This window comes from Comamonadaceae bacterium OTU4NAUVB1 (genome assembly GCA_024372625.1).
Lineage (GTDB): Bacteria > Pseudomonadota > Gammaproteobacteria > Burkholderiales > Burkholderiaceae_C > Variovorax.
Window position 1 is genome coordinate 2158468 of record CP099605.1, and the last position, 230686, is coordinate 2389153.

Here is a 230686-nt window from a genome sequence, read left to right on the forward strand (position 1 = left end):
CGACGCCGGCGTCGAACTGCTGTTCCACGCCCACGCCGCCGCCGTGCTGATGGACGGCGCGCGCATCGCGGCGCTGGTGGTGGAGACCAAGTCCGGGCGCCAGGCGGTCCGCGCCGGGATCTTCGTCGACGCCTCGGGCGACGCCGACGTGGCGGCCTTCGCCGGCGTGCCCTACGCGGTCGGCGACGGCCGGGGCAGCGGCCTCTTCCCGACCACCATGTTCCGCGTCGGCCACGTCGACGCCGAGGCGGCGCTCGCGGCGGTGGGCGAGTTCAAGGCCATCAACGACGTGATGGCGCGCGCGCAGCGCGAGCATCCCGGGCGCTATCGCTTCCCGCGCGAGGGCGCGATCCTGCGGCCGCAGATCCATGCCTCCGAATGGCGCGCCAACGTCACGCAGCTCAAGAACGCGCAGGGCCGCGCCATGAACGGCGTGGACGCGCGCGAGCTCAGCGCCGGCGAGGTCGAGGGCCGGCGCCAGATCGTGGACTACTTCGCCTTCCTGCGCGAGCAGGTCGACGGCTTCGCCGACGCGCGCATCGTGGAGATCGCGCCGCAGGTGGGCATCCGCGAGACGCGGCGCATCGACGGGCTGTATGCCCTCTCCGGCGACGACATCGTCGACTCGGCGCGCTTCGAGGACGCCATCGGCGTCAACGGCTGGCCGATGGAGCTGCACACCGACGGCGGCGTGGCATGGCGCTTCCCGCGCGACGCCGACCGCGCCTTCAACGACCTGCCCTGGCGCATGCTGGTGCCCCATGGCGTGGACAACCTGCTGGTGGCGGGTCGCTGCGCGTCGATGACGCACGAGGGCCAGTCGGCCGCGCGGGCCAGCGGCGCCTGCTTCGCCATGGGACAGGCGGCCGGCACGGCGGCGGCGCACGCCGGCCGCACGCCCCTGCGCGAGGTCGACACGGCCTTGCTGCGCGAGCGCCTGCGTGCCGACGGCGTGTGGCTGCCCGGGCGCTGACGCGCGCGCCCGGAGCCCGCCGTCGCACAGGCGCGCGGGGATCGGGCCGACGCGCGATGGCGCACGGGAAGGGTGTTCACGGATGGCGGCGGGGGCGAGAAAAGCCAACATGGCCGACGGCCCGGTCTTCCGGGCCTCGGCCCTCGCCCCCACTTACCCGCCCAACGCCATGACGTCCCCCGACCGCGCCTCCGACAACCACGACCACGACCACGATCACAACGACGACGACCGCTTCGAGCTGTATTCGTACTGGCGCACCTCCGCCACCTACCGCGTGCGCGTCGCCTTCAACCTCAAGGGCGTGAAGCCGAAGGAGCACGACGTCGACATCGATGCCGGCGAGCATCGCGGCGAGGCGTTCCTGAGGATCAACCCGATGGGCGCCATCCCGGCGCTGATCGACCACGGTCCCGGCCAGCCCTCGACGCCGCTCACGCAATCGCAGGCGATCCTCGAATTCATCGACGAGACCTACCCCGAACCCCCGCTGCTGCCGGCCGACGCGCACGGCCGCGCGCGCGTGCGCTCGCTGTCGGCATTGCTGGCGGCCGACACGCACCCGCTGATCACGCCGCGCGTCAAGAAGTACCTGACGACCACCGGCGGCTTCGACGACGCCGCCTGGCGCGCGTGGCAGGTCCAGTGGTTCGGCACCGGCCTGCGCGCGCTGGAGCGACGTCTCGCAGGCGAGCCCGGCACCGGCCGCTTCTGCCATGGCGACGCGCCCGGCATGGCCGACATCTGCTTGGCCAGCGTCGTCGCCGTGATGCGCGTGTTCAAGGTCGAGATCGACGGCATCCCGACGGTGCTGCGCGTCATGGCCGCGTGCGAGGAACTCGACGCCTTCGCGCGCGCCGACCCCATGAAGCAGGCGGGCGCGCCGAAGGCCGCCTGACCCCCGACCTCCGACCCCCCGACCCATCGGACCGCGCCAGCCGCCGTCCTTCCCTCGTCACCCCCGTTTCTTTCACAGGAGATCCCTGCATGCCCAAGCTCCAGATCGCCGCCCCGACGGGCGAACCCATCGAACTGCACTACGAGGACCACGGCAACGGCCGGCCGGTCGTGCTGATCCACGGCTGGCCGCTGAGCGGCCGCTCGTGGGAAGCGCAGGTCGGCCCGCTGGTCGAGGCCGGCCACCGCGTCATCGCCTACGACCGGCGCGGCTTCGGCGCCTCGTCGCAGCCGTGGTCGGGCTACGACTACGACACCTTCGCCGCCGACCTCGACGCCCTGCTCTCGCACCTCGACGTCACCGGCGCCACGCTGGTCGGCTTCTCCATGGGCGGCGGCGAGGTGGCGCGCTACGTGGCGAAATACGGCACCGCGCGCGTCGCCGGCGCCGTGTTCGCCGGCGCCGTGCCGCCCTACCTCTACAAGAGCGAGGACAACCCCGACGGCGGGCTCGACGACGCCACCATCGCGCAGTTCGAGCACGGCGTGAAGACCGATCGCCTGGCCTTCCTGGAGGACTTCACGAAGAACTTCTTCGGCGTCGAGGGCAAGCTGCTGGTGAGCGAGCCGATGCGCCAGTACGCCGTGCGCATCGCCTCGGCCGCCTCGCCCAAGGGCACGCTGGACTGCATCGCCGCCTTCGGCCGCACCGACTTCCGCGACGACCTGACGAAGTTCGGCGACCTGCCCACGCTGGTCATCCACGGCGACAGCGACGCCATCGTGCCCTTCGAGGTCAGCGGCAAGCGCACCCACGCCGCGATCCCCGGCAGCACGCTGGCGCTGATCGAAGGCGCGCCGCACGGCTTCAACGTGTCGCATGCCGAGGAATTCAACGCGCACCTGCTCGCCTTCCTGGCGAAGCTGCCGCGATGAACCGTACCGACTTCGCGGTCTTCGAATCCGAGGCGCTGGCCGCCGGCTACGACGAGGCGCTGGTGCGCCAGTGGGCGCCCGACGCCGTCATCGAGCACCACGCGCACCCCTTCGACGCCGACGCCGTGGTCACCGAGGGCGAGATGTGGCTGACCTGCGGCGACGAGACGCGACACCTGCTGCCGGGCGACACCTTCCAGTTGCCGAACGGCACGCCGCACGCGGAGCGGTACGGAGCGCAAGGGGCGGTCTACTGGGTGGCGCGGCGCAATCCAAGGTGATCTGACACCGGTATGTCTACGACGGCATGGGCTCGCGCGGGTCGTCCACAGGAGAAAGCATGGAAATTCGTCGATTTAAATGCGGTGATGAGGCCGCACTGTTCCGTGTTCACGTCACGGCCATTCATGAGATCGCCTCTCGCGATTACTCGCCTGAACAGATCGAGGCCTGGGCACCGACGGACACGGACATGGTCATGTGGGCTGACCGCATGCGCGTCCTCCGCCCCTTCGTCGCCGAACTCGACGGCGAAATCGTCGGTTACGCGGATATCCAGCCCCATGGACTCATCGACCACTTCTACGTGTCGGGCGACCATCCGCGCCAAGGCATTGGAACGAGGCTGATGGCGCGTATCCATGAAGAGGCAAAGACCCTCGGCTTGACGCGATTGACCTCTCATGTGAGCAGGACAGCCGAACCGTTCTTCACGCTCCATGGCTTCCGGGTCATCGAGCGAGCATTTCCAGTCAGGCGCGGATTGACGTTGGAGAACGCGTTGATGCAAAAGGCTGGTCCCGTCTCATAAAGACCCGATCGGAACTCCTCAAATGCAACTCTGACAGGCACGAGGGAAACATCAATCGAAGAAGTCCTCATCGAGCTTCTTGATGTATATCACTTCTTCCACTCGACAGCCTATATCAAAGCGAATCATCAGCCGGGTGAGAAATTCGCCGTCGATCAGTACGATGCGCTTGCTCAGCATCTCGGCCGTTTCTTTCGATGCCTGCGAGAAAGTGGATGTCGTGACGAACAGTCCCTTATTTGCCTTGAATCGATCCAGCGAGCCGAAGAAATCCCGGATCTCACTCGACGATATCTTGCTGTTCGCATATCGCTTGGCTTGAACGTAGATGCGATCTAAACCCAATGCATCCTGATCGATGACGCCATCAACACCGCCATCTCCACTCTTGCCCAAAGCCTTTCCAGCTTCTATGGCCGATCCACCATATCCCATCGCGATAAGGAGTTGCACGATGAGGCGTTCGAAAAAATCCGGTGGCGAGGCAATGATTCTTGCAAGAATTTCGGCACTGAGTGATCGTTGAAGCTCGTTGCTCGCAGACCTCATGACTTCATCAGGCGCCAATTCCTTGAGTGCCGCCAAACCTGATTGCGGCGTCTCTGAATTTGCGACTGTCGTTTCTCTGAATACCTTGAACTCAGGAAAGGACTCGAGAAACTTGATGTTGATCGTCTTTGGTGGACTGGCCAGCACAGCCCTCCCTCGTTCGCTGATCTCGAAGTACGCACGCTTCGTGAGCCTGATCAGTCCAGCTTTCCCCAGGTAGCTCTTGGCCCAGTTCACACGATTGGCAAAGGTGGTCTGCTTGCCCGAAGGCAGGAGCTCTGACAGCTCAGCCTCAGTCAAAGCCAGCTTGCGTCCAAGAACGGTGACGACATCCGAGATGCGCACCTCGCCAGCGGCAGATTCCTCGAGCACGGGAAGCATCAGTGATTGAAAGTCCGGAATCGCCATTAATTTCAACTCTCCTTGTGGGGAAGTATCCCCTGCGTGGCCCCGCAACGGTTTCCAGAACTCCTGTTATCGGAAATCCCTAACAGCCTGGCCGACCCCTTCCACCAGAATCGAGCATCCAGCAATGTCCAGGCATCGGAACATCTCGCACGGCAATGCTCATACCGCATGCAGGACCTTTCAGGAGATCCGCCATGACACCCAAGAACACCCTCTGCCTGTGGTTCGACGGCACCGCCGCCGAAGCCGCGGCGTTCTACGCGGCGACCTTCCCCGACAGTGCCGTCGGCGCCGTCACCCCCGCGCCGGGCGACTACCCGGATGGCCAGGCGGGCGACGTGCTGGTGGTCGCGTTCACCGTCGTGGGCATTCCCTGCATCGGACTGAACGGCGGGCCGCAGTTCAGGCACAGCGAGGCCTTCTCGTTCCAGATCGCGACCGACGACCAGGCCGAGACGGACCGGCTGTGGAACGCCATCGTCGGCAACGGCGGCCAGGAAAGCGAGTGCGGCTGGTGCAAGGACCGCTGGGGGCTGTCGTGGCAGATCACGCCGCGCGTGCTGACCGAGGCGCTGTCCGGGCCGGATCGCGCGGCGGCCAGGCGGGTGTTCGACGCGATGATGACGATGCGCAAGATCGACGTCGCGGCGATCGAGGCGGCGCGGGCGGGTTGAGGCCCGTCGTCCGCCACCCGACCCGCTGCGTCGGGCGCTCATCCATCCTTCCTTCCTCGACGAGGCCCGCTCCATGACCCCACCCTCCTCCACCGGCCCGGCGAACCCCGCCAGGACCGAAAAACAGAAGATGCTCGCCGGCGACCTCTATGACGCCGGCGACGACGAGCTCCAGGCCGACCTGGCCGCGACGCGCGAATGGCTGGTGCGATACAACGCCGCGCTCGGCATGGGTTCGGCGGACCGGCGCGTGCTGCTGGCCGAGCGCCTGGGCGCGGTGGGCGACGGCGCGACCGTGCGCCCGCCGTTCCACTGCGACTACGGCTTCAACGTCGAACTCGGCGCCGGGGTGTTCATGAACTTCGGCTGCGTGATCCTCGACGTGGTGAAGGTGACCATCGGCGACAAGACGCAGATCGGTCCCAACGTGCAGATCCTCACGGCCGACCACCCCAGGAGCGCGGCCGAGCGCGAGGCCGGCCTGGAGTTCGGCCGGCCGATCCGCATCGGGCGCAACGTGTGGATCGGCGGGGGCGCGATCCTGCTGCCGGGCATCACGGTGGGCGACGACGCGGTGATCGGCGCGGGCAGCGTGGTGACGCGCGACGTGCCGGCCGGCGCCACGGTGGTGGGCAACCCGGCGCGGGTGCGCGGCTGAGCGGGATCAGGCGGCGGCGCTGACCATCGGCCGGCCGGCCAGGAAGGCGGCCAGGTTGTCCTCCACGCGCCGCGCCATCGCCGCGCGCGTCTCGTGCGTGCCGCTCGCGATGTGCGGCAGCAGCACGACGTTGTCGAGCGCCAGCAGGGCCTCGGGCACGTTCGGCTCGTCCTCGAAGACGTCGAGCCCGGCGCCGGCGATGCGCTTGTGCTGCAGGGCCTCGACCAGCGCCGCCTCGTCGACCACCGTGCCGCGCGAGATGTTGATCAGGTAGCCCTGGGGGCCGAGCGCGTCGAGGATCGCGCGCGAGACCAGGCCGCGCGTCTCGGCGCCGCCCGCGCTGGCGATCACCAGGAAATCGGCCCATCCGGCCAGCTCCTCCAGCGAGGCCGCGTAGCCCTGCGCGACGTCCTCGAGCGGGTGGCGGTTGTGGTAGCGCACCTCCATGTCGAAGCCCGAGGCGCGGCGCGCGATCACGCGGCCGATGCGCCCCATGCCCAGGATGCCGAGCTTCTTGCCCGAGACCCGCGTCGCCGACGGAAAGGGACCGCGCTGCCAGTCGCCCCGGCGCACGAAGCGGTCGGCCTCGGTGACGCGGCGCGCCACGTCCATGAGCAGCGCGAAGGCGGTGTCGGCCACGCAGTCGTTGAGCACGTCGGGCGTGTAGCCCACCGCGATGCCGCGCGCGCGCGCGGCGTCCAGGTCGATCGCGTCGAGGCCGACGCCGAAGCTGGAGATGACCTCGAGCGCCGGCATCGCCGCGATCGTCGCGGCGTCGGCGCCGTGGCGCGCCGAGGTGACGAGCGCCGTGAACTCGCCGCCGCGCGCGGCGAGGAAGGCCTCCGGATCGGCCTCCTCCCACAGCGGATGGAGGTCGTAGGTCTCGGCGAGGCGGGCTTCGAGGGCGGGCAGCAGCCGGCCGTGCTGGAGGACGCGGGTCTTGGAAGTGGTCATGGAGGAAGCGGGTTTCGGATCGGGGGGGTGGGATGGAGGCGGGGGCGCCGTCGTCATTCCGGCTGGATGCCGGCGTCCTTGGCGACCTTCGCCCACTTCACCATCTCGGTGGCGATGAAGTCGCCGAACTGCCTCGGGCTGCCGCCGCCGGGTTCGATGCCATTGTCCTGGAACGTCTTGCGCACGTCGGGCATGGCCAGGATCCTCGCGACCTCGGCGTTGAGCCGGGCGACGGTGGCCGCCGGGGTGCCGGCCGGCGCGAGCAGGCCGCCCCAGGTGCTGGTCTCGTAGCCGGCGATGCCGGCCTCCTGCATCGTCGGCACGTCCGGCAGCACCGACGAGCGCCTGGCCGTCGTCACGGCCAGCGCGCGCAGGCGGCCGGCCTTGATCTGCACGTTGGCCGCCGCCACGGTGTCGAACATCAGCGAGGTGCGCCCGCTGATGAGGTCGGGGTGGGCGAGCGTGCTGCCCTTGTAGGGCACGTGCGTGAGGTCCAGCCCGGTCATGCTCTTGAACAGCTCGCCCGAGAAGTGCGGCGCGCCGCCGTTGCCGCTCGACGCGAAGGACAGCTTGCCGGGGTTGGCCTTGCCGTAGGCGACCAGTTCGGCCACCGATTTCACGGGCAGTTCCGGCGAGACGATCAGCACCAGCGGCACCACGTGCGTCAGCGCCACGGGCTCGAAGCCCTTGACGGTGTCGAACGGCAGCTTCTTCACCATGCTCGGGTTGATGGCGTGGCTGCTGGCCACCAGCACCAGCATGTGGCCGTCCGGCGGGCTCTTGGCGACCAGGTCGGTGCCGATGATGCCGGTGGCGCCGGCGCGGTTGTCCACCACCACCGGCTGGCCCCAGGCCTCGGACAGCTTCTGGCCGATGAGCCGCGCTGCCAGGTCGATGGCGCCGCCGGGCGAGGCCGGCACGACGATGGTGATCTGCTTGGTCGGGTAGGCGGCGGGGGCGGGGGCCGGCGCGGTCTGCGCGATGGCGGCCGGCAGGCCGGCGACGGCCAGCAGCGCGGCGCAGGCGGTGGCCGAAGCGGCGGCGGCGAGGGTGCGGCGGCGCATGGTCAGATCCCCTTGGCCTGGCGCCAGACGTCGAACGCGGCGCGCGTCTCGGCATTGGGCGGGTAGGTGCCGGCGAGTTTCGCGCCGCCCTCCACGCGCTCCAGCACGAAGGCTTCCATCTTCTCCTGCTCGACGGCGTCGCGCGCGATCTCCTCGGCCAGGTGCGAGGGGATCACGACCACGCCCTCGTCGTCGCCCACGACGACGTCACCCGGATACACCGCGACGCCGCCGCAGCCCACCGGCACGTTCAGGTCGATGGCGTGGTGGTGGATGAGGTTCAACGGTGCGCTGCCGCCGGCGCAGTAGACCGGGAAGTCCATCTGCGAGATCGGTCCGCTGTCGCGCACCGGGCCGTCGGAGACCAGGCCGGCGGCGCCGCGCACCTTCAGCCGCGTGGTCAGGATCTGTCCGCCGGAGGCCACGCGCGTCTCGCCACGGCAGTCGATCACCAGCACGTGGCCTTCGGGCACGCTCTCGATGCCCTTGCGCTGGGGGTGGTCGGGGTTGTCGAAGGCGCTGATCTGGTCGAGGTCCTCGCGCGCGGGGATGTTGCGCATCGTGAAGGCCGGCCCGACCAGGTTGCCGGCGCTGGGCGTGGTCAGCCGCGCGACGCCCTGCAGGTACACGTTGCGGAAGCCGCGCTTGAACAGCTGCGTGCACAGCGTGGCCACGCTCACGTGGCGCAGGCGTTCACGGGTCTGGTCGGACAGGGGGGTCGGTTCGGTCATGGTGGGAGGGCTCGAAGCGGGTTGGGAAACGTGATGCGGGAAGAGCGCGGAACCGGCCGGGCCGGGCCGTTGCCGTCGTCCCCTGGAAGGGGTTGGCGCTGCCACGCGCAGTGGGCAGGCCCGGGGGTCAGTCGGCGGTGGCGCCGGAGCGGCGGACGAGTTCGCCCCAGCGCGGGATCTCCTTCTGCATCAGCGCGGCGAGCTGGGCGGGCGAGCCCGCCACGACGTCCATGCCGAACTGGTTGGCCAGCTTGTCCTTCACGTCGGGCGACTGCAGGATCCTCGCGATCTCGGTGGACAGGCGCTGCGCGATCGGCGCGGGAAGGTTCTTCGGCGCGTAGACGGCCTGCCACGACGCCATGTCGAAGCCCGGCACGCCGGCCTCCTGCAGCGTCGGCAGCTGCGGCACCAGGGCCATGCGCTTGGCCGACGTCACCGCCAGCAGCTTGAGCTTGCCGGCCTGCACCAGCGGCAACGCGGCGGTCACCTGGTCGAACATGAACGCGACCTGGCCCGAGGACACGTCCAGCATGGCCGGCGGCGTGCCCTTGTACGGGATGTGCGTGAGCTTCACGCCGATGGCCTCGGCCAGCATCTCGCCGGCCAGGTGCGTGGAGGTGCCGGCGCCCGAGGAGGCGAAGGTGCGCTTGGCGGGGTCCTTCTTCAGCAGCGCGATCAGCCCGGCCACCGAGTCGACGCCCAGGTTCGGGTCGACGATCAGCACGTTGGGCAGGAAGGCCACCAGCGAGATCGGCTCGAAGTCCTTCACCGGGTCGTAGGGCAGGTTCTTGTACAGGCTGGCGTTGATGGCGTGCGTGCTGATGGTGCCGCCGAAGAGCGTGTAGCCGTCGGGCCTGGCCTTGGCGACGTAGGTCGCGCCGACGGCGCCGGCCGCGCCCGGCCGGTTGTCCACCACCACCGGCTGGCCCAGCGCCTCGCCCAGCTTCTGCGCGATGACGCGGCCGATGACGTCGGTGGAACCGCCGGGCGTGAACGGCACGACGTAGGTGATGGCGCGGGTCGGCCACGCGGCGGCGTCGGCCTGCGCGAACGCGGCGAGGGGCACGGCCGGCAGCGCGGCGAGCGCGGCGCCGGCGCGCAGGACGGCGCGGCGGCCGAGGGAGGCGACGCTCGGGTCGGGCATCGATGGGGACGTGGGCGTGGTCATGGCGGTGGTGTCGTCGTGGGAGTGCGGCTGGGCGGCGAGGGACGCGGACGGCTTCATTCGACCTTGACGCCGCGCGCCTTGATCACCTGGCCATAGCGCTTCCTGTCCGTGTCGATGGTCTTCTGGAGTTCGGCCGGCGTGCTGCCGCGCGGCGTGGCGCCCTGCGCGATCAGGGCCTGCCGCATGTCGGGCAGCGCCACGACGTCGCGGACATCGGCCGACACCTTGTCGAGCAGCGCCGGCGGCGTGCCGGCCGGCGCCAGGAGCGCCACCCACGAGCCCGATTCGGCATCCGGCACGCCCAGTTCGGCCAGCGTGGGCACCTCCGGCATGGCCGGCGAGCGCTGCGCGCTGGTCACGGCCAGGGCGCGCAGCTTGCCGGCCTTGACGTAGCCGGAGGTCTCCAGGATGGAGGCGAACAGCATGTCGACGTGGCCCGCCATCAGGTCCGCCATGGCCGGGCCACCGCCCTTGTAGGGCACGTGCACGAACTTCACGCCGGCGGCCTGCTGGAAGATCTCCGCCGTCAGGTGCGGCGAGCCGCCGCTGCCGGAGCTGGCGTAGGTGAACTTGTCGGGCTCGGCCCTGGCCAGCGCGATCAGCTCCTTGGGCGTCTTCGCCGGCACCTTGGGGTTGACGACGAGGGCGAAGGGCAGCTCGGCGAACAGCGACACCGGCGCGAAGGCGCGGTCGGCGTCGTAGGGCATCTTGTAGAGCGACGGATTGATCGACTGCGTGCCGACGTTGCCGATGAGCATCGTGTAGCCGTCGGGCTTCGCCTTGACGACCATCTCCGCGCCCACCAGCCCGCCCGCCCCGGTGCGGTTGTCCACCACCACCGACTGGCCCCACTTCTGCCCGAGCCGCGTGGCCAGCAGCCGCGCGGCGATGTCGGTGCCGCCGCCGGGCGCGAAGGGCACGACGAAGGTCACCGGCCGCGTCGGCCAGGGCGCCGGCTGCGCGGCGGCCGGGCGCGGCGCGGCGACGGCCAGCATCGCGGCGGCCACCAGCAACGGCAGCGCCGGCACCGGCCGCGGGCGCGCCACCGGACGGCCGGCCGCCGCCGCGGGGAGGGAAATCTTCGTCATGGATCGTCGTCCTTTCGGGTTGTCTCTTTGCTTCGTTGTCCGGCGCGTCGCGCGACGCGATCCGGGCGCCGTCCCGCGCCGTTGCCCGGGGCATGCCGCCCCCGACGGGTCAGTGGATGTCGGGCTCGCCCCGGCCGCCCTGCCCGGCCGGCGCGGTCCGCGCGACGCCCGCGCCCGGTCCCTCCGCCGGCGTCGGCTCGACGTAGTCCGGCGCCAGGAAATCGAAATCGCAGCCGGTGTCGGCCTGCTGCACGTGCTTCAGGAACATCACGCCGTAGCCGCGGCTGAACTTGGGGATGGGGCGCTGCCATTGCGCGCGGCGGCGCGCGATCTCGGCGTCGCTCACGGCCATGTCGATGCGGCGCGCGTCGACGTCCAGCGTCACCAGGTCGCCATCGCGCACCAGCGCCAGCGGGCCGCCGACGTGCGATTCGGGCGTCACGTGCAGCACGCAGGCGCCATAGCTCGTGCCGCTCATGCGCGCGTCGCTGATGCGCACCATGTCGCGCACGCCCTCCTTCAGCAGCTTCTGCGGGATCGGCAGCTGGCCCCATTCGGGCATGCCCGGGGCGCCCTGCGGCCCCGCGCTCTGCAGCACGATGACGCTGTCCTTCGTGATGTCGAGGTCGGGCGAATCGATGCGCGCGGCGAGGTCGTCGTAGTTGCGGAACACCACCGCCGGCCCGGTGTGGCGGCGCAGGTGCTGCTCCATCGCGGCGGGCTTGATGACGGCGCCGTCGGGCGCGAGGTTGCCGCGCAGCACGGCCAGGCCACCGCTCTCCAGCAGCGCCTGCGCGCGCGGGCGGATGACGTCCGCGTCGTAGACCTCGGCGCCCGCGATGTTCTCGCCCAGCGTCCTGCCGTTGCAGGTCATCTGCCCGCCGTCGATGAGCCCGCCCATGCCTGCGAGGAAGGCGCGCAGGCCGCCGGCGTAGTAGAAATCCTCCATCAGGTACTTGCCGCCGGGGCGCAGGTTGGCCGTGACCGGCGTCTCGCGCGCCAGTTCGTCGAAACGCGCCAGGTCCAGCGGCACGCCGGCGCGTCGCGCCATCGCGATCAGGTGGACGATGGCGTTGGTGGAGCCGCCCAGGCCGAGCACGGTCTTGACGGCGTTGTCGAAGGAGGCGGCCGTGAGGAAGTCCAGCGGCTTGAGGTCCTCCCACACCATCTCGACGATGCGCTTGCCGGAGTGCGTGGCCATCATGGCGTGGCGCGAATCGGGCGCGGGGATGGACGAGGCGCCCGGCAGCGTGAGGCCCAGCGCCTCGGTCGCGCTCATCATGGTGCTGGCCGTGCCCATGGTCATGCAGGTGCCCGGCGAGCGCGCGATGCCGTCCTCCACGTCCTGCCAGTCGTCCTCGGTGATGTTGCCCGCGCGCAGTTCGGCCCAGTACTTCCAGGTGTCGGAGCCCGAGCCCAGGAACTTGCCCTTGTAGTCGCCGCGCAGCATCGGCCCGGCCGGCACGAAGATCGTCGGCAGGTTGTTGGCCAGCGCGCCCATCACCAGCCCGGGGGTGGTCTTGTCGCAGCCGCCCATGAGCACCACGCCGTCGGCCGGATAGGAGCGGATCAGCTCCTCGGCCTCCATGGCCAGCAGGTTGCGATACAGCATGGTGGTGGGCTTCTGGAACGCCTCGCCCAGGCTCATCGCCGGGATCTCCACCGGGAAGCCGCCGGCCTGCCAGACGCCGCGCTTGACCTCCTCCACCCGCTGCTTGAAGTGCGTGTGGCAGGAGTTCATGTCGCTCCAGGTGTTGAGGATGGCGATGACCGGCTTGCCGAGGTAGTCGTCGCGGCTGAAGCCCATCTGCGCCGTGCGCGAGCGGTGGCCGAAGCTGCGCAGGTCCTTCACGCCGTACCAGCGGTGCGAGCGGAGTTCTTCGGGTTTCTTGCGTGGGGTCATGACGTGCGTGGGAAGAGGAAGGCCGGTCGAACGGGCACCACCGGCCGTGGATGTTAGCGCTGTCATCCCGATCTTAGCGACGCCCGCGCGGCAGCGTCAACCGGGTTCTCCTGTAGACGTTCGCGGCCTTGCGGTGCCGCGTTGCGACACACCGAAAGACCGTTAGCAGATTCGGGGTGGCCGGGCGCGGCGCGGCGCGGTCCGGTGCCGCGCCTCAGGCGCTGTCGCGCTCGACGACCGAGAAGCCCAGGTCCATCACCTTGGGCACCACCTCGCGGCCCTCGGCGCGCTCGACGATGCAGCGCGCGGCCTGCCGGCCGATGGCGGTGCCGTCGATGCGCACGGTGGAGATGGCCGGGTGCGCGTGGCGCGCGAAGGCCAGGTCGCCGAAACCGACCACGCCCAGGTCGGCGGGCACGCGCAGGCCGCGCGCCTGCGCCTCGGTGATGACGCCGTGCGCGAGCACGTCGGAGCTGCACGCCAGCGCGTCCAGGGACACGCCGTTGTCCAGCAGTTCGGCCAGCGCAGAGCGCCCCGCCCCCAGCGTGGTGGGCGCCGGCACGCGGTGGACCGGCAGCGACGCGGACGCGTCCGGCGCCAGCCGCCGCCACGCCTGCTCGAAACCGGCGCGCCGCAGGTCGGCGCGGCGGTCGTCGCCGGTGACGATCACCGGGCGGCGGTGGCCCCGGCGGTGCAGGAATCGCGCCGTCGCGGCGCCGGCCTCCTCGTGCGAGAAACCCACCAGCATGTCGATCGGCGTGGGCGTCAGGTCCCAGGTCTCCACCACCGGGATGCCCGAGGCCAGCAGGCGCTGCCGCCCCTGGGCCGAATGCATGATCCCCGTGAGCACGATGCCGTCGGGCCGGCGCCCGACGATGGCGTCGATCAGGGCGTCCTCGCGCGAGCGGTCGTAGCCGCTCTGCCCCAGCATCAGCTGGTAGCCGTGCGCGGCCAGGGTCTCGGTCAGCGCCTGGATGGTCTCCAGGAACACCGGCCCGGCGATGGTGGGCACCAGCGCCGCCACCAGCCGGCTGCGGTTGGACGCCAGTCCGCCCGCCAGCAGGTTGGGGACGTAGCCGGTGCGTTCGACCGCCAGGCGCACCTTCTCGCGCGCCTCGGGCGAGACGAGGTCGGGCGTGTTGAGCGCGCGCGAGACCGTGATGGCGGAGACGCCGGCGAGCCGGGCGACGTCGGCGAGGGTGACGCCGCCGCTGCCGCGGCGCGGCGCGCGGCCCGGGGCGGCGGGCCGGCTCACGCGGGCTCCGCGTCCGGCGCCGGCCCGGCGTCGATCAGCGCCCGGATCGTCGAGCCCAGCGTCTCGATGGGAAACGGCTTGGTCAGCACGTGCATCCCCACCTCCAGACAGCCGCCGCCCAGGACGCTGCTCTCGGCGTAGCCGGTGATGAACAGCACCTTCAGGTCGGGGCGCCGCACGCGCGCGGCGTCGGCCATCTGGCGTCCGTTCATGCCCCCGGGCAGCCCGACGTCGGTGACCAGCAGGTCGATGCGCGCGCCGGACTGCAGCAGGCGCAGCCCCGAGGCACTGTCCTCCGCCTCCAGCGCCGCGTAGCCCAGGTCCTCCAGCACCTCGACCACCAGCATGCGCACGGCCGGTTCGTCGTCCACGATCAGGACCGTCTGTCCCTGCCCGGCCCGCGCGGCGTCGACGGGCGCCGGCACGGCTTCGTCGCCGCCGATGTCGCCGTCGTGGCGCGGCATGTACAGGCACACCGTGGTGCCCCGGCCGACCTCCGAGTCGATGCGCACCTGGCCGCCGGACTGCTGCGCGAAGCCGTGGATCATCGACAGCCCCAGCCCCGTGCCCTGCCCGATCGGCTTGGTGGTGAAGAAGGGCTCGAACACCCGGGCCACCACCTCGGGCGGCATGCCGGTGCCGGTGTCGGTGACGCGCAGCGCGAGGTAGGGGCCCTCGGGCAGTCCGCAGCCCCCGGCGGTGACGGCGTCGAGCGACTCGTTGGCGGTCTCGATGGCGATGCGCCCGCCGTCGGGCATGGCGTCGCGCGCGTTGATGCACAGGTTGAGCAGTGCGTTCTCCAGCTGCCCCGGATCGATCAGGGCCGGCCAGAGCCCGGGCGGGCCGGCGACCTCCAGCGCGATGGCCGGGCCGATGGCGCGCCGCACCAGCTCCTCCATGCCGGCGACTAGCCGGTTCACGTCCGTCGGCTTGGGCGTGAGCGTCTGGCGGCGCGAGAACGCGAGCAGCCGGTGCGTGAGCCCGGCCGCGCGCCGGGTCGCGCCCTGGGCCACCTGGACGTAGCGCTCCAGGTCGTCGAAGCGGCCCTGGCGGGTGCGCAGCTTCATCAGCTCCAGCGCGCCCGAGATGCCGGCCAGGAGGTTGTTGAAGTCGTGGGCCAGCCCGCCGGTGAGCTGGCCGACCGCCTCCATCTTCTGGGCCTGGCGCAGCTGTTCCTCGGCCCGCATGAGTTCGGTGGTGCGTTCGACCACGCGCTGCTCCAGCGTCTCGTTGAGCGCGCGCAGCGCCGCCGCGTTGCGTTTGCGCTCCTCCTGCAGCGCGCGGCGCTCCTGGACGTCGAGCAGCACGCCCGGGAAGTCCGACGGCGTGCCGTCCGCGGCACGGTGGACGCGTCCGTTGGCCTCGATCCAGCAGTACCTGCCGTCGGCGCGCCGCACCCGGTACTGGTGCGCGTAGGCGCCGCCGTTGCGGATCGCCGCGTCGATGGCCGCGGCCAGTCCCGCCTGGTCGTCCGGATGGACCCGCTCGACGATCCGCGCGATGCCCAGACCGTTGCGGCCCAGCGCCGGGTCGAGCCCGAACGTGGCGGCGAACGCCTCGTCGACGGTGAAACGGTCGTTCGGGATGTCCCAGTTCCAGGTCCCGACGATCGCGCCCGCCGCCAGCGCGAGCTGCACGCGCTCGGCGTTCTCGCGGGCGTGCGCCTCGCTCGCCTGCAGCCGCTCCTGCGCCGCGCGCCGCTCGGTGACGTCGTCGAAGAAGATCGCGATCTGGCGCTCGGCCGGCTCGCCCACGCGGATGGCCCGGACCTGGAACCAGCGCCCGAACGGCTTGGCGTAGCGCTCGAAGTCCGCCGGCTCGCCGGTCAGGGCGACCCGGCCGTAGGTGTCGAACCAGAAGCGCTCGAGGTCGGGCGCGAACTCGGTCACCCACTTCCCGCGCAGGTTGACGCCGGCCTGGCGTTCGAAGGCGGGATTGGCCTCGATGAAGCGGTAGTCCACCGCGCGATCGTCGGCGTCGAACGTCACCTCCACGATGGCAAAGGCGGTCTCGATCGTCTCCAGCAGCGTCCTGAAGCGGTCCTGGGACTCGCGCAGCTGCCGGCCGGTCTCGTGCTGGCGCGTGCGGTCGCGCAGGATCTTGACGTAGCCCAGGTGCACGCTGTCGGCGTCGCGCCACGGCATCAGTTCGCCCGAGGCCCAGAAGCGGCTGCCGTCGCGGCGCTGGTGCCAGCGCTCGTCGCTGGCGCGGCCGTCGGCGATCGCCAGGCGCATCTCCTCCTGCGGACGGCCCCTGGCGCGATCGTCCGGGGTGAAGATGCAGGCGACCGACGCGCCGACGATGTCCTCGGAGCGCCAGCCCAGGATGAGTTCGGCGCCCTTGTTCCAGTCGGTGATCACGCCGTCGCGGTCGGTGACGACGATCGCGAAGTCGATGGCGCTTTCGATGACTTGCTGGAGGTGGTGGCGCGCGGGCATGGGGTGGGTGGCGTGGTTCGAGGGTTGTTCTACCGGGCGGTCGATGGCGTTTCGCACCGCTGAGCGAAGCCGCTCGCGGGGTGCGGGTTTTTACACCAGCGCATCGACCGGCCATCGGAGCAAGACCTGGACCGTCGCTGGTCATCGTGACCGCTTCCGCGGCGCGTGGACCGCGAAAAAACCGGCTCGTCCTGTAACCGGCGCGGTGCCGGCGACGAACTTCCCTCCGCGATCCGGGCCATCCGGTTCGCGCGCCGAAGCACCGCCGCTCGCCGCCGCATGCGGCGCGACCGGTTCCGTGTCCGACGGACGGCGTCCTCTCCCCATCGAACGAATGAAAGAACCGCACCATGAACAAGCCCTCGACCACCCTGCTCGCCGCCTGCCTGGCCGTCGCCTCCCTCTCGGCCATGGCCGCCGACGACCCGACGATGAAGAAGGAACCGGTCTCCACGGACGCGATGGCCCGGGACGGGATGAAGAAAGACGACATGGGCAAGGACGCCATGGCGAAGGACGCGATGGCGAAAAGCCGGATGGACAAGGACGCCATGGCGAAGGAAGCGCCGTCGGGGGACGCCATGAAGAAGGGCGCGGCGAAGCAGTGATGAAAGCGACATCGGGTGGCCCGCCGCGCCTTGCCGGGCGGGTCCGCCCGGACGCGCGAAACGGCCTGTAAGCTGCCTCCCCCATGTCGAGCACAACCTCCGGCAGAGACGAGGCCCACGCCCATGCGGAGCGGACGCTGCGAGCGCTCATGCTCGCGGGCATGTCCGGCGACGCGCAGGCCCATCGCTGCTTCCTGCAGCGGCTCGGCATCCATCTGCGGTCGTTCTACCGCCGGCGCCTCTCCGGCTGGCCCGACGACGTGGAAGACCTCGTACAGGACACCCTGCTCGCGATCCACGACAAGCGTCACACCTACCGGCCCGACCAGCCGGTGACGGCGTGGATCCACGCCATCGCGCGCTACAAGACCATCGACCTGCTTCGCGCGCGCCGTGTGCGCGAAGCGCTGCACGATCCGCTGGACGACGAGGCGCACGCCCTGTTCGACACGGGCGCGGCCGATGCCACGGAGGCGCGACGGGACCTCGATCGCCTGCTCGCCACCCTGCCCGACCGCCAGCGCCGGCCCATCGAACAGGTGAAGCTCGAAGGCCGATCGGTCGCCGAAGTGGCCTGCGCGACCGGCATGTCGGAATCGGCCGTGAAGATCGGCATCCACCGGGGATTGAAGACCCTGGCCGCCCGCGTCGCCACCACCCCCCGACCCCCGACGAAAGTTTCCCCGTGAAGACGAACGACCTCATCGACCTGCTGGCCGCCGACGTCGTGCCGGTCCGGCGCCATGTGGCGGCCCGACGACTGGCGCTCGGCCTGGCGTTGGCCGTGCCGCTGTCGGTGCTGATGATGCACACGATGCTGGGCGTGAACCCCGCGCTCGGCCACGCCCTCGGTCTGCCGATGTTCTGGGTGAAATTCGGCTCGCCGGTGCTGATGGCCCTCGCCGCACTGCCGCTGGTCGCCCGACTGGGGCGCCCGGGTGCGGCCACGCGTGCCGCGTGGGCCGCGTGGGGCTCGCCCGTGGTGGCGCTCTGGGTGCTCGGACTGCTGGCGCTCGCCCGGGCGCCGGCCCCGGAGGCCGCGACGCTCGTGCTGGGCCGCACCTGGGCCGTGTGCGCGGAGAACGTCGCCCTGCTGTCCCTGCCGGTCTTCCTGGTCGCGATCTGGACGCTGCGGGGTCTGGCGCCCGTGCGTCCCGCGCGGGCCGGCGCCGGCGCCGGTGCGCTGGCCGGCGCATGCGGCGCCGCCGTGTATGCCCTCCATTGCCCGGAATTCACCGCGCCCTTCGTCGCCGTCTGGTACGTGCTGGGAATGGCGTTGCCCGTGGCGGCGGGGGCGCTGCTGGGGAGGCGGCTGCTGCGCTGGTAGGTACGACTCTTGCAGTCGCAACGCGGTCCCGGCATCCGGTGTCCGGACACCCCCGCCTTTCGACCTTCCTCGCCGAGAACCCCTCATGCCGACCCACCGCACCCGCCGCCTCGCGCTCGCCGCCCTGCCCCTCGGCCTCCTCGCCGCGACCCTGCTCGCCGCCTTCCCCGCGCAGGCGCAGAACGCCCTCGCCACCATCACCCAGTCGAAGAAGGTCCGCATCGCCATCCCCACCGACTACCCGCCCTACGGCTTCGTCGGCCCCGACCTCAAGCCGCAGGGCCTGGACATCGACATGGCCAACCACGTCGCGGCGAGGCTCGGCGCCCGGGCGGAGCTGGTGCCGGTGACCAGCGCCAACCGCATCCCCTACCTGCAGACCGGCAAGGTCGACATCGTCCTGTCCACGCTGGGCAAGACGCCCGAGCGCGAGCAGGTGGTCGACTTCACGCACGCGTACTCGCCCTTCTTCCAGGCCGTCTTCGCGCCCCGGGGCATGCAGGTGAAGGCATGGAAGGACCTCGACGGCAAGACGGTGTCGGTCACCCGCGGCGCGATGGCCGACACGGAGCTGGGCAAGGTCGTCTCGCCGGCGGTGACGGTGCGGCGCTTCGACGACCACGTCGGCACGGTCACCGCATTCGTCAGCGGCCAGGTGCAGGTGATCGCCACCAGCGCGACGGAGGGCGCGGTGATCATGCGGCAGAACCCCGGCCTGAACGCCGAGTACAAGCTGCTGCTCAAGGACAGCCCCAACTTCATCGGCGTCGCCAAGGGCGAGGCGGCGTTGAAGGCACGCCTCGACGAGATCGTGATGGACGCGCGCAGGAACGGCGAGATCGACAGGCTGTCGAACAAGTGGCTGGGACGGCCGGCGGGCGAACTGCCGCTCTGAGCCGGGGCGCGACGATCCGGGGCGCGATGCGCGAAAGCACGCATCGACACCGCGCCCGGCTTCGTCGAAGAATGGGGCCATGAATCCATTCCATTCGACGTACCTCGAGAAACGCAGGTCCGCCGCCGACGCGGTGGGGCTGGTGCGCGACGGCGACGCCATCGTCGTGCCCACCGGGGTCGGCGAGCCGCCGGTGCTGCTGGCCGCGCTGTCCGAGCGGCGCCTCGAACTGCGCGACGTCCGCGTCAGCCAGATCCTGGCGATGCGCAAGTACGCCTACCTCGACCCGCGGACCACCGCGCACGTGCGCCACGTGGCCTATTTCTTCGGCGGCGCCACGCGCTCCGGCGGCCAGGAAGGCTGGGTCGACTTCATCCCCAACTGCTTCTCCGAGATCCCGGCGCAGATCGAGCGCGGGCAGATCGGCGCGGACGTGGTGTTCAGCCTCGCCTCGCCGATGGACGCCGACGGCAACTTCGCGCTCAGCCTGGGGGCGGACTACACCATGGCCGCGGTCGCCCGGGCGCGCGCGGTCGTGCTGGAGGTGAATCCGAACGTGCCCTTCGCCTGCGGCGCCTGCCACGTCCACGTCTCGCGGGTCGCGGCGCTGGTGGAGGACGAATCGCCGGTGCTGGAGGTGGGTCTGCCCAAGATCGGCCCGGTGCAGGTGGCGATCGCCCGGCACGTGGCCGACATGATCGAGGACGGCTCGACCCTGCAGATCGGCTATGGCGGCATCCCCGACGCGGTGGTCATGCAGCTCGCGCACAAGCGCGACCTGGGCATCCACACCGAGATGATCGGCGACGGCATCCTCTCGCTGGTCGAGTGCGGCGCGGTCAACAACAGCCGCAAGAACCATCACCCCGGCAAGATGCTCGCCACCTTCGCGCTGGGGTCCCGGCGGCTCTACGACTTCATGCACCGCAATCCGATGCTGGAGATGCACCCGGCCGACGTCACCAACGACCCGATGCGCGCCGGCCTCAACGACCGGCTGGTGTCGATCAACGCCACGCTGCAGGTCGACCTGCTGGGCCAGTGCGGCTCGGAGAGCCTGGGCTCGCTGCCCTTCTCCGGCACCGGCGGGCAAGCCGACTTCACCCGCGCGGCCAACCGCTCGCGCGGCGGCAAGGCGTTCATCGTGCTGCCCTCGACGGCGCGCGAGGACACCGTCTCGCGCATCGTCCCGGTGCTGTCGCCGGGCACGCACGTGACCACCAGCAAGAACGACGTCGATCACGTCGTGACCGAGCACGGCGTCGCGCAGCTGCGTGGCAAGTCGGCCGGTCAGCGGGCGGCGGCGCTCATCGGCATCGCGCATCCGGCGTTCCGCGACGCGCTCTCGGCGCAGGCGCGCGCGTTGCGCCTGCTCTGAGGCGCCGCGGCGTTCAGCCGCCCATCGCGCAGCCCGCCAGCGCCGCCAGCGCGACGACCGCCACGGGCGACATCCGGCCGACCACCAGCAGCCCGAACGCCCCGAGCGCCAGCGCGAAGTCGGCGCTCGAACGGATGGCGCCCGTCCACACCGGGTCGTACAGCGCCGCCAGCAGGACGCCGACGACGGCGGCGTTGACGCCCGCCAGCGCGCGCCGGACGTCCTCGCGCCGGCGCAGCGATTCCCAGTACGGCAGGGCGCCCGCCACCAGCAGGAAGGCGGGAACGAAAGTGGCCACCAGCAGCGCCAGGCCGCCGGCCCAGCCGCCGAACGGGGCCGGCATGACCGCGCCCAGGTAGGCGCTGAAGGTGAACAGCGGCCCCGGCACCGCCTGCGCCGCGCCGTAGCCGGCGAGGAAGGCGTCGTTCGAGGCCCATCCGGCGGGCACGACGACGGCCTGCAGCAGGGGCAGCACGACGTGTCCGCCGCCGAAGACCAGGGCGCCGGCACGGTAGAAATCGGCCACGACGGCGAGCCCCGGCGAGCCCAGCGCCGTGGCCGCCAGCGGCAACGCCACCAGCAGCGCGGCGAACGCGCCGAGCAGCACGCCGCCGGCGCGCCGGCCCGGACCGGCGCCGTTCCCGGTCCCGGTGCCATCGCCCCGCCCCGGCGTCGCGCCCGGCGAACCGGGCCGCAGCAGCCACCGGCCCGCGCAGCCGCCCGCGACGATGGCGGCGATCTGCCCGCCCGCCGTCGGCAGGGCGAGCACGCCGATGGCCGCGACGATGGCGACGCCGGCGCGCGGCCGGTCCGGGCACAGTGACCGCGCCATGCCCCACACCGCCTGCGCGACGATGGCGACCGCGACCACCTTCAGTCCGTGGACGGCGCCCGACTGCGCCAGCGCCTGCCAGCGCGCGACCCCGGCCGCGAACAGGATCAGCGCCACGGCCGAAGGCAGCGTGAAGCCCAGCCAGGCCGCCAGCGCCCCGCCCCAGCCGGCGCGCCGCAGCCCGATCGCCATGCCGACCTGGCTGCTCGCCGGCCCGGGCAGGAACTGGCACAGCGCCACCAGGTCCGAATAGCGCGCGTCGTCGAGCCAGCGGCGGCGTTCGACGAACTCGGTGCGGAAGTAGCCCAGGTGCGCCACCGGCCCGCCGAAGGAGGTCAGGCCGAGACGGAGGAAGGCGAGCAGCACCTCGACGAAGGTGCCGCGACCGTCGGCGGCGGTTCCGCCGTCGGCGGTGGCTTCGTGGGCGGTGCGATCGGCGTGCGGCATGGGATTCGGCGAGGGGTGAACGGCGCGTTCGACGTGCCCCGCCGGCGGGCAGGACGGAGACCGTCGATTCTCCGGCAGGATGGGTGCCTCGCCCACGGCAAGGCTGGCGATGGCGGCGACGACGATGGCGGCCATGGCGATCGCGCCGCGCTTCGCACGGCCCTGGACTCTCCTGCGGACACATCAGCTTTCAGATGACACGCCGCCGTGACGACCTGTCGCAACAATGCGCACGCAATGCAATTGGGCATTGCTTGATCGACAGACTGAATGATCGACCCACGATCCGAAGAGGTGAACCCCATGAACAAGAGCATTTTCGCCATCGCGGCCGTCGCTACCGCCTTCACGCTCGCCGCCTGCGACGTCAAGAAGACCGCCGAAGGCAACGTCACGATGCCCAAGTACGAGAAGACGCAGTCGGGCGACGTCACCCTGCCCAAGTACGACGTCACCGCGCCCAAGGTCGAGGTGACCGAGGAGAAGAAGGTCGTCACCGTGCCGACGGTCAAGACCGAGGAGAAGGTCATCGAGGTGCCGAAGATCTCGGTCACGCCCGCCAAGGACCGCTGAGGCCGGACCGGGCCGGTGCCGCGGCCCCGCGCCGCGGACCCGGGCCTCCGCGCGTATCCTGGGCGGATGACCCTTCCACTCCGCCACCCCCTCCCCGCCGCGCTCGCGGCGCTGGCGCTCGCCCTGGGCGCCGCCCTCCCGTCGCAGGCCGCCGAACTCGCCCCCGCCACCGCGGCGCGGTTCGCCCAGGCCACCTATCGCGACTACTTCGACCTCCTGGCACTGCCCAACGACGCCATCGTCCCGGCCGACGTCCGCAAGAACGTCGACTGGCTCGAGGGCGCCTTCCGCCAGCGCGGCTTCACGACGCGCCAGCTCGCCAACGACGGCAAGCCGATGCTGTTCGCCGAATTCCCCGGCGCCGACCCGGCGCGCAGGACGGTGCTGTTCTACATGCACCTCGACGGCCAGCCGGTGATCCCGGCGCAATGGGCTCAGAAGAGCCCGTGGACGCCGGTGCTGAAGCAACGCAGCGCCAAGGGCGAATGGGAGGAGATCGACGCCGCCGCGCTGCTCGACGCCAAGGCCCCGTTCGACCCCGAGTGGCGCGTGTTCGGCCGCTCCTCGGCCGACGACAAGGCGCCGATCATGATGTTCCTGGCCGCCATCGACGCGCTCAAGGCCCAGGGCGCGGCCACCGGCGTCAACGTCAAGGTGCTGCTCGACAGCGAGGAGGAGAAGGGCTCGCCCACCATCGGCACGGTGATGCGCGCGAACCTGGCGCTGCTGCGCACCGACGCCATCGTCATCCACGACGGCCCCATGCACGCCACCAACCGCCCGACGCTGATCTTCGGCAACCGGGGCGCGGCGGCGGCGCGGCTCACGGTCTACGGCGCCAAGGTGCCCCTGCACAGCGGGCACTACGGCAACTACGCGCCCAATCCGGCGCAGCGGCTGGCGACCCTGCTGGCGTCGATGAAGGACGACACCGGCCGCGTCGCCATCCCCGGCTACTACGACCGCGTGAAGCTCGGCGAGGCCGAACGCCGCGTCATGGCCGCCGTGCCCGACGACGAGGCCGCGATGCGCCGCCGCCTGGGCATCGCCCGGGCCGACGCCGTCGGGGCCAACTACCAGGAAGCGATGCAGTACCCCTCGCTCAACGTGCGCGGCATGGCCTCGGCGGCGGTGGGCGACAAGGTGGCCAACATCGTGCCCGACCAGGCCGTGGCCGACCTCGACCTGCGCACCACGCCCGACTCCGACGCCAAGTACCTGGGCGGCCTGATCGAGGCCCATCTGCGCAAGCAGGGCTACCACCTGGTGCCCGGCGCGCCGAGCGACGAGGACCGCGCGCGCCACGACAAGCTCGCCACCTTCACCTACCAGACCGGCGGCTCGGACGCGGCCGGCACGCCGATCGACTCGGCCGTCGGCGCCTGGGCTTACGGCGCGATGACCGAGGCCTTCGGCCGCGCGCCCGAGCCGGTGCGCATCCGCATGATGGGCGGCACCGTGCCCACGGCCGAGATCGTGGAGGCGCTGCGCGTGCCCTTCGCCATCGTGCCGCTGGTCAACGCCGACAACAACCAGCACGCGGCCAACGAGAACATGCGCATGGGCAACTACGTCGACGGCATCCGCACCATCTACGGCCTGCTGACGAGTCCGCTGCGCTGACGCCCGGGGGGCCGCCGGGAGGCGCCGGCGGCCCGGCCCCCGCCCCGCCCCGCTGCGCCGTCGCCCCGCCTCACATCCGGATGCCGGCGGCCCGCACGGCCGGGCCGAGCGTGGCGACCTGCTGCCTGACGAAGGTTGCGAACCCGGCGGTGGTCTCCGGCCGCACGACGATGCCCAGCTCGGCCGTCTTCTTCTGCACCTCGGGCAGCGCCAGCACCTCGTTGCACGCGTCGTGCAGGCGCGCGACGATGTCGGCGGGCAGCTTCGCCGGGCCGGACAGGCCGAAGAAGTTCTCCAGCACCAGCCGGGGCTGGCCGACTTCCGCGATGGTCGGCACGTCGGGCAGCAGCGGCGAGCGCTGCGCGCCGGTGACGGCCAGCGGCACCAGCTGGCCGGACTTGAAGAACGGCACGTAGGCGGTGACGACGTCGATGCCCACCGGAATGGTGTTGGCGATCAGGTCGGTCGTCATCGGCGCACCGCCACGGTAGGGCACGTGCACCATCTGGATGCCGGTCGACTTCTTGAGGAGTTCGCCGTGGATGTGGCCGATGGAGCCGGGACCGCCGGAGCCGAACTCGATCTGCCCGTCCTTGCGCGCCTTCTTCTCGAAGTCGGCGTACGACGCGATGCCCGAGGGCTTGCTCGCCATCAGGACGAGCGGCGCGCCGCCGAGGTAGGCGATGTGCGTGAAGGCCTCGACCGGGTCGTAGGGCTGCTTCTCCAGCGCGAAGGGACCCAGCGCGATCGGCGTGCTGTTCGACAGCATGAGCGTGTGACCGTCGGCCGGCGCCGCGGCGACCTGCACGCCGCCGATGGTGCCGCCGGCGCCCGGCTTGTTGTCCACCACGACCGCCTGGCCGAGCTTGCGCGAGAGCTGCTCGGCCATCACGCGCGCCAGCACGTCGCTGGCGCCGCCGGGCGGAAAGGTCACGATGATCTTGACGGGCCGGTCGGGCCACTGGGCGAAGGCGGGCAGCGCGGCGGCGGCCGCGCCGGCGGCCAGCGTCCCGAGGACATGGCGGCGCGAGACGGCCGGGAGGTGGAGGTTCATGGCGGAGCGGGTTCGAGGTGGTTCGGAGTCGCGCCGCGGATGCGGCACGCCGATCCACCCCGAAGCACGAACCGCGCCCGTGCCGGGCCGTGCGGCCCGGCGCCCGCGTGCTGCCGCTCAGGGCGCCTTGCGGAACACCACCACGTGCTGCCACGGCAGGCCCGCCGCGGTGCGCTCCCAGGTCAGGGCCTGGACCTCGGCCTCGCGGCGGATCTGCGCCTCGCTCATCTTGTGCAGGGTCTTGATCGGCACGGCCGGGTCCTCGGCGCGGTACTCGACGAAGACCACGCGGCCGCCCGGCTTCAGGGCGCGCACGATGCTCGCGAGCACCTCGTGCGGCCGGGCCAGCTCGTGGTAGACGTCCACCATGACCGCCAGGTCGACCGAGCCGGGCGCGAGGCCCACGTCGGTCTCGGTGCCCAGCGAGGGCGCGATGTTGGCGATCCCCTCGCGCCGGGCGGCCTGGCCGAGCAGCGCCACCATCTCGGGCTGCACGTCCACCGCCAGCACCCGGCCCGCGGGCGCCACCGCGCGCGCCATGCGCCGCGACAGGTAGCCCGTGCCGGCGCCGACGTCGGCGACGACCAGCCCGGGACGCAGGTCGAGCAGGCGCAGCAGCACGTCGGTGCGCTCCTCCTTCTCGCGCTCCTCGCGCTCCAGCCACGCCGCGCCCTGCCAGCCCATGACCTGCGAGATCTCGCGTCCCATGTAGCGCCGGCCGATGCCGTCGGCGCTGGGCGGCGTCGCGGTGTAGCGCTCGGCCGGGGCGGCGGACCGCGCCTCGGCCGGCGCCACGGCCGCTGCCTGGGCCGGCGCGAGCGACGGCGCGAGCAGCAGCGCGGCGCCGGCCGCCCATGACGCGAGGGCCGGCGCACGCCACGTGCGCGAGGGACGACCTTCGCCCGACGGCGCCGGGCGCGGCCCGGACGACGCGGCGCGCGCCATCATCGCGTGGGCATGGCGGCCGGCACGGCCGGCATCGCCGCCACCGGCTTCTTCACCGGCTCCAGCCCGCTCTTGCGGATGACGGGCTCGGCCGCCGACGAGGTGAAGTACGCGATCATGTCCCGCGCCGCCTGCGGCTGGCGCGCCGTGGTGGCGATGCCGGCGGAGAACACCGTCATGCGCTGCACCTCGGGCGGCAGCACGCCGATGAAGTCGGCGCCGGCCACCGGCAGCAGTTCGCTGACCTGCTGAAGGCCCAGCGCGGCGTCGCCGCGCGCCACCACGGTGGCCACGCGCTCGCTCAGGATGCGCTGGCTCTTGGGCTTGACCTGCGCTTCCAGGCCCAGGTTCTTCAGCATCTCGGTCTCGTAGTAGGTGCCGCTCGCGCTGGCCGAGTAGGCGATCGAGGGCGCCGCGAGCAGCGTGCGCTTCAGCGCCTCGACCGTGCTGATGTCGGGACGGGGCGCGCCCTTCTTCACCGACATGCCGATGAGCGAGTTCACCAGGTCGACCTGGCTGCCCGCCACCACCTTGCCCTGCGCCACCAGCGCGTCGAGCGCCGGGCGCGCCAGGATGACCACGTCCACCGGCTCGCCGCGCGTCATGCGGCTGGGAATGGAGTCGACCGCGCCGCCCATGGACGAGCCGTAGGCGGTCTTGACCACGCTGCCGCTCAGGCGCTCGTAGGCCGGGCGCAACTCGTCGTAGGCGGCGGCGAAGCCCCCGGAGGTCATCACGTTGATCTCGGTGGTGACCGGCAGCGGCGCGATCGGCGCGGAGGTCGGCTTGCCCAGGCCGGCGCAACCCGCGAGCGCGACGGCGGCGAGCCAGACGGCGGCGCGGCGCGTCACCGGCGCGATGCGGGAGGTGGCCGGCGACGTGACGTCGTCACGCTCGGCGTCGGAGCGGGCGGTGGAGGCGGAAGGATGCATGGGATGTCTCGGTGATGAAGAGGAACGAGGGAGTGCGCCCATGCTAGGGCGCCAGCCTGTCATTCCGCCATCAACCGCCTCGGGGTTATCACCGAGGCGCACGGGTCCGGCGGATCGCGCCGCGACGCCGGTGGCTCAGTCGAACTGCAGGCCGCCGTTGAGGTCCAGCACTTCGCCGGTGATGAAGCCGCTCATCGGATGGGCCAGGAACAGCACGCTGTGGGCGAGTTCCTCCAGCTCGCAGAAGCGGCCGACCGGAATCTTGGCGCGCAGCTCGGCCTGGCGTTCGGGGCTCACCTGATCGGTCAGCATCTGCGTCTTCACGAAGGTCGGCGCCAGCGCGTTGCAGGTGACGCCGAAGGCGGCGTACTCGCGCGCGAAGCTGAAGGTCAGCGAGATCACGCCGCCCTTGCTGGCCGCATAGGCGGGCACGGGCGACAGGCCGCCGGTCTTGGCGCCGAAGGAGGCCATGTTGACGATGCGCCCGAAGCCGCGCGCCTTCATGCCCGGCGCCACGCACTGGCTCACGAAGAAGACGCCGTCGAGGTTCACGCGCAGGGTCTTGTGCCACAGCGCGGGCGTGGTCTGCTCGCAGTTGGCGTAGGCGAGGAAACCGGCGTTGTTGACGCAGACGTCGATGCGGCCGAAGTGCGCGTCGACCGCGCCGCACACGGCCTGCACCTGCGCGGGGTCGCTGACGTCCATGACGAAGCACGCCAGCCGGTCGCCGTGGGCGGCCAGGGTGGTGGCGACGGCGTCGGTGCGCAGGTCGGTGGCGGCCACGCGATAGCCGGCCTCGAGCAGGGCGCGGGCGATGGCCAGGCCCATGCCGGCGTTGGCGCCGGTCACGAGGGCGACCTGGTCGGCGATGGCGGGGGTGTCGAACGGGTTCATGCAGGGGTCTCGCTGAAAAGGGAAAGAAGGAAAAGCAAGGTCAGGCGTGGTGGCCGGCCATGGAGGCGTCCGCCGCCAGCTCGGCCAGCGCCGTGGCGACGTCGCCCGCCTGGATGCGTTCGAGCCAGTGCGTCACGCGCGCTTCCCAGCGCGGATCGCCGGCGAGGTCGGCATCCCAGACCTCGGCCACGGCCAGCAGCGCGCGCACCGTCGCGGCGGCATCGCCAGCGTGTCGGTGCGCGAGTCCGTGCAGCGCGGCACCGCGCGGGTCGGCGATCACGTAGTCGTTCCCCTGCTCGTCCGTGCCCCTCAGGTAGCGGAACCAGACGGCGGTGGCGAAGGCCAGCGGCTCTACGTCCAGACCGGCGGCCAGGCGCTCGCGCAGGGTCGGCCCCCAGCGCAGCGGGATCTTCAGCGAACTGTCGCCGGCGATCTGGTGCACCTTGTGCTGCAGCGCCGGATTGGCGAAGCGCTCGAGCAGCGCATCGCGGTAGGCGGCCCCGCCGGGACGCGACAGGTGCGGCATGACCATGCGCGTCATGTAGCCGTGAACGAAGTCGCGCACCGCCGCAATCGCCACGCCGTCGGACACCGTCCGCCATCCCTGCACCGCGCCGACGAGCGCCAGCGCGGTGTGGCTGCCGTTGAGCATGCGCAGCTTGGCGTCCTCGAACGGCTTGACGTCGTCGACCACCGTCACGCCGGCGGCGGCCAGCACGGCGGCGTCGGCCGGGTCGGCGAAGCGCCGCTCGATCACCCACTCCCAGAAGGCCTCGGTCGCCAGCGCACCCGCGTCGTCCACGCCGAGCGCGGCGGCGGCGTCGGTGCGCTGACGCTCGGTGGCCGCCGGCACGATGCGGTCGACCATGCTGTTGGGAAAGGCGCACCGGGCGTCGATCCAGGCGGCCAGCCCGGGGTCGCTCCCGCGCGCCGCCGCGTCCAGGCACAGGCGCCGCAGCTTGCGACCGTTGTCGGACAGGTTGTCGCAGGAGGCCACGGTCACCCCGTCGAGGCCCACCGCGCGCCGGGCGGCCAGACCGGCGACCAGCAGGTCGGCCAGCGGCTCGCCATAGCCCTTTTCCGTGACGGTGAGCGTGACCCAACGGGTGGCCGGCGCCGCCAGCGCGTCGATCACCTGCTGCGGTTCGCGCGCCGCCACGCAGGTGCGCAGCAGCGCGCCGACCACCTGCCAGCGCACGCCCGAGCGGTCGGCGACCTGGACCGCGTAGAGGCCGTCCTGCGCCGCCAGCGCGTCGGCCAGCGCGGTGCTGCGCATGGCCACGCCCAGCACGCCCCAGCGCCGGTCGCCGGCCTGGAGCAGGTCGTCGAAGACCACGGCCTGATGGGCGCGATGGAAGGCGCCCAGCCCCAGGTGGACGACGCCGACCTGCGCGCGCGCGCGGTCGTGGCGCGGCAGCGTCGTGGACGCGGGAGGCATCGAACGGAATGCCTGGGCGAGTCGGTCGGAGCGGGGGGCATCGGGTGGAGACATCGGGTGCGTCCTGCGGTTGAAGACCGACGATTGGACAACTGGACCAACCAATCATGCGTCGTGGTAAACCACTATTCGGCTCAAGTGGCCGACCAATTAGCATTTGGTCCAACCAATTATGCAAAGCGCCATGCCTCTCCATCTCATCCAGTCCGGCGACGAGCCCGATGCCGCCGCCCCGAAACCCGCCGACCGGTCCTACCAGCGGCTCGCCGCGCAACTGCTGTCGCTGATCACCCAGGGCGAGTTCAAGGTCGGCGAACGGCTGCCGTCGGAGCGCGCGCTGGCCGAGCGTTTCGACGTCAGCCGCACGTCGGTGCGCGAGGCGACCATCGCGCTGGAGCTGCAGGGCGTCGTGGAGGTGCGCGGCGGCTCCGGCATCTACGTGACGCAGGCGCCGGCCGCGCCGGTGATGCAGAACGCCTTCATGCCCGCCACCGAGCCCGGCCCCTTCGAGCTGCTGCGGGCCCGCTGCCTGATCGAGTCGGAGATCGCCGCGCTGGCCGCCGAGACCCGCAAGGACCGGGACCTCGACCTCGTCTTCTCGGCCCTGGCCGACATGCGCGAGAACATCGACGACAAGGAGAAGAACGAGGCGGCCGACGAGCTGTTCCACCTGCGCATCGCCGAGTCGACCGGCAACAGCGTGCTGCTGCAGATGGTGACGGGCATGTGGGCGCAGTCGAAAGGCCCGGTGTGGACCCAGATGGAGGGCCACTTCCACACGCCCGAGCTGCGCATGGCCTCGCACGCCGACCACCAGCGAATCTTCAAGGCCCTGCTGGGCCGCGATCCGGTCGCCGCCCGCAGCGCCATGCGCGCGCACCTCGAGCGCGTCATCGGCGAGTTCGCGCAGGCCTGGCGCTGAGGCCGCGCCCGCAGTCGAACGCTCCCCCTTTTTCAAGGAGACGACATGGACAAGCAACCGGGACGTCGCGCGCGCGCGCGGCAGGTGTTCGCCGGACTCGCGCTGGCCGCGATCGGGGTCGTGGCCGGGGCACAGACGCCACCCCCGCCAGGAGCGAGCCCGCGCATCGACGCCATCCGCAAGGCCGGCGAACTGCGCGTGGGCGTGCTGCAGAACACGCCGTGGCTCAACGAGAACACCACCGGCAGCGGAGCGGCCTGGAACGGCCCGGCCTGGTTGCTGGCGACCGAGTACGCGCGGCTGCTCGACGTGAGGCTGCGTCCCGTGGCCGTGTCGCACGAGACCAAGGTGCCGGTCCTCGCGGCCAACCAGGTCGACATGACCATCAGTCCGCTGGGCGAGACGCCCGAGCGCCTGAAGGTGGTCGACTTCGTCATCTACTCGACCACCAGCGTGTGCATGTTCGGACGCGCCGGCAACGAGAAGCTGGCCCGGGTGACCACGGTCGACGACCTCGACAGCCCCGACATCACCATCGCCTACTTCACCGGCGGCGCCGAGGAGAACTGGGTCAAGGAGCGCTTTCCGAAGGCGAAGCTGCGCGCCGTGGCCAGTTCGGGCGCCACCGCGCCGGTCGAGGAGATCATGGCCCGGCGCGCCGACGCGGCGCCGATCAACCGCGTCCCCTGGGTCGGCCTGGACCGGAAGGTCAAGGGCCTGGTGGTCTACCCGAGAGACAACAACTGCCAGGGCAGCAAGGAAAAGGCATCGCCCGTGGGCCTCGCGGTCGACAGGAACCAGGGCGTCTACCTCGACTGGCTGCGCAGCGTGGAAAAGACCCTGCAGCCCACGCTCGCCGCCGACGAGAAACGCATCGTCGAGCAACTCAAGTAAGCGATCCGCGGCGCCCGCCGCCCAGCGCAATGCCTGGTCCGCATTGCATCGACACACCCAAGAACCGGAGACACCGACATGCCCAAGAACACCTTTCGCCTCGACACCGCCAAGGCCCTCGTCGCCACGGCCCTGCTGGCCGGCGCCTCGTTCGCCGCCATGGCCCAGACACCGCCGCCGGGCGCCAGCCCGCGCATCGACGCCATCCGCAAGGCCGGCGCGCTGCGCGTGGGCGTGGTCAACAACCCGCCGTGGCTGGCGCAGAACACCACCGGCGAGGGCGAACCGTGGTCGGGACCGTCGTGGCTGCTGGGCAAGGAATTCGCCAAGCTGCTGGGCGTGCGGATCGAGCCCGTGCCGGTGAGCCACGAGACCAAGGTGCCGGCGCTGATCTCCAACCAGATGGACATCATGATCGGCCCGCTCAACCAGAACGCCGAGCGCTCCAAGATCATCGATTTCGTGACCTTCTCCAGCACCGGCGTGTGCATGTTCGGCCGCGCCGACAACCCCCGGTTCACCGGCGCCAAGACGCTGCAGGACTTCAACAGGCCCGAGATCACGATGGCCTATTTCTCGGGTGCCGGCGAGGAGCCGATGGTGCGCGAGCAATTCCCCAACGCGAAGCTGCGCGGCGTGGCGAACTCCGGCTCGGTCGCGCCCATCGAGGAGGTCATGGCGGGACGCTCCGACGTCGCACCGCTCAACCGCATGCTGTGGCCCAACATCAGCAAGAAGGTCAAGGGCCTGGCGGTGTTCCCCAAGGAGAACAACTGCCAGGACAGCAAGATCTTCGAGATCAAGACCGGCATGGGCGTGAACAAGAACGAGCAGGTCTTCCTGGACTGGCTGCGCGAGGTCGAGAAGCGCATGCAGCCGGCGCTCGCGGCCGAGGAAGTCCGCATGACGCAGAACCTGAAATAAGTCGGCCGCCCGGTTCCCATGGACGTCGACCTCTCACCGCTGACCGACAACTGGCGCTTCTTCGCCAGCGGCTTCGGCGTGACCATCGCGCTGAGCGTGATCAGCGCGATCACCAGCATCCTCGCCGGCCTGGTGATCGCCCTGCTGCGCCTGTACGGGCCGCGCTGGCTCGGCGTGGTGCTGACCTTCTACGTCGACACCATGCGGGCCATCCCGGTGCTGGTGGTGCTGGTGTGGATCTACTTCGCCTTCCCGATCCTGGCCGGCGTGACCTTTCCGCCGTTCTGGGCGGCGCTGGTCGCGCTCACGCTGCACATCGCGGCCTACGCCTCGGAGATCGTGCGCGCGGGCATCGAGTCGATCCGGCCCGGCCAGACCCGCGCCGGCCTGGCCATCGGCATGTCGCGCGCGCAGATCCTGCGCAGGATCGTGCTGCCGCAGGCCACCATCCGCATGCTGCCGGCCTTCGGCTCGGTCCTCACCATGGCCATCAAGGACACCGCCATCGCCACCGTGATCGCGGTGCCCGAGCTGATGCACCGCGCCGAGACCGTCGCCGGCCAGAGCTACCGCCCGGTGGAGGTGTTCACGTTCGTGATGGTCCTGTATTTCCTGCTGCTGTTCCCGGTCACGCGCGTCGTCGACCGGCTCTACCAGCGGCTCGCACACCTGGGACGCTCATGACACTCGATTGGAACGTGGTCTGGACGAACCGGGACGCGCTGCTCCAGGGCGTCGCGCTGACGATCGGCCTGACGGTGGCGACGATGCTGCTGGCCGTGCCCGGGGGCATCGTGCTGGCGCTGATGCGGCTGTCGCCGAACCGGCTGGTGAGCAATGCCTCGCTGTGGTTCGTCGAGTTCTTCCGCAACCTGCCGCTGATCCTGGTCATCTACTGGGCGTTCTACGTGATGCCCATGGCCTTCGACGTGCAGTTCTCGGCCCTCACGACCGCCCTCGTCGCGCTGGTGCTCAATGTCTCGGCCTACAACGCCGAGACCTTCCGCGCCGGCATCAACTCGATCCGCAAGGGCCAGATGGAGGCCGCGCTGGCCATGGGCATGTCGCGCCGCCAGGCGATGTTCAAGGTCGTGATCCCGCAGGCCGCGCGCCGCATCCTGCCGGTCATCGCGAGCACATGGATCTCGCTGTTCAAGGACACGTCGCTGGTCTCGGTCATCGCCGTGGGCGAACTGGCCTACACCGCCATGCAGATCCGCGCGCAGAGCTTCCGCGTGCTGGAGATGCTCACCGCCATGGCCGTGCTCTATTGGCTCATGGGCTATCCGCAGGCCAAGCTGGTCGACTGGATCCACAAGAAGTACGGAGTCAAGGAATGAACGGTTCCACCATCATCGCCCCCCTCGCAACCCCCGAGCGCAAGGGCGCCGACCGGCCGCCCGTGCTCGTCTACGACAACGTGCGCAAGCTCTATGGCGACTTCGTCGCCCTGAACGGCGTCTCGCTGCAGGTCAACAAGGGCGAGGTGATGTGCCTGATCGGCCCGTCGGGCTCGGGCAAGTCGACCCTGCTGCGCTGCACCAACGCGCTCGAGACCCTCGACGGCGGTCGCGTGCTGCTCGACGGCGTGCCGCTGCCGTCGCGGGAATCCGAAGTGCGCAAGGTGCGCCAGCGCATGGGCATGGTGTTCCAGAGCTTCGAGCTCTTCCCGCACAAGTCGGCGCTGGACAACGTCGCCATGGGCCCGATCACGGTGCTGGGCATGGACGAGGCGCAGGCCAGGAAACGTGCGATGGCCCTGCTGGAGAAGGTCGGGCTGGCCGCCAAGGCGGGCAACTTCCCGGCCAACCTCTCGGGTGGTCAGCAGCAGCGCGTGGCCATCGCCCGGGCACTGGCGATGGAGCCGGAGGTGATGCTGTTCGACGAACCGACGTCCGCGCTCGACCCGGAGACCGTGGGCGAGGTGCTCAACGTCATGAAGAAGCTCGCCGAGGAAGGCATGACGATGATCGTCGTGACGCACGAGATGAGCTTCGCCCAGCGCGTCGCCAACTGGGTGGTGGTGTTCGAGAACGGCGCGATCCTGGAGGAAGGTCCGCCCGGCCAGATCTTCGAGCACCCCACCGTGGCGCGCACGCGCGACTTCCTGGGCCACCTCGGCTGGAACGGCTGAACGCCGCCCCGCCCCCCGCCCCCCTCCGGACCGACCCACCCATGAAAATCACCAACGCCCGCGTCATCGTCTGCAGCCCCGGACGCAACTTCGTCACCCTGAAGATCGAGACCGACGAGGGCCTGAGCGGCATCGGCGACGCCACGCTCAACGGCCGCGAGCTGGCCGTCGCGGCCTACCTGCTCGAACACGTCGTGCCCTGCCTGATCGGGCGCGACGCGCACGCCATCGAGGACATCTGGCAGTACCTCTACAAGGGCGCCTACTGGCGGCGCGGACCGGTCACGATGAGCGCCATCGCGGCGGTGGACACGGCGCTGTGGGACATCAAGGCCAAGGCCGCCGGCATGCCGCTCTACCAGCTGCTCGGCGGGGCCAGCCGCACCGGCGTGATGGTCTACGGCCACGCCAACGGCAGCGACATCGAGCACACCGTCGACGAGGTGCTGCGCTACGCCAGCCTGGGCTACAAGGCGATCCGCGCGCAGAGCGGCGTGCCGGGGCTCGACAAGGTCTACGGCATCGGCCAGGCCGGCGCCAAGGTCTACGACCCGGCCGACGCCAGCCTGCCGGGCGAGCACGACTGGTCGAGCGAGAAGTACCTGCGCTTCGCACCGAAGCTGTTCGAGCGCATCCGCGAGAAGCTGGGCTTCGAGCACCACCTGCTGCACGACGTGCACCACCGCCTCACGCCCATCGAGGCGGCCCGCCTGGGCAAGTCGCTCGAGCCGTGCAGCCTGTTCTGGATCGAGGACCCGACGCCGGCCGAGAACCAGGAGGCCTTCCGCCTGATCCGCCAGCACACCACCACGCCGATCGCGGTGGGCGAGGTCTTCAACAGCCTGTGGGACTGCAAGGACCTGATCGAGAACCAGCTGATCGACTACATCCGCGCGACGGTCGTGCATGCCGGGGGCATCACGCACCTGCGCCGCATCGCCGACCTGGCCGCCATCTACCAGGTGCGCACCGGCTGCCACGGCGCCACCGACCTGTCGCCGGTGTGCATGGGCGCGGCGCTGCACTTCGACCTCTGGGTGCCCAACTTCGGCATCCAGGAGTACATGGCGCACACCGAGGAGACCGACGCCGTCTTCCCGCACGCCTACACCTTCGACCAGGGCATGCTGCACCCGGGCGAGGCGCCGGGCCACGGCGTCGAGATCGACGAGAAGCTCGCCGCGAAGTACCCCTACGAGCGCAAGTACCTGCCGGTCAACCGCCTGCAGCACGACGGCACGCTCTGGAACTGGTAGCGCCGGCGGCGCGGTGGCCGGCTCAATCCGCCGACCCGTCGCCGAACGCCTCCAGCAGCGCGTCGACGAAGCGCCGCGAGCCCGTCAGCGTGAGCGCGATCGCGTGCCAGCCGCCCTCCTCCACCACGACCTGGAGGTCGTCGTCCCAGTCCATGCCCTCGTCGAGCGGACCGCGCGTGTGCGGGAAACGCACGCCGGCCCAGTCCAGCACGCGCCGCACCTCGGCCATCACGGCGGGATGCTGCGCGGCGGCGGTGGAGGCCACCGCCTCCAGGGCGAGGTCGCCGTCGGCGTCCTCGCTGAGTTCGAAGTGGAGGTAGCGCAGCGCGGGCATCGGCGCGACCGGCGCGGCTACAGCACGCCGGTGGAGATCACCGGCAGCGCCGCGATGACGATCAGGCCGACGACGAGCGCGGCGATGTAGGGCCAGATCGCGCCCATGGCCTCGTCGGGCGAGACGTTGCCGATGCGGCAGGCGATGTAGAAGCCCACGCCGATCGGCGGCATCATCAGGCCGATGTTCATGGCCACCACCACGACCATGGCGTAGTGCACGTCGTTGATGTGCAGCGCGCGCGCGATGGGGAACATCAGCGGCGCCATCAGCAGCAGCGCCGGCAGGCCCTCGAGCACGCAGCCCAGCGCCAGGAACAGGACGATGGTCACCGCCATGAAGCCCCAGGCGCCGCCGGGCAGGCTGGTCATGAAGCCGGCGATCGACTGGGCCACCCCCGACTGCGTGATGGCCCAGGCCATCGCCAGCGCGGTGCCCAGGATCATCAGCACCGCGCCGCTGAGCGCGGCCGTCTCCACCAGCATGGCGTAGAACCGGCGCGCACCGATGCCGCCGTAGAGCACCATGCCGATCGCCATGGCGTAGAGCACCGCGATGGTCGAGACCTCGGTGGCCGTGGCCACGCCGCCGCCGACCGCGCCGCGGATGAGGAACGGCAGCACCAGCGCCGGCCCGGCCACCAGCAGCGACTTGCCGATGGTGGCCAGGGACGCGCGCCGCACGCCGGTCATGTCCTCCTTGCGCGCCTTCCAGCGCGCGAGCACGCCCAGCGCCACCAGCAGCACGGCCGCCACGGTCACGCCGGCCTGGAACAGCCCGGCGATGGACACGCCGGCCACCGAGCCCAGCACGATCAGCACGATGCTCGGGGGCACCGTGTCGGCCATGGCCGCGCCGGTGGACAGCAGCGCGATCATCTCCTTGGGCTTCTGGCCGCGGCGCTTCATCTCGGGGAACAGCGCGGGCGCCACGGTGGCCATGTCCGACACCTTGGAGCCGGAGATGCCCGAGACGATGAACAGCGAGCCCAGCAGCACGTACTGCATGCCGCCCTTCACGTGGCCGACCAGCGAGGCGAGGAATTCGATGATCGCCTTGCCCATGCCGGTGGCGTCGAGCACGCAGCCCAGCAGCACGAAGATCGGCACCGACACCAGGATCATGCTGGACATGCCCTCGTCCATGCGGCCGATCACCACGTCGATCGGGATCTGCGTGCTGAAGGCCAGGAAGCACACCGTCCCCATGCCGAAGCAGAACGCGATCGGCACGCCGGCGAGCAGCGCGACGCCCACGAAGCCGATCAGGAACAGGGCGATGTTGAGGTTGCCCAGCTCGCCGATGGCCGGCGCGAGCCACCAGCAGGCGCCACCGATCGCCGCCACCACCGCCGCGGCCGTGGCCAGCTCGGTGGCCGTGCACTGGCGCCAGGCCTGCGCGAGCACCGTCAGCAGCATGGCGCCGATGCCGAAGGCGATGGCCGCCACCCGGAAGCTGTTGGGGATGTCGAGCGCGGGCAGCGACACGATCCACTCGCTGCGCACGTACTCGATGGCCGGCTGCAGCAGCGCGCCCAGGAACGCGGCGACCACCAGCAGCCCGAAGGCGTTGACGTACCCCTGCGCGCGCGGGGGCAGCTTCTGCAGGAAGACGGTCAGGCGCAGGTGCTCGTTGCGGTGGATGGCGATGACCGAGCCGATCATGGCCAGCCACAGGAAGCAGATCGACACCACCTCGTCGATCCAGACCACGGAGATCGAGAACAGGTAGCGCGAGCAGACCCCCGCGAGCATGAGCAGGATGATGGCCGCGCCCAGCGCGGCCCCCGCCACCTCCACGGGGCGCATGAGGAGGCCGCTCGCGGGCGCGACCGGCGGCGCCAGGTCGTCGGGCAGGGCGAAGGCGGCGGCCGGGTCGCTGGTCGTCGTCATGGCGCTCAGGCGAGCTTGCCGGTGTATTTCTCGAGCAGCGCCCAGGCGTCGTCGCCGAACTTCTTCTTCCACTCCTCGTAGAACTTGGCCTCGCGCAGCTTGGCGCGGAAGACCTCGGCGTTGGTGTCGTTGAACTCCATGCCCTTGGCCTTGAGGTCGACCATCAGGCTGTCGTTGAGCTTCCTGACCTCGGCGCGCTGCTTCAGGCCGGCCTCGGCGATGTGGTGCGCGACGATCTCGCGCAGGTCGGCCGGCAGGCGGTCCACCGCGCGCTTGTTGCCCAGGAACCAGAAGCCGTCCCACATGTGGTTGGTGATGGAGCAGTACTTCTGCACCTCGTTGAGCTTGGCCGTGGACACGATGGCCAGCGGGTTCTCCTGGCCGTCGACGATCTTCGTCTGCAGCGCGGTGTAGACCTCGGCGAAGTTGATGGTGGTGGGCGAGGCCTCGAAGGCCTTGAACATGGAAACCCAGAACGGGCTGGGCGGCACGCGCATCTTCATGCCCTTGAGGTCGTCGGGCTTGGTGATGGCGCGCGTGCTGGTGGTCATCTGGCGATAGCCGTTGTCCCAGATCTTGTCGAACGCGACGATGGTGCCGGTGGCCGCGATCTGCTTGCGCACGTGCGCGCCGAGCTCGCCGTCCATGGCGGCCCAGACCTGGTCGTAGTCCTTGAACGCGAAGCCCACGCCGCTGATCTGCGCCGACGGCACCAGGGTGCCCAGGATCAGCGGGGACAGCGTGAAGAACTCGAGCGCGCCGTTGCGCAGCTGCGAGATCATGTCGGTGTCGGTGCCCAGCTGGCTGCTCGGGAACACCTTGATGTCGACCCGGCCCTTGGTGTCGGACAGGATCTTGGCGACCATCTCGTTGGCGCACACGTTCATCGGATGGGTGATGGGCAGGTTGTTGCCGTACTTCATCGTGAATTCGGCCTTCTGCGCGCGCGCCAGGGGCGCGAGGGTCGGCAGGGCCAGGGCGGCGGTGCCCGTGAGCAGGGTGCGGCGATTGAGTTGCATGGGTTTGTCTCCTCGATTGGATGTCAGTGGATCGGTCGTTCGTTCGCTCGGTCGGTCGTTCAGCCGGTCGCCGGCTCGGTGAAGTCACCGCGCTCCGAGAGCAGCCGGCGCACGTCCTTCTTCACGATCTTGCCGTAGCCCGACTTGGGCAGCGCGTCCCAGAAGAACACGTGGTGCGGCCAGCGGTAGCGCGCCAGCCGGCCGTCCAGGAAGGCCAGCAGCGCGCCCGCGTCCAGCACCGGCGCGCCGGGCGCGCGCACCACGACCGCGGCCCCCACCTCGCCCCATTTGGGGTCGGGCAGGCCCAGCACGGCCACCTCGGCGATGCCGGGATGGGCGAGCAGGACCTCCTCGACCTCGCGCGGGTAGACGTTGGAGCCGCCGGAAATGTACATGTCCGACTCGCGCCCGGTGATGTAGAGCAGTCCGCGCGCGTCCAGCCGGCCCAGATCGCCGGTGTGGAACCAGCCCCCGCGCAGCGCCTTGGCCGTGGCCTGGGGGTCGCCGTGGTAGCCGCCGAACACGGCCGGGCCGCGGCAGCAGATCTCGCCGACCTCGCCGGCGGGCAGCGGCCGCAGCTGGGGGTCGAGGATCGCCACCTCCATGCCGACGCGCGGGCGGCCGCAGGCGCCGATGTTGGCCTCGGGCGAGGCGTCGTCGGCGTCGTGCATCTCGCGCGGCAGCACGGTGATGCAGCCGGTCACCTCGCCCAGGCCGAAGTACTGCACCAGCACCGGCCCCAGCGTCTGCAGGGCGCGCTTCTGGTCGGCGCGGTACATGGGGGCGCCGGCGTAGATCACGTAGCGCAGCGAGCCGTGGTCGTGGGCGTGGACGGCCGGGTGCTCGACCAGGATCTTCACGATGGTGGGCACGGTGAACAGGTTGGTCACGCGGTGGCGCGCCACCAGCTCCCAGAAGACGGCCGGATCGAGCCGGTCCGAGGGCAGCAGCACCGTGGCCGCGCCGCGCGCCACGTTGAGCAGCGCGTGGATGCCCGCGCCGTGCGAGAGCGGCGCCACGGCGATCGAGCAGTCGCGCTCGGTGGTGCCCGGGATCAGGTCGGCCAGGTGGTTGGTGACCACGAAGCCCATCTGGCCGTGGGTCAGGATGCCGGCCTTGGGCTTGCCCGTGGTGCCCGAGGTGTAGAAGAACCACAGCGGGTCGTCGGCGTGCACCACGGCCTCCGGCACGCGCTGGCCCAGGCCCTGCGCGACCAGCGACTCGTAGTCGTGCTCGCCCGCGCGCGGCGCGCCGATGGCGATCACCTCGCGCAACGCCGGCGACGCGGCGCGCACCGCGTCGGCGTGGGCGGCGAAATCGGACTCCACGATCATGGCGACCGCGCCGCTGGAGGCGCCCAGGTAGGCGACCTCGCCGGGGGTCAGCCGGAAGTTCGTCGGCACCCAGACGCAGCCCAGCCGGAAGGCGGCCCAGCCGCTCTCGAACAGCTGGCGGTTGTTGCGCGAGTGCACCAGGATCGCGTCGCCCTTGCGCAGTCCGAGGCGGTGCAGCGCGTGGGCCATGGCGTCCACGCGGCGGTCGATCTCGGCCCATGACCATTGGCGATCACCCTGGATGAGGCCCGGGCGCTGCGGGTGCAGCCGCGCGGTCTGGGTCAGCAGCTGCGCCAGGTTGCACGCGCGCGGGCTGCCGGCCGCCGGAACGTCGGCCGCCTCCGCCGGGGTGTCCGTGCCGTGCGCGAGCGCCGGCGCGGTCAGGACCGCGCTCACGCGGTCGCCTCCAGCACGCTCAGGTAGTTGGCCACGGCCGCGCCGCCCATGTTGAAGACCGCGCCCAGCCCGGCGCGCGGCACCTGCATGTCGCCGGCGGTGCCGGAGAGCTGCATCGCGGCCATGACGTGCTGCGACACGCCGGTCGCGCCGATGGGATGGCCGCGCGACTTGAGCCCGCCCGACGGATTGACCGGCAGCCGGCCGTCGGCGCGGCTGACCCCGTCGAGGATCACGCGGGCGCCCTGGCCGTGCGGCGCCAGGCCCATCGCCTCGTACTCCAGCAGTTCGGCCACGGTGAAGCAGTCGTGCGTCTCGACGAAATGCAGGTCGTCCAGGCGCGCGCCGGCCGCGTCGAGCCCGCGCCGCCAGGCCAGCGCCGCGCCCTCGAAGCGCGTCACGTCGCGCTGCGACAGCGGCAGGAACTCGTTGACCTGGGTGCGCGAGCGCCAGCGCACGGCCGGCACCCGGGCGCCGGCGACGGGCGCCATGGAGATCACCAGCGCGGCCGCGCCGTCGGACACGAGCGAGCAGTCCGAGCGCTTGAGCGGCCCGGCCACGAACGGGTTCTTCTCCGACGGCTGGCGGCAGAAGTCGAAGCCCAGGTCGCGCTTCATGTGCGCCCAGGGGTTGCGCACGCCGTTGGCGTGGTTCTTCGCCGAGATCGCCGCCAGGGCGTCGGACTGGTCGCCGAAGCGTTCGAAGTAGGCCGAGGCGATGGTGCCGAAGACGCCCGCGAAGCCGCCCGGCGTGTCGCCCTCCTCGCGCACGTAAGAGCAGCGCAGCAGCACCTCGCCGATCTGCGCGTTGGGCAGGGTGTTCATCTTCTCCAGCCCCACCACCAGCGCGTGGCGCATGCGGCCGCTGGCCACCGCGTCGAGCGCCGCCCAGATCGCGGCGGAACCGGTCGCGCAGGCGTTCTCCAGCCGCACCGAAGGCGTGTGGCGGAATTCCGGGAACGCCAGTCCGGCCAGCGCGCCGCTGAAGTCCTGGCGCAGGAAACCGCCGTTGAAATGACCGACGAAGACACCGTCGATGTCCGCCGGCGTCAGCCCGGCGGTGTCCATCGCGCCCTGCGCCGCTTCGCGGAACAGGTCGTGCGCCTCGATCGCGTCGTGCTTGCCGAACGGCGTGTGGCCCCAGCCGATGATGTGTGCTTGCGTCATTCTGGTTCACTATGTGGACTAGGCGATGCCGAAGCGACCGGGTCCGTGGGTTGCAATGGCACTGACGATAATGAACATTCACGCCGGATCACCCCCGGGATTTCATTCGAACTGCGACAAAGAGGTTCAACATATGGACCAGATGATCCGGGTAAGCCCTGAGCCCCAGGCCACGCCCGACCTCACCGCCGGGGCCCAGACGCTGCGTCGGGGCCTCGCCGTGCTGCGCCTGCTGACCCGCGTGGGCCCCGGCGGCCTGCGCATGGGGGAGATCGTGCGCCGACTCGACCTGCCCAAGGCGACGGCGGTGCGCCTGACGCGCACGCTGCTCGACGAAGGCTTCGTCATGCACGACCGGGGCTCGGGCGCCTACCGGCTCGGTCCCGAGGCCTTCGCGGTCGGCCTGGCGGCCGAGCCCAGCTACGCGCTGCAGCGCCTGGCCGCGCCGACGCTGCGCGCACTGGCGCTGGAGTCGGGCGACACCGTGTTCTTCGGCGTGCTGCACGGCATCGAGAGCATCTGCCTGTCGCGCGACGAGGGCGACTTCCCGATCCGCAACCAGCTCGTCAAGCCGGGCGACCGCTTCCCGCTGGGCGTGGGCGCGGGCGCCGTGGCCACGCTCGCGGCCCTGTCGGACGAGGCGGTGCGCGACATCCTCGCGCGCAACGCCGCGTGGCGCTCGGAACACTACCCGCGCTGCACCGACGCGGCCATCCTGGCGCTGGTGAGCGAGACCCGCGCGCGGGGCTACTGCGTCAACCCGGGTCTGGTGCTGGAGAGCGCCTGGGCGGTGGGCGTGCCGGTCTACGACGCCAACGGCCGCACCGTGGGCTCCGTCAGCATCGCCGCCATCGAGCAGCGCCTCGGACCGGCGCGCGCGGCCCAGCTGGGCAACCGCCTGATGCAGGCCAGCGAGGCGCTCACCCGGATGCTCGCGGCGGGCGGCGCCTGAGGCGGCCGCGCGTTCAGGCCCGCGGCAGCAGGTCGACGAAGGCCCGCACCGTCGGCGCGTCGTCGTCGGCGCGCCAGGCCGCGCCGGTCTCGATCTCGGCGCGCGGGCCGCCGCCGCGCAGCGGCCGGTAGGCCACGCCCTCGCGCCCGAGCACCTGCACGCACGAGGGCACCAGCGCCACGCCGATGCCCCCGGCCACCAGGCTCACGATGGTGGGCATCTGGCGCGCCAGGAAGATGCGCGGACTGAAGCCGTGGCGCATGCAGGTGCTGACCACGGTGTCGAACATGGTCGGGCCGAAGCGCCGCTCGAAGCACAGGAACTGCTCGCCGGCCAGATCCTCCAGCGCCACGCTCGCGCCCCGCGCGCACGGGTGCGCCGCCGGCAGCGCCACGACCAGCGGGTCCAGGCACGTGGTGCGCCAGGCCAGCATCGCCGGCAGCTCGGGCGACGCGAAGACGCAGCCGACGTCCAGCGTGCCAGTCTCCAGGTCGCGCAGGATCTGGTCGCTGGTCGACTCGTGCAGCGCCACCCGCACGCCCGGGAAATCCAGCGTGAACTGCCGCAGCGCGCCCGGCAGGAACGAGCACGCCGCCAGGCTGATGAAGCCGATCGCCAGCGTGCCGGCCTGGCCCGAGGCCGCGTCGCGCGCGTGCGCGCGCAGCGACTCGGTGCGCGCGAGCACCGCGCGCGCGTCGCGCAGCGCCTGCTCGCCGCCCGGCGTCAGCGCGATGTGGCGCGAGGTGCGCTCGAACAGCCGCAGCCCCAGCTCCGTCTCCAGTTCCTTGATGGCCAGGCTGACCGGCGGTTGCGACAGCCGCAGGCGCGCGGCGGCGCGGCCGAAGTGCAGCTCCTCGGCCACGGCGATGAAACAGCGCAGGTGACGCATCTCCATGGTTTTGCGAATCAATCCATCTGAATTCCAAACTTCTGCAAATGTAGATGCGTTCCTAGAATCGCCCGGCGCCACGAGCGCGACCCCCCTCAGAACGGAGACAACCGCCATGCAAGCCCCTGCCGCGATCCGGCACGCCGGCACCCCGCCGCGCCCCCGCATCCTCGTCCACCCCGGTCCCTTCGATCCCGTGCGCATCCGCAGCCGCAGCAGCGCCCACGGGCGTCACCTGCGCCTGCTGCTGACGCCCGGGGCCACGCTGCTGGAGGCCCTGGTCGAACCGCTGACGCGCCGTGGCATCGCCAGCGCGTCGACCACGATCCTCGGGGGCGACTTCGAGCGGCTCGACTACTGCGTCGCGTCGCCCGACCCGTCGCGCTCGGCGGTGATCGCCTACACCCGGCCGATGGCCGCCGGTCCGGCGTGGATGGTGTTCGGCAACGCCACGATCGGCAAGGGCCTCGACGGCCTGCCGCTGGTGCACTGCCACGCGGCGATCCGCACCCGGGAGGGCGTGGTGCGCGGCGGCCACGTCGTGCCGACGACCAGCCGCATCGGCGCGCGGCCCATCGCGGTGCTGGTCACCTCGCTCGACGAGTTCGAGCTGCGCGTGGCCTTCGACCCCGAGACCAACATCGCGCTGATGCAGCCCGGCACCGCGTCCACGGAGGCGGCCCATGACGAGTGATCCCGCCCGCGTGGAGAGCGGCCGCATGGGCCGCGTGGCCTATGCCCGCATCGCGCCCAACGAGGACCTGGTGCAGGGTGTCGAGAAGCTCTGCCTGGCGCACGGCTTCCGCAACGCCTTCGTGCGCGGGGCGCTCGGCAGCCTGGTCGATGCCTGCCTCGGCACGCTCGACGGCGGCTGCCGCCACGTCCGCGGCCCGGCTGTGGAGATCGTGAGCCTGGCCGGCGAGGTGCGCTCGCAGGCCGACGGCTCGGTCGTCGCGGCGCTGTCGGGCGTGGTCGCCGACACCGCCGGCCAGGTCCACGGCGGCCCCTTCGTCGCCGGCGCCAACCCCATCTGCATGACCTTCGAGGTGACCCTCGAGGAGTGGCTGCCCGACGCGGCGCACTGATCCCTTTTCCCCGTCCATCGCGACTTTTCCCCCATCCAACGGAGACACCCCCTCATGGCATCGAACGACATCTCCTCCGCGCCCGTCGCGGTGATCACCGGCGGCGCGCGCGGCATCGGCCTGGCCGTGGGCGAATGGTTCCTCGCCCAGGGCCATCGCGTGGCCCTGCTCGACATCGACGCCGCGACGCTGGAGGCCACGGGCGCGCGACTGGCCCAGCCCGACCGGGTGCTCGCCGTGCCCTGCGACGTGTCGGACCCCGAGCGGGTGCAGGCCGCCATCGACCGCGTGGCCGAGACCTTCGGCCGCATCGACGCGCTGGTCAACAACGCCGGCGTGGCGGTGTTCAAGCCGATCGGCGACACCTCCTTCGCCGAATGGCGCCAGGTGCTGTCGGTCAACCTCGACGGCGCCTTCCTGTGCAGCCAGGCCTGCGTGCCGCACATGCTGCGCGGCGGCCGCGGCGGCGCCATCGTCAACATCGCCTCCATCTCCGGCCTGCGCGCCAGCACGCTGCGGGTGGCCTACGGCACCAGCAAGGCGGCGCTGATCCAGCTCACCAAGCAGCAGGCGGTGGAACTGGGCACCGTGGGCATCCGCGCCAACGTCATCGCGCCCGGGCCGGTGGAGACCGAAATGGCCAAGCTGGTCCACAGCGTGGCGATCCGCTCCGACTACCACGACGTGATCCCGCTGGAGCGCTACGGCACCGTGCAGGAGATCGCCTCGGCGGTGGGCTTCCTGTGCAGTCCGGCCGCCAGCTACGTCAACGGCCAGGTGCTGGCCGTCGACGGTGGCTTCGAGGCGGCCGGCGTCGGCCTGCCCACGCTGCGCAAGACCGCGCGCGGCTGAGCCCGTGGGCGACCACCGCCGCACGCCCGTGCGCCGCATCCAGCACTTCGGCCCGCGCGACGCGCAACGGCTGCAGGCCGTCGAATGCCGGCTGAGCCACGCTGCGCTGTCGCTGCCCGGAGATGCCGACCTGCTCGGCGCGCTGGCCGGGGCCGTGGCCGGCCACGGCGTGCGCAGCGCGGTGTGCACCCTGCGCGGCGGCACGTTCTCGCGCCTGGGCTTCGTGATGCCCGCGCTGTCGCGCGACGCGGAGCACGCCGTCTACTACAGCGAACGCCACCTGCCGGCGGTGCCGGTGGCGCTGGCGTCCGCCACGGTCACGGTCGGCCTGCGCGAGGGCCGGCCCTGGTTCCACTGCCACGGCGTCTGGCGCGACGCCGGCGGCCGGCGCCTGGCCGGTCACGTGCTGCCCGACCAGGCCCGCATCGCCGAGCCGATCGCCGCCTCGCTGTGGCTGGTGCACGGCGCCGACTACGTGGTCGGCCGCGACGCCGAGACCCGCTTCGACCTGTTCCAGCCCGTCGCGCACGGCGCGGCGACCGGCCACGGCGGCGCCGCCTTCGCGCTGCAGGTGCGGCCCAACGAGGACATCTGCCAGGCGCTGGAGGCGCAGTGCGCGGCGCGCGGCATCGCGCACGCGCGGGTGCGCGGCGGCGTGGGCAGCCTGGTCGGCGCGGTGTTCGACGACGGCCGCACGGTCGAGCCCTTCGTGACCGAGGTGCTGGTCCACGACGGCCGCCTCGCCCCCGGCGACGACGGCGCGCCGCGCGCCGCCCTGGACGCGAGCGTGGTCGACCACACCGGTGGCCTCGCGCACGGCCGGCTCGCGCGCGGGTGCAATCCGGTGCTGGTGACGTTCGAGCTGGTGGTGGAGCCGGTGGCGGCCGACGCCTGACGCGCGCGGCGGGCCCGACGCGGCCAGCGGCACTAAAGTCGGTGGCCCGTCCGGTGCACCGCCATCACCGGCTTTCCCACCCAATCCCCACGGAATCCCCCATGCGCCGCATCCTCGCCCCCCTCCTGATCGCCCTGGGCGCCCTCGCCGCCCCGGCCCGCGCCGACGACATCAAGGTGCTGACCGCCGGCGCCTTCAAGCCGATCGTGGTGGCCGCGGTGCCGGCCTTCGAGGCCCGCACCGGGCACCGCGTCGAGGTGCAGAACGACACCGCCGGGGCGCTGTCCAGACGCATCGCCGCCGGCGAGCGCTTCGACGTGCTGATGCTCACGCCGGCGCTGCTGCAGCCGCTGGGCGCGAGCGGCCGCGTGGCGGCCGACAGCATCGTCCCGCTGGCGAAGGTGAGCATCGGCGTGGCGGTGAAAGCCGGCGCGCCGCTGCCCTCGGTCGCCACGGTCGAGGCGTTCCGGCAGGCACTGCTCGACGCGCGCCGCGTCGCCTACATCGACCCGGCCTCGGGCGGCTCCAGCGGCATCTACCTCGACGGCCTGTTCCAGCGCCTGGGCGTCGCCGAGGCCGTCCGCGCCAAGGCGGTGCTGGTGCCCGGCGGCCTGGTCGCCGAGCGTCTGGTCACGGGCGAGGCCGACCTGGCGATCCACCAGATCAGCGAGATCCTGCCGGTGGCCGGCGCGACGCTCGTCGGCCCGCTGCCCGATTCGATCCAGAACGACACGACCTACGCCGGCGCCGTCGCGGCCGACAGCGCGCACGCCGACGCGGCGCGCGCCTTCCTCGCCGCGATGACCGCGCCCGAAGCCGCCGCGACGCTGCGCGCCAAGGGCATGCGGCCGGCGCGCTGAGCGACGCACCGGACCGGCCGGTGGCGGAAGGTGCCGGGTCAGTAGGCCGTCGAGGCCACGGCGCTCACCGCGCGCTCGGTGCCCAGGCCGAACTCGCCCGCCAGCCGGCGCGCGGCCTGCACCATCAGCACCAGTTCGATGCCCACGGCGACGAAGGTCGCGCCCAGCTCGAGGTAGCGGCGCGCCAGCGCCGGATCGCCGGTGAGCGTGCCGGCGGCCTTGCCGCTGGCGACGATGGTGCGGATGGCCCATTCGATGGCCGCCTGCACCTCCGGATGACCGGGCGCGCCGCGATGCCCCATCGACGCGGCCAGGTCGGCCGGGCCGATGAAGACGCCGTCCACGCCGTCGACCTCGCAGATCGCCTGCAGGTGGTCGAGCGCGGTGGTGGTCTCGGCCTGCACCAGCAGGCAGACCTCGTCGTTGGCCGCGCCCAGGTAATCGCGTCGCGCACCCCAGCGCGATGCCCGCGCGGCCGCCGCGCCCACGCCGCGCACGCCCTGCGGCGGGTAGCGCGTGGCCGCGACCAGGGCACGCGCCTGCTCGGGCGTGTCGACCATCGGCACCAGCAGGTTCTGCACGCCGATGTCGAGCAGCTGCTTGACCAGCGCCGTGTCGCCGGTGACGGCGCGCACCACCGGCTGTCCCGGGTAGGGCGCCACGGCCTGCAGCTGCGCCAGGGTGCTGCGCACGTCGTTGGGCGCGTGCTCGCCGTCGATCAGCAGCCACTGGAAGCCGGCCGTGGCGCAGGCTTCGGCGCTGTAGGGATGCGCCATCGACAGCCAGAGGCCGACCTGCGGGGCACCGGCGGCGAGCGCCTGCTTGAAGGGGTTGTTCATGGGGTGCGTGTCCTCCGGTTCAGTCCAGCCCGCCCTGGCAGACGTACTTGGTGTGCAGGTAGTCGTCGAGCCCGTGGACCGAGCCCTCGCGGCCGTAGCCCGATTCCTTGACGCCACCGAAGGGTGCCGCCTCGGCCGCCAGCGCGCCCTCGTTGATGCCCACGATGCCGGCCTCCAGCGCATCGGCCACGCGCCAGACGCGCTTCACGTCGTTCGAATAGAAATACGCCGCCAGTCCGAAGGGCGTGTCGTTGGCCGCGGCGACGACCTCCGCCTCGGTCTCGAAGCGCGTGAGCGGCACCACCGGGCCGAAGGTCTCCTCGCAGGCGCAGGCCATGGTCGCGTCCGCATCGGCGAGCACCGTGGGCGCGAAATAGCGCGGCCCGAGCGCGGCCAGCCGCTCGCCACCCACCAGCACCCGGGCGCCGCGCGCGACGGCATCCTTCACGTGACGCTCGATCTTCTCGATGGCGCGCTCGTTGATCATCGGTCCGATCTGCGAGGCCGGATCGCTCGCCGGGCCGACCCTCAGCGCGCCCACGCGCGCCACCAGCCGGTCGGCGAAGGCGTCGTGGACGGCAGCGTGCACGAACACCCGGTTCGGGCAGACGCAGGTCTGGCCGCCGTTCCTGAACTTGGCCGCCATCAGGCCCTCGACGGCGGCGTCGAGGTCGGCGTCCTCGAAGACGATGAAGGGCGCATTGCCTCCGAGCTCCAGAGAGAGTTTCTTGAGCGTGTCGGCCGAGCGCCGCGCCAGGTGCTTGCCCACCGGCGTGGAGCCGGTGAAGGTGATCTTGCGCACGCGCGGGTCGTCCAGCCAGGCGTCCACCACCTCCGGCGTGCGCTCGCGCGAGGCCGTCACGATGTTGAGCACGCCCGGCGGAACCCCCGCCTCCTCGGCAAGGAACACCAGCGCCAGGGAAGTCAGCGGCGTGTCCTCGGCTGGCTTGCACACCACCGTGCAGCCTGCGGCCAGGGCCGGCGCGATCTTGCGCGCGATCATGGCCGCCGGGAAATTCCACGGGGTGATCGCCGCGACCACGCCCACGGGCTCCCGGAGCGCGAACATGCGCCGCCCCGGCACTGGCGCGGGAACGACGTCGCCGTTGGCGCGCGTGGCCTCCTCGGCGAACCACTCGATGTAGCTCGCGGCGTACGCGACCTCGCCTCTCCCCTCGGCCAGCGGCTTGCCCTGCTCCAGCGAGATCAGCATGCCCAGATCGTCCTGGTGCGCGAGCACGAGGTCGTTCCAGCGCTTGATGACCTGGGCGCGCTGCTTGGCGGGCACCTTGCGCCAGAGGGCGAATGCGGCGTGGGCGGCCTCGACGGCATCGTGCGCGGCCTCGGTGCCGCTGTCGGGCACGCGGCCGACGAGCTCCCCGGTGGCGGGGTCGGTGACGTCCAGGCGCGCGGTCGTGCCAGCGGCGTCCGGGCCATCGCGCCAGCGGCCGCCGATGAAGTTGGCATCGCGCAGCAGTTCGCCGCGTCGCAGGTTCAGGGTCAGGGTCATGGGGGGTCTCCGTGGTCGGTGGAATCGTCGCTCCGTGCGATGCGACGTGGTCAGCTCACGATGCCCAGGTGCCACGGTACGAACTCGTGGTTGCCCAGGCCGAGCGACTCGCTCTTGGTCTTCTCGCCCGATGCCGCGCGCAGGATGTGGCGGAAGATGCGTTCGCCCATCTGCTGCACGTCGACCTCGCCGTCCAGCACGGCGCCGCAGTTGATGTCCATGTCCTCCTCCAGGCGCGTGAACATGGCCGTGTTGCTCGCGAGCTTGACCGTCGGCGCGGGCTTGCTGCCGAACATCGAGCCGCGTCCGGTCGTAAAGCAGATCAGGTTGGCGCCGCTGGCGATCTGGCCGGTGACCGCCACCGGGTCGTAGCCGGGCGAGTCCATGAACACGAAGCCGGCGGCGTCGATCGGCTCGGCGTACTCGTAGACCGCCTGCAATGGCGTGGTGCCGCCCTTCATCGCCGAGCCGAGCGACTTCTCGAAGATGTTGGCCAGCCCGCCGGCCTGGTTGCCGGGTCCGACCACGCCGTTGAACTGCCCGTTGTGGCCGCGCGTGTAGTCCTCCCACCAGGCCAGGCGGTCGAGCAGCTTCTGGCCGACCTCGGGAGTGACGGCGCGGCGCGTGAGCATGAACTCGACGCCGTGGATCTCCGGCGTCTCCGACAGGATGGCCGTGCCGCCGTGGCGCACCAGGATGTCCATGGCCGCACCCAGCGCCGGATTCGCGGTGATGCCGGAGAAGCCGTCGGAGCCGCCGCACTCCAGCCCGACCTTCAGGTGCGCCGCGCTCACCGGCTGGCGCGTCACGTCGTCGACCGACGGCAGCATCGCCTCGATGGCGGCGATGCCCGCGGCGATGGTCGCGCGCGTGCCGCCGGTGTCCTGCATCACGAAGGTCTGGACGTGCGGGCCGAGCGCGAGGCCCTGCGAGGCGACGAGGTCGGCGACCTGGTTGCGCTCGCAGCCCAGCCCGACGATCAGCACGCCGCCCAGGTTGGGATGGCGCGCGTAGCCGGCGATGGTCCGGCGCAGCACGTCGAAATGCTCGCTGGGCGAGGACATGCCGCAGCCGCTGGTCTGCGCGAAGGCCACCACGCCGTCGACGTTCGGAAAGGCCGCGAGGCGTTCGGGCGTGAAGTGCGCGGCGATGTGGTGGATGGCCGTGGCCGAGCAGTTGACCGAGGTGATCAGGCCGATGAAGTTGCGCGTGGCCACGCGGCCGTCGGGCCGCACGATGCCCATGAAGGTGGCGCGCTCGGCCTCGCTCACGTAATCCACGGGACGCACGTCCTCGCAGAAGCCCGGGTCGCGGTCGAAGTCGATCAGCACCAGGTTGTGCGTGTGCACGTGTTCGCCGGCCTCGATGTCGCGCATCGCCGCGCCGATGACGGTGTCGTACTTGCGCACCGGCTCGCCCGCGGCGATGCGGCGCGCGGCGATCTTGTGGCCGGCGGGCACCTGCGCGCGCATGCGCAGGCCGAGCTCGGGCAGCACCTGGCCCAGCGCGATGGGCGCGCGCGCGATCAGCACGTCGTCGTTGGCATGCAGCCGGATCAAGGGCGACGCGGCGGACCGCGCGGCCGGCGCGGCATCGGCAGTGACCGTCGTGGCGAGGACGTGGTCCGGGACGGTGGCGGTGTCGGTTTCGGTGGTCATGAAGGCGAGGTCCGGTGGGAGGGATCGGCGGCGTTCAATTCTTGCTGATGAGTTCGCGCAGGCCGAGCCTGTCGATCAGCGTCTTCTCCCTGGCATAGCTCGCGGCGACGTACTTCTCGTAGTCGGGTGCGTCCAGGTAGAGCAGCGGCGCGTCGATGCGGGCGCAGGCGGCGGTGAATTCGGGGCTTGCGGCGGCGGCTTTGAAGGCGGCGCGCAGCCGCGCCGTCACGTCCGCCGGCAAGCCCTTCGGGCCGCCGATGCCGTTGGGCGCGTCGACCACCACGTCGTAGCCGGACTCCCTGAGCGTGGGCACGTCCTTGAACTCGGCCGTGCGCTGCTCGCCCCAGGTCGCCAGCAGCCGCAGCTTGCCGGACTTGACGTGCGGCGCCCACGAGCTCGAATCGGCCAGCACGTCGACGTGGCCGCCCATCAGACCCTGCAGCGCCTCGGCACCGCCCTTGTAGGGGATGGCGTTGAACTTCACGCCGGCGGCGAGCGCGAACTCCTCCATGCCCACGTGCGTGGCGCCGCCCAGGCCGGCCGAGCCGTAGGTGATGCGACCGGAATTGGCGCGTGCGTCGGCCACCAGATCCTTGAGCGTCTTCCAGGGCGCCTCGGCGCGCACCGCGATGCCGAAGGTCTGGCCCGAGACGCGGGCGATGTACGACAAATCCTTGAGCGGGTCGAGCGCGACGGTGCCCAGCTGCGAGAAGCGCGTCACCGAGATCGGGATCTGACCGATGGTGTAGCCGTCGGGGCGGGCCGAGGCCAGAGCCTTCAGGCCGATCATCCCGGAAGCCCCGGTCCTGTTGTCGACCACCACCGGCTGGCCCAGCTCGCGGCTCGCGGCCAAGCACAGGGCACGCATCGTGACGTCGGCCGTGCCGCCGGCCGGCCAGGGGCAGACGAAGGTGACCGGACGATCCGGATAGCCCGAGGCGAAAGCGCGGGTCGTGGAAAGCGACGCGGCGGCGGCGAGACCGCCCAGGACGAAATGGCGGCGGGTGGCACGGTGGGCGATGCGCATGTTCTTTGTCTCCTTGGTTCGTGGAGCCGCGATTCTTCGCCCTCGCTTCATTGCGATCCAATCAATTCTCGGACATGCTTCTTTCCTTTCCGGTTATGAAAAAGGGTCCCGTTGCACCATGACCGACATCGATCGCGTGCTGCGCTCCAACCTCAAGTTGCGCCACCTGCAGCTGCTGGTGGCCATCGACCGGTTCCGCCATCTCGGACGGGCCTCGGAGTTCCTGTCGGTGACGCAGCCGGCCGTCTCCAAAACCTTGGCCGAGATCGAGCGCATGTTCGACCAGACCCTGTTCACGCGCTCCACCCGGGGCACCGAGCCCACCGCCGTCGGCTCGGCCGTAGTGCGCTTCGCGCGTTCGGTGCTGGCCGAGTACGGGCGCACGCGTGACGAGATCGCAGCGGTTTCCGGCGGTGCGGCCGGCCGCACCCTGGTCGGCGCGATGGTGGTGGCCGTGCCCACGCTGCTGGTGGAGGCCGTGACCCTGCTCAAGCAGCGCTCGGCGCAGACCACCGTGATGGTCGAGGAAGGCGACCTCACGCGCCTGCTGCCGCGCCTGCGGGTGGGCGAACTCGACCTGTTCGTCGGCCGGCTGGAGCCCGGCTATGCCTCCCCCGACCTGGAGACCGAGGCGCTCTACGCGGAGCCGATGTGCATCGTCGCGCACCCGGACCACCCGCTCGCCCGCACCTCCCGCCTCGGCTGGCGGCAGCTCGCGGAAGTGCCGTGGGTCGTGCCGCCACCCTGGGCCTCCTCGCGCATCAAGCTCGAGCAGATGTTCTACAAGCACCGGCTCGCGCCGCCGTCCGACATCGTGGAGACGGCGTCCTTCCTGGTGACCCTGAGCTTCGTGCGCGAGCGCCCGGCCATCGCCTTCCTGGCGCGCGGGGTGGCGCTGCACGCGCAGAAGGAAGGGTTGCTGAAGGTGCTGAAGCTGGCGGTTCCGATCGAATTGCCGCCGGTGGGCATGATCACGCTGCGCGGGCGCGATCGCACGCCAGCCACGCGAGGGTTGATGGACTGCCTTCGCGCCTGCGCGCAACGCCGCATCGGCTCGCCCGACTTGTCATGAACACCCTGCCCTACCCACCGCCCCCGCCACCGCCCGCCGTCGATCCGCGGCGCGGCCGCCTGATCGCCTTCCTGGTGGCCGCCGCGTTCTTCATGGAGAACCTCGACGCCACCGTCATCACCACGGCGGTGCCGGCGATGGCGGAGAGCTTCGGCGTGGCGCCGGTGGCGCTGTCGGTGGGCATCAGCGCCTACCTGCTGGCGCTGGCGGTGTTCATCCCGGTGAGCGGCTGGGTGGCCGATCGCTTCGGCGCGCGCCGGGTGTTCGGCGGCGCGGTGCTGCTGTTCACGCTGGCCTCGGTCGCCTGCGGGCTCTCCGAGAGCCTGCCGGTGTTCGTCGCCGCCCGCGTCGCGCAGGGCATCGGCGGCGCGCTGATGGTGCCGGTGGGCCGGCTGGTGGTGCTGCGCGCCACCCCCAAGCGCGACCTGGTCAAGGCCATCGCCACGCTGACCTGGCCGGGCCTGGCCGCGCCGGTGCTGGGGCCGCCCCTGGGCGGCTGGATCGCCAGCACCTGGAGCTGGCACTGGATCTTCTTCCTCAACGTGCCGCTGGGCGCCGTGGCGCTGGTGCTGGCGCTGCGCTGGATCGACGACGCGCCGGGGCGGCGGCGACCCTTCGACGGCATCGGTTTCGCGGCCAGCGGCATCGGCCTGGCGGCGTTGATGTACGGGCTCGACCTGTGGAGCCACGCCACGGTCGACCGGCCGCGTGCCCTCGCCTTCACGCTCGGCGGGCTGGGCGCGCTGGCGTTCGCGCTGTGGCACCTGCGGCGCGCGGCGCATCCGCTGGTCGATCTGTCGGCCTTCGGCGTGCGCACGTTCCGCGTGTCGGTGGTCGGCGGCTCGCTGTTCCGCATCGCGATCAGCACGGCGCCGTTCCTGCTGCCGCTGATGTTCCAGCTCGCCTTCGGGCTGGGCATGGTGACCTCCGGCTTCCTGATGCTGGCGCTGTTCGCGGGCAACCTGGGCATGAAGCCAGCCACGGGTTTCGTGCTGCGGCGCCTGGGGTTCCGCGGCGCGTTGCGGGTCAACGGCGTGCTGGTGGCGCTCGGCTTCGTGGCCTGCGCGATGCTCTCGCCGACCACGCCGCTGCCGGCGATGGTGGCCGTGCTGGTGTTCTGCGGCATGTGCCGCTCGATGCAGTTCACCGCGCTCAACACGCTCGCCTTCTGCGACACCAACCCCGCGCAGACCAGCGGCGCGACGACGCTCTACAGCATGTTCCAGCAGCTCGGCGCGGGCATCGGTATCGCCTTCGGCGCCATCGCGCTGAACGTCACCGAGCGCTTCACCGGCCACGCCGGCCACCCGGGCGTGCTGGACTTCCGCATCGCGCTGGGCGCGGTGGCGGTGCTGGCGCTGCTGGCCCTGATCGACATGGCGCGGCTGCCGCCGGACGCCGGCGAGGAAGTGGTCAGGCGGCGCGCGACAGCGGCGGAATGATCCGCTCGGCCTCCAGCCGCGCGAACAGGTCGTCGAAGGCGTCGGGCGTGCTCTGGTAGCCGGTGAAGCCGGCCTTGCGGCTCTTGCCCATGTCGGCGAGCACCTCCATCGGCCGGCCCAGGTCGGCGTCGGTGTGCCACCACGACGCCAGCTTGCCCAGGTCGGCCTCGCGCAGGCCGTGGCGCCGCGCGATGTCGGCCCAGGCCGCGACGGCGTCGTCGCCCATGCGCTCGGCCAGGGGGCGCACCACGCCGTCGAAGGGCGCGGCCTCGATGCCGAAACGCCCGGCGATGCGCGGCCACATCCATTCCCAGCGGAACACGTCGCCATCGACGACGTTGAAGTCCTGGTCGCGCGCCGCTTCGCTGGTCGCCGCCCAGCGCAGGTGGTGGGCCAGCAGGCGGGCATCGGTCATGTCGGTCAGGCCGCTCCACTGCGCGGCCGAGCCCGGGAAGACGAAGGGCTGCCCGGTCTCGCGGCACAGCGTGGCGTAGGCCGCCAGCGTCACGCCCATGTTCATCGCGTTGCCCACGGCGTAGCCGATGATGGTGTGCGGGCGGTGCACGCTCCAGGTGAAGCCGTGGCGCGCGGCGGCGTCGAACAGGCGGTCTTCCTGCTCGTAGTAGAAATTGTCGACCGCCTGGCGGCCCTGCTCCTCGCGGAACGGCGTGATGGGCACGGCGCCCGTGGCGTAGGCCTCGAACGGGCCGAGGTAGTGCTTCAGGCCGGTGACCAGCGCCGCGTGGCCGCCCTTCAACGACGGACCGATGGCGTCGAGCACGTTGCTCACCATCGCGCCGTTGACGCGAATGTTCTCCTGCTCGGTGGCCTGGCGGGCCCAGGCGGTGAAGAACACGCGATTAACGTCGAGGCCTTCGAGCGCGGCGCGCAGCTCGTCGGGCCGGGTCAGGTCGGCGACGAGCGGCAGACAGCCTTCGGGCACGGCGGTGCGCCCGCGCGAGAGGCCGTGGACCGTCCAGCCTTCGGCGAGCAGGTGTTCGGAGAGCGCACGGCCGATGACGCCGCTGATGCCGATGACGAGGGCTTTGTGGGACATGGGGAAAACCCTTCCTTTGGATGCAAAAAGCGCAGGTTAGGGGGTCGGAGGCGACCTGTGCAGCGCAGGGACTTTTCGCTCGCCGGGCCGTCGCTCCGATCTGCCTTCGCACGGGCGAGGGCGGCGGCGGGCGTCCGCGCCCTCAGCCTTTCGCAGGGGTTTCGGCCTCGATCGCCATGCGCATGAGGCCCCCCATCGCATTCCCGGCGCCATGCGCCTGCGCTGCGAGGCCGGCGACCGTCCCCAGCCTGTCCGGCATCTCCTCGTCCTGACTCGCCTTGAGCTTCGCTTCGAGGCGATCGATGGGAATCTCGATGCCGACGATGGCGCGCGACATCTGCTCGATGTACGAGGCCGGCGCGTCGGCGATGCGCCATGGTGCTTGCTGCCGGGCCTCGTGCCGATTCGTCAATCGCTCCAGCATGTCCCTCTTCCACTGGGCATCTTCCACGGCATGGGCGATGCCATGCGCATGGACCACGGCGTAGTCCCAGGTGGGCACGACCTTTCCGTGCGCCTGCTTGCCCGGGTACCAGCCGGGCGTGACGTAGGCCTGCGGTCCCTGGAAGATCACGATCGAAGGCGCTTCGCCATTGAGCGCGCGCCAGACGTCATTGGCGCGGGCCACGTGGCCGATCAGCGTGCCGAAAGGCCCCCTGTCGCGATCGAGGACGAAGGGAACGTGGTTGGCTGCCAGACTCCCCTGGCCGGGACAGACCCAGGCGCCCAGCGCATACGTCTCCATCAGCGAGAAGATGGCCTCGCGGTCCGTCAGTGCATGGTGTCTGGAAACGTACATGTCGAAGTTCGGCTCAAGTGGACGCCCTCCGGAGATCGATGCGCAGGAGCCAGGGATCGATGAGGCTGGAAGCGAGTTCGATCGTCTGGTGATCGGTGCCTTCAGCGAGGAGTCTATGCCCGGAGCCTGAGTTGTCGAGGATGCAGCTGGTGCGCTCGCCGGACCTGTTGGGACGGGCAAGGACCCGGAGGCGGGGCTGCGTCGCTCCGCGATCTGCATCCCTCGTTCGTCCCGCATCGGCGCGGGTGCCGGCCGGCCCGCGCATCGTCCTTCACGCTGATGTCGTCAGAATCCCCCCATGCCGCCGCCCACCACCGCAACGACTTCCATGACGCCCCCCTCCCAGGCACGCCATCGGCCTCGCGCTCTCCTCCTGGCCGGCCTGCTGGCGCTGGCCTGCACCGGCGCCGTGTCGCAGCCGGAAACCTCCGCCATCCAGGCGCCGCGCCGGGGCCAGGCCGGCAAGGACGTCGTCTGGATCGCGACACCGGACGCGGCGGTCGACCGGATGCTGCGGATGGCCGAGGTGGGGACGACCGACCGCGTGGTGGACCTGGGCTCGGGTGACGGGCGGATCGCCATCGCGGCGGGACGCGACTTCGGTGCGCGCGCGACCGGACTCGAGTTCGACCCGGGGCTGGTCGAGCTGTCCAACCGGCGCGCGCGCGAAACCGGCGTGGCCGATCGCGTCGACTTCCAGCGCGCGGACATCTTCACCGCCGAGTTCGGCGATGCCACCGTGGTCACGATGTACCTGTTGCCCGAACTCAACCTGCGCCTGCGACCCATCCTGTTCCGCATGGCACCCGGCACGCGCGTGGTCTCGCACTCCTTCGCCATGGGCGACTGGCGACCTGACGAGACAGCCACCGTCGGCAGCGCCGTGCTGCATCGATGGACGGTACCCGCCAACGCGGCCGGTGTCTGGCGGGTGCGTCCGACCGGCGCATCGGACGCTCGCGGCATGCCCGCCGAATTGAGGTTCACCCAGCGGTTGCAGCGGTTGGAAGGCCATGCGTCGTTCGGCGCGCTGAGTGCCGGCGCGGTGCGTCCCGAACTCACCGGCGAGGCCCTGGTCTTCGGCCTGCGCGACAGCGACGGCGTGCTGCTGCGCGTGCGGGCACGCATCACGGGCGACCGCATGACCGGCACGCTCGCGAACGACGCCGGCACGGTCGGATCGTTCGAAGCCGAGCGCGTGGACGCCGCCCCGCCCATCGAAGGCGTCGAATCGACCCAGGCCGAGCGCGAAGCCGCCGCCCGGGTGCTCGACTGACGTGGCGTGAGGGGATCACGGGGTCACGGGATGACGGGTTCAGGGACCGCTCGGAAAAGGTCCACGACGCCAGAGGGAACCTCGTGCCGCGCTCGGCATGACCGATCGAATGCGAGCAGGGCCTCGCTCGCCCCGCCCGCCATCGGCCGGGCTCGAGCGACCGAACGATCGGCGGACGGACGCGGAACCCGGCGTCCGCACGCTCACGGTCATCCGAACGTCGCAGCGAACGGCTCTGGGGGCCGCCTCAGATCGACTCGACCTGTCTCGAATGTGAAAGCCTGCAGCTCAGTCCCGGATCCATGGCCAATTCCCAGCCATAGCCCGGCTTCAGGTGCAGCAACTCGCCGATCTGCGTCAGGGCTGCATCGGCGGTGGGCGCGGTCGCGCGCTTGCGCAGGGTTTGAAGGCTCGGCACCATGCTCCTGAGCCAGGACCTGGACACTCTGGAATCGATGTTGAAGAACAATTCCAATGCGAGATCGAACTCGTCCTGCTTGACCACCACGGGCTTGTCGCGGACGAATATCAGGCCGGAGTCGACGCAGAACCGATATTCATCCCACTCGAGCTGGCGCTCGTTCACTGGCAGCCCGTTCTTCTGCAGGAACGCGCGGAGCGTCCGGCAGAGTTGCGCAAAGTAGAGCGAGTTGGGCAACAACATGTCGTTGTTCCTGAAACCCGGTATCACGCCGCTCGAGTGCATGGAAACGGAATGGACGATGGGCATCGCATCACCCACGGCCTCGCGGACCCTTTCGCCGATCGACGGTGTGTTGGCGTCTTTCTGCCCATTCGATGGGACATGCTCGAGATTCACCATGGCGAGCTCTTGCGCACGGTCACCGATTTCCAGGAACTCGTCGACGGACACGAAGATGAGGACCGAGCATCCCATCAAACGGAAGGCCCGACGGCCGTACTCGCGATTGCGCGGAGTGGTCGCGATGACCGCGACACGTGGTGGACGGCCTGCGGAGAGAGATGTTCTGACCGTCATGGCTGGCTCCGCAGGCCAGAGACCGGGCAATTCCAATCGCCTGAAACCTTTTTGAAAAACTGTTTCACTGGCATGGCATCGGCAATCGATGCATCGATTCTCGTCATATCCCATTCGTCCTCTTGAATTTGGCCATCGACACCCACCCAGCCCAAATGTTCCCATCGTTTAATTCAACGCGTTTCTCAGACTCTAAATAAGAGCTTTGGACTGACAAGCCGATATGATGTAACACCAAGCTCAACAAAGAACTTTTTATTAAGATATGTTCAGAATAAAAACGGGATCGAGCAGCATCATTTCCGGATCATGGCTATGATCACGCACAGACACTTGGAACTAGATCGTCAGCGCGTGAAAAACTGGTCTTTTCCTTTGACAGTCATTTGAGATACAAGTGATCTCAAAAACACGGGATCCAGCGGTTTATGGACGAGCTTCACATGAGGCAAATCGTTGAGAACCACATTGGGATCGCCAGTCATCACGATTCCCATCATCAAAGGATCTTTGTAAATATTTCTTAATTCCAAGATGACATCCGGCCCGAACTCGATCGGGCTCAAATGATTGTCCGCAATGACAAGCGCAGGTTTCCGTTCTTCGTTCAGGACGGCCTTGAGATCCATCAGCGTTTCCCCGCTCGCCGTGTCGTATCCCCACCGCTCGAGCAGTGCCACCAGGGCCTCGCGCGCATAGAAATCGTCATCGACGACGGCGATCAGGGTATCCGGAAGCGGCTCGCTGTAAGGCATGCGAGTGTCGCTGTCACCGGTTTCCCTGCGTTTTTCAGCCAGTGGAACATTGACTTCGAATATCGAGCCCACGCCAACCGTAGACGCCACATGAACATCGATTCCTTGTATGACCGCGGCGCGATGAACGATGGCCAGACCCAGGCCGACGCCGTCTTTTTCCGTGATCAGCGATTCCAGACGAACATAGGGATGGAAGATGTCGTCGAGACGACTCGCAGGAATGCCGATCCCGCTGTCGCAGACGCTGATCACGACGTTGTCGTACTGGACGTTGCATTCGATGCGCACGCCTCCTGCGGCCGTGTACTTGATGGCGTTTGAGATGAGATTGAGGAGCATGCGCCGAAGCAGACTGGCATCGGCTCGAACCCATATTTCCTCGTCGGACTGGATATCGAAACCCAGTCCCTTTCTTCGCGCGATCGGCTCCTGGCTGGTTTCGAGCTGGCGAAGGATCGTTGTAAGGGAAATGGCTTCGAGTCGCTTGGCGGGAAGTTGTTGTTCGAGCGTGCTCAGGTCCATCGACTCCATCAGCATCTGAGCAATCAGATTCGAGATTTCACGCAATTTGTCAAGATTCTTCTTGATCACTTCGACGTCCTCATGCTCATCGACATGTGCGAGAACCAGTCTCATCGCGTGGACAGGCTGCTTGAGATCGTGGCTGGTGACGGCGAGCAACTGCACACGTGCGCGGTCCGCCGCTTCCAATTGCCGGTTCTTCTGTTCCATGTCATCGACGAGTGTCTGATTGCTCGCGGCAAGCAGGAAGAACCGGGAACCGGCACGGTGATGGATGTAGCTCATCAGCACGTTGAGGGCCCATGCGACCAGCAGGAACCAACCCACATGAATTTCCAACGCGTCCGGCCGTGCTTCCCAGGCATACACGAAAGGGAGAAGCGCCGTGGAAATCAGAACGAGCAGGGCTGGAAGAACCGCGGACACGTAGACGACGGCGCCGGTCGTCACGAGCAGGACGAAACATGTCAGCACGAGTTGCCTCGCCGGACTGAGTCCGGGCAGCGCGATCAACGCCAGGCTGCCGAGAATTGCGCCGTGAGCAAATTCTGAAACGAGCACGAATCGCCGCCATTGCGTCACGTTGTCCGGCAAGGAATGATCGATGTCGTCGTTGTAGAGGGAGGTCGCGATCGTCCGGATGGCAATGTAGACGAGATAGAGGGTGGCCCACAGGGCGGACGTCGCTTGCGAAACGCCGGGATGGATGATTAAGAGCGCCGCGACGGCGAACGCCAGATAAACAGGCAGGAACCCATTGCCCACGCCCATCACAGCCGCCAACTCGAAATTCCTGACGATCTGTCGATGACTTTCCTCGACTTCGGAATAAGCCGGTTTGTTCATGGAATTTTCCTATAAACGCTGCGCGAAAAACTTTTTTCACTGCCAGAGCTTTTCGCCGCCGTCCCGGACCGAGTCCAGGCTCGCTTGCTCCAAACCGCCGGGAAAATTCTAATGTCTTCTCATCATCGCCTTGCGCAATGCGCATTGCCAGAGTGACCGATACGAGTTCGACCCAGACCTCCTACAGATAAAAAAATGATGTTTCCGAAATCGATCGAGAAAAGAAATTCATCCAGACTGGAAAGTCTGGCGTCGGCATCCGTCCTGGCATGCCTGGGGACCTGGGTCCTTGCCAGATGCTTGCTGGACATGTCGAAAGGGGACCATGCCTCCTTCGCGGTGGGACTCGCATTTGTGCTCCTGCTGGCCTGGACGAGCCGCGAAATTCTGCGCGACCGAAAATCTCAGCATCACCAACTCATTTTATTGCCCGCAAGCCTGCTCTGGGCAGCCTGGATGGCGCACCGCGGCGTGGATTTTTTCCATTGGCTGGAACCGTCGATCTTGCTGATCGCGATTTTCTCGTCCCGAAAACTCGTGCTGCCATTGATGGCCATCGGTCTCATGTTGATTTTCAGCATGATCTTGCTGGTGAATCCGTCTTTGCATACGTGCGGAATGATCGCTTCCGCAACCATCATCGCTGCGATGATCCTGCTGTTCAGACAACGCATGGAATGGTCCGAAGCCACGCTGCGATCGAGATCGCGCCATCTGGAATTGACGTGCCAGGCAGTGAACATTCTCCATGTCGAGATCGACACGAGCTTGCAGGTGACGGGGGGAAGTGCGTCCTTGCTCGAAGGCGCGACCCCATCGACGACGGACGGATCGCTCCAGCTGCGCGACCTCGCGCATCCCAATGATCACAACCTCCTGATGGGTGCGGTTCGCAATGCGATGGAACTGAATGGTTCGTCCCTGACCGGGACCATCGGTTGCGACTGTCGACTCATTTTTCCGGGTGGCGAGGTCGCGTGGATGCACGCGTCCTTCGCTCGCAAGGACGCGGACGATCCCGGCATGATCGTCGCCTTCGTCCGCATCGATGGCCGATTGCGGATCGAGTCCGCACTTCGCGAAACCCAGAGGAAGCTGGCCTCCCAGGCGCTCGAGCTTTCGGCGCAGTTCGAAGCCACCAAAGCGGCCCTGCACGCTCGGCAGGAGATGGAACGGATCGCGCAGCACGACCTGCGCGCTCCCCTCAAGAGCATCCAGGCGACGGCGTCGCTGCTGCACAGAAGCCGGATGCTTTCCGGCAAGGAAGACCAGCTTCTGACATCGATCGAGCAGACGGCCGGCCGCGCACTGGCCATGGTCACGATGTCGCTGGACCTCTATCGCATGGAAGACGGCACGTTCCGGTTCGTTCCGGAAACGATCGATCTGGTGGGCATCGGGCGCAGCGTCATTTCGGAATTCGACCACCATGCGCGCTCCAAAGGCGTTCGCCTGCAGTTCAACGCGTCCGAGAACACGCTGAAGGCCATCGGGAATCCGATGCTCACCGCCTCCATCGTCGAGAACCTCGTGCGGAACGCCATCGAGGCCGCGCCGGAGCACGGCGCGGTCACCTTGGGCCTGTATCAGGGAACGCGGGCCGGATTGCTGATTCACAACGACGGCGAAGTGGACGCATCGGTTCGCGAGGACTTCTTCGAGAAATACGCCACCCATGGCAAGCGCGGCGGGCTGGGACTGGGCACCTATTCGGCGCGACTGATCGCTCGCGCGCAAGGCGGCGACCTGACGATGACGAGTTCTGCGGAGAAGGGGACACTGCTCCTGCTCAAGCTGGGACGCAGCCACGCCGGTTCGGCCCCCGGCGCGCTCGTGGCCGAGGTCGACGCCCGGACTTCCTTCGGACCCTCGTTGCCCGGCCATCTGATCGATTTGCCGCTCTCGACCGGGTCATCGACCTCCCCGCCACCGATCGATCTGCTCGTGGTGGAAGACGATGACCACAACTGGCTCATCCTGTCGAACTGGCTGCCCGGGCACGTCGCCGCTCGACGCGCGATCAACGGCAGGGAAGCGATCGAGGCGTTGATCGTGAAGAAGCCGGACCTCGTCGTCATGGACATCGAGATGCCGATCATGGGCGGTTTCGAGGCCTTGCACCGGATCCGCGAGATGCAGTCCTCGGCCGGCGAGGCGCCGAGCATCGTCTATGCGTTCACGGGCTACGACGACCAGGAGACGATGCGGCGGGTCCGCGAAGCGGGTTTCGATGGCATCCTGAGCAAGCCCGTCCAACAGGTCGAGTTCGAGGACATGCTGAGGACGGTGAGCGGCGCCGAGGCGTTCGCGACCGCCCGGAACGATTTGTGGATCGAGAAAAGCTTCATGACCGCGTTCCCGACGTTCATCGCCTCCCGAACCGAGTTGATCGATCGCATGGAACGCGCGGTCCAGGCCGGGGACATGAACGGCGTGCGCCACAACGCTCACACGTTGGCCGGCAGCCCGGCCATCCATGGCTTCGAGCGAGGCATCTGGCTGTGTCAGCGCATCATCGCCATGGCCAGCCAGGGCGATGTCGGAGCGATCGATCAATCGATCGTCGAGCTCAGAAAGATGTTCTACAAACCCGTGATCCGATAGGCCGGCCGAGCCCGGGACGCGCGATCAGTTCGTTGGACCCCATTCGATCCGGCACCGTCGATCCAGATGAACGGCTTCGACGTGATCACCTTCCAAGCCATCGGCTTGACCGTCGCGGCGATGGTGCTGCAGCAGATCGGTCGGTGCATGAAGCGCGAACAGAAAGTCGCGCCGCTGGGGAGCCTGACCTCCGGACTCCTGCCGTGAACGCCATCGCCGCGTCGGGTTGATCGGCGCGGGACCTGCTCGTGGACGCGCGGTGGGCATAATTTGGGGTCTCCATTCCACCGGCGCGCCGCGCCTCCGGCGACCCACCCATGAACGCTCCGTTGACGCAGGTCGACATCCTTCGTCCCCTGCGGGACGCCAGTGGCGCGCTGCACCATGCGCTCGACACGCAACTGGCGATCTCGCGCGACGACGCCTCCCTGGACGACTACCTGCATCACCTGCGCAGCCTGCGTCCCTGGCTGCGCGAGGTCCGCCGCGCGCTGGCCGCGCCGGGCGATCCGGCGCTCGACCAGGCCGCGCGGCGCATCGACGAGCGCCTCGCCGCGCTGGACCTAGACCTGGACCTGAAACCGGTGGCGGCGCCGGACGACGTGCCGGTGGCCGCCGACGAAGCCATGGCGGCTTCCGCGTTCGTCGAGCAGGCCCGGCGCGAACCTGGCTTCGCCTGGGGACTGGCCTATGTCGTCGAGGGCTCGCAGCTCGGCGCCGCCGTGATGCACCGTCGGCTGGCGCCGCGCCTCGCGCCGCATCCGCTGCGCTATTTCGTCGTCGACGGCCTGGGGGCGCGCTGGCGCGAGTTCGTCGCGCAGCTGGGCGCCGCGCTGCACGACGACCCGGCCTCGGTGGCCGCCGCCCAGCGTGGCGCCGTGGCCGCCTTCGAGCGCCTGCTCGCGCGCTGCGGCCTAGAGATGCCGCCGGGCGTCGCGCCGGGGAGCGCCGCGTGAGCACGGCGGGCGCGCCGGACGCGGCCCCGGTCACCCTGGCGACCGTCGACCTCCAGAACTGCGACCAGGAACCGATCCACATTCCCGGCTTCGTTCAGCCGCACGGCGTGCTGCTGGCGCTCGACCTCGAGGGCCGGCTGACGCACGCGAGCCGCAACGCACGCGCGGTGTTCCCGGCGTTGCCGATCCTGGGCCTGCCGCTGCTGCCCGGCCACCTGGGCGACGACGAAGCGCTGCAGGAACCGCTCGGGCGCATGCGCGAGGACGCGGCGACCGGCAACGACGACGAGGTCGCCCCGATGGCGCTGGAGATGGCCGTCTGCGACGCCGACGCCGTCTTCGACGTGGTGATCCATGCCTTCGCGGGACGGGTCGTCGTCGAGTTCGAACGCCGCGATCCGAGCCACGACGAACTCGCGAGCTTCGCCCTGATGGCGCACCGCGGCATGAGCCGGCTGCGCAACCGGCGCGACATCTCCACCCTGCTGGAGGAAGCCGTCCTCACGGTGCGCCAGCTCACCGGCTTCGACCGCGTGATGGCCTACCGCTTCCACCACGACGACAGCGGCGAGGTGGTGGCCGAGGCCCGCGTCGACACGCTCGCCCCGTACCTCGCGCGGCGCTTTCCGACCGCCGACATCCCGGCGCAGGCGCGACGCCTCTACACCATCAACACGCTGCGCCTGATCGCCGACGTGCGCGACGAACAGGTGCCGATCGACGCCATGGCCGGCGACACCACCCCGGTCGACCTGAGCCATTCGGTGCTGCGCAGCGTCTCGCCGATCCACATCGAGTACCTGAAGAACATCAACGTCGCCGCCTCCATGAGCGTGTCGATCGTCGTCGGCGGCCGGCTCTGGGGCCTGATCGCCTGTCACCACCGGACGGCGCACCGCGTGCCCTATGCCACGCGCATGGCCTGCGACGTGCTCTCGCAGGTGGTGTCGGCCTCGGTGCAGACGGCGCTGGAGCGCGCCAGCGCCTCGCGCCGCTCGCAGGCGGCCGACGTGCGCTCCAAGCTGGTCGACGTGATCCTGCACGGGGACGACATCGCCGCGGGCATGGGCGAGCTCGGTCGCGGGATGCACCAGGCCGTCGCCAACGACGGGGTGCTGTTCTCGCACTCGGGCAAGCTGGTGGACGACGGCTCGCTGCCGCGCGAGGCCGCCGCGCAGCTCATGCGCTGGCTCGACGAACAGCGCGACGACCTGATCGCCGTGAGCGATCGCGCGGCGCTGCCGGCGGCCATCGGCGACGCGATCCGGCCCTTCTGCGGCGTGCTCGCCCTGCGCTTCGACCCGGTGCGCCACGGCCTGTTCGTGCTCCTGCGCCGCGAGCAGGTCGAGACCATCACCTGGAGCGGTCCGCCCGACAAGGTCGGCCGCGTCGGTCCGCTGGGTGCGCGGCTGACGCCGGGCGGCTCGTTCGCCGAATGGCGCCAGGTCGTCGAGGGCACCGCCGTGCCGTGGGACGAGCACGACCTCGCCATCGCGCGCCAGCTGCTCGACGAACTCGGCCGTGCCACCTCGGCGCGCGGTGCCGAGATGGAACGTGCCCGTGCCCGTCTGCTGGCCGTGCTGGGACACGACCTGCGCGACCCGCTGCAGACCATCAGCATGGCCGCGCGCATCATCGCCCACGGCGATCCCAACTCGCGCGTCAGCGAGCGCATCAACTCCTCCACCGGGCGCATGGACCGGATGATCACGCAGGTCCTCGACATGAGCCGGCTGCACGGCGGCCTGGGTCTCGGGCTGCGGCGCGTCGAGTGCGACCTGGCCGCGCTGGTGCGCAACATCGTGGAGGACACGGCCATCGCCCACCCGCAACTCTCGATCCAGGCGGCGCTGCCATCCGCGCTGGTGGCCACGGTCGACCCGGACCGCTTCGCGCAGGTCATCAGCAACCTGCTGGGCAACGCGCGTCACCATGGTGCGCTGGGCGAACCCATCACCGTCGAGCTGGCCGCGCACGACGGCGTGGTGCGATTCGCCGTCGCCAACCGGGCCGCGCCCATCCCGGAGGCGTCGGCGCGCATCCTGTTCCAGCCGCTGAAGGAACGTTCGCTGGGCAACGACCGCAATCCGAGCGGGCTCGGACTGGGCCTCTACATCGCCAGCGAGATCGTCAAGGGCCACCAGGGCACCCTGCACTACGCCTACCGCGACGAACAGGTCGTCTTCACGGTGCAGTTTCCGCACGACCTGCCGGCCGTCGGGGCCTGAACCCCCTCCGGCCCGCGTCCGAAGCCGGTCTTCCTGGCACCGAAACCGCTGGCACGCAACCTGCTTGATACCCTGAAAACATATTTTTGATATCTCATTAATATATTTATCTGATCGAACGTCCCTCATCGAGCAGCAAGCAAGGAACCGACCCGTGACCGCACTCCCCGACACCCCCGCCCGCTGGCAAGGCATCTTCCCCGCCATCACCACCAAGTTCCACGCCGACGAGCGCATCGACGCGGAGGGCACCGCGCGCCACATCGACTTCCAGATCCGCAACGGCATCCACGGCCTGGTCACCTGCGGCTCCCTGGGCGAGGCGAGCACGCTGTCCCTCGAGGAGAAGCTCACCGTCGCCGAGATCGCCCTGGAGGCCGCCGACGGGCGCATCCCCGTGCTGGCCAACGTCTCGGAGACGCGCACCACCGAGGCCCTGCGCTACATCGAGCGCGCCAACGCCCTGGGCGTGGCCGGCTTCATGGTCATGCCCTCGGTGATCTACGTGGCCGACGCGCGCGAGGCCATGGCCAACGTGCGCGCCATGGCCCAGGCCGCCCAGCAGCCTCTGATGGTCTACAACAACCCCGTGGCCTACCGCGTGGACTTGAAGCCCGAGCACATGCTCGAGCTGGCCGACTGCGAGTGGATCGTGGCCATCAAGGAGAGCACCGACAACGTGCGCCGCATCACCGACCTCAGGAACCTCCTGGGCACGCGCTACCAGATCTTCTGCGGCGTGGACGACCTCGCCTACGAGGCCCTCGCCCTGGGCGCGGACGGCCTGCTCGCCGGGGTGGGCTGCGCCTTCCCGCGCGAGACCGTCGCGCTCTACGACCTCATGAAGGCGAACCGCTTCGCCGAGGCGCTCGCGCTCTACCAGTGGATGACCCCGATGCTGCACCTGGACGTCTCCACCAAGCTGGTGCAGAACCTCAAGCTCATCGACGTGCTCGCCGGCGTGGGCTCCGAGCACATGCGCAAACCCCGACTGCCCCTGGTGGGCGAGGAGCGCGCCTTCGTCGAGGCCGTCGTCAGGAAAGCGCTCGACGCCCGGCCGCAGCAGTTCCGCTCGGTCGACTGAGCTTCGCGTCGTCTCCCCCACCGCATCCACCCCAGGAAAAACCATGAACACGCACATGAAATCGGTCCCGCTCCTCGTGCTGACCGCGCTGGCGTTCGCCGGCGCCGCGAGCGCGCAGGACCAGGTCGTGAAGATCGGCCACAGCGGTCCGCTGTCCGGGCCCAACGCCTTCGCGGGCAAGGACAACGAGAACGGCATCCGCCTGGCCATCGAAGACCTCAACGCCAGGAAGATCGCCGTCGCGGGCAAGACGCTGAGGTTCGAACTGGTGTCCGAGGACGACCAGTGCGACGCCAAGACCGGCGTGAGCGTGGCGCAGAAGTTCGTCGACGACAGCGTCAAGTTCGTCATGGGTCCTTACTGCTCGGGCGTGGCGATCCCGGCCTCGCGCATCTACGGCGAGGGCAACGTGCTGGTCTCCACCGTGGGCACCAACCCCAAGGTCACGCAGGGCGGCCACAAGAACCTGTTCCGCATCATCGCCAGCGACAACCAGATCGGCGGCGCCATGGCGGTCTACGCGGCCAAGGTGCTCAACGTCAAGAAGGTCGGCGTGATCGACGACCGCACCGCCTTCGGCCAGGGCCTGGCCGAGGAATTCACCAAGGAGGCGAAGAACCAGGGCCTCACGGTGGTCGGGCAGGAGTTCACCACCGACAAGGCGGTGGACTTCACGGCCATCCTGACCAACATGAAGGCCAAGGCCCCCGAGGCGATCTTCTTCGGCGGCTACGCGCCCCAGGCCGCGCCCATGGCGCGCCAGATGAAGCAGCTGGCCGTGACGGCCAGGCTGCTGGGCGGCGACACCGTGTGCAGCCCCGTCACCGGCAAGCTCGGCGGCGACGCGGTCAACGATCTGGTGTTCTGCGCGCAGGGCGGCTCCATGCTGGACAACGCCGCGAGCGGCCCCGCCTTCAAGACCCGGTTCAAGCAGCGCTTCGGCACGGACGCCGACGCCTACGCCGCGTCGTACTACGACCAGGTCATGTTCATCGGCCAGTCGATGCAGAAGGCCGCCTCCATCGATACCGACAAGGTCGGCGCGGAACTCCACAAGGCCACCTACAAGGGCGTCGCCGCGACCTACAGCTACGACGACAAGGGCAACCTGAAGCAGGCGCCGATCACGGTCTTCACCTTCAGGAACGCGGTGCCGGTGCCGCTGGCGAGCTACTGAGCGGGAGCACCGGATGCAACGCATCGAGGTCATCGACTCGCACACCGGCGGCGAGCCCACGCGGCTGGTCGTCGGCGGCTTTCCCGACCTGGGCGGCGGCGGCATGGCCGAGCGCTGCGCCGTGCTGGCGCGCGACCACGACGCCTGGCGCCGCGCCACCGTGCTGGAGCCGCGCGGCAGCGACGTCGTCGTCGGCGCCCTGCTGTGCGAGCCGGTCGCGCCCGACGCCGCCGCCGGGGTGATCTTCTTCAACAACAGCGGCTACCTCGGCATGTGCGGCCACGGCACCATCGGCCTGGTCGTCACGCTGGCCCACATGGGTCGCATCGACGTCGGCGAGCACCGCATCGAGACCCCCGTGGGCACCGTCACCGCCACCCTGCACGACGACGGCGCCGTGAGCGTGCGCAACGTGCCGGCCTGGCGGCACCGGCACGCCGTCGCGGTCGAGCTCGCGGGCCACGGCACGGTGGTGGGCGACGTGGCCTGGGGCGGCAACTGGTTCTTCCTGGTCGGCGAGCACGGCCAGCTCGTCGATCGCGCCCACCTGCCCCAGCTCACGGCCTATGCCGGGGCGCTGCGCGAGGCGCTCGCCGCGCAGGGCGTCACGGGCGCCGGGGGCGCCGAGATCGACCACGTCGAGCTGTTCGCGCCGGACGACGCGGCCGACAGCCGCAATTTCGTGCTGTGCCCAGGCAACGCCTACGACCGCTCGCCCTGCGGCACCGGCACCAGCGCCAAGGTCGCGTGCCTGGCGGCCGACGGCAAGCTCGCCCCGGGCGAGGTCTGGCACCAGGCCAGCGTGATCGGCAGCCGCTTCGAGGCGAGCTATGCGCCCGGCGACGAACCCGGCCGCGTGATCCCGACCATCAAGGGCCGCGCGCACGTGAGCGCCGAGGCCACGCTGCTGATCCAGCCCGACGATCCGTTCGGCTGGGGCATCGGCCCCTGAGCCGGATGGACGCGGACGTCATCGTCGTCGGGGCCGGCATCGTCGGCGCGGCCTGCGCGAAGGCACTGGCGGACGTCGGATTGCGCGTGCTGGTGCTGGACGACCGGCGCGGCGGCGCCACGGCGGCGGGCATGGGCCACCTCGTCGCGATGGACGACAACCCGGCCGAACTGGCGCTCAGCCTGCACTCGCTGGCCCTGTGGCGCACGCTCGCGCCCGACCTGCCGCGCGGCTGCGACTACCAGGGCAGCGGCACGCTGTGGATCGCTGCCGACGACGTGGAGATGGCCGAGGCCGAGCGCAAGCAGCGCCGCCTCGCCGATCACGGCGTGGCGAGCGGGCTGCTCGGCCGCGACGCCCTGCACGCCGCCGAGCCGGCCCTGCGCGCCGGTCTCGCGGGCGCGCTGCGTGTGCCCGGCGACGGCGTGGTCTACGCGCCGGCCGCCGCCGAATGGCTGCTGCTGCAGGGCGGCGCGCGCATCGTCGTCGAGCATGCCGGGGTGACGCGCCTGGAAGGCACGCGACTGCAGCTGAGCGACGGCTCGTGGCGCGGCGCGGCGCGCATCCTGCTGGCCAACGGCATCCACGCCACCGCGCTGTGCCCGGAACTCGCCCTGCGGCCCAAAAAGGGCCACCTCCTCATCACCGACCGCCATCCCGGCACCGTGACGCACCAGCTCGTCGAGCTGGGCTATGTCACCAGCGCCCACCACGTCGAGGGCGACTCGGTCGCCTTCAACGTGCAGCCCCGCCCCACCGGCCAGCTGCTGGTGGGATCGTCGCGCCAGTTCGACACCACCGACCTGCGGGTCGAACCGGCGATGCTGGCGCGCATGCTGCGGCGCGCGCTCGACTACCTGCCGGGCCTGGGCGAGCTCACGACGCTGCGCACCTGGACCGGCCTGCGCGCGGCCACGCCCGACGGCCTGCCGTTGCTGGGCGCGCACGCCGGGCGCGAGGGCGTCTGGCTGGCGCTCGGCCACGAAGGCCTGGGCGTGACGACGGCGCCGGCCAGCGGCGAGCTGGTCGCCGCGCTCATGACCGGACGTGCGCCGGCCATCGATCCCGCGCCCTACCGGCCCGGCCGCCTCATGGAGACCGCATGACGCGCGCGACGGTGACCCTGGTCGTGGACGGCCGCCGGGTGGCGGTGGCGCCCGGCCTGTCCGTGGCCGCCGCGCTCGCGCGGGTGGGCGACGGCGTCACCCGCACCAGCGTCTCCGGCATGGCGCGCGCGCCCCTGTGCGGCATGGGCATCTGCCAGGAATGCCGCGTCGACATCGACGGGCGGCGGGTGCTGGCCTGCCAGACCGTGTGCCGCGACGGCATGGACATCTCGACCGGCCTGCCGCAGCGCCTGCGGCGGCCGCACCCCGAACCCGGCGACGCCCCATGAACGACGACACCCCCCTGGAGCGCTGCGACCTGCTGATCGTCGGCGCCGGACCGGCCGGCATGGCCGCCGCCGTGGCCGCCGCGCCGAGCGGCGCACGCATCGTGCTGATCGACGACAACCCGGCCCCCGGCGGACAGATCTGGCGCAGCGGACCGCACGCGGGCCCGCCGCTGCGCGCCCGCCGGCTGCGCGACGCGCTGGCGCGCTGCGCCAACGTGCGCGTATGCAGCGCCACGCGCGTGGCCGCTGCACCGGCCCCCGGCCACCTGTTGCTGGAAGACGCCCGGCGGGGCTGGCTGATGCGCTATGCGAAGCTGATCCTGTGCACCGGCGCGCGCGAGCTGCTGCTGCCCTTTCCCGGCTGGACCCTGCCCGGCGTCACCGGCGCGGGCGGCCTGCAGGCGCTGGCCAAGGCCGGCCTGCCGCTGGCCGGCGAGCGCATCGTGGTCGCCGGCAGCGGACCGCTGCTGCTCGCCGCCGCCGCCACCGCCACGCGGGCCGGCGCGACGGTGCTGCGCGTCGCCGAGCAGGCCCCGCCGGGCGAACTCGCGCGCTTCGCCGTCCACCTGGTGCGCTGGCCGGGCAAGGCCGCCCAGGCCGTCACGCTCGCCCGGGCGACCTACCGGACGCGCAGCCACGTGCTCGCGGCGACGGGCGACGGCCGGGTCGAATCGGTGCGCCTGCGGCGCGGCGACGGGACGACCGAGGAGATCGCCTGCGACCGCGTGGCCAACGGCTACGGGCTCGTGCCCAACACCGAACTCGGGCAGCTGCTCGGCTGCCGCGTCGCCCCGCGCCACGGCACGCCCGCGCTGGCGGTCGACGCCGACCAGCGCACCAGCCTGGCCGATGTCCACGCGGCCGGCGAATGCACCGGCATCGGCGGCAGCGAGCGCGCGCTCGTGCAGGGTTCGATGGCCGGCTCGCGGGCCGTCGGCCTCGCGGCGCAGGCCGACGCCCTGCGCCCGGCCCTCGCGCGCTGGGACGCCTTCGCCGAGCGCCTGCATCGCTGCTTCGCCCTGGACGACGCGCTGCGCGCGCTGTCGACGCCCGACACCCTCGTGTGCCGGTGCGAGGACGTGCCGCACGCCGCGCTCGCCGGGCGCCGGGGCTGGGTCGACGCCAAGCTGCACACGCGTTGCGGCATGGGCGCCTGCCAGGGCCGCGTGTGTGGCGCGGCGACGCAGTTCCTGTTCGGCTGGACACCGCCCGAGCCGCGCCCGCCACTGTTCCCGGTGCGCGTGAGCACCCTGGCCATCCCCTTTCCCGTTCCGGGTCCCCTCTCCGTTCCCGTGCCGAGCCCCTTGCCCCAGGCCGCCGACCGGCCCGGCGACTGACGCGCCATGTCCGCCGCCACGACCCCACCACCGGCCACGCCCCGTCCGGCTCCGAAACGCCGGGCCGCCGATGTGGCCTACGACGCGATCGAGACGCTGATCTCGACCCTGCAGCTCGAACCCGGCAGCCCCGTGGTCGAGGCCGAGCTGGCCGAGCGCACCGGCCTGGGCCGCACGCCCGTGCGCGAGGCGCTGATGCGGATGGTGTCGATCGGCCTGATCGACCAGCAGCTGCGCCGCGGTCTCCTGATCTCGACCATCGACCTGGCCGACCACCTCGACGTCATCCAGACACGGCGCGCGCTCGAAGGCCTGATCGCCGCCTGCTCGGCGCGCCGCGCCACGGCGCTCCAGCGCAAGGCCATCCTGCGCTGCGCCGAGCGGATGGTGCGCGCCGCCGCGCGCGACAGCCTCGCCGACTACATGGACGCCGACCACGCGCTCGACCAGGTCAACCACCAGGCCTGCCGCAACATGTCGGCCGTCAACGCCGTCGTGCCCCTGGCCATCAAGTGCCGCCGCTTCTGGTACGCCTACCAGCACACCGGCGAGATCGTCGAGGGCGCCGAGGCGCACCTGGCGCTCGCCCAGGGCATCGCCACCGGCGACGAGGCCGCCGCGGTCGCCGGCGCCGACCGGCTGATGGACTACCTCGAGCGCTTCGCGCACCAGGTCATCGACAGCTAGGACGCCCGCAGCGCGCGCTGGCGCGATGCGAGCGCGGCGCCCGTCCACAGCGCGACGGCCGAGAACATCAGCCCGCGCTGCAGTCCGCCGGGGCCGTCGGCGATCCATCCGACGATGGTCGGCCCGACGATCTGGCCGGCGGCGAAGACCACCGTGAAGGCGCTGATGCCGGTCGCCCACTGCGCCGGCGCGGTGTTGTGCCGCACGAGCGCCGTGGTGGACGCCACGACCGACAGGAACACCGCGCCGAACAGCAGCCCCGAGGCCATGACCATCGGCCAGGCCGCCGTCACGGCGGGCACCACCGTCGCCAGGCCCGCGAGGGTGTTGAGCAACGCCAGCGCCGCGCCGCCACGGCATCGGTCCAGCAGGCCCGCCCACAGCCGCGACGAAACCACCACCGCCACGCCGAGGAGCGCGTAGAACAGCGTGATGCGGGCCGGGACGACGCCCTGCTCGCGCAGCAGTGCGATGACGAAGGTCATGTAGCCGATGTAGCCCATGCCGAACATCGTGTAGCCCGCCAGGCCGAAGCGGAAATCGCGCCAGCGGAATGGCGCCGCGCGCCCGGTCGCCCCGGCCGCCCCTTCCGTGGCCGCCGCCGTCGACGCCGTCCCGAGGCCCTGCAGCGCCCGCGCCGGCCATGCCAGCAGCACCGTGGCCGCGAGGCAGGCCGACGCCAGACCCCACCAGGCCCAGGCCCACGGATGCGCCCGCTGCGACGCGGCGTCCAGCAGCACCGGCACCACGAGCGCCGACAGCAGGATGCCCAGGCCGGTGCCGCCGTAGTACAGCCCGAGCAGGAAGCCGCCGCGCCACGGCTGCAGCGCGCTCAGGCGCGCCGCCAGCAGGCCGCCCGCGATGAACAGGAACGCGCTGGAGACGCCCGCCAGCAGGCGCTGCGCCAGCAACGGCGCCGCCTCGGTGAAGAAGCCGCTCAGGCCCATGAACAGGCTCGACAGCAAGGCGCCCGCGACCGTCAGGCGCGAGGGGCCGTACCGCGCCATCAGGCGCGGCGCGGCCAGGGCGCCGAGCAGGTACCCCAGGGCGTTGGCGGTGTTCATCGCCCCCGCCAGGGTGTAGGACCACTGCAGGTCGGCGCGCATGGGCGGCAGCAGCAGACCGTACGCGAAGCGCGTCACGCCCAGCGACACGGCCGCGCCGAGGGACAGGGCGAGCGCCAGCGCGAGGTACGGCAGGTCGGGCGTGGGCGTGGGCGTAGGCGTGGAATCGGGTCTCATCGACGCTGCCTCGGGCTTCCGGCTTCGAGCGGCCGCCTACAGCGCCACCACGTTCACGTCGCCACCGAAGACGCGCTGCACCGTCGGCACCAGGTGGTCGTGGTGGCTCAGGAAGATCACCTGGGTGCGCGTGGAGAGTTCGGCCAGCGCCCGCAGGCCGGCCTCGGAACGGCCGTCGTCGTAGTTGATGAACAGGTCGTCGGCGATGAAGGGCAGGGCGTGGCTCTGGGCCAGGTGCATCTCCAGGGCCGCCAGCCGCAGGGCGAGGTAGAGCTGGTCGCGCGTGCCGTCGCTCATGCCGGCGATGGGCACCACCTGGCCGTCGGCGCGCAGGCCGTGCAGGGTCAGCGGCTCGCTGTCGAAGTCGACCGACAGCTTCTGGAACGAGCCGCGCGTGAGCCCCGCGAAGATGGCGCCGGCCCGGCCCAGGAGCGGCCCCTGCCGCGTCTCGCGGTAGCGGTCGATGGCCCACTTGAGCAGGCGCGAGGCGGTGTGCACGCGCACGTAGCGCTCGGCCGCGTCGGCCATCTCGGCCAGGGCGTTCTGGCGCTGCGACTCGGCGCGCGCCGCGTCGTCCTGGCCGGCGATCCGCCCCAGCGCGGCCTCGGCCTGGGTGATCTGGACCGTCAGCGCATCCTGGGCCTGGCGCACCTCGTCGAGCTGCGCGGCGAGCCCGGCCGTGCGCGCGGGCACCTGCGCGGCATCGACGGCGGCGACCTCGGCCTCCAGCGCCTCGATCGACAGGCCGTCGCCACCGGCCTCGAGCGTCCCGAGGGCCGCCTCGACCGCCCGCGCGAGCCGGCGCTGGTGGTCCGAACGCGCGACCAGGCCACGCAGGCGGTCGTGGCTGGCCGCGTCGGCGGCCTCATGCCGGCCCGGTTCCCCGTCGGCGCCGTCATCGGCACCGCCGTCAGCATCGGCGGCGCCGCCGCCCTCGCCTTCGCCCGCGAGCCGCAGCAGGGGCGCGAGCATGGCGCGCGCGCGCGCCACGCCGGCGGCGGCGTCGCGGGCCTGGGCCTCGCGCGCGGCGCCCTCCTCGCGCAGGCGCTCGGCCTCCCTGTGCGCGTCGCGCGCATCGGCCAGGCGCGCCGCCAGTTCGACCGCCGCGGCGCCGCGCTCGCGCCCCGCCAGTTCCGGCGCGACGGCGGCCACCACGGCGGCGGTCTCGGCGTCGAAATCCGCCAGGTCGTGGCGCATCGCATCGACGCGCTGATGGCGCAGGTCGCGGATGCTCTCGAGGCGGCCCTCGATGGCCGCGATCGCGTCGAGCGCACCCTCGCCACCGGCGACGTCGATGCCGCCGGCGTCGTTCCCGTCGGGGTCGAGGCCGATGCCGCGCACGGCGACGCGCCAGTCGGCGTGCCAGGCGTCGAGCGCCGCGCGCGCCTGCGCCGTCGCGTCGCGCTGGCGTTCGAGCGCGGCGGCCAGCGACGCCTGCTGGCGCGCGAGTTCCTCGGCGCGCGCGCGGGTCTCGGTGGCGCGCTCGACCGCATCGCCCGCGAGCACGATGGCCACGGCCAGGGGCGCGGCGGCGTCGCACGCGATGCCGGCGCCGTCGAGCGCGGCCCGCAGCGCGCCCGAGGCGGCATCGCGCGCGCGGCGGCCGGCGGCCAGCGCATCGGCCGCCTCGGTGCACGCGGCCTCGGCACGCAGCACGCGGTCGCGCGCGGTGCGCCAGGCCTCGACGTCGCGCAGCGCCAGGCCGTCCAGCCCCAGGGCCGACGCGACGGCGCGCCAGTCGGCCTCGCCGGCGTCGCGTCGCGCGCGGTGCGCGGCGGCGCGCGCAGCCGTGTCGTCGAGCTGCAGCTGCAGCCGCTCCAGCGCGTCGAGCCGCGCCTGCAGCTCGCCGGCTTCCTGCGCCTTGTCGTGGCGCTGATCGGCCAGCGCGTCGGCGTGCCGGAGGCGGGCCTCGAAGTCGGGCGCCGCTTCCGGCAGTGCGACGGCACCCGCGCGAAGCGCCGTCCAGGTGGCGTCGCGCCGGGTGCGCGCCTCGGCGAGTTCGGTCCGGCTCACCGGCTGGTGCGTCCTGCGGTACTGCGCAACAGCCAGCCGCTGCGCCGCGGCCTGGGCCCGCAGGTCGGCGTGGCGTTCCTCGGTGGCGTGCAGCGCCTGCGCGTCGTCGGCCTGGCGCCGCAGGCGCTCGCGGATGTCGGCCTCGGACGGCGGCACCAGCGCGCGCAGCGCGGCCGGGTCACCGCCCGCGCGGCCGAGCGCGGCGCGCGCGGTCGCGCGGTCGCGCTCGGCCGCGCGCAGCAGCGCCGCGTCGCGCGCGAGGGCGGCATCGGTGTCGCCCAGCGCACGCGCCTCGGCCAGCGCGACGCGCAGCACCGGCGGCACGCTGGCGACCGAGAGCACGCGCCCCTGCGCCTCGAGCGCGGCGCGGTCGGCTTCGCGGTCGGCCAGCGCGGCCTCGGCGGCGCGCCGGGCCTGGTCGAGCACGGCGAAGCGCTTGGCCAGCGTGGCCACGGCGGCGCGGCGCGGCAGGGTCGGCAGCCGCGCGGCGAGCGCCTCGGCGTCCGCCACCGTCCAGCCGAGCTGGCGCGCCCGCGCGGCGGCCTGCTGCCAGTGCACGTCGATCTCCAGCAGGCGGCGCTCGATGTCGCGGTCGTGGTTGCGCACCTGCTGGTGGCGCGCGGCCAGCGCCTCGATGTCGGCGGCGTGGCGAAGCAGCCGCTCGTCGGGATGGATCCGCGCGCGCCGCGCGCGCACGTCGGCGGCCTGGGACGCGAACAGCGCGTGATCGCGTCGCGCGCCGGCCAGCGCGACTTCGGCCTGCGCCAGCCGCGCGGCGGCATCGGCCGGCAAGCCGATCACGTCGCCGAGCGCGCGCAGTTCGGCCTCGGCCTCGCGCCACTGGCGCGACGCGACGGCCACGCGCCGCACGCGCTCCAGGCGCAGGCGATCGGTCTCCAGCGCGCGATGGCGCTCGCGCAGCGCGTCGCGGCGGCCGGTCAGCTCGTCGAGCGCGCGCTGGCCCTCGACCCAGTCCTTGGTGCGCACCGTCGCCTGCTTGAGGGCCGCGTCGGCCTGCGCCAGGCGGTCGGCGGCGACGTAGTACGCCCGGCCGCCCGACTTGCGCGCGCCCCACAGGCCGTCGGCCTCGCGCTCCAGCTGCTCGCGCACGGCGCCCAGCCCGCCGATGCCGGCGGCCGACTGGAACAGGATCTGCCCGATGTCGTTGGCGCTGTCCAGGATGTCCTGCCCGCCCCGGACCAGGCGCGGGTGGTCGAGTCCGAACATCTGGTCGAAGAAGCCGCGCTCGGTGTTGCCCAGGAAGGCGGCCAGCGCCGCGTCGGTGACCGGCTCGCCGCCCGGGCCCAGCAGCGACCGGGTGCGTGCCTTGGTGCGCACCACGTCGAGCGACTCGCCCGCGTGGACCAGCGTGGCGCCCAGCCGCATCTCGGCCTTGGTGTGCAGGAAGTCGTAGGGCGATCGCAGCTCGATGCCGTAGAGCAGATCGAGGATGGCGCTGCGGGTGGTCGACTTGCCGGCCTCGTTGACGCCCACGACCAGGTGGAAGTCGCGCGGCGCCGCCGGAAAGGCGAGCCGGCGGTCGGTGAACTTGCCGTAGCGCAGGAGGTCGAGGTGCTGGAGGCGCATGGGGGATGTGATCGTCGGGTCGTCTTGTCGTCGGGGTCGGCGTCGATGCCGGTCGGGCGGCCGCTCCGCCTACTGGGCCTGGGCGAGCCGCGCGAGCAGGCCCGGCGTCACCGAATGCACCAGGGCCGCCATGTCGCCCGCGCGGATGGCCTCGAACTCCGGCACCGCGTCAGTCAGCTCCGAGGGCGCCTTGCCCGTGAGCTGGCGCAGGTCGTCGCCCAGGCTTCGCAGGAACGCCTCGTCGAGCGTCACGTCCGCCAGCAGGGCCTGCAGGTCGGCGATGGCGTCGGAGCGCTCGCGCACCTGGTGCGCGTCGGCCAGCGGCTGGGTCTCGACGCGGACCTTCTCGATCCACAGCCGCTCGCCACCGAGCGCGGCGGCCTGCGCCAGCAGTTCCTCGCGCAGCTGGCGGTACTGGCCGAACAGCTCGCCATGCGCGGCGCTGCGGCCGGTGACGGTGACGCGCACCGACAGCGGCCGGCGGTCGGACTGGCGCGCCAGCAGCTCGCCCAGCGCACGACCGGCCAGCGCCACCACGCCGGCCAGGTCGGCCGCCGCGCCGGCGTCGACCTCCAGGCGTTCCCAGCGCAGCACGTCGACGATCAGCCGTTCGACCGAGACGATGCCGCCCTCGTCGGCCGTGACCAGCACGGCGCCGCGCGGCCCGGTCTCTCGGATGTGGCGTCCCTGCAGATTGCCCGGGAAGACGACCCACGACGGCTCGCGCTGGAGCACCGCGTGCTCGTGGACGTGGCCGAGCGCCCAGTAGTCGTAGCCGCGCGCGTTCAGCTCGGCCAGCGAGCACGGCGCATAGCGCGCGTGCGCCGCGTCGCCTTCGAGCGCGGTGTGCAGCACGCCGATGTTGAGCCAGCCGGCCACCGCGTCCGGATAGCCCACGGCCAGGTTCTCGAACGTGGCGGCGTCCTTGAAGCCGCGCCCGTGCAGCGCGACGCGCAGCGACTCGATGCGGTGGGTGGCGGCGCGGCGCGTGTCGAAGACATGGACGTTGGGCGGAAAGCCCAGCCGGCGCGTCATCTCGCTTTCGGCGTCGTGGTTGCCGTAGAGCAGGTGGACCGGGATGCCGGCCTGGTGGAGCCGTCCCATCTCGCGCACGAAGAAGCGCCCGGTGTTGAAGTCGCGCCAGGCCCCGTCGTAGAGGTCGCCGGCGATGACGACGAAGTCGACCGCGAGTTCGATGGCCTCATTGACCAAGCGCGAGAAGGCGTCCCGTGTGGCATTGCGCAGAAGCTCGACCGGCGCGTCCTGGTAGGCGGCAAGGCCGCGCAGCGGGCTGTCGAGATGGATGTCGGCGGCGTGGATGAATCTCATGGTGTGGGGCTCTTTATAGCCCGTGTGCGCCTCTTTCGGCCAATCGCTTGACTTTGCACTTCATTACTGAAACTTGACACGCCAGTCGATCTCAACACCTTCACATTTTGAACTTACGATAATCAGAATAATTGAAGTCGAACGCTGACGCGTCAGAGCACGAATTTGGTTCGTTCAGAACTGTCCTCACTGCTCTTGAAATTCAATCATGTAAGTTCCGTTATACACACCCGGATTGAATTCCACTTTGCTCCCGGACAACGCGAACACAACTCGAACACTTGGATTCCCAGTAAAAACTGGCGATGTTCCTCTCGTCAAATCGATCGCAACCGGGAGTGGCATTTCATTCACTGCCACAAGTATCGGATGGACATTGACTTGATTACCCTTGTTATCCATCGTCACAGGCATCTGCGTTGCCACTCGAAGGCGATAGCGGCCTGTCTCATCGCATCCGGAAATATTGCCTTGAACTGATTGTGCTCCAGTGGTATTCATGATCCCATTGACGATGCGTGCAAAATGGAGCGTGGCGTGGTCGGTGCTCACTACGGAACCCATATTCAGCATCGGGAACCTGCATTCTGCCAGCGCTGGCAACGAAAAAAACATGCACGGCACCAAAACCGAATGGTAAAGAGAAATTTTCATTTTACGAATACGCTCAATATTCTTCGATCATCACTTTCATCACTGTTCATGTTGATCTTAGCGTCAACTCCTATCGAATAAGCAATCTTTATCTCATCGCCAGGATTGGCATTTGCCGGGACAGCCACTCGCTGGCCAGGCAATACATACCCATTGAATTGATTCGATCTACCCGGAGAAACATTGATGCCTATTGCATGGATATGCTGGAGCACTTTCCCTGGGTTGTAGAGTACCAGCATGGTCTTCGATTCGTCGATGGCTCCGCCTCGCTTCGGAGAAAAGGCATTGCCGGCCCTAATGCTCTCGACCACAAGGTCTTCAGCTTTCAACGAACTCGGCCCACGGACCACGAGCGGCAAGGACACCGTGGGCTTCACTGTCACGTTCAAGCCACTGCTCTCCTGCTCACGGATGACATCCTGATTTTCAGCACGATCGAATTCCTTCAAAATGATCCGATAAAATGACTCGTTGTCGGCCGCCAGCGGAACGGTCGACTTTATCATTATCGATTTTCGAGTGGATGGGGACATCCGAAGCAACTGCGGATACACGGTGAAATCGTCGGTTGCCTCCAAAACATACATATTGTCTTTGCGCTGCGTCCATTTGTAGACTCTTGCTGCCACGAAAGTCGGTTTGTCGGTCGACAGCCCAATCAAAGGAAACTCAACACCTTTCGCGAAGGCTGCCGGCGTCTCCGCAACCATGAATTTGGTGAAGGTGATCGTCGCATGCGATGCAGAACTGAAGAACACCATAAAGGCCAACCAGATCATTCTAATCATGCTGAAACAATAACCGACAACTCCAACTCCAATATTACTCATCTTATTTTCCTTTGCTCAATAGGTTAATGACACGCAAGATTCTGGATCTGGGAAATGCCATTGAATTGATTTCTGCCGGAAAGGCGAGACCTAATATCTTCAATGCCGATAGTGCAGTTTTTTTCCTGCTCTCCTATCTTCCAGAATACTTTCACTTCTTTCTCAAGACGACCTACATCCTCGATGTAGATTGATCCGTCATCTTCGACGGGCGTGGCCAATCCCATGACATCCGCGTTCATCGCGACTCCCTTCAGGCCTGGGGGAGACCGGACAAATATTCGAACAGGAGTTGCAAGGTGTGTGCTGACATCGACGACATATCCCCTGTAGGGATGTACGGCACCATTCAATATGTTGTCCGGAACTTCCAATCCCATGGGCCCATTTTGGGAATCGACATGAGCCTTCAAGAATTGATAAGGTCGTGAGAAAGGAATTACTGCGTTGCCTGACCGATCCGTCATAGTGGTTGGCTTCAAATTCAATTCTTGGAAGACACCTTCGTTTGGCAGATCAGGAGCCCTCACGACCACGACCGAGTTGCCGATGCTTCGACCCGTGACCACTTCGTCGCCAGTCAGGATCACCGCCCCCCGCATCGATGCACTGCCTGACACACCGCCGCTGCCAACCCGGTAGCCACTGGCGGTCACTGAAAGCCGGTCGGACTCATATTGATAGTTGCCTTGCGCGTCGCCACCCGTGGCGAACGACGTGTTGTACGAGTCCGATTGATTCCAGCGATTTTCACGCGCTCCCGAAAGCGTTGCGACGGTGCGATCCCTTCCAGCACGACGACCATCGAGCCGACTCGACTGATGGCTCAGGGTCGCTTGCAACGAACCATCCAGAGGCAAGGACCAGTACACATTGATGCTGCGCTCTTTGCTGCCATATCCGCTTGTCCCGGTGCGTGCGAAGACACCCCACGATCCGTAACTTCCCAGGCTTCCGCTCACCTGAATGTCCACATAGTTGGAACGTCGGGGCTGGTTGACATAGTCCGTCGCAGTGAATCGAAGCGATCCCGAAATTCCAGGAATGAAAAGTGGCGTGCGGACGTACATGCGCAAGTCCCTTTGGACAAAGGAACCCAAATAGGCGGACTGCGCAACGGCGTTCGCGTTGCCTGTTTGGTCATAACCACCGGCGAAGACACCGCCATTGGCGTTTCGACTGAAATCCGCGCCAACGGAAATCCTTTGGCTGATTGTCTTGTCGTAATAGCCGCGCACCGCCCAGCCCCGGTCGGTCAGCCCGGCAACGGGGGTCTCGACCGGAATCTGCCGGCGTTGTGTGGCCCAGTTGAGTCCAGCGAGGCCGATTCCAAACGGCAGCCGGGCGTCGACGCCAAGATTGAAAGTCTGGCCCCCTCGATCCAGCAAGGTGGCCAGTTCACCCGTGACGTCATTCGTCATGCCATATCGAAGTCCGCCCGTCACCGCAGGAACGAATGAACCGCTCCTCGTACGGATGCGACCTGCATTGGCGTTCCACTCCAGCCCTCCCTCCTTGAACAGTGGCAACTGGCGAAAGGTCAGGAAAGGCAAGTCCAAGGATGTGGCCTTGCCGTCCACGCCGATGATCTCGATGGTGCCGCCAGGTGGCAGCCCGTCCAGTACCGAAGGGTCGATGGAATACGGTCCGGCAGGCAGAGGAATTTGACGCAGTACGGCGGATCCGACGCGATAGGTCATCACGCCCGGCACGGACAGGTAGCCTGACAGACCCCGAGGTCTGCTTGCCTGGATGAAGCCCTGGTTGTCGACGTTGGCCTTGGAAATTCCCAGACCATCAAAAGTGTTCGACGCGATGAGTCCGTGCTCCGGAAGACTTGCGCGACCGACAACCAGCGAAAGACGTCGATCGAACCAGCTTCTCCGGTAAGCGGCATCGGTCAGAATGGCGGACATCTTCCCATCCTGCAGAGACAGCAAATCCGCGCCATTGGACGTCGTGTTCGATGTGAGTGTTGCACTTCGGGTGACGACACCACCGACATCGAAGGCATTGCTACCCAGTCGCAAGCCCCCCGCCAGGCCGCCTGAGAAATTCGTGTCGCCATTTACTCGAAAACCGCCGAGGTTGTAATTCAGGAAACCGAGATTTCCCGGCCTCAGCTCCGGTACCACAGGCACGGTCGGCGTGTTTTCCAGAATGGTCGACTTGAACGATGAAGCGTCCAACTCCAGTTCGAGGGTATCGCCCACATTCCTGATCGATCGGGTGAGCAACAAGCAGAATCGACGATTGGATCGCATTACCTCGCGCTCGCATTTCAAATTGGCATTTTCCGCCACCGCCGTCTCCAGCATCATGTATTGACTGGCAGCGCTGTACCAAGCCGGACCTTGCGAGGTGCCATTGATCAGAACATCTCTGGCGAGCATGGGCGCGGAGAAGAACTCCGGGCTGACGAACTTTTTCGCTTCGACGCCAGAAAAGGAAATGGATGGAATCCCGAATGAAATCGCCACTGCTGCGATGGTGGATTTTTTCAGCTTGATACGACGCACTGGAAACCTTGATTTCGGGAATTATCTAATCCGCCTTGCGTAGGCGAATGACAAGGACGCCTCCACCTTCGATCCGAAAGGCAGGAGACGTCCATTCACTGAAATTTGGTTTAGAACGTCAGAATGACGGTCGATGCCAATGTGTAGGTGCCGGCAACAAAGGGCGTGGCCAAGAATGCGGCTTCATTGGTAGCAAAGAAAGTTCCCAGTCGGTAGGTCCCCACCAAGTCTTGTGCGGCACCAGTGCCGGTGCCCGTGACTCCCGGATCGGTTGCACGCGCATACTGGTTCGCCACCGTTCCGGCGGCGTTGTCAGAATAGATCACGAAAGGGACCACCGTGAAAGCGGTGTTGTTGCTGGGGTCCTTGACCGGAAGGTAGTGCGACTGCTCTGAGGTGTCTGCCCAATTGACAGTCCATGCCGTGCCTACCGGGCAGTTGACCGTCGCCATCGTGATGAAATTGCTACCTTGCTGTCCGCCATTGGATCTTTGGAAACCTTGGTTCACACCGTAGTCGTTATAGGTCTGCCCGGTGGTGAACGCTCCGATATTTGGAGAATGTCCAGTGATCGAGCAACCTCCGGTGACCGTGAATGTCATGCCTGCGGGAGAGGTTACAGTCGCGGCCTGAGCCAGACCAGCCGACAGAAGGAGTGCACCGAGCATTGCGCTGGCAAGTTGTTGCTTCGGGAAAAAGAGTTTCATGGTTCACCTGTTGAATTGATGGTCAGCGGCTCAATTGCCGCCGCTGCATTATCCTCAGGCCCAATAGCAACCCTGCTAGACATTAAGAATAGTTCATTATTACTTATGTTGCTTGATCGTTGGAAATTGATTATAAAATAATCATTTAGTTTTATATCCAGTTTCTTTGTCTTAATTATTTATACATACTGTCTAATCTTTAAAATCTTTGGCCATCGCCGTTACGACCTCATTTTAAAAACGTACCATCTGATTTTTCAAATGCATTCTCATTCTCTAAGAAATTGAATTTTTGACTGTTTCGGGGCTAAAAATTTCAATGATGATATTATGTTTTCTGAAACGCGAATTCTTGAATTTACAAGTCATTGTCTGGATTGAGGTTCAGATTTTCAACGTCGAGCTAGGCTGTATCTGAAATCTCAAATTAGCGATCATCGTCTCAGTGACTACTTCTTACGCAGTCGTCACTGAATCGACTTCATTTCAGGCATCCGTATTTATCTTGTCACGAACAGGCGGGACACTGTGGTCGAAGAATTCTTTATTCAGGTCCGTACGTACTCCACGAATCGCTAGAGCGACCATTTAAACGGTGCAATGACATGCAGCCGATACGGCATCGGTCACGTCCCGGGTTTCGGCACCCGTGCACGGGCAGGCCGAACGTGTGACTTGGAAGAACAGCGCTTTTCCGCCATCGTGGCGGGCAGCGGCATCGCCAACTGGGTGAGCTACGCAGGGCAGAACGGCATCAACGAATGGCTGCGGCCCTACTTCGGCACCACGGTGTACGAGGACGCGGCGCCCTACCGCGCCGCGTCGCCCATCGAGGCCATGCGCCGCGCGAAGTCGCCCACGCTGCTGTACGTGGGCGAGCGCGACATCGAGACGCCGGTCGCCCAGTCGCTGGAGTACTGGCGCGCATTGCGCGCGCTGGGTGTCGCCAGCACGCTGATGGTGTACGCGGGTGAAGGGCATGCCATCCAGTCGCCGCAGAACGTCGCCGACCTGAACCGCCGCATCGTCGGCTGGTTCGACAGATACCTGCCGGGCCCGCCATGACCCCCACCGCGCGCGCGCTCCCGATGGCGTGCATCCTGGCGGCGGCCTGCTGCGCGAGCGGCAGCGTTGGGGCGGCACCGGCCTGCTCGTTCGAGGAGCCGGAGACGACGGTGTGACCGCCTCGTCGACGGACGAGCGCTTCGTGCGCGCCACGTCCGCGACCTACCACTGCACGGGCCTCACGCCGGACGTCTATTGCTACTTCTGCGCCGGCCCGCAGGGCGGGGGCGCCGCTTCCGATCTTGCGGGCACCGACGGCGCTCCGGCGGCACGCCCGCTCAACCTGTTCGGCCAGCCGCTGTCCGCCGGCGATCTGCTGCGGGCCTTCCGCGCCGATGGCCCGACCCGCGAGGAAACCGTGCCGTTGTTCCGTCTGGGCATCCGTCCGGCGCCCGGTGCGGCAGCGGGCGTGGAGCGGTCGCGTGGCATGCAGACGGTGGATGTGGTGCAAGGCGGTGCGGTGTTCTCGTCGCGCGAGGGGTGTCCGGCCAGCCGGCCCGTGGCCCAGGCGCGGGTGGACGTGGCATTGACGATGGTGCGCACGGCATCCTGCGACGTGACCCTGTCACCGACGCTGGCCTTCGGCCGCGCGCCGCCGAGCTGGGACGCCCTGCCCGACCCGGCCAGCCGGCTTCGCCTGCGCTGCGTCGCGAGCGTGTCCTGGCGGGCTTCGCTGGACGCCGGCGCGAACGCGTCGGGCGACGGTGCCTTGCGTCGGCACCTGGCACCGCAGCGACGGGCCTATGGCGTGCACGTCGGTGCCGCAGGCACGGTGGACTTCACCGGCGCCACGGGCCACGCCGGCGCCGCGTCGTTGCTGATGCGCGGCCATCTGCCCGACGATCATCGTGCCGAGGGCATGGGCGGCCAGACCGACACCCTGGTCGTCACGCTGGATTTCTGAGATCGAGCGTCCGGAGGTTCATGCGCGCAGCGCGATGCTCCTGGAACGCGGCCATGTCATGGCTCATGTCTGGGAGCCGGCGCCACCCACCAGCGCGGCGACGCACACCACCAGCACGCTGATCGCGAGATCGAGCAGCGATTGCCCGAGGGAATTGCCGGGCGGATCGACCTCGAAGTCTTCGGTGGGTACGGGCACCATGGGAAGTCCTGGAATGGCAAGAAGGAACGAGAGACGTTGGGCAGGTGATTGTCTTGGCGAAACCGCGCGCGACGAACGACCGTTAATTCACTTGCATATGGCCGAATGCATCGATCGATGCATCGCCCGTGTTGGCATGAGGAAACGTCGCCGATCGCATCCGGGAGGGAACGGGGTCGATCCCGGAAATCCGGTCTCCGCTGGACGGACGGCGCCGTGCTGCAGGGCTCGGGCATGGTGTTTTGGACACTCCAAACGACGAATGGGTCGCATCGTTGCGGATGCGAGCCATTGATCTATATGGCGGAGTGGACGGGACTCGAACCCGCGACTTCCAGCGTGACAGACTTCGACTGCAATCTTTCACGGACCCTCACAAAAGCAGACTACCTTTGGTGGTCGTTCATCTTCTATGACGGGTTATGTCCGCAAATTGAAATCCAGCGATTCTGGGAAGCCATCCAGCACACGTTTTCCGCAGGATTCGCGGCGCATCGATGCGCCACCACATTCGACGGCGCTGCACAGCGTCGTTTCGTCTTCATCTCAGGACGCACTTCCTTCTCATCCTGAATGAGCCTGCAGGCGGCCTTGAGCGTGATTTCGGCATCAGGCGACAACCTGGCTGGGAATGCGGATGTCATCGATCGCCGTAATCTGGCAGTTGGGGCGCTGCTCGCGATCCTGACGAGACAGCACCTGCGGTTTGAAGTGCGCGCTGGACGTGCTGCGACTGGGGCGCAACACATTGACGCCGTGCAGGCGGGCATGGCTCATCCACGCGCAAATCTTGTCTTCGGGCACTGACAAGCGCCGAGTCAGCCACTTGGCGCCACCAGCGTCAACAGCCAATCGTGTTTTGCACGACAGTCGAGCCAGCTCTCGGGATTGCTCTCCTGGAACACCATCCTGCGGATCGCGGCGGCCTGCATGCACGATCTCGTCCATCGCCACTTCGCTCTGATCCATCAGCGCGTTCTCGCCTCGTTTGCGCCTGGCGCTGCGCCCGTCGATCCAAGGGGCCGAGTGCCCTCTTCAAGCGCCAAACAGGCATGGTCAGGCACCATCTCTTGAGCGGCGTAGTCCGGGCTGCTCGGAAACGAGGTTGGATTGACCAACGGGCGCTCCTTGAACTGCGGCTGCCTGTATGGGTAGCGCAGACGGCCAGCCGCCGCGCGACAGCGCCACGGCCGCCCGCAGCGCGGAGATCAGCGCTGCGACGTTGGGACGATTCGAGCTGCCCCTGGCGACCGCTGCCGATACGCCCCGCGAAAGCGCCGGGCGCAACGGGACGATGGCCAGATCGGAATCCCGGCGCATGGCCTGGGCGCCGAACAGCGGAAGCACCGCCACCAGGCCGGCGGTCCGCACGAAGCTCAGGGTCGCCATCATGTTCCGGCAGCTCGCTCTAACTTGCGGCGTGAATCCCTGCTTTTGGCAGGCCTGCATCACCATGGAATGGAAAGAGGCTGACGCCTGATTCAACGCCCAGCCATCCGACGCCAGTTCGACAAGACGAATCGATTTTTTCCCGGCGCAAGGGTGAGCCTTGGGCAGCACGGCAACGAACGGGTCATGGCACAGGGCACGAAGCTCGATCATCGAGGCAAGCGCATCGAGGTTCACACGGTCATCGACGATGGCGACGTGCACCTGCTTTGCAGCCGCGGCACGCAGTCCGTCGAGGGACTCGAGCTCGCTGACGTGCACCTCCAGCAACGGGTATTGGCGCCTCAGCGTGGCGACGGCGGGCGGAACGAGTGCAGCCAGGGACGAGCCAAAGCCGCAAACCTTCAGTTCGCCGGAAACACTGGCGCTGGCAGAGGCCGTCTGCGCTTCGATGTCTTCGAGCAGGCCAAATAGTTCTGGAAGCCTTGCCGCGAGCTGCTTGCCCGCTGACGTGAGGACGATGCCGCGCCCACTGCGCTCGAACAGATTGCAGCCGACCTCTTTCTCCAGCAGAGAGAGCTGTTGCGACACCGCCGGCCGCGTGAGGCCGACCACATCGGCGACCTTGGTGATCGAGCCCAGCGCGCACAACTCCTGCAGCAAATGCAGGCGTTTCAGGTCGTACATGACATCTCCATCCGTCAGCAATTCTTACGCTGGATGTTAGTCGGACGGGCCTTTTCTTTCGCCTTCGATGTTCCTAAAGTGCATGAAACGCCTGACATTCAAACGATGCGCACATCTCCTACTCCTCCCACCAGCGACGCCTTCGGCAACCTCATCGACCCCTCGGTGGGGTACGCACGAGGCCAGATCCTGCGGTCGGCATCCGATGAACTGACGCGGCTACAGCATTGCAAAAGGATCGCGACGGAACGCCTGCTGGCGCGAGGAAGCGGGTCGATCGGAACATTCACCGGCAACCGCCGCGACTTTCCGATCCGCGCTGGCGATGCGTCCACGCTGTGCGAGGAATGGATGGGCGCCGGCTTGATCGAAAGCGAACTGCGCGCCGCCGTGCTCGAGCACATGGGCGGCGGCCCTCATGACGGCGTCGCGGTTCTCAACCGCACGACCGCGGCACTCATCGCGGCGATTGCATTGCTCGCGAACGGCCGACCCGTTCTCGCCATCGCCGCTGCAGGAGGGAACGCGCATGCAGCAGCAGGCCGCGGATGCGCGCTTGCCAGAGTGCCGTTGATCAACATGGACATGAACGGACCATGGCGCGAGCGACTGGAGGTCGACCGTCCCGCACTCGTCATCGTGACCACGGTCACCAGCAAGCTCGAAGTCATGCGCGACGCCGAGATTCGCGCCGTGACGACCAGCGCACGGGCTGCGGGCGCCATCGCCCTGCTCGACGATGCCTACGGCGCACGGTTGCGGCCCGTGCTGCACGCAGGCAGCCTCAGCCTGCAGCTGGATGCACCACTCGCGGTGACCAACTGCGACAAGGCGGGCCTGTCGGGCCCTCGTTGCGGCATTCTCGCGGGCCGGTCCGATCTGGTGAACGCAGTGCTGACCCAGGCGTCGGAATGGGGAATGGAAGCGCGGGCACCTGTGCTTGCCGGCGCACTTCGCGCACTGCAGAACTACACATCGTTAGACCTCCTTCGAGAGTCGGCAGAGGGCCTGGCGCTCTGCAGCGCCGTGGCGGCGCTGTTCGATGCGGGCAGCGTGATTCACACCGATCTCGGCCCCCTCGTCCCGGAGGAAGTCGTTTTGCGCGAGGTGCTCCGACGCGCGGGCATGGACGCCAGGCAGGCGCCGATCGCGCCTTGTGAAGCCACGGCAGCGGTGGCGGTCGTGATGCTGCGGGATCACGGAATCCTGACGACGAATACCCATGGACAGCCCGGCGCCAACGTCGCGTTGAGACTCAAACCAACGCGGGACGCGCTCGCCATCGCGGGTGGCGTGGAGGGCGTGGTGGCCGCCTTGTCGCACGCCATGGACGAGATATCCAGCGCACTCCCCTCGCCCCCGAAGATTTCTGCGCTTCTGGGCATTGACATCCCCGACCTTTGAATTCTTCCATCCGCTTCTTCAAGGAATCCACATGTCCATTACGCGATTGCGCGCCTTCCATCTCGCCGTGGCCGCACTGATGTTGGCCACTCAGTTCGAACCTGCGAACGCCCAGGCATTTCCATCGAAACCGATTCGGCTGGTCGTGCCCTACTCGGCGGGCGGTGGCTCGGACATCGTCGGACGCGCACTCGCCCAAGCGGTTGGCGACCAGCTGGGCCAATCCATGGTCGTCGACAACAAACCGGGAGGCTCGGCGACGATCGGCTCCAGCCTGGTCGCGAAAGCGCGCCCCGATGGCTATACGCTTCTGTTGGCCGATTCGCCGCATGCAATCAACGCTGCCGTCTTCCCCAGTCTTCCGTATCGGACGCTGGAAGATTTCACACCGATCGGCAACGTCGGCCAGATGCCCCTCGCGCTGGTGGTCAATCCGAAACTGCCCGCCAAGAACTTCCAGGAATTCGTCGCCGAAGCGAAAGCCAAGCCTTTGAACCTCGGCTCCGGTGGAAACGGAACGCTCACGCACCTGGTGGGCGAACTTATGAAAGAGCGCGCCGGCATCAGCCTGGCCCATATTCCATTCAAGGGGACAGGCCAAGCCATCGCTGACCTCATGGCAGGTCACATCGAAAGCATGGTTTCGACAACGCCGGGCATCGTCGGTCCCGTGCACTCGGGCGCGCTGCGAGCGATTGCGGTCACCGGCAACACGCGCTCGGCTTCGCTGCCCGACACGCCGACCTTCGCAGAGGCTGGCCTGCCCGGATTCGTCGAATACACCTGGTATGCCGTCCTCGGCCCGGCCGGCATGCCGGCAGATGTCGTCGCGAAACTCAATGAAGCGATCGCGGCGGCACTTGCAACGCCAGAGCTGCGCAAACGTCTTAGGGACGTCGCTGTCGACGCGCGGCCAAGTTCACCCGCCGACCTGGGCCGCGCGATCGGCACGGACGTCCAGAGATGGACAGCATTCGTCAAGGAGCACAAGGTCAGCATGGAGTGACGACGGGGCCTTCGCCGTGCGCGACGGATGAGGTGCTGCTGGCCATCAAGCGCCATGACTTGGCCGACTCATTTCTGCTGTTCGGCAACCTGGATGGCCAGCGCTATACGAAATCGCGATGGGGAAACTGTCGGGCCCGCTAATGACGACCGCAGAGGTCTGCGCCGAGGCACTGGACAGCGCCGTTCAAGCACTTCAGCCTGCAGGACTGTCGACACCAGGGCGTAACGGACAAGCTGGAGTGCGGCGACACCGATACGAAGAACGCGACGCTGCACACGAGCGACGCCATGCTCGTGCGCCATTACGACCGCCGGGCATCGAAGAAAGCGACCCCAGCCGGCTAGGCATATTCCAAAGTCTCGAAATTGCCCTTCCAAAAAGCCAAATGGGCTACGCCATTGCTGACGTAACCCATTGATCTATATGGCGGAGTGGACGGGACTCGAACCCGCGACCCCCGGCGTGACAGGCCGGTATTCTAACCAACTGAACTACCACTCCTGGTAGACAACGTTCACTCCTTGCGGAGCCAAGTGCTGACGACTTGTGCCGGCTTCACTTGCGTGAAACTGGCGACCCTACGGGGATTCGAACCCCGGTAGCCACCGTGAAAGGGTGGTGTCCTAGGCCTCTAGACGATAGGGTCAAAACCTTAGGAACCGCGTTGCGATCAACGCTTGTCTTCTCGACGCCTTCAAATGAATGGTGGAGGTAAACGGGATCGAACCGATGACCTCTTGCATGCCATGCAAGCGCTCTCCCAGCTGAGCTATACCCCCGTGGTGTCGAGCCTTGAATTATATACCTATATTTTCGGGTTGCGCAAGCGGCTCGAAATTTCTTCACAAGAAAAGAGCGCGAGCACCGCGTCGAGCGACGGCGTCTGCGGCGTGCCCAGCACGAGCACCCGCACGGGCATCGCCAGCACGGGCATCTTGAGACCATGCGCGACCAGGGTCTCCTTGATGGCGGCGGCGATCGACGCCTTCTCCCACACGGCGACGTGCTCGAGCTTGTCGGCCAGGGTGACGAGCGCGGGGCGAACGGCGTCGGTCACGTGCTGTGCCACGTCGGCCGGCGCCGGGGTCACGTCGGCATAGAACCTGGCCGCCCAGGCCGCCAGCGCCACGGTGGTGTCGCAGCGGTCGCGCAGCAACGCGCAGATCTGCGGCAGTCGCGCATCGGCGTCGATGCCGTGCCGCTGCTTCATCTGCGCGGCGACCAGCGCCGTCAACGCGCCGATGTCCATGTGCTTGACGTAATGGGCGTTGACCCATGCCAGCTTGGCCGGGTCCCACTGCGCGGGGCTGCGCGAGAGGTGGCTGCCGTCGAACCAGTCGACCATCTGCTCGCGCGTGAAGATCTCCTCGTCGCCGTGGCTCCAGCCCAGGCGCGCGAGGTAGTTGAGCATCGCCTCGGGCAGGTACCCGTCCTCCTGATAGGCGGTGACGCTGACGGCGCCCTTGCGCTTGGAGAGCTTGTGGCCGTCGTCCCCCAGGATCACCGGCACGTGGCCGAACAGCGGCAGCGGCGCGCCCAGGGCATTGAAGATGTTGATCTGCCAGGGCGTGTTGTTGACGTGCTCGTCACCGCGGAAGACGTGGCTGATCGCCATGTCCCAGTCGTCGACGACGACGCAGAAGTTGTATGTCGGCACGCCGTCGGGACGCACGATGATCAGGTCGTCGATCTCGCGGTTGTTGATGGTGATGGGGCCCTTGACCAGGTCGTCCCAGGTCACGTCGCCATCGACCGGATTGCGAAACCGCACCACGGGCTTCACGCCCTCGGGCACCGGCGGCAGGGTCTTGCCGGGTTCGGGCCGCCAGCGGCGGTCGTACAGCGTCTTCTCGCCGCGCGCGCGCTGCGCCTCGCGGGCCTCGTCGAGTTCCTGGGGCGTGCAGTAGCAGTGGTAGGCGGTGCCCTGCGCCAGCATGCCCGCGATGACATCGGCATAGCGCTCCAGGCGCTGCATCTGGTAGATGGGACCTTCGTCGAAGTCGAGGCCGAGCCAGCGCATCGACGCGAGGATCTGCTCGACGGCGTCCTGCGTGGAGCGCGCGACGTCGGTGTCCTCGATGCGCAGCACGAACTGGCCGCCGTGGTGCCGCGCGTAGGCCCACGAATAGAGCGCGGTGCGGGCCGTGCCCAGGTGGAGGAAGCCGGTGGGCGACGGCGCGATGCGGGTTCTGACGGGACGGGTCATTGCGAAACGGAAGGTGAAGCCGGCAGCGTGGCGAGACCGCGCGCGAGGTCGTCCTGGATGTCCTGGATGTGCTCCAGGCCGACGGCCAGGCGGATCAGGCCCTGGCCGATGCCGGCGGCCTGGCGCTGCACCTCGGTCAGGCGCCCGTGCGAGGTGGTGCCGGGGTGCGTGATGATCGACTTGGTGTCGCCCAGGTTGGTGGCGATGCTGATCACGCGCGTGCTGTCGATGACGTGGAAGGCGTTGGCCCGCAGCGTCTCGGGCGAGTCGCCGCGCACGTCGAAGGAGACCACCGCCCCGCCCTGCCCCGACTGCTGGCGCATGGCCAGCTCGTGCTGGGGATGCGAGGCCAGACCGGGGTAATGGACGCGCGACACGGCGGGCTGTGCCTCCAGCCAGCGCGCCACGGCCAGCGCGTTGGCGCACTGGGCCTGCATGCGGATGCCGAGCGTCTCCAGCCCCTTGAGCACCACCCAGGCGTTGAACGGCGACAGCGCCATGCCGGCGGTGCGAACGACGGGCCCGAAGACGTCGACGATGAGCTTCGACGGTCCGCAGATCGCGCCGGCCATCACGCGGCCCTGGCCGTCGAGGTACTTGGTGCCGGAGTGGATGACCAGGTCGGCACCGAGTTCGACGGGACGCTGCAGCGCCGGCGTGCAGAAGCAGTTGTCCACCGCCAGCAGCGCGCCGCCCGCGTGGGCGATGTCGGCCAGGGCGGCGATGTCGCACACCTCGGTCAGCGGGTTGGTGGGCGTCTCGGCGAACAGCAGGCGCGTCTCCGGGCGCATGGCGGCGCGCCATTCGGCGACGTCGGTCTGCGAGACGAAGGTGGTCTGGACGCCGAACTTGGCGAATTCCTTGCCGAACAGGTTCAGCGTCGAGCCGAAGACCGAGCGCGAGCACACGACGTGGTCGCCCGCCTTGAGCAGGCCCATGCACATCATCAGGATGGCGGCCATGCCGGTGGAGGCGGCGATGGCGGCCTCGGTGCCCTCGAGGGCGGCCAGACGCCGCTCGAAGCTCGCGACCGTCGGGTTGGAGGTGCGCGTGTAGGTGAAGCCTTCCTCGGTGCCGGCGAAGCGGCGCGCGCCGGTGGCGGCATCGGGCTGGACGAAGCCGCTGGTCAGGAAGAGCGCTTCGGCGTGTTCGCCGTACTGGCTGGGGGCGAGCGCGGTGCGCAGCGCGAGGGTGTCGCGGTGCAGGCCGTCGGGCAGGGTGCGGTCGGTCATGGGCGGGGTCGGGTCCAATTCAGGCGGGATTGGGCAGCGCGAGGCGCGAGGAATCCTCTTCGGTCTCCTCGATGCGCGGGCGCTGGCCGTTCATGCGGGTGATGGCTTCGAGGTCGATGTCGCCGGTGACGTAGGTGCCGTCGAAGCACGAGGCGTCGAAGCCGTCGAGCGCCGGATTGAGCGAGCCGACGGCGCGCTTCATGGCCGCGACGTCCTGATAGATCAGCGCGTCGCAGCCGATCAGGGCGCGGATCTCCTCGACCGTGCGGTCGTGCGCGACGAGTTCGTCCTTGGTCGGCATGTCGATGCCGTAGACGTTGGGAAAGCGCACCGGCGGCGCGGCGCTGGCGAGGTAGACCTTGTTGGCGCCGGCATCGCGCGCCATCTGCACGATCTCGCGGCTGGTGGTGCCGCGCACGATCGAGTCGTCCACCAGCAGGACGTTACGGCCCTTGAATTCGCTGCCGATGACGTTGAGCTTCTGGCGCACCGACTTCTTGCGCACGCCCTGCCCCGGCATGATGAAGGTGCGGCCCACGTAGCGGTTCTTGACGAAGCCCTCGCGGTACGGGATGCCCAGCAGGTGCGCGAGCTGGGTGGCGCTCGGACGGCTGGATTCGGGGATCGGGATGATGACGTCGATCTCGCTGGGCGGCACGGTCGAGACCACGCGCTTGGCCAGCGCCTCGCCCAGGTTCAGACGCGCCTGGTAGACCGAGATGCCGTCGAGCACCGAATCCGGCCGGGCCAGGTAGACGAATTCGAAGATGCACGGATTGAGCGTCGGCGCGTCGGCGCATTGCGCGGACTGCACCTGACCCTGCAGGTCGACGAAGACCGCCTCGCCCGGCGCGATGTTGCGCTCGAACACGTGGCCCGAACCCTCCAGCGCGACCGACTCGCTCGCCACCATCACGGTGCCGTCGGCGCCGCGTCCCATGGCCAGCGGACGGATGCCGTAGGGGTCGCGGAACGCGAGCAGACCGTGGCCGGCGATCAGCGCCACCACCGCATAGGAGCCGCGCAGGCGCCGGTGCACGTTGCGCACGGCCTCGAAAAGCGTGTCGGAATTGAAGAAGCCGCCCCGCGTGGAACGCTCGATCTCGTGGGCCAGCACGTTGAGCAGCACCTCCGAGTCGCTCTCGGTGTTGGTGTGGCGATGGTCGGTGGAGAACAGCTCCGCGCGCAGCGCGTGGGCGTTGGTCAGGTTGCCGTTGTGCACCAGCACGATGCCGAACGGCGCGTTGACGTAGAAGGGCTGCGCCTCTTCCTCGCTGTAGGCGTTGCCGGCCGTGGGATAGCGCACCTGGCCCAGGCCGACGTCGCCCGGCAGCGCGCGCATGTTGCGGGTGCGGAACACGTCGCGCACCATGCCCTTGGCCTTCTGCATGAAGAACTTGCGCTCCAGCAGGGTGACGATGCCCGCCGCGTCCTGGCCACGGTGCTGCAGCAGCAGCAAGGCGTCATAGAGCAGCTGATTGACGGGCGCTTGACTGACGACGCCGACGATTCCACACATGAAACGATCCTCTCAAGGCAGGTAGCTTGCCAATTTGTCGGGCAGCGAGGGCTTGAGCCCCTGCAATGCCGCATCCAGAACCCCGGCGCTGCGCGATTCGTGCCACCAGGCACTTCCGCTCAGCGCCAGCAAATGAACCATGACCGCCAGCACCAGCAGCACCAGCGCGCCACGCGCCATGCCGAAGGCGCCGCCCAGCGCCCGGTCGACCGGCGACAACCCGACGGCCGTCACCAGCCGCCGCATCAGCGCCGCCATCAGCCCGACGCCGAACGCCACGGCCACGAACACCAGCACGAAGGCCAGCGGGTAGCGCCAGGCGGCATCGGTCTCGCCGATCGGCAGCCAGGCCGCCACCGCGACCGCGAAGGTCTGGGCGCACAGGAAGGCGGCGCCCCAGCCCAACAGCGAAATCACCTCGAACACCAGTCCCCGCGAGAAGCCATAGAGCGCCGACAGCCCGATCAGCGCGAGAGCCAGCCAGTCGAACGCAGCCACGACAGCCCGGGCGCGGCTACAGGCCGAGCACCGACGCCGGCAGGGCCAATCCCTTGACCTTGCCGGCGGCCTGGTCGGCCTCCGTGCGCGAGGCGAAGGGGCCGACCCGCACACGCGTGCGTTCGCCATCGGCCGTCTTCGCGACGTTGGTATAGGTCTTCAGGCCGGCGCGCTCGAGCTTCTGGCGCACCTCGCGCGCCTTGGCCGCATCGGCGAAGGCACCCACCTGGATCACGAACCTGCCGCCGGTCTCGCTGGCGGCGGTCGGTGCCGGTGCCGGCGTGGCCGCGGCAGCCTGGCGCGCGGCATTCTGTCCTTCGAGCAGGGCCCGCGCGCGGGCGCCGTCGTCGGCGGTCGTGGCCGGCTTGGGTGAAGGCGCTGGCGCGGGCGCGGGCTTGGCGGCGGTCTCCGGGCGGGTCTCGGTCTTGGGCTTGGGCTTGGGTTCGGGTCTGACCTCGGCCCGGGTGGACGCCTCGGGCTTCGCGGCGGGGGCCGGCGCCGGCACGGCGGCCGGGGTGGGCGCGCGCGTCGGGGGACGTTCCGTGGGCAGTTCCATGCCGTCGGCGGATTCGGTGATCACGGCACTGGACGACGGCGCGCGGGCGACGCGGTCTTCGCCGCCGTCGGTCCGGGCGGGGGCGTCGGACTTGGCCGTCGCCGAGGGTTGCGGCAAGGGCGCGACCTTGTTTCGGTCCGGGATCTCGATCGGGATGTCGACCGCGATCGGGCGCGGCTGGGTGTCGAACAGCAGCGGGAAGCCGATCACGCCGACCAGCAGGAGGATGGCCGCGCCGAGCAGCCGGTGGCGGGCGCGGCGGCGCATGGACTCGACGCTCTCCGCCGGCAGTGCGGCAGCGCTGGTGTTGCGCCCCTCGTTGGCCTGGGGGCCACGGGAGCGAAACTTGAAGAACGCCATGAAATTCGATTCCTGATGAGCAGCGTGGGAAGAAGCAGCGGGCCCCGTGCCATCAGGCCGATCGGGTGCCGGGCAGCAGGTGCTTGGCCTGCAGGCGGGGGGTGCCATGCTCGAGCACGCCACCGACCGTGAAGAACGATCCGAAGACCACGATTCTATCAGCCGGGTCCGCCGCCTCCAGGGCCGCGGCGAGGGCCGGCATGGGCGCCGCGTGCACGCTGGCGGCCGCGTCAGCGCGCTTGTTCTGCGCCTGCCACGCCGCCATCACGTCGCTCGCCCGGGCCGCGCGCGGGGTGGGCAGGTCGGTGAAGTACCAGCGGTCGATCAGCGGCCCGATGCGCCCCAGGATGGGCGCGAGGTCCTTGTCGGCCATGACGCCGAAGACGGCGTGCGTGGTCGGGTAGAAGCCCATGGCGTCGAGGTTCTCCGCGAGGGCCGCCACCGCGTGCGCGTTGTGCGCCACGTCCAGCACCAGCATCGGCTCGCCCGGCACGATCTGGAAGCGCCCGGGCAGCTCCACCATCGCCAGCCCGGTGCGCACGGCCTGCGCCGTGATCGGCAGGATCGGCCGCAGCGCCTCCAGCGCGGCCAGCACGCCGGCCGCGTTGATCAGCTGGTTGGCGCCGCGCAGGGCCGGATAGGCCAGCCCGCTGTAGCGCCGGCCGCGGCCGCTCCAGCCCCACTGCTGCTTGTCGCCCGAGACGTTGAAGTCGTGCCCGAAGCGCCAGAGGTCCGCGCCGATGGCGCGTGCGTGGTCGATCACGCTCTGCGGCGGCACCGGGTCGCTGACGATGGCCGGACGGCCGGGGCGCAAGATGCCGGCCTTCTCGAAGCCGATGCGCTCGCGGTCCGGCCCGAGCAGTTCCATGTGATCGAGGTCGATGCTGGTGATGACCGCGCAGTCGGCATCGATGATGTTGACGGCGTCGAGCCGGCCGCCCAGGCCCACCTCGAGGATCGCGACATCGGGCTTCGACGCGGCCATGCAGTGCAGGATGGCCAGCGTGGTGAATTCGAAATAGGTGAGCGTGGTGTCGCCGCGCGCGCGTTCCACGGCTTCGAAGTGCGCCAGCAGGTGGTCGCCCTCGACCGCCGCGCCGCGCAGCCGCAGCCGTTCCTCGAAGCGCACCAGGTGCGGCGACGTGAACACCGCCGTGCGGTAGCCCGCGTCCGAGAGGATCGACTCGAGCATCGCGCAAGTCGAGCCCTTCCCGTTGGTACCGGCCACGGTGATCACGGGGCAATCGAAGGCCAGGCCGAGCGTGTGCGCCACCGCACGCACGCGTTCGAGGCCCATGTCGATCGGTTTGGCGTGCAGTTGCTCGACGTAAGCGAGCCATTCGGCGAGGGTTTTCATGGAGCCCGGCATTGTCGCCCACCCGACACGCCGGCATGATGGCGCGATGACGACGACCCTCTACGGCCTGCCCCATTGCGACACCGTGCGCCGCGCCCGGGCCTGGCTCGACGCGCGGGGCGTGACCTACCGCTTCCACGACTTCAGGACCCAGGGCGTGCCCGAGGCCGAACTCGACCGCTGGCTCGACGCGCCGGGCTGGGAGGCGCTGGTCAACCGCCGCGGCACCACCTGGCGCCGGCTCGACGCGGCCACGCGCGCGGGCGTGACCGACGCGGCTTCCGCGCGGGCGGTGCTGATCGCGCACCCGAGCCTCGTCCGGCGCCCCGTGGTCGATTGGGGAGCGGACCACGCGGCGACGACCGGCTTCGACGCGGCGCGCTGGGAAAAGGTCACCGGCCGACCGGCCGATGCGGCGCATTGAACCCGGACGCCGCAAATCCCTCCAACGGATCCACGGGAGTCCTCGTCCCGACATTCATTCCTCCAAGGAGATCGACATGCAAGACAGCAGCAAGACGACACCCCGGGCCGCCCTCGGCCTCCTGATCGGCACGGCCCTGCTCGTCGGCCCGGTGCTGGCGCAGGCGCAGGCGCAAGGTCCGACCACCTATTCCTCCTCGTCCGCCCAGCCCACGCGCCAGGTCCAGGCCCGTGTCACCTCGGTCAACCAGGTCACCGACGCCAACGGTGGGATCGCCTACAACGTCACCTACCAGCACGAGGGACGCGCCTATTCGATGCGCACCGCCACCTACCCCGGTCCGACCGTGCCGGTGGAGGTCAACGCCTATGGCGTCGCCACGATGCCCGTGGGCGAGACGGGGTCGAACGTGACCTCGACGGCGGCGGCCGACGACCGCTCGCCCTGGGACCGGGTCGTGCCGGAACAGGGCGTCGTGGTGTCGGCCGGCTCGGCGCCCGCCGCGACCTCGTACTACCCCGCGCCCGCCTATGCCGCACCGCCGGTGTACGTGGCGCCGCCGCCCGTATATGTGCAACCGGGCTACGGGTACGGCTACGGTGGTTACGGCTATGGCTACGCCTCGCCCTTCTACGCGCCCGTCGGCGTGTCGCTGAACCTGGGCTATTCGCGCGGCTGGGGCGGCGGCCACCGCCACGGCGGCTGGCGCCGCTGAGCGCGGCCCTGGGCACGGCGCTCGCGCGGGGCGCGCCGGCCTAGAATTCCGCTCCTTCCACACCTTCTGCGCCACCGAACGGACGCGCTGGTGCGAAACCTGCTTTCCCTCGGGCGGAAACGCACCCTCGCACCACGGCCGGGCACCCCGCTATGACGATCAACGAATCCCTGGCCTGCACGGCCGTCGCCACCAAGGCCAACGTGTACTTCGACGGCAAATGCGTCAGCCACAGCCTGACGCTCGCCGACGGCAGCAAGAAATCGGTCGGCGTGATCCTGCCGTCCACCCTCACCTTCAACACCGGCGCGCCGGAGGTCATGGAAGGCACGTCGGGCCGCTGCGAGTACCTGCTCGCGGGCAGCAGCGAATGGATCGGCGCCGCCGCCGGCGAAAAGTTCAGCGTGCCCGGCGATTCCTCGTTCCAGATCCGCGTCGCGGGCGAGCCCTACAGCTACATCTGCCATTTCGGCTGAACCCGGAGTTCCATTCGCATGTCGACAATCCTGCAAAACGTACCCGCCGGCCAGAAGGTCGGCATCGCCTTCTCCGGGGGCCTGGACACCAGCGCCGCGCTGCACTGGATGAAGCAGAAGGGCGCGATCCCCTACGCCTACACCGCCAACCTCGGCCAGCCCGACGAGCCCGACTACGAGGAGATCCCGCGCAAGGCGATGCAGTACGGCGCCGAGCGGGCCCGCCTGATCGACTGCCGCAGCCAGCTCGCGGCCGAAGGGCTCGCCGCGCTGCAGGCCGGCGCGTTCCACGTCACCACGGCGGGTGTGACCTACTTCAACACGACGCCGCTCGGCCGCGCCGTGACCGGCACCATGCTGGTGTCGGCCATGAAGGAGGACGACGTCCACATCTGGGGCGACGGCAGCACCTTCAAGGGCAACGACATCGAGCGCTTCTACCGCTACGGCCTCCTGACCAACCCGGCGCTGAAGATCTACAAGCCCTGGCTCGACCAGCTGTTCATCGACGAGCTCGGCGGCCGCTCCGAGATGTCGGCGTTCATGACGGCGGCCGGCTTCGGCTACAAGATGTCGGCCGAGAAGGCCTATTCGACCGACTCCAACATGCTGGGCGCCACGCACGAGGCCAAGGACCTGGAAGACCTCGCCACCGGCATGCAGATCGTCAATCCAATCATGGGCGTCGCCTTCTGGAAGGACGACGTCCGGATCCAGCGCGAGACCGTCACCGTGCGCTTCGAGGAAGGCCGTCCGGTCGCGTTGAACGGCACGGAATATCCCGACCTCGTCGCGCTGATCCTGGAGGCCAACCGCATCGGCGGGCGCCACGGCCTGGGCATGAGCGACCAGATCGAGAACCGCATCATCGAGGCCAAGAGCCGCGGCATCTACGAGGCGCCGGGCCTGGCGCTGCTGTTCATCGCCTACGAGCGCCTGGTCACGGGCATCCACAACGAGGACACCATCGAGCAGTACCGCGACAGCGGCCGCAAGCTCGGGCGGCTGCTCTACCAGGGCCGCTGGTTCGACCCGCAGGCCATCATGCTGCGCGAGGCCGCGCAGCGCTGGGTGGCGCGCGCCGTCACCGGCGAGGTCACGGTCGAGCTGCGTCGCGGCAACGACTACTCGATCCTGAACACGGTGTCGTCCAACCTGACCTACAAGCCCGAGCGCCTGAGCATGGAGAAGGTCGAGGACGCGCCCTTCTCGCCGGCCGACCGCATCGGCCAGCTCACCATGCGCAACCTCGACATCGTGGACACGCGCGACAAGCTGGGCATCTACACCCGCACCGGCCTGCTCTCCCAGAGCGCCGGCGCCGCCCTGCCCCGCCTGACCAACGACGACGTGGCCGAATAAGCCCGTCGTCGGCCAGCGAAAAAGCCACCGGGACGCGGTGGCTTTTTTCATGCGCGGGGCGCGGAAGCGCGCTAGACCACCACGGGTTCGGGTTCCAGCCGGATGCCGAAGCGCTCGTACACGCTGGTCTGGATAGCCTTAGCCAGCGTCATCACCTCGCCGCCGGTCACCGGGCTTTCCGTGCCGCCCCGGTTGACCAGCACCAATGCCTGGCGCTCGTAGACACCGGCGTTGCCCACCGACTTGCCCTTCCAGCCGCAGGCGTCGATGAGCCAGCCCGCGGCCAGCTTCACGCTGCCGTCGGCCATCGGGTAATGCACGATCCTCGGCTCGCGCGCGATGATGTCGGCGCACTGCTCGGAAGTCACCGTCGGGTTCTTGAAGAAGCTGCCGGCGTTGCCCAGCACGCGCCAGTCGGGCAGCTTCGCGCGACGGATCTGGCAGACCCACTCGAAGATGTCGCGGGCGTCCGGCGTGAAGTTGCCGGTCTCCTCCATCTTGCGTTCGAGATCGAAATAACCCGCGACCGCCTTCCACGGCTTGGGCAGCCGGAAGCGCACCCGGGTGATCAGCGCGCGCCCGGCCAGACCGAAGTCGTTGGTGCCGCTGGCCGTGTGCTTGAAGACCGAATCGCGGTAGCCGAAGGCGCATTGCGCCGCGTCGAGCGTGAAGGTGCGGCCGGTCTCCAGGTCGATCGCGTCGAGCGAATCGAAGCGGTCCTGCAGCTCGACCCCGTAGGCGCCGATGTTCTGCACCGGCGAGCCGCCGACCGTGCCGGGGATCATCGCCAGGTTCTCCAGGCCGGGAAAGCCGTTCTCCACCGTCCATTGCACCGTCTCGTGCCAGTTCTCGCCGGCACCGGCCTCGACGATCCAGGCGCGCGGCGTGTCCTCCACCAGCCGCCGGCCCATGATCTCCACCTTGAGCACCAGCGGCTTGACGTCGCCCGTCAGCACGATGTTGCTGCCGCCGCCGAGCACGAACCTGGGCGCCTCGCGCCAGTGCGGATCGGCCTGCAACGCCAGCACGTCCGCCTCCGAAGCGATGCGCGCCAGATGCTGCGCGCGGGCGACGATGCCGAAGCTGTTGTAGGGCTGCAGGGGGACGTTGGACTCCACGATCATGTGAGAATTGTCGCATCCACCCCGCGCCATCCAGGACCCGCCATGCCTTCATTCGACACCGTCTGCGAACCCAATCTCCCCGAAGTCAAGAACGCCGTCGAGAACACGGCCAAGGAGATCGCCACCCGCTTCGACTTCAAGGGCACGGCCGCCTCCGTCGAGCTCAAGGACAAGGAGATCACGATGATCGGCGACGCCGAGTTCCAGCTCGTTCAGGTCGAGGACATCCTGCGCGCCAAGCTGACCAAGCGCAGCGTCGACGTGCGCTTCCTCGACAAGGGCGACGTGCAGAAGATCGGCGGCGACAAGGTCAAGCAGGTCATCAAGGTCAAGAGCGGCATCGAGACCGAGACCTCCAAGAAGATCCAGCGCCTCATCAAGGACAGCAAGCTCAAGGTGCAGGCCGCCATCCAGGGCGATGCCGTGCGCGTGACCGGCGCCAAGCGCGACGACCTGCAGGCCGCCATGGCGCTGATCAAGAAGGACGTGCCGGACATGCCGCTGAGCTTCGACAACTTCCGCGACTGACACGCGGCACCGGCGGCGCGGCCCGCGCCGGCCTGGCGCCGCCGCCCGCCTCTTCTTTTCTCCCCAGCCATCCGCCCGGCCCGCCGCCAATCACCGCGAGACCCCCTCATGCGCATCGCCCGGGCCCTTCCGCTGTCGACCCTGCTGCTGGCCGGCCTGCTCGCGGTGACGGGCGCGGTGCGCGCCGCGTCGTCGGTCACGCTGACCGGCACCATCGGCAACCGCGCGATCCTGGTGGTCGACGGCGCGGCGCCCAAGACCGTGGCGGTCGGGGAGCGGCACCGCGACGTGCGGCTGGTGTCGCTGCAGGACGGCCAGGCGGTGGTCGAGGCGGGCGATGGCCGACGCACCACCCTGCGCATGGACACGCCGGTGAGCGTCGGTGGCGCCGCGCGCGGCGGCGGCGGTGGCAACAGCAACGGCACCCGCATCGTGCTGCCGGCCGGCAGCGGCGGACACTTCCTGACCGACGGCCTCATCAACGGGCGCACGGTGCGCTTCCTGCTCGACACCGGCGCCACGTCCGTGGCGCTGTCCGTCGCCGACGCCGAACGCATCGGCCTGGACTACCAGGGCGGCACGCCGGTACGCATCGGCACGGCCAACGGCGTCGTGCAGGGCTGGCAGGTGCGGCTCGACGCGGTGCGGGTGGGCGACGTGGAGGTGGCCGGCGTGGAGGCCGTCGTCTCGCCGCAGTCGATGCCCTACGTGCTGCTGGGCAACAGCTTCATCGGCCGCTTCTCGATGCGGCGCGACAGCGACCAGATGGTGCTGGAGAAGCGCTACTGACCGGCGCGCAACGGCGCGCTCAGCGCTGCGCCGCCGTCACCACGATTTCGATGAGGTAGCCCGGGTTGGCCAGCGCGGCCTGCACCGTGGCGCGCGGTGGCGTGTGGCCGGCCGGCACCCAGGCGTCCCAGACCTCGTTCATCTCACCGATCCGGCCGATGTCGGTCAGGAAGATCTGCGTGAAGAGGATGCAGGTCTTGTCGCTGCCGGCCTCGGCGAGCAGGCGGTCGACCATCGCCAGCACCTGCGCGGTCTGGCCGCGCAGGTCGGCGGTGGTGTCGTCGGGAACCTGGCCGGCGAGGTGGACGGTGCCGTTGTGGACGGCGGTCTCGCTCAGTCTCGCGCCGACGTGGAAGCGTTGGATGTCGCCCATGGTGTATTGGTCTCGATGAGGTTTTGAGGAAAAAAAGAAGCGGTACTAGGACCGGGACGGCTAGGGCTTGTTCGTGCTCCCGAGCTTCGATTCGGTGCCCGCCGCCAGGCGGCGGATGTTCTCGCGATGCCGCCAGATCAGCAGCAGGCTGATGACCATCAGGCTGCCGAGCACCGTGCGGTCCGGCACCCAGGCGATGGTGCCGCCGACGACGAGGTAGAAGGCCGGCGCGAAACAGGCCGCGACGATCGACGCGAGCGACGAATAGCGGAAGAAGAAGGCGACGATGGCCCACGTGGTGCCGGTGGCCAGGCCCAGCAGCCAGTCGATGCCGAACAGCGCGCCCGCCGCCGTCGCCACGCCCTTGCCGCCCTGGAAGCCGAAGAACACCGGATAGAGGTGGCCGAGGAAGGCCGCCAGCCCGGCCAGCGCGGCGGTGCCCGGCCCCATGCCCAGGTCCGGCCCGACCAGGCGGATGATGAACACCGGCACCCAGCCCTTGAGCGCGTCGAGCAGCAGCGTCGCCAGCGCCGCGCCCTTGCGGCCCGAGCGCAGCACGTTGGTCGCGCCGGGGTTGCCGCTGCCGTAGCTGCGCGGATCGGCCATGCCCAGCGAGCGGCTGACGATCACGGCGAAGGACAGCGAGCCCAGCAGGTACGACAGGACGATCGCGATGAACGAGGGAAGGTGAAAGCTCAAGGGGGTCTCCGGGGACTGGGGGCACCAGGTGCCATGCCGCGCTCGCGGCGGTCGGCCGTCGTCGTCGAGCCGGCTATTCTGCCAGCGCGCACTGCACCGGTCGCGCGCCCAGCAGCGTCACGCACACCCGGGGATCGATGCCGATCAGGTAGCCGCGGCGGCCACCGTTGATGGCGATCCAAGGCAGTTCCAGTATGGTCGATTCGATGAACACCGGCATGGCGCGCCGGGTGCCGAAGGGCGAGGTGCCGCCGACCCGGTAGCCGCTGTGGCGGTCGGCGACCTCCGGCCGGCACGGCGCGACCGACTTGGCGCCGATCTGGCGGGCGAGGTTCTTGGTCGAGACGGTGCGGTCGCCGTGCATCAGCACCAGCAGCGGCTTCGCGTCCTGATCCTGCATGACGAGCGTCTTGACCACGGTGGCGGGTTCGAGGCCGAGCACGGCGGCGCTGTGACGGGCACCGCCGTGCTCGAGGTAGTCATACGGATGTTCGGTGAAGGCGATGCCGTGGGCACGCAGCAGCTGCGTCGCCGGGGTTTCCGAGACGTGGGTCTTGCGAGTTGCCACTTTTCCTCCTCGACCCATGAGCATGGGCTTCGCGTCCTATCGCAGCCTGGCCAGGTCGATCGCAGCGGCCATGGCGCCATAGCCGATGTCGTTCGGATGCAGGTGATCGCCACTGTCGTAGATCGGGTTGATCTCCGCCGGGGCCGTCGGGTTCTGCATGACCCGGTCGAAATCGATCACGCCATCGGCGTCGCGATTGGCCCTGATCCAGGCATTGACGACCTGCCTGTCTGCATCGACCGACGCCGGACAGAAGGCTTCGCCCTTGCACGGCATGATGGTGCCGACCAGCACCTTGAGACCCTTCGCCTTGGCCTTGGCGACCGCCGTGGTCATCGACGCGATCACCTGGTCCGTCGTCACGGCCTGGGCCGGGAAGCGGAAGGAATTGCGCAGGTCGTTGATCCCCAGGAAGACGATGGTGTGCGTGACACCCGCCACCCCGAGCACGTCGCGGTCGAATCGGCTGTTCGCGTTGGGACCGAAGACATCGATGAGCCAGCGGTTGCCGGCGATCCCCGAATTGACCACGCCGGTGCGCGCGAAACCTGCCGCCTTGAGCATGTCGTCGAGTTGGTTGGGCAGACGCTTGGACGCATCGACGGTGGATCTGTCGCCGTCGGTGATCGAGTCGCCGAACATCACCACCACGTTGCCCTTCTCGGTGCTGGAGGTCTCGACCACGGTCAGTCCGTAGTAGGACTGGCGCTGGTCGGCTTCCGTGGCCGGGATCGTGGCGGCCGAGAGCTGATTGCCTGCGCCGATGTAGGCCGTCTGACGGCCCAGCGCATGCACCGTGCCCAGGACGTTGGACGACGCGAAATACATCGTCACCGCCATGTTGGTCAACGGCACGGCGGTGAATGCGATCGAATCGCTCAGTCGCTCCTCGCCGGCCGCGATGGTGACGGTGGGCTGGCCATTGAAGGTCACCACCCGGCTGCTGGCCACGTCGATGCCGGAACCCCCCGTGCTACTGGCCACTTCCGCGCCCGACACCGTGATCGGCGCCTTGCCGAACAGGTTCGAAACCTTGATCCGCACCCGGTCGCCGCCCAGCGACAGACGCAGCACCTGCCGCACGGACTGGTTGTTGAAGACTTCGACGACCGGTGTCGTTCCGGCCCGGACCTGCGTGGCGTCCATCATGGAGGCGGTCCAGGACGCGTAGCGGCTGCCTTCCAGCGACGAGGTGCCGTCGTCGCCACCTCCACCGCCGCCACAACCCATCAGGCCGACGGCGAGCGCCGCGGCGGCGATGAAGGATCGGGCGATGAATGTGCGGGAGCGAGGGGTGTCGTTGCGGGAGTTCATGGTTTTGTCTCGAATCGTTTTTGTTTGATGGTGGACGTGGCCGTGGATCGTCCACGCTCCCGTCTTCTACCCGACGCTCAATTCGCCGGATCGCGCAGTTCCCACCGGATCCGGTCGATCTCCGCCAGGATCTCGGGCGAGAGCGTCGTGCCCCACGCATCGACATCCTCGTCCAGCTGCGCCACCGACGTCACGCCGATGATCGTGCTGGCCACCTGCCATTTCGTGTAGCAGAACGCCAGCGCCAGCTGCGTCGGCGTCAGGCCGTGGTCGCGGGCGAGCTGGTTGTAGCGGCGCGCGGCGGCCAGCGCCTCCGGGCGGCCCCAGCGCTGCTTGCGCACGGATTCGTAGCTCGCGATGCGCGCGCCCCTGGGCGCATCCGGCCCGTCGATGCCGCTCTGGTCGTACTTGCCCGTCAGCAGGCCGAAGCCGAGCGGCGAATAGGCGAGCAACGAGACGCCCAGCCGGTGCATCGTCTCGTCCAGCCCGTTCTCCAGCGCGCGGCTGACCAGGCAGTAGACGTTCTGCACCGTCGCCACGCGCGGCAGGCCGTGCTGCTCGGACAGGCGGACGAACTCGTGCACGCCGTAGGGCGTCTCGTTGGACAGGCCGATGTGGCGCACCTTGCCGGCCTTGACCAGGCCGCCGAGCGCTTCGAGCTGTTCGTGGATCGACGTGGCGGAGGTCTCCTTGGCCGGGTCGTAGTACAGCGTGCCGAAGACCGGAACATGACGCTCGGGCCAGTGGATCTGGTAGAGGTCGATGACGTCGGTGCGCAGGCGGCGCAGGCTGGCCTCGCAGGAGGCGACGATGTCGGCGGCCGTCATGCCCGTGCCGGATCGGACCCAGGGCATGCCGCGCGACGGACCGGCGACCTTGGTGGCCAACGTGACCTTGTCGCGCGCGCCGGGCCGGCTGGCGAACCAGCGCCCGATGATGGCTTCGGTGGCGCCGTAGGTCGCCTCGCGCGCCGGCACGGCGTACATCTCGGCGGTGTCGAGGAAGTCGATGCCGCGTTCGAGCGCGCGGTCGAGGATGGCGTGGGCGGCGGGCTCGTCGACCTGCTCGCCGAAGGTCATGGTGCCGAGGCAGATGGGGGTGACGTGCAGGTCGCTCTGCCCGAGTCGGATGCGTTGCATGGTGGGGGCGGCCGTGGGGGCACGGCCGTGGGGAAGATGAACAGGAGAGTCACTCTAACGCGCCCTCGCACGCCCGCTTCCACGGCTTTCTATGATCGGCGCCATGTCCACCCTGTCCATCTACGAACCCCGCCTCGCCTCCCGCAGCGAGACCGTCGACGTGCGCGGCCTGCCCTACCACGTCCGCCTGTGGGGGGCGCCCTCGGCGGCGCGGCCGCCGCTGGTGCTGCTGCACGGCTGGATGGACGTCGCGGCCTCGTGGCAGTTCGTGGTGGACGCGCTGGCGGACGCCCGCTTCGTCGTCGCGCCGGACTGGCGCGGCTTCGGCCTGACGCCGGGCGGCCCGGGCGGCGCGGTCGACAACCACTGGATGCCGGACTACCTCGCCGACCTCGAATGGCTGCTCGACCACTTCGCCGGCGCGACGCCGGTCGACCTCGTGGGCCACAGCATGGGCGGCAACATCGCGATGCAGTACGCCGGCGTGCGGCCGGCCCGGGTGCGGCGGCTGGTCAACCTCGAGGGCTTCGGCATGCCGGCCCTGACACCGCAGGACGCGCCCCGGCGCTACGCCGACTGGATCGACCAGCTCAAGCGCCTGCACCGTGGCGAGCTGGACCTGCAGACCTACGACGGCCCCGAGGGCGTCGCGCGGCGCCTGATGAAGACCAACCCGCGCATCGCGCCGGACAAGGCGCGTTGGCTGGCGCGCCACTGGGCCGCGCCCGTGGACGCGCGCGCGGGCGAGGTCGACGCGGCCGGCGACGGCGGCCGGCGATGGGCCATCCTGGGCGATGCCGCGCACAAGGTGGTCAACGCGAACATCTACCGCGCCGACGAGGCCGTCGCCATCCACGCGTGCATCGCCGCGCCGGTGCTGGCCGTCGAGGCCGCCGACGACAGCTTCGCGCGCTGGAAGGGCCGCTACACGCGCGCCGAATACCACGCGCGGCTGGCGGCGGTGCCCGACGCCCGCATCGCGGTGGTGGCGGACGCCGGGCACATGCTGCACCACGACCAGCCCGCGCACGTCGCACGGCTGATCGAGGACTTCCTGCGGCCGCCCGCGGCCTGATCGCCCGGCGCCGACGCGCCGGTCCCGGCCGCGCCAGCGGCACCTCGCGTTCCTCTCCGACAGGGTCTCGGCACGCCGCGCTGTCAGACTCGGTGGCTTTTTCCGCCGCTTCCCTCCCGCTCGCATCCATGAACAAGACCGACTCTGTCATCGACCCGCACGCCTTCGAACGCATGCTGTCGCGCAACGTGAAGCTGCCGCTGCTGGGCGGCCTGTTCGGTGCGGTGCTGTTCGTCGCGCTGATCGCCTACCTGCTCTCGGTCATCGGCTGGGTCGAGCACACCGACCGCGTGACCCACAACGTGAGCGAGGCGCAGCGCCTGAGCGTGGACCTGGAGACCGGCATGCGCGGCTTCGTCATCACGGGCGACGACAGCTTCCTCTCCCCCTACGACAGCGCGCAGCCGCAGATCGCCAAGAGCCTCGCGCTGGTGCGCGAGATGGTCAAGGACAACCCGGCGCAGGCCGAGCGGATCGACCGCATCACGACCCTGCAGGCGGCCTGGAACCAGTACGCGAGCGAAGTCATCGCCCTGCGCCGCAACGGCGGCGACTACCTCACCGCCATGCGTCGCGGCCAGGGCAAGCGCCTGACCGACGCCATGCGCGCCGACTACGCCGAGGTCATGAACGTCGAGCAGCAGCTGCGCTTCGAGCGCAACAACCAGGCCAACAACACCAGCCTGGCCGTGATCGCCGCCTTCCTCCTTTTCACGCTCACGCTGACCGGGCTGCTGGCGTATTTCGGACGGCGGCAGCTGGTGCGCCTGTCGGAGGACTACGGGCGCACGCTGGCCCGCCAGGAGGCCGCGGCCGCCGAACTGGCCGAGCAGGCCTGGGTGCGCAGCCGCCAGACCGAACTCGCCGGACGCCTGGTGGGTGAGCTCGGATTGCGGGACGCCGGCGCCCAGGTCCTCGAATTCTTCGCCCGCCACGTCGACAGCCCGGTGGGCGCGCTGTACGCGCGCGACGGCGATGGGGCCTTCGTCCGGATCGCGAGCCACGGCTTCTCCCGCGAGGCGGAGGACTCGACCCAGGTCTTCGCCCCGAACCAGGGGCTGGTCGGTCAGGCGGCGACCGGCCGGCGCCTGCTGCGCGCGGAGCCGCTGTCGGCCGACTACCTCCAGGTCAATTCGGGCCTCGGGCACATGGCCCCGACGGCCGTGCTGCTGCTGCCGGTGGCCGCGGACGGACAGGTCAACGGCGTCGTCGAACTGGGCTTCCTCTCCAGCCCGGAGGGCCGCACGACCGAACTGCTCGAACTGGTGGCCGACGACATCGCCAACGCCATCTCGGCCGCGCGCTACCGCGAGCAGCTCCAGGAGGTGCTGGCCGAGACCCAGCAGCTCAACGAGGAACTGCAGGTCCAGCAGGAGGAACTGCGCACCTCCAACGAGGAACTGGAGGAGCAGTCGCGCGCGCTGCGCGAATCGCAGGCGACCCTGGAGAACCAGCAGGCCGAACTCGAGCAGACCAACGACCAGCTCGCCGAGCGCACCGAGGCGCTCGACCTGCGCAACGCCGCCCTGCGCCGCGTGCAGGCCGACCTGGAGGACCGCGCCAGCGAACTCCAGCGCGCGAGCCGCTACAAGTCGGAGTTCCTGGCCAACATGTCGCACGAGCTGCGCACGCCGCTCAACAGCGCCCTGATCCTGTCGAAGCTGCTGGTGGACAACCCCCAGGGCAACCTGACGCCCGAGCAGGTGCGCTTCGCCCAGTCGATCCACTCGTCGGGCAACGACCTGCTGGAGCTCATCAACGACATCCTCGACATCGCCAAGGTCGAGTCCGGCAAGCTCGACATCGTCGTCGAGACGGTGCCGCTGGCCGCGCTGGCCGACAGCCTGTCGATGACCTTCGCGCCGCTGGCGAGCCAGAAGCAGCTGGATTTCCGGATCGAGGTGGCGCCGGACGCGCCGCCGACGCTGGTCACGGACCGCCACCGGGTCGAGCAGATCCTGAAGAACCTGCTGGCCAACGCGATCAAGTTCACCGAGCACGGCACGGTGTCGCTGACGGTCGGCGCCCTGCCCGGCGGCGGCGCGAGCTTCGCCATCACGGATTCGGGCATCGGGATCGCGGCCGACCAGCAGGAGCTCATCTTCGAGGCCTTCCGCCAGGCCGACGGCACGACCAGCCGGCGCTACGGCGGCACCGGCCTCGGACTGTCGATCTCGCGCGACCTCACGCGGCTGCTCGGCGGCACGCTGGGGGTGCGCAGCACGCCCGGCGCGGGCAGCACCTTCACGCTGGGCCTGCCGGCCACCGCGCCGCAGGCGGCGAACGGCATGGGGCGCGCGGTCGCGGGCGCCGCGCCGCCGCCCGGTCCCGCCGAAGCCTCCCGCGCGCCGACGACGGCGGCCACGGGCCCGCGTGGCGCCACCTCGGCGTTCTCGACCTTCGCGTCGCCGCCACCGGCGCCGCGCACGGCCCCGCGGGCGCCGGCCGCAGGCGCCGGCACGCGTCATGACGCCCCGGTCGCTTCCGCCCCGCCCTTCGCCGACGACCGCCTGTCGACGCAGACCGAGGGCCGGCGCGTGCTGGTGATCGAGGACGAGCCCCAGTTCGCGCACATCCTCTACGACCTCGCGCACGAGCACGGCTACCGCTGCCTGGTGGCGCACGGCGCGCACGACGGCTTCGACCTCGCCGTGCAGTTCCTGCCGGACGCCGTGCTGCTGGACATGCGCCTGCCCGACGCGCCCGGCCTGAGCGTGCTGCAGCGCCTGAAGGACGAGCCGCGCACCCGCCACATCCCGGTGCACGTCATCTCGGGCACCGACCACGTCGAGACCGCGCTGCACATGGGCGCGATCGGCTATGCGATGAAGCCGACCTCGCGCGAGCAGCTGCGCCAGGTCTTCGACAAGTTCGAGCAGAAGCTCACCCAGAAGCTCAAGTCGGTGCTGCTGGTGGAGGACGACGCCATCCAGCGCGAGGCGGTGACGCGATTGATCGGCGACGAGGACATCGCCATCACGGCCGTCGAGTCGGGCGAGGAAGCGATGGCGCTGCTGCACGAGCGCGTCTTCGACGTCATGATCACCGACCTGCGACTGCCCGACATGCAGGGCAGCGACCTCCTCAAGCGCATGTCGAGCGAGGACATCCGCTCGTTCCCGCCGGTGATCGTCTACACGGGGCGCAACCTCACCCGCGACGAGGAATCCGAGCTGATGCGCTACTCGCGCTCGATCATCATCAAGGGCGCGCGTTCGCCGGAACGCCTGCTCGACGAGGTGACGCTGTTCCTGCACAAGGTCGAGGCCGACATGACCAGCGAGCGGCGCACCATGCTGCGCACCGCGCGCGGACGCGACCGCGTCTTCGAGGGCCGGCGCGTGCTGCTGGTGGACGACGACGTGCGCAACATCTTCGCGCTGACCAGCGCGCTGGAGCAGCGCGGGGCCATCGTGGAGATCGGCCGCAACGGCCGCGAGGCGCTGGAGAAGCTCGACCGCGTGCCCGACATCGACCTGGTGCTGATGGACGTCATGATGCCGGAGATGGACGGCCTGGAGGCCACGCGCCGCCTGCGCCAGGACCCGCGCTTCGCCAAGCTGCCGGTGATCACCATCACCGCCAAGGCCATGAAGGACGACCAGGAGCAGTGCCTGGCCGCCGGCGCCAGCGACTACCTCGCCAAGCCGGTCGACCTGGACCGGCTGTTCTCCCTGATGCGGGTCTGGATGCCGCGCCTGGAGCGCCTGTGACGCGGTTCGCGACGCGCACCGCGCCGCCGCCCTCGGTCACCGAGATCGAGCTGCGCCTGCTGATGGAGGCGATCTACCTGCGCTACAGCTACGACTTCCGCGACTACACGGGCGCCTCCCAGAAGCGGCGCGTGACGCACGCGCTCGGCCAGCTCGGCCTGGCGAGCATCTCCGACCTGCAGGAACGCGTGCTGCGCGATCCGGCCGTGTTCGCGCAGCTGCTGCAGTTCCTGACCGTTCCGGTGAGCGAGATGTTCCGCGACCCGGCGTACTTCCTGGCCCTGCGCCGGCAGGTGCTGCCGGTGCTGGAGACCTACCCGTCCATCAAGATCTGGATCGCCGGCTGCAGCACCGGCGAGGAGGCCTACTCGATGGCCATCATGCTGCGCGAGGAAGGCCTGCTGCAGCGCGCACAGATCTACGCCACCGACATCAACCCGGTCTCGCTGGAGAAGGCGCGCCAGGGCATCTTCCCGCTGGAGGCGGTGCGCGGCTACACCACCAACTACCAGCGCTCGGGCGGCCAGCGGGCGTTCTCCGACTACTACACCGCCGCCTACGACGCCGCGCGCTTCGACCCCTCGCTGTGCGCCGACGTGATCTTCGCCGACCACAGCCTGGCCACCGACAGCGTGTTCGCCGAGACGCAGCTCGTGTCGTGCCGCAACGTCCTGATCTACTTCAACCGCACCCTGCAGGACCGGGCGCTGGGATTGTTCCACGAGTCGCTGTGCCACCGCGGCTTCCTGGGGCTGGGCTCCAAGGAGAGCATCGACTTCTCCGGTTACGCCACCCGCTTCGGACCGCTCGCGCGGGACGAGCGCATCTACCGCAAGGCGTCATGACGGGCCCGGGGACGTCGAAGCCGCCCGCGCACGCGGCGCGGCGCGGCATCGAGGCGATCGTCATCGGCGCGTCGGCCGGCGGCATCGAGGCGCTGCTGGCGATGCTCGGCCGCCTGCCGGCCTCCTGGCGCCTGCCGGTGGTGGTGGTGGTGCACCTGCCCGAGCACCGCGAGAGCCTGCTCGCGCGGGTGTTCTCCCAGCGCCTGGCCGTGCGCGTGCTCGAAGCCGCCGACAAGGCGCCGGTCGAACCCGCCACGGTGTATTTCGCGCCGTCGGGCTACCACCTGTCGATCGAGCGCGAACGCGTCTTCTCGCTGAGCTGCGAGCCGCCGGTGCTGTGGTCGCGGCCCTCGATCGACGTGCTGATGGCGTCGGCCGCCGACGCCTACGGCGCCGCGCTGGCGGGCTTCGTGCTCACCGGCGCCAACCAGGACGGCGCCGAAGGCCTGCTGCGCATCCGCCAGGCCGGCGGCTTCACCGCCGTCCAAGACCCCGCGGACGCCGAGGTCGATACCATGCCCCGTGCGGCCCTCGGCCGCCACGCGCCGGATGCCGTGCTGCCACTGGGCGGCCTGCGCGACCTGCTCTTGCAACTGGACCCATTCCATGCCGATTGATGTCGAGAGCAAACTGCTCATCGTCGACGACCTTCCCGACAATCTCCTGGCGCTCGAGGCGCTCGTGCGCGGGCCGGAACGCCGCGTCTTCCAGGCCGCCTCCGCCGACGACGCGCTGGCGCTGATGCTGGAGCACGAGTTCGCGATCGCCATCCTGGACGTGCAGATGCCCGTCATGAACGGCTTTGAACTCGCCGAGATGATGCGCAGCACCGAGCGCACGCGCCACATCCCCATCATCTTCGTCAGCGCCGCCGGGCGCGAGCTGAACTACGCCTTCCGTGGCTACGAGAGCGGCGCCGTCGACTTCCTGCAGAAGCCGCTCGACCCGCAGGTGGTGCGCAGCAAGGTCAGCGTCTTCGTGGACCTGCACCGCCACCGCAAGGCGCTGCGCCACGAGATGGAGGCCCTGGCGGCCTCGCACCGCGAGCAGGACGCCCTGGTCCACCAGCTGCAGGCCGCGCAGACCGAACTGCAGCGCGCCGTGCGCATGCGCGACGACTTCATGTCGATGGTCTCGCACGAGCTGCGCACGCCGCTCAACACGCTCTACCTGGAGACACAGGTGCGCAAGATGCACCTCGGCCGGGGCAACCTCGCGCCCTTCTCGCCCGAGCACCTGCCGGCCATGATCGAGCGCGACCAGCGCCAGATCCAGAACATGGTGCGCCTGATCGACGACATGCTCGACGTCACGCGGCTGCGCCAGGGCGCGCTGTCGATCCGCCCGAAGCCGTTCGATCTGGCCGCGATGGCGCGCCGCGTGGTCGAGAGCCTGGCCAACCAGGCCGACGCCGTCGGCTCCACGCTGGAGCTGCACGCGCCCGCCGAGGTGCCGGGCACCTGGGACGAGTTCCGCATCGAGCAGGTGCTGACCAACCTGCTGACCAACGCGCTGCGCTACGGCGGCGGCAAGCCGGTGGCCGTCGAGGTCGCGGCCGGGGCCGGCGGCCGCGTCCGCATGAGCGTGCGCGATCGCGGCATCGGCATCGCACCCCAGGACCAGGCGCGCATCTTCGAGCAGTTCGAGCGCACCGACGACAGCCGCCGACACGCCGCCGGCCTCGGCCTGGGCCTGTTCATCACGCGCGAGATCGTGCGTGCGCACGGCGGCGCGATCACGGTGGAGAGCCGTCCGGGCGAGGGTTCGTGCTTCGAGGTCACGCTGCCGGCGCGCCCGCCGGCCGAGCCGGCGTCGCCATCGATCCCGCCCCGCGTCCCGACGACCGCGCGGGCATGAGAAAATGTGCGGTTTCCCCCGACCACTTTCAGGACACCCCATGGACGCAGAACAAATCAACCAAATCGGCGCAACCCTCTCGGACCTGAGCGTCAGGACGGTCGATCTCCGGAGGTATCTTTGACTACGATGCCAAATCCGAACGCCTGAGGACGGTCAACGCCTCGCTCGAGGACCCCACCGTCTGGAACGACCCCAAGAAGGCCCAGGAACTCGGGCGCGAGAAGAAGTCGCTCGACGACGTGGTCGTCACGCTCGACCGGCTCACCAGCGGCCTGTCGGACAACACCGAGCTCTTCGAGATGTCCAAGGCCGACGGCGACATGGACGGCCTGGCCTCCATCGCCGACGACGCCGCGCTGCTGGAAGCCGACATCAAGCAGCTCGAGTTCCGCCGGATGTTCAGCAACCCGGCCGACCCGCTCAACGCCTTCGTCGACATCCAGGCCGGCGCCGGCGGCACCGAGGCCTGCGACTGGGCCAGCATGCTGCTGCGGCAATACCTGAAGTACGCCGAGCGCAAGGGCTTCAAGACGCAGATCGAGGACGAGACGCCGGGCGACACCGCCGGCATCAAGGGCGCCACCATCAAGGTCGAGGGCGACTACGCCTTCGGCCTGCTGCGCACCGAGACCGGCGTGCATCGCCTGGTGCGCAAGTCGCCCTTCGACTCCTCGGGCGGGCGCCACACCAGCTTCGCGAGCATCTTCGTCTATCCCGAGATCGACGACTCGATCGAGATCGAGATCAATCCGTCGGACGTGCGCACCGACACCTTCCGCGCCTCGGGCGCCGGCGGCCAGCACATCAACAAGACCGACTCGGCGGTGCGGCTCACGCACATCCCGACCGGCATCGTCGTGCAGTGCCAGGACGGCCGCAGCCAGCACAGCAACCGCGACGTCGCCTGGAAGCGCCTGCGCTCGCGGCTCTACGACCACGAGATGCGCAAGCGCCAGGAAGAGCAGCAGAAGCTCGAGGACAGCAAGACCGACGTCGGCTGGGGCCACCAGATCCGCAGCTACGTGCTGGACAACAGCCGCATCAAGGACCTGCGCACCAACGTCGAGATCTCCGCCACGCAGAAGGTGCTCGACGGCGATCTCGACGCCTTCATCGAAGCCTCGCTGAAGCAGGGCGTCTGATGGCCGCGGAAAACGCCGGCAACGGCGCCCTGCCCCGCATCGAAGCCTTCATCTTCGACATGGACGGCACCATGATCGACTCCATGCCCTGGCACGCCAAAGCATGGGGCGAGTTCGCGCGCCGGCGCGGCCTGGCGCTCGACGTCGACGACCTGATGCGCCGCACCACCGGACGCAATGCGTTCGAGTGCGCCTGCGAGCTGATGGAACGCACCGTCAGCGCCGACGAGAGCGCGGCGATCACGCACGAGAAGGAATCGATCTACCGCGCGCTCTTCGGTGCCGCCTTCGCGGAGGTCGCCGGCTTCCGGGAGTTCGCGGCGCTGGCCGCCGCGCGTGGCCTGAAGGTCGCCGTGGGCACGGCGGGCGATCGCCACAACATCGAGTTCGTGATGTCGCGCCTGGGCATGGACCCGCCGCCGCTGGCCATCGTCGGCGGCGACGAGGGCCTGCCGGGCAAGCCGCAGCCGGACATCTTCCTGGAGGCCGCCCGCCGCATCGGCGTCGCGCCCGGACGCTGCGTGGTGTTCGAGGACGCGCCCTTCGGCATCGAGGCGGCACGGCGCGCCGGCATGCGCGCCGTGGCCGTCTGCACCACCCACACCCCGGCCGAACTCGCGGGGCCGCACGTCGTGGCGGCCGTGCGCACCTACGAGAACCTGGTCCTTTCCGACTTTCTGGAGACATTCGATGCTGCAACTGCGTGATGGACAGGCCCCCGTCGATCCGATGGCGGTCCTGCGCGAGGACTACGTCGCGCCGGCCTGGTGGATCGACACCGTCGAGCTGACCTTCGACCTCGACCCGGCCAAGACGCGCGTGCTCAACCGCATGCGCCTGCGCCGCAACCCCGACAGCCCCGGCGGGCCGCTGCGCCTGGACGGCGACGAGCTCAACCTCGCGCGCGTGCTGGTCGACGGCCAGGGCGCGTCGTTCCGCATCGAGGCCGACCAGCTGGTGATCGACAACCTGCCCGAGTCCTTCGAGCTGGAGATCTTCACCACCTGCTGCCCGATCAAGAACACCAAGCTCATGGGCCTGTTCGTGAGCGAGGACACCTTCTTCACGCAGTGCGAGGCCGAGGGCTTCCGCCGCATCACCTACTTCCTCGACCGTCCCGACGTGATGGCGAACTACACCGTCACGCTGCGCGCCGACAAGGCCGCCTACCCGGTGCTGCTGTCCAACGGCAACCTGGTGGACAGCGGCGAGCTGCCCGACGGGCGCCACTTCGCGCGCTGGGTCGACCCGTTCCGCAAGCCGAGCTACCTCTTCGCGCTGGTGGCGGGCCGGCTGGTGGCGCGCGAGCAGCGCATCACCACGCGCGCCGGGCGCGACCACCTGCTGCAGGTCTACGTGCGCGCGGGCGACCTCGACAAGACCGAGCACGCGATGAATTCGCTGATCCACTCGGTGCTGTGGGACGAGGCCCGCTTCGGCCTGCCGCTGGACCTCGACCGCTTCATGATCGTCGCCACCAGCGACTTCAACATGGGCGCGATGGAGAACAAGGGCCTGAACATCTTCAACACGAAGTACGTCCTGGCCAGCCAGTCCACCGCCACCGACGCCGACTTCGCCAACATCGAGAGCGTGGTCGGCCACGAGTACTTCCACAACTGGTCGGGCGACCGCGTGACCTGCCGCGACTGGTTCCAGCTGTCGCTCAAGGAGGGCCTCACGGTCTTCCGCGACCAGGAGTTCAGCATGGACCTGTGCGCCGACGCGTCGGCGCGCGCGGTCAAGCGCATCGAGGACGTGCGGGTGCTGCGCACCGCGCAGTTCCCCGAGGACGCCGGCCCGATGGCGCACCCGGTGCGGCCCGACAGCTACATCGAGATCAGCAACTTCTACACCGTCACGATCTACGAGAAGGGCGCCGAGGTCGTGCGCATGATGCAGACGCTGGTGGGCCGCGCCGGCTTCGAGCGCGGCATCACGCTGTACTTCGAGCGCCACGACGGCCAGGCCGTGACCTGCGACGACTTCGCCCAGGCCATCGCCGACGCCAACCCCGACACCGAACTCGCCCGCCTGCTGCCGCAGTTCAAGCGCTGGTACGCGCAGGCCGGCACGCCGCGCTTGGCCGCCCACGCCCGCCACGACGCCGCCGCCGGCACCTACACGCTGCGCTTCGAGCAGCACTGCCCGCCGACGCCGGGTCAGCCGACCAAGCTGCCGGTGGTCATCCCGGTCAACCTGGGCCTGCTCGACGCCGACGGCCGCGAGATCGCGCTGCGTCTGGAAGGCGAATCCGACACCGGCGACGCGCGCCCGGGCACCCGCACGCTGGTGCTGACGCAGCCGGTGGAGTCCTTCACCTTCACCGGCATCGGCGCCGAACCGGTGCCCTCGATCCTGCGCGGCTTCAGCGCCCCGGTGATCCTGGACTTCCACTACACCGACGCGCAGCTGCTCGCCCTGCTCGCCCACGACACCGACCCGTTCAACCGCTGGGAGGCCGGCCAGCGCCTGGCCTTGCGCAGCGCGATCGCCGCCATCACCGGCCACGGCACGAACCCCGGCGGCGACGATGCGGTGCTCGATGCCAGCTATGTCGACGCCATGCGCGGCGTGCTGCGCGACGCGACCCTGGACGCGGCATTCAAGGAACTGGTGCTCACGCTGCCCTCGGAGACCTACGTCGCCGAGCAGCTCGACGTGGTCGACCCCCAGCGCGTCCACGTCGTGCGCGAAGCCATGCGCGCGCAGCTCGCCACCGCGCTCGCGGCCGAGTGGGCGGCGGTCTACGACGAGAACCACGACACCGGCGCCTACACGCCCGACCCGCGCTCGTCCGGACGGCGCGCGCTGGCCGGCATGGCGCTGTCGAACCTCTGCCTGGCCGCGCGCCGCTCCGGCGACACCGTCTGGCCCGGACGGACCCTGCAGCGCTTCAAGGACGCGGCCAACATGACCGACCGCTTCAATGCGCTGGCCGCCCTGGTCTCGTCGGGTCACCCGCTGGCCGAGCCGGCGCTGGCCCGCTTCCACGCCCTGTTCAAGGGCGAGGCGCTGGTCATCGACAAGTGGTTCTCGCTGCAGGCCGGCGCGCCCGACCGGGGCGGCGACGTGCTGCCGCAGGTGCGGGCGCTGATGAAGCACCCCGACTTCTCGCTCAAGAACCCCAACCGCGCCCGCAGCGTGATCTTCAGCTACTGCAGCGCCAACCCCGGGGCGTTCCATCGCGCCGACGCCTCGGGCTACGTGTTCTGGAGCGACCGCGTGATCGAGCTGGACGCCATCAATCCCCAGGTGGCGGCCCGCCTGGCGCGCGCGCTCGACCGCTGGAACAAGCTCGCCGAGCCCTACCGCGGCGCGGCGCGCGAGGCGATCGTCCGGGTGGCCAACCGGCCCGGCCTGAGCAAGGACACGCAGGAAGTCGTCAACCGCGCCCTGGCCGATCCGGCCGGCGCGACCTGAAATTTTCGATCGAACCGAAGGACCCGAGAAACATCATGGCCCCTACACAGAAGATTTCCCTCACCCGCTATCTCGTCGAGAAGCAGCGCGCCGACGGGCTCATCCCCGGTCAGTTGCGGCTGCTGCTCGAAGTGGTCGCGCGCGCCTGCAAGAGCATCAGCCAGGCCGTCACCAAGGGCGCGCTCGGCAGCGCCCTGGGCACCGCCGAGAGCCAGAACGTGCAGGGCGAGATCCAGAAGAAGCTGGACATCATCGCCAACGAAGTGCTCATCGAGGCCAACGAATGGGGCGGTCACCTCGCGGCCATGGCCAGCGAGGAGATGGACAGCATCTACGTCGTGCCCAACCGCTATCCGCAGGGCGAATACCTGCTGCTGTTCGATCCCCTGGACGGCTCCAGCAACATCGACGTCAACGTCAGCATTGGCACCATCTTCAGCGTGCTGAAGAAGCCCGAGGGCCATCCGGGCGTGCAGGAGGCCGACTTCCTGCAGGCCGGCGCCAAGCAGGTCGCCGCGGGCTACTGCATCTACGGCCCGCAGACCACGCTGGTGCTCACCGTGGGCAACGGCGTGGTCATGTTCACGCTCGACCACGAACAGGGCTCGTTCATCCTGACGCAGGAGGACATCCAGATCCCGGCGGACACGAAGGAGTTCGCGATCAACATGAGCAACCAGCGGCACTGGGACGAGCCGGTGAAGCGCTACATCGACGAGTGCCTGGCCGGCAAGGAAGGTCCGCGCGGCAAGGACTTCAACATGCGCTGGATCGCCAGCATGGTGGCCGACGTGCACCGCATCATGATGCGCGGCGGCGTGTTCCTGTATCCGTGGGACAAGCGCGAGCCCGACAAGCCGGGAAAGCTGCGCCTGATGTACGAGGCCAACCCGATGGGCTGGCTCGTCGAACAGGCCGGCGGCGCGGCGACCAACGGCCGCGAACGCATCCTGGACATCCAGCCGACGAAGCTGCACCAGCGCGTGAGCGTCATCCTCGGCTCGAAAAACGAGGTCGAGCGCGCGACACGCTTCCACGATCCGCTATAATCGAAGGCTTAGCCGGTGTAGCTCAGTCGGTAGAGCAGCTCATTCGTAATGAGAAGGTCGGGTGTTCGATTCATCTCTCCGGCACCACTCTGAAAGCCCCTGATTTCGTCAAGAAGTCAGGGGCTTTTTTCATGCGTCTCCGATTCTGAGGGGCGCCGGGTCCGCCGATCCATTCCCCCATGGGTGACGTGCGATTCGTCGGGGCGTTCGACGATCGGACGAGCACGCGCCACGATGGTGTCGTCGCCCGGGCCGTGACCGGTCGCTGTCATACCGGCGACGCGGAAATCCTCGATCGTCGAGGTTCCGCCACGGCGTCCCCGTCCCTCCTCCCAGGCTCGGCGGCGGCCGTCGACCGACCCGATCGATTCATGGAGAGGACGCCCGATGGACGCGCTCAATCTTTACCTCTTCCAGGCGATGGCCGCCGGCTTCGAGCCGCACCCGCTGCTGCTGTCGTGCGCGACGACCATCTCCAGCGTCTCCGGCTGGGCCTGTCTGGCCGTTCTTGCCTGGACGGTCGGCTCGCGTCCCGGCCAATTTCCCACCGTGCTGGTCACGCTGGCCGTGGGAGGCGTGATCTCGCTGTTCGCACGCGACCTCGCATCGGCACTGGACGTGCCCCGTCCCTTCATGCGGGGCCTGTCGCCGCTCTACGTTCCCCACGGGTTGCGGCCCGGTCTGCCCAGCACCCACGCCTCGGTGATGTTCACGATGGCCTTCATGGTCCTGCTGCGGCGCTCCGCTTCGGACGCCGGCGCCGTGCTGCTGGTCGTGGCCGTGCTGACGGGCTGGTCACGCATCTACCTGGGCATCCACTTTCCGGCCGACATCGCGGCGGGCATCGTGCTGGCGGCCCTGACCGCCGCCGCGTGGGCGGTCGTCGCCCGGCCCTGGCGCGACCGTCTGGCGCGGACTTCGAGGTCCGCCACCCACTGAGCGCTTCGGCCCGGATGCCCTCGGCTCGAAGGCGCCCGGTCCCCTGGCGACACGGCGCGTGGATCAGGGGTCGCCCCGCGGCCGGCCCGATCCCGGGAGAACGGCGGGTCGTGCGATCCGTCCCGCGCCTCCGACCACGCCGGAGGCGTGAGCCTCCGACGCCCGGGCCACGCGCGGCTCAGATCCAGCCGGCCCGCCGGAACCGGTAGAACGTCACGCTGCCCGCCGCGGCGATGATGCCCAGCGCCACCGCGTAGCCGTAGCGCCACTTGAGTTCCGGCATGTGCTCGAAATTCATGCCCCAGATGCCGGCGAACGCCGTGCAGATCGCGAAGATCGCCGCCCAGGCCGCGAGCCGCTTGGTCACCTCGCCCTCGTTGATCGTGACCATCGACAGGTTCACCTGGATGGCCGTGCCGATGGTGTCGCGCATCGCATCGATGGACGCGTTGATCCGCACCAGATGGTCGCTCACATCGCGGAAGTATTCCTGCGACCCCATGCAGATCTGCGGCACGCGACCGCCATGGAGCTTGCCCGAACCTTCCAGGAGCGGGGCCACCGCGTGCCGCAGCACCATGGCGCGTTGCTTGAGTTCGTAGAGGCGCTGGATGTTCGCCCGTGGCGCATCCTCGGAGAAGATCTGCTTCTCGATGTTCTCGAGTTCGTCCTCCAATGCGTCGATGACCGGGAAGTACCGGTCGACCACCGCATCCATCAAGGCATAGAGGACGAAGCCCGCGCCGTTGCGCAGGAGATCGGGCTCGCGCTCGCACCGCGCCCGAACCCCCAGGAATCCGGTGCTGCTCTGATTGCGGACCGACAACACGTAGTTCGGACCCACGAACACGTTCAGTTCGCCGACCAGGAAATCCTTCGCGTCCTGGGGATCCGGCTGGAGCAGGTGAAGCACCACGAACAGCGAATCACCGTACTCCTCGATCTTGGGTCGCTGATGACCATGGCGCGCGTCCTCGATGGCCAACTCGTGCAGACCGAACTCCTCGCCCATTTCATCGAGTTCCTCGGGCGTCGCATCCTGCATGGCGACCCACACGAAACAGCCGGGCTGGGAAACGTATTCGCTGATGTCGGCGGCGGAAATGTCGCGGAGCTTGGCGCCATCCTGGTAGGCAACGCAATTGATTAGCATGGAAATTGACCGATGGTGATCTCGAGTCGTCCATTATCCGTTTCGTGCCATCGGTCCAATGCGCGTGTTTCCACCCGGTGCCGCGCATTGCGTCACGGCGACGGCGTGGTCGGGGCATGGTTGCGGCGTGGTCCAGAATGCCGCTGCGCGACGCCGGACTTCCGAGTCGCGACCGCTTCCCCATCCATCGAGAAAACCAAACATGAACGTCCCCATCGTGCGCGACATCGCGATTCGACTGCTCGCAGGCGCCGCGGTCGCAATGTCGTCCGGATGCGCATCGACGCTCGCGCTGGATCGCATGGTGCTGGCCTACGATCAATCGACGACGGACAGCGTCTCCAAGCAGTTGCTGCTGAACATCGCACGGGCGCGCCACAACCAGCCCATCCATTTCACGTCGGTGTCCAACATCACCGCCACCTACCGCTTCGCCGTCAATGCCGGGGTCGGCGGGGCCGTCACGGGCGATCGGGGCAACCTGCTGGTTCCCGCGTTGGGCGGCAGTGCCGAGGAGAATCCCACCATCAGCATCCTGCCCATGCAGGGCGACGAGTTCACGCAGCGGCTCCTCACGCCGTTCGAGGAACAGAAGCTCACGCTGCTGCTGCGCCAGGGCTACGACGTCGACTCGCTCCTACGATTGCTGGGCAGCGAATTGCGGCTTCAGGACAACGACCCCAAGTCACCCAGCGTCCATCACAACCGTCCTTCGGACCTGCAGGGCTACCGGGTCTTCCGGCGTGTCATGGCGCATCTGTCGTCGATCCAGGATCGGCACGCCCTGCACGTGGAGCCCTTGTTCTTCCAACGCATCTGGAGCGTTCCCGCCGAGCTCGTCACGCCCGAGTCCTTTCAGACGGTGTACAAGGATTTCTCGCTGAAACTGCAGCCCGATCGGCGTGCCTACGTGGTGTCCAAACCCGTCAGCGGCCGCATCATGATCACCAACTTCAACCCTGGCGTGCTGTCCAACGACGAACGCCTGGAACTTCACGCGGCGGCCGAGGACGCACCGACCAACGAGATCCTCCTGGACATCCGCGCCGGGCATCCCGGCGGCGAGTATCCGATGCGGGGCCGGCTGAGGTTGCGCAGTTTTCACGAGGTCCTCACCTTCCTCGGACGCGGCATGCAGGAGGAGCCGGAATTCGACGTGCCTCCGGATGCGCGCTCTCCCCTCATCAAGGACAACCCCGCGAGCACCTTGAGGATTCAGGAATCGACGGGACGGCCCGACCGGCTCGAGACTTCCGTGGCCTACGAGGGCCGGTATTTCTACGTCAGGGACGGCGATGGCTATCCGTGGGACCGGAAAGCCTTCAGTCTCCTGTACCAGCTTTTCCAGATGACCGTATCACCCGCCGCACAGGCGGGGCCGACCATCACGATCGCCAAATGACCATTGCGGTCGTCGGCCCGACGGTTCCCGCGTCGGTGTCGCCACGGCGCCGGACGGCATGTCCGACAATCCGCACGGCCAATTCCGGACACCGGATTCGACGGGCGATCGATCGCCTGCGATCACGGGCCATCGGCGCTATCTTTTCAGTGCCCAATAGACAAGCATCGCCAATGCGACGGCGATCAGTGGCCATGCCCTGGCGACGCTCCGAAGGGTGCGTCGCAACCAGGGGACCGAGCGGCGATCCTCGTCGCGACGGCGAAGCTCCGCCGACTCGGTCCTCGTCCTGTCGGCGATCCGTTCGAAGTCGTCTTCCATGATTTCTCCCCTGCAATGGACACGTGGTCGCAATGGCACGAACCGTCGTCGACGGGCGCGGGAATTGTAGGTGTCGCAATGCCGAGCGACTTGAATAATCGAGTCGATCCATCGATTCCTCCAAGTCATCCTGGCGTCATGTTCGGCTTCTAGCCTTTGCGCATTCCACGACGCGCGAGACTTGCAATGCCGAAGACCAAGATTGATGCGAAGCTCGCAATTGCGCTTCTGACGACCCTCGTCACCGCCTGTGGCGGCGGGGACGGCAGCGACAACGCCACCGCCGCGACGGCGACGCCCGTCGCAGTGGCGACGCCGGTCCCCGCGGCGACGCCGGCGCCCGCCGTTCCGGCCACCATGAGCATCAAGCTCATTGCCTTCAACGACCTGCATGGCAACCTCGAGCCGCCCCGGACGTCGATCGCGGCGCCTTCGTCCACCGGCGGCACCGTGGCGGTTCCAGCGGGCGGGGCGGCCTACCTGGCATCGGCGATCGCGTCGCTGAAGGCGAAGAATCCGAACCATGCCGTGGTCTCGGCGGGCGACATGATCGGTGCCTCCCCCCTGGTCTCGGCCCTGTTCCTGGACGAGCCGACCATCGAGGCCGTCAATGCGATGAAGATCGATTTCAACGCGGTGGGAAACCACGAGTTCGACAAGGGCCAGACCGAATTGCTGCGGATGAAGAACGGCGGCTGCGCGAAGAACACCGCGCTCGATCCCTGCAAGGTCAACAAGGCCTTCCCGGGTGCCAACTTCGGCTTTCTCGCGGCCAACACCGTGAAGCCGGATGGCACCACCCTGTTCCCGGCGACCGGCGTCAAGACCTTCGTTCAAGGTGGCGCCACGGTGAAGGTCGGCTTCATCGGCATGACGCTCAAGGGCACGCCGAACATCGTGACGCCGGCCGGCGTGGCCGGGCTGACCTTCAGGGACGAAGCCGACACGGCCAATGCGCTCATTCCCGGTCTTCGCGCACAGGGCGTCGATGTGATTGTGGTGGTGGTGCACGAAGGCGCCACGACGACCGCCGGCTACAACGACAAGAACTGCACCGGTCTCAGCGGGGACCTCCTGCCGATCCTCGATCGCCTGGATGCCAGCGTCGATGTCGTCGTCTCGGGTCACACCCATCGCGCCTACGTGTGCGACCGCGCGAAGACCAGCGCGGCCAAGCCCTTCCTGCTGACCAGCGCGGGCCAGTACGGCACGCTGGTCACGGACATCGACCTCACGGTCGACACCTCGACGCGGCGGGTGACGGCCAAGCGCGCCGACAACGTGATCGTCCAGGGCGAGCCCTATGTCGCCGGGACGAGCACCGTGGCGCTGACCAGCGAGTACCCCCGCTTCGAGAAGAACGCGGAGATCGCCAACCTCGTCACGCAGTACCTGAGCGTCGCCCAGCCCCTGGTGGCCCGCGTGACGGGTCGGCTGACCGCACCGGCCACGCGCACCAGTTCGCCGTCGCGCGAGACCTCGATGGGCAATCTCATCGCGGACGCGCAACTCGCCGCGACGGCGCCGGCCGCCAAGGGCGGCGCGCAGATCGCCTTCATGAACCCCGGTGGGGTCCGGGCCGACCTGGTGCCGGCGGCCAATGGCGACGTCACCTACGGCCAGCTGTTCGGCGTCCAGCCGTTCGGCAACAGCCTGGTCGTGAAGACCATGACCGGTGCCCAGATCCGCGCGCTGCTGGAGCAGCAATTCAACAGCGGCTCCAACACCGTGTCCGCGCCCCGCGTGCTGGCGCCTTCCAATGGGTTCACGTACGCGTACGACCTCGCCGCCCCGGCGGGTTCGCGCATCTCGGCCCTGTCGCTCGACGGCACGCCCCTGGGCGATGCCACGTCCTACCGGGTCACGATGAACAGCTTCCTGGCCACGGGCGGCGACAACTTCACGGTCTTCAACGAAGGCACCCAGACCTTGGGCGGCGACCAGGACGTGGACGCCCTCGAGGCCTACATCAGGTCCGCCGGCGCATTGGTCCCTCCCGCGGCGTCGCGGATCCGGAACCTCGCGGGATCCTGAGCCGCGCGCGGACGCCGCCCGCCGGCCCGCCGGGTGCCGACGTGGGCGCCCGGGCGGTCGGCCTCCGACGCACGGCGCTTCACGCACCCGTCACACGCGCTGCTTCCAATGGCGTCACTCCCTCCCGAAAGCCTCCCCGTGCGCAAGAACAACACGCCATCGCCATCGCCATCGCCATCGCCTTCGTCCATCGACGCCGATCCACGGGACCTCGCCAATCGGCGGCGTCGTGATTTCCTCGATTTCCTGGTCCGGTCGTCGTCCAGCGCGCTGGCGCTGGCAGCCGCGGGATCCCTGGCGGCGTGCGGCGGAGGAAGCGACGACGACGCGCCGGCCGCGACCCCCGCGCCGGGCACGCCCGCGTCGACGCCGGCCGTGTTCGCGTTCGGCGTCGCCAGCGGCGACCCCCTGGCCGACCGCGTCATCCTCTGGACGCACGCCAAGGTGCCCGCCAGCGTCGCCGACGTCCGCTTGAACTGGGAGGTCGCGACGGACGCCGCCTTCACCGCCGTCGTTCGCAGCGGCACGGTCACGGCCACCGAGGCCACGTCCTTCACCGCGAAGGTGGACGCGACCGGCCTGAGCGCCGGCGCCAGCTATTTCTACCGCTTTCGCGACCTCACCGGCGCGTCCTCGACCGTGGGCATCACGCGCACCCTGCCTGCCGCCGGCGTGGCATCGGTGAAGCTGGCGGTGTTCTCCTGCGCCCTGTATTCGGAGGGCTACTTCCACGCCTACGACGCGGCCGCCAAGTCCGACGCCCTGTACGCCTTGCACCTGGGCGACTACATCTACGAGTACGGTTCCGATCCGAAGAAGTACGGCAACGCCAGCATTCCGGGCAACCGGATCGCCAGCCCGGCCAACGACATCGTGACGATGAACGACTACCGCACGCGGCACGCGCTGTACAAGTCGGACCTCAGCCTCCAGGCGGCGCACGCCCGCATGCCCTGGATCACGGTGTGGGACGACCACGAGTTCGCCAACAACGCCTACGTCAACGGCGCGGAAAACCACGATCCCGCCACGCAGGGCGACTGGGTCACGCGCAAGAACATCGCCGCCAGGGTCTATCACGAGTGGATGCCGATCCGCACGCCCGATCCGGCCGACCTCCTGAAGATCTACCGGCGCTTCGAGTTCGGCCGCGTCCTGACGCTGCACATGCTCGACACCCGCATCGAAGGCCGCGACCGGCAGTACGACGGCTTCGGCGACGCCGACGGCGGCACGGCGCGTTACCTGGCGGGATTGACGCCCGACGCGACGGGCGTCCGGCCCGACGCGTCTCGCCGGATGATGAGTGCCGCGCAGCAGGACTGGCTGGTCGACGGCATGAGAGGTTCCACGGCGACCTGGCAGGTGCTGGGCAATCAGACCCTCATGGCCCGCATGTGGCTTCCGGCGTCCGTCCTGGGCGCGGTCGCGGCCAATCCGTCGGGCGCTCCGGCCGCCATCTCGGCGTTCCTGGGGGCCAAGGCGGCGCGCGCCGCCGGTGGTCCGAACCTGCTGACGCCGGCGCATGCGGCGCTCCTCGACCCGGCGACGAACCCGCGCGTGCCGTACAGTCTCGACGCCTGGGACGGTTATCCGGCACAGCGCGAGGCGATCCTGCAGGCGGCCAAGGCGCAGGGCAAGCGCCTGGTCACGCTGTCGGGCGATTCGCACAACGGCTGGTTCACCTACCTCACGAGCCTGAACCAGGAGAAGCTGGGCATCGAGTTCGCCGGGACGTCCGTGACGTCGACCGGATTCGAGAGCGCCGGCCTGGGCGCCCTGGCCAGTTCGATCGACGGCAGCGCGCTGGTGCCCCAGCTGGGCACCGCCGCGCTCGGCGCGGGCCTGGGTCTGATCGACGATGTCGCGTACTGCGACACGACGCGCCGCGGCTATCTCTCGATGACGTTCTCGCTCGGCGAAGTCAGGGCCGAGTATGTCTTCGTGAGCAGCGTGAAAGCGCCGACGTACACCGTCGCGCTCGGCCGCACGGTCACGGTGCCGGCGTCGTCGGCGGGCATCGCGGCGCCGACGATCGCCTGACGGTGGCTTGACGGCCGAGCCGGCGCGGGCCCGGGGTCCGCTTCGAGTCGCGGCACGCGTGCGCCGTCTTCACGGCGCTGTCACCCGGGTTGCCTAGGCTCGGGGACTTCGCCCTCGGGACCCCGTCGAACCATGCACTTCCAATCTCTCCGCCACCTCGCCACCGCCACCGCGCTCGGCTGCCTCGCCGCCCTGAACGGCTGCGGCGGCGGCAACGACGACGACGGTCCTGCCGAACGCCGCGTGGGTTCGCTCAAACTGATCGGCCAGCAGGTGCTGCCCCGACGCGGCGAGTTCCAGGGCACCGTCGTGGGAGGCTTGTCCGGCATCGACTACGACGCCGTCAACGACCGTTACGTGCTCGTCTCCGACGATCGCACCGCCACCGATTCGGCGCAGCCCCCCCGGATATACACCGCGCGCCTGGACTTCGACGCCCAGCGATTCACCAGCGTCCGGATGCTGTCGACCTTCAGCATGAAGCAGCCCGATGGCGCGACCTATCCGAAGGTGCCCGACCTGCTGACCCCCGACCCCGAGGCCGTGCGGCTCGATCCGGTCTCCGGCAACTACCTGTGGACCAGCGAGGGAGAGCGGACACCGGCCACCGCCACCACGGCGCAGCGCCTGATCGACCCGTTCATCCGGGAGATCACGGCCGATGGCGCCCACGTCCGCGAGTACGCGTTGCCGGCGATGTTCAGGATGTCGGCCGCCGAGCGCGGGCCGCGCAGCAACCTGGTCTTCGAGGGATTGACCGTCACGCCCGACCGCACCAGGACCGTCGTGCTCGCCGAAGGACCGCGGTACGAAGACGGCCCGGCGCCGACCCCGACGGCGGGTGCGGTGTCCCGCATCACCGTGTTCGATCGCGCGACCGGCACGGCCCAGGCGCAGTACGCCTACCCGGTGGAACGCGTCCAGGCCGAACCCGTGCCGGCCGGACAATTCGCCGTGAGCGGCGCCACCGAGATCCTGGCGATCACCGACACCCGCTTCCTGGTCCTGGAGCGCAGCTTCTCCGTCGGCGTCGTCGGCAACCAGGTCCGGCTCTACGAGATCGACGTGAGTCGAGCGACCGATGTATCGAACACGCCCGCGCTCGCCGGGGCCGGCTACGCGCCGGTCACCAAGCGCCTGGTGCTGGACTTCGAGACGCTGAAGGCGTCGCTGGGAGGCATCGCCAACCTGGAAGGCATGACGTTCGGCCCCAGGCTGCCCAACGGCCACGACTCGCTGGTCGTCGTGGCGGACGACAACTTTCCCACGGCGGATTCGCCGACGGACCGCAACCAGTTCCTGGTCTTCGACGTCCAGCCCTGACCGGCGGCCCGGCGGCGGCGCCGGGCCGCGTTCCGTCATCACGGCGACACATGGCGGCGTTTCAATGTAATCGATTACATGAAACCGACCCGCCCTTGAACATCCAGGACGTTGCCCGCCGCGCGGGCGTCTCCGTCGCGACCGTCTCGCGCGCCTTCAACCTGCCCGACCGGGTGGCCCCGGCCACGCGCGAGCGCGTGGAACGCATCGCCCGCGACCTCGGTTACCTGCCGAACGTGAGCGCCCGTGCCTTGCGCACCCAGCGCAGCCGCGTGCTCGGCATCGTGCTTCCCACGCTGCTCAATCCGGCCTTCGCCGAGTGCCTGCAAGGCATCGCCGAGACCGCCGCCGCCGGTGGTTACGCGATCCTTCCCGTCACCACCGGCTACGCGCTGGACCGGGAAGCGCACGCGGTCGCCCAGCTCATCGCCAGCAATGTCGACGGGATGATCCTGGTGGTGTCCAGTGCGTCCGATGCGGTGGCGCTGCGGCGGCTCCACGACGCCGGGGTGCCCTACGTCCTGGCCTACAACCGGCATCCCGCGCACCCCTGCGTGTCGGTCGACGGTGAAACGGCGGCGGCCGAGGTCGTGGCCCGCCTGGCCGGGCTGGGACACCGGCGCATCGCGATGGTCAGCGGCACGCTGGCCGTGTCCGACCGCGCGCAGCAGCGCTTCGCCGGCTTCCGGCGTGGCATGGCCGAGGCCGGCCTGGCGACGCCGCCCCTGGTGGAAGTGCCGTTCGTCGAACGCGCGGCGGAGACCCTGCGCGAACTCCTGCAGGCCCCCTCGCGCCCCACCGCCCTCTTCTGCTCCAACGACCTGCTGGCGATCCGCTGCCTTCGCGCGGCTCACGGCAGCGGGCTGCGGGTCCCGCACGACCTGACCGTGGTCGGCTTCGACGGCATCGCGCTCGGCGAAGAACTGACGCCCGCCCTGAGCACCGTGGTGCAGCCCAACCGCGACATCGGCCGCCACGGGGTCGAGCTCCTGCTGCGCGCGCTGGCCACCGGCGAGGCGCCGACGGCCGCGTCCAGCCTGACCCTGCCGCATGCCTTCCGGGAAGGCGAATCCTGCGGCGTCGCCCGCTCCGGCGTGCCCTGACGCTTCCTCACGTCCCGTCCCATCCTTTTCATCGATCCAAGCAAGGAGTTCCGCATGTCCTCGACCCTCCAACGAATCGCCCGCCTGGGCGTGCTGGCCGCCGGCCTGGCCGCCGCCAGCGTCTCCATGGCCCAGACGGCCCTCTGCTACAACTGCCCGACCGAATGGGCCGACTGGGGCACGCAGCTGCGCGCGATCAAGGCGAAGACCGGCGTCACGGTGCCGCCCGACAACAAGAACTCCGGCCAGTCGCTGGCCCAGCTGGTGGCCGAGAGGGCCAGCCCGGTCGCCGACATGACCTACCTGGGCGTGACCTTCGCGATCCAGGCGAAGCGGGACGGCGTCCTCGCGCCCTACCAGCCGGCCCACTGGAAGGACATCCCCGACGGCCTGAAGGACCCGGCCGGCCACTGGTTCTCGATCCATTCGGGCACGCTCGGCTTCATGGTCAACGTCGACGCGCTCAAGGGCAAGCCGGTGCCGACGTCGTGGGCCGACCTGCTCAAGCCCGAGTACAAGGGCCTGATCGGCTACCTCGATCCGGCGTCCGCCTTCGTCGGCTATGTCGGCGCGGTGGCCGTCAACGAGGCGCGCGGCGGCACGCTCGACGACTTCGCCCCGGCCATCGACTACTTCAGGGCCCTGCAGAAGAACGAGCCCATCGTGCCCAAGCAGACCTCCTACGCGCGCGTGCTGTCGGGCGAGATCGCCATCCTGCTCGACTACGACTTCAACGCCTACCGCGCCAAGTACAAGGACAAGGCCAACGTCGCCTTCGTGATCCCGGCCGAAGGCACGGTCGTGGTGCCGTACGTGATGAGCCTGGTCGCCGGCGCGCCGCACGCCGCCGACGCGAAGAAGGCGCTGGACTTCGTGCTGTCCGACGAAGGTCAGGCAATCTGGGCCAAGGCCTACCTGCGCCCGGTCCGCGCCGGCGCGATGCCCAGGGAGATCGAGGCGCAGTTCCTGCCCGCCGCCCAATACCAGCGCGCCAGGACCGTCGACTACGCCCGGATGGCCGCCGCGCAGCGCGCCTTCTCCGACCGCTACCTGAAGGAGGTGCGTTGAAGTCGCGCCAGCGCTGGCTGCTGCTGGGCTGCGCGGCCCCGGCCGGCGCCTTCTTCCTGCTGTTCTGGCTGCTGCCGGCCACGCGCCTGCTCGCGTTGCCGGCGCAACGGGGCTGGGCCACCTATTTCGTCGTCCTCACCGACGGCCGCTACCTCGCGAGCATGGCGCAGACCGTGGCGCTGTCGCTGGTCGTGACGCTGGCGACGCTGGTGCTCGGCGGCGCGGTCGGCATCTACCTGGCGCGGCGCGATTTTCCGGGCAAGCGGGTGCTGCTGTCGCTGCTGACCCTGCCGCTGTCGTTTCCCGGCGTGATCGTCGGCTTCTTCGTGATCCTGCTGGGCGGACGGCAAGGGCTGGTGGCCGATCTCTCGGACGCGCTCACCGGCCACCGCGTCACCTTCGCCTACGGCCTGCTCGGGCTGTTCGTGGCGTACCTGTACTTCTCCCTGCCGCGCGCCATCGCGACCTATGCCGCGGCGGCCGGCGCGATGAACCTGCAGCTGGAGGAAGCCGCGCGCTCGCTCGGCGCCTCGCGCCTGCGGGTGGTGCGCGACGTCTGGCTGCCGGAGCTGGCGCCGACCACGCTGGCCTGCGGCGCGATCCTGTTCGCGACCTCGATGGGCGCCTTCGGCACGGCGTTCACGCTGGCGAGCAAGTTCGAGGTGCTCCCGATCACGATCTACAACGAGTTCACCAACCACGCGAACTTCGCGCTCGCGGCCTCGCTGTCGATCGCGCTGGGCAGCGTGACCTGGCTGGTGCTGTTCGTGGCACGCCAGTTCGGCGGCGGCCCGGTCGCTCGCTGAGGAGGCCGCCATGCGCAACGACACGCCAAACCGGGCGCCGGTGCTGTTCGCGGTGACGGCCCTCGTCAGCTTCTTCATGATCGCGCCGATGCTGCTGTCGGTGATGGCGGGGCTGGTCGTCAACTACGGCGCGGGCCTGAAGAGCGGCCTCACGCTGCGCTGGCTCGGCGAGGTCTGGGAGGTCTACGGCGGCACGGTCGGCTGGTCGCTGGCGCTGGCGGTGGCCTGCGTCGCGCTGACGGTCGTGCTCGGCGTGCCCTGCGCCTACGCCATCGCGCGCAGCCGTTCCCGGGCGGCGCGCGCCTTCGAGGAGCTTCTGACGCTGCCGGTCGCGGTGCCGGGCCTGGCGACGGCGCTGGCGCTGATCCTCGCCTACGGGCAGATCGGCGCGTTCCGCCAGAGCTTCGCCTTCATCCTGGTGGGCCACGTCGTCTTCACGCTGCCGTTCATGGTGCGGACCGTGGCCTCGGCCTTCCAGCGCCACGACCTGGTCGCGCTCGAGGAAGCCGCCCGCACGCTGGGCGCGAGCTTCCGCCAGCGCTTCATGGGCATCCTGGTGCCCGCCGTGTTCCCGGCCATCGTCGCGGGCGGCCTGATGGTCTTCACGCTGTCGGTGGGCGAATTCAACCTGACCTGGATGCTGCACACCCCGCTCACCCGCACGCTGCCCGTCGGCCTGGCCGACAGCTACGCCTCGATGCGGCTGGAGGTCGGCTCGGCCTACACGCTGGTGTTCTTCATCGTCATCCTCCCGGTGCTGTGGGGCCTGCAGTCCCTCGCCCACCTGCTGCAACAACGCCATGGAACTTGAACGCATCCCGATCGACATCGACCACGTCGCCAAGACCTACGCCGACGGCACGGTCGGCCTGCGGCCGACCTCGCTGCACGTCGAACCCGGCGAGGTGCTGGCCCTGCTGGGGCCCTCGGGCTGCGGTAAGACCACGCTGCTGCGCCTCATCGCCGGGCTGGAGACGCTCGACGACGGCGGGCGCATCGCCTTCGGCGGACAGGACGTGACGCACCGGCCGGTCGAGCAGCGCGGCGTCGGCATGGTGTTCCAGAGCTACGCGCTGTTTCCGCAGATGAGCGTGGCGGCCAACATCGGCTACGGGCTGCGCATCCGCGGTGTCGCCAAGCGCGACGCGCAGCGCACGGTCGGCGAACTGGTCGACCTGGTGCGGCTGAACGGCCTGGAGGACAAGCGCCCGGGCGAGCTGTCGGGCGGCCAGCGGCAACGCGTGGCGCTGGCGCGCGCGGTGGCGGTGCGCCCGCGCGTGCTGCTGCTCGACGAGCCGCTGGCGGCGCTGGACGCCAAGCTCAAGGAATCGCTGCGCGACGAGCTGGCCGAACTGCTGCGCCGGCTGCACATCACCGCCGTCCACGTCACGCACGACCAGCAGGAGGCGATGGCCATCGCCGACCGCCTGGCGGTGATGCGCGCCGGGCGCATCGTGCAGGTCGGCCGCGGCGAGGACCTGTACCGCTCGCCGGGCGATCCCTTCGTCGCGGAGTTCCTCGGGCGGGTGAACCGCATCGAGCGCTCGGAGCAGGACGTCGTCCAGGGCACCCTCCCGTTCGGCGGCCGGACGCTCGCCTGCCCTTCGGCCTGGATGGGTCATCGCATCCTGCTGCTGCGCCCCGAGGACGTCCAGGTGGGACCGCGCAGCGCCGTCGAATCCGGCCCGTCGGGCTGGGGCGTGGCGCAGGTCCGGCAGCGCACCTTCCTCGGCGACCGGGTGCAGTTGCGCCTGGGCCTCGCCGACCAGCCGGCGCTGCTGGCCGACGTCGCGCGCGACACGCCGTACCGGGTCGGCGACGAGGTCGGCGTGCGCATCCAGCCCGAACGCCTCATGACCTCCGAACAGGAACCCGCCCCATGACCCCGACCTTCCTCGTCCAGCTCACCGACCCGCACATCCGCGAGCCCGGTCGGCTGGCCTACGGCCGCATCGACACCGCGCCCTACCTGCGGCGCGCGGTCCAGAGCGTGCTGCGCCTGCGCCAGCGGCCCGACGCGGTGGTCGTCACCGGCGACCTGAGCGATTTCGGCCGTGCCGCAGAGTACGCCCACCTGGCCGAGCTGCTGGCACCGCTGGCCATGCCGGTCTACCTGATGCCGGGCAACCACGACGACCGCGACCAGCTGCGCCGCAGCTTCCCGACGCACGGCCACCTCGGCGCGGGCGGCGGCTTCGTCCAGTACGGCGTGAAGGTGGGCGGCCTGCGCCTGATCACGCTGGACACCTGCGTGCCCGGCCACAGCCACGGCTCGCTCGATGCCCAACGGCTGGACTGGCTCGCGCGGGAACTCGCCGCCTGCCGGGGCGAGCCGGTGATCATCGCCATGCACCATCCACCCTTCCGCACGCTGATCGGCCACATGGACGACATCGGCCTGCGCGAAGGCGGCGCCGAGCTGGAGGCACTGGTCGCGCGCCATCCCAACGTCGAGCGCGTGATCTGCGGCCACCTGCACCGGGCGATCGACGTGCGCTTCGGCGGCACCATCGCGTCGACCTCGCCGGCGCCCGGCCATCAGGTCGCGCTCGACCTCGATCCGTCCGCACCGTCGGCCTGGATGCTGGAGCCCCCGGGCTTCCGCCTCCACGCCTGGGACGGCCAGCGGCTCGTCACGCACCTCTGCGCGTCGGGCACGTTCGACGGACCGTACCCGTTCCACGAGAACGGGGCGTTGATCGATTGAGGGACGTGGACGGCGTCCGGCCGACCGACCGACCGGGCAAGATCGTCATGCGAAGGTCACGACGCTGGCTTAAGGTGGCGCTTCACCCACAATCGTCTGGAGCAAGACCGATGAAATTCATGACCTCCGTGCTCGTCGCCGCCCTCGTCGCGGTCTGCGGCAATGCCGGCGCGAGCCCGTTCCATGGCCGTCCGGGCCCGCCGCCGCAGAAGGAAAAGGCCGAGCTGCTGGTCATCGGCCACCGCGGCGCCAGTGGCTACGTGCCGGAGCACACGCTGGCGTCCTACTGGCTCGCCATCGAGCAGGGGGCCGATTTCGTCGAGCCCGACTTGGTCAGCACCAAGGACGGCGTGCTCGTCGCGCGGCATGAAAACGCGATCGCCATCCTCAACGACGACGGCAGCGTGCGCGAGGCGACGACCGATGTCATGAGCAAGCCCGAGTTTGCTTCACGCAAGACCACCAAGTCGATCGACGGCGTCAGCATCACCGGCTGGTTCACCGAGGACTTCACGCTCGCCGAGCTGAAGACGCTGCGCGCCAGGGAGCGCCTGCCAGCCCTGCGCACGGCGAACACGCGCTTCGACGGCATGTTCGAGATCCCGACCTTCGAGGAAATCCTTCAACTCGTGGATCAGGCCAACCAGCGTCGCGACGCGGACGCCAAGGCGGAGGGTCGCTCCCTGCGCAAGGTCAAGCCGGTCGGCCTCTATGTGGAGACGAAGCACCCGACCTACTTCCAGGGCATCAACCTCCCGCTCGAGGAGCCGTTGGTACAGCTGATTGAGCGCCACGGCTACAAGCGCGCCGATTCCAGGATCTTCCTGCAGTCCTTCGAGACCGCCAACCTGCGCAAGCTGCGCGGCATGACGCGCGTGCCGCTGGTCCAGCTCTATGGCGGCGCAACCACGCGGCCCTGGGATTTCGTCGTGAGCGGTGACCGCCGCACCTATGGCGACCTCGCCAAGCCGACCGGCCTGGCCGACGTCGTCGGCTACGCCAACGGCATCGGACCGACCACGGGACTGATCGTGCCGCTCACCGCCGCCGGCACGCTCGGCACGCCCACCTCGCTGGTCACCGACGCCCACAATGCCGGTCTGCTGGTGCATCCCTACACCTTCCGCGCCGAGAACGCCTTCCTGCCCAACGAGTTCGACGCCGGAGCCGATCCCGCGGCGCTCGGCGACATGGCCGGGCAGATCGCGGTGTTCCTGAAGCTGGGCATCGACGGGTTCTTCACCGACCACCCGTTCCTGGGCCGGCAGGCACGCGACGCGTTCGTGGGCAGGCGCTGAAGGCGGGGCCGCCGCCGGCCGGCGGCCGTGGCGCGGCGCGGCGTCGGTTCAGACCCGCTCGAACACCGCCGCGATGCCCTGGCCGCCGCCGATGCACATCGTCACCAGCGCGTGGCGCCCGCCGGTGCGGTGCAGCTCGGCGATCGCCTTGGTCGTGATGATGGCGCCGGTCGCGCCCACCGGGTGACCCAGCGAGATGCCCGAGCCGTTCGGGTTGACCTTCTCCGGGTCGAAGCCCAGTTCCTGGATCACCGCGCAGGCCTGCGCCGCGAAGGCCTCGTTCGACTCGATGACGTCGAAGTCGTCGACCTTCAGCCCGGTGCGTTCCAGCAGCTTGCGCGTGGCGGGCACCGGACCGATCCCCATGTAGGCCGGCTCGACGCCCGCGTGCGCGTAGCCCACCAGGCGCGCGAGCGGCTTGAGGCCCAGCGCGCGCACGCGATCGGCGCTGGCCAGCACCACGGCGGCGGCGCCGTCGTTGATGCCCGAGGCGTTGCCGGCGGTCACCGCGCCGTCCTTCCTGAACGCCGGCTTCATCTTCGCGAGCGTCTCCACCGTGGTGTCGGCGCGCACGTGCTCGTCGGTGTCGAAGAAGGTCACGCCCCGGCGCGTCTTCACCTCGACCGGGACGATCTGCTCCTTGAAGCGGCCCGCCGCGATGGCCGCCGCGGCGCGCTGCTGGCTGGTCGCGGCCAGCGCGTCCATGCGCTCGCGCGAGATGCCGTAGCGCGCGGCCACGTTCTCGGCGGTGATGCCCATGTGGATCTTCTCCCACGGGTCGTGCAGGATGCCCAGCATGTAGTCGAGCAGCACCGCGTCGCCCATGCGCGCGCCGTAGCGCGCCGAGGTGTCGAAGTACGGCCCCCGGCTCATCGACTCCGAGCCCCCGCCGATGGCGATGTCGCAGTCGCCCAGCGCGATGGCCTGCGCCGCCGAGACGATCGCCTGCAGGCCCGAGCCGCACAGGCGGTTGACGTTGAAGGCCGGCGTCTCGATCGGGCAGCCCGCGTCGATGGCGGCCACGCGGCTCAGGTAGGCGTCCTTGACGTCGGTGGGGATCACGTTGCCCATCACGACGTGGCCGATGGCGTCGGCCGGCACGCCGCTGCGGCCGATGGCGGCCTCGACGGCGGTGGTGGCGAGCTGCGTGTTGGGCACGTCCTTGAGCGCGCCGCCGAAGGTGCCGATGGCGGTGCGGGCGGTGCCGACCACGAAGATGTCGGGCAGGGTCATGGAACGGGTCTCCGGAAGGTGGGTGGGAAAGAAGGCGGGAAGGCGGAAAGGCGGGAAGGCGGGAAGGGAAAGGAAGCGGTTCAGCGCCCGGTGAAGGCCGCCGGCCTGCGGTCGCGGAAGGCGTCCAGGCCGATGCGGAAGTCGTCGGTGGCGGCGCAGGCCTGGAACGCGGCGGCCTCGGCGTCGAGCTGGCCGGCCAGGTCGCGGTCGAACGAACCCCGCATCAGCCGGCGCAGGTGGCCCAGCGCCACGGTCGGGCCGCGCGCCAGGCGCTGCGCCAGCGCCAGCGCCTCGGCCTCCAGCGCGTCGGCGGGCACCACCCGGTTGATCAGGCCCATGCGCTCGGCGGCATCGGCGTCGTGCGTGTCGCCGAGCAGCGCGATCTCCAGCGCCCGGCGCAGGCCGACCCGGCGCGGCAGCGCCCACGAGGCGCCGACGTCGCAGCTCGCGCCGATGTTGGCGTAGGCGAGGTTGAAGCGCGTGCCGGCGGCCGCGAGCACGAAGTCGGCCTGCAGCATCAGGCTCAGCCCGGCCCCGGCCGCCACGCCGTGCACCTGCGCGACCAGCGGCGCGTCCATGGCGTCGAGCACGGTCAGGGCCTCGTGCAGCGGGCCGATCAGCTCGGCCGCGCCGCGCCGCGGGTCGGCGCTCAGCACGCCCAGGTCGCCGCCGGCCATGAAGCCCTTGCCCGCACCGCTCATGAGCACCGCGCGCACGCTGCGGTCGGCCGCCAGGGTGCGCACGGTGGCGAGGAAGGCGCGCGCCATCGGCGGGTCGATGGCGTTCAGGGCGGCCGGCCGGTTGAAGCGGATCCGGGCCACCGCGCCGTCGCGCTCGAGCAGCAGGGGGGCGTCGGTGGTCATGCGGGCGTCCGTTTCTCGATCGATGGGGGGCATGGGTTTGTACGCTCGGGAGAACTCCGGATGCCGCGCCGGGCGGCGCGCCGGATATTCCTGCGTCGGCCACGATTTGACGAGCCGATCGCCCTGCCGGGTGTCGCGCAAGAGGCAACCCCGCCCCTTCGCGCCGCTTTTCCCACGAACCCAAGAACGGAGACACGACCCATGAAGAAGCATTCGCGCGGTGCCGGCGCCATCGCCCTGGCCGCCGCCACGCTGGCGGCGGCGCTCGCCCCCGTCGGCGCCCAGGCGCAGGACAAGCTGAAGATCGGCTTCATCACCGACATGTCGAGCCTGTACGCGGACGTGGAAGGCAAGAACGGCGCGCTGGCGATCCAGATGGCCATCGACGACTTCGGCGGCAAGGTCAACGGCATGCCCATCGAGCTGCTGACCGCCGACCACCAGAACAAGGCCGACATCGCCGCCTCGAAGGCGCGCGAATGGATCGACACGCAGGGCCTGACGATGCTCTTCGGCGGCACGAGCTCGGGCACCGGCCTGGCCATGGCCAAGGTGGCGCAGGAGAAGAAGCGCGTCTTCGTGGTCAACGGCGCGGGCAGCTCCGTGCTGACCAACGAGCAGTGCAGCCCCTACACCGTCCACTACGCCTACGACACCGTCGCGCTGGCCAAGGGCACCGGCAGCGCGGTGATCGCGCGCGGCGACAGGAGCTGGTACTTCCTCACCGCCGACTACGCCTTCGGCCAGGCGCTGGAGGCCGACGCCGGCAAGGTCGTCAGGGAAAAGGGCGGCAGCGTGCTGGGCAGCGTCAGGCACCCGCTCAACACCTCCGACTTCTCGTCGTACCTGCTGCAGGCGCAGAACTCGAAGGCCCAGGTGCTGGCGCTGGCCAACGCCGGGGGCGACACCATCAACGCGATCAAGGCCGCGCGCGAGTTCGGCATCGGCAAGACGATGAAGATGGTCGGGCTGCTGGTGTTCGTGACCGACGTGCACAGCCTGGGCCTGAAGACCACCGAGGGCCTGCTGCTGACCACCAGCTGGGACTGGAACCTCGACGAGAAGACGCGCGCCTTCGGCCGCCGCTTCTTCGAGAAGACCAAGCGCATGCCCACCGACATCCAGGCCGCCGACTACTCCGCCACCACCACCTACCTCAAGGCGGTGCAGGCCGCGAAGACCATCGATGCCGACACGGTCATGGCGCGGATCAAGTCGACGCCGATCGACGACTTCTACGCCAAGGGTTTCGTGCGCGCCGACGGCCGCTTCGTCCACGACATGTACCTGGTGCAGGTGAAGTCGCCGGCGGAGTCGAAGGAGCCCTGGGACTACTACAAGGTGGTGCAGAAGCTCAAGGGCGAGGACGTGTTCACGACCAAGGCCGAGAGCCGCTGCGCCCTGTGGAAATAGCCCCGGACGTCCGGCCTCAGGCGAAGGCGTAGGTGAATTCGCCGTCGGCGGCGCCCAGCGTGATCGCCGCCAGCGCCTCCCCGCGCGCCAGGCGCGAGAGGTATTCCATCGAGACCCGGGGCAGCACGGTGTTGGTCAGGATCGCGTCGATGATCCGGCCGCCGGCCTCGGGACGGTCGCAACGCCGCACGATCAGCTCGACGGCCGACGCCTCGTAGACGAAGGGGATGGCGTGGTTGGCCGCCACGCGCTTGCGGATGCGATCGAGCTGCAGCCGCACGATGCGCCCCATCGTCTCGCCCGACAGCGGGTAGTAGGGAACGGTCACCAGACGCCCCAGCAGGGCCGGCGGGAAGACCTGCGCGAGCGGCGCCTGCAGCGCCTCGGCCAGCGCCTCCGGCCCGGGCAGCGACGCGGGGTCGCGGCACAGGCCGGCCACCTGCTCGGAGCCCACGTTGGAGGTCAGCAGCACGATGGTGTTCCTGAAGTCGATCACGCGGCCCTCCCCGTCCTCCATGCGGCCCTTGTCGAAGACCTGGAAGAACAGTTCGTGGACGTCCGGGTGGGCCTTCTCGACCTCGTCGAGCAGCACCACGCTGTAGGGCCGGCGACGCACCGCCTCGGTCAGGATGCCGCCCTCGCCGTAGCCGACGTAGCCCGGCGGCGCGCCCTTGAGCGTGGAGACGGTGTGGGCTTCCTGGAACTCGCTCATGTTGATGGCGATGAGGTTGTGCTCGCCGCCGTAGAGCGCCTCGGCCAGGGCCAGCGCGGTCTCGGTCTTGCCCACGCCGGACGTGCCGCACAGCATGAACACGCCGATCGGCTTGTCCGGGTTGTCCAGCCGGGCGCGCGCGGTCTGGATGCGCCGGGCGATCATGTCCAGGCCGTGCTGCTGACCGATGACGCGCCGCCCCAGGGTCTCGCCCAGGCGCAGCACCGTGCCGAGTTCGTCCCCGACCATGCGCCCCACCGGGATGCCGGTCCAGTCGGCCACCACGCCCGCCACGGCCTGCGCGTCCACCGCCGGCATGACCAGCGGCGATTCGCCCTGCAGCGCGGCGAGCGCGTCCTGCTCGGCGTGCAGTTCGGCGAGCAGCGCGTCGCGCCCGGGGGCGGCGGCGTCCACCGCCACGGCCACCGTGTCCTCCACCCGCCCGGCGGCCTCGCGCAGGGCGGCACGCAGGGCCAGCACCCGCGCCACGAGCGCCTGCTCGCGCCGCCAGCGCGCCGCCAGGACGTCGCGCCGTTCGCGCTCCCTGGCCAGTCCGGCGGCGACCTCGCGGCCACGTTCGCCCACCCGCACGCCGACGGCGGCTTCGCGCTCGACGATGCCCGCCTCGGTCTCCAGCGCCTCGATGCGCCGCAGGCAGTCCTCGACCTCGGCCGGCGTGGCGTGCTGGCTCACCGCGACGCGGGCGCAGGCGGTGTCGAGCAGGCTGACCGCCTTGTCGGGCAGCTGCCGCGCCGGGATGTAGCGGTGGCCGAGCCGCACCGCCGCCTCGATGGCCTCGTCGAGCAGCTGCACGCGGTGGTGCCGCTCCAGCGCCGAGGCGACGCCGCGCAGCATCAGGACGGCCCCGGCCTCGTCGGGCTCGGCGATCTGCACGACCTGGAAGCGGCGGGTCAGCGCCGGATCCTTCTCGATGTACTTCTTGTACTCGGCCCAGGTGGTGGCGCCGATGGTGCGCAGGTCGCCGCGCGCGAGCGCCGGCTTGAGCAGGTTGGCCGCGTCGCCGGTACCGGCCGCGCCGCCCGCGCCCACCAGGGCATGCACCTCGTCGATGAACAGGATGATCGGCCTGGGGCTCGCCTGCACCTCGTCGATCACCTGGCGCAGGCGCTGCTCGAACTCGCCCTTCATGCTGGCGCCGGCCTGCAGCAGGCCCAGGTCCAGGCCCAGCAGCGAGACGTCCTTCAACTGCGGCGGCACGTCGCCGCGTGCCAGGCGCTGGGCGAGGCCCTCGACCACCGCCGTCTTGCCGACGCCGGCCTCCCCGGTGAGCAGCGGGTTGTTCTGGCGCCGGCGCATCAGCACGTCGACGATCCGGCGGATCTCCTCGTCGCGGCCGGTGACCGGGTCCAGGCCGCCCTCGCGGGCGCGCGCCGTCAGGTCGACGCAGAACCTCGCGAGCGCCTCCCCCCGGCCCATGGCGGCGGGGGCGACGGCGTCCCCGGCGGCGCCGGCACGGGGTCGCGCCGCGCCGACGGCGCCGCCGTCCTGCGCGCCCAGCGTCGCCTCGGCGGTGCCGCCGCAGATCCGCTGGAAATGCTCGGCCAGCGCGTCGGCCTGCAGCTTCCCGAACTGCCGCGAGAGGCCCAGCAGCGCGTCGCGCAGGGCCGGGGTTCGCAGCAGGCCCAGCACCAGCGCTCCGGTGCGCACGTGCGAGTCGCCGAACTGCAGCGTGGCGTGGACCCAGGCGCGCTCGATCGCCTGCTCGACGAGTCCGGAGAAGTCGGACACGGCGGTGGCCCCGCGCGGCAGGCGGTCGAGCGCGGCGGTGAGGTCGCGCGACAGGACCGCCTCATCGACCTGGAAGTGGCGCAGGATGGCCTGGAGGTCGCTGCCCGCGCCCTGCACCAGTTGCACGATCCAGTGCACCAGTTCGACGTGGGGATTGCCCCGCATCCTGCAGAAGACGGTGGCGCTCTCGATGGCCTGGTAGGCCAGCGGATTGAGTTTGCCGAACAGGGCGACGCGGCTGATCTCGCTCATGGGAATGCTTTCCTTTCCGGGGGGTTCCGAAGACGTTCGAAGGGGAACCCGGGCGATCCGACGGCCTCGGTGGCGCGTGCGATCGATGCCGGTGGCCGGGTCGGCGAACGGCCTGGGGCGCGCATGATGGACGAGCCCGACGCCGTGGCCGGACATCGCGCCGCCGGGCGGCACGGGCGGTGCGTCCGTCGCGACCGAAGGTCGTCGCGCGGGCCGCACCGGCGCGCGGTGGACCCGCTCTCCCGGCATCGGACCACGCCACTCCCGTCGCTGGACGGGCGGCACGCTCGACATGGCCGCGCGTTGTCCGACCGATCTTCCTTCCGGCTTATCGACGTTTCGTCGAACGATCTTCATCGAATGCGTCGATTGCATCGAAAACAGGAAGCCTATTCGGTGCGATGTGCGGAAAAATCAGGGCATGCAATCAAGCCTGACCGAAACCCTTGCGCCGACGGGCGCCGGCCCCCTCGCCGGTGGCGCCCCGCACGCGCCGCGACCCCTGCGCAACGGCGCGGTCGCCCTGCTCGACACCCTGGTGGAATGCGGCGTCGACACGATCTTCGGCTACCCGGGCGGCGCGGCGCTGCCGCTGTACGACGCCCTGCACGGGGAGCCCCGGCTGCGCCACGTGCTGGTGCGTCACGAGCAGGCCGCCGTGCACGCGGCCGAGGGCTACGCGCGCACCACCGGCCGCATCGGCGTGGTGCTGGTCACCTCCGGTCCGGGCGTGGGCAACACCATCAGCGGCCTGCTCGACGCGATGAGCGATTCCGTTCCCGTGCTGTGCATCAGCGGGCAGGTCGCCACCGGCGTGATCGGCACGCAGGCGTTCCAGGAAAGCGACGCGCTGGGCATGTCGCGCCCGGTCACCAAGTGGAACCACCAGGTCCGGGGGCCCGACGAGATTCCGTCGGTGGTGCGCCGCGCGCTGGAGATCGCCGCGACCGGACGACCCGGCCCGGTGCTGCTGGACGTGCCCAAGGACGTGCAGCTGACGACCCTCGGCACGACGCCGGCGGCCCCGGCACGGCCGCCGCGCCGGGCGCGCACGGGCACGGGCACGCTCCCCACGGGCAGCCTGCAGCGCGCCGCCGACCTGATGTCGACCGCGCGCCGGCCGGTGGTCTACGGCGGTGGCGGCCTGGTGAACGCCGGCCCGGCCGCCTGCGAGGCCTTCACGCGGCTGGTGCGGCGGCTCGACGCGCCCTGCACCCTGACCCTGATGGGACTCGGCGCACTGCCCGCGTCGGACCCGCGCTTCCTCGGCATGCTGGGCATGCACGGCGCGCTGGAGGCCAACCTGGCGATGCACGAGGCCGACCTGGTGGTGTGCATCGGCGCACGCTTCGACGACCGCGTGACCGGCAAGCTCGACGAGTTCTGTCCCCACGCACGCAAGATCCACGTCGACATCGATCCGCTGAGCATCAACCGCACCGTGCGGGTCGACGTGCCGATCGTCGGCGACTGCGGCGCCGTGCTGGACGCGCTGCTGGCGCTGCAGCAGCTGCAGGACCTGCCGGCGGGGCGCCTGGCGCCCTGGTGGGCGCGCGTCGAGCGCTGGCGGGCCGAGCGCTGCTTCGACTTCGCCCCGCGCGCCGACGTGATCCTGCCGCAGCAGCTGATGCGCTCGCTGCAGGGGGCGCTCGACGGGCGCGACGCCATCGTCTCGACCGACGTGGGCCAGCACCAGATGTGGGCCGCGCAGCACCTGCGCTTCGAGCGGCCCGGGCGCTGGCTGACCTCGGGCGGCGCCGGCACCATGGGCTACGGCCTGCCGGCGGCCATCGGCGCCCAGATCGCGCACCCCGGGGCGCTGGTGGTCTGCGTGAGCGGCGACGCCTCGGTGCTGATGAACATCCAGGAACTCTCCACCGCCGTGCAGCACCGCACGCCGGTCAAGCTGGTGCTGTCGAACAACGGCTACATGGGCATGGTGCGCCAGTGGCAGGAGCTCAACCACGGCAACCGCCTGAGCCACAGCTGGAACGAGGCGCTGCCCGACTTCGTGGCGCTGGCGAAGGCCTTCGGCTGGGGCGCCCGGCGCGTGTGCGATCCGGCCGAACTGGACGCCGCGCTGGCCGAGTGCCTGGCGTTCGAGGGACCGTTCTTCCTCGACGTGCAGGTGGCCGCGCAGGAGAACTGCTTTCCGATGATGCCCTCGGGCAGCAGCCATCACCGGGTGATGCTGGGCAAGGACCGCTGGTACGAGAACGCGTCGGAGGCCGACGGCGTCTGAGGCGGCCGCCCCGGCGGTGCCGGGGAGTGGTCGGGGTCAGGGGTCGGCCGGCCCTCAGCCGTGGCGCTGCTGCTCCTGGTCGGGGCGGGGCCAGAACACGGGGATGTCTTCGCGCGCGCACAGGGCACGCGCCTCCAGTTCGCTCAACTCGGTCACGCTCAGGTGGTCGGCCACCTCGGTGTACGGCTCGTTGTCCTCCAGCGGCATCGGCTGGCTCACTTCGGGGAGATCGGTCGGGGACTGGTCGACTCGAGCGGCGCCTTTGCGTCTCAGGAATGCAATCATGCTCAGATTGTGAGCGGTGGCTTCCCACACGCAGCCAAGCGTTTCACGACGTTACTTTCCAGGGTTAACCCGCTTGAACGTTTGTTGTAACAAGGGTGGGGCAGTCTCGTTCCCGGATGTAAACCACGGCGTTTTCCCCGGCATCGGCGATGTCGCCGCGCCACACTGCGGCGTGGTCCACGCGCCGCGCGCCCCTATCCTTCGACGCCGGCGCCCGCGCCGCGAAACGCTCCCTTCCGCCTCCTGCGGTTTCCACCTCGCTTGATCCGACGAACACCATGACCCCATCGCGCACCGGCGGCCAGATCCTGGTCGACCAACTCATCCTCCACGGCGTGCAGCAGCTCTTCTGCGTGCCGGGCGAAAGCTTCCTGGCCGTGCTCGACGCCCTGCACGACGCGACCATCGACGTCACGGTATGCCGCCAGGAAGGCGGCGCGGCCATGATGGCCGAGGCCCAGGGCAAGCTCACCGGCCGGCCCGGCGTGTGCTTCGTGACGCGCGGTCCCGGCGCCACCAACGCCGCCGCCGGCGTCCACATCGCGCACCAGGACTCGACGCCGATGCTGCTGTTCGTCGGCCAGGTCGCGCGCGGCGCGCTGGGCCGCGAGGCCTTCCAGGAACTCGACTACGGCGCGGTCTTCGGCACCATGGCCAAGTGGGTGGTGGAGATCGACGACCCGGCGCGCGTGCCCGAACTGGTCTCGCGCGCCTTCCACGTCGCCTGCTCCGGCCGTCCGGGCCCGGTGGTGATCGCCCTGCCCGAGGACATGCTCACCGAGGCCGCCACCGTCGCCGACGCGCTGCCCTACGCCGTGGCCGAGACGCACCCCGGCGCGGCCGACATGGCGCGCTTCCAGGCGCTGCTGGAGGCGGCCGAGCGGCCGGTGGTGATCCTCGGCGGCAGCCGCTGGTCGGAGGCCGCCACGCGCGACGTCGCCGCCTTCGCGAGCGCGTTCGACCTGCCGGTGTACTGCTCGTTCCGCCGCCAGATGCTCATGAGCGCGGAGCACCCCTCGTACGCGGGCGATCTCGGCCTGGGCGCCAACCCGAAGCTGCTCGCGCGCATCCGCGACGCCGACCTGGTCGTGCTGCTCGGCGGACGCCTGTCGGAGGTGCCCTCGCAGGGCTACGAACTGCTGGAGATCCCGGTGCCGCGCCAGACGATGGTCCACGTCAACGCCGACGCCGACGAACTCGGCAAGCTCTACCGCGCGACGCAGGCCATCCACGCGACGCCGCAGGGCATCGCGCCGGCGCTGGCCGCGCTGCGCCCGACAGCGCCGGTGCGCTGGTCCGACCGCACGCGCGCCGCGCGCGCCGAGTTCCTGGCCTGGAGCGACCCGGCGCCGATCCGCATCCCCGGGCCGCTGCAGATGGGCGAGGTCATGCGGCACCTGCGCGAGGTGCTGCCGGCCGACGCCATCTTCTGCAACGGCGCGGGCAACTTCGCGACCTGGGTGCACCGCTTCTGGCCCTTCCGGGCCTTCGCCAGCCAGCTCGCGCCGACCAGCGGCTCGATGGGCTACGGCCTGCCCGCGGGCGTAGGCGCCAAACGGCTGTGGCCGGCGCGCGAGGTGGTGGTGTTCGCCGGCGACGGCGACTTCCTGATGCACGGCCAGGAGTTCGCCACGGCCGTGCAGTACGGGCTGCCGATCCTGGTGGTGCTGCTGGACAACGCCATGTACGGGACCATCCGCATGCACCAGGAGACCCACTACCCGGGGCGCGTCAGCGCCACGCGGCTGCGCAATCCGGACTTCCGGGGCTATGCCGAGGTCTTCGGCGGTCACGGCGAGCGCGTGACGGACACCGCCGAGTTCGCGCCCGCCCTGGCACGCGCCCGCGCCAGCGGCAAGCCGGCCGTGCTGCACTGCCTGCTCGATGCCGAGGCCATCACGCCGGGCCGCACGCTGCAGGCGATCCGGGACGCGGCGCTGCAGGGCTGAGGAAGGCGCGGTCCGCCGCCGGGACGGGTGCAAAGCCCGACACCGGCCCGGCGCCCCGATCCACGGGGCTTGAGCGACGCAGGACTACGTGAGCAGGGGCTTCCCGGACCCGGGGCCGGCCGTGATCGGGCGCCATCATCCGCCTCGATTCCAAACCAGGGCCAGAGAGCCTGCAACTCAACGTCGATCCAGCAATGAACACACCTTACGCCAACACCGCCGCCAACCGCGCCATCGATCCACCCGCCTGGAAACGCGTCTCCTGGGGCGCCATCGTCGCGGGCGTCGTCATCGCCATCGTGGTCCAGATGGTGCTGAGCCTGCTGGGCGCCGGCATCGGCCTGAGCACCATCGACCCGATGCGCTACAGCAGCCCCGACGCGTCGACGTTCGGCATCGGCGCCGGCGTCTGGTGGGCCGTGAGCAGCATGATCTCGCTGTTCGCCGGCGGCTGGGTCGCGAGCCACCTGGCGGGCGTGCCCGAGAAGACCGACGCCCTGCTCCACGGTCTGGTGACCTGGGGCCTGGCCGCCATCGTGACGGCCTACCTGCTGGCCTCGGCCGTGGGTGCCGTGGTGCGCGGTGGCGCCAGCGTGGTCGGCACGGCCGCATCGGTGACGGCCACCGGCGCCGCCGCCGCCGCCGCGCCCCTGGCCAACATGGCCAAGGAGCAGCTGCAGTCCAGCGGCATCTCGTGGGATTCCATGAAGGACGAGGCCGAGAAGCTCCTGAAGCAGACCGGCAAGCCGGCCCTGCAGCCTGAAGCCATCGCCAACAAGGCCGAAAACGCCGCCGACCAGGCCACCGGCGCCGCCTCCGCGGCCGCCAACGGCCAGGCATCGACCGACGACCTGAAGACCGTGATCCAGAAGATCATCACCTCCGGCAAGGCCACCGTGGACCAGGTCGACCGCGACGCCGTCGTCAACGTCGTGATGGCCCGCGCCAACGTCGACCGCGCCGAAGCCCAGGCCCGCGTCGACGGCTGGGTGAAGAACTACGAGCAGGCCCGCGCCAAGTTCGAAGAGCAGAAGGTCGCCGCCGAAGCCAAGGCCCGCGAAGTGGCCGATGCCACCGCCAAGGCCTCGTCGCAGGCCGCCCTCGCCGCCGCCCTCGCCCTGGTGCTGGGTGCCATCGCCGCCGCCCTGGGTGGCCTGGCCGCCCGCCGTGACCCGATGGTGCGCACCAACGTGCGTGCCTACAACTGATCCATTGAAAGGAAAATCGCCATGTTCGGAAAACTCTTCAAGATCGCGACCGTCGGCTGGATGGCGCTCAAGTGGTATCGCTCGCGCAACGGCGGCGTCCGTGGCGCCGCCTCCACGACGAACGTGAACACGCCGTTCCGGCGCCGCTGATGACGTGACGCTGCGGCGTCGCGACCATCCCAGCAGGAAGGCCGGCGCCATCGCCGGCCTTTTTTTCGTCCGCCCGGGACGGTCCGCGCCGCGTCAGCGCAGGCGCGCGGGCGAGAGCCTGGCCACGTCCAGTCCCTCGGCGCGCAACGCGTCGGGCAGCGGCTCGCCCAGCAGCAGGCTGCGCGCCAGCGACGCGGTGCCCGCGGCGCTCTGGATGCCGTAGCCGCCCTGGCCGGCGAGCCAGAAGAAGCCCTCGCGTTCGCCGTCCCAGCCGATCGCCATGTCGCCGTCGGCGACGAACGAGCGCAGGCCGGCCCAGGCGCGGTGCGGACGGCGGATGGTCATCGTGGTCGCCAGCTCGATGTGGTGGATGCCCAGCGCGACGTCCAGCTCCTCGGGCACCACGTCGTGCGGATGCACCGGGTCGGCATTGGCCGGCGAGCCCAGCAGCAGGCCGGCGTCGGGCTTGAAGTAGAAGCTCTCGTCGATGCCGATCACCGCCGGCCAGCGCGCCGCGTCGACGCCTTCCGGCGCCGCGAAGGTGAAGGCGGTGCGCCGGCGCGGTTCCAGCCCGATGGGCCGGGCGCCGGCCAGCCCGGCCAGCGCGTCGGCCCAGGCGCCGGCCGCGTTGACCAGGTGGCGCGCGCGCAGGGCCCGGCCGTCGGCCAGGGTCACGGTCCAGAAGCCGCCGTCGCGCGCGAGGCCGGTGACGTGCGCGTCGCTCCAGACGCGGCCGCCGTTCTGGCGGAAGCCGCGCAGGTAGCCCTGGTGCAGCGCGTGCACGTCGATGTCGCTCGCGCCGTCCTCCGCCAGGCCGAACACCGCGGCATCGGGCCGCAGGCACGGCACGGCGGCGAGCATCTCGTCCTGGCCGAGGCGGCGCACGTCGCGCGAGCGCTCCGACAGTTCGCGCCAGGTCGCCTCGAGCAGGTCGTGCTGGAAGGCCGAGGCGATGTGCATCACGCCGCGCGGCGTGAGGATGGGGTCGTCGCCGAAGACCGCCGGCGGCCGGTCGAAGAAGGCACGGCTCGCGCGCGTGAGCGCCCGGATCGCCGCCGTGCCGTAGGTGGCCATGTAGAGCGCGGCCGAGCGCCCGGTGGTGTGGTAGCCCGGCTGGCTCTCGCGCTCCAGCATCACCACGGGGGCGTGGGCCGAGAGTTCCCAGCCGACCGACGCGCCGGCGATGCCGGCGCCGACGACGGCGAATTCGAAGGTGTCCATGAGGCGGGTTCCGGTCGGGGTTTCAGACGGCGGAGGCGCTGCCGCCGGAGGCCGCGCCGCCCAGGATCGGCGGCGCGGTGACGATCGAGTCGAGCGCGGGCACCGGATGGCGCAGGCGTGCGGCGTCGGGGCGCGGGCGGCGCAGCGCGGGCATGTCGGCGAAGGCGCGTTCCATCGCGTGCGCCACGCCCAGGGTGTGGCGGTCGGCGCGGAAGCGCCCGACGATCTGCAGCCCGAACGGCAGGCCCGCCGCGTCGGTGCCGCACGGCAGGCTCAGCGACGGGTGCGTGGTCAGGGTCGTGACGTAGGTCAGCGACAGCCAGCGGTAGTAGTTGGCCTGCGCCCGGCCCTCGACGTGCGTGGCGTGCGGCTCGGTCCAGGGGAACGGCGAGACCGGCGTGGTCGGCGCCAGGACGATGTCGTACTCGCGGTAGGCGGCCTGGAAGCGCGCGAGGATGCGCGTCTGCTCGGCCTGCGCCCAGGCGCAGTCGAGCAGGCTCATGGCCGCGCCCATCTCGTAGTTGGCGCGCGGGTTGGCGCCCAGGCTGGCCGGGTCGCGCTCGTAGGCCGCGCGCGTGCCGGCGACGAAGGCCTCGGCGCGCAGCACGTCGAAGCAGCGGTGCACCTCGCCGAGGTCGAAGGCCACCGGCTCGCAGCGGTGGAACAGGTGGCGCATGGCCGCGATCTTGTCGCGGAAGGCGGCGCGGATGCCGGGGTCGACGTCGCAGGCGCCGAAGTCCTCGGTGTAGCCCACGCGCAGGCCGCCCAGGTCGATCTCCGGCGGCAGCAGGAAGGCCAATGGATCGAGGTCGTGGGTCAGCGGGTCGGTGGCCGAGACGCCGGCCGTGGCGGCCAGCTGCAGGCAGGCGTCGGCGACCGTGCGGCCCATCGGCCCGACCACCGAGATCGGCGTCCAGCCCAGCGGCTTGCGCGAACTGGGCACCACGCCCGGCGACGGCCGGAAGCCCACCACGCCGCACTTGGCCGCCGGGATGCGCAGCGACCCGCCGGTGTCCGAGCCGGTGCACACCGGCAGCATGTCCAGCGCCAGCGCCGCCGCCGAGCCGCCCGACGACCCGCCCGCGTTCAGGCGGTTGTCGAACGGGTTGCCGGTGGCGCCCCAGACCGGGTTGCGCGTGTTGGCGCCGGCGCCCATCTCGGGCACGTTGGTCTTGCCCGCGACGATGGCGCCGGCCGCGCGCAGGCGCCGCACCAGCACGTTGTCGGCCGCGGGCACGTTGGCGCGGTGGATCGGCGAGCCGAAGGTGGTCAGCAGGCCGGCGGTGTCCTCCAGGTCCTTCACGCCCAGCGGCAGGCCGTGCAGCAGGCCCAGCGGCGCGCCGGCCATGACGGCGGCCTCGGCGGCGCGGGCCTCGTCGCGGGCGCGCTCGAAGCAGGTGGCCGTCACGGCGTTGACGTACGGGTTGACCGCCTCGATGCGCGCGATGCAGGCGTCGAGCAGTTCGACGGGCGAGAGCTGCCTGGCGCCGATCAGGCGGCGCAGTTCGGTGGCGGGCAGCGCGATCAGGTCGCTCGGATGGGTCATGGCGGGGTCGTCTCCGTGGCGGGGGTCATTCCGCCGTGATGTTGGCACGCGCGGCGATGGCGCGCATCACCGGCAGCTCGCGCTCGATCAGCGTGGCGACGGCCGCGCCGCCCTCGAACTTCGGCTCCAGCCCGGCGGCCAGCAGTTTCTCGCGCACCTCGGGCACGGCCAGCGTCTCGGCCATGGCCTGCTCCAGCCGCGCGCGCACGGCCGGTGGCAGACCGCGCGGCGCGACGACGGCGATCCAGGTGTCGGCGTCGACGTCGAAGCCCGCCTCGGCGAAGGTCGGCACGTCCGGCAGCAGCGCCGAGCGCTTCGCGGTGGTCACGGCGATGGCCTTGATCTTGCCGGTCTTGAGCTGCGGGATGGCGGCCGAGACGGTGTCGACCGAGAACGGCACCTGCCCGCCCATCAGGTCGGTCATGGCCGGGGCGCTGCCCTTGTAGGGGATGTGGACCAGCCGCGTGCCGGTGGCGCGCAGGATCTGCTCGCCCGTGAACTGCGAGGTGGTGCCGGTGCCGTAGGAGGCGTAGGAGTACTTGCCCGGCGCCGCCTTGGCGAGCGCGGCGAACTCCTTCGGACTGGACGCCGGCACGTCCTTGTGGGCCAGCAGCACGAGGCCGGTGCGCCCGACCATGCCGATGGGCTCGAAGCCCTTGACCGGGTCGTAGGGCAGCTTCGGCTGGATCGCCGGATTGACGGTGAAGGTGGTGCCCGAGCTGATCAGCAGCGTGTAGCCGTCCGGTGCCGCCTTGGCGACGTAGCTCGCGCCGATGATGGTGCCGGCGCCGGCGCGGTTGTCGGCGACCACGTTCTGGCCGAGCTTCTCGCCCAGCGTCTTGCCCACCAGCCGGCCGACGACGTCGGTCGCGCCGCCGGGCGGGAACGGGATCACCAGCTGGATGGGCCTGGACGGGAAGGCATCGGCGGCGTGGGCGGTGCCCACCGGCAGGACGAGGGTGGACGCCAGCGCGGCGCCGGCCAGGAGCAGGGAGGATTTCATGGAGGTTCTCGAAGTTCGGGTGTCGGGGACTGCGCAGGACTGCGCGTGGATTCGCGGGGCGGAACGAAGGTGCGGGGGGGCGGGTCGCGGCGATCCGCCTCAGGCCGCGGCGGCGAGGTCCGCCGCGCCGCGCGCGCGGAAGCGGGCGTATTCGTCGTCGGGCACGAACAGCCCGCCGGTGGTCCAGGCGATGTGCGTGGCGCGCGCCAGCCGCCCGGCATCGATTGCGTGGCGCGCCAGGTAGTCGCGCCCCTCGGCCGAGCCCAGCAGCATGGCCGGCCCGCCCAGCGCGGCGGCGGCGGACGGCTCGACGCGCAGGCCCTCGTGGGCGGCGGCGAGTTCGAGCCACGGGAACAGCGCCTCGTCGCGCACCGTGCAGACGCCCGCGAGCAGCGGCGCCACCGCCGCGGCCGCCAGCAGCGAGGCGCGCGGCACCGCCAGGCCGTCGGCCTCGGTGCGGTTGTCCAGGCCGAGGTCGTAGACCGACGGGTGCGGCCCCAGGTGGGCGCCTTCGGGCGTGCCGGCGACCATCTGCACCAGGAAGCACGGCGAGCGCGTCGGCTCGACGAACACGCAGTGCGCGTGCGGCCCGTAGACCTGCGAGAGCCCCAGGGCGATGCCGCCCGGGGCGCCGCCCACGCCGCACGGCAGGTGGACGAACAGCGGGTGCTCGGCGTCCACCGGCCGGCCCAGCGCCGCCATCTGCGCGGCGAGGTGCGGCGCGGCGGCGGCATAGCCCAGCAGCAGCGACAGCGAATGCTCGTCGTCGACGAAATGGCAGCGCGGATCGGCGGCGGCGGCCTCGCGCCCGGCCGCCACGGCCTGCGCGTAGTCGCCCGCGTGCTCGACCACCGCGACGCCCCGGCGGCGCAGGCGCGCCTTCTTCCATTCCTTGGCGTCGGCCGACATGTGCACCACGGCGCGGAAGCCCAGCGCCGCGGCCATCACGCCGATCGACAGGCCCAGGTTGCCGGTCGAGCCGACGGCGATCTCGTGCGTGGCGAACAGCGCGCGGGCGGGCGGCGACACCAGCGCGAGCGGGTCGGCGTCGATGTCGATGCCGTGGCGCGTCGCCAGCGATTCGGCGTGCTCGAGCACCTCGTGGATGCCGCCGCGCGCCTTGATCGAGCCGGCCACCGGCAGCGCGTGGTCGCCCTTGACCAGCAGCGTGCCGGCCTCGGGCGGGAGGCGCAGCGCGGCCTGCAGGCGCGGCACCGGCCGCAGCGCGGACTCGATGACGCCGGCGTCGGCCTCCAGTTCCGGGAACAGCCGCCGCAGCGCCGGCGCGCAGCGGCGGAAGCGGGCCACGGCGCGCGCCACGTCGCCCGCCGCGATGGCCGCCGGCGCCGTGGCGATGGCGGCGGCGCGGTCGATGCGGGACGCCCACAGCACCGGCGTGCCGGCGCGCAGCGCATCGAGGGAAAACGTCGCGACGGCGGGAGCGATGGAAGGAAGTTGCATAAGGTGAAAGAATTCTCTGTCCCACCCCGGCCCCGCACAACGCATTCGTGATGCGGTGGCCATTAGCCGGACTCATCGCGCCATGGACATCCGCCTCACGCCGTCGCTGCTTGCATGGTTACGGTGCTTCGAAGCCACCGCGCGGTGCCGTAGCTTCACCCGCGCCGCCTCGGAGTTGTGCGTGACGCAGGGCGCCGTCAGCCAGCAGGTCCGGCACCTGGAGGACTGGCTGGGCCGGCCGCTGCTGCTGCGCGCCCCGCGCTCGCTGGTGGCCACGCCCGAGGGCCAGTGGCTGGCGGTGGTGCTGCGCGAGTCGTTCCAGGCCATCGAGGGCACCCTCGGCCAGCTGCGCGAGGCGCGGCCCGACCAGCCCACGGGACTGAGCTGCGCGCCCTCCTTCGCCATGGGCTGGCTGACGCCCCGCCTGGGCGACTTCTACCGCGCGCACCCGGACGTCGGCCTGCGCGTGGTGAGCGAGTTCCACGCGCTGGACCGCGAGCGCATGACGCGCGACGACGTCGAGGCCGCCGTGCGCTTCGACCTGGGCGAGTACCGCGACCTGCAGGCCACGGCCTTCCTCGACGAATGGCTGGTGCCCGTGGCGAGCCCCGCGTTCCTGCGCGCCCATCCCGGCCTGCGCGCGCCCGGCGACCTGCGCGGAGCGATGCTGCTGCACGACGACAGCCCCTGGGCCGGCGCCGGCGCGACCGAGGAATGGGGCGACTGGCTGCGCCACGCCGGCGTCGCGCTGCCCGACCTGGCGTCGGGCCACCACTTCAACCTCGCCCAACTCGCCGTCGGCGCCGCGCTGGCGGGCCAGGGGATCGCCATCGGCCGCGCGGCGCTGGTGCTCGACGACCTGGCCGCGGGCCGGCTGGTGGCGCCGTTCGCCCTGCCGCTGCGCTCGCGCGCGTCGTACGTCTTCGTCACGGGCATGGCGCCGCCCCCGAAGGTGCTCCAGGTGCAGGCCTGGCTGACGGCGCAGGCCACGGCCTTCCGCGTCCGGCGCGACGCCGTGCTCGCCGGACTGGCGCCGTCGCACGGCGCGCCGACCGGGGCGACGGCTTCGCCGGTCCCGTCGCCGCCGCCTTCCCCGCTGCCTTCCACTTCCACTGCCATCGCCAGGAGTCTCCGCCCATGAACGTCCGGGAAGCCGTCGCCAGCCGCCGCTCGGTGCGCCATTTCCTGCCGACCCCGGTGCCCGGGACGGTGATCCGCCGCGTGCTCGAACAGGCCCTGCGCGCGCCCTCGGGCGGCAACCTGCAGCCCTGGCACCTGCACGTGGTGGGCGGTGCGAGGCTCGACGAACTCAAGGCGCTGATGCGCGTTCGCCTGGAGGAGACGCCGCGCGGCGAAGGCGGCGAGTACGACGTCTATCCGCGCGAACTGGTGGCGCCCTACCGCGACCGCCGGCACGCCGTGGGCGAGCAGATGTACGAGCGCCTGGGGGTGCCGCGCGAGGACCGTTTCGCGCGCCTGCGCTGGTTCGCCCGCAACTACCAGTTCTTCGGCGCGCCGCTGGCGCTGTTCTGCAGCGTCGACCGCCGCATGGGTCCGCCGCAATGGTCGGACCTGGGCATGCTGCTGCAGACCGTGATGCTGCTGCTGCGCGCCGAGGGACTCGACAGCTGCGCGCAGGAATGCTGGGCGGCCTTTCCGAAAACCGTCGGCGACTTCCTCGCGCTGCCGGCCGAGCGCATGCTGTTCACCGGCATGGCGATCGGCCACGCCGACCCGCACCATGCGCTCCAGGATTTCCGCGCCGAGCGCGCGCCCCTGGACGAGGTGGCCGAGTTCATTGGCCTCTGACGCGGCACGCGGCACGCGGCCCCGGCCGCGACTATGCTCGACGCCCTCTTCCCTCCGGTGCGGCGCCCATGACCTCCTCCCCCCCGACGTCCGAGCCGACGCCATCGAGCGACGCCCACGCCACCGCGGCCCACCCGCGCTCGCACGCGGGCGTCGGCGTCACCGTCGCGGCCCTGGGCGTCGTGTTCGGCGACATCGGCACCTCGGTGCTGTATGCCTTCAAGGAGACGCTCAACCCCGAGCACGGCGTCGGCTTCTCGCCCGACGCGGTGCTGGGCCTGCTGTCGCTGATCTTCTGGGGCCTGATGGTGGTAGTGACGCTGAAGTACGTGGTGTTCGTGCTGCGCGCCGACTACGACGGCGAGGGCGGCATCCTGGCCCTGCAGGCCCTCGCGCGGCGGGCGCTGGGCGCTCGCGCGGACCATCCGCGCCTGTGGCGCCTGGCCGGCCTGCTGGGCCTGGTGGGCGCGGCCATGTTCTACGGCGACAGCGTCATCACCCCGGCGATCTCGGTGCTGTCGGCGGTCGAGGGGCTGGAGGTGCAGGCGCCCCGGTTCGAGCGCTTCATCATCCCGGTGACGATCGCGATCCTGGTGGCGCTGTTCGCCGTGCAGCGCAAGGGCACCGAGCGCGTGGGCCGCGTGTTCGGCCCGGTGATGCTGCTGTGGTTCGGCCTGCTGGCGCTGAGCGGCGTGCTGCAGATCGTGCAGGAGCCGCGCGTGCTCGCCGCGCTCGATCCGCGCCACGCCGTCGGCTTCCTGTGGCATCACGGGCCGCAGGCGCTGGGGGTGCTGGGGGCGGTGTTCCTGGCCTTCACCGGCGGCGAGGCGCTCTACGCCGACATGGGCCACTTCGGCGCCCGCCCCATCCGCCTGGCGTGGCTGTTCATCGCCCTGCCGGCGCTGGTGCTCAACTATTTCGGCCAGGGCGCGCTGGTGCTGGCCGACCCGGGCGCGGTCGACAACCCGTTCTTCCGGCTCTTCCCGTCGTGGGCGGTGCTGCCGATGGTGGTGCTGGCGGCGATGGCCACGGTCATCGCCTCGCAGGCCGTGGTCTCGGGCGCCTTCTCGCTGACCGCGCAGGCCATCCGCATGGGCTACCTGCCGCGCCTGCGCGTGGTCCAGACCTCGGCCACGGCGATCGGACAGATCTACGTGCCGTCGATCAACTGGATCCTGATGGTCGGCGTGATCCTGCTGGTGCTGGGCTTCGGCAGCTCCAGCGCGCTGTCGGCCGCCTACGGCATCGCGGTGTCGATCACGATGGTGACGACCACGCTGCTCGCGGGCATCGTCGCCTTCGGCCTGTGGCGCTGGAACCGCGTGGCGGTGGCCGCCGGCGTGGCGGTGTTCGTCGCCATCGACCTCGCCTTCGTCACCGCCAACAGCCTGAAGATCGCCGAGGGCGGCTGGCTGACGCTGGCCGTGGCCGTCGCGGTGATGGCGATCTTCACCACCTGGGCCAAGGGCCGGCGCATCGGACTGGGACTGGTCGAGGCCGACGCCATCGCGCTCGCGCCCTTCGTCGCATCCCTCGCCGCCCACATGCCGCATCGCGTGCGCGGCACCTCGGTGTTCCTGCATCCGCGCGAGGACTCGGTGCCCTACGCGCTGCTGCACAACCTCAAGCACAACCAGGTGCTGCACGAACAGGTCGTGGTGCTGGTGGTGCAGGCGCGGCCGGTGCCGCGCGTGGACGCGCGCGAGCGCATCCGGGCCCACACGCTGGGCCACGGCATCTGGGTCGTGACGGCCCGGCACGGCTTCATGGAGGCGCCCGACGTGCCCGAGTTCATCCGCACCTTCGCCTATCAGAAAGGCGTGGCCTGCGACACGATGACGACCTCGTACTTCATCTCGCGCGCCTCGCTCACGGTGGGTGAACTCCCGGGCATGAGCCGGCTGCGGCAGATGCTCTTCGGCTGGCTGCAGCGCAACGCCGGGCGCGCGTCGGACCATTTCCGCCTGCCGGGCAACCGCGTCGTGGAGATGGGCCAGCGCGCCTGAGGCGCCGCCGGCCGGGCCGCTCTCACGGTCGGCCGAACAGCACGCCGAGATCGATCGCACCGCCCATCGCCAGGTAGCCCGTGCGGTTGGGGTGGAGCCGGTCGCCGGCGCCGCCGGTCGTGCTCTCGGGCACGAACTCAGCCCGCAGGCCGCCGGTCGCGGGGTCGAGCGTGGCGGCGTCGAAATCGGCCACCCCGTCGAACAGGCCGGACGAGCGGATGAAGGCATTGAGCGCGCGACGCTTTCCGTCCTGCTCGGCGTGACCATGGGCGGCGCTGCTGCTGCCCAGGGCCGACGTCAGCGTCGCGCCGATCACGCGCACGCCGGGCAGCGCGGCGCGCAGCCGCGCCACGCCCTCGGCCATGCCGTCGCGCACGGCCTCGAAGGAGGCGCCGCCGTTGCGGCTGAAGTCGTTGATGCCTTCGAGCCAGATCACCGTCGACACGCCCGACAGCGACAGCACGTCGCGCTGCAGCCGGTCGCGCGACGACGGACCGCCGGGGAACGGCTGCTGCGGCGCATAGGTCGCCGGACCGACGACCTGGTTGCCGCCGATGCCGGCGTTGACGACCGCGACGCGGTTGCCGTGGATCGCGTGGAGACGACGCGCGAGCACGTCGGGCCAGCGGTCGTCGCCGTTCATCGTGCTGGCCGTGCCGTCGGTGATGGAGTCGCCGAAGGCGACGACCACGCGGGCGTCGGCGGGCGCGCGCATGTCCACCGCGTCGAGGAAATACCAGGACGTCGTGCTGAAGGGAAACGCCGATTCGTCCTCCGCCTGCCCGGCCGCGCCGGCATCCGGCGGCCCGACGTAGGAGGTGCTGAGCGCCTTCGCGTGCCAGGTCATCGGGCCGCTCTCCCCCGCCACGTGGAAGCTCACCGCCAGGCGACGGCCCGCCAGCGCGCCCGCGTCGGCCGGTTCGCGCACGAACGGCAGCGCCACGGCGTCGCTCCAGACCGAGCCGCCGGGCGGGATCGTCACGGCCGGCTGGCCACCGAAGGTCACCGGGCGGTTGGTGCCGGGAACGACCGTCGCGCTGCCGAGCTGCAGGCCGACGAAGACGCCGTCGAAGGCGATGGGTCGGGTGCCGAGCGCATTGGAAAAACGCAACCTTGCCTGGCGGCCCCAGAGGCCCGGCCGCACGATCAGGCGGAAATTCTGGTCGCGTGCGCCGGCTTCGGGCGAAGCGAAGGCGAAGCGCATCTCGGGTTGCGCCGACGGATTGCCCACCGGATAGGGGCCCTGCACGGACCCGGTCCAGACCGTCGCCCATCGGCCGGCGGACGGGGCGGGGGTCCGGGACGCCGCGGTCTGAGCGACGGCGCAACAAGCGACCAGGACGGTCGCGAGGATCGCGAGGGAACGACGGATGCGCGGGGTCATGGGGCAATCTCCGTGATGAAGGGTTCGACGACCCGGAAGTCGGGCCTTACGACGCCTGGATGCAGTCTCGCCCGCAACGAAAACGGGCCCATGGCGTCTGCCATGGGCCCGTCGTTCGCCGGTCGGCGACCGGGTGATGTCAGCCGACCTGCTTGAGCGAGGACAGGTCGACGTTGCCGTTCTGGCTGCTGAATGTCGGCGAGCCGCCACCCGAGCCGCCCTGCGACTGACTGACGCCGGAGATCTGGTGATCGCCCGTGTCGTACTGCGTCACCTTGCCGTTGTCGTCGATGGCCAGTCGATGCTGGTCAGGGAAGAACGCGTAGCGCATGCCGTTCTGCGAACCGCTGCTCGACGGATTGGACAGGCCCTGGGGCCACCAACTCGAATCGGGCGGATCCATCGGTTTCATGGGCTTCATGGGGGCCATCGGCTTCATCGGTTCCATGCGGGGTCCTGGAATGCTTGAGTAAAAAGGAATGCGGGATTCGACAGCCGGACTCAGTAGCGGCGTCCGCCGCCGATGAACTTGATGAACAGGGCCGTCAGCAGGGCACCACCCGCGGCGGCGATCAGTACCGATTTCACGGGCTCGTCGCCCACGTAGCGCACGCTCGCATCCTGCAGGTCGGCGGCCTTGTGCTTGAGGTCGGTGATCTTCTTGCCGGCCGCGTTCACCGCGCCCGACGCGTAGTTGCGCGTGGTCTCGGCCGCGTCGCTGGCGATTTCCTTGGCGTCCCGGGCCACGCCCTTGGCCGTGTCGACGGCCTCGCGACCCGTGGCCTTGGCATCCTCGATGGCCGGACGCAACGACTGGGCGGCATCCGCGCCGATGGACTTGGCCTCGTTGGCGATGCCGTTGGCCGCCTGGGCGGCATCGCGGCCCACGTGCTTGGTGTCCTCGGCGAGTTGCGAAGGCGTCTTGAAATCGTCTGCCATGGAAATCCCTTTTTAAAAATCTATTGCCGCCGACATGTGGCAACCAATGCCGAATTACACATGAAAACTAAATTACGCATGTGAGAAATTCCAATGCATCCATGTAGGCAAACATGAACTTAAGCCATTTCTATTCAAATAGGAACTTATACCTTTCAGACAAAAGTCACAATTATTTTCAAAGATTTCGGTAATTTGCCACACGTCGGCTCAAATCGCGCTTTCGTCGGTTTGTAGGACATGATCCATTTGTGTGTAGGACAAGAGCTTGTCAAAATTCGCTCACTGTCTAACACAAGGGGTTTTAAGTGACGAAAGTACTAAAGAGCGTACGTTTGGGTACATTGCTGGCTTTTGCAGGCTGCGCATCCGCCCCCACGTGGGCGGCGGACCTGATGCAGCTGACGATCCAGGGCAAGAGCTTCACGCTGACGTCGGCGGCCACGGTGAGCTACGGGGCCAACAACGTCTTCACGCAAAAGATGCTCCAGCCCGGCACGTACTCGTGCGACGACGGCTTCTTCGGTGACCCGGTCTGGGGCGTGCTCAAGGCGTGCTATGCGGAGAATGCGCTGCAATCGACGCAGAACGCCCAATTGCAGCGCCTGACCCCGCAAAACACCACCTTCACCCTGGCCAAGACCACCGTCGTGAGCTACGGCGTGAACAACGTCTTCAACCAGAAGACCCTCGCCCCGGGCACCTACGCGTGCAGCGACGAGTTCTTCGGCGACCCGTTCTGGGGCGTGCTCAAGGCCTGCTACGTGCCCGCGGCCACCACCCAGCTGACCAAGCTGGTCGACCAGCCCAACACCTTCAGGCTCGCCACGCCCAGCGTGGTGAGCTACGGCGTGAACGGCGTGTTCTTCCAGAAGACGCTGCAAGCGGGCACCTACAGCTGCGACGACGGCTTCTTCGGCGACCCGCTGCGCGGGCTCCTGAAGGCCTGCTACACCAGCGCCGGCACCACCGCGCCGAGCACGCAGGTCGTCGCCGCGCCGGCGCCCGCTCCCGTGCTGCAGAAGCCCACGCCCGTGGCGACGGCCCCGACGCCCGTCACCCCCAGCGGCACGGTCGCGGCCGTCTCGGGCGACGTGATGGTCAACGGCGCGGTCTCCAACGCCGAGTACCAGGCCATGGCCCAGAAGATGGGCACCGAGGAGGCCATCGCCTACCGCTACGGCCCCTCCTCGGCCGAGTACGGCACGGCCAGCCAGGGCGGCCTGCCGACGTACGCCAAGCGCCAGAGCCAGCCCTTCAACATGGTCTCCATCCAGAACCCCAACGGCCTGGGCGACCGTGGCTGCGGCTGGACGAGCTGGTGCGGCACCTGGCAGGTCGGCGGCGCCCTGGAGTACCGCGCGGGCGACTACAGCTCCAACATCCTGAACTTCGCCTACGTCGCCGACGCCAACCCGGAGGCGAGCTTCTACAGGAAGTCCTATGCCGCGGCCGTGGGCTCGGTGCAGACCCTCAACGTGGGCCACAACACCACCTCCATCGAGCCCGAGCCGAGCTGGACGACCTACGCCGGGGCGGCCAACGACGGCGGCGCGATCGACGCGAACATCGACACCTACAAGAACTCCTTCACCCTGGAGAAGCCCGTCGCCCTGGCCAAGTGCTACGGGCGCGGCGGCTGGTGCACCAACTCCCTGGCGGTGTACGCCGACGGGCGCATCATCGGCGTGGGCAGCAACACCTCCCACAACTTCGTGAGCACCAAGCTGCCCGCGGGCAAGGTGCCCACCGCCCTGACCATCACCAACAGCGGCGAGTTCGCCCTGGTCACGGTGTGGGACACCGCGGCCATGCGCGGCCAGATCGCGGTGGTCGCCCTGGGCGACGGCTGCCAGAGCTGCACCATGGCCAGCGAGGGCAACTGGGGCGCCAACTGGGGCAACTGGAAGCGCTCCTACCCCGGCATGCCCGGCCTGGGCAACTACAACTTCGCCAAGGTCATCGGCTACGTGGACCTGCCCGAGACCCTGAAGGCGCCCACCGAGATCGCCGCGACCACCGGCTTGTTCTGGCAGGACTACGAGCGCATCCGTAACTTCTGGGAGACCGACCTGGACGACCCGGCCATGCGCGCGCGCTACGCCAGCGGCGAGTATTCCAACGCCTACGCCCGCGCCGGCATGGCGGTGGTGATCTCCAAGTCGGAGAAGCGCGCGGCCTTCGTCGACCTGCGCCCGCTGTTCGCCTACTACAAGCAGCAGTACTTCGTGCAGTCGCAGTCGGGCTTCAACGCCATGATCGCCAACCGCGGCGACGGCGCCAGCCAGTGGCCCTACACCTTCGAGGTCGCCCCCTCGCAAAAGCCCAGCGTCATCAAGGTCGTCGACCTGCCCAACCGCCCCACCGCCGTCAAGATGAGCCTGAGCGCGCCCCACCGCGCCTTCATCGCCACCCAGGAAGGCAAGCTGCGGGTGTTCGACCTCGGCGCGGGCTACCTCAACCAGACCGCCGGCGGCACGCCCTCGGACATCGCCGAGAAGTTCTCCGTCGACGTGGGCCGCAACCCGACCAACATCGGCTACATCAAGGAACACATGACGGGCAACAACTCCTCGGTCAGGACGATCTTCCCGAACACGCCGCAGCGCGAACTCCTCGTCACCTCCCGGGGCGACCGCAAGGTCCAGTGGGTGCGCTTCGACAACGACATCGCCTCCGGCTCGGTGGTGCGAACCCTCCAGGAGAGCCGCATGATCGACCCCATCTCCACCGAGGACGGCGAGAACCACGGCACCGAGAGCTACATGGTCACCGTGGCCGACTACGCCGGCAAGGGCATCCACAACTTCCTCTACGGCCCCATCATCTGGCACACCTACGACGCCTCCAAGGCCTGCTCCTCGGCCAAGGGCGGCTGCCAGATGCTCAACGGCGCACCCTTCGAGTACGGCGGCACCTTCAAGGTCCCGGGTAAACCCTTCCACGGCGCAGTAGCCAACATCAACTGAAGACACGGCCGCACGGCGGCCTCCCGCGAGAAAGCCGCTGCGTCCGCAGCGGCTTTTTTCGTGTGTTGGGGTGCGGTCCGCCCGCGCAACCCTCCTCCCGGACCCGGCGCTCAAAACCAGGCCTGCGCGAGCCCGAAGGCGAGTGCCGCGCAGCCGAACCACAGCGACCAGCGTGGCCGGTAGGCCAGCAGCACGACGAGCGCCGTGCCGGCGATGCTCAGCAGCCCCAGCCACCACAGAATCCCCACCGAAACCGACCCGGCGTCCAAGCAGGCGAGGTGCAAGGCGCCGGCCAGCAGGGCGCCCCCCGCCAGGCGCAGCGGCCGCACGAAGCGGCTCGGCCATTCGTGCCGGAGCATCTCGCATCGATGGCGGTCCATCGCCAGTGCCAGCGTCGTGAAGCCCGCGCAGGCGATCGCGAGCGCCGTGAGTGCCGCTGGCGCGCTCATGGCGCGCGCAACCTGAAGGCCATGACGCCGTGCAGGACGGCGAAGACCAGCATCGCCAGATCAAACCCGGCCACGCTCCACTGGCCCTGAGCGATGCTGAGCAAGAGGCCGGTGCCGCCGGTGAGCGGGTTGACCACCGGCAGCAAGGCAAACAGCAGGGCAGCCAGGCCAAGTTGCTCGCGCCAGGCCGCGCGATGCCGGCGGAACGCGGCATGCGCCAAGCACAGCGCCCACATGCCAAAGAAGCCGTGAACCTCCCAGTCCGCGCGCTTCGGCAGATCGACCGGGATCAGTCGGTTGCCCCAGAAATAGCTCGCCGTCGCCACCGAGAGTCCCGCGACGGCGGCGACGTTGAGCATCTCGACGAGGCGCTGGCCAGGCGGCGTGCGGCCGAGCTTGCGACGCTCTGGCAGTCGCTTGACGATCCACAGCACCAGCCCCGTGGCCACCATCGCCGTGCCGATCACGCCCGCGACGAACAGCAGCCAGCGTGCGCCAGGGCCGGCGAAGCGCCCGAGGTGCGGCGCGGTCAGCGCGTTGTAGACGGCGAGCGCGCCCGAGGGCGCCGCTGTCGCCGGCCCTTCAATGCGCTCGCCGGTCGTGCCGTCGAAGCGCATCCGATCGCCGGCGCCACGGTTGAGCAGACTGCGACCGCCCTGCTCACGCAGTTCGATGGTCGCCTTTGCCGTGTCCGGCTGATGGACCACGATGCTGCCGACCCCGTGCTCGGGCCACCGGGCGCGGGCCTGCGCGAGGAGGGGCGCCAGCGCGACCAGAGGCACGACGTCGGTGCCGTCGCGTGTCGCGACACGGCTGGCATCGTTGCTGCGCGCAGTCGGCGCCGCGCCGCCGCGACGCTCGGTGGCGAAGGCCTGCGTGTCGCCCTGGTAGACCGCGTCGATACCCCACGGCATGAGCGGGTTCATCATCAGCAGCAGGCCGCTGAACGTGATGACGACATGGAACGGAAGCCCGAGCACGGCCGTCGCGTTGTGGGCGTCGAGCCAGGAACGCGGACCCTTGCGCGGGCGGAAGGTGAAGAAGTCCGTGAAGATCTTCTTGTGCGTGATCACCCCACTGAGGATGGCCACGAACATCACCATCGTGGCGATGCCGACGATCCACCGCGCCCCGGTGCGCGGCAAGGCGTGCAGTTCGAAATGGAAACGGTAGAGGAAGTTGCCGCCTCGGGTGGCGCGCTGCTCGATCACCTCCCCCGTGGCGGCGTCGAGTTCGGCGCGTCGGGTGCCGGCACGGCCTGGCGCCGCGCCGTGCTCTCGCCAGCTCGCCTGGATCGACGTCGTCCTGGCGCCGGGCAGTTCGAGCGTCCATGCCGCCGCGCCGGGCGCCAGGCGCAGCATGGCGTCGATGGCGCTCTCGGGCGAGAGATCCCGGGGCACCGACGCGTGCAGTTCGGGTTTCATCCAGACGTCGATCTCGTCGCGGAAATAGCTGAGTGTCCCGGTGAAGAACACCGCATACAGCAGCCAGCCCAGCAGCAGGCCGCTCCACGTGTGGAGCCACGCCATCGACGGGCGCAGGCCCTGGGGTCGGCCGTCGACCCTCATGCAGTGCTCGCGCCGACGGCCCGTGCGAACAACGCCATGGCGGTGGCCGGCAGGCCGATGCCCGCCCAGGCGCGCCAGGCGCTCGCGCAGCCGAACGCCCACAGGGCGGCGACGGCATGCGAGACGAAGGCCGCCATCGTCGCCGCCAATGCCGAATCGACGCGCGAGGCGCCACCGGCCGACAGCCCGAGCGCCACGCCATGGGCCACGCAGATCGACAGGATGTGGCCGCCCGACACCGCGGCAATCAGGCGCGAGGCCACGCCGAGGCGATAGCGGATCAGTGGAAAACGAGAGGTGACAGGCATGTGCGGGCGACCGGGTGCGATGGATGTCAGAAGCGCAGGGTCGAACCGACCCATAGCCGGCGACCGTAATTGTTCTTGCCGTAGGTGGCCTGGTCCAGCCGCTTGTCCGACAGGTTGTGGATCGCGGCGTTGAGCGTGACGTCGCGATTCCAGTCGTACGAGGCGCCGACGTCCGCGGTGGTGTAGGCGGGAGCCGGCCGCGTGCCGAGGGTCGCGCCGTACTCCTCGCCATAGTGTGCCAGCGCGCTCCACACGGTCAGTGCGGGTGTCGCCTTCCAGGTCGCCCGCACGTTGGCCATGCGCTCGGGTGTGAGTGCGAGCGGCGCGCCGATGTTGGCGCCGGTCTTCTGCTGCGAGTCGGTGTGGGTGTAGTTGGCCTTGAGCTGCACCGTGCGGCTCACGTCCCACTTCGCGTTGAGCTCGACGCCGGCGATGGTCGCCTTGTCGATGTTCACCCGGTCCATGACGATGTAGCGGTTCCAGGTGCGCGTGGTCGTCACCGTCGACAGCTTGTCTTGAAAGTCGTTGTAGAAGAAGGTGATGCCGCCCGAGATCGTCCTGCTCGGCGCCCAGAGACTCGACACCTCGTAGTTGGTGCTGGTCTCCGGCTTCAGGTCGGGGTTGCCGAGCATGACGAAACGGTTGCGCCGGACATAGGCGTAGTCCGGAATCACCGCGCGCAGTTCGGGCGCCTTGAAGCCGCGCGAGACGCCGCCCTTCAGGGTCCAGCTGTCGGTGCCGTGCCACACCGCGTACAGACGAGGATTGGCATGCGTTCCGTACTGGTCGTGGTGGTCCAGCCGCAACCCGCCGGTCAGGGCGAAACGCTCGGTGATCGACCATTCGTCCTCCAGGAACACCGCCTTCTGCGTCGTGCCGAAGCGATAGGTCACCTGGTCGCCGAGGCCGGGGTTCCAGTCGGACAGCGAGGTGTCGTTCCACTGCACCCCGCTGGTGACCAGGTGGCCGCGCCAGGGCATGACCAGCTTGGCATCGAACACCGTGTTCTTCACTTCGGGCGCGCGGTCCGAGAACTCGTTCTGCGCCACGGTGCCATCGCTAACGCCGATGCGCGAGGCGCGCTCCCAGGCCAGCGAGACCTCGGACGATGCCCAGCCGTAGCGGCCCCGGTGCGTGACCGATGCGTGGTCGCGGTCGTTGTCCTGCTCGCGCGTCGCCCAGTTGGCGCTCGTGCCTTCGCCGTTGTGCAGGCGGGCGGCGCCTGCCTGCACCACGATGTCGTGATGGAGATTGGGCGTGATCGCCAGGCGGGCGGTGAGGTCGGTGTGGCGCGCCCGTGCGAAGCCCCCATTCGCCAGATCGTCGTCGGCCTGGCGATCGAGCCGTCGGCCCCAGACCTGCAGGCCGAGCAGTTCGTCCTTGATCGGTCCGCCCGCGAAGAACTGGACCTGTCTGCCATTGCCGTAGTCCTTGTGCTGCTGTGCCGTGTGGTCGAGGTTGACCGAACCGCCCCACGCCGAGGGCACCTTGCGCGTGATGACGTTGATCACCCCGCCGATCGCGTCGGAACCGTACAGGGAGGACATCGGTCCGCGCACGACCTCGATCCGCTCGATCGCCTCGGCCGGAGGAATGAAGCTCTGCTCCATGCCCGCGCTGCCGTTGACGCGCGCATCGCGCGTGCTCTGCCGCTTGCCGTCGACCAAAATCAGCGTGTATTCACCAGGCATGCCCCGGATGGAAATCTCGCTCTCGTTGGCGGTGCCGGTCACGGCGACGCCCTCGACATCGCGCAGGGCATCGGTCAGGTCGCGGAAGGAGCGCCTGCGCAGTTCTTCGCCCGTCACCACCGTGATGGACGCCGGCGCGTCCTTCACCTGCTGCGCCGACCCCGACGCGGTGACCACCACCGTGGCGAGGTCGGCGGCGTCCTGCGCACGGGCCCGGTCGGTGGCGAGCACGCCCGCAAGGGCCGCGACGGCGATCGCCACGAGGCGCGCGGAAGGGGTGGAATGTGACAGGAGGGACATGGTGATGGGCCCTGCGGACAGGCCGAAAGGGCGGGAGCGAGTTGTTTGAATGGGAATCGTATGCATTAACCTCGGGCGTTCTGGACAGGTTGAGACGCCGCCCGCGTTCCTGCTCCGAACCTCCGAATGCCCGCTGCGCCGCCGCCCGTGACACCCCGAATCCTGGTCGTGGACGACCACCGCAAGATCCGCGAACCGCTTGCCGCGCTGCTGCGCCGGGCGGGTTTCGACGTGCGCGTGGCCGACGGCGCGAACGCCATGCACCTGGTGCTGCGGCACACGCCGGTCGACTTGGTCGTGCTCGACGTGATGCTTCCTGACGGCGACGGCTTCGCGCTGTGCCGGGAGTTGCGCGCGGCCGGTGGCCCGCCCGTGATCCTGCTGACGGCACGCGGCGAAGCGCACGACCGCATCGCGGGGCTCAACCTCGGTGCCGACGACTACGTCGTCAAGCCCTTCGAACCCGAAGAGCTCGTCGCGCGCATCCACGTCGTGCTACGCCGCATCGTGCCGGCGACGGCGGCGCGCGACGGCGGCGCGCCCGAGCCCGCCGAGACGTGCGCGCCGGGGCGGTTCATCTTCGGCCCGTGGCTGCTCGACGAGGGCATCGCCCGGCTGACGCACGACGATGGGTGCTCGGTCGAGCTCAGCGGCACCGATCTGCGGCTGCTGGGCGCGTTGGTGCGCCACGCGCGTGCCGTGGTCAGCCGCGAGAGGATCCAGGAACTCACCGGCCGCGCACCGCATCCCGGCTTCGAGCGGACGATCGACCGGCAGATCAGTCGCCTGCGCGTCAAGATCGAAGCCGATCCGCGTCAGCCCGTGCTCTTGCGCACGGCCTGGGGCGACGGCTACATGCTCACCGTCGACGCGGTGGCGCTTGCGCCATGACGTCGGACGCACTGCCCGGCGCGGTGCGTTGGCCGTCGCGGTGGCCGCGCGGCATGGCCAACCAGCTCGGCCTGCTGATGCTCGTGGGCGCCCTCGCCACGCACGGTATCGGCGTTGTCTTCCTGCAGCAGTTCGGTGTGCTGGTGCATCCCATCGCGCTGTCCCAGGTTCTCGAGCGTCACGCCATCGCACACGCGGTCACCGACGGATTGCCCACCACGCGCGCCGCCTCGCTGCTGGCGGCGTTCGACCCGGACGTCGTGCGGGTCTGGACCGGGTCGGACGCAGAGGTACCGCCGCACCCCATGCAGACCGAGGAATTGCGACTGGCGGCGGCATTGCGCCAGCGCCTTTCGCTCACCGACGCAACACCGGTTTGGGTGCAGATCGAGCGCATCGACGGCGGGCCGGCCCGCGACGCAGTGCTCGCGCTGCGCAACTGGACCGCACTGCAGCTGCGCGTCTCCATCGGTCTGACCGACGGGCGCTGGCTCAACAGCTGGCAGCATCCGTCGGGCGGCTACGAATGGTGGCGGCTGCTGCGGTTCTCGTTGCCGGTCAGCATCCTGCCGGTGCTGGTGCTCGGCTATGTCTTCGTGCGCCGCATCGTGCGGCCGGTGCGCGCGCTGGTCGACGCCACCGAGCGCGTGGGCCGTGGCGAACACGTCGACGCCTTGCCGGTCACGGGCCCGTGCGAGGCCCGCGAACTGACGGTGGCCTTCAACGCCATGCAGCACAAGCTGCACCGGTTCGTGCAGGACCGCACGCGGATGCTGGCCGCGATCGGCCACGACTTCCGAACGCCCATCACGTCGCTGCGCCTGCAGGCCGAGTTGATCGACGACGGGCCCCTGCGCCAGGACATGGTCGAGACCCTCGCCGACATGTGCGCGATGGTCGAGGAGACACTCGACTTCGCGCGCGACGACGCCGCGCACGAGGCGACCGAGGCGATCGATCTGAACGCCTTGCTGCAGGCCGTGGCCCGGCGCTACCGCGAGGCCGGAGACCGGCTGGTCGTGCGGCCTCGGCAGTTGGCACCGGGCTCGACGCCCCCTGTCTTTCGCGGACGCCCGGCGACGCTGCGACGCGCCGTCTCCAACCTGATCGACAACGCGCTGCGTCATGGGGGCGTCGCCAGGGTGTTCCTGTCGATGGATTCGCTCGGCGGCGACCTCGCACATCGCATCGACATCGAGGATGACGGTCCCGGTCTCGTGCCAGAACAACTCGACCATGCGTTCGAGCCGTTCTGGCGCGCCGACGGTGCGCGGGGGTCCGGCCAGGGCCTTGGGCTCGGTCTGTCGATCGCGCGGACCTGCGTGCAGGCGCATGGCGGCGACGTCGCGCTGACGAACCGGCTCGAAGGCGGATTGCGCGCCAGCATCCGTCTGCCGGCGTGACCGTGGGGTGTGTGTCAGGATCGGGACGCGCCGCCGCGTCGATGCGCGCCCGGCCGGTCGCCCTCCGTCGCGTGCCTGGCGCGGACGGCCACACCCGTCCCCACAAAATCGTCAGGGTATTCATGAAAATCGCCACCTGGAACGTCAACTCCCTCACCGCCCGCCTGCAGCACGTGCTCGACTGGCTGGCCGCGAACCCGGTCGACGTGCTGTGTCTGCAGGAACTCAAGATGAGCGACGACAAGTTTCCGCTGGAAGTGCTCGCGGCGGCTGGCTACGAAGCGGCCGTCTTCGGTCAGAAGACCTACAACGGCGTCGCGATCCTGAGCCGCGCGCCCCTGCGCGACATCGCGCGCAACATCGGCGGCTTCACGGACGAGCATTCACGGGTCGTCAGCGCGACGCTCGACACGGCGCACGGTCCGCTGCGCATCGTCAATGGCTACTTCGTCAACGGGCAGTCGCTCGACAGCGAGAAGTTCATCTACAAGATGAAGTGGCTCGAAGCGCTCCACGACTGGCTGCGCGTTGAACTGGTCGCCCATCCCGATCTGGTGCTGCTGGGCGACTTCAACATCACGCCGGAAGACCGCGACAGCTTCGACCCCGAGGGCCTGCGCGAGACCATCCACCATTCCACCCCGGAACGCCAGCAGTTCCAGGCCCTGCTCGCCCTCGGACTGACCGATGCCTTCCGGCTCTTCGACCAGCCCGACAAGAGCTATTCGTGGTGGGACTACCGGATGCTCGGCTATCCCAAGAATCGTGGTCTGCGCATCGACCACATCCTGGTGAGCACGCCGGTCGTTCCGCGGGTGACGGCCTGCACCATCGACCGCGTGCCGCGCAAGTGGACCAAGCCCAGCGACCACGCCCCGGTGACGGTCGTGCTCGATCCTTCCGCGGGCTGAGTACGCACCGGCGTCGTGCCGAACGACCGACCGACCAAGCCTATTCCAGGCCGAGTTCCTGGATCTTGCGCGTGATGGTGTTGCGCCCGATGCCGAGCTTCTGCGCGGCCTCGATGCGTCGGCCGCGCGTGTTGGCCAGCGCGGTCAGGATCAGGCGCGACTCGAAGCGGCGCGACAGCGCGTCCCACACGTCGTGCCGCCCGGCGGCCAGCAGGGTCTGAGCCTCGCGTTCGAGGCCGCTCTCCCAGGTCGAAGGACCGACGTCGACGACCGCGTCCGCCACGGCCAGGGCCCCTCCCCCCTCGGCCGACGTCACCATCGGTGCCGCCAACGCGTCGCCCGCCAGTGCGATGTCGCTGGTGAACGGCAACGGCGCGGCCACCGCCGCACCGGCCGGGGCGGTGCCCGGCATCGCGGGCAGGTGCGACGCCGCCACGGGCACGGCCATGGCGACCGGTGCCGACGCGGACGACGACATGGCCTCCGGGACGCTTGCGCTCACCATGACTTCGGGTGGCAGGTCCTTGACCTCGACGAGCTGCGCCGGCGCCATCACGGTCAGCCAGTGGCAGATGTTCTCCAGCTGGCGCACGTTGCCGGGAAATCCGAACGTCGCCAGCTGCGCGAGCGCCGCATCGGAGATGCGCTTGGGCTCGACACCGAGCTGCTTGGCGCTCTCCTGCAGGAAATGGCGCGTGAGGGCGGGCACGTCCTCGCCACGCTCGCGCAACGCCGGCAGACGCAGGCGGATCACGTTCAGCCGATGGAACAGGTCCTCGCGGAAACCGCCGAGCTTCACGCGCTGCTCCAGGTCCTGGTGCGTGGCGGCGATAACGCGCACGTTGGCCTTGACCGAGTTGTGGCCCCCCACGCGATAGAAGTGCCCGTCGCTGAGCACGCGCAGCAGCCGCGTCTGCAGGTCGAAGGGCATGTCGCCGATCTCGTCGAGGAACAGCGTGCCGCCCTCGGCCTGCTCGAAGCGGCCGCGACGCATGGTCTGCGCGCCGGTGAAGGCGCCGCGCTCGTGGCCGAAGAGCTCGCTCTCCAGCAGGTCCTTGGGAATCGCGGCCGTGTTGATGGCGACGAAGGGACCGTCGGTGCGTGGCGAATGCTTGTGCAGCGCGCGCGCCACCAGTTCCTTGCCCGAGCCGGACTCGCCGGTGATCAGCACCGTGACGTTGCTTTGCGAGAGCCGGCCGATGGCGCGGAAGACGTCCTGCATCGCCGGCGCCTGGCCGAGCATCTCCGGCGCGGCGGCCATGCGCTCTTCCGCCACCTCCTCGCGCTGACTCTCGTCGACGGCGCGGCGGATGAGTTCGACCGCGCGCGTGAGGTCGAAGGGCTTGGGGAGGTATTCGAAGGCGCCGCCCTGGAACGCCGAGACGGCGCTGTCGAGGTCGGAGAACGCGGTCATGATGATCACCGGCAGCCCGGGATGGCGCGCCTTGATCTTGTCGAGCAGATCGAGCCCGGAACCACCGGGCATGCGGATGTCGCTCACCAGCACCTGGGGGCCGAGCGACTCGTCGCCGTTGGCCGCATCGAGCGCAGCCAGCACGTCGCGCGTGTTCGTGAAACTGCGGGTGGGCAGGTCTTCGCGCAGGAGCGCCTTCTCCAGCACGAAGCGGATGGATTGGTCGTCGTCTACTATCCAGATCGGCTTCATGCAGCTCCTTGTCGCCTTGCTGCTATGGCAGCGGTATCAATAACTTGAAATCGGTTCGGCCCGGCACGCTGTCGCATTCGATGACCCCATGGTGCTGCTGCACGAAGGTCTGCGCCAGTGTCAGTCCCAATCCGGATCCACCTTCCCTGCCCGAGACGAGCGGATAGAAGATGCGGTCCTTGATGTCATTGGGCACGCCCGGTCCGTTGTCGATGACATGCAATTCCAATGCCAATCGATACCACTGCTTGTTGAAGATCACCTGTCGCGCGATGCGTGTCTTGAGCGTGATGCGTGCATCGCCGGCGGCACGGCGCTCGGCCAGGGCCTGCGCGGCGTTGTGGACGATGTTGAGCGTGGCCTGGATGAGCTGCTCCCGGTCGCCCCGGAACTCGGGGATGGAGACGTCGAAGTCGCGCTCGATGTGCAGGTCGCGCGGGAACTCCGCCAGGATCACCGATCGCACCCGCTCGCACACCTCGTGGATGTTGACGTCGCCCACCACGTGCGGACGCCGGTGCGGGGCGAGCAGGCGGTCGACCAGCGTCTGGAGGCGGTCGGCCTCGTGGATGATGACCTGGGTGTACTCGATGAGGTCGCGCGATTCGACCTCCATCTGCAGCAGCTGCGCCGCGCCCCGGATGCCGCCCAGCGGATTCTTGATCTCGTGCGCGAGGTTGCGGATGAGTTCCTTGTTGGCCTGGGCCTGGTCGATCAGGCGTTCCTCGCGATCCTGCCGGGCCTGGTTCTCGAGCGGCGACAGCTCCACGATCACCTCGCCCCGGCGATCGGTCTGCGCGAGGGTGACCTGCACCGGCAGCATGTCGTGGCTGACGCGCCGCAGGAAGGCCTCGTAGCGCAGGGTGGCGAAATCGTTGGTGCTGGCCCCTTCCAGCGCCGTGCGCAGGACGTGAGGTTCCTGGAAACAGGCACTGAACTGCGAGCCTTCGAGCGTGCGGCGCGAGGTGCCCAGGACGTCTTCCAGCGCCGCGTTCGCGAACAGCACCGAACCGTCGCGCTTGACCACCGCGATCAGCGTGGCGAGCAGATCGAAGGGCTGGAAGCGCCGGGGCGCGGAGGAGATCTTGCCGAACGCCATGTCAGGGCACCGCCCCAGCGGGCAGTCGGGCGAGTTCGCGGCGGATGCCGGCGATGTCGCTCTCGTTGCGAGCGATTTCGGCCTTCATCTGTTCCACCCGATCGAGGTACTTCTGGTAGTTGCGGGCCTCACCACCCTGCTTCTCGGGTTCGCCATTGTTGAAATCGCGCAGCAGTTCGGCCTGGCGCGACTCGGCCCGCCGGAGTTCGGACTGCAGCACCGAGCGGACCTCGCCGTCGCGGGCACGCTGCTCGGCGCCCTCCACGCGCGGGCCGCCCGTGGGCGACGCGCCGCGGGCGGGCGAACTCGCGGTGGCGGCGGACGGGGTCGCCGGGGTCGTCCGTGGCGTCTGCACCACCGTGACGTTGCCACCTTCCATCACCTTGCAACCGCGTTGCTTCGCCTGCGCGGCGTTGTTGGTGTATTCGTTGCCGCAGCGCCAGACCTGTTCCTGGGCCTGCACGGGCAACGCGGCCAGCGGTGACGCCAGCAGGATGAAAAACGCGGATGAAAGCTTCATGGACAGGGAGGAAGTGGAGGCATCGGAACATTCTCAGCCAATTCGAGCGGCCGTCCGCCGCCATGTTCCCGCCCAAAGAAAAAGACGGCCGCGGCCGTCTTCTGGAAGTCCGTGACCGGCGCCGGCCGCCCCGAAGGACGCTGGCGCCAGACCGCTCAGAGCGAGTAGTACATGTCGAATTCGCAGGGGTGGGTCGCCATGCGGAAGCGGGTGACTTCCTGCATCTTGAGTTCGATGTAGGCGTCGATGTACGAGTCGGTGAACACGCCGCCCTTGGTCAGGAACGCACGGTCCTTGTCGAGGTACTCGAGCGCCTGGTCGAGGCTGTGGCAGACGGTCGGGATCAACGCGTCTTCTTCCGGCGGCAGGTGGTAGAGGTCCTTGGTCGCGGCTTCGCCCGGATCGATCTTGTTCTCGACGCCGTCGAGACCGGCCATCAGCAGCGCGGCGAAACCGAGGTACGGGTTCATCAGCGGATCGGGGAAGCGCGCCTCGACGCGGCGGCCCTTGGGGTTGGCCACGAACGGGATGCGGATCGAGGCCGAACGGTTCTTCGCCGAGTAGGCCAGCTTCACCGGGGCTTCGTAGCCGGGCACCAGGCGCTTGTAGCTGTTGGTGCCGGGGTTGGTGATCGCGTTGAGCGCGCGGCCGTGCTTGATGATGCCGCCGATGTAGTGCAGCGCGAATTCCGACAGACCCGCGTAGCCGTCGCCGGCGAACAGGTTCTTGCCGTCCTTCCAGACCGACTGGTGCACGTGCATGCCGGAGCCGTTGTCGCCGACGATGGGCTTGGGCATGAAGGTGGCGGTCTTGCCGTAGGCGTGGGCCACGTTGTGGATCACGTACTTCTGCAGCTGGACCCAGTCGGCACGCTGGATCAGCGTGCTGAACTTGGTGCCCAGTTCCATCTGGCCCGCATTGGCCACTTCATGGTGATGCACCTCGACCGGAATGCCCAGCGCTTCGAGCACCAGGCACATCTCCGAGCGCATGTCCTGCGCGCTGTCGACCGGGGGCACGGGGAAGTAGCCGCCCTTCACGGCCGGGCGGTGACCCGTGTTGCCGTGCTCGTATTCCTTGTCGGTGTTCCACGATGCTTCTTCGGAATCGATCTTCACGAAGCAGCCCGACATGTCGTTTTTCCAGCGCACGCTGTCGAAGACGAAGAATTCGGGTTCCGGTCCGAAGTAGGCGGTATCGCCCAGGCCGGACGCCTTCATGTACGCCTCCGCGCGCTTGGCGAGCGAACGCGGGTCGCGCTCGTAGGCCTTGCCGTCGGCCGGATCGATGACGTCGCACGTCAGGATCATCGTCGTCTCTTCGAAGAAGGGATCGATGTTGGCGGTATTCGGGTCGGGCATGAGTTGCATGTCCGAGGCCTCGATCCCCTTCCAGCCGGCGATGGACGATCCGTCGAACGCATGGCCCGAGGTGAACTTGTCTTCGTCGAAATGCGAAACCGGCACGGTCACGTGCTGTTCCTTGCCTCGTGTGTCCGTGAAGCGGAAGTCGACGAACTTGACCTCGTTGTCCTTCACGAGCTTGAGTACGTCGGCGACGGTCTTTGCCATCAATTTCTCCTGGTTTGGGGGGTGAGTGAATACAGTTGCGAGGGAATGCAGTTTCTATGCCATTGGCACGGAGACGCCAACGTCCGGTCGTCGGGCTCCGGCACGGTGCAGGAAATCCGACGAGAAATATCCATCTTGGTGCATATCGATCATCGCACCAACTCGGGGCCAAGGCGTGCATCGAAACCGTGCAGCCCGTCGAGAAGCTGCGCATACGCCGGATCAACCCGCTCCGCGTCGCCCTTCACACCCAGCTCGATGTGGCGCCCGTGCTGGGGATGATCGACGCTCGGCAAGCTGAATACCTTGATGCCTGGATGCGCGGCCTCGACGGCTTCCATCAGCGGCGTGAGCGTGGCTTCCATGGCCCCGTAGACGATGACGGACTTCTCGACCGCCCGGCCCTGCGCGAACAGGCCTGCATAGCGGGCGTCGAGCACCGATTCCACCATCGGCCACGCCATGACCGGGAAGCCCGGCACGAAATGCACGTCGCCGACACTGAAGCCGGGAATCTTGTTGTAAGGGTTGGCGATGATCTGGGCACCGACCGGGAACGTGCCCATGTTGAGGCGGTGCACGTTGTCGGGGCGCTCGGGCTCGTAGGCCACGCCCTGCTCGGTCGCCGTCTCGCGGATGCGTTCCTGGATCAGCACCTTGGCTTCCGGATGCAGCGCGAGTTCCACGCCGAGCGCCGCCGCCGCGCACTGGCGCGTGTGGTCGTCGGGCGTGGCACCGATGCCACCGGTGGAGATGACGATGTCGCCCGAGGCGAAGGCGCGCACCAGCGCGGCGGTGATGCGCTCGGGCACGTCGCCGACGTATTCGGCCCAGGCGAGTTGCAGTCCGCGCGCGGCCAGCAGTTCGATGACCTTGGGCATGTGCTTGTCGACGCGCTTGCCCGAGAGGATTTCGTCGCCGACGACGATCAGGCCGAAATTGCGGCTCATGGAAGTTTCCTTGGAGTGGAGGCGCCCGGGGTGCCACCGGATGCGGGAGGGAATTGGGAGGACGAAACGGACGCGGACGTCGACAGCGACAGACCCGCTGGCGCCGCGGCCATCGCGGCCCTGTCGTCGATCGCGCGCTGCGCGCGCAACCCGGCCAGTGCGTCGAGCGCATAGTGGGCGAACCACAGGGCCGAGAAGGCGAACACGAGCGTGTAGATCCAGATCCCCAGTGGCACGAGCACGAGGAAGGCGGCCGCGAACACGACCCCCGAAGCCCAGACGACGCTCGGCGCCGCGCCGAGCAGGCCGCACAGCACGCCGATGCCCAGCAGGGGCAGGCGGTGAGCGCGCAGCACCGCGTTGCGCTCCGGTGCGCTCGCGTGCTCGGCCAGGGCATCGAAACTCATGACACGGTAGGTCAGCCAACCCCAGATCAACGGCGGAAGGATCAGCACCAGGGGCGGAATCAGCCACAACGGCATCGACACGAGCAGGGCCACCAATGCCAGCGACGTGAGACCGACCGAGCGCAGAACGCTGCCGATCAGTGACGCGCCCTTCTTCTCCTCCATCCCCGGAAAGCGCCGCTGCGCGACCAGGCGCGTGAGCGAGGGCGCCATGAACGCGGCGACCACCAGCAGCACCGCCAGCACGATGACCGGGGTGGCGGCGAGCACCACCACCAGCGGCGCCAGCGTGGCAGTCACGTCGGTGGAGAACAGGCCGCCGAGCCAGCCCCAGAAACCCGACAGCAGTGGCCACGCATCGAGCGCGTCGCGCGTCCATGCGACCGCCGACGCCCAGAAGAAATGCCCCAGGCCCGCGGCCACCACCACCATCACGGCCAGCGGCACCAGCGACAGCACGATCACGCGCGGAAGCAGGCAGTAGGCGATGGCACGCCAGAAGGAATCGATCACGAGACGCATGGGACTCCGAGGATAGCGTCCCGTGCCGACCGGCCTTCAGCCACGCCCGACGATGCGTCGCAGTCCCAGCCACTGCTGCGACCAGAAGCCCCGACCGTAATCGCGCACCCGACCCTGCGCATCGGGCTCGACCTGGTCGCGGATGCCCGTGGGCTCGTAGGTGGTCCGGAAATCGCCGGTGCGCAACAGCATGTCCCACCACGGCAGCAACACGCCGTAGTTGCTGCCCCGGGCCGCGGCGACGCGGTGGTGCGTGCGGTGGAAGCGCGGGCTGACCCACAGGCGCTCGCCCACGCGCCCGAAGGACAGCCGCAGGTTGGCGTGCTGAAGGCTCTCGCTGAGCTGGGTGAACATCACCAGCGCGATGAACTGCCCCGGCGCCACGCCGATGAGCTGCGCGACGATCACGATGATCGCGTCGTGCAGGACGCTGTCGAGCAGGTGGTTGCGGTTGTCGCTCCACATGGTCATCTGGCGCTGCGAGTGATGCAGCGAATGCAGGCTCCACCACCACTCGAAGCGGTGCTGACCGCGATGGATCAGGTATTCGACGAAGTCGAGCACCACCAGGTACATCACGAAGGACACCCAAGGAATGTCGGTGATGCCCGGCACCAGTTCGTCGATGTGCAGCGTGCCCCAGCCCTGCGCACGCAGGAAGCCCAGGCCATGGTCGAAGACCGGCTGCAACAGGAAGAACATCGCCAGGCGGAACACGCCCAGGCGATGGATCAGCGTGTAGACGACGTCGGTGCGGATGGCCCGTCGGTCGCTCACCGCCTCGGCCGGCCGCCAACGCTGCAGCGGGCCGATGACCGCCAGCAACACCAGCACTTCGATCAGCCCGATGAGGAGCCAGCCGGTGGCGTCGAACGCATCCTCGCCCCAGCCCCCCAGACCCGCGGCATAGACCAACGGCTGCACGGCGGCCTCGAACACCCATTGCTGCAGCGCCACGAACTGGTCGGTGATCCACTCCATCGTCTCGCCCTCGTGCTCAGGGATGCGCGGCGATCCACGCCGTGTAGTCGGGATGCTCGCGCAACGTGCGGAAGCAGAAGCCCTTGGCCTTCAGGCCGGCGACCAGAGGCTCCAGCACCGCCGGCGCCCACGGATCCTGACGCGACCAGATGCCCAGGTGCGCGATCAGGATGTCGCCCGCACGGACGTTGTCGAGCGCCTGCCGCAGCAGCCGCTCGTTGCTGAACTTGTCGCTCGGCAGTTCGTCGCCGAGAAAGCCCGCCGGCGCCCAGCCGACGTGCGCGTAGCCGCAGGAGCGGGCCGCGGCGAGCAGGCTGGGCGAGGTCTTGCCGCCGGGCGCACGGAACAGCGGCAACGGCTTCTTGCCGGTGATGCGCGCCAGGCGTTCGCCGGCCTTAGCGATGTCCGCGCAGTACTGCGCCGCGTTCCAGGTGACATCGCGGCCCGCCGTCGGACCCGCCGATGGACGGACGCGAAAGCGCGGCTCGGCGCCGGGTTCGTCGCCACGCCAGTAGACGTGGTCGTAGGTGTGCGAGGCGAATTCATGGCCCTCGGCCGCCCTCGCCTTCCACCACGGCGCCCAGTGGTCGTCGAGGCTGTCGCCATCGGTGCGGGTGCGCTCGGCCGCGCCGAAGAAGGTCGCGCGCACCTGCTGGCGCGCCAGCACCTCGGCCACCAGCGGCGCCACGCCCATGTGACCGGTGTCGAAGGTCATGTAGAGCGGCTTGGCGCACGTGTCGGCCGCGCCGGCGACGGTGGCGATCGATCCCAGGAAAGCGCCGCCCAGCAGCAGCGCGAGCCCGCGGCGGCGCGTGGTCCTGCTCATCGCCTGGCGTGGTCGATCGTCCAGACGCCGTGCGGCGACCGCCCGACGTTTACCTGGCGCACCACCTGGCGAGTGGTCAGGTCGACGATGCTGAGCTTCTTCGCCCAGCGCGAGGTGACGTAGAGCAGCTTGCCGTCGGCCGAGACGTCCATGCAGTCCGGGCCGCCCGGCACGGGATAGGTGTCGGTGACCTGCAGCGTCTTCAGGTCGATGCGGCTGATGCTGTTGCCCGCGCGGTTGCTGACGAACACGCCACGCCCGTCGCCGGTCGCGCGAAACGCGTGCGCGCCCTTGCCGGTGGGAATGTTGCCGGTCGCCCGGGGCTGGGCGCCGGAGACATCGAAGACCTGCACGCTGTCGCTGCCGGTGAGTCCGACCAGCAGGGTCTTGTCGTTGTTGACGCCGAAGATGTCGGCCGGCATGTTGCCCGTCGCCACCCGCCACCGGACGGTCTGCGTGGCGAGGTCGACGGCGATGAGTTCGTTGCTGTCCTGCATGGTCACGTACGCCACCGTGCTGGCCGCATCGATCCAGATGTGGCTGGGCGTCTTTCCCGTGACGATGCGCTTGGCCAGCTTCAGGTCCTTGCCGTCCCAGCGGTAGATGTCGACGTGGTCGAGCCGGTTGGCGGCGGTCACGAACCACTTCATGTCGCGCGAGAACTGCAGCTGGTAGGGATCGATGATGCCGTAGATGGTGCGCTGGACCTCGGCGGTGCGCGGGTCGAAGAAGGTCAGCGAATCGCCGGCCGAATTCGCCACGATCACCGAGCGCTCGTCGGGCGTCATGTAGATGTGGTGCGGTTCCTTGCCGGTGGGAATGCGCTGCTTCTCGGTCCATGTGACCGGGTCGATCACGCTGACGTTGGCGTCGAGCGAATTCAGCACGAACAGCGGATTGCGCGACGCCGTCGCGGGCGCGACGGAAGTGGCCGCGGCGGCCGATGCCGGAGCGACGGCGGCGGGCGTCGCGGCGAGGGACGAAAGGGCCGCGCAGGCCAGCAGCAGGATGGCCGCAGTGCGGACGTGGATCGGGGAGGAGAAGCGCAAGGGAAGGGTCCGCGAGGGAGGAAAGGCGTCAGCTTAACGCCCGTTGGTGAATCCTGGCTGACCGCCGGATTTCACGCTCTGCCGAAGGTGCGCAGGGCCTCGACCTCCGGACCCGAGAGCCAGCGCCAGTGGCCGGGCGCCAGGCTCGCGTCGAGCCCGAGGTCGCCGATGTGCGAGCGGTGCAGCATCTCGACACGGTTGCCCACCGCCGCCAGCATGCGCTTGACCTGGTGGTATTTGCCCTCCGTGAGCGTGAGCCGCAGGTGCGTCGGGGCGACGGCCTCGCAGGCCGCGGCACGCACCGGCTTCGGATCGTCGTCGAGCACGACGCCGGCGAGCAGCCGGTCGACCTGGGAGGTGTCGATCGGATGCTTGGTCGTCACTTCATAGACCTTGGGCACGTGGTGCTTGGGCGAGCCCATGCGGTGGATGAACTGGCCGTCGTCGGTCAGAAGCAGCAGTCCGGTGGTGTCCTGGTCGAGGCGCCCGATGGCCTGCACGCCCTGCACCGCACCCTTGTTGGGGCGCAGGCGCAGGGGCGACGGCAGCAGCGTGTAGATGCTCGGATAGGTCGAGGGTTTCTGCGAGCACTCGGTGCCCGCGGGCTTGTGCAGCAACAGATAGGCCTTGTCGTGGTACGCCCACGGCGTGCCTTGCACGGTGAAGGGCAGTCCCTCGCGCGCCTCGATGTCGGCGAACGGATCGCGCACGACGGCGCCTTCGACGACCACGAGCCCCTGCTGGGCGAGACCCGCGCAGACACGGCGCGTGCCGAATCCCTGGGTGTAGAGAAGTTCCTGGAGTTGCATGTGATTTTCAATAGCCCAGGGCCAGCCCGCTGTTGCGGCGCGGATCGTTGGCGCCGTAGAAGCGGTTCCTGCCGACCGGCTTGCCGCCCAGGGACGGCGCGCCGACGATGATCGCCGCCATGTGGTTGGCAGGTTGCGGCACGCCCAGGTTGTGGCCCATCCCGACCAGCAGCGCGCGCGTGTCGGGGCTCAGCGCGAACGTCTCGACATTGGTGACGTCGGGCAGCCATTGCTGGTGGAAGCGCGGCGCGTCGACGGCCTCCTGCACGTTCATCCCGTAGTCGACGATGTTGAGGATGCTGTGCAGCACGGCCGTGATGATCCGGCTGCCACCGGGTGTGCCGACCACCAGGACCGGCGCGCCGTCCTTGCTGACGATCGTCGGGCTCATGGAGCTCAGCGGCCGCTTGCCGGGAGCGATGACGTTGGCCTCGCCCTGGACCAGGCCGTAGAGGTTGGGCACACCGATCTTGGCGGTGAAATCGTCCATCTCGTTGTTGAGCAGCACGCCGGTGCCCGAGGCCATCACCTTGGCGCCGAACCAGTCGTTGAGCGTGTAGGTGACCGCGACGGCGTTGCCCCATCGGTCGGTGATCGAATAGTGGGTGGTGTTGCTGCCCTCGTGCGGCGCGACACCGGGCTTGATGTCCCTGGAGACGCCGGCCTTGTTCGGATCGATGGCGGCGCGGACCTTCTCGGCGTAGCCTTTGTCGAGCAGGCGCTCGAGCGGGTTCTTCACGAAATCGGGATCGCCCAGATAGCTGTTGCGGTCGACATAGGCATGGCGCATGGCCTCGATCTGGTAGTGCACCGACTGCGCCGAGCGGAAGCCCAGGTCCTTCAGCGGATAGCCCTCGAGGATGTTGAGCATCTCGCAGATGACCACACCGCCCGAACTCGGCGGCGGCGCCGAGATCACGCGATGGCCGCGATAGTCGCACTCCACTGGCGCGAGTTCGCGTGTGCGGTACTGGTCGAGGTCGGCCTGCGTGATGATGCCTTTGCCCGCCTGGCTCGATGCCACGATCGCGGCGCCGACCCTGCCCTTGTAGAAGCCATCGGTACCTTGGCGGCTGATCGCGCGCAACGTGCGGGCGAGGTCCCTCTGCACCAGCTTCTGCCCGACCGCGAAGGGCTCGCCCTTGTTCAGGAAGATCGCGCCGCTGTCGGCGTCCTTCCTGAAATCGGCGGTCGCGGTGGCCAGCATGTCGATGTCGCCCTGGTCGAGCGTGAAACCCCTGTCGGCCAAGGCGATGGCCGGCGCGATGAGTTCGGCACGCGACATCGTGCCGTAGCGCTCGCGCGCCAGCTCGAGCCCGGACACCGTGCCTGGCACGCCCACGGCCAGATGGCCTTGGGTGCTCAAGCCCTTGACGACGTTGCCGTCCTTGTCGAGGTACATGTCGGCGGTCGCGGCCAGCGGCGCCTTCTCGCGGAAATCCAGGAAGGTCTTGCGGCCGTCGGCGAGCTGGGCCGTCATGAAGCCACCACCGCCGAGGTTGCCCGCTGCCGGGTAGACCACCGCCAGTGCATAGCCCACCGCCACCGCCGAATCGACGGCATTGCCACCGCGCCGCAGCACGTCGACGCCGACCCGTGTCGCGAGCTGCTGGGCCGTCACGACCATGCCGTTCTCCGCCGCGACCGGCGCCATCGATGCCGCGTGCGAGGGTGCGATGGCCGACAAGGAAAGACAGAACGCCGCACCGGCGATCATCCGCCGGATAAGACTTGGGTTTGCATTTTTCATTGGGAGGATGGCTCCTTGGACCATGGCGCCGCCGAAGGGGTGGCCGTGCCCGCATCGGGCAGGCTGCCCGCGATCGGACAAGGGACTTGCGGCATCACGGATTATCGGCGCGACGCCACCAAGGCGCGTCCATCGGCTCACCCACGCATCTCGCGCAGTCACCGTCCGACTAAGCGACGAAACGACCGAAGCAAAGCCGACCCCGCATGAGAAAGCCACCCGAAGGTGGCTTTCTCGGCGTCAAAGCGACGCGCTGCGGTCGAGCGTCGAAATGCAGCATGGATCTCAATGATCCCGAAGTCGATTCCGAAGGTACGTCATCGGGATCGACCGTCTTGTATGGTGGAGCTGGGGGGATTCGAACCCCCGTCCGCAAGCCTTCATCGCGCAGTTCTACATGTTTAGCGATCTGTTTTGATCTCGCTTCCGGAATCGCGCAGTCGCACGCTAGACCGGACGCCAGTGCCCTATTTTCTCGTTCTTGCCCAAGGCACCCGGGCAAGAACCAGCCGATGTAATTATCTTTGCAGCTCAGGATCGATGGATTGCTCCATCGGCCCTTTGCCCAGCCCATCGGCGTGCTGTTGCAAAGTCACCGGCAATTAAGCGGCGAGTGCGTACGATTGATCGTTTGCAGTTAGTTTTTTTGAATCTGATTAACGAGCGCATTCAGCTCGACATGCACCACAGCGACTCCGAACCCACGTCGAAACCAGTGCAGCCCCAAGACTGTCATTTTAGACCACATCGAGTGATTGCAAGACCTCCAGGGGAGATTTCACATGCCCGTGAGCCCGCCACAGCGTCACGTCCGCGTTCGCACCCATGTAGCCGTAAGTGGCTGCCAGGGTCGTCATGCCGGCCGCACGTCCGGCCACGATGTCACGCTCGTCATCGCCCACGTAGATGCAGCGGGTCGGATCGACATTCAAGCGCCGGGCAGCTTCGAACAAAGGTTCGGGATGCGGTTTGGCGAACGGTGTGGTGTCCCCGCTGACCACAGCGCCGGCCGTGCCGAAAGCCGGAATGGCCGCGACCAGTGGATCGGTGAAACGCGCGGCTTTGTTGGTCACGATGCCCCACGGCAGTTGTCGACCGACCAGCGCGTCGATCAACGGCATGACGCCCTCGAAGACGTGAGTCTCCAACAGCATCCGGGCTTCGTAATTGACGAAGAACTCCTCGCGCAGGGTGGCGAACTCGGGCGATTCCGGCGTCAATCCAAACGCGATCCCGAGCATGCCGCGTGCGCCTGCGCCGGCCATGGGTCGATAGACGGACTGCGGGAGGGACGAAAGGCCACGGTCGGTGCGCATCTTGTCCGCGGCGGCGCCGAGGTCCGGCGCGCTGTCGATCAGGGTGCCGTCGAGATCGAACAGGATGGCCTGGATGGTGGACGTCATGCTCACTCCGGCTTTCGCGTTGCGAACATGTAGTTGACACTGGTGTCCGCACTGAGCCAATACCGACGCGTGATCGGGTTGTATTGCAACCCGCGCGTGTGGCGAAGGTCGAGGCCGGCCGTGCGGCAGTGGGTCGCGAGTTCGGCCGGCCGGATGAACTTCCGGTATTCATGCGTGCCTTTTGGCAACATGCCCAGCACGTACTCGGCGCCGACGATGGCCAACAGGAACGACTTGGGATTCCGGTGGATCGTGGAGAAGAAGACCCAGCCACCGGGCTTGACGAGATCGGCGCAGGCCTTGACCACCGACGCAGGCTGGGGAACGTGCTCGAGCATCTCCATGCAGGTCACCACGTCGAAGCTGCCGGGTTGCTCCAGGGCCAGGGCCTCGACGCTGACTTCACGGTACTTCACCCCCTGGGTCGATGCTTCGAGCGCATGGAGCTGTGCCACCTTGAGCGCCTTGCCGGCCAGATCGATGCCCAACACTTCCGCTCCCTTGCGCGCCATGGCATCGGCCAGGATGCCTCCACCACACCCGACGTCGAGCGCCTGGCGTCCCGCGAGCGGCGCGATGCCTTCGATCCATTCGAGGCGCAGGGGATTGATTTCGTGCAATGGACGAAACTCGCTTTCAAGGTCCCACCAACGATGTGCAAGCTCGGAAAACTTTGCCAGTTCGGCGGGATCGGCATTGACGGTGCTATTCATGATTTGGGCTTTTTTGAAATCTTGTCAAAAGTCGATCATGACTTTCTTATCGACAACAGGGTTCTCTCGGAAATTTTGCCAACAAAAAATCCAGGCCAAAAAAAACCCCGCCGCAGCGGGGTTTTCCATCGAGGATCTTTTCAGATCAACGGGTGGCGCGGGTACCAACCACTTCGATTTCCACGCGGCGGTTCTTGGCACGGCCTGCGGCGGTGCGGTTGTCGGCCACGGGCTGCTTCTCGCCCTTGCCTTCGGTGTAGACGCGATTGCGTTCGATGCCCTTGGTGACCAGATAAGCCTTGACAGCTTCGGCACGACGGACCGACAGACGCTGGTTATAGGCGTCGGTGCCGACCGAATCGGTGTGACCCACGGCAATGATGACTTCGAGGTTGACGTCGCGGATCTTGGAGACCAGATCGTCAAGCTTCGCACGGCCTTCCGGCTTGAGCACCGACTTGTCGAAGTCGAAGAAGGCATCGGCAGCGAAGGTGACCTTCGAAGCTGCAACGGGCGGCGGCGTCACGACCGGCGGTGCGACCGGTGCAGGCGGAGCGACTGCCACGGGCGCGGCGGCGACGGGAACGAGGGCGCCATCGCAGCCAGTCGTTGCGGTCGCAGGCGTCCAGGAGGAATCGCGCCAGCACAGTTCGTTCGTGCCGTTCTTCCAGACGAGTTCACCAGTGCCGTTTTGCCAGTTGTCGTTCACCGGGCCGCCATTCGCAGCGGTGACACGGGTCTGCGCGCCGGCGGCAGTGGCGAGCGCAGCGACTGCAAACATCATCGCCACTTTATTGAGTTTCTTCATGGTTCTCCTCTTGGGGAAAAAGCCGCAGACGCGCTGCGAATCAGGGACGCTTTAAGTGACCACCACCCAAAACGTTGAGACGATTGTGCCATAGGGCCTTTCCCAAACCGGGCGGGGGCGCGGCCCGAATCGTAGGACTGCAGCGGAATACGGCGCTTGTGTTGCGGCTTAACGACACCCGTCAAAGCGTAAAATTCGGCCTTCCTGCCGACTGCCCGCCCTGCCCATGACCTCGTTCGCCAAAGAAACTCTCCCCATCAGCCTAGAGGAGGAGATGCGCCGCAGCTACCTCGATTACGCCATGAGCGTGATCGTCGGTCGAGCCCTCCCGGATGCCCGGGACGGACTCAAGCCGGTGCATCGGCGCGTGCTGTACGCCATGCACGAGCTCAACAACGACTGGAACCGCCCCTACAAGAAGTCGGCCCGCATCGTGGGCGACGTGATCGGCAAATACCACCCGCATGGCGACCAGTCGGTCTACGACACGATCGTGCGTCTTGCGCAAAACTTCTCGATGCGCCACATGCTGGTGGATGGTCAGGGCAATTTCGGTTCGGTCGATGGCGACATGGCCGCAGCGATGCGCTATACGGAAATTCGCCTTTCCAAGATCGCGCATGAAATGCTCGGCGACATCGACAAGGAGACCGTCGATTTCCAAGACAATTACGACGGTTCGGAAAAAGAGCCGGTCGTATTGCCCAGTCGGCTCCCCAACCTGCTGGTCAATGGCGCCGGCGGAATTGCGGTGGGCATGGCCACCAACATTCCGCCCCACAATCTCAATGAGGTGGTGGATGCGTGCATGCACCTGCTGCGCCATCCCGATGCGAGCGTCGACGACCTCATGGAATTCGTGCCGGCGCCGGACTTTCCGACGGCCGGGATCATCTACGGCATCAATGGCATCAAGGACGGCTACCGCACGGGACGCGGCAAGGTCGTGATGCGGGCGCGCTGCCACTTCGAGGACATCGATCGCGGGCAGCGCCAGGCGATCATCGTCGACGAGCTGCCCTACCAGGTCAACAAGAAGACGTTGCAGGAACGCATGGCGGAGTTGGTGCACGAGAAGAAGATCGAGGGCATCAGCCACATCCAGGACGAGTCGGACAAGTCCGGCATGCGTCTGGTGATCGAACTCAAGCGCGGCGAAGTGCCCGAGGTGGTGCTCAACAACCTCTACAAGCAGACACAGCTCCAGGACACGTTCGGCATGAACATGGTGGCGCTGATCGATGGCCAGCCGCGCCTGTGCAACCTCAAGGATCTGATCGAGGTCTTCCTGCAGCATCGCCGCGAAGTGGTCACGCGCCGTACCGTCTTCACGTTGCGCAAGGCGCGCGAACGCGGCCACGTCCTCGAAGGCCTGGCGGTCGCGTTGGCCAACATCGACGACTTCATCGCCATCATCCGCAACGCGCCTACCCCGCCCGTGGCGAAGGCCGAGCTCATGAGCCGATCGTGGGACAGTCCCCTGGTGCGCGAGATGCTTACCCGGGCACGCGCCGACGGCGGCGTGATCAACGCCGACGACTACCGACCCGACGGCCTGGAAGCGGTCTTCGGGATGGGATCGGACGGCCTCTATCGCCTGTCGGAGACGCAGGCGCAGGAAATCCTGCAGATGCGCCTGCAGCGCCTGACGGGGCTCGAACAGGACAAGATCGTTGCCGAGTACCGCGAGGTGATGGCCGAGATCGACGACCTGCTCGACATCCTGGCGCGACCGGAGCGCGTGTCGGTGATCATCGGCGACGAGCTGGGCACGATCCGCCAGGAGTTCGGCCAGACCAAGCTCGGCGCGCGCCGCAGCCAGGTCGAACACAGCGCCTATGACCTGTCCACGGAGGACCTCATCACGCCGACCGACATGGTCGTGACGCTGTCCCACACCGGCTATATAAAGAGTCAGCCCCTGGGGGAATACCGGGCGCAGAAGCGCGGTGGTCGCGGCAAGCAGGCCACGGCGACGAAAGAGGACGACTGGGTCGACCAGCTCTTCATCGCCAACACGCACCACTACATCCTGTGCTTCTCCAACCGAGGCCGGCTCTACTGGCTCAAGGTCTGGGAGGTGCCGGCCGGTTCACGCGGTTCGCGCGGGCGGCCCATCGTCAACATGTTCCCGCTCCAGGAGGGTGAGAAGATCAACGTCGTGCTGGCCTTGACCGGTGAGAAGCGCACCTTCCCGGCCGACCAGTACGTCTTCATGGCGACCTCGATGGGCACGGTGAAGAAGACCGCGCTCAATGAATTCAGCAACCCGCGCAAGGCCGGCATCATCGCCGTGGACCTCGACCCCGGCGACTACCTCGTGGGCGCCGCGCTGACCGACGGCAAGCACGACGTGATGCTGTTCTCCGATGGCGGCAAGGCGGTGCGTTTCGACGAGAACGACGTGCGTCCCATGGGCCGCAACGCCCGGGGCGTGCGGGGCATGACGCTGGAGGACGGCCAGGGCGTGATCGCCATGCTGGTGGCCGAGGACGAGCAGCAGAGCGTGCTCACCGCCACCCAGAACGGCTATGGCAAGCGCACCGGCATCACCGAATACACCCGCCATGGCCGGGGAACCAAAGGCATGATCGCCATTCAACAGAGCGAGCGCAACGGCAAGGTGGTTGCGGCCACGCTGGTGCACGCCGACGACGAGATCATGCTCATCACGGACAAGGGCGTCCTGGTGCGCACCCGGGTCGCGGAGATCCGCGAACTCGGCCGGGCCACCCAGGGCGTCACGCTCATCGGCCTCGACGAGGGCGCCAAGCTCAGCGGCCTTCAGCGCATCGTCGAGAACGACGCCAATGTCGACACGTCCGAGGACGGCGAAGACGACATCGGCCTCGACGGCACTTCCTCATCTTCAACGGAGAATCCTCAGTGAAAAACATCAAGCTTGCGGTCCTGACGGTCGCACTGGCAGCCAGTTCGGTCGTGATGGCGCAAGACAAGTCGGCGCTCGTCAAACAGCTGCTCGACGTCCAGCGCCCTTCCGTCGAAGGCATGGCGCGCATCCTCGTGAACGATTCCGTGCAACCCATCGTCCAGGCTGGTGGCGAGTACCTGCAGACGCGCGTGGAACCCGAGAAGCGCGAGGCGCTGGGCAAGGCGGCGGAAACGGAGATCCAGAAGTATGTGCAGGATGCGTTTCCGATCGTGCGCGACAAGGCGGTGCAACTCGCCCCCAGCACCGTCGGCCCCTTGCTGGAACAGAATTTCAGCGAAGAGGAACTGCGCCAGCTCGTCGCGTGGCTGAGCTCGCCCCTGAGCAAGAAGTTCTCCGACATCAACCCGCAACTCGGCGCGGCGCTGACGCAGAAGCTGGTCGCCGACGTGCGCCCGACCATCGACCCCAAGCTGCAGGCCCTCAACGTCAGCGTCGCCAAGGCACTGGGCGCACCGACCGACGGCCAGGCCGCCGCGCCGGCCGCCAAGGCTCCGGCCAAGGCCACGGCTCCCGCCAAGAAGTGAGCATCGACATGGGCACGACGCCGGGCATCGCGCGCCCCTACAACTTCTCCGCCGGCCCGGCCGCCATGCCCGAGGACGTGCTGAAGACGGCCGCGGCCGAGATGCTCGACTGGCACGGCAGCGGCCTGGGCGTGATGGAGATGAGCCACCGCGGCAAGGAATTTGGTGCCATCGCGGCCCAGGCCGAGGCCGACCTGAGGCGGTTGCTGGCGGTCCCGGACCATTTCCACATCCTGTTCATGCAGGGCGGCGGCCTGGGCGAGAACGCCATCGTGCCCATGAACCTGTCGCGCGGTACCGCCGCAGATTTCGTGGTCACCGGCAGCTGGAGCGCCAAGTCGCACAAGGAGGCACAGCGCTATTGCCAGGCCCGCGTGGCGGCCAGCAACGCGGCCGGTCGCCATACGCGACTGCCCGATCCCGCGACGTGGCAGCTCTCCGCCGACGCCGCGTACGTCCACGTGTGCACCAACGAGACCATCCATGGTGTCGAGGTGCAGGAACTGCCCGACCTCACGGCGCTCGGCAGCGACGCGCCGCTGGTCATCGACTTCTCCTCGCACGTCGCCTCGCGCCCGGTCGACTGGCGCCGTGTTGCGCTGGCCTTCGGCGGCGCCCAGAAGAACCTGGGTCCGGCGGGCCTGACGCTGGTGATCGTGCGCGACGACCTGCTCGGCCACGCGCTCGAGATCTGTCCGAGCGCGTTCAACTACAAGACCGTGGCCGACAACGGCTCGATGTACAACACGCCGCCCACCTGGGGCATCTATGTCGCCGGGCTGACCTTCGACTGGCTGCTGAAACAGACCGAAGGCGAAACCAGCGGCATCGAGGCCATGGAAAGGCGCAATCTCGCCAAGGCGAAACTGCTCTATGGCTTCATCGACGGGTCGGGTTTCTACGAGAACCGGGTCGACCCCGCCTGCCGCTCGCGGATGAACGTGCCGTTCTTTCTGAAGGACGAAAGCCGCAACGAGGCCTTCCTGGCCGGCGCCAAGGCAGCCGGCCTGCTGCAGCTCAAGGGCCACAAGTCGGTCGGCGGCATGCGCGCGAGCATCTACAACGCGATGCCTATCGCTGGCGTGCAGGCGCTCGTGGACTACATGCGAGAATTCGAGACCTTGCAGGCCTGACCGAAGGCGCCGCTTCGCTTGCGCGGCGCCACAGGCCGTCCGAACGATGACCGCCTCAGCCCCGCCCTCCCCCTTGCCTCCTGCATCCGGCTCCCCCGACCACTCCGCCAGCCTGGCCGATCTGCGCGTCCGCATCGATTCGCTCGATCAGCGTCTGATCGAGCTGCTCAACCAGCGCGCGCACGTCGCGGAGGAAGTGGGCGAGATCAAGAAACGGGAAGGCACGCCTTATTTCCGGCCCGATCGGGTGGCGCAGGTCATCGACAAGATGCAGCGCACCAACGGCGGGCCGCTCAAGAGCAACCATGTCGCGGCGATCTGGCGCGAGATCATGTCGGCCTGTCTGGCGCTCGAATCGCCCCAGCGCGTGGCCGTGCTCGGGCCGGAAGGCACGTTCTGCGAACAGGCGGCCGTCGAGTACTTCGGTGGTGCCGCCGACCTCGTCTACTGCGCGAGCTTCGACGAGGTGTTCCATGCCACCGCCGCGGGCAGCGCCCAATACGGCGTCGTCGGCGTCGAGAACTCGACCGAAGGCGTCGTCACGCGTTCGCTCGACCTGTTCCTGCACTCGCCCACCCACGTGGTCGGCGAGGTCAGTCTGCTGGTGCGGCATCACCTCCTGCGCACGACCAACTCGCTCCAGGGCATCGAGGCGGTGCTCGCCCATCCCCAGGCCCTGGCCCAGTGCCAGACGTGGCTGTCCAAGCACCTGCCCGACGCCGAACGCCGCGCCGTCGCCAGCAACGCCGAGGGCGCACGGCTCGCCGCCGGCAACCCGGCCTGGGCCGCGCTGGCCAGCGATCGGGCCGCCACCCGTTTCGGCCTACACATCGTGGCCCACGCCATCCAGGACGACTCCTACAACCGCACCCGCTTCGCCATCATCTGCCTGCCGCAGACGCTGGCGATGCCGCCCGCGTCCAGCCGCGACTGCACCAGCCTGGTCGTGTCGGTCCCCAACCGGCCCGGCGCGGTGCACGACCTGCTGATGCCGCTGAAGGCGCACAACGTGTCGATGACCCGCTTCGAGTCGCGTCCGGCACGCACCGGCCAGTGGGAGTACTACTTCTACATCGACCTCGACGGCCACCCGTCGCAGCCCAACGTGGCCGCGGCCCTGACCGAGCTGCGCGCGGCCTGCGCGTTCTACAAGGTGCTGGGCGCATATCCGGTGACATGAGCGCGGTGCTCCGCTCCGAAGAAGACACCGTCGGGTTTGAACGCCTGGGACTCATCGGCTGCGGCCTGATCGGTGGCTCGTTCGCCCTGGCCCTGCGCCGGGCGAAGCTGGCGCGCCACATCGTCGGCTGCAGCGCGTCTTCCGTCGTCACCGAACGCGCCCGCACGCTCGGCGTCATCGACGAAGCCGCGGCGTCGGCGGCGGACGCGGTCGCTGGCTGCGACATCGTGCTGGTGGCGGTGCCTGTGGCCGCGACCGAATCGACGTTGCTGGCGATCGAGAAACATCTCGCGGCCGGGGCGCTCGTGATGGACGTCGGATCGACCAAGGGCGACGTGGTCGCCGCGGCGCGGCGCGTCCTGCCCCCGCATCGCCTCGCCGACTTCGTGCCCGCGCATCCGATCGCGGGCAAGGAAGTCGCGGGCGTCGAACATGCCGAGGCCTCGCTGTTCGACGGCCGTCAGGTGGTGCTGACGCCGCTCGACGTCACCGCACCGGCCAGCGTGCGGCGGGCGACGGACGTCTGGCGCGCCATCGGCTCGCGCGTCGTCACCATGACACCCTGCGCGCACGACAGCGCCTTTGCCGCCGTCAGTCACCTGCCCCATCTGCTCGCCTTCGCCTTCGTCAACGGTCTGGCCGCGCAGCCCGGCGGGGCGGAAGCCCTGGCCGTCGCCGGTCCCGGGTTCCGGGACTTCTCGCGGATCGCCGCGAGCAACCCCGCCATCTGGCGCGACATCCTGCTGGCCAATCGCATGCAGGTGCTCGCGCACGCCCAGGCATTCCGGGCGGCGCTGCTCGACCTGGAAATGCTGATCGCGTCCGGCGACGGCCCCGCGCTCGAATCCGCCATCGCCGCCGCCCGGGACATCCGCGCGCCCTGGCGGCTGGGCGCCAACACTCCCTCGACCGACTGACCAACGCCATGTACGCCACGCCCTTTCTCGACATCCCCGCGCTGGTCTCGGCGGCCGGCACCGTGCGACTGCCTGGCTCCAAGAGCATCTCCAACCGCGTCCTGCTGCTGGCCGCGCTGGCCGAGGGCGTCACGACCGTGCACGACCTGCTCGATTCCGACGACACCCGCGTCATGCTCGATGCGCTGCGCACGCTCGGCTGCGGCATCGCGCAGGACGGTCCGGTGCTGCGCATCGAAGGCCTCGGCGGCGTGCTGCGCACGCCCCGCGCGGCGCTGTTCCTGGGCAACGCCGGCACCGCGATGCGGCCGTTGACCGCCGCCCTCGCCCTGCTGGGTGGCGACTTCGACCTCAGCGGCGTGCCGCGCATGCACGAGCGTCCGATCGGCGACCTCGTCGACGCCCTCACCCAGATCGGCTGCCGCATCGACTACCTGGGCAACCCGGGCTATCCACCGTTGCGCATTCACCCGGTCGCGATCGACACGCTGGCGCTGGATGCACCGATCCGCGTGCGCGGAGATGTCTCCAGCCAGTTCCTGACGGCGCTGCTGCTCGCACTGCCGCTGGCCTCGGGTCAAGGCACGGCGACGCCACGCGACATCGTGATCGAGGTGATCGGCGAGCTGATCTCCAAGCCCTACATCGAGATCACGCTCAACCTGCTCGCGCGCTTCGGCATCGCGGTGCGCCGCGACGGGTGGGAACGCTTCACGATTCCGGCGTCGAGCCGCTACCGCTCGCCGGGCGCCGTCCACGTCGAGGCCGACGCGTCGTCGGCGAGCTACTTCATCGCCCTGGGCGCCTTGGCCGCCACCCGTGACGCGGGCCTTCGCATCGAGGGCGTGGGCGCCGAGTCCATCCAGGGGGACATCCGCTTCATCGACGCCGCCCGGGCGATGGGCGCACGCATCGACAGCGGCCCCAACTGGCTGCGCGTGGCGCGTGGCGCCTGGCCGCTCAAGGCCATCGACATCGACGCCAACCACATCCCCGACGCCGCGATGACCCTGGCCGTGATGGCGCTCCATGCGGACGCGCCGAGCATGCTGCGCAACATCGCGAGCTGGCGCGTCAAGGAGACCGACCGCATCGACGCCATGGCCGCCGAGCTGCGCAAGCTCGGCGCCACGGTGGAGGACGGCCCGGACTTCCTGCGCGTGCATCCGCTGCCGGCCGATGCCTGGCGCGCCGCTGCCATCGAGACCTACGACGACCACCGGATCGCGATGTGCTTCTCGCTCGCGGCCTTCAATCCGGCGTCGCGACCGGTGCGCATCCTCGATCCGCACTGCGTGGCCAAGACCTTCCCCGACTACTTCGAGGCGCTGTTCGGCGTTGTCGAGCCCGCGAACGTCCCGGTGATCTGCATCGACGGACCGTCGGCGTCGGGCAAGGGCACCCTGGCCGTCGAGGTCGCGCGCCACCTGGGCTACCACTACCTCGATTCGGGCTCGCTCTACCGGGTCGCCGGCCTGGCCATGCGCCGCGCCGGCCTCGAGGCCGTGCCACGCGACGAGTCCCGCATCGCCGCACTCGCGAGGGCGCTCCCGCTGCGATTCCACGCCGGCACGATCCTGCTGGGCGACGAGGACATCGGCGAGCTCATCCGCACCGAAGCCGCCGGCATGGACGCCTCGCGCGTCTCCGCCCTGCCGGCCGTGCGCGAGGCGCTCCTGGCCCTGCAGCAACGCTTCCGCCAGCTGCCCGGACTGGTCGCCGACGGACGCGACATGGGCACCGTGATCTTTCCGGACGCGTCGCTCAAGATCTACCTGACGGCCAATGCCGCGCAGCGTGCCGAGAGGCGCCATAAGCAATTGATTTCAAAGGACATTTCGACTACAATCGACAGTCTCCGCGCCGACCTGGAAGCGCGCGACCTCCGGGACTCCTCCCGCAGCGTCGCACCGCTGAAGCCGGCACACGACGCACGCCTCCTGGACAACTCCGCGCTTTCGGTCGAAGACTCGATCGAGCGCGTGCTGGACTGGTGGCAGCAGCAACAGCCTTTCGGAATTCCATCCTGAAGGATGTACACGGAGCAGCCGGTTCGAAGCCGGTCGCTTCCGCTCACGGTCCGGTGGGCCGCCTTCCGCGCGACAGCGCATCGGCGCACCGGTTTTATCAATCCCACGACCCGGGCGACAAGCCCACCAACCGCCGTCTCCAGATCCCCGCGCAGCCGCATGCAATTTCGCACGACGCGGCCGCCAACCCTGGCCTGACGGAAGGAACCATCAATGTCTGAATCTTTTGCCGACCTGTTCGAAGAATCCCTCAAGCGCTCCGAGATGCGCAGCGGCGAGGTCATCACCGCCGAAGTCGTTCGCGTCGAACACAACCACGTCGTCGTCAACGCCGGCCTGAAGTCCGAAGCGTACGTGCCGATCGAGGAGTTCAAGAACGACAAGGGTGAACTCGAAGTCCAGGCCGGCGACTTCGTCTCCGTGGCCATCGGCTCCGTCGAGAACGGCTACGGCGACACCATCCTCTCGCGCGACACGGCCAAGCGCCTCGCGTCCTGGATGAGCCTGGAGAAGGCCCTCGAATCCGGCGACTTCGTCACCGGCACCACCAGCGGCAAGGTCAAGGGCGGCCTCACGGTGCTCGTCAACGGCATCCGCGCCTTCCTGCCGGGTTCGCTGATCGACACGCGTCCGATCAAGGACCTGACCCCGTACGAGAACAAGACCCTGGAATTCAAGGTCATCAAGCTCGACCGCAAGCGCAACAACGTCGTGCTGTCGCGCCGTGCAGTGGTCGAGGCCAGCATGGGCGAGGAACGCGCCAAGCTGATGGAGACGCTGAAGGAAGGCGCCGTCGTCCGTGGCGTGGTCAAGAACATCACCGAGTACGGCGCGTTCGTCGACCTCGGCGGCATCGACGGCCTGCTGCACATCACCGACATGGCCTGGCGCCGTGTCCGCCACCCGAGCGAAGTCGTTCAGGCCGGCCAGGAAATCACCGCCAAGATCCTCAAGTTCGACACCGAGAAGAACCGTGTCTCGCTGGGTCTCAAGCAGATGGGCGACGATCCGTGGATGGGCGTCTCGCGCCGCTATCCGCAGTCGACCCGCCTGTTCGGCAAGGTCACGAACATCGCCGACTACGGCGCGTTCGTCGAACTCGAACCCGGCATCGAAGGCCTTGTGCACGTCTCCGAGATGGACTGGACCAACAAGAACATCGCTCCGAACAAGATCGTCTCCCTGGGCGACGAGGTCGAAGTCATGGTCCTGGAAATCGACGAGGACAAGCGCCGCATCAGCCTGGGCATGAAGCAGTGCAAGGCCAACCCGTGGCAGGAATTCGCGCAAAACACGAAGCGCGGCGACCGCGTCAAGGGTCCGATCAAGTCGATCACCGACTTCGGCGTGTTCGTCGGCTTGGCCGCCGGCATCGACGGCCTGGTTCACCTGTCGGACCTCTCGTGGAACGAAACCGGCGAAGCCGCGGTTCGCAATTACAAGAAGGGCCAGGAAGTCGAGGCGCTGGTGCTGGCGGTGGACGTCGATCGCGAACGCATCAGCCTGGGCATCAAGCAGCTCGACAGCGACCCTTTCACCACGTTCACGACCGTGAACGACAAGGGCCAGGTCGTCACCGGCAAGGTCAAGACCGTCGATGCACGCGGTGCGGAGATCGATCTGGGCGAGGACATCATCGGCTACCTGCGCGCCAGCGAGATCTCCCGCGACCGCGTGGAAGACGCCCGCAACGTGCTCAAGGAAGGCGATGAAGTCACGGCCGTGGTGGTGAACGTGGATCGCAAGACCCGCAACATCCAGCTGTCGATCAAGCAGAAGGACATGGTCGACGAGCAAGGCGCCATGGCCAACCTGAGCCAGCAGTCGGCCCGCGAGAACGCCGGCACGACCAGCCTGGGCGCCCTGCTGCGCGCCAAGCTGGACAACAGCGACAAGTAAGCCGTCCGGCAGGAGACAGGCGTGGCCGCAAGGCCACCCTGTCTTTTTTTTCGTCCTCCGAATGCCTCATCACAACGAGACGCCATGACCCGCTCCGACCTCGTGGAAGAACTCGCCGCCCGTTTCGCGCAGCTCACGCATCGCGATGCGGAATTCGCCGTCAAGACCATCCTCGACGCCATGAGCGACGCCATGGTGCGCGGTCACCGCATCGAGATCCGCGGTTTCGGCAGCTTCTCGGTCAACCGGCGGCCGCCACGCATCGGACGCAACCCGCGCTCCGGCGAGAGCGTTCAGATTCCCGAGAAGCGCGTGCCGCATTTCAAGCCAGGCAAGGCGCTGCGCGAAGCGGTCGATGCGCGGACCGCCGAGCTCGACGCCGATGGCGTCCGGGCCAACGGGCTGCAAAAGTAGAATGCGCCCGGGTTTTCGGGGACGCGCATGAAATACCTCCTGTGGCTGCTCAAGGCAGCCCTTTTTTTCACCCTCTTCGCCTTCGCGCTGAACAACCAGCACGATGCGACCGTCCACTTCTTCTTCGGCACGAACTGGCGAGCACCGCTCGTGCTGGTGGTGCTGGCGGCCTTCGCCGGCGGCGTGGTCGTCGGCGCGCTGGGCATGCTGCCGGGCTGGTGGAAGCACCGCAGCGCCGCGGCGGCGAACCATCCGGCCCTCGAAACGCCGACGGCGATCGTCGCCACCACCGTGCCGGCTCCCCTGGAAGCCGCCTCTTGCCCCCTGACCGACGTTCCCGCCGCCCGACAACATGGACTTTGATTTCAGCTGGCTGCTGCTGGGCTTTCCGATCGCCTTCGTGCTCGGGTGGCTCGCCTCGCGCTTCGACCTGCGCCAATTGAAGCTGGAGAACCGGCAGGCTCCCAAGGCCTACTTCCGAGGTCTGAATTTCCTGCTCAACGAGCAGCAGGACCAGGCCATCGACGCCTTCATCGAGGCCGTCCAGAATGATCCCGACACGCAGGAGCTGCACTTTGCCCTGGGCAACCTCTTCCGGCGCCGGGGCGAGTACCAGCGCGCCGTGCGCGTGCACGAACACCTGCTTGGACGCGGCGACCTGTCGCGTGCCGACCGCGAGCGGGCGCAGCATGCGCTGGCGCAGGATTTCCTGCGCGCCGGCCTGCTCGACCGCGCCGAGGCGGCGCTGCAGAAGCTCGAGGGCACGCGCTACGAGAACGAGGCGCGGCTGTCGCTGCTGGCCATCTACGAACGTTCGCGCGAATGGACGCAGGCCGCGGCGGTGGCCGAGAAGCTCGATGCGGCCGGCCAGGCGAGCCATTCGACGCGCCGCTCGCACTACCTGTGCGAGCAGGCGGCCGAACGTCTGGCCAAGGGCGACGACACCGCCGCGGCTGCCGAGCTGCTGCGGCAGGCCGTCGCGCTCGCCCCCACCGCGCCACGTCCGGCCATCGACACCGCCGCCCTGCAGTGGCGCATGGGCCAACCCGATGCCGCCTTCGACACCCTGATGGCACTGAGCGAACGCGCGCCGCTCGCGTTGCCCCTGTGCGCGGGCACGCTGCAGCAGGCGGCCGTCGCCGCGGGGCGCACGGGCGAGGCGCTGGCGCTCCTGGAGCGCCGCTACGCGGAGCAGCCCTCGATCGACCTGCTCGAAGCCATCATCGCCCTGGGTGGACTGCCCGTGCGGGCCGACGGCGGGACCCCGGTGTTCGAGGCGGCGTCGACACCGGCGCCGGAAACGGGCGTCGACGCGGCACCGCAGCAGGTGGGCACCACGCCCCGCGACGGCTACATCGCCCATTTGACCCGGCAACCGTCGCTGGTGGCAGCCTCGCGCTGGCTGGCCGGCGAGACCTTCGCCAACGAACAGTTCCATCCCCAGGTGCAGCGCGCGCTCGAGCAGGCGACGCGCCCGCTGATGCGCTACCGGTGCGCGGCCTGCGGCTTCGAGGCACACCAGTATTTCTGGCACTGCCCGGGTTGCCAGGCCTGGGACAGCTATCCGCCCCGGCGCGTCGAGGAACTGTGATCTCCCGCCGACGGCGCGCCGCATCGCGGCCGTCCGGACGTTCGATTTTGTAAGAAACCGCCGTCAAGGCGTCGCTAGAGTTGGGCTCGCGTCGGCACGGAAGTGACCGTCGCGATCGAAGCGTCACGCTTACATCCATCGCAACCCAGGGAGAGTCATTCACATGTTCAAGAAAATCCTCACCGTCGCCGCCATGCTGCTGGCCGCGTCGTCGTTCGCCGCCGTCGATGTCAACAAGGGCAGCGCGGCCGACCTGGATGGCCTCAAGGGCGTCGGCCCGAGTCTGTCCAAGCGCATCATCGACGCACGCGCGCAAGGCGAGTTCAAGGACTGGGGCGACCTGATGGGCCGCGTCAAGGGCGTCAAGGCCAGGACCGCGACCAAGCTGTCGGGCCAGGGCCTGACGGTCAACGGGAAAAGCTTCGATGACACCGCCGTCGCGGACAAGGCCGCCCGGGGCGATACCAAGACCCACGCTTCGACCAAGGCCAAGTAAGGCGCATCACGGGCCCGCCGCTGCCGCCGGTGCTCCACCAGCCGCCCCAGCCGCCTCCGGGCGGCTTTTTCACGCCCGCCGCGGGCACCGCACCGTAGGGAAAGACCTCGATGGTGGCGCGATATTTGCACGTAGGCTGCACTGCGTTTTTTTCCTCGTCCTTCCCTCCGGAACTCCTCTCATGCATCACTCTCCCGTTCGCGTCGCGAAGGCATCCGCCGCGCGGCAGTCCTTCCTGAGCGCCTCGATGGCGGCGGTCGCCTCGCTGGCCCTTTGCAGCGGTGCCGCGTTCGCCCAGCAGGTCAAATGGGACCTGCCCACGGCCTACCCGGCGACCAACTACCACACCGAGAACATCACCCAGTTCGCCAAGGACGTCGAGGCGGCCACCGGCGGCAAGCTGCGCATCACCGTGCACGCCAACGCGTCGCTGTTCAAGGCACCGGAGATCAAGCGCGCGGTGCAGAGCGGCCAGGCCCAGGCCGGCGAGATCCTGCTGGCCAACTACGCCAACGAGAACCCGATCTACGCGCTCGACGGCGTGCCCTTCCTGGCCACCACCTACCCCGATGCGAAGAAGCTCTACGCCGCCTCCAAGCCGGCCATGGAGAAACTGCTGGGTGCGCAGAACATCAAGGTCCTGTTCGCGGTGCCTTGGGCGCCGCAGGGCATCTACTCGAAGAAGGAGATCGCCTCGGTGGCCGACCTGCGCGGCATCAAGTGGCGCGCCTACAGCCCGGCCACCGCCAAGATCGCCGAGCTCATCGGCGCCCAGCCGGTGCAGATCCAGCAGGCCGAGCTCAGCGCCGCCATGGCCACCGGCGTGATCGAGAGCTACATGAGCTCGGGCTCGACCGGCTACGACACCAAGACCTACGAGCACATCAAGAACTTCTACGACACGCAGGCCTGGATACCCAAGAACGCGATTCTGGTCAACGCCAAGGCCTTCGACGCCCTGGACGCGCCGACCAAGGCTGCCGTCGTCAAGGCCGCGACCGATGCCGAGGCCCGCGGCTGGAAGATCGCCGAGGAGAAGAACGCCGAATACAAGCGCCTGCTGGCCGAGCGCGGCATGAAGATCCACAAGCCGTCGGCCAAGCTCGACGCCGACATGCGCCAGGTCGGCGGCATCATGCAGGCCGACTGGCTCAAGGCCGCCGGCGCGGACGGCGCCGCGATCATCGACGCCTACAAGAAGAACTGAGCGATGCGCCGCTTCCTCGATCGTCTGTACGACGGTGCGGGCGCGCTGGGTGCCTTCTGCGTGTTCCTGATCTTCGTGCTGATGATCGTCGCGGGCGTCGGCCGGCAGATGAACTGGCACGTGAGCGGACTCAACGACGTGGTCGCCTGGCTGTGCGCGGCCGCGGCGTTCTTCGCCATGGCGCACGCGTTCCGCCACGGCGACTTCGTGCGCGTGACGCTGGTGCTCGACAAGGTGCCGGCCCCGGTGCGGCGCGTGCTCGACGTGACCTGCCTGCTGATCGCCTCGGTGGCGGTCGCCTACCTCACCTACTGGGCCACCAGCTTCACCTGGGAGAGCTACGAGTTCGCCGAGATGGCGACCGGCCTCGTGGTCATCCCGATCTGGATCCCGCAATCGACCTTCGTGATCGGCTGCTGGCTGCTCCTCGTGGCCATGGTCGACGAACTCGTCGGCGTGGTGCGCGGCGAGAAGCCGAGCTACCAGCGTGCCCTGGAAGAGCGGCACGCGGCGGGCGATTTCTCCTCCGACGTCTGAAAAATTCCGATGACAGAAACTCTGTGGATGGGCGCGCTGCTGCTCGTCATCATGCTGGTGATGCTGGCCGGCGGCGTGTGGATCGCCATGACGCTGGCCATCGTCGGCTGGGTCGGACAGGCCTTCTTCACGAACACGCTGCCAGGCAAGAACCTGTTCTCGGCCTTCTGGGAGAGCAACGCGAGCTGGGAGCTGGCGGCGCTGCCGCTGTTCATCTGGATGGGCGAGATCCTGTTCCGGACCAAGCTCAGCGAGGAGATGTTCGAGGGCCTGCGGCCGTGGCTCAACCGCGTGCCGGGCCGGCTGATGCACACCACCATCCTGGGCTGCGGCGTGTTCGGCTCGGTCTCGGGCTCGTCGGCGGCGACCTGCGCGACGATCGCCAAGGTGGCCCTGCCCGAACTCAAGCGCCGCGGCTACGACGAGCAGATGGCCATCGGCTCGCTCGCCACCGCCGGCACGCTGGGCATCCTGATCCCGCCGTCGATCACGATGGTGGTCTACGCCGTGGCGGCCGACGCCTCGATCATCCGCATCTTCCTCGCCGGCTTCCTGCCGGGGCTGCTGCTGATGGGGCTGTTCTCCGGCTACATCGGCTGGTGGAGCCTGCGCAACCCGGACAAGGTGCCGCCGGCCGATCCGCCCACCAGCCTGCGCGAGAAGATCCGCCTGTCGGGCAACCTCATCCCGTGCGCCTTGCTGATCGTCTTCATCGTCTGGGTGCTGGTGGCCGGCTGGGCCACGGCCACCGAGTGCGCCGCCTTCGGCGTGCTGGGTTCGCTGGCCATCGCCGCCAAGGGCCGCAGCCTGAACTGGCGCAACTTCAGGGACGGTCTGATGGGTGCCACGCGCACCAGCTGCATGATCATGTTCATCCTGGCGGGGGCGGCCTTCCTGACCAAGACGATGGCCTTCACCGGCATTCCCCGCGAACTGGCCGAATGGGTCGACGCCATGCACCTGTCGCCCTACGCGCTCATCGGCGCGCTGGTGGTGGTGTACCTGGTGCTGGGCACGGCGCTCGACGGCATCTCGATGATCGTGCTGACCAGTGCCGTGGTGCTGCCGATGATCCAGAAGGCGGGCTTCGACCTGGTGTGGTTCGGCATCTTCATCGTGCTGCTGGTGGAGATCGCCGAGGTCACGCCGCCGGTGGGCTTCAACCTGTTCGTGCTGCAGAACATGACGGGCAAGGACAGCAACCTCATCGCCAAGGCGGCGATCCCGTTCTTCCTGTGCCTCGTGGTGTGCATCGCCCTGATCACCCTGTTCCCGAGCATCGTCACCAGCGTGCCGAACTGGATGATGGGCGTGGAGAAGTAGCTCGATGGTCGCGTGGACCCGCCGGTCGTGCTGATCAACGCGCTGGCCATCTGCGCCGCCGCCTGCGTGGGCGCGCTGCTGCGCTGGGGCGTGTCGACGTGGCTCAACCCCGGCGGCGCGATCCCCTGGGGCACGCTCGCGGTCAATCTGGTCGGCGGCTACCTGATCGGCATCGCGATCGGCGTCTTCAGCGGCCTGCCCGACATCCATCCGGCATGGCGGCTGATGGTGATCACGGGGTTCCTGGGCACACTGACGACGTTCTCAAGCTTTTCGGCCGAGACGGTCGGCATGCTGGCCGACGGCCGCTCCGGCCTCGCCCTGCTCACCATCGCGTTGCATCTGGGGGGCTCGTTGTGCCTCACCTGGCTCGGGCTGCGTACCGTGCAGGCCTTCATGCCCTGACCCGGTCGAAGTCCCCCCTCGAGGCCGGGTGCCGGACACGGGCCGACCCACCCCGTCGATAAAATCCGTCCCGATGCCCCTGGTCTTCCTCGTCGCCCTCCCCTTCATCGCCAGCGCGCTCGCGGCCTTCCTGCCGTCCAACGCCCGCAACCGGGAATCGACGCTCGCAGGCCTGGTGGCCCTGGGGTGCGCGGTGCAGGTCGCCTGGATGTTCCCGCGCCTGGCCGGTGGCAACGTCATCCGCCAGCGCATCGAGTGGCTGCCTTCGCTCGGCCTGGACCTCACGTTCCGGATGGACGGCTTCGCCTGGCTGTTCTGCATGCTGGTGCTGGGCATCGGGGCGCTGGTGGTGCTGTATTCGCGCTACTACATGTCGGCCTCCGATCCGGTGCCGCGCTTCTTCTCCTTCTTCCTCGCCTTCATGGGGGCGATGATGGGCGTGGTGCTCTCGGGCAACCTCGTCCAGATGGTGCTGTTCTGGGAACTGACCAGCCTGTTCTCCTTCCTGCTGATCGGCTACTGGCACCACCGGCGCGATGCCCGGCGCGGCGCGCGCATGGCACTGACGGTGACGGGCGCGGGCGGGTTGTGCCTGCTCGCCGGCGTGCTGATCCTCGGGCGCATCGTCGGCAGCCACGACCTCGACGTCGTCCTGGCCTCGGGCGACGCGATCCGCGCCCACGCGCTCTATCCGGCGGCGCTGGTGCTGGTGCTGCTGGGCGCCTTCACCAAGAGCGCGCAGTTCCCGTTCCATTTCTGGCTGCCGCGCGCCATGGCGGCGCCCACGCCGGTGTCGGCCTACCTGCATTCGGCCACCATGGTGAAGCTGGGCGTGTTCCTGATGGCGCGGCTCTGGCCGGCGCTCTCGGGCACGGAGGAATGGTTCTGGCTGGTCGGCGGCGCCGGGGCCATCACGCTCACGCTCGGGGCGTACATCGCGATGTTCCAGCGCGACCTGAAGGCGCTGCTCGCCTACTCGACCATCTCGCACCTGGGCCTCATCACGCTGCTGCTGGGCCTGAACAGCCCGCTGGCGGCGGTGGCGGCGGTCTTCCACATCATGAACCACGCGACCTTCAAGGCCTCGCTCTTCATGGCCGCCGGCATCATCGACCACGAAAGCGGCACGCGCGACATCCGCAAGCTCAGCGGCCTGATCCGGCTGATGCCCATCACCGGCACGCTGGCCATCATCGCCAGCGCCTCGATGGCCGGCGTGCCGCTGCTCAACGGCTTCCTGTCCAAGGAGATGTTCTTCGCGGAGACCGTGTTCATCGAGTCGACGCCGTGGATCGAGTTCGTCCTGCCGGTGATCGCCACCGTCGCGGGCATCTTCAGCGTCGCCTATTCGGCGCGCTTCGTCTTCGATGTCTTCTTCGGCCCGCCCTGCGGACCGGAGGTGCCCAAGACCCCGCACGAGCCACCGCACTGGATGCGCGTGCCGGTCGAGCTGCTGGTGCTGGTGTGCCTGGTGGTGGGCGTGGCGCCGGCCTGGTCGGTCGGGCCGCTGCTGGCCACCGCGGCCATGCCGGTCGTGGGCGGCGTGCTGCCCGACTACAGCCTCGCGGTCTGGCATGGGTTCAACCTGCCGCTGCTGATGAGCTTCATCGCGCTGGCGGCCGGGGGCGGCCTGTACCTGCTGCAGCGGCGCGGCCGCGCGCGGGGCCGGCTGTCGCACACGCCGGGGCTGGGCCGCTTCGACGGCCAGCGCATCTTCGAGAACCTCCTCGCGCGCCTGAGCGAGGCTGGCCGCCGCAGCCGGCGCCTGCTGGGCACGCACCGGTTGCAGTCGCAGCTGCTGCTGCTGGTGCTGGTGGCGCTGGCCGGCGCCGCCGCCTCGCTGTGGGTGGCGCCGGCCTTGCGCGGCACGCGCGAGCCGCTCGCCTTCTCGCCGATGTTCGCGATGACCTGGACGATCGGCGCCGTCTGCGCGCTGGCCGCCGCCTGGCAGGCCAAGTTCCACCGGCTCGCCTCGCTGATGCTGGCGGCGGCCTCGGGCCTGGTGTGCTGCATCACCTACATCTGGTTCTCCGCGCCCGACCTCGCCCTGACGCAACTGGTGGTCGAGGCGGTCACGACCGTGCTGATCCTGCTCGGCCTGCGCTGGCTGCCGATGCGCCAGCAGGCGGTCCAGCCGGCCCGCGAGCGCCTGCGGCCGTGGGGCCGGCGCGGCCGGGACCTGCTGGTGGCGACCCTGGCCGGCGGCGGCATGGCGGCGATCGCCTGGACCGTGATGACGCGCGCCTCGCCGGGCAGCATCTCCCCCTTCTTCCTGGAGCGCGCGCTGACCGAGGGCGGCGGCACCAACGTCGTCAACGTCATGCTGGTGGATTTCCGCGGCTTCGACACCTTCGGCGAGATCACCGTGCTGGGCGTGGTCGCCCTCACCGTGTACGCGCTGCTGCGGCGCTTCCGTCCGGCCATCGAGTCGATGGCGCTGCCGGCCCAGCAGCGCGCGCAGGCCGACGACGGCAGCAGCGACCTGCTCAACCCGCGCCGCGCCAAGGACACCGCCGTGGGCTACCTGATGGTGCCGGCGGTGCTGGTGCGGCTGCTGCTGCCCCTGGCCGTGCTGGTGTCGGTCTACTTCTTCATGCGCGGGCACAACGCGCCGGGCGGCGGCTTCGTCGCCGGGCTGGTGATGTCGGTGGCGCTGGTGCTGCAGTTCATCGTCTCGGGCACCGAATGGGTCGAGGAGCACCTGCGCATCTATCCGCGACGCTGGATCGCCGTCGGTCTCCTGCTGGCGCTGGCCACCGGCGGCGGTTCGGTGGTGCTGGGCTATCCGTTCCTGACCACCCACACCGCCCACCTGCACCTGCCGGTGCTCGGCGAGCTTCACGTGCCCAGCGCGCTGTTCTTCGACATGGGCGTGTTCTCGCTGGTGCTGGGCGCGACCATGCTGATCCTGACCGCGCTGGCGCACCAGTCGGTGCGCAGCCACCGCTGGGCCGACGAACAGGCCGAGCGCGAATCCGACGCCCAGGCGCACGCCCGGGTCGACGCCGACAAGGTCGCGCGTTCCGAGGCCGCCGACCCCCGCCTCGTGATCGAGGAAGCCGTGCCCCACCCCGCCGGCCTCGCGCCCCCGGCGTCCGGAGACCACTGATGGAAATCGTCCTCGCCATCGCCATCGGCGTGCTCACCGGCTCGGGGGTCTACCTGCTGCTGCGGCCACGCACCTTCCAGGTCATCATGGGCCTCACGCTGCTGTCGTACGCGGTCAACCTCTTCATCTTCAGCATGGGCCGCCTGAAGGTCGACAGCGAGCCGGTGCTCATTCCCGGCTATGCCTCCACCCTCTCGAACACCGCCGACCCGCTGCCCCAGGCGCTGGTGCTCACCGCCATCGTGATCGGCTTCGCGATGACGGCGCTGTTCCTGGTGGTGATGATCGCGCAGCGCGGCCTCTCGGGCACCGACCACGTCGACGGCCGGGAGCGCGCGGAATGATCGACGACATCGCGCGACTGCTCGACCGCCTGCTCGAGTTCACGATGCCGCACCTGGTGGCGGTGCCCATCCTCGTGCCGATGTTCACCGCCGCGCTGATGCTGCTGCTGGGCGAGCAGCGCCGGCGCCTGAAGTCGGCGCTGACGGTGATCTCCGGGCTGGTCGGCCTGATCGCCGCGCTGGCGCTGCTGCGCTGGGTCAACGCACCGGACACCGGTGGCGGACCCGGCTCCATCGGCGTCTACCTGGCGGGCAACTGGCGCGCTCCCTTCGGCATCGTGCTGGTGGCCGACCGGCTCTCCACGCTGATGGTGGCGCTCACCGGCGTGGTCGCCTTCGCGGTGTCGATCTATTCCACCTCCCGCTGGGACCGCGCCGGCGTGCATTTCCATCCGCTGCTGCAGCTGCAGCTGATGGGCCTCAACGGCGCCTTCCTCACGGGCGACCTGTTCAACCTGTTCGTGTTCTTCGAGGTCATGCTGGCCGCCTCCTACGGCCTGCTGCTGCACGGCTCGGGCCGGCTGCGGGTGCGCGCCGGGCTGCACTACATCGCCATCAACCTGGCGGCCTCCTCGCTGTTCCTGGTCGGCGCGGCGCTGCTGTACGGCGTGACGGGCACGCTCAACATGGCCGATCTGGGCGTGCGCATCGCCGGGCTCGACGCCGGCGACCGCGGGCTGGTGCACGCCGCCGCCGCCATCCTCGCGACCGCGTTCTTCGCCAAGGCGGGCGCCTGGCCACTGAACTTCTGGCTGGTGCCCGCCTACAGCGCCGCGGTGGCGCCGGTCAGCGCCGTCTTCGCCCTGCTGACCAAGCTGGGCGTCTATACCGTGCTGCGGCTGTGGACCCTGATGTTCGCGCCCGACGCCGGCGTGTCGGCGCAGTTCGGCCAGGGCGCGCTGGTGGGGCTGGGGATCGCCACGCTGTTCGCCGCCGCGCTGGGCGTGGTCGGCACGCAGCGGCTGTCCAACCTCGCGAGCTTCTGCGTGCTGGTCTCCGCCGGCACGCTGCTGGCGGCCGTCGGGCTGGGACAGCCGGGTGTCTGGGCCGGAGCGCTCTACTACCTGCTGAACTCCACGCTGGCGGCGAGCGCGTTCTTCCTGCTCATCGACATGATCGAGCGCTGGCGCAACGCGGGCGCCAGCATCGCGCCGCACGAGCGCGCGGGCAGCGCCCCGTTCCTGGCGGAGGACCTGACCGTGCACGCGCACGTCAACCTCGACGACGAGCAGCAGGCGCTCTACGGCCGCGCCATCCCCGCCGGGGTGGCGTTCCTGGGGCTGGGCTTCGTGGGCTGCGCGTTGCTGCTGGCGGGACTGCCGCCGTTTTCCGGCTTCGTCGGCAAGTTCGCGATGCTCGCCAGCCTGCTCGACGCGCCGCGCGTGAGTCCCGCGGGCTGGACCTTCCTGGCGATGCTGCTGGCCTCGGGCTTCCTGACGCTGGTGGCGTTCAGCCGCACCGGCATCCGCCATTTCTGGACCCAGGACCACATCGCCCAGCCGTCCCTGCGCGCGCTGGAGGTGCTGCCCGTGGCGGTGCTGCTGGCCGCGTGCGTGGCCCTGACGATCCAGGCCGAGCCGGTGATGCAGCACGCCCAGGCGACCGCCGAGGGCCTGCTGCACCCCGATGCCTATCGCGAGGCCGTCTTCGGCGCCCGCCAGATCCCGAGCCCGACCCCGGGCACCGCCGCAGGGGGTGCCGCGCCATGATCCGCCGCTGGATTCCGTCCCCGCCGCTGTCGATCGCGCTGTTCGTCGTCTGGCTGCTGCTCAACCAGTCCCTCGACACGGCGACCCTGCTGATGGCGCTGCTCCTGGCGCTGGTGGTGCCGCTGCTCACGCGCGGGCTGCGCCCGGCGGCCGTGCGCATGCGCCGCCCGCTGGTGGCCGCGCGGCTCGTCGTCGTCGTGCTGCGCGACATGGTGCGTTCGGCCCTGATGGTCGCGCGCGAGCTGCTCACGCGCCGCACCGACGACATCCCCTCGCACTTCCTGCTGATTCCCCTGGACGTGCGCGACGCCAACGCGCTCGCGGTCCTGGCGATGATCCTGTGCCTGACCCCGGGCACCGCCTGGGGCGAACTCAGCCTCGACCGCTCGACCCTGCTGCTGCACGTCTTCGACCTGAAGGACGAGCAGGGGATGATCCGCATGATCAAGGACCGCTACGAGAAGCCGCTGATGGAGATCTTCGAGTCATGACGCCCGTGCTGCTGTGGGGCCTGAAGGCCGCCCTCTTCCTGCTGGCCATCGCCATGCTGTGCGCGCTCTACCGGCTGCTGGCCGGTCCGAGCGCGCAGGATCGCGTGATGGCGCTGGACTGCCTCTACATCAACGGCATGCTGATGATGCTGGTGCTGGGCATCGTCTACGCGAGCAACGTCTACTTCGAGGCGGCGATGCTGGTGGCGCTGTTCGGCTTCGTCAGTTCCACCGCGCTCGCCAAGTTCCTGCTGCGCGGCGAGGTGATCGAGTGATGCCCGAGTTCGTCGCCACGCCGCTGCCGCTGTGGGCCGAGATCGTGACGGCGGTCTTCGCCGTGGCGGGCGCGGCCTTCGCCGCCATCGGCTCGTTCGGGCTGGTGCGCATGCCGAGCTTCTTCCGCCGCATCCACACGCCCACCCTGGGCGCGACGGCCGGCGTGTGGTGCGTGACCATCGCCACCATCGTGTACTTCTCGATGCAGGGCGCCAACCTGTTCCTGCACGCGGTGCTCATCACGCTGTTCATCGCGCTCACCGCGCCGGTCACCACCATCTTCCTGATGCGCGCGGCCCTCTTCCGCGAACGCCAGAAGGGCGGCGACGTCCCGCAGGCGCACCCGGGCGACGAACTCGGCCTGGACGCCGACGGCCAGCCCAGGAAGCCCGCGGGCACGTCGGTCCCGACGCCGGACTGACCGCGTTCAGGCCGGCTCCCGCAGCCCCTCCAGCGACGCCTTCGCGCTCGCCACCTCGATCTCCCGGGGCAGCGTCACGCCGTTCTTCACGGCCAGGATCTCCGCCATCACGCTGACCGCGATCTCCGGCGGCGTCTTGCTGCCGATGTAGATGCCGATCGGCCCGCGCAGGCGCTGCAGCGAGGCCGCCGTGTGGCCGAAATGCTCCACCATGCGTTCGCGCCGGGCCTGCGCGTTGCGGCGCGAGCCGATGGCGCCGACGTAGAACGCTTCGCTGTCCAGGGCCTCCAGCAGCGCCAGGTCGTCGATCTTCGGATCGTGCGCGAGCGCGACCACGCAGCTGCGGCGGTCCGGCCGGAAGGCGATCACGGCGTCGTCGGGCATCTGCGTCGTGATCGTCACGCCGGGCACGGCCCAGGCGCCCCGGTACTCCGCGCGCGGGTCGCACAGCGTCACCGCGAAGCCGCTGAACTTGGCCATCGTCGCGAGGTACTCGGCCAGCTGTCCGGCCCCGACGATCAGCATGCGGAACGCCGGCCCGAAGCCGTTGACGAACCAGCCGTCGGCCACGTGCGCCTCCACCGTCGCCCCGCCCGCCTCGAGCCGCACCGCGCCGTCCGCCAGCGAGACGGCGCGGCGCATCGGCCGGCCGTCCTGCAGCGACGCGACCAGCGTGGCGAGCGCGTCGGCGTCGGGGTCGTGCTCGATCAGCAGCTCGAGCGTGCCGCCGCACGGCAGCCCGAAGCGGTGGGCCTCGTCGGCCGAGACGCCATAGGTCACGCTGGCCGGCCGCCGCGAGTCGCGCGGCAGGTGCAGGCGGCCGCGATGGCGCGCGATCAGGTCGTCCTCGATGCAGCCGCCCGAGACCGAACCCACCACCGAGCCGTCGTCGGCCAGCGCCATGATCGAGCCGACCGGCCGCGGCGACGAGCCCCAGGTGCGCGTCACGGTGGCCAGCAGGGCGTGCCGGCCGGCGCGCCGCCAGTCGAGGAGCGCGCGGATCACTGTCAGGTCGAGGTTGTCCATACGCCCAGTGTGCGCGGCACCCGGGCGCGCGACCGTCGGACGCGAACGGTTTCGCCCGCCTCAGCCGGTCAGCGCGACCACCCAGGCCGACGCGTCGACGGCGGCGCGCACCCGCTGGCGCGTGCGCAGCGCGGTGCCGGCGGCGGCGAAGCCGACGAGCCGCAGGCCGCCCGCCAGCGTCACCACCAGTTCGTCGCCGCCCTCGTCGCGCGTGATGCCGGAGACGGTGCCCTCGAGCCGGTCGACGGCGTCGGTCGGCGCGTGCGGTCCGGGCGCGGACCCGGCGGTCCGCCGCGCGGCCGGGGGCGAGCGGTCGAAGCGCACGGCCGTCGCCTTGCACAGCGCGATCACCGGCAGGCCGGGGCGCAGTCCCAGCAACTCGGCGCTCTCGGCCGTGAGGCGCGCGGCGACCGCCGGACCGCCCTCGGGACGCCCGTCGAAGCGCAGGATCGCGCGCGCGATGCGGCCGGCGACGTCCAGGCGCTCGACCGTCGCGGGCAGCTGGTTGCGCATGCTGGTGCGCAGGGCGACGCGGGGCAGCGCGGCGCCGTCCGCGGACAGCCATTGCGCATGCACCTCGCGCCGCGCCGCGTCGAGCGCTCCGGCCAGCGCCAGCAGCCGCGTGCCCTGCGCCGTCAGCCGCGCGCCCCCGCCACCCGCGCCGCCCACCGCTCGCTCGACCAGCGCGACGCCGGCCAGGTTGGTCAGGGTGTCGATGGCCTGCCACGCCGCCTTGTAGCTGATGCCGGCCTCGCGCGCGGCGCGCGAGATGCTGCCGGTGGCCGCGATGCCGCGCAGGATCTCGATGCGCTTGTCGCCGGCGCCGTGGCCGAGGGCGTCGATCGAGGGCGCGGGGGGCGAGGCGGAGGACCGGAGGGACATCGGGCGATTGTCGACCGGGGTCTGGCTATGATGGCGCTATTCCTTTTTTGAATAACGCTTCGCACGAGGCCGCGATCCGACCATGACCACCTCCACCCATCGCCTGCGCAACGGTGCGCTCGCCGCCGTGCTGCTCGCCGGTGCCGGCCTCGCGCAGGCGCAGGAACTGGTCGTCTCCGCCGCCGCCAGCCTGACCCAGGCCTTCCAGTCGATCGGCACGGCGTTCGAGCGGACGCGTCCAGGCGCCCGCGTGACGTTCAATTTCGCCGCCTCGGGCCCCCTGCTCGCGCAGATCCGGCAGGGCGCACCGGTCGACGTGTTCGCCTCGGCCGACCAGGAAACGATGGACCGGGCGGCCAGCGGTGCGTTGCTGGCCGAGGGCACGCGGGCCGATTTCGCCCGCAACGCGCTGGTGCTCGTCGTGCCGGCGAACGCCACGCGCACGCCGGCCGCCCTGGCCGACCTGGCGGGCGACGGCTACGCCCGGATCGCCACCGGCACGCCCTCGTCCGTGCCCGCCGGCCGCTACGCGGCCCAGGCCGTGCGCCAGGCCGGCCTGACCGACGCCCTGGCGCCGCGCTGGATCTACGGGGAAAACGTGCGCCAGGTGCTCAACTACGTCGCACGTGGCGAGGTCGATGCCGGCTTCGTCTACCGCACCGATGCCCTGGTCGAGCGCGCGAAGGTCCGCATCGCGCTGGCCGTCCCCACCGCCACGCCGGTGAGCTATCCCATCGCCCGCATCGCCGGCGGCAGGAACGCGGCGCTGGCGGGCGACTTCATCGCCTTCGTGCGCGGCGCCGAGGGCCAGCGCATCCTCGAAGGCGCCGGCTTCTCGCGGCCCTGAGCGCCCGCCGGTCGCCGCTTGCCACCCCGATCCTCCTCCCGCGCGCCGCCTCCCACGTGCTCACCCCCCTCTGGCTCACGCTCAAGGTCGCCGTCCTCGCCACGCTGCTGGCGGGCGCGGCGGGCATCGCGCTGGGCTGGTGGATGTCGCGCCGGCGCTTCGCCGGCCAGTCCCTCGCCGACGCGCTGCTCATGCTGCCCATGGTGCTGCCGCCGACCGTGCTGGGCTACTACCTGATCGTGCTGATCGGGCGCAACGGCGTGCTCGGCCGGCACCTGCAGGCGTGGTTCGGCATCAACCTGATGTTCACGTGGCAGGGGGCGGTCATCGCCGCGGCGGTGGTGGCGCTGCCGCTGATCTACAAGGCCGCGCGCGCCGCCTTCGAGGAGGTCGACGGCCGCTTCGCGCAGGCCGCGCGCACGCTGGGCGCGGGCGAACTGGAGATCTTCCTGCGCATCGCCCTGCCACTGGCGGTGCGCGGCATCGCATCGGGCCTGATGCTCGCCTTCGCGCGCGCCATGGGCGAGTTCGGCGCCACGCTGATGATCGCGGGGAACCTGCCGGGCCGCACGCAGACGCTGTCGATCGCCGTCTACGAGGCCGTTCAGGCCGGCGACGACGCGCAGGCGCTGTGGCTCACGGCGGTGATCTCGGCGGTCTGCGTCACGGTGCTGGTGGCTTCCGGCCGCCTGCTGCGGGCGCGGCATTGAACGCCATGACGGATGCCCCGCGCCCCGACGATCCGGCCCGCCCGGCGCTCGACGTCCACGTCCGCGCCACGCTGGCGTCGGGCGAGCGGCGCTTCGCGCTGGACACGGCCTTCGTGTCGCGGGCCATGCGCACGGCGTTGATGGGCGCGTCGGGCTCGGGCAAGTCGACCGTGCTGATGGCGCTCGCCGGTCTGCTGCCGGGCGTGCGCGGCCATGTGCGGATCGGTGCGCACACCCTGCTCGACAGCGCCGCGGGCATCGACCTGCCGGCGCGCGCGCGCGGCGTGGGCGTGGTGTTCCAGGACTACGCGCTGTTTCCCCACCTGACGGTGGCGCAGAACCTCGAGTTCGGCGTGCGGCGCCTCGGGCACCGGATCGCCGAGGCGGACCGGGCCCACATCGATGCGCTGGTCGGGCAGTTCGGTCTGGCCACGCTGCGCGACGCGCGGCCCGGGCACCTGTCGGGGGGCCAGCGCCAGCGCGTGGCCCTGGCGCGGGCGCTGGCGCCGCGCCCCCACCTGCTGCTGCTCGACGAGCCGCTGTCGGCGCTCGACGCGCCACTGCGCACGCGCCTGCGCGCCGAACTGGCCGAGATGCTGGAACGCGTGCGGGTGCCCACGCTGCTGGTCACGCACGACCCGGCCGACGTCGAGGCGCTGGCGCAGGCGGTGGTGCGCATCGACGTCGGGCGCGTGACGCCCGGCTGACCGGCTCGGCGCTCAGCTCGCCGGCATCAGGAAGTCCTGGCTGATGCGCGCGCCGACCTCGTTGACGCGGTCGAGGAACTGCGTGAGGTAGGCGTGCAGCCCGGTCGCCAGGATCTCGTCGACGCGGGCGTACTGCAGGTCCGCCAGCAGCTTGCCGGCACGGCGGCGCGTCTCGCTGCCGGGGTCGTTGGAGACCTGGTCGAGGTTGGCCACCACCTCGTGCAGGCTGTGGTGCAGCGAGCGCGGCATGTCCGCGCGCAGGATCAGGAGTTCGGCCACGCGCTCGGGCTTGATGACGTCGCGGTAGACCTTGCGGTAGGTCTCGAAGGCCGAGACGCTGCGCAGGATCGCGCTCCAGTGATAGAAGTCGTACTCCTGGTCCTCCTCGGTGGCGGTGCCGAAGAACTCGCTGTTGAGGGCGTGGAACTTCACGTCCACCAGGCGCGCGGTGTTGTCGGCGCGCTCCAGGAACGTGCCCAGGCGCGAGAAGTAGAACGCCTCGTCCTGCAGCATGGTGCCCAGCGTGACGCCGCGCGAGAGGTGCGAGCGGAACTTCACCCACTCGAAGAACTGGGCCGGATCGCGCTCGAGGGCGCCGTTGCGCAGCATGCGGTTGACTTCGAGCCAGGTCGTGTTCTGCGTCTCCCAGGCCTCGGTGGTGAGCGCGCCGCGCACGGCGCGCGCGTTCTCGCGCGCGCCCTTCAGGCAGGAGATGATCGACGACGGGTTGTCCTCGTCCTTGACCATGAAGTCGATCACCTCGTCGGGCGTGATCTGGTCGTGTTCCTTGTTGTAGGCGGGCAGCAGTTCGCTGATCGACAGTACGCCCTGCCAGCCGTACTTGGCGACCTCGGCGGACTGCGGCAGCAGCGAGGTCTGGTAGTTGACGTCGAGCATGCGGGCCGTGTTCTCGGCCCGCTCGGTGTAGCGCGACATCCAGTAGAGGTGATCGGCGGTGCGTGACAGCATGGGGGACGTGCTCCTCTGGGCCTCAGGCCGATGTTTGTTTCTGTGCCTGCACGGCGGCCGCGGCGACCTCGCTGGCCGCCTGCCGGGCGCCGCGACGGTCGCTCTCGATGATCCAGGTGTCCTTGGTGCCCCCGCCCTGGGACGAATTCACCACCAGCGAGCCCTCCTTGAGCGCCACCCGCGTGAGGCCGCCAGGCACCATCTGCACCTCCTTGGCGGTCAGCACGAAGGGCCGCAGGTCGATGTGGCGCGGCGCGATGCCCGCCTCGACGAACGTCGGGGAAGTCGACAGGCTCAGCGTGGGCTGCGCGATGTAGCCATCGGGCTTGGCGATCACGGCGCGCTTGAAGTCCTCGATCTCGGCCTGGGTCGACGCCGGACCGATCAGCATGCCGTAGCCGCCGGCGCCGTGCACCTCCTTGACCACCAGGTCCTTCATGTGGTCGAGCGTGTACTGCAGGTCGTCCTTGTTGCGGCACATGTAGGTCGGCACGTTCTTCAGGATCGGCTGCTCGCCCAGGTAGAACTCGATCATCTTGGGCACGTACGGGTAGATCGACTTGTCGTCGGCCACGCCCGTGCCCACGGCGTTGGAGATGGCGACGTTGCCCGCGCGGTAGGCGCGCATGAGGCCGGCGCAGCCGAGCGTGGAGTCGGGCTTGAAGACTTCCGGGTCGAGGAAGTCGTCGTCCACGCGGCGGTAGATGACGTCCACGCGCTTCGGACCGCGCGTGGTGCGCATGTAGACGAAGTCGTCCTTCACGAACAGGTCCTGGCCCTCGACCAGCTCGATGCCCATCTGCTGGGCGAGGAAGGCGTGCTCGAAGTAGGCGCTGTTGTACATGCCCGGCGTGAGCACGACGACGGTCGGCTCGGCGGTGGCCGGCGGCGCGCTCGCGCGCAGCGTCTCCAGCAGCAGATCGGGGTAGTGCGCGACCGGCGCGATGCGGTTCTGGCTGAACAGGTCGGGGAACAGCCGCATCATCATCTTGCGGTTCTCCAGCATGTAGCTCACGCCGCTGGGCACGCGCAGGTTGTCCTCCAGCACGTAGTACTCGCCGTTGCCCTGGGCGTCGGGCGCGCGCACGATGTCGATGCCCGAGATGTTCGAGTAGACGTTGTTGGGCACCGTGACGCCCATCATCTCCGGGCGGAACTGGGCGTTGTTCAGGATCTGCTCGGCCGGGACGATGCCCGCCCTGATGATGTCCTGGTCGTGGTAGACGTCGTGGATGAAGCGGTTGAGCGCCGTCACGCGCTGCACCAGGCCCCGCTCCATCAGCTCCCACTCGTGGGCCGGGATGATGCGCGGCAGCAGGTCGAAGGGAATCAGCCGCTCGGTGCCCGAGCCGTCCTCGTCCTTGGCGCCGTACACCGCGAAGGTGATGCCGACGCGGCGGAAGATGAGTTCGGCCTCCTCGCGTCGGGAACGCATGAGCTCGCCGGGCTGGCGCGACAGCCACTGGTCGTAGCGCGCGTAATGGCTGCGGATCGCAGCGCCGGCATAGGGCAGCTGCTCGTACATCTCGTCGAATTTGTGCATGTGAACAACCATTTCTCCTGCGTGGAGCTTAGCAATTTCGAGGCCAAGCAGCGGCGTTCTTTTGCACGGGCGCGACGGGGGCGGCTCAGCCTCCCCGCTCGATCAGGGCGTCCAGCGCCACGGCGCCCTCGCCCCGGGCGCCGACCAGCACCGGGTTGACGTCGATCGAGGCGATCGCGCCGCCGGCATCCACCACGAGGCGCCCGACCGCCACCGCCAGCGCGGCCAGCGCGTCCACGTCGAGCGGCGGATCGCCCCGCACGCCCTCGATGAGCGGCGCGACGCGCAGCGTGCGCAGCGCCGCCGTCACGTCCGCGGCGGCGAACGGCGGCAGCAGCACGGCGACGTCCTGCAGGGCCTCCACGTACTTGCCGCTGTCGCCCACCACCACGACCGGGCCGAACACCGGATCGACGCGCGCGCCGACCATGAACTCGCGCTGCCCCCGGCGCATCGCGGCCACGATCACGCCGTCCCGGGCCGCACCCAGCCCGGCCAGCGTGGCCCACTGGCGCTCGAACAGCGCCCGGGCCTCGGCCGCCGTGGTCACGCCCAGGGCCACCAGCCCGTGCTCGGACTTGTGCGGCACGTCGCGCGAGCAGGCCTTGACGACCGCCGGCGCGCCCACCGCCGCCAGCGCCTCGGCGGCCTCGTCGGCGCTGCGGCACAGCCGGTGCGCCACCACCGGCACCCCGGCGTCGGCCAGCACCGCCAGGCTCTGCGCCTCGTCGAGGAAGCGGCCGGAGCCCGGCGGCAGCGCGGGCGCGGCGCCGGCCGGCCACGGCACGACGGCGCGGCGCATCAGCGCGGTGTGCGCGGCCAGCTGCGCCAGCGTGCCCAGCGCGTCGTGCTCGTTGGCGTAGGTCGGGATGCCCTGCGCCCTGAACGGGGCGGCCACGGACTCCTGCCAGGCCGCGACCACGACCGGCTTGCCGGTGTCGCGCGCGAAGGCCGCCGTGTCGCGCGCGAAGGCCTCGACGTCGTAGCCGGCGCCGGCCACGGGGATGTTGACGAAGAACAGGTCGGCCGCCGGGTCGCGCGCCAGCGCCGGCAGCACGTCGCCGAACAGGCCGCTGTTGGACAGCAGCGCCGCCGTGATGTCGATCGGATTGACCGCCGTCGCGAAGCCCGGCAGGCGGGCGGCCACGTCGGCGCGGGTGGCGGGCGCCAGCTCGGCCAGCGGCAGCGCAAAGTCCTCGGAGGCGTCGGCGCCCATCACGCAGCTCGCGCCGGAGTTGCTGACGATCACCAGGCGCCGGCCCTCGGGCCGCCAGCCCTTGAGGTAGGCCTCGGCCGCCAGCGCCTGCGCGTGCGGGTCGCGCACCCGCCAGATGCCGTGCTGGCGGAAGAAGGCGTCGACCGTGCGGTCCTCGTTGGCCAGCGAGCCGGTGTGCGACGCCGCCGCCTTCTGGCCGCTGGCCGAGCGCCCGGCCTTGACCGCGATGATCGGCAGGTCGCGCTCGCGGGCGTAGGCGGCCGTGCGCGCGAGCAGCGCCGGGTCGGCGATGGTCTCCAGGTAGAGCAGCAGCAGCCTGACGTCCGGGTCATGCGCCACCGCCCAGGCCAGGTCGGCGACGGTGATGTCGGCCTCGTTGCCGGTCGCGTGCACGTGGCGCACGCCCAGGCCGCGCCCGCGCAGCAGGCCGTACGCCATGGCGCACATGCCGCCGCTCTGGCTGACGATGCCCACCGGGCCGTCGGCCGGCGGCACTTCCACGAACATGGTGGAGAAGCCGGCGATGGCGCCGGTGCCGAAGTTCGCGAGCCCCTGCGTGTTGGGGCCGTAGAGCCGCATGCCGGCGGCGCGCGCGGTCTCGACCATGGCGCGCTGCACCGCGCGCCCCGCCTCCCCGGTCTCGCCGAAGCCCGAGGCCACCACCACCGCCGACTTCACGCCCCGCGCCGCGCACTGCGCGACGGCCTCGACCGCCTTGTCGCCGCCGACGATGACCATCGCCAGATCGGGCACCTCGGGCAGGTCGTCGAGCGAGGCATGGCTGCACAGGCCCTGCACTTCCTCGCGCGCCGGGTTGATCGGGTAGATGCGGCCGAGGAAGCCGTGCTTCTGCATGTAGTGGATCGGCCGGCCGCCGATCTTGTGGATGTTCTCGGAGGCGCCGATGACGGCGACGGACCGGGGGTCGAGGGCGGATTCGAGCAGGTCGGACATGGGGCTGGGCCTCGCAGGATGGGGAAAGAAAACGGAAGAAGGAAAAGGAGGGCGACGGGACGGACGGCGGAGGAGACGCGGACGACGCACCCGGTCGGCGGAGGTGCCGGCCCGGCCCGCTCAGCCGCGCCGCCCCGCCAGGAACGCCGCCAGGCCCGCGCCGCAGGCCTCGCCATGGAGGTGGCGCACGAACGCGTCGCGCTCGGCGTCGAGCTGCGCGCGGCGCGGACGGCCCCGCGCGGCATGCACCAGCCGCTTGATGTCGGCCTGCGCCTCGAACGGACCGTCGGCCAGGCGCCGCGCCCAGGCCATGGCGGTGGCGAGGGCCTCGCCGTGGGGCACCACGCGGTTGACGACGCCCAGCGCGTGCAGCCGCGCGGCACCGCAGACGCCGCCGTCGAGCAGCAGTTCCAGCGCCGTCTGCGGCGGCAGCGCGCGGGCCAGCGAGTCGGAGCCGCCGCCGTCGGGCGTGAGCGCCAGCCGGACATAGGACATGACGAAGCGCGCGTCCTCGGCCGCGACGATCAGGTCGCAGCCCAGGCAGACCGAGAAGCCGCCGCCGGCCGCCGCGCCCTCGACGGCGGCGATCACCGGTTGCGGCGCCTCGTGCATCGCCATCACCCAGTCGTGCAGCGCGTCGAGGTGCGCGGCCTGCGACGCGGGCGGCAGAGCGCGCTGCCGCGCCAGGCGCGCGACGTCGCCGCCGCCGCAGAAATGATCGCCCTCGCCCGTGAGCACGATGGCGCGCACCGCGCGGTCGCCGGCCGCCGCGCGCAGGACCTCGACGGCCGTGCGGTAGAGCGACGGGTGCATCGCGTTGCACGCCGCCGGGTTGCTGATCGTCAGCACCAGCACCGCGCCGTCGCGGCGCGCGAGCAGGCGCGCGGCGGTCTCCGGCGCCGCCGTCATCCGTCGACCCGGATGTCGGCGGTGCGCACCACCTTCGTCCACTTGGCGATCTCGGCGTGCAGCATCTTCGCGAAGGCCTCGGGCGTGGTGGGCATGGCCTCGGCGCCGGCATCCTGCAGGCGCTGGCGCACCTGCGGGTCGTCCAGCGCCTTGCCGATGTCCGCGCCCAGGCGTTGCGCCAGCGCCGCCGGCGTGCCCGCCGGCGCCAGGAAGGCGGCCCACGAGTACGCCTCGTAGCCCGACACGCCCGGCAGGCCCGACTCGGCGACCGTCGGCACGTCGGGCAGCAGCGCCGAGCGCCGCGCGCTGGCCACCGCGATGGCCCGCACCTTGCCGGCCCGGATCTGCGGCAGCGCGGTCGGCGCGTCGCTGAACATGAACTGCACCTGGCCGCCGAGCAGGTCGCTCATCGCCGGGGCGCTGCCCTTGTAGGGCACGTGCAGCAGCCTGGTGCCGGCCTGCATGTTGAACAGCTCGCCGGCCAGGTGCGTGCCGCCGCCGTTGCCGGCGGAGCCGAAGCTCAGCGTGCCCGGAGCGCGCCGGTCGAGCGCGACGACGTCGGCCACCGACTTCACCGGCACGCCCGGGTGCGCCACCAGCACCACCGGGAACATCGCGCCGAAGCTCAGCGGCACGAAGTCCTTCTCGATGTCGTAGGCCAGCCGGGGCTTGAGGCTGGGCAGCACCGCGTGGTGGATGCTGCAGACGAACACGTGGTGGCCGTCGGCCGGCAGCCGGGCCGCGATCTCGGCGCCGACGATGCCGCCGGCACCCGCGCGGTTGTCGACCACCGCCGGCACGCCCCAGACCTCCGACAGCTTCTGCGCCACCGCCCGGCCGGTGGTATCGACCGGGCCGCCGGCGGGAAACGGCACGACGAAGCGCACCGCCCGGCCCGGGAACGCGGCCTGCGCGAAGGCCCCACCCGGCGCGGCCAGCGCGCCGAGCGCGGCGGCCGCGCCCGCCAGCAGGGTCCGGCGCCCGAGGGTGGGGATGGGAATGGGGATGGGGATGGGGATGGAAGCGGGCGCGTGGTCCCGGTGGGTCCTGGTCGTCATGTCGTCTCCTCGTCGTTGTCGGATCGTTCCAGGGTCGCTCGATCCTTCGGCGGGTCCGCGAACACGGCATGGCCGTGGTCGAGCACCACCCGGTCGCGCGTCGGCGCGCGGACGCGGAAACGCACCTCGGCGCCGTCGTGGAACAGCTCCAGGCGCAGCGTCTCGCCCGGGAACACCGGCGCCGAGAAACGCGCCGACAGGCTGCGCAGCCGCGTCGGATCGCTGCCGGCGCACTGCGCGAGCAGCGCGTGTCCCGCCATGCCCCAGGTGCACAGGCCGTGCAGGATCGGCCGCTCGAAACCCGCCGCGCGGGCCGTGGCCGGGTCGGCGTGCAGCGGATTGCGGTCGCCGCACAGGCGGTAGAGCAGCGCCTGCTGCGGCAGGGTCGGGATGTCGACCGCGGCGTGCGGCGCGCCCTCGGGCAGCGGCGCGGGCGCGGGCGGCGCGGGGTCGCCCGGCGCCTGCGCCGTCGCGAAGCCGCCGTCGCCGCGCGCGAAGGTGGTGTGCGTCACGGTGGCCAGCAGCGCATCGCCGTCCTCGGCGTCGTGCAGGGTCTTGTCGTAGGTGACGACGGCGCCGCGGCCCGGTCCCTTGTCGACCACGCGCGTGACGCGGTGCCGCGCGCGCACCGTGCCGGCCGGGGCCAGCGGGCGGTGCCACACGACGCGTTCCTCGCCGTGCACGATGCGCGCGAAGTCGATGCCGGTGGCCGCATCCCGCATCCACGAGCCTGGAAAGCCCAGCACCACCGCCAGCGTCGGCAGTGCCAGCGGCGGCGCCGCCGCGTCGCTGACGAAGCGCAGCTGCCGCGCGTCGGTCGGGTCGCCGCCCAGGCCGAGCGCGAGCGCATAGCGCATGACGTCGTCGGCGTCGTAGCGCTGCACCACCTCGTCGAAGTGCCAGGCCTTCAGGCGATGGACATCGATCACCTCAGTCCACCTTGGCGCCGGAGGTCTTCACCACGCCGGCCCACTTGTCGACCTCGGCGGCCATGAAGCGGCCGAAGTCCGCCGGCGTGCTCCAGGCGGCGAAGCCCTGGGCCTCGAACCGGTCCCTGACGTCCGGGGCGGCGAGCGCCGTCCGCAGCTCGGCGCTCAGGCGCGCCAGCACCTCGGCGGGCGTGCCCGCGGGCGCGAGCAGGCCGTTCCACGCGATGGCCTCGTAGCCCGGCAGGCCGGACTCCGCCACCGTCGGCACGTCGGGCGCGACCGGCGAGCGCGCCGCGCTGGTCACCGCCAGCGCGCGCAGCTTGCCGGCCTTCACGTGCGGCAGGGCCGACAGCATGGTGTCGAACATCAGCTGCGTCTGGCCGCCCATGGTGTCGGTGAGCGCCGGGGCGCTGCCCTTGTAGGGGATGTGGTTCATCCGCACGCCGGCCATGGCGGCGAAGAGCTCGGCCGACAGCTGCGTGGACTGTCCGTTGCCGGAGGACGCGAAGTTCAGCTCGCCCGGCCTGGCCTTGGCCAGCGCGAGGAGTTCGGCCACGTTGCGCACCGGCAGCTGCGGGTTGACGACGATCACCAGCGGCCCGCTGGTGAGCTGCGACACCGGCGCGAAGTCCTTCGACAGCGAGTAGCCCAGGTTCTTGAACAGCGACGGGTTGATGGCGTGGGCCGTGGTGGCCACCACCAGCGTGTGGCCGTCGGCCGGGCTGCGCGCCACCAGTTCGGCACCGGGGTTGCCGCCCGCGCCCGGCCGGTTGTCGACGATGAACTGCTGGCCCGTCTGCTCCGAGAGCTTCTGCGCCACCAGCCGCGCGACGATGTCGGTCGGCCCGCCCGGCGGATAGGGCACCACCAGCCGCACCGGCTTGCTCGGATAGGACGCGGCGGGCGACGGCGGTGACTGCGCCTGCGCGCCGGCCGACACGGCCAGGCCGAGCGCCGCGCCGGTGGCGGCGGCGAGCAGGCGGCGTCGCGCGGGGAGGAAGCGGATCGGATGCATGTCGTTGTCTCCTGTGGTTCCTGTCGATGACCGGTGGCCCGGCGCGCGCTCAGCCGGCGGCGGGATCGGCGCGCGCGAAGCGCACCAGGGTGCGGCCGTCGTGCACGAAGAAGCCGGCCGTCACGCGCTCGCCGATGCACACGCCGGGCTCGGCGTGCGCCATCAGGCGCGGACCCTCGTCGAGCTGCGCGAGGACCAGCGTGTAGGGCGCCAGCACGCGGAAGGCGTCCGACGGCGCGCGCGCGACGACGGTGACGGCGTGCAGCGTGGCCGTGCCGCGCGCGGTCTCCCAGGCCAGCGCCTCGCTGCCGCAGCGCGTGCAGGCATGGCGCGCCAGCGTCTGCGCCGCGCCGCACGCGCCGCAGCGCTGGAAGCGCAGCACGTGGCGCGCGAGCCCCTCGACGAAGGGCGCGGCGAGCGCGCCGGAGGACGTGGTGGCCGGGGCGCCGGGCGCCGGGGCGTTCACGACGCGTCCTCCCGCGAAAGGATCAGGCTCACGTGGGAGGACATCACGCCGCCGTCGGCGTGCACGAAGGCGTGGCGCGGCCGGGCCACCTGGCGCGCCCCGGCGCGCCCGGTCAGTTGCCGGAACGCCTCCACCGCGTGCGCCATGCCGCCGGCCACGCCGCAATGGCCGAACGACAGCAGGCCGCCGTGGGTGTTGAGCGGCAACGCGCCACCGGGCGAGAAATCGCCCGCCCGCGCCCGGGCCGCCGCGCCGCCGCGCGGGGCGAAACCGATCTCCTCGAGCAGCATGGTCAGCGTGATGGTGAAGGAATCGTAGATGCCCAGGTGGTCGATGTCGGCCACGTCCAGGCCGGCCTCGGCGAAGGCGCGCCGCGCCGCGACGGCCGCGCCGCAGTCCATGACGTCGGCCATCGCGCTCAGGTGCTGGTGGCGGTGCGCCTGCCCGGCGCCGGCGAGCGCCACGCGCGTGCCGGCGCCGGCGCCGCCGTCGACGGGCGCGGCCGACACCATCAGCGCCATCGCCCCGTCGGAGATCGGGCAGCAGTCCATGAGCCTGAGCGGGGCGGCGATCGGCTTGGAGGCCAGCACGTCGGCCACCGTGATCGGCGCGCTCAGGTGGGCGCCCGGGTGGCGCCGCGCGTTCTCGCGCATCAGCACCGCGAACTCGGCCAGGTCGGCCTCGGCGAGGCCGGTCTCGTGCAGGTAGCGCGAGGCCATCAGACCGTAGTAGGCCGGCACCGAGGCGCCGTTGGGCACCTCGTAGTCCGGGTCGCCGACCTGCGCCAGCGTCTGGATGGCGCTGTCGCGCGACTGGCCGCTCAGCCGGTTCTCGCCGGCCACCACCAGCACGTGGCGGCAGCGCCCGCCGCGCACCAGCTCGCGCGCCAGCATCAGCATGGCCGCACCGGTCGCGCCGCCGACCTGCACGCCGTGCGCGTAGGCCGGGTCGAGGGCGAAGCGCTCGCAGAACAGGGTCGAGAGCATCAGGTGCGGCAGGGTCGTGGCATAGCCGCACAGCACGCCGTCGATGTCGGCGCGGCGCAGGCCGGCGTCGTCCAGCGCCGCGCGCGCGGCCCGTGCCATGAGGTCGAGCGCGCCCTGCCCCTCGTGACGGCCGAAGGCGGTGCCGCCGACGCCGGTGATCCAGGCCCGGCCGGGCGCGACGGCGGACGCGGACGCGGATGCGGATGCGGTGGCGGCCATCAGTGCAGCCTCCCGTGCCGCACGGCGGCGGGTGTGGCGGTGCCGCCCGCGCCGGGCGCACCGCCGCCGGACGCGGCGCGGCTCCACAGCACCTCGCAGGTGGCGGCCTCGCGCCGCAAGGCCTGCGCCAGTTCGGCCTCGCGCGAGGTGATGCGGTCGTTGAGCGCGGCGATGCTCAGCGCCGCCACCGGCCGGCCGTCGGCGCCGAGGATCGGCACCGCGATGCCGCCCATGCGCTCGACCACCACGTCCAGCAGCACCGCGTGACCACGCGCGCGTGCCGCGAGGGCGTGGTCCTCCAGCAGCCGCGCCGTGATGCGCGGGTAGCGCTGCAACTGCGGCGCGATCACGGCCAGCGCGGCCTGACGCTCGGCCTCGGGCATCCAGGCCAGCAGCGCCAGGCTGCCCGCGCCCACGCCCAGCGGGCGGCGGCTGCCGATGGACAGGTAGTTGGCGCGGATCGGATAGCGGCCCTCCTCGACATCGACGCACAGCGACTCGATGCCGCTCGGGATCGACAGGATCACGCTGTCCTCGAACCGGCCGGTCAGCCGCAGCAGCGACGGCCGTGCCAGCGGCCGCGGGTCGAAGCGCGCCAGGGCGGCGGCGCCCAGCACCAGCAGCTCGGCCCCCAGGCGGTAGTGCTTCGTGCGCGCGTCGCGCACCACGAAGCCGTCCCGCGCCAGCACGTCGAGCAGGCGCAGCGCGGTGGTCTTGTCCAGGCCGGTGGCCACGGCGATGTCGGTCAGCCGCGTGACCCCGGGATCGGACAGCGCGCGCAGGATGCGGCAGGCGCGCTCGACCGACGAGGTGGGCTCCACGGCCCGCTGGGCCAGCATGGAGGCGGGAACGCGCGTTCTGGCGGTCATGTCGTCTCTCGTCGTTGTTTCGTGCACCGGAACCGGCGCCAGGACGGCGCCGCAACCTGCCGCATTGAAGTCGCGGCGCAACGCCAGCGTCAAGCAAAGCGGCGAAAGTTGCCGTGGCCGAAACTTTTCCAGGGAAAACCCGGCACGCGGACCGCCCGCCGCGTCCGGTTCAGGGCACGCGGTGGTGCCAGTAGCGCGCCGCCACCACGCGCTCGCACCGCGCCTCGCCCGGAGCGCGGCTCGACCAGTGCGCCGCGCCGCAGTGCGGGCTGTCCACCAGCGCGATGCCGCGCGCGGCATAGGCCTCGACCACGGCCGGCGCCGGATGCCCGAAGCGGTTGCGGTAGCCCGCCTGCACCAGGGCCAGCCGGGGCGCCACGGCATCGAGCAGCGGCGGGCTCGACGAGGTCTTGCTGCCGTGATGCGGCACGAGCAGCACGTCGGCGCGCAGGCCGCCCGCGACGGTTCGCCCGACCAGGGCAGCCTCCTGCGCGCGCTCGATGTCCCCGGTCAGCAGCGCGGTGGCGCGTCCGTTGCCCACGCGCAGCACGCACGAGCGCGCGTTGGACCGCACGCCCGGCGCGTCGTGGTCGTCGGCCAGCGGATGCAGCACCTCGAAATCCACCCCGTCCCACGACCAGCGCTGGCCGGCCGCGCAGCGCCGCGCCGGGCGCAGCGCCTGCAGCGGGTGCGCCGGCTCGATCGATGCGAGCAGTCCGGCCTGCGGCTGCGCGGTCAGCACCGCCGCCGCGCCGCCGGTGTGGTCGCTGTCGCGGTGGCTCAGCACCACCAGGTCCAGCCGCTCGCCCAGGGCGCGCAGCAGCGGCACCAGCACCCGCGCGCCGGCGTCGCTCTCGGGGTTGTAGCGCGGGCCGGCGTCGTAGAGCAGGCCGTGGGTGGCGGTGCGCACCAGCACCGCGCCGCCCTGCCCGACATCGGCCGCCAGCAACTCGAATTCCCCGGCCGCGGGCCGCGCCGGCTGCCACAGCAGCACCGGCAGCAGCAGCGGCAGGCCCAGCGAGCGCAGGCGCCACGGCAGCCGCATCGACGCGACCACCCCGCCGACGACGCCGCAGGCGGCCAGCCACGCCGGCGGGGCCGCCGCCGAGAACGTGGCGAAGGGCAGCGCCGCGAGGCCCTGCAGCACCCAGGCCAGCGCCTGGACGGCGCGCGCGGCCAGGTCCCACAGCGGCGGCGCCATCACGCCGGCCATCGCCAGCGGCGTGACCACCAGCGTCACCCACGGAATGGCCAGCGCGTTGGCCACCAGGCCGACCACCGACACCTGCTGGAACAGCAGCAGGGTCAGCGGCGCGAGCGCCAGCGTGACCACGGCCTGCTCGCGCGCCAGCCGCGCGAGGCGCCGCCGCCAGCCCGGGGCACGGCCGTCGGCCGGGGCCGGGTCGGTGGCGAACAGCGCGGCCACCGCGACGAAGCTGAGCCAGAAGCCCGCCTGCAGCAGCGCCCACGGATCGACCGCCACGGCCACCCACGCGGCCAGCAGCCAGACGCAGGGCCACGGCCAGCGGCGCCCCGACAGCCGCAGCAGCGCGACCGTCGCCAGCATCCAGACCGTGCGCTGCGAGGGCACGCCCCAGCCGCTGAACAGCGCATAGGCCGTGGCCAGCGCCACGCCGCCGGCCAGGGCCGCGCGCTGGGCCGGCCAGCGGTGCATGAGGCGGGTGCTGCGGCGCCAGGCCGCGCCGACGGCCAACGACGCCAGCGCCGCGAACATCGTGATGTGCAGGCCGGAGATCGACACCAGGTGCGCCACGCCGGTCGCGCGGAACACCTCCCAGTCGGCGCGCTCGATGGCGCCCTGGTCGCCCGTGACCAGCGCGGCGACGACGCCGGCCGCGCGGCGGTCGGCGACGCGCCCGAGGACGGCGTCGCGCACCGCCTCGCGGGCGCGCGCCACGGGCTGGCGCCAGGTCGCCGCCAGCCGGCGCGGGGCGGCGTCGCGCGTGCCGGCGCGAACGTAGCCGCTCGCGCGCGTGCCCTGCGTCCACATCCACAACTCGGTGTCGAAGCCGTGCGGGTTCACGTCGCCGTGCGGTGCCTTCAGCCGCACCGTGAAGCGCCAGCGCTCGCCGGGGTGCGGCGCCTCCGGTGCCGGCCCCGCCCCGGGCGGTGCCCCGTGCATGGCGGTGTCGGCATGCCAGACCAGCGCGATGCGCGCCGGCACCGGGTCGACCGCGGCACCCGGGGCGTCGTCACCGGCATCGCCGACCCCGGGCGGCGCCCGGCGTGCCGACTCGACCGCGAGCGCGAAGCGCGTGCCGCCCTCCCCGTGCTGCGGCAGCCCCACGACCACGCCCACGACCCGCAGGTCCCGCCCCTCCAGGGCCGGGTCGAGCGCCTGGGCGGCATAGCGCGCCGCGCGCCAGCCGGTCGCTCCCGCGCCGAGCAGGGCGGCGAGCAGCAGTCCCAGGGCCAGCCGCGCGATGCCGGCGACGCGCCGCCGGCGCCCCGGCCACGCCAGCACGCCCCCGCCGATCAGGCCCGCCAGCCCGGCGATCCCGTAGACGGCGGCGGGCCACAGCGCGGGCTGATGCAGTTGCAGCGCGGTGCCGCCGAGCCAGCCCGCCATCGCCACGAACAGACCCGCCCCGGGCGCCGATCTCGGGTCGTCGCCCGCTTCCTCGCCCCCGCGCGCGGGCCCCGACGGGCCCGCGCGCAAGGCGCGGCCCGGCGTCGCGCCGACCACCTGGTTTTCCATGTCGATCCCCTCCCTGCGTGCGCTCGTCGTGGCGCACTAATTGCTTATTCGTGGGCTAGTATGCGTCCCACCCGAGACCCTTGAAGCACAACCACATCCCATGTCCATCCACGCCGCGCTTCATCACGTCACCCACTACAAGTACGACCGCCCGGTGCAACTGGGTCCTCAGGTCGTGCGCCTGCGTCCGGCACCGCACTGCCGCAGCAACGTCATCTCCTACTCGCTGCGCATCGAGCCCGAGCAGCATTTCGTCAACTGGCAGCAGGACCCGTTCGCGAACTACCAGGCCCGTCTGGTGTTCCCCGAGAAGACGCGCGAATTCAAGGTCACCGTCGACCTGGTGGTCGAAATGGCGGTCTACAACCCGTTCGACTTCTTCCTGGAACCGGAAGCCGAGAACTTCCCCTTCAAGTACAGCGCCTCGCAGGCCGAGGAACTCGCGCCCTACCTGGTGACGGACGCTATGACGCCGCTGGTCGAGGCCTACCTGCAGAAGGTCGACCGCAAGGAGCAGCGCACCATCGACTTCCTGGTGGGCATCAACCAGCAGGTGCAGGGCGATGTCGCCTACCTCATCCGCATGGAGCCCGGCGTGCAGACGCCCGAGGAGACGCTCGCCAAGGGCAGCGGCTCGTGCCGCGATTCCGGCTGGCTGCTGGTGCAGCTGCTGCGCCACCTCGGGCTGGCCGCGCGCTTCGTCTCGGGCTACCTGATCCAGCTCACGCCCGACGTCAAGGCGCTCGACGGCCCGAGCGGCACCACGGTCGACTTCACCGACCTGCACGCCTGGTGCGAGGTCTACCTCCCCGGCGCCGGCTGGATCGGCCTGGACGCTACCTCCGGCCTGCTCGCCGGCGAGGGCCACATCCCGCTGGCCTGCACCCCCACGCCGTCGAGCGCCGCCCCGATCGAGGGCGTGGTGGACGACGCCGAGGTCGAGTTCGGCCACGAGATGGTCGTCACGCGCATCCACGAGTCCCCGCGCGTCACCAAGCCCTACACCGACGAGCAGTGGGCCGACATCCTGGCGCTGGGCGACGCGGTCGATGCCCGCCTGGTGGCCGGCGACGTGCGCCTGACGATGGGCGGCGAGCCGACCTACGTCTGCACCACCAACCGCGACGCGCCCGAATGGAACACCGACGCGCTCGGCCCCACCAAGCGCGGCTACGCCACCGAACTCGTGCAGAAGCTGCGCGCCGAATACGGCGACGGCGGCTTCCTGCACTTCGGGCAGGGCAAGTGGTATCCGGGCGAGCAGCTGCCGCGCTGGGCGCTGTCGATCTTCTGGCGCGCCGACGGCCAGCCGCTGTGGCGCGACCCCGAGCGCTTCACCGACGAGCGCACGCCCACGCACTACACCAGCGAGGACGCGCGCCGCTTCACCACCGTGCTGGCGCACCGCCTGGGCCTGACCGAGCGCTACATCCAGCCCGGCTACGAGGACACCTTCTACTACCTCTGGCGCGAGCGCCGCCTGCCGGTCAACGTCGACCCGTTCGACTCCAAGCTCGACGACGAGCTCGAACGCGTGCGCCTGCGCCGCGTCTTCACGCAGAAGCTCGACGCCGTCGTGGGCTACATGCTCCCGATCGAGCCCGGCAACGCGACGCCCGACGCGCCCGCGCTGGCCGGCCCCGGCTGGCGTACCGGCCCCTGGTTCCTGCGCGACGACCGGCTCTACCTCATCCCCGGCGATTCGCCGATGGGCTATCGCCTGCCGCTGGACTCGCAGCCCTGGGTCAGCAAGGGCGACTACCCCTACCAGATCGACCGCGACCCGACCGCGCCGCGCGACGAACTGCCCAGCGCCGCCGATTTCCGCGCCCGCTATCCGAGCGCGCCGGCCCCGGCCGAGGGCGACCTCGGCGCGGTGCCCTATGCCTTCGGCGCGCCACCCGCCACCCCGGTGACGGTGCGCATGCAGGAGGCCCGCGCCGTGGCGCACGGCGAAGGCCCGATCGGCGCCGTCGCGGCCGCCGGCGCACCCGGCACGCCGGGTTCGGAGACCGATCCGGCCACCCCGCGCATGCCGCGCCGGGGCGAGTCGGCGCACTGGGCCACCCGCACGGCGCTGTGCGTCGAGGTGCGCGACCCGCGCCGCGCCAACGGCCCGGCGGCCGAGAAGGTCGGCAGCGCCTCGGGCGTGCTCTACGTCTTCATGCCGCCGCTGTCGCGCCTGGAGGACTACCTCGACCTCGTCGCCGCCATCGAGGCGACGTCCGAGCAGCTCGGCCTGCGCATCGTGATGGAGGGCTACCCGCCGCCGCGCGATCCGCGCCTGAAGATGCTGCAGGTCACGCCCGACCCCGGCGTCATCGAGGTCAACATCCACCCCGCGCACAACTGGCGCGAGCTGGTCGAGCACACCGAATTCCTCTACGACGCGGCCTTCGAGACGCGCCTGTCGGCGGAGAAGTTCATGACCGACGGCCGCCACACCGGCACCGGCGGGGGCAACCACTTCGTCCTCGGCGGCGCCACGCCGGCCGACAGCCCGTTCCTGCGCCGGCCCGAACTGCTCGCGAGCCTGCTGCTCTACTGGCACAACCATCCGTCGCTGAGCTACCTGTTCTCGGGCATGTTCATCGGCCCGACGAGCCAGGCCCCGCGCGTGGACGAGGCCCGCAACGACCAGGTCTACGAACTGGAGATCGCGCTCAAGGAGATCGCCCGCGAGCGCGAGGTCTACGGCAAGGACATGCCCGCCTGGCTGGTCGACCGCACGCTGCGCAACATCCTGGTGGATGTCACCGGCAACACGCACCGCAGCGAGTTCTGCATCGACAAGCTCTACTCGCCCGATTCCGCCACCGGCCGCCTGGGCCTGCTGGAGCTGCGCGCCTTCGAGATGCCGCCCCACGCGCGCATGAGCATCGCCCAGCAACTGCTGCTGCGCGCCTTCATCGCCCGCTTCTGGGACACGCCCTACCAGGCGCCGGCCACCCGCTGGGGCACCGAGCTGCACGACCGCTTCCTGCTGCCGACCTTCGTCAAGATGGACTTCGAAGACGTCATCGCCGAGATGCGACAGGCCGGCTTCGCGTTCGACCCCGAATGGTTCGCGCCGCACCTCGAATTCCGCTTCCCGCTGGTCGGGCAGGTGCGCTCGATGGGCGTGGAGCTGTCGCTGCGCAACGCG

203 protein-coding genes, 4 tRNA genes and 1 other RNA gene (2 of these 208 running past the window's edge) are annotated in these 230686 nt (G+C 69.8%); 110 read left to right on the forward strand and 98 right to left on the reverse strand.

The features are described from left to right. From NF681_13625 to NF681_13645, 5 genes are all read left to right on the forward strand, one after another. A protein-coding gene (locus tag NF681_13625) for an FAD-dependent oxidoreductase (GenBank protein ID UST53356.1) crosses the window boundary here: on the forward strand, positions 1 to 973 show its 3' portion. The gene continues 380 nt to the left of window position 1, outside the view; the window shows 973 of its 1353 coding nt (coding positions 381–1353); its start codon lies beyond the left edge, outside the window; the stop codon is at positions 971 to 973. Between the two features lie 109 nt (positions 974 to 1082). After that, complete coding sequence (gene maiA / locus NF681_13630; GenBank protein UST53357.1) at positions 1083 to 1871, forward strand: maleylacetoacetate isomerase; 789 nt, start codon at positions 1083 to 1085, stop codon at positions 1869 to 1871. 89 nt (positions 1872 to 1960) lie between these two features. Next, positions 1961 to 2806, forward strand: a complete 846-nt coding sequence (locus tag NF681_13635) for an alpha/beta hydrolase (GenBank protein UST53358.1) — start codon at positions 1961 to 1963, stop codon at positions 2804 to 2806. Beyond that, complete coding sequence (locus NF681_13640) at positions 2803 to 3087, forward strand: cupin domain-containing protein (protein ID UST53359.1); 285 nt, start codon at positions 2803 to 2805, stop codon at positions 3085 to 3087. The genes NF681_13635 and NF681_13640 overlap by 4 nt, the downstream gene beginning before the upstream one ends. Before the next feature lie 59 nt (positions 3088 to 3146). Further along, complete coding sequence (locus NF681_13645; protein UST53360.1) at positions 3147 to 3617, forward strand: GNAT family N-acetyltransferase; 471 nt, start codon at positions 3147 to 3149, stop codon at positions 3615 to 3617. Between the two features lie 51 nt (positions 3618 to 3668). Here NF681_13645 and NF681_13650 read toward each other — a convergent pair whose 3' ends face one another. Beyond that, a complete protein-coding gene (locus NF681_13650) occupies positions 3669 to 4574 on the reverse strand; it encodes a restriction endonuclease (GenBank protein UST53361.1) in 906 nt (301 codons plus the stop codon). 194 nt (positions 4575 to 4768) lie between these two features. Here NF681_13650 and NF681_13655 point away from each other — a divergent pair, with 194 nt between their 5' ends. Both NF681_13655 and NF681_13660 read left to right on the forward strand, forming a co-directional pair. Continuing rightward, the gene (locus NF681_13655; GenBank protein ID UST53362.1) at positions 4769 to 5248 is read left to right on the forward strand and encodes a VOC family protein; all 480 of its coding nucleotides are present in this window, start codon (positions 4769 to 4771) and stop codon (positions 5246 to 5248) included. Positions 5249 to 5321: 73 nt separating this feature from the next. Next, positions 5322 to 5906, forward strand: coding sequence for a sugar O-acetyltransferase (locus NF681_13660; GenBank protein UST53363.1), 585 nt, complete (start codon positions 5322 to 5324; stop codon positions 5904 to 5906). A gap of 6 nt (positions 5907 to 5912) precedes the next feature. On the opposite strand, the gene NF681_13665 is transcribed toward NF681_13660, so the two are convergent. The 8 genes from NF681_13665 to NF681_13700 form a co-directional block, all read right to left on the reverse strand. Next, positions 5913 to 6860 carry a 2-hydroxyacid dehydrogenase gene (locus tag NF681_13665; GenBank protein UST53364.1) on the reverse strand — a complete coding sequence of 316 codons (948 nt, stop codon included), beginning with the start codon at positions 6858 to 6860 and terminating at the stop codon, positions 5913 to 5915. A 53-nt stretch (positions 6861 to 6913) separates the two neighbouring features. Continuing rightward, entirely contained in the window at positions 6914 to 7924 is a 1011-nt protein-coding gene (locus NF681_13670) for a tripartite tricarboxylate transporter substrate binding protein (GenBank protein ID UST53365.1), read from the reverse strand. A 2-nt stretch (positions 7925 to 7926) separates the two neighbouring features. Continuing rightward, positions 7927 to 8655: a ribonuclease activity regulator RraA gene (locus NF681_13675; protein UST53366.1), complete on the reverse strand. Its 729-nt coding sequence runs from the start codon at positions 8653 to 8655 to the stop codon at positions 7927 to 7929. Between the two features lie 127 nt (positions 8656 to 8782). Next, positions 8783 to 9799, reverse strand: a complete 1017-nt coding sequence (locus NF681_13680; protein ID UST55776.1) for a tripartite tricarboxylate transporter substrate binding protein — start codon at positions 9797 to 9799, stop codon at positions 8783 to 8785. A 77-nt stretch (positions 9800 to 9876) separates the two neighbouring features. Then, the gene (locus tag NF681_13685; GenBank protein ID UST55777.1) at positions 9877 to 10818 is read right to left on the reverse strand and encodes a tripartite tricarboxylate transporter substrate binding protein; all 942 of its coding nucleotides are present in this window, start codon (positions 10816 to 10818) and stop codon (positions 9877 to 9879) included. A 202-nt stretch (positions 10819 to 11020) separates the two neighbouring features. Beyond that, on the reverse strand, positions 11021 to 12814 hold the full coding sequence (araD, locus tag NF681_13690; GenBank protein UST53367.1) for an L-arabinonate dehydratase: 1794 nt from the start codon (positions 12812 to 12814) through the stop codon (positions 11021 to 11023). A 214-nt stretch (positions 12815 to 13028) separates the two neighbouring features. Further along, positions 13029 to 14069 carry a LacI family DNA-binding transcriptional regulator gene (locus NF681_13695; protein UST53368.1) on the reverse strand — a complete coding sequence of 347 codons (1041 nt, stop codon included), beginning with the start codon at positions 14067 to 14069 and terminating at the stop codon, positions 13029 to 13031. After that, positions 14066 to 16507 (reverse strand): PAS domain S-box protein, encoded by a 2442-nt coding sequence (locus tag NF681_13700; protein ID UST53369.1) that lies wholly within the window; start codon positions 16505 to 16507, stop codon positions 14066 to 14068. Before NF681_13700 ends, NF681_13695 begins: the two co-directional genes overlap by 4 nt. 350 nt (positions 16508 to 16857) lie before the next feature. Here NF681_13700 and NF681_13705 point away from each other — a divergent pair, with 350 nt between their 5' ends. The 5 genes from NF681_13705 to NF681_13725 all read left to right on the forward strand — a co-directional run bounded on the left by NF681_13705 (position 16858) and on the right by NF681_13725 (position 20715). Next, a complete protein-coding gene (locus NF681_13705) occupies positions 16858 to 17115 on the forward strand; it encodes a pentapeptide MXKDX repeat protein (protein ID UST53370.1) in 258 nt (85 codons plus the stop codon). A gap of 83 nt (positions 17116 to 17198) precedes the next feature. Continuing rightward, a complete protein-coding gene (locus NF681_13710) occupies positions 17199 to 17804 on the forward strand; it encodes a sigma-70 family RNA polymerase sigma factor (GenBank protein ID UST53371.1) in 606 nt (201 codons plus the stop codon). Next, the gene (locus NF681_13715) at positions 17801 to 18442 is read left to right on the forward strand and encodes a DUF1109 domain-containing protein (protein UST53372.1); all 642 of its coding nucleotides are present in this window, start codon (positions 17801 to 17803) and stop codon (positions 18440 to 18442) included. The genes NF681_13710 and NF681_13715 overlap by 4 nt, the downstream gene beginning before the upstream one ends. Before the next feature lie 85 nt (positions 18443 to 18527). Beyond that, on the forward strand, positions 18528 to 19337 hold the full coding sequence (locus NF681_13720) for a transporter substrate-binding domain-containing protein (protein UST53373.1): 810 nt from the start codon (positions 18528 to 18530) through the stop codon (positions 19335 to 19337). A gap of 79 nt (positions 19338 to 19416) precedes the next feature. Then, the gene (locus NF681_13725) at positions 19417 to 20715 is read left to right on the forward strand and encodes a 4-hydroxybutyrate CoA-transferase (protein ID UST53374.1); all 1299 of its coding nucleotides are present in this window, start codon (positions 19417 to 19419) and stop codon (positions 20713 to 20715) included. 13 nt (positions 20716 to 20728) lie between these two features. Here the strand turns inward: NF681_13725 and chrA are convergent, their stop codons facing one another. Continuing rightward, entirely contained in the window at positions 20729 to 21994 is a 1266-nt protein-coding gene (gene chrA, locus NF681_13730; GenBank protein ID UST53375.1) for a chromate efflux transporter, read from the reverse strand. Between the two features lie 303 nt (positions 21995 to 22297). On the opposite strand from chrA, the gene NF681_13735 reads away from it, so the two are divergent. Next, entirely contained in the window at positions 22298 to 22567 is a 270-nt protein-coding gene (locus NF681_13735; protein ID UST53376.1) for a hypothetical protein, read from the forward strand. A 66-nt stretch (positions 22568 to 22633) separates the two neighbouring features. Then, positions 22634 to 24190: a M20/M25/M40 family metallo-hydrolase gene (locus NF681_13740; GenBank protein UST53377.1), complete on the forward strand. Its 1557-nt coding sequence runs from the start codon at positions 22634 to 22636 to the stop codon at positions 24188 to 24190. Positions 24191 to 24260: 70 nt separating this feature from the next. Here NF681_13740 and NF681_13745 read toward each other — a convergent pair whose 3' ends face one another. The 5 genes from NF681_13745 to NF681_13765 all read right to left on the reverse strand — a co-directional run bounded on the left by NF681_13745 (position 24261) and on the right by NF681_13765 (position 29453). Beyond that, positions 24261 to 25244, reverse strand: coding sequence for a tripartite tricarboxylate transporter substrate binding protein (locus NF681_13745; GenBank protein ID UST53378.1), 984 nt, complete (start codon positions 25242 to 25244; stop codon positions 24261 to 24263). Positions 25245 to 25361: 117 nt separating this feature from the next. Then, on the reverse strand, positions 25362 to 26192 hold the full coding sequence (locus tag NF681_13750) for a class I SAM-dependent methyltransferase (protein ID UST53379.1): 831 nt from the start codon (positions 26190 to 26192) through the stop codon (positions 25362 to 25364). Further along, entirely contained in the window at positions 26189 to 27121 is a 933-nt protein-coding gene (locus NF681_13755; GenBank protein UST53380.1) for a substrate-binding domain-containing protein, read from the reverse strand. The genes NF681_13750 and NF681_13755 overlap by 4 nt, the downstream gene beginning before the upstream one ends. A 135-nt stretch (positions 27122 to 27256) precedes the next feature. Then, positions 27257 to 28015 (reverse strand): SDR family oxidoreductase, encoded by a 759-nt coding sequence (locus NF681_13760; GenBank protein ID UST53381.1) that lies wholly within the window; start codon positions 28013 to 28015, stop codon positions 27257 to 27259. 40 nt (positions 28016 to 28055) lie between these two features. After that, positions 28056 to 29453, reverse strand: a complete 1398-nt coding sequence (locus NF681_13765) for a mannitol dehydrogenase family protein (GenBank protein ID UST53382.1) — start codon at positions 29451 to 29453, stop codon at positions 28056 to 28058. Positions 29454 to 29637: 184 nt separating this feature from the next. Between NF681_13765 and NF681_13770 the strand changes: the two genes are divergently transcribed. The 7 genes from NF681_13770 (at position 29638) to NF681_13800 (ending at position 35583) form a co-directional block, all read left to right on the forward strand. Beyond that, a complete protein-coding gene (locus tag NF681_13770) occupies positions 29638 to 30375 on the forward strand; it encodes a FadR family transcriptional regulator (GenBank protein UST53383.1) in 738 nt (245 codons plus the stop codon). A gap of 45 nt (positions 30376 to 30420) precedes the next feature. Next, complete coding sequence (locus NF681_13775) at positions 30421 to 31269, forward strand: transporter substrate-binding domain-containing protein (GenBank protein UST53384.1); 849 nt, start codon at positions 30421 to 30423, stop codon at positions 31267 to 31269. Between the two features lie 78 nt (positions 31270 to 31347). Beyond that, a complete protein-coding gene (locus NF681_13780) occupies positions 31348 to 32193 on the forward strand; it encodes a transporter substrate-binding domain-containing protein (GenBank protein UST53385.1) in 846 nt (281 codons plus the stop codon). 18 nt (positions 32194 to 32211) lie between these two features. Further along, positions 32212 to 32877, forward strand: a complete 666-nt coding sequence (locus tag NF681_13785; GenBank protein UST53386.1) for an amino acid ABC transporter permease — start codon at positions 32212 to 32214, stop codon at positions 32875 to 32877. After that, a complete protein-coding gene (locus tag NF681_13790; protein UST53387.1) occupies positions 32874 to 33533 on the forward strand; it encodes an amino acid ABC transporter permease in 660 nt (219 codons plus the stop codon). The genes NF681_13785 and NF681_13790 overlap by 4 nt, the downstream gene beginning before the upstream one ends. After that, entirely contained in the window at positions 33530 to 34327 is a 798-nt protein-coding gene (locus NF681_13795) for an amino acid ABC transporter ATP-binding protein (protein UST53388.1), read from the forward strand. Before NF681_13790 ends, NF681_13795 begins: the two co-directional genes overlap by 4 nt. Before the next feature lie 41 nt (positions 34328 to 34368). Continuing rightward, positions 34369 to 35583 carry a D-galactonate dehydratase family protein gene (locus tag NF681_13800; GenBank protein UST53389.1) on the forward strand — a complete coding sequence of 405 codons (1215 nt, stop codon included), beginning with the start codon at positions 34369 to 34371 and terminating at the stop codon, positions 35581 to 35583. 22 nt (positions 35584 to 35605) lie between these two features. Here NF681_13800 and NF681_13805 read toward each other — a convergent pair whose 3' ends face one another. The 5 genes from NF681_13805 to NF681_13825 form a co-directional block, all read right to left on the reverse strand. Then, positions 35606 to 35917 carry a hypothetical protein gene (locus NF681_13805; protein UST53390.1) on the reverse strand — a complete coding sequence of 104 codons (312 nt, stop codon included), beginning with the start codon at positions 35915 to 35917 and terminating at the stop codon, positions 35606 to 35608. 17 nt (positions 35918 to 35934) lie between these two features. Next, positions 35935 to 37809, reverse strand: a complete 1875-nt coding sequence (locus tag NF681_13810) for a TRAP transporter large permease subunit (GenBank protein ID UST53391.1) — start codon at positions 37807 to 37809, stop codon at positions 35935 to 35937. 5 nt (positions 37810 to 37814) lie between these two features. Then, the gene (locus tag NF681_13815; GenBank protein UST53392.1) at positions 37815 to 38828 is read right to left on the reverse strand and encodes a TRAP transporter substrate-binding protein; all 1014 of its coding nucleotides are present in this window, start codon (positions 38826 to 38828) and stop codon (positions 37815 to 37817) included. 59 nt (positions 38829 to 38887) lie between these two features. Continuing rightward, the gene (locus tag NF681_13820) at positions 38888 to 40459 is read right to left on the reverse strand and encodes an acyl-CoA synthetase (GenBank protein UST55778.1); all 1572 of its coding nucleotides are present in this window, start codon (positions 40457 to 40459) and stop codon (positions 38888 to 38890) included. Between the two features lie 95 nt (positions 40460 to 40554). Next, on the reverse strand, positions 40555 to 41724 hold the full coding sequence (locus NF681_13825; GenBank protein UST53393.1) for an acetyl-CoA acetyltransferase: 1170 nt from the start codon (positions 41722 to 41724) through the stop codon (positions 40555 to 40557). A gap of 133 nt (positions 41725 to 41857) precedes the next feature. On the opposite strand from NF681_13825, the gene NF681_13830 reads away from it, so the two are divergent. Next, positions 41858 to 42676: an IclR family transcriptional regulator gene (locus NF681_13830; GenBank protein UST53394.1), complete on the forward strand. Its 819-nt coding sequence runs from the start codon at positions 41858 to 41860 to the stop codon at positions 42674 to 42676. 13 nt (positions 42677 to 42689) lie between these two features. Here the strand turns inward: NF681_13830 and NF681_13835 are convergent, their stop codons facing one another. Then, on the reverse strand, positions 42690 to 43571 hold the full coding sequence (locus NF681_13835; GenBank protein UST53395.1) for a LysR family transcriptional regulator: 882 nt from the start codon (positions 43569 to 43571) through the stop codon (positions 42690 to 42692). A gap of 109 nt (positions 43572 to 43680) precedes the next feature. On the opposite strand from NF681_13835, the gene NF681_13840 reads away from it, so the two are divergent. From NF681_13840 to NF681_13860, 5 genes are all read left to right on the forward strand, one after another. Then, positions 43681 to 44259 carry a DUF296 domain-containing protein gene (locus NF681_13840; GenBank protein UST53396.1) on the forward strand — a complete coding sequence of 193 codons (579 nt, stop codon included), beginning with the start codon at positions 43681 to 43683 and terminating at the stop codon, positions 44257 to 44259. After that, positions 44249 to 44650 carry a DNA-binding protein gene (locus tag NF681_13845; protein UST53397.1) on the forward strand — a complete coding sequence of 134 codons (402 nt, stop codon included), beginning with the start codon at positions 44249 to 44251 and terminating at the stop codon, positions 44648 to 44650. Before NF681_13840 ends, NF681_13845 begins: the two co-directional genes overlap by 11 nt. Before the next feature lie 54 nt (positions 44651 to 44704). Further along, a complete protein-coding gene (locus NF681_13850) occupies positions 44705 to 45502 on the forward strand; it encodes an SDR family oxidoreductase (protein ID UST53398.1) in 798 nt (265 codons plus the stop codon). Positions 45503 to 45506: 4 nt separating this feature from the next. Continuing rightward, positions 45507 to 46397 carry a hypothetical protein gene (locus NF681_13855; protein UST53399.1) on the forward strand — a complete coding sequence of 297 codons (891 nt, stop codon included), beginning with the start codon at positions 45507 to 45509 and terminating at the stop codon, positions 46395 to 46397. Between the two features lie 101 nt (positions 46398 to 46498). Further along, the gene (locus NF681_13860) at positions 46499 to 47257 is read left to right on the forward strand and encodes a substrate-binding domain-containing protein (GenBank protein UST53400.1); all 759 of its coding nucleotides are present in this window, start codon (positions 46499 to 46501) and stop codon (positions 47255 to 47257) included. Positions 47258 to 47295: 38 nt separating this feature from the next. Here NF681_13860 and hpaI read toward each other — a convergent pair whose 3' ends face one another. From hpaI to NF681_13880, 4 genes are read right to left on the reverse strand one after another with little or no spacing between them, the layout of a single operon-like run. Further along, a complete protein-coding gene (gene hpaI / locus NF681_13865; protein UST53401.1) occupies positions 47296 to 48096 on the reverse strand; it encodes a 4-hydroxy-2-oxoheptanedioate aldolase in 801 nt (266 codons plus the stop codon). A 19-nt stretch (positions 48097 to 48115) separates the two neighbouring features. Then, positions 48116 to 49600 (reverse strand): NAD-dependent succinate-semialdehyde dehydrogenase, encoded by a 1485-nt coding sequence (locus tag NF681_13870; protein ID UST55779.1) that lies wholly within the window; start codon positions 49598 to 49600, stop codon positions 48116 to 48118. 56 nt (positions 49601 to 49656) lie between these two features. Continuing rightward, positions 49657 to 51264 (reverse strand): altronate dehydratase family protein, encoded by a 1608-nt coding sequence (locus tag NF681_13875; protein ID UST53402.1) that lies wholly within the window; start codon positions 51262 to 51264, stop codon positions 49657 to 49659. Between the two features lie 34 nt (positions 51265 to 51298). Continuing rightward, positions 51299 to 52291, reverse strand: a complete 993-nt coding sequence (locus tag NF681_13880; GenBank protein ID UST53403.1) for a tripartite tricarboxylate transporter substrate binding protein — start codon at positions 52289 to 52291, stop codon at positions 51299 to 51301. A gap of 118 nt (positions 52292 to 52409) precedes the next feature. Here NF681_13880 and NF681_13885 point away from each other — a divergent pair, with 118 nt between their 5' ends. After that, complete coding sequence (locus NF681_13885; protein UST53404.1) at positions 52410 to 53363, forward strand: LysR substrate-binding domain-containing protein; 954 nt, start codon at positions 52410 to 52412, stop codon at positions 53361 to 53363. Further along, complete coding sequence (locus NF681_13890; GenBank protein ID UST53405.1) at positions 53360 to 54805, forward strand: DHA2 family efflux MFS transporter permease subunit; 1446 nt, start codon at positions 53360 to 53362, stop codon at positions 54803 to 54805. The genes NF681_13885 and NF681_13890 overlap by 4 nt, the downstream gene beginning before the upstream one ends. On the opposite strand, the gene NF681_13895 is transcribed toward NF681_13890, so the two are convergent. Both NF681_13895 and NF681_13900 read right to left on the reverse strand, forming a co-directional pair. Then, the gene (locus NF681_13895; GenBank protein UST53406.1) at positions 54777 to 55862 is read right to left on the reverse strand and encodes an SDR family oxidoreductase; all 1086 of its coding nucleotides are present in this window, start codon (positions 55860 to 55862) and stop codon (positions 54777 to 54779) included. The genes NF681_13890 and NF681_13895 overlap by 29 nt on opposite strands. A 142-nt stretch (positions 55863 to 56004) precedes the next feature. Beyond that, the gene (locus NF681_13900; GenBank protein ID UST53407.1) at positions 56005 to 56661 is read right to left on the reverse strand and encodes an FMN-binding negative transcriptional regulator; all 657 of its coding nucleotides are present in this window, start codon (positions 56659 to 56661) and stop codon (positions 56005 to 56007) included. A gap of 328 nt (positions 56662 to 56989) precedes the next feature. Between NF681_13900 and NF681_13905 the strand changes: the two genes are divergently transcribed. Continuing rightward, the gene (locus NF681_13905; GenBank protein ID UST53408.1) at positions 56990 to 57937 is read left to right on the forward strand and encodes a class I SAM-dependent methyltransferase; all 948 of its coding nucleotides are present in this window, start codon (positions 56990 to 56992) and stop codon (positions 57935 to 57937) included. A 247-nt stretch (positions 57938 to 58184) separates the two neighbouring features. Here NF681_13905 and NF681_13910 read toward each other — a convergent pair whose 3' ends face one another. Both NF681_13910 and NF681_13915 read right to left on the reverse strand, forming a co-directional pair. Next, the gene (locus NF681_13910; protein UST53409.1) at positions 58185 to 58937 is read right to left on the reverse strand and encodes a hypothetical protein; all 753 of its coding nucleotides are present in this window, start codon (positions 58935 to 58937) and stop codon (positions 58185 to 58187) included. Positions 58938 to 59284: 347 nt separating this feature from the next. Beyond that, entirely contained in the window at positions 59285 to 61063 is a 1779-nt protein-coding gene (locus tag NF681_13915) for an ATP-binding protein (protein UST53410.1), read from the reverse strand. A 195-nt stretch (positions 61064 to 61258) separates the two neighbouring features. Between NF681_13915 and NF681_13920 the strand changes: the two genes are divergently transcribed. The 11 genes from NF681_13920 (at position 61259) to NF681_13970 (ending at position 73484) form a co-directional block, all read left to right on the forward strand. Beyond that, positions 61259 to 63667 (forward strand): response regulator, encoded by a 2409-nt coding sequence (locus NF681_13920; GenBank protein UST53411.1) that lies wholly within the window; start codon positions 61259 to 61261, stop codon positions 63665 to 63667. 66 nt (positions 63668 to 63733) lie between these two features. After that, positions 63734 to 63874 carry a hypothetical protein gene (locus NF681_13925; GenBank protein UST53412.1) on the forward strand — a complete coding sequence of 47 codons (141 nt, stop codon included), beginning with the start codon at positions 63734 to 63736 and terminating at the stop codon, positions 63872 to 63874. Positions 63875 to 63984: 110 nt separating this feature from the next. Next, complete coding sequence (locus tag NF681_13930) at positions 63985 to 64623, forward strand: biliverdin-producing heme oxygenase (GenBank protein UST53413.1); 639 nt, start codon at positions 63985 to 63987, stop codon at positions 64621 to 64623. Next, positions 64620 to 66851 (forward strand): GAF domain-containing protein, encoded by a 2232-nt coding sequence (locus NF681_13935; GenBank protein ID UST53414.1) that lies wholly within the window; start codon positions 64620 to 64622, stop codon positions 66849 to 66851. Before NF681_13930 ends, NF681_13935 begins: the two co-directional genes overlap by 4 nt. 154 nt (positions 66852 to 67005) lie before the next feature. Continuing rightward, positions 67006 to 67935, forward strand: a complete 930-nt coding sequence (locus NF681_13940; protein UST53415.1) for a dihydrodipicolinate synthase family protein — start codon at positions 67006 to 67008, stop codon at positions 67933 to 67935. Between the two features lie 55 nt (positions 67936 to 67990). Beyond that, positions 67991 to 69112: a branched-chain amino acid ABC transporter substrate-binding protein gene (locus NF681_13945; GenBank protein UST55780.1), complete on the forward strand. Its 1122-nt coding sequence runs from the start codon at positions 67991 to 67993 to the stop codon at positions 69110 to 69112. Positions 69113 to 69125: 13 nt separating this feature from the next. Continuing rightward, complete coding sequence (locus NF681_13950; GenBank protein UST53416.1) at positions 69126 to 70064, forward strand: 4-hydroxyproline epimerase; 939 nt, start codon at positions 69126 to 69128, stop codon at positions 70062 to 70064. A gap of 5 nt (positions 70065 to 70069) precedes the next feature. Continuing rightward, positions 70070 to 71170, forward strand: coding sequence for an FAD-binding oxidoreductase (locus tag NF681_13955; GenBank protein ID UST53417.1), 1101 nt, complete (start codon positions 70070 to 70072; stop codon positions 71168 to 71170). 11 nt (positions 71171 to 71181) lie between these two features. Further along, complete coding sequence (locus NF681_13960) at positions 71182 to 71460, forward strand: (2Fe-2S)-binding protein (protein UST55781.1); 279 nt, start codon at positions 71182 to 71184, stop codon at positions 71458 to 71460. Next, the gene (locus NF681_13965; GenBank protein ID UST53418.1) at positions 71457 to 72797 is read left to right on the forward strand and encodes an NAD(P)/FAD-dependent oxidoreductase; all 1341 of its coding nucleotides are present in this window, start codon (positions 71457 to 71459) and stop codon (positions 72795 to 72797) included. Before NF681_13960 ends, NF681_13965 begins: the two co-directional genes overlap by 4 nt. 6 nt (positions 72798 to 72803) lie before the next feature. Beyond that, the gene (locus NF681_13970) at positions 72804 to 73484 is read left to right on the forward strand and encodes a GntR family transcriptional regulator (GenBank protein UST53419.1); all 681 of its coding nucleotides are present in this window, start codon (positions 72804 to 72806) and stop codon (positions 73482 to 73484) included. On the opposite strand, the gene NF681_13975 is transcribed toward NF681_13970, so the two are convergent. From NF681_13975 to NF681_14005, 7 genes are all read right to left on the reverse strand, one after another. Then, positions 73481 to 74725, reverse strand: a complete 1245-nt coding sequence (locus NF681_13975; GenBank protein ID UST53420.1) for a YbfB/YjiJ family MFS transporter — start codon at positions 74723 to 74725, stop codon at positions 73481 to 73483. The two genes, NF681_13970 and NF681_13975, sit on opposite strands and share 4 nt — an antisense overlap. A gap of 36 nt (positions 74726 to 74761) precedes the next feature. Continuing rightward, on the reverse strand, positions 74762 to 78325 hold the full coding sequence (locus tag NF681_13980; GenBank protein ID UST53421.1) for an AAA family ATPase: 3564 nt from the start codon (positions 78323 to 78325) through the stop codon (positions 74762 to 74764). Between the two features lie 69 nt (positions 78326 to 78394). Then, on the reverse strand, positions 78395 to 79654 hold the full coding sequence (locus NF681_13985) for a DNA repair exonuclease (GenBank protein UST53422.1): 1260 nt from the start codon (positions 79652 to 79654) through the stop codon (positions 78395 to 78397). 186 nt (positions 79655 to 79840) lie between these two features. Continuing rightward, positions 79841 to 80206, reverse strand: coding sequence for a hypothetical protein (locus tag NF681_13990; GenBank protein UST53423.1), 366 nt, complete (start codon positions 80204 to 80206; stop codon positions 79841 to 79843). A gap of 98 nt (positions 80207 to 80304) precedes the next feature. Continuing rightward, positions 80305 to 81090 carry a fimbria/pilus periplasmic chaperone gene (locus tag NF681_13995; GenBank protein UST53424.1) on the reverse strand — a complete coding sequence of 262 codons (786 nt, stop codon included), beginning with the start codon at positions 81088 to 81090 and terminating at the stop codon, positions 80305 to 80307. A 74-nt stretch (positions 81091 to 81164) separates the two neighbouring features. Then, positions 81165 to 83660 (reverse strand): fimbria/pilus outer membrane usher protein, encoded by a 2496-nt coding sequence (locus tag NF681_14000; protein UST53425.1) that lies wholly within the window; start codon positions 83658 to 83660, stop codon positions 81165 to 81167. Between the two features lie 110 nt (positions 83661 to 83770). Further along, positions 83771 to 84367 carry a hypothetical protein gene (locus tag NF681_14005; GenBank protein ID UST53426.1) on the reverse strand — a complete coding sequence of 199 codons (597 nt, stop codon included), beginning with the start codon at positions 84365 to 84367 and terminating at the stop codon, positions 83771 to 83773. A gap of 675 nt (positions 84368 to 85042) precedes the next feature. On the opposite strand from NF681_14005, the gene NF681_14010 reads away from it, so the two are divergent. Together NF681_14010 and NF681_14015 are read left to right on the forward strand one after the other, a co-directional pair. Further along, entirely contained in the window at positions 85043 to 85432 is a 390-nt protein-coding gene (locus NF681_14010; GenBank protein UST53427.1) for a S9 family peptidase, read from the forward strand. A 28-nt stretch (positions 85433 to 85460) separates the two neighbouring features. Beyond that, entirely contained in the window at positions 85461 to 86336 is an 876-nt protein-coding gene (locus NF681_14015) for a spore coat U domain-containing protein (GenBank protein ID UST53428.1), read from the forward strand. Positions 86337 to 86399: 63 nt separating this feature from the next. Here the strand turns inward: NF681_14015 and NF681_14020 are convergent, their stop codons facing one another. Then, positions 86400 to 86537: a hypothetical protein gene (locus tag NF681_14020; GenBank protein UST53429.1), complete on the reverse strand. Its 138-nt coding sequence runs from the start codon at positions 86535 to 86537 to the stop codon at positions 86400 to 86402. Positions 86538 to 86876: 339 nt separating this feature from the next. Here NF681_14020 and NF681_14025 point away from each other — a divergent pair, with 339 nt between their 5' ends. Next, positions 86877 to 87110, forward strand: coding sequence for a hypothetical protein (locus NF681_14025; protein ID UST53430.1), 234 nt, complete (start codon positions 86877 to 86879; stop codon positions 87108 to 87110). A 36-nt stretch (positions 87111 to 87146) separates the two neighbouring features. Here the strand turns inward: NF681_14025 and NF681_14030 are convergent, their stop codons facing one another. Both NF681_14030 and NF681_14035 read right to left on the reverse strand, forming a co-directional pair. Next, positions 87147 to 87506: a hypothetical protein gene (locus NF681_14030; GenBank protein ID UST53431.1), complete on the reverse strand. Its 360-nt coding sequence runs from the start codon at positions 87504 to 87506 to the stop codon at positions 87147 to 87149. Positions 87507 to 87593: 87 nt separating this feature from the next. Next, complete coding sequence (locus NF681_14035) at positions 87594 to 88613, reverse strand: LysR family transcriptional regulator (GenBank protein ID UST53432.1); 1020 nt, start codon at positions 88611 to 88613, stop codon at positions 87594 to 87596. Here NF681_14035 and NF681_14040 point away from each other — a divergent pair. After that, positions 88590 to 90017 (forward strand): selenocysteine synthase, encoded by a 1428-nt coding sequence (locus NF681_14040; GenBank protein ID UST53433.1) that lies wholly within the window; start codon positions 88590 to 88592, stop codon positions 90015 to 90017. The genes NF681_14035 and NF681_14040 overlap by 24 nt on opposite strands. Positions 90018 to 90048: 31 nt before the next feature. Beyond that, complete coding sequence (locus tag NF681_14045) at positions 90049 to 91023, forward strand: tripartite tricarboxylate transporter substrate binding protein (protein UST53434.1); 975 nt, start codon at positions 90049 to 90051, stop codon at positions 91021 to 91023. Positions 91024 to 91450: 427 nt separating this feature from the next. On the opposite strand, the gene NF681_14050 is transcribed toward NF681_14045, so the two are convergent. The 9 genes from NF681_14050 to folC all read right to left on the reverse strand — a co-directional run bounded on the left by NF681_14050 (position 91451) and on the right by folC (position 98766). After that, positions 91451 to 91527 (reverse strand) — tRNA-Asp (locus NF681_14050). Positions 91528 to 91596: 69 nt separating this feature from the next. Beyond that, positions 91597 to 91672 (reverse strand) — tRNA-Glu (locus tag NF681_14055). A 57-nt stretch (positions 91673 to 91729) separates the two neighbouring features. Beyond that, a tRNA-Ala gene (locus NF681_14060) sits at positions 91730 to 91805 on the reverse strand. Between the two features lie 26 nt (positions 91806 to 91831). Continuing rightward, a complete protein-coding gene (gene gltX / locus NF681_14065; protein UST53435.1) occupies positions 91832 to 93232 on the reverse strand; it encodes a glutamate--tRNA ligase in 1401 nt (466 codons plus the stop codon). After that, on the reverse strand, positions 93229 to 94464 hold the full coding sequence (locus NF681_14070; GenBank protein ID UST53436.1) for an O-succinylhomoserine sulfhydrylase: 1236 nt from the start codon (positions 94462 to 94464) through the stop codon (positions 93229 to 93231). The genes gltX and NF681_14070 overlap by 4 nt, the downstream gene beginning before the upstream one ends. A gap of 19 nt (positions 94465 to 94483) precedes the next feature. Beyond that, positions 94484 to 95983, reverse strand: coding sequence for an amidophosphoribosyltransferase (purF, locus tag NF681_14075; protein ID UST53437.1), 1500 nt, complete (start codon positions 95981 to 95983; stop codon positions 94484 to 94486). Positions 95984 to 95995: 12 nt separating this feature from the next. Further along, complete coding sequence (locus NF681_14080; GenBank protein ID UST53438.1) at positions 95996 to 96481, reverse strand: CvpA family protein; 486 nt, start codon at positions 96479 to 96481, stop codon at positions 95996 to 95998. 16 nt (positions 96482 to 96497) lie between these two features. After that, a complete protein-coding gene (locus NF681_14085) occupies positions 96498 to 97397 on the reverse strand; it encodes an SPOR domain-containing protein (GenBank protein UST53439.1) in 900 nt (299 codons plus the stop codon). Positions 97398 to 97449: 52 nt separating this feature from the next. Continuing rightward, entirely contained in the window at positions 97450 to 98766 is a 1317-nt protein-coding gene (folC, locus tag NF681_14090; protein UST53440.1) for a bifunctional tetrahydrofolate synthase/dihydrofolate synthase, read from the reverse strand. A gap of 34 nt (positions 98767 to 98800) precedes the next feature. Between folC and NF681_14095 the strand changes: the two genes are divergently transcribed. From NF681_14095 to argG, 4 genes are all read left to right on the forward strand, one after another. Beyond that, a complete protein-coding gene (locus tag NF681_14095; GenBank protein ID UST53441.1) occupies positions 98801 to 99178 on the forward strand; it encodes a Spx/MgsR family RNA polymerase-binding regulatory protein in 378 nt (125 codons plus the stop codon). Positions 99179 to 99254: 76 nt separating this feature from the next. Beyond that, a complete protein-coding gene (locus tag NF681_14100; GenBank protein ID UST53442.1) occupies positions 99255 to 99893 on the forward strand; it encodes a hypothetical protein in 639 nt (212 codons plus the stop codon). Positions 99894 to 100045: 152 nt separating this feature from the next. Continuing rightward, complete coding sequence (locus tag NF681_14105; protein ID UST53443.1) at positions 100046 to 100369, forward strand: pyrimidine/purine nucleoside phosphorylase; 324 nt, start codon at positions 100046 to 100048, stop codon at positions 100367 to 100369. Between the two features lie 18 nt (positions 100370 to 100387). Continuing rightward, positions 100388 to 101731 (forward strand): argininosuccinate synthase, encoded by a 1344-nt coding sequence (gene argG / locus NF681_14110; protein UST53444.1) that lies wholly within the window; start codon positions 100388 to 100390, stop codon positions 101729 to 101731. A 71-nt stretch (positions 101732 to 101802) separates the two neighbouring features. On the opposite strand, the gene murB is transcribed toward argG, so the two are convergent. Then, on the reverse strand, positions 101803 to 102855 hold the full coding sequence (gene murB, locus NF681_14115) for a UDP-N-acetylmuramate dehydrogenase (GenBank protein UST53445.1): 1053 nt from the start codon (positions 102853 to 102855) through the stop codon (positions 101803 to 101805). A 42-nt stretch (positions 102856 to 102897) separates the two neighbouring features. Here murB and NF681_14120 point away from each other — a divergent pair, with 42 nt between their 5' ends. Next, positions 102898 to 103383: a YajQ family cyclic di-GMP-binding protein gene (locus NF681_14120; GenBank protein UST53446.1), complete on the forward strand. Its 486-nt coding sequence runs from the start codon at positions 102898 to 102900 to the stop codon at positions 103381 to 103383. A 108-nt stretch (positions 103384 to 103491) separates the two neighbouring features. After that, complete coding sequence (locus NF681_14125) at positions 103492 to 104172, forward strand: TIGR02281 family clan AA aspartic protease (GenBank protein ID UST53447.1); 681 nt, start codon at positions 103492 to 103494, stop codon at positions 104170 to 104172. A gap of 19 nt (positions 104173 to 104191) precedes the next feature. On the opposite strand, the gene NF681_14130 is transcribed toward NF681_14125, so the two are convergent. The 5 genes from NF681_14130 to NF681_14150 all read right to left on the reverse strand — a co-directional run bounded on the left by NF681_14130 (position 104192) and on the right by NF681_14150 (position 108265). Further along, positions 104192 to 104545 (reverse strand): RidA family protein, encoded by a 354-nt coding sequence (locus NF681_14130; GenBank protein UST53448.1) that lies wholly within the window; start codon positions 104543 to 104545, stop codon positions 104192 to 104194. A gap of 60 nt (positions 104546 to 104605) precedes the next feature. Then, the gene (plsY, locus tag NF681_14135; GenBank protein ID UST53449.1) at positions 104606 to 105244 is read right to left on the reverse strand and encodes a glycerol-3-phosphate 1-O-acyltransferase PlsY; all 639 of its coding nucleotides are present in this window, start codon (positions 105242 to 105244) and stop codon (positions 104606 to 104608) included. A 73-nt stretch (positions 105245 to 105317) separates the two neighbouring features. Next, positions 105318 to 105830 (reverse strand): aminoacyl-tRNA deacylase, encoded by a 513-nt coding sequence (locus NF681_14140; GenBank protein ID UST55782.1) that lies wholly within the window; start codon positions 105828 to 105830, stop codon positions 105318 to 105320. Between the two features lie 18 nt (positions 105831 to 105848). Next, positions 105849 to 107126, reverse strand: a complete 1278-nt coding sequence (locus NF681_14145) for an SGNH/GDSL hydrolase family protein (protein ID UST53450.1) — start codon at positions 107124 to 107126, stop codon at positions 105849 to 105851. Positions 107127 to 107203: 77 nt separating this feature from the next. Then, the gene (locus tag NF681_14150; GenBank protein UST53451.1) at positions 107204 to 108265 is read right to left on the reverse strand and encodes an aldo/keto reductase; all 1062 of its coding nucleotides are present in this window, start codon (positions 108263 to 108265) and stop codon (positions 107204 to 107206) included. 103 nt (positions 108266 to 108368) lie between these two features. Between NF681_14150 and NF681_14155 the strand changes: the two genes are divergently transcribed. The 11 genes from NF681_14155 to NF681_14205 all read left to right on the forward strand — a co-directional run bounded on the left by NF681_14155 (position 108369) and on the right by NF681_14205 (position 122311). Further along, positions 108369 to 109340, forward strand: a complete 972-nt coding sequence (locus NF681_14155) for an alpha/beta hydrolase (GenBank protein ID UST53452.1) — start codon at positions 108369 to 108371, stop codon at positions 109338 to 109340. A 128-nt stretch (positions 109341 to 109468) separates the two neighbouring features. Further along, entirely contained in the window at positions 109469 to 113053 is a 3585-nt protein-coding gene (locus NF681_14160) for a response regulator (GenBank protein ID UST53453.1), read from the forward strand. Between the two features lie 62 nt (positions 113054 to 113115). Continuing rightward, positions 113116 to 113898, forward strand: a complete 783-nt coding sequence (locus NF681_14165; protein UST55783.1) for a protein-glutamate O-methyltransferase CheR — start codon at positions 113116 to 113118, stop codon at positions 113896 to 113898. Further along, complete coding sequence (locus NF681_14170) at positions 113895 to 114515, forward strand: chemotaxis protein CheB (protein UST53454.1); 621 nt, start codon at positions 113895 to 113897, stop codon at positions 114513 to 114515. The genes NF681_14165 and NF681_14170 overlap by 4 nt, the downstream gene beginning before the upstream one ends. After that, entirely contained in the window at positions 114505 to 115755 is a 1251-nt protein-coding gene (locus NF681_14175) for a hybrid sensor histidine kinase/response regulator (protein ID UST53455.1), read from the forward strand. The genes NF681_14170 and NF681_14175 overlap by 11 nt, the downstream gene beginning before the upstream one ends. Positions 115756 to 115795: 40 nt before the next feature. Further along, positions 115796 to 116900, forward strand: a protein-coding gene (gene prfB / locus NF681_14180; protein UST53456.1) for a peptide chain release factor 2 whose coding sequence is annotated in 2 segments (ribosomal slippage) — positions 115796 to 115876 and positions 115878 to 116900 — 1104 coding nt in all. Because the reading frame shifts where the segments join, the coding sequence is not laid out codon by codon here. After that, a complete protein-coding gene (locus NF681_14185) occupies positions 116900 to 117607 on the forward strand; it encodes an HAD family phosphatase (protein ID UST53457.1) in 708 nt (235 codons plus the stop codon). The genes prfB and NF681_14185 overlap by 1 nt, the downstream gene beginning before the upstream one ends. Beyond that, positions 117591 to 120323: an aminopeptidase N gene (gene pepN, locus NF681_14190; GenBank protein ID UST53458.1), complete on the forward strand. Its 2733-nt coding sequence runs from the start codon at positions 117591 to 117593 to the stop codon at positions 120321 to 120323. Before NF681_14185 ends, pepN begins: the two co-directional genes overlap by 17 nt. Before the next feature lie 35 nt (positions 120324 to 120358). Next, positions 120359 to 121372: a class 1 fructose-bisphosphatase gene (locus NF681_14195; GenBank protein UST53459.1), complete on the forward strand. Its 1014-nt coding sequence runs from the start codon at positions 120359 to 120361 to the stop codon at positions 121370 to 121372. A gap of 11 nt (positions 121373 to 121383) precedes the next feature. After that, a tRNA-Thr gene (locus tag NF681_14200) sits at positions 121384 to 121459 on the forward strand. Between the two features lie 300 nt (positions 121460 to 121759). Beyond that, positions 121760 to 122311 (forward strand): phosphatase PAP2 family protein, encoded by a 552-nt coding sequence (locus NF681_14205; GenBank protein ID UST53460.1) that lies wholly within the window; start codon positions 121760 to 121762, stop codon positions 122309 to 122311. A gap of 178 nt (positions 122312 to 122489) precedes the next feature. On the opposite strand, the gene NF681_14210 is transcribed toward NF681_14205, so the two are convergent. Then, positions 122490 to 123464 carry a magnesium and cobalt transport protein CorA gene (locus tag NF681_14210; protein UST53461.1) on the reverse strand — a complete coding sequence of 325 codons (975 nt, stop codon included), beginning with the start codon at positions 123462 to 123464 and terminating at the stop codon, positions 122490 to 122492. A gap of 202 nt (positions 123465 to 123666) precedes the next feature. Here NF681_14210 and NF681_14215 point away from each other — a divergent pair, with 202 nt between their 5' ends. From NF681_14215 to NF681_14265, 11 genes are all read left to right on the forward strand, one after another. Continuing rightward, entirely contained in the window at positions 123667 to 124866 is a 1200-nt protein-coding gene (locus tag NF681_14215; GenBank protein ID UST53462.1) for a hypothetical protein, read from the forward strand. A 507-nt stretch (positions 124867 to 125373) separates the two neighbouring features. After that, positions 125374 to 127221: a bifunctional metallophosphatase/5'-nucleotidase gene (locus NF681_14220; GenBank protein UST53463.1), complete on the forward strand. Its 1848-nt coding sequence runs from the start codon at positions 125374 to 125376 to the stop codon at positions 127219 to 127221. Positions 127222 to 127359: 138 nt separating this feature from the next. Then, a complete protein-coding gene (locus NF681_14225; GenBank protein ID UST53464.1) occupies positions 127360 to 129264 on the forward strand; it encodes an alkaline phosphatase D family protein in 1905 nt (634 codons plus the stop codon). Between the two features lie 132 nt (positions 129265 to 129396). Next, entirely contained in the window at positions 129397 to 130587 is a 1191-nt protein-coding gene (locus tag NF681_14230) for an esterase-like activity of phytase family protein (protein UST53465.1), read from the forward strand. A 95-nt stretch (positions 130588 to 130682) separates the two neighbouring features. Then, positions 130683 to 131690 carry a LacI family DNA-binding transcriptional regulator gene (locus NF681_14235; protein UST53466.1) on the forward strand — a complete coding sequence of 336 codons (1008 nt, stop codon included), beginning with the start codon at positions 130683 to 130685 and terminating at the stop codon, positions 131688 to 131690. A 54-nt stretch (positions 131691 to 131744) separates the two neighbouring features. Beyond that, positions 131745 to 132758 carry an ABC transporter substrate-binding protein gene (locus tag NF681_14240; protein ID UST53467.1) on the forward strand — a complete coding sequence of 338 codons (1014 nt, stop codon included), beginning with the start codon at positions 131745 to 131747 and terminating at the stop codon, positions 132756 to 132758. Beyond that, complete coding sequence (locus NF681_14245; protein ID UST53468.1) at positions 132755 to 133564, forward strand: ABC transporter permease; 810 nt, start codon at positions 132755 to 132757, stop codon at positions 133562 to 133564. Before NF681_14240 ends, NF681_14245 begins: the two co-directional genes overlap by 4 nt. Before the next feature lie 10 nt (positions 133565 to 133574). Further along, a complete protein-coding gene (locus NF681_14250) occupies positions 133575 to 134375 on the forward strand; it encodes an ABC transporter permease subunit (protein UST53469.1) in 801 nt (266 codons plus the stop codon). Then, the gene (locus NF681_14255; protein ID UST53470.1) at positions 134365 to 135447 is read left to right on the forward strand and encodes an ABC transporter ATP-binding protein; all 1083 of its coding nucleotides are present in this window, start codon (positions 134365 to 134367) and stop codon (positions 135445 to 135447) included. Before NF681_14250 ends, NF681_14255 begins: the two co-directional genes overlap by 11 nt. Continuing rightward, entirely contained in the window at positions 135444 to 136271 is an 828-nt protein-coding gene (locus NF681_14260) for a phosphodiesterase (protein UST53471.1), read from the forward strand. Before NF681_14255 ends, NF681_14260 begins: the two co-directional genes overlap by 4 nt. Before the next feature lie 119 nt (positions 136272 to 136390). Further along, on the forward strand, positions 136391 to 137569 hold the full coding sequence (locus NF681_14265; protein ID UST53472.1) for a glycerophosphodiester phosphodiesterase: 1179 nt from the start codon (positions 136391 to 136393) through the stop codon (positions 137567 to 137569). A 48-nt stretch (positions 137570 to 137617) separates the two neighbouring features. Here the strand turns inward: NF681_14265 and NF681_14270 are convergent, their stop codons facing one another. Both NF681_14270 and NF681_14275 read right to left on the reverse strand, forming a co-directional pair. Continuing rightward, on the reverse strand, positions 137618 to 138802 hold the full coding sequence (locus tag NF681_14270; GenBank protein UST53473.1) for an acetyl-CoA C-acyltransferase family protein: 1185 nt from the start codon (positions 138800 to 138802) through the stop codon (positions 137618 to 137620). A gap of 80 nt (positions 138803 to 138882) precedes the next feature. Then, positions 138883 to 139665, reverse strand: a complete 783-nt coding sequence (locus NF681_14275; protein ID UST53474.1) for an enoyl-CoA hydratase-related protein — start codon at positions 139663 to 139665, stop codon at positions 138883 to 138885. A gap of 201 nt (positions 139666 to 139866) precedes the next feature. Between NF681_14275 and NF681_14280 the strand changes: the two genes are divergently transcribed. Continuing rightward, positions 139867 to 141078, forward strand: coding sequence for an ABC transporter substrate-binding protein (locus tag NF681_14280; GenBank protein ID UST53475.1), 1212 nt, complete (start codon positions 139867 to 139869; stop codon positions 141076 to 141078). 16 nt (positions 141079 to 141094) lie between these two features. Here NF681_14280 and tssH read toward each other — a convergent pair whose 3' ends face one another. Beyond that, a complete protein-coding gene (gene tssH, locus NF681_14285; protein ID UST53476.1) occupies positions 141095 to 143791 on the reverse strand; it encodes a type VI secretion system ATPase TssH in 2697 nt (898 codons plus the stop codon). Positions 143792 to 144212: 421 nt separating this feature from the next. Between tssH and ilvB the strand changes: the two genes are divergently transcribed. Then, positions 144213 to 146033, forward strand: a complete 1821-nt coding sequence (ilvB, locus tag NF681_14290; protein ID UST53477.1) for a biosynthetic-type acetolactate synthase large subunit — start codon at positions 144213 to 144215, stop codon at positions 146031 to 146033. 54 nt (positions 146034 to 146087) lie between these two features. On the opposite strand, the gene NF681_14295 is transcribed toward ilvB, so the two are convergent. Further along, complete coding sequence (locus NF681_14295; GenBank protein UST53478.1) at positions 146088 to 146252, reverse strand: hypothetical protein; 165 nt, start codon at positions 146250 to 146252, stop codon at positions 146088 to 146090. A 344-nt stretch (positions 146253 to 146596) separates the two neighbouring features. On the opposite strand from NF681_14295, the gene NF681_14300 reads away from it, so the two are divergent. After that, positions 146597 to 148267, forward strand: a complete 1671-nt coding sequence (locus NF681_14300; GenBank protein ID UST53479.1) for a thiamine pyrophosphate-binding protein — start codon at positions 146597 to 146599, stop codon at positions 148265 to 148267. A 194-nt stretch (positions 148268 to 148461) separates the two neighbouring features. Further along, positions 148462 to 149475 carry a hypothetical protein gene (locus NF681_14305; protein UST53480.1) on the forward strand — a complete coding sequence of 338 codons (1014 nt, stop codon included), beginning with the start codon at positions 148462 to 148464 and terminating at the stop codon, positions 149473 to 149475. 243 nt (positions 149476 to 149718) lie between these two features. On the opposite strand, the gene NF681_14310 is transcribed toward NF681_14305, so the two are convergent. The 4 genes from NF681_14310 to NF681_14325 all read right to left on the reverse strand — a co-directional run bounded on the left by NF681_14310 (position 149719) and on the right by NF681_14325 (position 154856). Continuing rightward, positions 149719 to 150846 (reverse strand): FAD-binding oxidoreductase, encoded by a 1128-nt coding sequence (locus NF681_14310; protein ID UST53481.1) that lies wholly within the window; start codon positions 150844 to 150846, stop codon positions 149719 to 149721. A gap of 22 nt (positions 150847 to 150868) precedes the next feature. Next, entirely contained in the window at positions 150869 to 152392 is a 1524-nt protein-coding gene (locus NF681_14315; protein UST53482.1) for an amidase family protein, read from the reverse strand. 25 nt (positions 152393 to 152417) lie between these two features. Continuing rightward, positions 152418 to 153395 (reverse strand): tripartite tricarboxylate transporter substrate binding protein, encoded by a 978-nt coding sequence (locus NF681_14320; GenBank protein UST53483.1) that lies wholly within the window; start codon positions 153393 to 153395, stop codon positions 152418 to 152420. A gap of 99 nt (positions 153396 to 153494) precedes the next feature. Then, the gene (locus NF681_14325; GenBank protein UST53484.1) at positions 153495 to 154856 is read right to left on the reverse strand and encodes a D-serine ammonia-lyase; all 1362 of its coding nucleotides are present in this window, start codon (positions 154854 to 154856) and stop codon (positions 153495 to 153497) included. 82 nt (positions 154857 to 154938) lie between these two features. Between NF681_14325 and NF681_14330 the strand changes: the two genes are divergently transcribed. The 3 genes from NF681_14330 to NF681_14340 all read left to right on the forward strand — a co-directional run bounded on the left by NF681_14330 (position 154939) and on the right by NF681_14340 (position 158671). After that, positions 154939 to 155997, forward strand: a complete 1059-nt coding sequence (locus tag NF681_14330) for a LysR substrate-binding domain-containing protein (GenBank protein ID UST53485.1) — start codon at positions 154939 to 154941, stop codon at positions 155995 to 155997. Further along, positions 155994 to 156665: a nitroreductase gene (locus NF681_14335; GenBank protein UST53486.1), complete on the forward strand. Its 672-nt coding sequence runs from the start codon at positions 155994 to 155996 to the stop codon at positions 156663 to 156665. The genes NF681_14330 and NF681_14335 overlap by 4 nt, the downstream gene beginning before the upstream one ends. Before the next feature lie 68 nt (positions 156666 to 156733). Beyond that, a complete protein-coding gene (locus NF681_14340) occupies positions 156734 to 158671 on the forward strand; it encodes a potassium transporter Kup (GenBank protein ID UST53487.1) in 1938 nt (645 codons plus the stop codon). Positions 158672 to 158693: 22 nt separating this feature from the next. On the opposite strand, the gene NF681_14345 is transcribed toward NF681_14340, so the two are convergent. From NF681_14345 to NF681_14355, 3 genes are all read right to left on the reverse strand, one after another. Further along, positions 158694 to 159920, reverse strand: coding sequence for a GDSL-type esterase/lipase family protein (locus tag NF681_14345; GenBank protein ID UST53488.1), 1227 nt, complete (start codon positions 159918 to 159920; stop codon positions 158694 to 158696). Between the two features lie 274 nt (positions 159921 to 160194). Beyond that, the gene (locus NF681_14350; protein ID UST53489.1) at positions 160195 to 160503 is read right to left on the reverse strand and encodes a hypothetical protein; all 309 of its coding nucleotides are present in this window, start codon (positions 160501 to 160503) and stop codon (positions 160195 to 160197) included. 53 nt (positions 160504 to 160556) lie between these two features. After that, positions 160557 to 160994, reverse strand: a complete 438-nt coding sequence (locus NF681_14355; protein ID UST55880.1) for a hypothetical protein — start codon at positions 160992 to 160994, stop codon at positions 160557 to 160559. Between the two features lie 395 nt (positions 160995 to 161389). Here NF681_14355 and NF681_14360 point away from each other — a divergent pair, with 395 nt between their 5' ends. Next, entirely contained in the window at positions 161390 to 163963 is a 2574-nt protein-coding gene (locus NF681_14360) for a hypothetical protein (protein ID UST53490.1), read from the forward strand. Positions 163964 to 164073: 110 nt separating this feature from the next. Here NF681_14360 and NF681_14365 read toward each other — a convergent pair whose 3' ends face one another. Genes NF681_14365 through NF681_14380 form a run of 4 tightly spaced genes read right to left on the reverse strand, consistent with a single transcriptional unit; the run spans position 164074 to position 168279 of the window. Continuing rightward, positions 164074 to 164412 (reverse strand): DUF3325 domain-containing protein, encoded by a 339-nt coding sequence (locus NF681_14365; protein ID UST53491.1) that lies wholly within the window; start codon positions 164410 to 164412, stop codon positions 164074 to 164076. Next, positions 164409 to 165980 (reverse strand): PepSY domain-containing protein, encoded by a 1572-nt coding sequence (locus NF681_14370; protein UST53492.1) that lies wholly within the window; start codon positions 165978 to 165980, stop codon positions 164409 to 164411. The genes NF681_14365 and NF681_14370 overlap by 4 nt, the downstream gene beginning before the upstream one ends. After that, positions 165977 to 166288 (reverse strand): DUF3649 domain-containing protein, encoded by a 312-nt coding sequence (locus NF681_14375; GenBank protein UST53493.1) that lies wholly within the window; start codon positions 166286 to 166288, stop codon positions 165977 to 165979. The genes NF681_14370 and NF681_14375 overlap by 4 nt, the downstream gene beginning before the upstream one ends. Positions 166289 to 166314: 26 nt before the next feature. Continuing rightward, positions 166315 to 168279, reverse strand: a complete 1965-nt coding sequence (locus NF681_14380) for a TonB-dependent receptor (GenBank protein UST53494.1) — start codon at positions 168277 to 168279, stop codon at positions 166315 to 166317. Between the two features lie 147 nt (positions 168280 to 168426). On the opposite strand from NF681_14380, the gene NF681_14385 reads away from it, so the two are divergent. The 3 genes from NF681_14385 to xth all read left to right on the forward strand — a co-directional run bounded on the left by NF681_14385 (position 168427) and on the right by xth (position 171484). Beyond that, the gene (locus NF681_14385) at positions 168427 to 169170 is read left to right on the forward strand and encodes a response regulator transcription factor (GenBank protein ID UST53495.1); all 744 of its coding nucleotides are present in this window, start codon (positions 168427 to 168429) and stop codon (positions 169168 to 169170) included. Beyond that, positions 169167 to 170573: an ATP-binding protein gene (locus tag NF681_14390; GenBank protein ID UST53496.1), complete on the forward strand. Its 1407-nt coding sequence runs from the start codon at positions 169167 to 169169 to the stop codon at positions 170571 to 170573. The genes NF681_14385 and NF681_14390 overlap by 4 nt, the downstream gene beginning before the upstream one ends. A 122-nt stretch (positions 170574 to 170695) precedes the next feature. Then, on the forward strand, positions 170696 to 171484 hold the full coding sequence (gene xth, locus NF681_14395; GenBank protein UST53497.1) for an exodeoxyribonuclease III: 789 nt from the start codon (positions 170696 to 170698) through the stop codon (positions 171482 to 171484). A gap of 40 nt (positions 171485 to 171524) precedes the next feature. On the opposite strand, the gene ntrC is transcribed toward xth, so the two are convergent. The 15 genes from ntrC to NF681_14470 form a co-directional block, all read right to left on the reverse strand. Further along, positions 171525 to 173150, reverse strand: a complete 1626-nt coding sequence (gene ntrC, locus NF681_14400) for a nitrogen regulation protein NR(I) (protein UST53498.1) — start codon at positions 173148 to 173150, stop codon at positions 171525 to 171527. 22 nt (positions 173151 to 173172) lie between these two features. Beyond that, positions 173173 to 174249 (reverse strand): nitrogen regulation protein NR(II), encoded by a 1077-nt coding sequence (gene glnL / locus NF681_14405; GenBank protein UST53499.1) that lies wholly within the window; start codon positions 174247 to 174249, stop codon positions 173173 to 173175. A 1-nt stretch (position 174250) separates the two neighbouring features. Continuing rightward, the gene (locus NF681_14410; protein UST53500.1) at positions 174251 to 174769 is read right to left on the reverse strand and encodes a hypothetical protein; all 519 of its coding nucleotides are present in this window, start codon (positions 174767 to 174769) and stop codon (positions 174251 to 174253) included. Positions 174770 to 174924: 155 nt separating this feature from the next. Then, the gene (gene glnA, locus NF681_14415; GenBank protein ID UST53501.1) at positions 174925 to 176340 is read right to left on the reverse strand and encodes a type I glutamate--ammonia ligase; all 1416 of its coding nucleotides are present in this window, start codon (positions 176338 to 176340) and stop codon (positions 174925 to 174927) included. A 149-nt stretch (positions 176341 to 176489) separates the two neighbouring features. Then, on the reverse strand, positions 176490 to 177290 hold the full coding sequence (locus tag NF681_14420; protein UST53502.1) for a molybdopterin-binding protein: 801 nt from the start codon (positions 177288 to 177290) through the stop codon (positions 176490 to 176492). Beyond that, the gene (locus tag NF681_14425) at positions 177287 to 178219 is read right to left on the reverse strand and encodes an EI24 domain-containing protein (GenBank protein UST53503.1); all 933 of its coding nucleotides are present in this window, start codon (positions 178217 to 178219) and stop codon (positions 177287 to 177289) included. The genes NF681_14420 and NF681_14425 overlap by 4 nt, the downstream gene beginning before the upstream one ends. Before the next feature lie 36 nt (positions 178220 to 178255). Further along, the gene (locus NF681_14430; protein UST53504.1) at positions 178256 to 179200 is read right to left on the reverse strand and encodes a sterol desaturase family protein; all 945 of its coding nucleotides are present in this window, start codon (positions 179198 to 179200) and stop codon (positions 178256 to 178258) included. Positions 179201 to 179216: 16 nt separating this feature from the next. Continuing rightward, entirely contained in the window at positions 179217 to 180026 is an 810-nt protein-coding gene (locus tag NF681_14435) for a polysaccharide deacetylase family protein (GenBank protein ID UST53505.1), read from the reverse strand. Next, positions 180023 to 181075 (reverse strand): YncE family protein, encoded by a 1053-nt coding sequence (locus NF681_14440; GenBank protein UST53506.1) that lies wholly within the window; start codon positions 181073 to 181075, stop codon positions 180023 to 180025. Before NF681_14440 ends, NF681_14435 begins: the two co-directional genes overlap by 4 nt. A 71-nt stretch (positions 181076 to 181146) precedes the next feature. Beyond that, a complete protein-coding gene (locus NF681_14445; protein ID UST53507.1) occupies positions 181147 to 181884 on the reverse strand; it encodes a pseudouridine synthase in 738 nt (245 codons plus the stop codon). 7 nt (positions 181885 to 181891) lie between these two features. After that, positions 181892 to 183601: a gamma-glutamyltransferase gene (ggt, locus tag NF681_14450; GenBank protein ID UST53508.1), complete on the reverse strand. Its 1710-nt coding sequence runs from the start codon at positions 183599 to 183601 to the stop codon at positions 181892 to 181894. 373 nt (positions 183602 to 183974) lie between these two features. Next, positions 183975 to 184359, reverse strand: a transfer-messenger RNA (tmRNA) gene (gene ssrA / locus NF681_14455). 12 nt (positions 184360 to 184371) lie between these two features. After that, positions 184372 to 185037 (reverse strand): HAD-IA family hydrolase, encoded by a 666-nt coding sequence (locus tag NF681_14460; protein UST53509.1) that lies wholly within the window; start codon positions 185035 to 185037, stop codon positions 184372 to 184374. Positions 185038 to 185039: 2 nt separating this feature from the next. Continuing rightward, entirely contained in the window at positions 185040 to 185750 is a 711-nt protein-coding gene (ubiG, locus tag NF681_14465) for a bifunctional 2-polyprenyl-6-hydroxyphenol methylase/3-demethylubiquinol 3-O-methyltransferase UbiG (protein ID UST53510.1), read from the reverse strand. A gap of 145 nt (positions 185751 to 185895) precedes the next feature. Beyond that, positions 185896 to 186531, reverse strand: coding sequence for an OmpA family protein (locus tag NF681_14470; protein ID UST55784.1), 636 nt, complete (start codon positions 186529 to 186531; stop codon positions 185896 to 185898). Positions 186532 to 186784: 253 nt separating this feature from the next. Here NF681_14470 and gyrA point away from each other — a divergent pair, with 253 nt between their 5' ends. From gyrA to mnhG, 21 genes are all read left to right on the forward strand, one after another. Then, complete coding sequence (gene gyrA, locus NF681_14475; GenBank protein ID UST53511.1) at positions 186785 to 189448, forward strand: DNA gyrase subunit A; 2664 nt, start codon at positions 186785 to 186787, stop codon at positions 189446 to 189448. Further along, a complete protein-coding gene (locus NF681_14480) occupies positions 189445 to 190035 on the forward strand; it encodes a DUF2059 domain-containing protein (protein ID UST53512.1) in 591 nt (196 codons plus the stop codon). The genes gyrA and NF681_14480 overlap by 4 nt, the downstream gene beginning before the upstream one ends. Positions 190036 to 190061: 26 nt before the next feature. Then, a complete protein-coding gene (serC, locus tag NF681_14485) occupies positions 190062 to 191168 on the forward strand; it encodes a 3-phosphoserine/phosphohydroxythreonine transaminase (GenBank protein ID UST55785.1) in 1107 nt (368 codons plus the stop codon). 46 nt (positions 191169 to 191214) lie between these two features. After that, complete coding sequence (gene pheA, locus NF681_14490; protein ID UST53513.1) at positions 191215 to 192348, forward strand: prephenate dehydratase; 1134 nt, start codon at positions 191215 to 191217, stop codon at positions 192346 to 192348. Beyond that, the gene (locus tag NF681_14495) at positions 192345 to 193265 is read left to right on the forward strand and encodes a prephenate dehydrogenase/arogenate dehydrogenase family protein (GenBank protein ID UST53514.1); all 921 of its coding nucleotides are present in this window, start codon (positions 192345 to 192347) and stop codon (positions 193263 to 193265) included. Before pheA ends, NF681_14495 begins: the two co-directional genes overlap by 4 nt. A gap of 8 nt (positions 193266 to 193273) precedes the next feature. Then, positions 193274 to 195295 carry a bifunctional 3-phosphoshikimate 1-carboxyvinyltransferase/cytidylate kinase gene (locus NF681_14500; GenBank protein ID UST53515.1) on the forward strand — a complete coding sequence of 674 codons (2022 nt, stop codon included), beginning with the start codon at positions 193274 to 193276 and terminating at the stop codon, positions 195293 to 195295. A gap of 213 nt (positions 195296 to 195508) precedes the next feature. Next, entirely contained in the window at positions 195509 to 197194 is a 1686-nt protein-coding gene (gene rpsA, locus NF681_14505; GenBank protein ID UST53516.1) for a 30S ribosomal protein S1, read from the forward strand. Between the two features lie 84 nt (positions 197195 to 197278). Further along, the gene (locus tag NF681_14510; protein ID UST53517.1) at positions 197279 to 197608 is read left to right on the forward strand and encodes an integration host factor subunit beta; all 330 of its coding nucleotides are present in this window, start codon (positions 197279 to 197281) and stop codon (positions 197606 to 197608) included. A 27-nt stretch (positions 197609 to 197635) separates the two neighbouring features. Then, positions 197636 to 197971, forward strand: a complete 336-nt coding sequence (locus tag NF681_14515) for a LapA family protein (GenBank protein UST53518.1) — start codon at positions 197636 to 197638, stop codon at positions 197969 to 197971. Then, positions 197961 to 199199 carry a lipopolysaccharide assembly protein LapB gene (locus NF681_14520; protein UST53519.1) on the forward strand — a complete coding sequence of 413 codons (1239 nt, stop codon included), beginning with the start codon at positions 197961 to 197963 and terminating at the stop codon, positions 199197 to 199199. The genes NF681_14515 and NF681_14520 overlap by 11 nt, the downstream gene beginning before the upstream one ends. A 163-nt stretch (positions 199200 to 199362) precedes the next feature. Continuing rightward, positions 199363 to 199695 (forward strand): helix-hairpin-helix domain-containing protein, encoded by a 333-nt coding sequence (locus tag NF681_14525; protein UST53520.1) that lies wholly within the window; start codon positions 199363 to 199365, stop codon positions 199693 to 199695. Positions 199696 to 199942: 247 nt separating this feature from the next. After that, a complete protein-coding gene (locus NF681_14530) occupies positions 199943 to 200902 on the forward strand; it encodes a TRAP transporter substrate-binding protein (GenBank protein UST55786.1) in 960 nt (319 codons plus the stop codon). A 3-nt stretch (positions 200903 to 200905) separates the two neighbouring features. Beyond that, positions 200906 to 201439 carry a TRAP transporter small permease gene (locus tag NF681_14535; protein ID UST53521.1) on the forward strand — a complete coding sequence of 178 codons (534 nt, stop codon included), beginning with the start codon at positions 200906 to 200908 and terminating at the stop codon, positions 201437 to 201439. Positions 201440 to 201448: 9 nt separating this feature from the next. Further along, positions 201449 to 202762, forward strand: a complete 1314-nt coding sequence (locus NF681_14540; GenBank protein ID UST53522.1) for a TRAP transporter large permease subunit — start codon at positions 201449 to 201451, stop codon at positions 202760 to 202762. Positions 202763 to 202789: 27 nt separating this feature from the next. Next, positions 202790 to 203167 (forward strand): fluoride efflux transporter CrcB, encoded by a 378-nt coding sequence (gene crcB, locus NF681_14545; protein ID UST55787.1) that lies wholly within the window; start codon positions 202790 to 202792, stop codon positions 203165 to 203167. A gap of 73 nt (positions 203168 to 203240) precedes the next feature. Continuing rightward, complete coding sequence (locus NF681_14550; GenBank protein ID UST53523.1) at positions 203241 to 206276, forward strand: monovalent cation/H+ antiporter subunit A; 3036 nt, start codon at positions 203241 to 203243, stop codon at positions 206274 to 206276. After that, positions 206276 to 206620, forward strand: coding sequence for a Na+/H+ antiporter subunit C (locus tag NF681_14555; GenBank protein UST53524.1), 345 nt, complete (start codon positions 206276 to 206278; stop codon positions 206618 to 206620). Before NF681_14550 ends, NF681_14555 begins: the two co-directional genes overlap by 1 nt. Beyond that, positions 206617 to 208329 (forward strand): monovalent cation/H+ antiporter subunit D, encoded by a 1713-nt coding sequence (locus tag NF681_14560; GenBank protein UST53525.1) that lies wholly within the window; start codon positions 206617 to 206619, stop codon positions 208327 to 208329. The genes NF681_14555 and NF681_14560 overlap by 4 nt, the downstream gene beginning before the upstream one ends. Next, on the forward strand, positions 208329 to 208820 hold the full coding sequence (locus NF681_14565) for a Na+/H+ antiporter subunit E (protein ID UST55788.1): 492 nt from the start codon (positions 208329 to 208331) through the stop codon (positions 208818 to 208820). Before NF681_14560 ends, NF681_14565 begins: the two co-directional genes overlap by 1 nt. Then, complete coding sequence (locus NF681_14570; GenBank protein UST53526.1) at positions 208817 to 209095, forward strand: K+/H+ antiporter subunit F; 279 nt, start codon at positions 208817 to 208819, stop codon at positions 209093 to 209095. Before NF681_14565 ends, NF681_14570 begins: the two co-directional genes overlap by 4 nt. Then, entirely contained in the window at positions 209095 to 209517 is a 423-nt protein-coding gene (gene mnhG, locus NF681_14575; protein UST53527.1) for a monovalent cation/H(+) antiporter subunit G, read from the forward strand. The genes NF681_14570 and mnhG overlap by 1 nt, the downstream gene beginning before the upstream one ends. A gap of 6 nt (positions 209518 to 209523) precedes the next feature. On the opposite strand, the gene NF681_14580 is transcribed toward mnhG, so the two are convergent. Further along, on the reverse strand, positions 209524 to 210543 hold the full coding sequence (locus tag NF681_14580; GenBank protein ID UST53528.1) for an XdhC family protein: 1020 nt from the start codon (positions 210541 to 210543) through the stop codon (positions 209524 to 209526). A gap of 60 nt (positions 210544 to 210603) precedes the next feature. After that, positions 210604 to 211425: a LysR family transcriptional regulator gene (locus tag NF681_14585; GenBank protein ID UST53529.1), complete on the reverse strand. Its 822-nt coding sequence runs from the start codon at positions 211423 to 211425 to the stop codon at positions 210604 to 210606. An 82-nt stretch (positions 211426 to 211507) separates the two neighbouring features. Here NF681_14585 and modA point away from each other — a divergent pair, with 82 nt between their 5' ends. The 3 genes from modA to NF681_14600 are packed head-to-tail and all read left to right on the forward strand — an operon-like array spanning position 211508 to position 213689. Next, entirely contained in the window at positions 211508 to 212272 is a 765-nt protein-coding gene (gene modA / locus NF681_14590; protein ID UST53530.1) for a molybdate ABC transporter substrate-binding protein, read from the forward strand. Between the two features lie 56 nt (positions 212273 to 212328). After that, positions 212329 to 212982 carry a molybdate ABC transporter permease subunit gene (gene modB, locus NF681_14595; protein UST53531.1) on the forward strand — a complete coding sequence of 218 codons (654 nt, stop codon included), beginning with the start codon at positions 212329 to 212331 and terminating at the stop codon, positions 212980 to 212982. A 5-nt stretch (positions 212983 to 212987) separates the two neighbouring features. Beyond that, positions 212988 to 213689 carry an ATP-binding cassette domain-containing protein gene (locus NF681_14600; protein UST53532.1) on the forward strand — a complete coding sequence of 234 codons (702 nt, stop codon included), beginning with the start codon at positions 212988 to 212990 and terminating at the stop codon, positions 213687 to 213689. 12 nt (positions 213690 to 213701) lie between these two features. Here the strand turns inward: NF681_14600 and NF681_14605 are convergent, their stop codons facing one another. From NF681_14605 to NF681_14655, 11 genes are all read right to left on the reverse strand, one after another. After that, positions 213702 to 214658: an alpha-E domain-containing protein gene (locus tag NF681_14605; protein UST53533.1), complete on the reverse strand. Its 957-nt coding sequence runs from the start codon at positions 214656 to 214658 to the stop codon at positions 213702 to 213704. A gap of 22 nt (positions 214659 to 214680) precedes the next feature. Further along, complete coding sequence (locus NF681_14610; GenBank protein UST53534.1) at positions 214681 to 216201, reverse strand: circularly permuted type 2 ATP-grasp protein; 1521 nt, start codon at positions 216199 to 216201, stop codon at positions 214681 to 214683. An 85-nt stretch (positions 216202 to 216286) separates the two neighbouring features. Then, a complete protein-coding gene (locus NF681_14615; protein UST53535.1) occupies positions 216287 to 218371 on the reverse strand; it encodes an acetate--CoA ligase family protein in 2085 nt (694 codons plus the stop codon). 120 nt (positions 218372 to 218491) lie between these two features. Next, on the reverse strand, positions 218492 to 219280 hold the full coding sequence (locus NF681_14620; GenBank protein UST53536.1) for an enoyl-CoA hydratase family protein: 789 nt from the start codon (positions 219278 to 219280) through the stop codon (positions 218492 to 218494). Further along, positions 219277 to 220338, reverse strand: a complete 1062-nt coding sequence (locus NF681_14625; GenBank protein ID UST53537.1) for a tripartite tricarboxylate transporter substrate binding protein — start codon at positions 220336 to 220338, stop codon at positions 219277 to 219279. Before NF681_14625 ends, NF681_14620 begins: the two co-directional genes overlap by 4 nt. Continuing rightward, positions 220335 to 221267, reverse strand: coding sequence for a MaoC family dehydratase N-terminal domain-containing protein (locus tag NF681_14630; GenBank protein ID UST53538.1), 933 nt, complete (start codon positions 221265 to 221267; stop codon positions 220335 to 220337). Before NF681_14630 ends, NF681_14625 begins: the two co-directional genes overlap by 4 nt. A 1-nt stretch (position 221268) precedes the next feature. Continuing rightward, positions 221269 to 222282 (reverse strand): tripartite tricarboxylate transporter substrate binding protein, encoded by a 1014-nt coding sequence (locus NF681_14635; GenBank protein UST53539.1) that lies wholly within the window; start codon positions 222280 to 222282, stop codon positions 221269 to 221271. 49 nt (positions 222283 to 222331) lie between these two features. Then, a complete protein-coding gene (locus NF681_14640; GenBank protein ID UST53540.1) occupies positions 222332 to 222748 on the reverse strand; it encodes an OB-fold domain-containing protein in 417 nt (138 codons plus the stop codon). Next, positions 222745 to 223953 carry a thiolase family protein gene (locus tag NF681_14645; protein ID UST53541.1) on the reverse strand — a complete coding sequence of 403 codons (1209 nt, stop codon included), beginning with the start codon at positions 223951 to 223953 and terminating at the stop codon, positions 222745 to 222747. Before NF681_14645 ends, NF681_14640 begins: the two co-directional genes overlap by 4 nt. Continuing rightward, entirely contained in the window at positions 223953 to 224822 is an 870-nt protein-coding gene (locus NF681_14650) for an IclR family transcriptional regulator (GenBank protein UST53542.1), read from the reverse strand. Before NF681_14650 ends, NF681_14645 begins: the two co-directional genes overlap by 1 nt. 169 nt (positions 224823 to 224991) lie before the next feature. Further along, positions 224992 to 227412, reverse strand: coding sequence for a DNA internalization-related competence protein ComEC/Rec2 (locus NF681_14655; GenBank protein UST55789.1), 2421 nt, complete (start codon positions 227410 to 227412; stop codon positions 224992 to 224994). A 229-nt stretch (positions 227413 to 227641) separates the two neighbouring features. Between NF681_14655 and NF681_14660 the strand changes: the two genes are divergently transcribed. Beyond that, positions 227642 to 230686 carry the 5' portion of a transglutaminase family protein gene (locus NF681_14660; protein ID UST53543.1) on the forward strand. It continues 492 nt past the right edge of the window, so the window shows 3045 of its 3537 coding nt (coding positions 1–3045); the start codon lies at positions 227642 to 227644; its stop codon lies off the right edge, out of view.

Coding starts and splice junctions, on each gene's coding strand:
- maiA (UST53357.1), top strand. CDS start 1,083: ATGGCCGACGGCCCGGTCTTCCGGGCCTCGGCCCTCGCCCCCACTTAC.
- NF681_13635 (UST53358.1), top strand. CDS start 1,961: ATGCCCAAGCTCCAGATCGCCGCCCCGACGGGCGAACCCATCGAACTG.
- NF681_13640 (UST53359.1), top strand. CDS start 2,803: ATGAACCGTACCGACTTCGCGGTCTTCGAATCCGAGGCGCTGGCCGCC.
- NF681_13645 (UST53360.1), top strand. CDS start 3,147: ATGGAAATTCGTCGATTTAAATGCGGTGATGAGGCCGCACTGTTCCGT.
- NF681_13650 (UST53361.1), bottom strand. CDS start 4,574: ATGGCGATTCCGGACTTTCAATCACTGATGCTTCCCGTGCTCGAGGAA.
- NF681_13655 (UST53362.1), top strand. CDS start 4,769: ATGACACCCAAGAACACCCTCTGCCTGTGGTTCGACGGCACCGCCGCC.
- NF681_13660 (UST53363.1), top strand. CDS start 5,322: ATGACCCCACCCTCCTCCACCGGCCCGGCGAACCCCGCCAGGACCGAA.
- NF681_13665 (UST53364.1), bottom strand. CDS start 6,860: ATGACCACTTCCAAGACCCGCGTCCTCCAGCACGGCCGGCTGCTGCCC.
- NF681_13670 (UST53365.1), bottom strand. CDS start 7,924: ATGCGCCGCCGCACCCTCGCCGCCGCCGCTTCGGCCACCGCCTGCGCC.
- NF681_13675 (UST53366.1), bottom strand. CDS start 8,655: ATGACCGAACCGACCCCCCTGTCCGACCAGACCCGTGAACGCCTGCGC.
- NF681_13680 (UST55776.1), bottom strand. CDS start 9,799: ATGCCCGACCCGAGCGTCGCCTCCCTCGGCCGCCGCGCCGTCCTGCGC.
- NF681_13685 (UST55777.1), bottom strand. CDS start 10,818: ATGCTGGCCGTCGCCGCGCCGCGCCCGGCCGCCGCGCAGCCGGCGCCC.
- araD (UST53367.1), bottom strand. CDS start 12,814: ATGACCCCACGCAAGAAACCCGAAGAACTCCGCTCGCACCGCTGGTAC.
- NF681_13700 (UST53369.1), bottom strand. CDS start 16,507: ATGCCCGCGCGCCACCACCTCCAGCAAGTCATCGAAAGCGCCATCGAC.
- NF681_13705 (UST53370.1), top strand. CDS start 16,858: ATGAACAAGCCCTCGACCACCCTGCTCGCCGCCTGCCTGGCCGTCGCC.
- NF681_13710 (UST53371.1), top strand. CDS start 17,199: ATGTCGAGCACAACCTCCGGCAGAGACGAGGCCCACGCCCATGCGGAG.
- NF681_13720 (UST53373.1), top strand. CDS start 18,528: ATGCCGACCCACCGCACCCGCCGCCTCGCGCTCGCCGCCCTGCCCCTC.
- NF681_13725 (UST53374.1), top strand. CDS start 19,417: ATGAATCCATTCCATTCGACGTACCTCGAGAAACGCAGGTCCGCCGCC.
- chrA (UST53375.1), bottom strand. CDS start 21,994: ATGCCGCACGCCGATCGCACCGCCCACGAAGCCACCGCCGACGGCGGA.
- NF681_13735 (UST53376.1), top strand. CDS start 22,298: ATGAACAAGAGCATTTTCGCCATCGCGGCCGTCGCTACCGCCTTCACG.
- NF681_13740 (UST53377.1), top strand. CDS start 22,634: ATGACCCTTCCACTCCGCCACCCCCTCCCCGCCGCGCTCGCGGCGCTG.
- NF681_13745 (UST53378.1), bottom strand. CDS start 25,244: ATGAACCTCCACCTCCCGGCCGTCTCGCGCCGCCATGTCCTCGGGACG.
- NF681_13750 (UST53379.1), bottom strand. CDS start 26,192: ATGATGGCGCGCGCCGCGTCGTCCGGGCCGCGCCCGGCGCCGTCGGGC.
- NF681_13755 (UST53380.1), bottom strand. CDS start 27,121: ATGCATCCTTCCGCCTCCACCGCCCGCTCCGACGCCGAGCGTGACGAC.
- NF681_13760 (UST53381.1), bottom strand. CDS start 28,015: ATGAACCCGTTCGACACCCCCGCCATCGCCGACCAGGTCGCCCTCGTG.
- NF681_13765 (UST53382.1), bottom strand. CDS start 29,453: ATGCCTCCCGCGTCCACGACGCTGCCGCGCCACGACCGCGCGCGCGCG.
- NF681_13770 (UST53383.1), top strand. CDS start 29,638: ATGCCTCTCCATCTCATCCAGTCCGGCGACGAGCCCGATGCCGCCGCC.
- NF681_13775 (UST53384.1), top strand. CDS start 30,421: ATGGACAAGCAACCGGGACGTCGCGCGCGCGCGCGGCAGGTGTTCGCC.
- NF681_13780 (UST53385.1), top strand. CDS start 31,348: ATGCCCAAGAACACCTTTCGCCTCGACACCGCCAAGGCCCTCGTCGCC.
- NF681_13785 (UST53386.1), top strand. CDS start 32,212: ATGGACGTCGACCTCTCACCGCTGACCGACAACTGGCGCTTCTTCGCC.
- NF681_13790 (UST53387.1), top strand. CDS start 32,874: ATGACACTCGATTGGAACGTGGTCTGGACGAACCGGGACGCGCTGCTC.
- NF681_13795 (UST53388.1), top strand. CDS start 33,530: ATGAACGGTTCCACCATCATCGCCCCCCTCGCAACCCCCGAGCGCAAG.
- NF681_13800 (UST53389.1), top strand. CDS start 34,369: ATGAAAATCACCAACGCCCGCGTCATCGTCTGCAGCCCCGGACGCAAC.
- NF681_13805 (UST53390.1), bottom strand. CDS start 35,917: ATGCCCGCGCTGCGCTACCTCCACTTCGAACTCAGCGAGGACGCCGAC.
- NF681_13810 (UST53391.1), bottom strand. CDS start 37,809: ATGACGACGACCAGCGACCCGGCCGCCGCCTTCGCCCTGCCCGACGAC.
- NF681_13815 (UST53392.1), bottom strand. CDS start 38,828: ATGCAACTCAATCGCCGCACCCTGCTCACGGGCACCGCCGCCCTGGCC.
- NF681_13825 (UST53393.1), bottom strand. CDS start 41,724: ATGACGCAAGCACACATCATCGGCTGGGGCCACACGCCGTTCGGCAAG.
- NF681_13830 (UST53394.1), top strand. CDS start 41,858: ATGGACCAGATGATCCGGGTAAGCCCTGAGCCCCAGGCCACGCCCGAC.
- NF681_13835 (UST53395.1), bottom strand. CDS start 43,571: ATGGAGATGCGTCACCTGCGCTGTTTCATCGCCGTGGCCGAGGAGCTG.
- NF681_13840 (UST53396.1), top strand. CDS start 43,681: ATGCAAGCCCCTGCCGCGATCCGGCACGCCGGCACCCCGCCGCGCCCC.
- NF681_13845 (UST53397.1), top strand. CDS start 44,249: ATGACGAGTGATCCCGCCCGCGTGGAGAGCGGCCGCATGGGCCGCGTG.
- NF681_13850 (UST53398.1), top strand. CDS start 44,705: ATGGCATCGAACGACATCTCCTCCGCGCCCGTCGCGGTGATCACCGGC.
- NF681_13860 (UST53400.1), top strand. CDS start 46,499: ATGCGCCGCATCCTCGCCCCCCTCCTGATCGCCCTGGGCGCCCTCGCC.
- hpaI (UST53401.1), bottom strand. CDS start 48,096: ATGAACAACCCCTTCAAGCAGGCGCTCGCCGCCGGTGCCCCGCAGGTC.
- NF681_13875 (UST53402.1), bottom strand. CDS start 51,264: ATGACCACCGAAACCGACACCGCCACCGTCCCGGACCACGTCCTCGCC.
- NF681_13880 (UST53403.1), bottom strand. CDS start 52,291: ATGCGCATCGCCCACCGTGCCACCCGCCGCCATTTCGTCCTGGGCGGT.
- NF681_13885 (UST53404.1), top strand. CDS start 52,410: ATGACCGACATCGATCGCGTGCTGCGCTCCAACCTCAAGTTGCGCCAC.
- NF681_13890 (UST53405.1), top strand. CDS start 53,360: ATGAACACCCTGCCCTACCCACCGCCCCCGCCACCGCCCGCCGTCGAT.
- NF681_13895 (UST53406.1), bottom strand. CDS start 55,862: ATGTCCCACAAAGCCCTCGTCATCGGCATCAGCGGCGTCATCGGCCGT.
- NF681_13900 (UST53407.1), bottom strand. CDS start 56,661: ATGTACGTTTCCAGACACCATGCACTGACGGACCGCGAGGCCATCTTC.
- NF681_13905 (UST53408.1), top strand. CDS start 56,990: ATGACGCCCCCCTCCCAGGCACGCCATCGGCCTCGCGCTCTCCTCCTG.
- NF681_13910 (UST53409.1), bottom strand. CDS start 58,937: ATGACGGTCAGAACATCTCTCTCCGCAGGCCGTCCACCACGTGTCGCG.
- NF681_13915 (UST53410.1), bottom strand. CDS start 61,063: ATGAACAAACCGGCTTATTCCGAAGTCGAGGAAAGTCATCGACAGATC.
- NF681_13920 (UST53411.1), top strand. CDS start 61,259: ATGATGTTTCCGAAATCGATCGAGAAAAGAAATTCATCCAGACTGGAA.
- NF681_13925 (UST53412.1), top strand. CDS start 63,734: ATGAACGGCTTCGACGTGATCACCTTCCAAGCCATCGGCTTGACCGTC.
- NF681_13930 (UST53413.1), top strand. CDS start 63,985: ATGAACGCTCCGTTGACGCAGGTCGACATCCTTCGTCCCCTGCGGGAC.
- NF681_13945 (UST55780.1), top strand. CDS start 67,991: ATGAAATCGGTCCCGCTCCTCGTGCTGACCGCGCTGGCGTTCGCCGGC.
- NF681_13950 (UST53416.1), top strand. CDS start 69,126: ATGCAACGCATCGAGGTCATCGACTCGCACACCGGCGGCGAGCCCACG.
- NF681_13955 (UST53417.1), top strand. CDS start 70,070: ATGGACGCGGACGTCATCGTCGTCGGGGCCGGCATCGTCGGCGCGGCC.
- NF681_13965 (UST53418.1), top strand. CDS start 71,457: ATGAACGACGACACCCCCCTGGAGCGCTGCGACCTGCTGATCGTCGGC.
- NF681_13970 (UST53419.1), top strand. CDS start 72,804: ATGTCCGCCGCCACGACCCCACCACCGGCCACGCCCCGTCCGGCTCCG.
- NF681_13975 (UST53420.1), bottom strand. CDS start 74,725: ATGAGACCCGATTCCACGCCTACGCCCACGCCCACGCCCGACCTGCCG.
- NF681_13980 (UST53421.1), bottom strand. CDS start 78,325: ATGCGCCTCCAGCACCTCGACCTCCTGCGCTACGGCAAGTTCACCGAC.
- NF681_13985 (UST53422.1), bottom strand. CDS start 79,654: ATGAGATTCATCCACGCCGCCGACATCCATCTCGACAGCCCGCTGCGC.
- NF681_13995 (UST53424.1), bottom strand. CDS start 81,090: ATGATCTGGTTGGCCTTTATGGTGTTCTTCAGTTCTGCATCGCATGCG.
- NF681_14005 (UST53426.1), bottom strand. CDS start 84,367: ATGAAACTCTTTTTCCCGAAGCAACAACTTGCCAGCGCAATGCTCGGT.
- NF681_14020 (UST53429.1), bottom strand. CDS start 86,537: ATGGTGCCCGTACCCACCGAAGACTTCGAGGTCGATCCGCCCGGCAAT.
- NF681_14030 (UST53431.1), bottom strand. CDS start 87,506: ATGGATCAGAGCGAAGTGGCGATGGACGAGATCGTGCATGCAGGCCGC.
- NF681_14040 (UST53433.1), top strand. CDS start 88,590: ATGCAGGCGTTTCAGGTCGTACATGACATCTCCATCCGTCAGCAATTC.
- NF681_14035 (UST53432.1), bottom strand. CDS start 88,613: ATGTACGACCTGAAACGCCTGCATTTGCTGCAGGAGTTGTGCGCGCTG.
- NF681_14045 (UST53434.1), top strand. CDS start 90,049: ATGTCCATTACGCGATTGCGCGCCTTCCATCTCGCCGTGGCCGCACTG.
- gltX (UST53435.1), bottom strand. CDS start 93,232: ATGACCCGTCCCGTCAGAACCCGCATCGCGCCGTCGCCCACCGGCTTC.
- NF681_14070 (UST53436.1), bottom strand. CDS start 94,464: ATGACCGACCGCACCCTGCCCGACGGCCTGCACCGCGACACCCTCGCG.
- purF (UST53437.1), bottom strand. CDS start 95,983: ATGTGTGGAATCGTCGGCGTCGTCAGTCAAGCGCCCGTCAATCAGCTG.
- NF681_14085 (UST53439.1), bottom strand. CDS start 97,397: ATGGCGTTCTTCAAGTTTCGCTCCCGTGGCCCCCAGGCCAACGAGGGG.
- folC (UST53440.1), bottom strand. CDS start 98,766: ATGCCGGGCTCCATGAAAACCCTCGCCGAATGGCTCGCTTACGTCGAG.
- NF681_14095 (UST53441.1), top strand. CDS start 98,801: ATGACGACGACCCTCTACGGCCTGCCCCATTGCGACACCGTGCGCCGC.
- NF681_14100 (UST53442.1), top strand. CDS start 99,255: ATGCAAGACAGCAGCAAGACGACACCCCGGGCCGCCCTCGGCCTCCTG.
- NF681_14105 (UST53443.1), top strand. CDS start 100,046: ATGACGATCAACGAATCCCTGGCCTGCACGGCCGTCGCCACCAAGGCC.
- argG (UST53444.1), top strand. CDS start 100,388: ATGTCGACAATCCTGCAAAACGTACCCGCCGGCCAGAAGGTCGGCATC.
- murB (UST53445.1), bottom strand. CDS start 102,855: ATGATCGTGGAGTCCAACGTCCCCCTGCAGCCCTACAACAGCTTCGGC.
- NF681_14120 (UST53446.1), top strand. CDS start 102,898: ATGCCTTCATTCGACACCGTCTGCGAACCCAATCTCCCCGAAGTCAAG.
- NF681_14125 (UST53447.1), top strand. CDS start 103,492: ATGCGCATCGCCCGGGCCCTTCCGCTGTCGACCCTGCTGCTGGCCGGC.
- NF681_14130 (UST53448.1), bottom strand. CDS start 104,545: ATGGGCGACATCCAACGCTTCCACGTCGGCGCGAGACTGAGCGAGACC.
- NF681_14140 (UST55782.1), bottom strand. CDS start 105,830: ATGGGTCGAGGAGGAAAAGTGGCAACTCGCAAGACCCACGTCTCGGAA.
- NF681_14145 (UST53450.1), bottom strand. CDS start 107,126: ATGAACTCCCGCAACGACACCCCTCGCTCCCGCACATTCATCGCCCGA.
- NF681_14150 (UST53451.1), bottom strand. CDS start 108,265: ATGCAACGCATCCGACTCGGGCAGAGCGACCTGCACGTCACCCCCATC.
- NF681_14155 (UST53452.1), top strand. CDS start 108,369: ATGTCCACCCTGTCCATCTACGAACCCCGCCTCGCCTCCCGCAGCGAG.
- NF681_14160 (UST53453.1), top strand. CDS start 109,469: ATGAACAAGACCGACTCTGTCATCGACCCGCACGCCTTCGAACGCATG.
- NF681_14165 (UST55783.1), top strand. CDS start 113,116: ATGGAGGCGATCTACCTGCGCTACAGCTACGACTTCCGCGACTACACG.
- NF681_14170 (UST53454.1), top strand. CDS start 113,895: ATGACGGGCCCGGGGACGTCGAAGCCGCCCGCGCACGCGGCGCGGCGC.
- NF681_14175 (UST53455.1), top strand. CDS start 114,505: ATGCCGATTGATGTCGAGAGCAAACTGCTCATCGTCGACGACCTTCCC.
- NF681_14185 (UST53457.1), top strand. CDS start 116,900: ATGGCCGCGGAAAACGCCGGCAACGGCGCCCTGCCCCGCATCGAAGCC.
- pepN (UST53458.1), top strand. CDS start 117,591: ATGCTGCAACTGCGTGATGGACAGGCCCCCGTCGATCCGATGGCGGTC.
- NF681_14195 (UST53459.1), top strand. CDS start 120,359: ATGGCCCCTACACAGAAGATTTCCCTCACCCGCTATCTCGTCGAGAAG.
- NF681_14205 (UST53460.1), top strand. CDS start 121,760: ATGGACGCGCTCAATCTTTACCTCTTCCAGGCGATGGCCGCCGGCTTC.
- NF681_14210 (UST53461.1), bottom strand. CDS start 123,464: ATGCTAATCAATTGCGTTGCCTACCAGGATGGCGCCAAGCTCCGCGAC.
- NF681_14215 (UST53462.1), top strand. CDS start 123,667: ATGAACGTCCCCATCGTGCGCGACATCGCGATTCGACTGCTCGCAGGC.
- NF681_14220 (UST53463.1), top strand. CDS start 125,374: ATGCCGAAGACCAAGATTGATGCGAAGCTCGCAATTGCGCTTCTGACG.
- NF681_14230 (UST53465.1), top strand. CDS start 129,397: ATGCACTTCCAATCTCTCCGCCACCTCGCCACCGCCACCGCGCTCGGC.
- NF681_14240 (UST53467.1), top strand. CDS start 131,745: ATGTCCTCGACCCTCCAACGAATCGCCCGCCTGGGCGTGCTGGCCGCC.
- NF681_14250 (UST53469.1), top strand. CDS start 133,575: ATGCGCAACGACACGCCAAACCGGGCGCCGGTGCTGTTCGCGGTGACG.
- NF681_14255 (UST53470.1), top strand. CDS start 134,365: ATGGAACTTGAACGCATCCCGATCGACATCGACCACGTCGCCAAGACC.
- NF681_14260 (UST53471.1), top strand. CDS start 135,444: ATGACCCCGACCTTCCTCGTCCAGCTCACCGACCCGCACATCCGCGAG.
- NF681_14265 (UST53472.1), top strand. CDS start 136,391: ATGACCTCCGTGCTCGTCGCCGCCCTCGTCGCGGTCTGCGGCAATGCC.
- NF681_14270 (UST53473.1), bottom strand. CDS start 138,802: ATGACCCTGCCCGACATCTTCGTGGTCGGCACCGCCCGCACCGCCATC.
- NF681_14275 (UST53474.1), bottom strand. CDS start 139,665: ATGACCACCGACGCCCCCCTGCTGCTCGAGCGCGACGGCGCGGTGGCC.
- NF681_14280 (UST53475.1), top strand. CDS start 139,867: ATGAAGAAGCATTCGCGCGGTGCCGGCGCCATCGCCCTGGCCGCCGCC.
- tssH (UST53476.1), bottom strand. CDS start 143,791: ATGAGCGAGATCAGCCGCGTCGCCCTGTTCGGCAAACTCAATCCGCTG.
- ilvB (UST53477.1), top strand. CDS start 144,213: ATGCAATCAAGCCTGACCGAAACCCTTGCGCCGACGGGCGCCGGCCCC.
- NF681_14300 (UST53479.1), top strand. CDS start 146,597: ATGACCCCATCGCGCACCGGCGGCCAGATCCTGGTCGACCAACTCATC.
- NF681_14305 (UST53480.1), top strand. CDS start 148,462: ATGAACACACCTTACGCCAACACCGCCGCCAACCGCGCCATCGATCCA.
- NF681_14310 (UST53481.1), bottom strand. CDS start 150,846: ATGGACACCTTCGAATTCGCCGTCGTCGGCGCCGGCATCGCCGGCGCG.
- NF681_14315 (UST53482.1), bottom strand. CDS start 152,392: ATGACCCATCCGAGCGACCTGATCGCGCTGCCCGCCACCGAACTGCGC.
- NF681_14320 (UST53483.1), bottom strand. CDS start 153,395: ATGAAATCCTCCCTGCTCCTGGCCGGCGCCGCGCTGGCGTCCACCCTC.
- NF681_14325 (UST53484.1), bottom strand. CDS start 154,856: ATGCAACTTCCTTCCATCGCTCCCGCCGTCGCGACGTTTTCCCTCGAT.
- NF681_14330 (UST53485.1), top strand. CDS start 154,939: ATGGACATCCGCCTCACGCCGTCGCTGCTTGCATGGTTACGGTGCTTC.
- NF681_14335 (UST53486.1), top strand. CDS start 155,994: ATGAACGTCCGGGAAGCCGTCGCCAGCCGCCGCTCGGTGCGCCATTTC.
- NF681_14340 (UST53487.1), top strand. CDS start 156,734: ATGACCTCCTCCCCCCCGACGTCCGAGCCGACGCCATCGAGCGACGCC.
- NF681_14350 (UST53489.1), bottom strand. CDS start 160,503: ATGGAACCGATGAAGCCGATGGCCCCCATGAAGCCCATGAAACCGATG.
- NF681_14355 (UST55880.1), bottom strand. CDS start 160,994: ATGGCAGACGATTTCAAGACGCCTTCGCAACTCGCCGAGGACACCAAG.
- NF681_14360 (UST53490.1), top strand. CDS start 161,390: ATGCAGCTGACGATCCAGGGCAAGAGCTTCACGCTGACGTCGGCGGCC.
- NF681_14365 (UST53491.1), bottom strand. CDS start 164,412: ATGAGCGCGCCAGCGGCACTCACGGCGCTCGCGATCGCCTGCGCGGGC.
- NF681_14370 (UST53492.1), bottom strand. CDS start 165,980: ATGAGGGTCGACGGCCGACCCCAGGGCCTGCGCCCGTCGATGGCGTGG.
- NF681_14375 (UST53493.1), bottom strand. CDS start 166,288: ATGCCTGTCACCTCTCGTTTTCCACTGATCCGCTATCGCCTCGGCGTG.
- NF681_14380 (UST53494.1), bottom strand. CDS start 168,279: ATGTCCCTCCTGTCACATTCCACCCCTTCCGCGCGCCTCGTGGCGATC.
- NF681_14390 (UST53496.1), top strand. CDS start 169,167: ATGACGTCGGACGCACTGCCCGGCGCGGTGCGTTGGCCGTCGCGGTGG.
- xth (UST53497.1), top strand. CDS start 170,696: ATGAAAATCGCCACCTGGAACGTCAACTCCCTCACCGCCCGCCTGCAG.
- ntrC (UST53498.1), bottom strand. CDS start 173,150: ATGAAGCCGATCTGGATAGTAGACGACGACCAATCCATCCGCTTCGTG.
- glnL (UST53499.1), bottom strand. CDS start 174,249: ATGGCGTTCGGCAAGATCTCCTCCGCGCCCCGGCGCTTCCAGCCCTTC.
- NF681_14410 (UST53500.1), bottom strand. CDS start 174,769: ATGAAGCTTTCATCCGCGTTTTTCATCCTGCTGGCGTCACCGCTGGCC.
- glnA (UST53501.1), bottom strand. CDS start 176,340: ATGGCAAAGACCGTCGCCGACGTACTCAAGCTCGTGAAGGACAACGAG.
- NF681_14420 (UST53502.1), bottom strand. CDS start 177,290: ATGAGCCGCAATTTCGGCCTGATCGTCGTCGGCGACGAAATCCTCTCG.
- NF681_14425 (UST53503.1), bottom strand. CDS start 178,219: ATGCGTCTCGTGATCGATTCCTTCTGGCGTGCCATCGCCTACTGCCTG.
- NF681_14430 (UST53504.1), bottom strand. CDS start 179,200: ATGGAGTGGATCACCGACCAGTTCGTGGCGCTGCAGCAATGGGTGTTC.
- NF681_14435 (UST53505.1), bottom strand. CDS start 180,026: ATGAGCAGGACCACGCGCCGCCGCGGGCTCGCGCTGCTGCTGGGCGGC.
- NF681_14445 (UST53507.1), bottom strand. CDS start 181,884: ATGCAACTCCAGGAACTTCTCTACACCCAGGGATTCGGCACGCGCCGT.
- ggt (UST53508.1), bottom strand. CDS start 183,601: ATGATCGCCGGTGCGGCGTTCTGTCTTTCCTTGTCGGCCATCGCACCC.
- NF681_14460 (UST53509.1), bottom strand. CDS start 185,037: ATGACGTCCACCATCCAGGCCATCCTGTTCGATCTCGACGGCACCCTG.
- ubiG (UST53510.1), bottom strand. CDS start 185,750: ATGAATAGCACCGTCAATGCCGATCCCGCCGAACTGGCAAAGTTTTCC.
- NF681_14470 (UST55784.1), bottom strand. CDS start 186,531: ATGTTTGCAGTCGCTGCGCTCGCCACTGCCGCCGGCGCGCAGACCCGT.
- gyrA (UST53511.1), top strand. CDS start 186,785: ATGACCTCGTTCGCCAAAGAAACTCTCCCCATCAGCCTAGAGGAGGAG.
- pheA (UST53513.1), top strand. CDS start 191,215: ATGACCGCCTCAGCCCCGCCCTCCCCCTTGCCTCCTGCATCCGGCTCC.
- NF681_14495 (UST53514.1), top strand. CDS start 192,345: ATGAGCGCGGTGCTCCGCTCCGAAGAAGACACCGTCGGGTTTGAACGC.
- NF681_14500 (UST53515.1), top strand. CDS start 193,274: ATGTACGCCACGCCCTTTCTCGACATCCCCGCGCTGGTCTCGGCGGCC.
- rpsA (UST53516.1), top strand. CDS start 195,509: ATGTCTGAATCTTTTGCCGACCTGTTCGAAGAATCCCTCAAGCGCTCC.
- NF681_14510 (UST53517.1), top strand. CDS start 197,279: ATGACCCGCTCCGACCTCGTGGAAGAACTCGCCGCCCGTTTCGCGCAG.
- NF681_14515 (UST53518.1), top strand. CDS start 197,636: ATGAAATACCTCCTGTGGCTGCTCAAGGCAGCCCTTTTTTTCACCCTC.
- NF681_14520 (UST53519.1), top strand. CDS start 197,961: ATGGACTTTGATTTCAGCTGGCTGCTGCTGGGCTTTCCGATCGCCTTC.
- NF681_14525 (UST53520.1), top strand. CDS start 199,363: ATGTTCAAGAAAATCCTCACCGTCGCCGCCATGCTGCTGGCCGCGTCG.
- NF681_14530 (UST55786.1), top strand. CDS start 199,943: ATGGCGGCGGTCGCCTCGCTGGCCCTTTGCAGCGGTGCCGCGTTCGCC.
- NF681_14535 (UST53521.1), top strand. CDS start 200,906: ATGCGCCGCTTCCTCGATCGTCTGTACGACGGTGCGGGCGCGCTGGGT.
- NF681_14540 (UST53522.1), top strand. CDS start 201,449: ATGACAGAAACTCTGTGGATGGGCGCGCTGCTGCTCGTCATCATGCTG.
- NF681_14550 (UST53523.1), top strand. CDS start 203,241: ATGCCCCTGGTCTTCCTCGTCGCCCTCCCCTTCATCGCCAGCGCGCTC.
- NF681_14555 (UST53524.1), top strand. CDS start 206,276: ATGGAAATCGTCCTCGCCATCGCCATCGGCGTGCTCACCGGCTCGGGG.
- NF681_14560 (UST53525.1), top strand. CDS start 206,617: ATGATCGACGACATCGCGCGACTGCTCGACCGCCTGCTCGAGTTCACG.
- NF681_14570 (UST53526.1), top strand. CDS start 208,817: ATGACGCCCGTGCTGCTGTGGGGCCTGAAGGCCGCCCTCTTCCTGCTG.
- mnhG (UST53527.1), top strand. CDS start 209,095: ATGCCCGAGTTCGTCGCCACGCCGCTGCCGCTGTGGGCCGAGATCGTG.
- NF681_14580 (UST53528.1), bottom strand. CDS start 210,543: ATGGACAACCTCGACCTGACAGTGATCCGCGCGCTCCTCGACTGGCGG.
- NF681_14585 (UST53529.1), bottom strand. CDS start 211,425: ATGTCCCTCCGGTCCTCCGCCTCGCCCCCCGCGCCCTCGATCGACGCC.
- modA (UST53530.1), top strand. CDS start 211,508: ATGACCACCTCCACCCATCGCCTGCGCAACGGTGCGCTCGCCGCCGTG.
- NF681_14600 (UST53532.1), top strand. CDS start 212,988: ATGACGGATGCCCCGCGCCCCGACGATCCGGCCCGCCCGGCGCTCGAC.
- NF681_14605 (UST53533.1), bottom strand. CDS start 214,658: ATGCTGTCACGCACCGCCGATCACCTCTACTGGATGTCGCGCTACACC.
- NF681_14610 (UST53534.1), bottom strand. CDS start 216,201: ATGCACAAATTCGACGAGATGTACGAGCAGCTGCCCTATGCCGGCGCT.
- NF681_14615 (UST53535.1), bottom strand. CDS start 218,371: ATGTCCGACCTGCTCGAATCCGCCCTCGACCCCCGGTCCGTCGCCGTC.
- NF681_14620 (UST53536.1), bottom strand. CDS start 219,280: ATGACGGCGGCGCCGGAGACCGCCGCGCGCCTGCTCGCGCGCCGCGAC.
- NF681_14625 (UST53537.1), bottom strand. CDS start 220,338: ATGACGACCAGGACCCACCGGGACCACGCGCCCGCTTCCATCCCCATC.
- NF681_14635 (UST53539.1), bottom strand. CDS start 222,282: ATGCATCCGATCCGCTTCCTCCCCGCGCGACGCCGCCTGCTCGCCGCC.
- NF681_14645 (UST53541.1), bottom strand. CDS start 223,953: ATGGCCGCCACCGCATCCGCATCCGCGTCCGCGTCCGCCGTCGCGCCC.
- NF681_14650 (UST53542.1), bottom strand. CDS start 224,822: ATGACCGCCAGAACGCGCGTTCCCGCCTCCATGCTGGCCCAGCGGGCC.
- NF681_14655 (UST55789.1), bottom strand. CDS start 227,412: ATGGCGGGCTGGCTCGGCGGCACCGCGCTGCAACTGCATCAGCCCGCG.